The following is a 230,686-nucleotide window of genomic DNA, read 5'->3' as shown; positions in this document are numbered from 1 at the left end:
GCATTGCGCTATACGCCGGGGTACACCTCACCTTATGGCGCGGATAACGACGCCGAGTGGATGTTTGTGCGTGGTTTTGAACCGAGTGTCTATCTCGATAGTAACCGTCTTTATAAAGAAGGCTTCTTTGCTTGGACGGTTGAACCCTTTGGTTTAGAGCGAGTTGAATTGGTGAAAGGCCCATCTTCGGTGCTGTATGGTGAGTCCATGCCGGGCGGTATTGCCAACGTGGTGCAGAAAAAGCCGACTGATGGCGCGCAGCATTCCGTATCTCTGTCGGTGGGGAATAAAAATTACCAGCAGTTGGGTGTCGATATTGCCGATTGGGCCAACCAAGATGGCAGCCAGCGCTACCGCTTGGTGGCGATGGTTAATCAAAAAGAGGGTGAATTGGATGGCATTGAGAGCCAGCGCGTTTATGTTGCGCCAAGCTATGCTATCGATTTATCAGATCAAACCACGCTAACGCTGATGGCCACTTTCTTGAAAGATAACGGCGTGCCACAAAACGGTTTCTTCCCAAGCGATGGCACATTAGTGGCGCTGCCCAATGGCGAGACGATTGCGCCTAACCGCAACTTTGGCGAGCCGGATCACGATGATTTCGATAAAACACAACTGTCGTTCGGCTACCAACTCTCTCATCAACTGAACGACACTTGGAGCCTCAAGCAAAACTTCAACTACGCCTATGTTGATCTGTACCTGCGAAGCTCTTCGGCCTATCAAAATGCTTGGCAAGACAGCGACCCATACACATTGGCACGTTATACCTTGATCAATGATGGTGATGCACACAGCGTAACCTTAGATAACAACGCCCAAGCACAGTGGCAAAGTAGCCAATTTGAGCACCGCTTACTGACCGGGTTTGACATTCAGTATCACCAAAATAAATGGCTGGGTAATGGCACTGGTTCACAGGTGGGCGTGATCAACAGCCTTAATCCGACCTACGGCAATGTGCCTGATCTCTCAAGCAGCTTGTATGACAATGAGATTGTCAAACAGCAACTGGGTATGTACGCGCAATATCAAACGAAATGGCAACAGAAATGGGTGCTGAATTTAGGTGGCCGCTACGACAAAATTGACGTCGAAAGCAAAGGTTTGAATAAAGATGAGCTTGATGATGGCCAACTGTCATTAAACAGCGGTTTGATCTATTTAGCTGATAACGGTTTGTCACCTTATGTGAGCTACTCTGAATCTTTCTATGTGATCAGCAGCTTAGATTTCACCACCAACAAACTCTACAAACCCGTCGAGAGCAACCAAACCGAGGTGGGTGTGAAATACATGCCAAGCTGGCTCGATGGCTATGTCAATCTGGCGTGGTTTGATATCGATCAGAAAAACGCAACCGCCTCTACCGTCGGCAGCAATGGCGCGTTAACCACCAGTCAATCGGGCACAAAAACCAATACGCAAGGGCTCGAAGTGGAAGCTCGCATGGCTGTGACAGAGAATCTGATGCTGAATGCCAGCTACACCTATCTCGATGCTCATACGGGTGAAGGAACGAGCCAGAAGCGCAAGTCGATGATTCCGCGCCACTTAGCGACAGGTTGGGCGAGCTATGATTTTGCAGGCCTTGGGATTGAGGGGCTGACGTTGGGCTCTGGCGTGCGTTATACCGGAACGTCTTTGGATGCCTCGCTCGATAAAAAGGTACCTGCTTATATGCTGTGGGATGCAATGGCAAGCTACGCCATCAATACACAGTGGGATGTGCAGGTTAACCTCAATAATATTTTGGATGACGAGTCCCTTGCTGGTTGTGATTTCGGAACCTGCTATTACGGCGAATCACGTCGTATGGTGGCAAGCGTGAATTACCGCTGGTAAGTCAGCATGAACTCACCTTCGCTGAAGGTGAGTTTGACGGTTTTTGAACATTCCCGCGCCGGCGGGGATGTGTGTTTTAGGTGGTTCGATTTTTGGGGGAGAGTGATGTTTACCTTATCAAATGTTCAAGTGGTACGCGGTGGACGAAGCATTTTATCCATTGAATCACTGAATATTCCCACCACAGAGTTAACTGTGGTACTCGGCCATAATGGCTCTGGTAAATCCACGCTGGTGAGTTTGATTTCTGGTCAGCAAGCACCTGACCGTGGCGACGTGTTACTTAACCAGCAGCCGATTGCCGAGCTCAGCGCCAGAGCGCTGGCTAAAGCGGTGGCGTTTTTGCCACAAAAATTGCCAACTTCAGCGGGGTTAACGGTACGAGAGTTAGTGCGCCTTGGGCGTTTTCCGTGGCGTGGTCCTTTTGGTCGCTGGCAAAATCAGGATGAAGTGATCATCGATCAAGCGATCGCCCAAACCGGCGTCACTGAATTTGCCTATACCTTGGCAGATGAATTGTCTGGCGGTGAAAGGCAACGCGCTTGGGTGGCGATGCTGTTGGCGCAGCAGTCTCCGGTGCTGATTTTAGATGAGCCAACTTCAGCGTTAGATGTGCAGCACCAATATCAGTTAATGGCTCTGCTTGCGCAATTAAACCAAACACAAGGCTGCGGAATTATCGTCATTTTGCATGATTTGAACCTTGCGCTACGTTACGCGACCCACATTGTCGCGCTCAAGCAGGGCAAGGTTGCTTTTGAAGGCGATGCCTCTTTATTGGTCGATGAAGCACGTTTATCGGCGCTTTATCAAACGCCGATCCAACTGCTGGATCACCCAATGTCCAATTCAGATTCTCACACGCATAAGGTCGCGATTGTATGTGCTTAAACCTTGTAAAGCGCTGGCTGGTTGCTGGCTTACTCTCTGTTTTTTCGAGTGTCGCTTTTAGCGCGCCATTGACCGTACACGACAGCCGCGGAGAGCAAACTCTACAGCAGCGGCCACAACGTGCGGTGGTGCTCAATTGGGATTTACTTGAGCAAGTGATTGAACTGGGTATCACACCCGTTGGCGCGCCAGAGCTTGCCAGTTATCAAGATTGGGTTGTCAAACCGCAAGTGCCGCAAGGGGTAGAAGATATCGGCACGCGCGTTGAACCCAATTTGGAAAAAATTGCTGCACTGAAACCAGATCTCATTCTCGCTGCTGCGCCGCAGCAAGATTTAATCACACCGTTAGAGCGCATTGCTCCGGTACTCTATTTCTCTAATTTTCAAGCCAGTGATGACAGTGGTGCAGTCGCGATTGACCATTTTCGCCAATTAGCGCAGCTCTTTGACAAGCAAGCGCTCGCCGAGCAAAAACTGACCACAATGACGGAACGTTTTGCTCAGTTAAAAGCACAAATTGACATCGCATTTTCTCATCAAACACCCGCGGTGGTGGCGATGCGTTTTGCTAATCCAACCTCGGTGTTCCTTTACGGTGAAAACTCCACCACTCATTATGTGTTAAAGCAATTGGGCTTGCATGAAGCGCTGCCTCAGCCTGCCAAAGAGTGGGGGATTGTGCAACATCGGTTAACGGATCTGCAGTATGTTGAGCAAGGTTATGTGCTCTATTTCTTGCCATTTGCCCAGCAAGCACAGCTAGAAAAATCAATGCTTTGGCAAGCGATGCCGTTTGTGCGTCAAGCGCGAGTGAACTCGGTTGAGAATGTCTGGAACTACGGCGGTGCGATGTCACTACAATACATTGCAGAAGCGCTGACACGCAGTTTGCTTGAGGTTGCGCCTAAGTCATGAACGGAAAAGTGTTTCTCGCACTGAGTAGTGCGCTGCTGCTTGCGGCGATGCTCAGTGTGCAAATTGGCAATGACGTCGATCTAGTCACGCAATGGCAACTGTTGTGGGCGCAACGTGAAGCGAGCTCTTTTGCTGAGTTCAATTTCCTATATGGTCAATTGCCCCGTTTGGTGATGACGTTGCTGGTGGGCGCGATGTTGGGTTTGGTCGGCAGTGTGATGCAACAACTGACGCAGAATAACCTCACTTCACCATTGACGCTGGGCACCTCATCTGGAGCTTGGCTGGCGCTGATTATTCTCAACATTGGTTTTCCAAGCCTAGTTGCCAGTTACAGCGCGTTGGCGGCAATGAGTGGTGCTTTACTCGCATTTGCGTTGATCGTGGTGATTGCTGGTGTGCGTAACATGACGGGCTTGCCGTTGATTGTGGCAGGCATGGTGGTGAACCTGCTACTTGGCGCGATTGCGACGGCACTGATTCTACTCAATGAACAATACGCCAAAAACGTCTTCATGTGGGGCGCGGGCGATCTGGCGCAAAATGGCTGGGATTGGGTGCAGTGGTTGCTGCCGCGGTTATCGGTCTCCTTATTGATTTTACTGTTTGCGCCAAGGGTTCTGACGTTATTGCGTTTAGGTCATCAAGGTGCTGCGGCTCGTGGTCTGCCTGTCATTCCTGCATTTTTAATCTTAATGGTGCTCGGGATTTGGTTGGTTTCAGCCTCGATTACAGCGGTGGGCGTCATCAGTTTTATCGGGCTACTCACACCAAACATCGCCCGTGCTATGGGGGCAAGAACGCCCAAACAAGAGCTCTATTCGAGCTTACTGCTTGGCGCGTTACTGCTTTTATTAACCGATATGCTCGCAATGTGGTTGAGCCTATGGACTACGCAAGTCATCGCCAGCGGTATCACAGCCGCGGCGATTGGCGCGCCCGCATTGATCTGGTTTAGTCGCCGTCAGCTCAAGGCGCAAGATACATTGACTATCTCACTGCCTCAGTCGCGCGCATCATTAAGCCGTGTCGCACTATTGGGGTTGTTGCTAATGATGCTGGCAGCACTTGGGTTGCATACGTTGTTTCAAATGAACGAACTCAGTTGGCAATTGGCGCTGCCAAGCAGCTATCAGTGGTCATTACGCTGGCCGCGCATGCTCACCGCATTGTGTGCCGGTATTGGTCTTGCCCTGGCTGGTAGCATTTTGCAACGCTTGATATACAACCCGTTAGCCAGCCCAGATATTTTAGGGGTCTCGTCAGGGGCGACGTTTGCGTTGGTGTTTGCCAATCTCTTTTTAGGTCAAAGCTTGTTAGCCGCTCATTGGGTGACAGCGTTGTTGGGTAGTTTGCTGGTGTTGGCGGCATTAGTTGTGCTGGGTAAGCGCCACCAATACGCCGCGTCGAGTTTGATTTTAACCGGGATAGCCATCACCGCACTGCTTGAATCCTTAGTGCAATTTTGTTTGGCTAAAGGGTCAGAAGACAGTTATCGAATTTTACAGTGGTTAGCAGGCTCAACCTATCGCGTTACGCCTGACCAAGCGCTGTTGCTGGCCGTTTTGGTGCTGTTGCTGGCCGCGGCCACCATCGCACTGTCGCGTTGGCTGACTTTAATCTCCATTGGTCGTCGTTTTGCCAGTGCGCGCGGCGTTAATGCGCAAAGCACCAGTTTGATTTTATTGACCATTGTGGCGCTGTTATGTGCGCTGGTGACGGCGACGATGGGGCCAGTGTCGTTTGTGGGTTTGATTGCGCTACACATGGCGATGATGCTAGGCGCACAGCAAAGTAAAACCCAACTGCTGGTGGCAAGTTTAGTCGGTGCATCATTAATGTTGTGGGCAGATTGGCTCGGACAGGTGATCGTTTATCCGATGCAAATTGCGGCTGGCACGCTCGTGGCGATTCTCGGTGGGAGCTATTTCTTGCTGTTACTGTTGGTCAATCGTTCAAAATAAGCTCAGTCTATTTACCATTGGCATCGATAGTGTTAACGAATAGCCCTGTGAATACAGGGCTTGCGGCTATTTTTTGGTGATTTTATCTAAATAACCCATCGCAAAGGCCGATAAGACAAAGGTAATGTGCAGCAGTAAGTACCACTTGATTTTTTCACTGTCGATATTTTCAGTGTTCATGAAGACTTTCAGCAAATGAATTGAGGAGATGGCGACAATCGATGCCGAAACCTTATTTTTCAACGATCCTGTGTCTAATTTTCCGAGCCAGCCGAGCTTATCATCCTCTTCGGCGATATCAATTTTAGAGACAAAATTCTCATAGCCTGAAAACATCACCATCACAATCAACCCACCAACCAATGAAATATCAATCAAAGAAAGTGTCACTAAAATCAGGCTGACTTCATCGGTGCTCAAGATGTTAGGTAGCAGATGAAACACTTCTTGGAAAAATTTAATGCCTAATGCCAGCAGCACTAAACTTAACCCCAAATAGATAGGGGCCATAATCCAGCGCGCTGAATAGAGTAGTTTTTCGACGATATTTTCCATAATTATTCCGTTTATGATTTCCACGAAGTATGTGGAATAAGGGGTGATAATACTGTGTTTTCTTGTGATTTGGCTACGTTATTGCACAAAGTTTTTGTAGAGCAATATAAGCCAGCCAAGCTGATATTCAAGGGGGCGTGGTACGCGTTTGATCACTATGGCATGATGTTGAAAATATTGTACGGTTTTGTATGGAATTGTCTTGATGTATTTATAAGTTCAATAAATGGGTGATAATAAGCGCTCAATTCGAATGAGTGTCGTCCCATACATACTGAGAATCTTAATTTGCGTAATATTCTATTTTTTCACCCATTGAGCTTATTATTGCTGCTTGTCATATCGGCCAGTTCGCTATCGACGGAGTTACCTAAAAGTCATCGCATTCACGAAGGTCAGCTTGAAAACGGCTTAAGGTACCAATTAGTCCATAACACCACACCTGCTCATGCTGTCATTATGCGTATGCGCATTGCGGGTGGTTCTTTAGTTGAGTCAGATCAAGAACAAGGCTTGATGCATCTTTTAGAACACATGGCGTTTAAAGGTTCGGACTCTGTAGCCGAAGGGGAGATGATTCGCCAACTTGAACGCTTAGGATTAAGTTTTGGATCCGATACCAATGCGGTGACTCAATTTAATCAAACCGTGTATGAGTTCAATATTGCTCAAGGAGACTCACAAAAAGTAGCAACTGGTTTGTGGCTTATGAGAGAGATTGCGGATCGCCTTAAGCTTGAGCCAAAGGCGTTGGAGCAAGAAAAACCGGTTGTTGTGGCGGAATGGAAAGAACGGAATTCCGCTGATGTAGATAATTATCGTCAACAGCTGAGTTTCTTATATCCGAGGAGCCCTTTGTCAAAACGTTTGCCAATTGGTGATCTCGATGTAGTAAAACATGCTAGCTCAGAGCAGTTACGTTCACTCTATCAACGCTTTTACACGCCAGAGCGCACCACAATCATTGTGGTGGGAGACCTTGATGTTGCTCAGGCCGAAGAGCAGATCAAACGACTTTTTTCTAACTGGGTACCTCACCGGGATGCAGTACCGCTACGGGCTGACCATTTGATGTTGCCTGCAGTAAGGACACACTTGCAAGCTGATGCTTTCTTTGATGCTCGTTTGCCGACCCAAATTTCGCTTGGTGTGATTGCACCACAAGAGCGACAAGCTGATAGCGTTGAAAGTCGCCATGAAATGATCCTTGAATCAATATTGTCGAACTTACTCTACCAACGCTTACTTCCCCATCTGATAGACCAAGAGGGGATAACGAATGCTTTTGTTCATATTGAACAAGATTTCGGTATCGCATCACGGATGGAATTGTCACTGGTAACCTTGCCTGAGCAGTGGCGGCATGGGCTGACATTACTTGAACAGACAGTGCGACAAGCGATTCGATATGGCTTTAATCAGAGCGAAATTGATCAAGCGATCAAGGCAATGCATGCTGATTATCAGCAAAGAGCAGCAAGTAGCGATACCTTGCATAGTTTTTCGATTGCGCAAGGCCTAGTGACAAGTGATGCTCAGCAATTTGTCCCGATTGAACCGACGTTCGCGCTTGCTCTTTTTGAAGCTTATCAACCTCAAATCACCGCAGCTCGATTGCACGACCTGCTTACAGAACGTTGGCAAGGTAAGCCGTGGATTTATCTTTCTGGGCCATACAAGGTTGAGAAAATCAATCAAACGCTACTCGATGTATATGAACAAAGCCAAAAGCAGCCAGTAGAGCCTTATCAAATATCATCGGTCGAGGCATTTGCCTACCGTGAATTTGGTGAGGCGGGCACGCTCGTTCACGACAAGCGAGATCCCGAAACGGGGATTCGGATGTTGAAATTTGCCAATGGCGTTAAGCTCAACATCAAGCCAACCGAGTTAGAGAAAAACATCATCTACCTCAATCTTTCATTAGGTTTTGGCGAATATCCGTTACCTAGAAAAGAGGGCATTCAGGCACTGTTTAATGATGGCTTTGTTGCGGGTGGGTTAGAGCAACATTCGTTGCAGCAGCTAATTCATCTCTTTTCTGCTGTCAATGTGACGACGGGGTTTAGTGTGGGAACGCTTGGTTTTGCGAGTCAGGATTTCACCAATCAAGCATCGCTTGACCAACAGTTAGCACTGCAAACGGCATTTTTAACGAGCCCGGGCTGGCGAGAAGAGGGGATGAACCAATTTCGTCAACGAGTACAGGCAGCGAGTAACAGCCAGAACACGACGCCAGAAGAGGCATTTTGGACGGTGTTACCTGAATTATTGCACCCTGACGACCCACGATTTCGTAGCCATGACGAGGAACTGTTAAAGCGTCATTTTTCAGAATTAGTTCCAGTGTTTGCCTCGGCGGTAGATAAAGGCCTTTTAGAAATTGCCATTGTGGGTGATCTTGACGAAGAGAAAACGATTCAATCGGTTGCTAAAACACTGGGCGCTTTGCCGCGTCATCCAGAAAAAGAGCTGCAAGTTGAGCGCGTTGAGTTTCCACCAGTGCCTGCATCACATATTGTTGAGCATCAAGGTTCAGCCAATGCCGCGGCACTGGCTTGGCTGTGGCCAACGACCGATAAGGTGAATGCCGAACACTACGCAAAACTGATGCTGCTTGAAGAGGTTCTCCGTATTTTGTTGACGGAAGAAGTGAGAGAAAAGGCTGGCGCGAGTTACTCACCTTACCCATTTAGCAGCAATGATTTTCTTCCCACAGGATTTGGTTATTTGGGGCTGTTCAGTGTGACAGACACAACGCAACTTAAATTAGTGGAAGAGAGTTTTGATGCGGTATTGTCTCGAGTGAAAGCTGATCATGGCATCGATGCTGATATGTTGCAACGAGCGAAACAACCGCTTCTACAATGGTTAGATAGCCTGCCAGAAAAGAATGTATTTTGGCTTGATGTCGCATCGCTAACTCAAACTTACCCGCATCGCTATAGTCGTTGGCAGGAGGTTCGTCATGCCATCAATCAGGTGAGTATGAATGATCTGCGTCATGTTGCTAATCAATATTTACAAGCAGACAAACGACTGAGTATTAAGATATTACCCAGCACTACTTCTGCAATCTAAAAATAACGCCCCCTATTGGGGGCGTTATTTTTATGATGAAGATCATCATTTTTTATATTTTTGGCTTAATGTTACTTATTTAAATATAGGTAATATAATATTCACGATTTCGTTTAATTAGAATAAAAACTCAAAATTTATCATGGCTTTAATTTATTTTAAAATGTTATCAATATAATTTAATGTATTCATCTTAATTATTTAGATTTTAAATAAATATTGATTGTCATTCCAAAAGTTATTTTAAGCGAAAATTGTTGATGTTAATTATTGGAGGTGGTGCTAATAAGCATACCGAATATTATAAATCTAATATAAGGGTATAAAATAATGTTTAATCAAAAAGACACGCCAGTCTCAATGGCCGACAAAAACTATTACCGGGTCTTAGGCCTAACTATGCTTTTTTCGGGTCTATTGCTAAACCCAATATCTCAGGCTATTGCTGTTGAGTTTAGCGCGGATGCGGTAGCTGAGTCAGAGGGGCAGTGGTGGAGCACTTACACCTTAGCGATTAAAAATACAGGAGCAGAGTCAGCGGATATGCGCGATGTGGTCATAGAATTTGTATTACCCGTTGCGATTAACGATATAGGTTGGCAATCATCGGCGCTATCTCATCCTACGTGGAGTCTATCTCATAGCGCTCAAGCGGGCGGTATTCTCCATTCAGTAGCGCTCAAATTCCCTGAAGGTGCTTGGGTTGACAGCGTTCTGAATTCCTCAGAATCACTCTCCTTGACGATCGCTTTTGCTGGTTCATTGGAAAACCTGAGTGCTTTTGAAGATTCTGTTATTGTGAAAATGGAAGGGGGCATCACACCACCGCCCGATTTTTCGCTAGATATTCTCTCTCCAGCGCCAAATTCAGTGGTATACACGGGCACAGACGTTAGCATTATGGCTCGTATTGATGGTGAGAGTGCCGGTAAGCTTGAGTTTTGGGCTAACCAAGACAAAATTGCTCAACAACCATTGAAGCAAGGTGTCACCGAGTATCAGCAAGTGTGGCAACCGAAAGAAATAGGAGCCGCTTCCATTTCAGTTATCGCGTTCAATGAGGAAGGCGATAAGCTCTCTGAGCAAAGCGTGCCTGTTTCTGTCGAGTCAGAATCGACGGCGCCTAATCCTCCGGTCGTTGAGTTCATTTCCCCAGAAGCGGGATCGTCCCACCCACAAGGCACAAGTTTGACGATCTCTGCTGAAGTGACCGATGCTGATAATGATCTGGCTACCGTTAAATTTTTTGCTAATGACACCGAAGTTTGCAGTATCGATGCCAAAACAGAGCAAGTGTTCTCTTGTGACTGGACCCCTCAAACGGCCGGAAGCGCTGCATTACGTGTTGAAGCGCAAGATGATGAACGGCATGTAACACAAAAAAATCTGACGATTACGGTTACTGATGTGAGTGGTAGTTGCGGTGACGTTGCTCAGTACCAAGATGGCGTGAGCTATCAAGTGGGAGATGAGGTAACCAATATTGGCCATATCTACGCATGTAAAATCGCAGGTTGGTGTGGTAACCCAGTATGGACACCGGGTACTGGGCATCCAAATTATCCAGATGCATGGAAAGATGCATGGAATGACGTTGGTGAGTGCGATCCTAACCCTGTTCCTGAAGTGCATGTTCAATCGCCAGAAAATGGACAAAAAATAGCACCCAATCAGCCATTTGAGGTGGTCGTTGAGGCGAGCGACGATACCCAAGTGGCGCGTGTCGATGTTCAATTGAATGGCGAAGTCGTTGCAACATCCACCTCTTCTTCGGGCGATCTTTATACCATCACTGTGCCTGCTCAAGTTGAAGGACAATACACTCTCACGGTTGCCGCGTATGACGATCAAGGCGCAAGTGCTCAAACTGCACCGATTTCGATTGCCATTACTGATAAAGATCTGCTGGTGTCACTCTCTTCCCCTGTAGACGGTTCAAGTTTCTTTGAAGGCCGAGCGATCTCAATCAAAGCGGATGCTAAGAGCTATGAAGGCGAGGTGACGTCCGTGACGTTTATTGCCAACGGCAAGGTACTGAATCAAGACACCGAAGCACCTTATGAATATGAGTGGATTGGAGCGCAAGCAGGCAACTACGCTATTTACGCAAAGGCGCTCAACAGTGCCAGTCAAGAGCAAATGTCAGCCCCATCCAATATTACAGTGAAAGAGAGTACCGGTGGTGGTGGCCTTGCCGATAACCCAGACCGTGCCATTAGTTATCTCACTTCTTGGGGATTAAACGATTATGAAAAACTGTTTAATTCTGAAGGTGACGGTTATTTATTATCGTTCGGTCAATGGGATGCTAGCGGTAACATTACAATTTCTGATGACATGGTGACCCCACCAAGTTACAACCCAGATTGGATGCCATCTCAGTACTTAGCGTGGTCAACCTTAAAACACGATAATAGCAATGTCACTATGATGGTCGCGTTTGGTGGTCAAACTTATGAAAGTATTTGGTCTGCGATTGGTAGCGATGCAAATCGGGAGGCGGTGGCCAATGGCCTCGTTGAATTGGTCAACAAACCCTTCCCTGTCTATAAGAAGAACCTAAAACCAGAAGAGGTAGTGGGTGACTGCCTTGCGACGGGGGGTGATGGCCAATGTGATTACAGCAAGTACCAATTAGCGGGTTATGTGCAAATCGATGGTCTTGACTTCGACTTCGAGAAAGCCGCGCGCATTACCGATAAAGAGAACCAAGACCTAACCGCATTGATTAAACTGATACGCCAAAAAGTGGGAGACAATAAAGTGTTGTCGCTGACCACATACCATGTCGGTGCTGATCCTGTGGCATGCATGGATTCAAGTGTGTTTGAAAATTGTTCTTACGTTGAGCCATCAGGTCGCTCGTCTCACCATGGTGAAGTGATCGATCTGTTACAAGCAACCAAGAACGATTTCGATTTCTTCAACGTCATGACCTATGACGCCGGCCAAAACTTCCTCTACGATGTCGCGATGGCCAATTACGCTCAATACATTGGAGATAAGTCGAAAATTGTTTTGGGCAATACGATCAATAGCCAGTGGGGGCCAAACGGCAATTTTGTGGAGAGCCGTGAAAACAACCTCAACCGTGCCAAGTGGCAAAAAGAGAATGGTTACGGTGGTTTCTTTATCTGGGCGTTGGGTTCAAATAATCAAAGTCTGAGCATGGAACAGCAAGTCGAGTACTTCAACGAAATGATCAGTGTCAGTAAGTAGCCTGCATGGTTACTTTGTGAGTTAACTAGATAACGGAAGGCCATGGTGCCTTCCGTGTTTTTATCCATCGTCATCAACTTAATCTGAATCGCCGAAGCTGAAATAGAGAACCTCATGCGATATTTTTGATTTTTTATGAATGCTGGTATTAAACATAACAATATTTAATTTTACTTAATGAAAATTTGGTCATTCCCAGCTCCTATTTTGCGGCCAGGCAACCAGTTACCCTCCACGCCATTACAACGTGACTACTTCAACGTTCATCGCTATATAAATACATAAAAACCAATAAGATTTTTTCCGTTACGGCGAACTTTGAATTACTTCATGCTCAGGCGAGTCGAAATCCATTGTAATAGAGCGACTCAATAGCCACAGTGGTGATGCGATGTTAGTTAGAAAGGTTTCTAGAGATTTGGCTTCTGCTCAAGCGCGAGAAAATTGGTTGGCGTATTGGCAACATTTTAGCCGTGAAAGTCAGGCGTTTTGTTCCGAGATTAACTGTTTAGCACCGTCTTCTCAGGCGATGTTGGTAAAATGCGATAAAGATGAAGAAGGGGTGTTTGTGATCCCACTTTGTCAGTGTCATAGCGACAACTTAGAAGGGGTGCTGGAAATAGGGGAGAGTACCGAAGTGCTCCCCTTCCATTACACGTTATAAATCAAAGCGATAGTTAGCATTTTTGGTAAAGCCGCTCAGGACGACCTACCCGACCATGCTGGATACAAGCTTCCAGAAAACCACTGGCCACACAATATTCAAGATAACGTCTGGCTGTGGTTTTGCTGATCCCAATCGCTTGTCCTAACAACTCTGCGGTGTACGCGGTTTGTGGTTCATGGTGATAAATCTCTTGGATTTTGATCAAAGTAAGTTCATCTATCCCTTTGGGTAAACTATCGAGTTGCTCAGTTTTAGCCTGAAAATTAAACAGTTCATCAACGTGGCGCTGATTGACGCTGTCATTAGCGCGTAGCGAGCTAGTGTATTTTAGATAACGCTCCAGCGAGTTTTGCACTCGATCATAGGCAATTGGTTTTAACAGGTAATCAAATACTCCGCAGCGAACGGCTTCGCGTACTGTCTCCATATCGGAAGCGGCAGTGATAAAAATCACATCTGGTGCTTGCGGTTGATGAGTTAGCTCCTTTAAAAACTCTATGCCACGACCATCGGGTAGGTAGTTATCTAAAAAAATCAGTTTAGGCTTGAGAATGCGCACCATGTTACGTGCTTCATTAATACTTTGTGCCACGCCAACAGGGCGAAAGCGGGTAGTTTGTTTGAGATAAAAGCTGTGCACATCAGCAATGCTCGTTTCATCCTCTACGATCAATACGTCGATTAATTCCATCATAATCAGCTCTTATTATGCCCTTCAGCTAGTGGTAAGTGGTTTTCCGCCACAAGTGTGTTGGGTCGATTGGGAATAAAAATAGAAAAAATAGTCCCTTGCGGCTCTGCACTGTCGATAAGTATCGAACCATGAGCCTGAGTGACAAATCGATGAACAAGGTAAAGTCCAATACCGTGTCCTTGCTGGTTTTTGCTACTCACTCCCTTGAGAAACAAGGTTTGGGCAATGTCGGCAGGAATGCCATTGCCATTATCTGCCACTTCAATCACCAACTCTTCACCGTTATCGGTCAGCAGCAGCGATATGGTTTTATTGTTGTTTGGGTTTTTTAGCGTCGCTTCAAATGCGTTATCCAGTAGGTTACCGAGCACTGCCGCCAGCTCATCTGACGTCATGCATTGCGGCTCTTGATGTAGATGTGACATCGGGTCGAACTCCAAGCACAGCCCTAGCTCTTTAGCACGGCTGTATTTACCGAGCAGTAATCCTGCGATCACTTTGGGATGAAAGGTCTGGGAGATGAAATCGATCAGTTGCTGCTGCTCGGCGGTTTCGCGGCGAATGGTTTTGACGGCTTCATCGTATGCGCCGATTTGAATTAAGCCGCCGATGGTGGATAGTCGGTTAGCAAACTCGTGACTCATTACGCGTAGGTTATCGTTGTGCTGACGGATCTGGCTAAGCTGGGAAGTCAGCGTATTGAAGTCGTTGCGGCGACGAAAACTCACCACCCAACCAATTTGCTGTTGTCCTGAATTGATCGGCACACGGTTCGCCACCAAGGTTTCACCGTTACAGCTAATCAGTTCATCTTGCTGGCTGGTGCTGTTTTGCTGTGCTAACTGACCAAACGGACTAGCACCCATAAAAAAGTAAGTCGGAGTGATGAACTCTTGAACATTACGTCCAATCAGATGATGCGGTTGGTGGGCAATGCCGAGAATATTCAGTGCTTTAGAGTTGACAGAAAGGATTTCACCTTTCAAGCTAATCGCAACTATTCCTTCATACACACTTTGTAGAATGGATTGCTGCAGGTTGAGGTTCATGGCGATCTCTTCCGGCTCCATATTGAACATCTGCTGTTTGATATGGCGGGTAAACAGCCAAGCGCTCAATCCAGAAAGCAGCATGAGTAGGGCCACTGTACTGAGCATTGGATAGGAGTAAATGCGTAGCCAATCACTGATATGATCGAGTAAATAGCCCACAGAAACCACCCCCAGAACCTGTCCGGAAGGTGAGACAACCGCAGCCTTACCGCGAATTGCCCAGCCTAGGCTGCCTTTTTGGGTTGAGGTGTAATATTCGCCCTCTTTTAACGCTCGACTGCTGTCACCACCTTGCATGGGTAAACCAATTTTTTGCTCATCTGGATGAGCAATACGAATACCATTGGCATCGCCAATCACAATAAAGTTGGCATCTGAAATGCGTTGTAGGCGATCGATTTTAGTCTGTACTTCGGTGAGACGATTTTGTTGGATTAGGGTAATTAAATTGGGGTCAGTCGCAATCTCACGCGCTTGAATCAGTGCCTTAGTGCTGATCTGATCTTGTAGGGTTTCACTAAGAGTTTGATGGAAAAAGCCGGCTACCAGCAAAAGCTGGATCACTACCATAGCAACCAGTAGTGCACCGACCCTTTGCTGAAATGAAAGAGTCTGGCAGACTTTGGTGTGTAAAAAATGGGCTAGTGATATTTTCATGCCGGCGAGTTTATCCTTGCTATAAATGAGGCTTATTGATTAGAGTCTAAGAAAAACCAATCAATAATGGCTATCCCATCACATATTTGATCATAACCCCTGCCGCTACTGCAGAGCCAATGACCCCAGCGACGTTGGGACCCATGGCATGCATCAGCAAAAAGTTCTGCGCGTTGGCTTCTAGCCCGACCTTGTTGGAGACGCGTGCCGCCATCGGCACGGCAGAAACTCCGGCTGAACCAATCAGTGGGTTGAGTTTGGTGGTGGAGAAACGATTCATCAGTTTCGCCATCAAAACCCCAGCCGCAGTGCCGACACAAAACGCCACAATACCGAGCACCAAAATGCCAATGGTTTGGGGCTGCAGGAACTTATCCGCCATCAGTTTGGAGCCAACTGATAAACCAAGGAAAATGGTCACTATATTGATCAGTGCGTTTTGTGCTGTATCGGATAAACGCTCCACCACACCACACTCACGCATCAAGTTGCCAAAGCAGAACATACCGAGCAGTGGCGTTGCAGAAGGCAGTAAGAGCGCAATCAAAATCAGTAGCAGCAGTGGAAAGCCAATTTTTTCTAGCTTGTGTACCTGACGCAGTTGACGCATCTGAATTTTGCGTTCTTCTTGCGTGGTCAGCGCACGCATTATCGGCGGCTGAATCATAGGCACTAACGCCATGTAGGAGTAGGCTGCGACCGCAATTGCCCCCAACAATTCAGGTGCGAGCATGCTCGAGACGTAAATTGCCGTCGGGCCATCCGCACCCCCTATGATGCCAATCGCGGCGGCTTGCGCCACGCTAAAATCCATCACCCCTAAACTGCTTAATGCCAATGCACCCAGTACGGTAGTGAAAATACCAAACTGAGCCGCCGCACCGAGCAGCAGGGTTTTGGGGTTGGCGAGCAGTGGACCAAAATCCGTCATTGCCCCTACGCCCATAAAAATGAGTAGAGGCCCAACTCCGGAAGCGATGGCTAGACTGTAAAACAGATAAAGCATGCCATCGCTGTACTGATACTGCTCGGCGAGCAAGTGCAAGGTGGTCATTTGCAGTGGCGTTGCGCTACTCAGTGCTTGCTTAATCTCCAAAGGCATGTACGAGCTAAGTTGCAGTACCTCTGAAAAGGCCGTCATCACTTCAGGTTTGGCGGCATACAAGGCATTTTCTATCGCCGACATGGCAAGCCCTGCATCGGGCAGATTAGAGAGAATGCCACCAAACCCAATAGGCACTAGTAGCAAAGGCTCAAAGCGTTTAAAAATAGCCAGATAGAGCAGCGCTAAACCGACAAGGATCATGATGGCTTGCCCCCACTGGAGGTGGAATAGGCCAAAATCACGCACCATAGCTAAAACGTTTTCCATTCTTTTTGTCCCTGATTACGCTAGTACTAGCAAGGCGTCGCCGACTTGTACTGCATCGCCTTCATTGACTTCAATGACACTGATCACTCCGGCACGTGGGGCGCGGATTTCAGTTTCCATCTTCATCGCTTCTAAGATCAGCAAGACATCGCCTTCAGCCACTTCATCACCTGCTGCCGCATGAATTTTCCAGATATTGCCAGAAAGGGGGGCTGCGAGGTTTTCACCTTCTGCTGCACTCGGTACTGGTGAGTTATTGGCCGACGCTGCTGGCGCGACATGTGTCAGCTCGCCGCCTTCATCTACCTTCACCACATAGCTTTGGTTGTTGACGGTAATGGTGTAGACACCGTTACTTGCGACGGACTGACTTTCCACTGACGCGGCTTTGGTTTTTGCCGTAGGCATTTGAGAGGCGTCACCAGTTTTTGCTGCTTGTGGTGCGGGTTCAAATGCTTCTGGGTTATGGCGATTCGCGAGGAACTTCCAACCCACTTGATCGAACAGCGCAATGGTCAGCACATCATCAATCGCATTCTTGGCTAGAGTGATGTGTTGCTCTTTAGCTTGCTGTAATACGCGGTCTTGCAAGGTTGGCATTTCAGCAGTAATCAAATCAGCGGGACGGCAGGTTATGGGCTCAGCACCTGCTAATACTCGAGCTTGCAACTGCACGTTGACCGGCGCAGGTGTTTTACCGTATTCACCTTTCAGTACTCCGCTGGTTTCTTTGGTGATGGTTTTGTAACGCTCACCCATTACGACGTTGATCACCGCTTGTGTACCCACGATTTGTGACGTCGGAGTCACTAGTGGCAAAAAGCCAAGCTCTTCACGTACACGCGGGATCTCTTCGAGCACTAAATCGAGTTTATCAAGTGCGTTTTGCTGTTTGAGTTGGCTTTCCATGTTGGTCAGCATACCGCCCGGGACTTGCGCCACCAAAATACGTGCATCACTGCCTTTCATCATGCCTTCAAAGGCGTGGTATTTTTTGCGTACATCGCGGAAATAGGTCGCAATATTTTCGAGCTTAGCGATATCCAACCCGGTGTCGTAGCCCGTGCCTTGCAAGGTGGAGACCAGAGATTCCGTCGCTGGATGACCATAAGTACCACTCATGCTGGAAATCGCGGTATCGACCCGATCAACGCCCGCTTCAATCGCTTTGAGTAAGGTCATATCGGCAAGGCCAGCAGTGGAGTGGCAGTGCAGATGCAATTCGACATCCACTTGTTTTTTCAGGGTTGAGACTAACTCTTCGGCAGAATACGGGGTTAAAATGCCAGCCATATCTTTCAGGGCAATCGAATCGACCCCCTGTTCTGCCAGTTGCTGTGCTATGTCGACCCAAGTTTGTAAATTGTGTACTGGGCTTGTGGTGTAGCAGAGCGTCCCTTGCGCATGCGCGCCCATCTTTTTCACCGCTTGTAGTGCTTGTTGCATGTTACGCACATCGTTCATCGCATCGAATACACGAAACACATCCATGCCATTTTTCACTGCGCGCTCGACAAAAGTATCCACCACATCATCAGCATAGTGACGATAGCCGAGCAAGTTTTGCCCGCGCAGTAGCATTTGCAGTGGCGTATTGGGCATGGCTTGTTTGAGCAAACGTAGGCGTTGCCATGGGTCTTCGCCTAAAAAGCGGATGCAGCTGTCAAAGGTTGCGCCTCCCCAACACTCCAAAGACCAATAGCCGATCTGATCTAATTGCTGCGCAATCGGCAGCATGTCGTCAATCCGTAAGCGAGTGGCAAAAAGAGATTGGTGCGCGTCGCGTAATACGACATCGGTTACACCTACGCGTTTAATCGCCTGAGTCATGTGTTATTTCTCCTTCACTAAGATAATTTTTGTTGTGCTTTATGGTGATGGATGGCGGCGGTGAGCACCGCGAGCAACTCACCTTGGTTTTGTTTGGCTTTAGCCTTATTGGCTGGTGTTTTTTTATTGCCCGTTTTGGTCTGTGCTTCAGGCGGGGCAAAACGGACAATCAAGTACGACATGGTACGAGTTGCAAATACTAAGAAAATCAAAAAGATGAACACAAAGCCCATCCCTAGGGTCAGTAAATTAATCCCTTCGAGGAGCAGTGAGGTTGATTGCATAGTCACTTCCAGTGGTAAAAACAGGGTTGAGAATAGAGGAAAAAAGAGGCGCGCTAGGCGCGCCAAATAATCCCAAGGAGCAAGGGTTAAAGAGTTAAAACATACCGAACACCACGCTGGCGATAACCAGCACAATGCCGCCACCCAGACGTGAAGAGATTTGTGCGTAAGAGAGCAAATTCATACGGTTAGAGGCAGCGAGTACTTCAAGGTCACCAGAACCGCCGCGATTAGCCATACACAGACCTGCGGTGATAGAGGATTCAATAGGATAGAAACCCATCGCCCAGCCACCTAAAGCCGCACCCAAAGTCGCCCCAAGTACAATAACAGTGGCAATAATCACGTTAGCAAAGGTGAGGGCATTGATGATTTCCGCTAGATCGGTGTAAGCAATACCAACGCCAACCATCAATAGCCATAGCATCTGTTTTGAAAAGAAATTAGACAGACGTTTCGCGCCCTCTTTGATTTCATCACTGCATAAACCCGCCGCGTTAAGAATGGCGATAATCACTACCATGTACGCAAAGGTGTGGATTTGAATCGAGCCAAAACCGGGTAAAATCTCTTTCGATAGCGAATAAGAGAAGGTGTACACGCAAGCAGCCAGCATTAAACCAATCGCAATTTCACGATGAGTCACGGTAAGGTTTTTGGCTTCTTCACTAACGTCCAGTTTCGAGCTGCGTACTAGCTCCCCATTGCCAGTTAATAATGGGATCTTTTCACCAATAATATTCAGAGCAGCAGCTACGATGATAGCCACTATATTAGCGATAGTTAAAATGGCGACCGCTACTGAGTAGTATTGTTCTTTTGAGCCACCCGTGACCGATTCATATATCTCGGAAAGTGGAATTGCACCCGCGCCATTACCACCGCCCATGATCGGCAGCACATACAGCATCATGATGCGATCAGGAGTGATACCAAATACTAGGCCGATAGCAATACCAAACATCGCCGCACCGGCAACCGCAGCCAGAATGGTGGGAATGTAACCAGCTAGAGAGCGGATCAGCAGTTTACGGTTGACTGCCAAAATGGAGCCGGTGATCAGCACCGCGATGAACAGATCCAAGAATTTGCTCTTATCCATCACTTCGGTCACGGTTTTGATTTCACGGTCGCTGAGCCAGCCCATATGCACGAACCAAGCAGCAACCAAGAAAATCATCACCGGCGCACCGCCGATGTATTTATTAAAAATAGGTAGGCGTTTGCCAACTTCGCCAAATATTGCACCGACGACAAACATAAAGGCAAAACCACCAACCAGACCGCTAGGTAAAGTGTCAGTAAAATGAGCGGCTAATATAGTGACCAGTAAAAATAAAAATAAAGGGAGTGGAGTGCCAAATATTTTTATCTGGCTTAGATTTAATCCACCTGCGGACTTTTTATCTAAATGTAGGGTTTTCTCGTTCATATTTCCATGTCCAATGAGGTTATTAAGACCTTTATTACATTAAATAAAATAGCTAGTGATAATTGTGAAAATAGTCATCCAAACCAGTGGCTTTAAAAGTCTCAATGGTTTTTATGATTTAAATTTTAAATAGAATTGAAAATCAAATAGATAAAAATTTAATTCATTAAAACCATAAAGAGCGTTAACGGCGGGAAATAAAGTGATTACCCTCATTAAACCTTTGCGGCTGAATTTAGATAATAAAGCCAGAAAAAATAGGTGAGGAAGCTGACCATGGTGGATATTTATACCTTCTCGCGAGTTTCAACCAAGAATAAAGTCAAGCTCTTACAGATCAAAGAGTTCCTCTGCCAGCACCAACTCACGGTGGATGAAGATGTGGAGCATTTTGTGGTGGCCTATGGTACAAACCAAATCATCGCTTGCGGTGGAATTGCTGGGCATGTGTTGAAGTCCATCGCGGTTTCTCCTGCACTGCAAGGGACCGGTTTTGCACTCAAATTGATGACCGAATTAACCAACTTCGCTTATGAAATGGGGCGATTTTCACTCTTTCTTTTTACTAAACCGGCCAATATCGATTTATTCCGGCAGTGTGGTTTTTTCTTAGTTGGTAAAGTCGAACCGCATATTGCTTTATTAGAAAATAGCCCCAATCGTCTTGCGGTATATTGCATGCAGTTGCAGTTATTAAAAATGTCTGGCCGTAAAATTGGCAGTATTGTGATGAATGCCAATCCGTTTACCTTAGGTCATCAATATTTAATTGAGCAAGCTTGCGAACAATGCGACTGGGTGCATTTATTTGTCGTAAAAGCAGAGAATAAAGATTTCTCTTATGCTGACCGTATGGCAATGATTAAGGCCGGTAGTAAACATTTATTGAATTTAACTATTCATTCCGGCTCGGATTATATTATTTCACGCGCGACCTTCCCCAGTTATTTTATTAAAGATCAACAAGTGGTGAATCAATCCCATACCGCGCTGGATTTAAGTATTTTCCGCCATTCAATAGCACCTGCCCTTGGCATTACGCACCGCTTTGTCGGCAGTGAGCCGATTTGTACTGTGACTCGTCATTACAACCAAGCCATGCGCCGCTGGCTAGAAGAAACGCACGATGTCAGTGCGCCGATCCAAGTGGTGGAAATTGAGCGCAGCCAGCAAGCCTCGCAGCCTATTTCAGCATCGCGCGTGCGCTATTTGCTCAAACAATATGGCGTTGCCGCGATTGCCGATCTCGTGCCGAAAACGACCTATTCCTACCTTTGTCAGCACTATGCGGAACATTCGCTACAGGCCGCTCCGCAACTGTTAGCGGTATGAGCTCGGTGTTGACACTGTTTTATCCAATAACTCATTAACAAGGTTGTACCCATGAAAATTGCCCATCCCGCTTTTGCGGGAACACTGGAATCCAGTGATCTTCAGGTTCGGATTGAACCTAATAACGATGGTGGTATTGAGCTGGTGCTAGACAGCACAGTGGAGCAGCAATTTGGTCATGCGATTCGTCAGGTCGTGCTGCGCACCCTCGAAACGATGCAAGTGCACGACGCGCTGGTCACCATCGAAGACAAAGGTGCGCTGGATTGTGTGATCCGCGCGCGCGTACAGGCCGCGGTGATGCGCGCTTGTGATGTGCAGAACATTGAGTGGAGCCAACTATCATGACCAAACTTCGTCGCAGTATGTTATTTGTGCCGGGCGCGAATGCCGCCATGCTCAGCAATACCTTTATCTATCAACCTGATTCGATCATGTTCGATCTGGAAGACTCGGTCGCGCTGCGTGAAAAAGACACCGCGCGGATGTTGGTGTTTCATGCGCTGCAACACCCTATGTACCAAGAGATGGAAACTGTGGTGCGGGTCAATCCGCTCGATTCTGAATTTGGTATCAAAGATCTCAATGCCGTGGTGCGTGGCGGAGCCAAAGTGGTGCGTCTGCCGAAAACCGATAACGCCAACGATGTGGTTGAGATGGAAAAAGTCATCGAGCAGATCGAGCGTGAATGCGGACGCGAAGTGGGCAGCACGCGCATGTTGGCGGCGATTGAAACCGCACAAGGCATTAACAACGCAGTCGAGATTGCCTTTAGCTCACGCCGCCTGATTGGGATTGCGCTCGGCGCAGAAGACTATGTGCGCGATCTGCGCACGCAGCGTTCAGCGGAAGGCATTGAGCTGCTGTTTGCGCGCTGCTCCATTCTGCAAGCGGCGCGTGCTGCCGGGATCATGGCGTTTGATACCGTCTATTCCGATGCCAATAACGAAGAGGGATTTTTGCGTGAAGCGGAGCACATCAAACAGCTTGGCTTTGATGGCAAATCACTGATTAACCCGCGCCAAATTGACCTGCTGCACAACGTGTTTGCTCCAACCCAAAAAGAGATCGATCACGCCATCGCAGTCATCGAAGCGGCAGAAGAAGCGGCAGCGAAAGGGCTGGGCGTGGTTTCCCTTAACGGCAAAATGGTCGATGGACCCATCATCGAACGCGCACATTGGACATTGCAACGTGCTGAATCCGGCATCAAACACTAAAGGTCATCTCATGAGTATTAATATATTAAATAACCCTCTGTCTGTACTGGAAGTGGAACGCTACGCGTTGACGCCTTATACCCAAGCGCACGCGATCACGCCGCATCTGCTGAATGAGCAAGCCAAAAAAAGCCGCAAAGTGAAAAGTTCGATCCGCGAAGCGATTGTCGATCTTGGCTTAAAAGAGGGCATGACCATCTCTTTCCATCATGCGTTTCGTGGCGGCGATAAAACCGTCAATCTGGTGATGGAGGTGATTGCTGAACTAGGGATTAAAAACCTCACGCTCGCCTCAAGCTCGCTCACCTCTTGCCACTCGCCTTTGATTGAACACATCAAAAACGGCGTAGTGAGCAAGATTTACACCTCTGGGATCCGCGGAGCGCTGGCCGACAGCATTTCTAACGGCTTGCTTGATGAACCAGTGCATATTCACTCGCACGGTGGTCGTGTGCATTTGATCCAAAGCGGTGAGCTCTACATCGACATGGCGTTTATTGGTGTACCTTGCTGTGATGAATTTGGTAACGCCAACGGCTTTAAAGGCAAATCCAATTGTGGCTCACTCGGCTATGCCAAAGTCGATGCCGAACATGCTGAAAAAGTGGTGATGCTGACTGAAGCCATCGTTGGTTTCCCCAATTTCCCTGCATCCATTACTCAAGACCGCGTTGATGCGGTTGTGCAGGTGGCGGAAGTGGGCGACCCAAGCAAAATCGGTGGCGATGCCACGCGCATGACCACTAATCCGCGCGAGCTGCTGATCGCCAAACGCGCTGCGGAAGTCATCGAGCATTCTGGCTATTTTTATGATGGTTTTTCAATGCAGACCGGTTCGGGCGGTGCATCGCTCGCGGTTGCGCGCTTTTTGAAAGAGAAGATGTTGCGCCAAAACATTCGCGCTTCTTTCGCTCTCGGTGGTATCACTGCGACTATGGTGGAAATGCATGAACAGGGACTGATTGATTACTTGCTCGATGTGCAGTGTTTCGATTCGGTGGCGGCGGGCTCGTTAGCGCGCAATCCACATCATCTCGAAATCTCTGCTAACGAATACGCCAACCCAAGCTCGAAGGGGGCGGCGGTGGATAGGCTGGATGTGGTTATCTTGAGTGCGCTGGAAATTGATACCCAGTTTAACGTTAACGTGATCACCGGCTCTGATGGGGTAATTCGCGGCGCATCCGGCGGTCATTGTGACACGGCGGCGGCGGCAAACTTATCGATTATTGTGGCGCCTTTGGTGCGTGGCCGCATTCCGACCGTGGTCGAGAAGGTCACTAACGTCATCACCCCAGGAGCCACTATCGATGTGTTGGTGACGGATCAAGGTATCGCGGTAAACCCGAATCGTCCCGAACTGAAAGCGCGTTTCATCGCGGCGCAACTGCCCGTTGTCGAGATTGAAGCGTTGCAACAGCGTGCGGAGTTGCTGACGGGTAAACCCCAGCCGTTGCAATTCGAAGACAAAACCGTTGCCTTTGTTCACTACCGTGACGGTTCGATCATTGATGTTATCAAGCAGGTAAAAAGCCTATGAGTCACCATCCTGATCTTTCAGTCAGTCTGGACCAGCTACTTCTGCGTAAAGAAGTGCGGGTTCGGCAACAAGGTGAGTGGCTAAAACGCCATTCACTGCCTCTGGTTTCTTTCACGGTTAACATGCCGGGCGCGGTTAAGCTCAACGCTGCCAGCCAAACCGTGATGGATGCAGGTATGCGTGCCATTCAAGAACTGTGTCAGCAAACGGGCTGGCGGCAAGTGGCTTGTCAGCTGTTGGTGGAAAAAACGGGGCCGGAAGCCTTTGTGGTGATTCAGGCTCCTTCAGCCAGCATGTTGAAAAAAGCCATGATGAAGATTGAACGCGAGCATCCGCTGGGGCGACTGATGGATCTGGATGTGATTGATGTCGATGGACATATTATTTCGCGCCAAGGTGCGCAGTTGCCAAGACGGCGCTGCTTGCTGTGTGAACGCGATGCGGTGATCTGTGCTCGCTCGCGGCAGCACGGTGTTGAGGCTTTGTTGGCTAAAATAGAGGAGATGGTTCATGACTATTCCTGCTGCGCTTGATCTTCTGCTTGAACTGCCTAGCCAAGCCTCTGGCACAAGTGGCGCGAAAACGTTCAGCTTGCCTCGCTTAGTGGGGCATCTGGCTTATCATGCCATGATGTTAGAGGTGCATCTCACCCCTAAACCGGGTTTGGTGGATACTGCTAATAATGGCGCGCACCGCGATATGGATCTCAACACTTTTATCGCCAGTGCCGAGGCGATTGCGCCTTATCTGCAATCTTTTGTCAGTGCAGGTTGGGAGAGCGCGGGAAATCCGGCCGCTCAGTTGCTGACCGCCTTGCGCCCGATTGGCATAGAAGCTGAGCAAGCCATGTTTGCTGCCACTCAAGGGGTGAACACCCATAAAGGGATGATTTTTATCTTGGGGCTTATTTGCGGCTCTGTGGGGTGGCTCAAAGCCAATCAACTCAAAATTGATGCGCAGCATATTGGCGAAACCATTCGCCAAGCTTGCCAGTTTTTGATTATTGATGAGCTAAAAGCGAAGCGTGAATCGGCTCCCAAAACGGCAGGCGAGCGAATTTATCGTCGGTACGGTTTAACCGGCGCACGCGGTGAAGCCGCTTCTGGCCTTGCGATGGTGATGCAACATGCGCTGCCAGCCTACCAAGCCTGTTTAACCAAAGGAGCCAGCACCGAGCAAGCCTTGTGGCATACCTTATTGGTGTTGATGGTCAACAATAACGACAGCAACCTCGCTGCTCGCGGTGGATTAGAAGGGCTGCATTTTGTGCAAGCGCAAGCGCAGCAACTGCTCGCCAAAGGCGGCTTTTTATATCAAGAAATTGAACAAGCTCTTACGGCGCTCGATAGCGCGATGATTGAAAAACACTTAAGCCCCGGCGGCAGTGCAGATCTATTAGCCGCTACTTGGTTAATTAATGAGTTAGCGCAATTGTTTCAAGTCCGTCACGAGTAATTTTGATTGTTAACTTTAAGATCGGAAATTCTTAAAAAGCAGCCATAACTGGACGCAATGTTGAATCGATATTTGAAATCAAGAGACTTTTGGGGTAAAGCACAATTCGTCATAGTATTCTCTCTCGTGCTGGAAAGTTACTCACCAGTTGGTTGAAAACAGAGGCAAAGACCTGTAATTTCCTGAAAAAAAGCCCCTATTTACAGGGGCTTGGTAAGCTTAGAGAGACTCAAAAACCCTTATTCGATGTTTTGGATCTGCTCTCTCATTTGCTCAATCAGAACCTTAAGTTCTACGCCAGAGGCCGTAATGTCGGTGCTGATTGATTTCGAGGCTAACGTGTTCGATTCGCGGTTAAATTCTTGCATCATGAAATCGAGCTTACGGCCGCATGAGCCGCCTTTTTTGAGCACATTACGTGCTTCTTTGACATGCGAATCGAGGCGGTCTAACTCTTCGGCAACGTCTGATTTTTGTGCAAGTAAAATCAGCTCTTGCTCGACGCGCGTTGCATCAAGCTCAATCTTTGCTTCTTCAAACTTAGTCAATAGACGTTCACGTTGCCATTGCAGGATTTCTGGCATGCGTGCGCGCACTTTTACCACTTCTTCACTGATCGCCGTCAGGCGTTGTTCGATTAACGCCTTCATGTTGTCACCTTCACGGCTACGTGCGTCAATGAATTCAATGATTGCGTCATCAAAGCCTGCTAATAAGGCTTTATTAATGCTGTCCATGTCTTGTTCTGGCGTTTCCATTACGCCGGGCCACTGCATGATTTGAAACGGATTAATGCGGCTTAGCTCGCCTGTCATGTGCATTACTTGGTTGGCGGCTTTAATCACTTGATTGGCGAGTGCTTCATTGATATTCAGCTCACTTTTAGCCGCAGGGTTTGCTTCATAACGTAAGTGACATTCTACTTTGCCGCGCGCTAAACGTTGGCGAAAGCGTTCACGCAGTACAGGCTCAAGACCACGAAATTGTTCCGGCAGGCGGAAATAGGTTTCAAGATAACGTTGGTTTACCGAGCGAATTTCCCATACCGCGGTACCCCAATCACCTTTAACTTCTTTACGCGCGTACGCGGTCATGCTGTAAATCATTGATTTGTCCTTTGCTCACGAAGATGAAATATCAAACGAGAGATATGTTAGCACTAGCTTCACGCGTGTACTAGGTTCACGCCAATGCAAAGGGTGACCAACCTAGCGTCAAGGCGGCTAATCCGCTATAATCTCGCCCCAATCGATTCCGTCTCACCCGATAAAAGGTAGATGCACTATGCGTCCAAATGACCGCGCGGCCGATCAAATTCGCCCAATTAAAATCACTCGCAACTACACTGCTTATGCTGAAGGGTCAGTATTGGTGGAATTTGGTAATACCAAAGTATTGTGTAATGCCACTGTCGAAGAGGGTGTTCCTCGCTGGTTGAAAGGTCAGGGCAAAGGTTGGGTTACTGCAGAATACGGCATGCTGCCACGTGCAACCCATTCACGGACTCGTCGTGAAGCGACCAACGGTAAACAAGGTGGCCGCACCATGGAGATTCAACGTCTCATCGCTCGCAGCTTACGTGCTGTGGTGGATTTAGAGGCAATGCCAGAGGTGATGATCACGGTTGACTGTGACGTTATTCAAGCGGATGGCGGTACTCGCACTGCATCAATTACGGGCGCAAGTGTGGCACTAGCGGATGCGTTTGCTCATCTGGTTGCTAGCGGTAAATTGAAGAAGAATCCAATGAAAGGCCATGTTGCTGCTGTCTCAGTTGGCATCTTGGGTGAAAACATTTTATGTGATTTGGAATACGTGGAAGATTCTGCCGCCGACACTGATATGAATGTGGTGATGACTGAAAACGGTAAGATGATTGAAATTCAAGGCACCGCAGAGGGTGAACCGTTTAGCCATGAAGAGCTGATGGATTTACTGGCCGTTGCCAAGAAAGGCATCGCTGATATTGTTGAAGCGCAGAAAGCATCGTTATTAGATTGATCAAGTAGCTCCCAGTTGGGGGCTATTTTTTTGCCCGTTTTATTCATTGTATTGTTGTACGTGATGACCCCACCCTAACCCTCCCCTATAAGGGGAGGGAATAAAGGAAGTGTTCCTAATATTGCCCTTGAGGGGAGGGAATTCATCATCTTAGTATCTCCCCTTTTAGGGGAGGCGAGCATTATCTTAGTACCTCTCTTTTTTAGGGGAGGCGAGCATTATCTTAGTACCTCTCTTTTTTCGGGGAGGCGAGCACCATCTTAGTACCTCTCTTTTTTCGGGGAGGCGAGCACCATCTTAGTACCTCTCTTTTTTCGGGGAGGCGAGCAGCATCTTAGTACCTCTCCTTTTTCGGGGGAGGTGAGCACCAGCTTAGTACCTCTCCTTTTTCGGGGAGGTGAGCACCACTTTAGTACCTCCCCCTTTTAGGGGGAGGCTAGGAGGGGGTTGTTCTTGTTGAGAAAGAGAAATAAACCAAAGTGTATGAGTTAAGAGAGAGAAAATCATGAAAGCATACCAGCGTGAATTTATTGAATTTGCACTAGAAAAAGAAGTTTTGAAGTTTGGCGAGTTTACTTTGAAGTCTGGCCGAAAAAGCCCTTATTTCTTTAACGCTGGCTTGTTTAATACTGGCCGTGATTTAGCGCGCTTAGGGCGTTTTTATGCCGCTGCTTTGGTCGATTCTGGGATTGAGTTTGATGTGCTATTTGGACCTGCGTACAAAGGGATCCCAATTGCGACTACAACTGCAGTAGCGTTGGCTGATCATCATGATGTTGATACGCCGTATTGCTTTAACCGTAAAGAAGCGAAAGACCACGGTGAAGGCGGTAACTTGGTCGGTAGCGCATTAGAAGGGCGCATTATGCTGGTGGATGATGTCATTACGGCTGGTACTGCCATTCGTGAGTCGATGGAAATCATTCAAGCTAACGGTGCGGATCTTGCTGGTGTTTTGGTAGCAATTGACCGCCAAGAAAAAGGTAAAGGAGAGCTTTCTGCAATTCAAGAAGTCGAGCGTGATTTTGGTTGCGCGATCATCTCAATTGTTAGCCTGACCGATCTGGTTACTTACCTTGAAGAGAAAGGGGCAGATGCTAAGCACCTTGAGGCGGTAAAAGCGTATCGTGCTCAGTACGGAATTTAAGCATCAACTTATTTGCGAATCGTAGAGCCACTTATTGAAAAGTAAAAGCCCCGAGTTTGACGCTCGGGGCTTGTTTGTTATGAGTTTAGTTATTCTAGCGATTAACTTTGATCGCCATGGTGCGAGTTATCGTAAATTTCCGAGCCATCACGCTGCGTTTTCAACAGTGATAAATTCCACATGTACTGTTCCGGGCGTGGTGTGACTAAATCTTCAATCGCCTTATTCATAGCGCGTGCATCTTGCTCTTCATCGCCCGTTGGAAAGTTTTCTAATGCAGGCAAAATATGCACTTCGTACTTACAGGTTTTATCGTTATAAGCAGGCAAAATTGGCACGACTTTCGCCTTTGATAGGCGCGCCATTTTACCAAAACCTTTTAACGTGGCTTTTTCAGTGCCAAAGAATGGAACAAAGACCGAGTTGGCCGGGCCAAAGTCTTCATCGGGCAGCCAGTAGCCTAAGTATCCATCTTTAATTGAACGTACAAACGGTTTTACTCCAGCATAACGTGCAAAAATACGCCCGCCATATTGCATGCGTTGGACGTGCATTAACCAATCACCGATAGGATTGCGCTGTGGCTTCATGATGGTGGTTACTTTATAGCCTTTTGCAGCAAGCATTACCGCAGGGTAATCGACCGCCCAAGCGTGAGGAGCGAGGATAATCACGTTCTCGCCAGCATCTAACAATGGCAATAAGTTCTCTTCACCAATCATGATGCCGCGTTGCTGATTGTGTTTTGTGGAACGAACCAAAAACTCCGAATAACCGAGCATGTATTGTGCTGCTTTGACAAAGGTTTCTTCCAAAATAGCCTGGCGTTCTTGCGGGGATTTTTCAGGAAAGCATTTTTCCAGATTCACTCGCGTGCGGCGTACAACACGGCCGTTTTTTCGTACCGCAAAGGTGGATAATTTGCGCGCTAGCCTATCTCGCCATGCGGGTGGCATAAAGGCGAACAGAGCGGCAAAGAAGATCCCAATCCAAGTTCCCCAATGTTTTGGGTGTAAAAAAGACCATTGGAATGTGGGGTTGTGCAAGTGTTTGTCTGTGCTGTTTTCGTTGTTGCTCATTGAAAGCAAAACCTTTTTCTAGTTATAAATAGCGAGAGTTAGTTAACGTTTCATCTGGCAAAGATTTAAAACGCTTATGCAGCCACATCCACTGTTCTGGTGCGCGTAGAATCACTTCTTCAACGTATTTATTCATGTAAGCGGCGGCGGCGGTCATGTCATCTTTTGGATAGTCGCCATCAATGGTTTTATCGGCGATGATTTCATATTTTCCGTTGGCGTTTCGAAACCCTGAACCAGGGACAATCGCACATTGGCTAGTATAAGCCAGAATACTGGTGCCTGTGGTGGTACACGCTTCTTTGACCGCAAAGAAGGGAACAAACACCGATTTGTTATGGCCGTAATCTTGATCGGGTAGATAAAATAGGCGCTCGCCCTGTTTGAGTACGCGGATCATCTGTTTAATGTCGGTGCGGTAGATAAGTTTATTGCCATTGCGTGTGCGACCACGGTATTGGATAAATTCATACGCAGGGTTGCTGTGTGGGCGGTAAACGCCATAGCCTTCAAGGCCTATTACACCAAAAGCACGTGCCGTAATTTCTAAATTTAACGCATGTACGCAACACAGCAGTGCGCCACGTTTTTCTTGTTTGAGTTGCAAAAGGGCGCTGACATCTTTCACATCAAGTAGGCGAGCAAAACGCCAAGTCGGCCAAAACCAAGTAATTCCGGTTTCTATCAGTGCCATGCCGGTGTTTTTAAAGTTTTCGTTAACAATATGCTCAATCTCACCTGCACTTTTCTCTGGAAAAGATAGCTGTAGATTACGCGTGGCAATGTGTACTCGCTTGTTAGCAAAGCGCATTCCAAACGCGCCCATGCTGCGTCCTATTTTTAGTAACGCAGAATAAGGAAGCAGGTTGACCACTAAAGCGAGTAGCCCAAAGCTAAGCCACACGCCCCAATATTTAGGGTGCAGTAGCGAGAGGGAAAACTCAGGTTTACCGTATTTTTCTTTGCTCATTACTCTTGATTCTTTCACTGATGATTCTTTGTCACGACGGTGGTGGTTTGTTTTTACTGAATCTGAGCGCTTAATAATGCCCAATACTCTTCAAAATTTGCCGTCGGTTGGTATTTAAAGTCAGATCGCACAAAGCGATTTAGGCTTCCTTCCACTTGGCCAAGCAGTTGCGCGGCTAAAATGCTTTCGTCGACGGGGAAGGATTTACCTTCACGCAGTTTACGTTCGCGAAGGATCTGACGTAGTGACGTTTCTATGCGTTCGAACAGTTGGTTGATCCGTTCACGCAGTCGCTCATTTTCAAACATTAGAGCATGGCCGGATAAAATTCGTGTCAAGCCCGGGTTACGTTCCGAAAAAGCCAAGATAAGCTGTAGCACTAAGCGGATGCGGTTGAGTGTATCTTTCTCTTCATCCAAAATGCGATTAATCCGCGACATTAAAGACTCTTCAATAAACTCAATCAAGCCTTCAAACATCCGTGCTTTACTCGGAAAATGACGGTACAAAGCCGCTTCAGAAACGCCCACTTGTTTGGCTAGCTTTGCTGTGGTGATGCGTGATGCGCCATCGTTAGATTCCAGCATTTCAGCGAGTGCTTGTAGAATCTCTTCACGACGATTGATTTTCTTATTGACGGCCATGACTCGATTTCCTTTTAGTTACCACATGCTTGTGAGCAAATATTTATACCCTTCAGATGGTTTGGGTATTGTCCATTAAGCGCAGTAGTTTAACGGACAGTTTTCGGACTGCGTAGCGTAAAAATGAAAATGATTGAACTGGGTGGTGATTTTACCACCCAATAAACGCTATGAACCCTAAAAGAAGCTTAGAACGTCTGTTTGTAGCCTACAGTTGACTCGCGATCAGTTGCATCAGCGCGTGAGCTAATGCAGATTTTGAACTCAAAGGTAATGCTTGCTCTCCGCCTTGCCAATAAACGGTCAGCGTATTGTCGTTACTATTAAAGCCTTGGCCTGCAACAGAAACATCATTGGCGCAGATCATATCCAGTTTTTTGTTGAGCAGTTTAGCGCGGGCATATTTTTCAACTTGCTGCGTTTCAGCAGCAAAGCCTACCGTGAACGGGCGGTTTTCTTTCAATGCGGCTACGCTGGCGACGATGTCGGGATTTTTGACCATGGTGATGAGCATGTGATCGCTCGCATCGGTTTTTTTGATCTTTTGATCGGCGACGATCTCAGGGCGATAGTCGGCTACGGCTGCGCAACTGATGAACACATCATGTGATTGCGCTTGCGCCATCACTTGCTGATGCATATCGCAGGCACTTTCCACATCAATACGTTGTACTTGTGGCGGTGTGAGCAAATTGACCGGGCCACTGATCAGAGTCACTTTCGCGCCCAATTGAGCGGCGGCCTGCGCAATCGCATACCCCATTTTGCCTGAACTGTGGTTACTGATATAGCGGACTGGATCGAGTGCTTCACGGGTTGGGCCTGCGCTAATCAACAGTGACTTACCGGCGAGCAGTGTGTTGTTTGCCATCTCTGTTTGGAAAAAAAACTCGCAGCGCTCAACCAATTGCATCGGTTCAAGCATGCGGCCCGGGCCAACATCGCCACACGCCTGTTCACCAGCTGCTGGGCCCCAAATCATCATGCCTCGGCGTTTAAGCGTGGCAATATTCTCTTGTGTGGCGATATTGCGATACATCTGCTGATTCATTGCCGGCGAGACGGCCACTGGCGCATTGGTGGCTAAAATCAAAGTGGTGAGTAAATCATTACCCATTCCTGCGGCGACGCGCGCGATGAGATCCGCAGTCGCGGGAGCCAGTAGGACTAAGTCTGCCCATTTGGCAAGTTCAATATGGCCCATAGACGCTTCGGCGGCTGGGTCTAATAAGCTATCTGAAACTGGCCTGCCAGAGACGGCTTGCATGGTCAGTGGCGTTATAAACTCTTTTGCAGCGTGGGTCATCACCACTTGTACTTGAGCGCCTCGCTCAATCAAGCGACGCGTTAGCTCAGCACATTTATACGCAGCAATACCGCCGCTAATGCCGAGCAGAATCTTTTTTCCTGCCAGTGTTTGCATTGTCTTTTCCTCAAAAATTCTGCGCATTATGTTAGCACAACTCTCGCATCGAGTGACCTTATGATCCGCTCAATCCTTTCATATTGGACGAGTGTTTCTGCGTCTTTCATCACTTATCAATTACAAAAAACCATGAATTAAGCCTAAATAAAGAGAAGCAAAGTTGCAGGCTTGGCTATTTCTCTATGTTGTCTGAGTACCTTTAGCCCTAGGAGTGCTTAATGAGCCTCAAATCACTGCCCACAGAATCAATGCCGCGCGAAAAATTGCTTGCTCGCGGTCCTCAGGCATTATCTGATGCTGAACTGCTGGCGATTTTCCTTCGTACTGGCACTCAAGGAATGAATGTGCTCGCTCTCTCGGATCTGCTGCTGCGCGAGTTTGGATCACTTCGAGCGCTTTTTTCGGCCAACCAGCAAGAGTTTTGCCGCCATAAAGGGTTGGGCGAAGCCAAATACGTTCAATTGCAGGCGGTGCTTGAAATGACGCAGCGCTATTTGGCCGAAACGCTCAAACGAGGTGGCGCTTTGACTAGCCCAGAGCAAACCAAGCTTTATTTATCGAGTGTGCTACGCGATCGCCATCGAGAAGCCTTCTATATTCTGTTTTTGGATAATCAACACCGAGTGATCAGCGATGAAGTATTGTTTGAGGGGACGATTGACGCGGCCAGCGTTTACCCTCGTGAGGTGGTTAAAAGAGCGCTCCACCATAATGCGGCGGCATTAATATTGGCCCATAATCATCCGTCAGGCGTTGCTGAGCCTAGCCAAGCCGATCGCAGAATCACACGTCGATTAACCGATGCGCTTGCGTTAGTGGACATCCGTATTTTGGACCATTTTGTGGTGGGCGACGGCGAGGTGATTTCTTTTGCAGAAAGAGGGTGGATTTGAATCACATTTTAGGTTGTGACTTAAGATTATTCTGGTATGATTCGCGCACTAAATTATCAACCTAAATCAGCTCTGCTTAAAAAAAGATCGCCAAATCCGTAAAAAGGATCTGTTCGGGTCTTGAGCAATGCATGTCAAGTTAGTATAATACGCGACCTTTGATAGCCTTGTATGGATTTTCCATAACGGTTTTTAACCTCAAACTTCTTAATACATCGAGAACGAGGTTCGGCCACCAAGGTTGATATCGAGCTGAAACGATTTGGAGAAGACATTCATGTCCCGAGTATGCCAAGTAACTGGTAAGCGTCCAATAACGGGTAACAACCGTTCACACGCACGAAATGCTACTAAGCGTCGTTTTCTGCCGAACCTACAAACTCATCGTTTCTGGGTAGAGAGCGAAAAACGTTTTGTTAAACTACGTCTAACTGCTAAAGGCATGCGTATCATCGATAAGAAAGGCATTGATGCTGTTCTTGTTGATATCCGTGCACGTGGCGAAAACGTTTAAGAGGAATTGAGCAATGGCTAAAGGCATTCGTGAGAAAATTCGACTAATATCTTCTGCAGGTACTGGTCACTTCTACACAACTGACAAGAACAAACGCAACATGCCAGGCAAATTTGAGATCAAGAAATTTGATCCAGTAGTTCGCCAGCACGTTCTTTACAAAGAAGGCAAAATCAAGTAATTGATTTTACGCTTTGTAAGCATTGAAAGACCCAGCTTTGGCTGGGTTTTTTATTGTCTGGAATTTGTACCCTGCAATGTCAGCTCTCACTATAATGTGCTAAGTTACTCAAAGATAAACTCTTAGGGATCACTTATGCGTATCAATCGCCGCCGTTGGAATAATATTCTTATCTTGGCTGTTATTGCTTTTATTGCCATTTTGAATTTACCCACAGTCATCAAAACTTATCTTATTGAACCGCCTGCTAGCCCTTATCCTTATGTGATTAATCCAAATGCACAGCTGCAAGCACTGCATTTTACTGACTGGTCACTTGAACTGAATCAAAACCGTTGGCGATCAAGCAAAGCAATTTCAGTTGCTCCTGAAATATTAGCACAACGCTGGCAGAGTTTAGTTGGTACAGAAGTAGATGATGCCACTTACGAGTCGCTTGCGTCTCTACTACGCAACCCACAAACCGTGGAGGTGTGGTATCAGGATCGCGAAGAGCCGCAAAGGATCACCTACTACCAAACCCCCCAGTTTTGGTTATTGAAAAATTGGCAAGAGAAATGGGTGGCACTTTCGGTAGAAGAAGCTTTTCTTTTTCCGAACTGAGTCATTATTTCTCTTTGAGCGTTGAACAAACCAATAACGACGAACGAAGAATCGAGATGTATCATGCCTGAGTTACCCGAAGTTGAAGTAAGTAAAATGGGGATTAGCCCGCATCTAGTTGGGCAAACGATCCAGCAACTGACATTTCGCACGCCAAAATTACGTTGGGCCATCCCTCAAGAGCTGAAACAGTTAGAAGGGCAAGTGATCCGCAATATTGCCCGCCGGGCCAAATATTTATTGATAGAGACCGATATTGGCAGTGCGATTGTTCACTTGGGAATGTCAGGTTCATTGCGAGTATTGGAGTGTGATTTTCCGGCAGGTAAGCATGATCACGTTGATCTGCGATTAACCAATGGCAAGGTACTGCGCTACCACGATCCACGTCGATTTGGCGCTTGGCTATGGTGCGAACAAGGAGCAAGCCACTCGGTGTTGAGTAATATCGGTCCTGAGCCATTAACCGATGATTTTGATGCAGATTATATTGTGCAAAAAGCGAACAATAAACGTATCGCTGTTAAGCAATTTATTATGGAGAATAAAGTAGTGGTTGGCGTAGGCAATATCTACGCGAGTGAATCATTGTTTAATGCGCGAATTCTCCCCACTCGGCCCGCTCATTCGCTGACACTGACTGAGTGGAATTGCCTCGTGCGAGAAATTAAATCAGTCTTAGCAACGGCGATTCAACAAGGTGGCACAACCTTAAAAGATTTTGCACAAGCGGATGGCAAACCGGGATATTTTGCTCAAGAGCTTAATGTGTATGGCAAAGCGCAGCAGCCTTGCCCAGCGTGTGGGCAAGCGATTGAAGCGCTGAAAATTGGTCAGCGTAACACCTTTTTCTGCTCTGCTTGCCAAAAATAAGGTACGTCCTAAAGGCTATATTTTCTTGCCATGCAAGGCGTTAGCGACAATGTCAGGAACAAATTGATCAACTTCTCCACCATGAATCGCCACTTCACGCACAATGGTGGAGGAGATAAATGCATGCTCCTCTGATGGTGTAAGAAACACACTTTCCAGCCCCGGCATCAAACGGCGGTACATGTTGGTCAAACCAAATTCATACTCGAAGTCAACCGTAGTACGCAAACCGCGGATCAGCACATTGGCTTTTTCATCACGCGCAAAATCGACCATTAACCCAGCAAATCCTTTAGCAGTGACATTCTCTAAATGTTGAGTGACTGCGCTGGCAAAGGCGACCCGTTCTTGCAGAGTAAACATGGTGTTTTTGCTTGGGCTGGCGGCGACGGCGATGATCACTTCATCAAACATATTGGCGGCGCGTTCGATCAGATCCAAATGACCATTGGTGATGGGATCAAAAGTGCCGGGATAAATCACACGCGAAATTCTTTTTTGGCTCACAGTGGAAGGCTCATATTGGTTAACTGGCATTGATATTAACAAAAAGACTCAAAATTACCTATTGAACTCGGTATGATGTAGCCCGCATTAAACTGTGACACTTAGCGAGTGAGAGAAGAGACGATGAACAAGTTGTTGGTGATCCGTAACGATAAAATTGGTGATTTCATGCTGGCTTGGCCAAGTTTTGCGATGCTAAAAGCCTCGTTGCCAGATTGCCATATTACCGCGTTAGTCCCCAGCTATACCGTCGCGCTGGCCGAGCTTTGCCCGTGGATTGATGCGGTGATGGTCGACCCAACGGAAAACGCGTCCTCTGCGCAGAAAAAACAATGTATTCAAGCGATTAAACAGCAACACTTTGATGCCTCGATCAACCTCTTCTCGACCACTTACAATGCACTATTAGTTTGGAAATCTCGTATTCCTTATCGTTTAGCTCCGGCGACTAAATTCGCTCAAATTTTTTACAACAAACGAATTAAGCAAAAACGCTCTCAATCAGCCAAACCAGAATATGAGTATAACTTAGATTTGGTACGCGCTTTTTTGCATGATACTGGCAAAGAGGTTGTCGAACCGAGCGCACCTTATCTGCAATTTGATCAAGCGAAGCTTGTTGAACAAAAAAGCAAACTGGCTGCGCAACTTCATCTCGATACCAGTAAACCGTGGGTGTTTGTTCATGCCGGAAGCGGCGGTTCAGCGAATAATTTGTCGCTAGAGCAATACACGCAGTTAGTGATGGGGATTGATAGTAAGCAAGAAATTATCCTCACCGCCGGGCCGGGAGAAGAGGCGAAAGCCGCGCAGTTAAAAGCTTTGATTGAAGAAAAGGGCGGGCGAGCGGCACTGTATGATAAAAATGAAGGGCTTGTTGATTTCTCACGCTCGATTGCTTGCGCTGATATTTTTATCGCAGGTTCAACTGGGCCTTTGCATATTGCCGCTGCGATTGATGTGCCCACAGTTGGCTTTTTCCCCGCCAAACGTTCAGCCACGCCACTGCGTTGGCGACCATTGAATTCACAAGGTCGCCATATCGCTTTTTGTCCACCACAAGCAAAAGACAAAGAAACTCAGGCCGATATGAGTCGCATTGATATTAATGCGGTGTTAGCTGAACTTAACCCTTGGGCGGCTCAGTACTGGTTCTAACCCATAAATCGGCGTATTTAACAAAGGTTGAGTGCGCCGATAATAAAGAAAGCAAGAAGCCTTGCTTACCATCTAAAAAGCCTGCTTTTAAAACGTACATTTTCAAAAAGCAGCCAAACGCATGAAAAATACCTTGGCTAATGCTGCTTTTCTTACCACGTTTTTCTCGTTGCTCTGCCCATGCCTTGGCATAACCTGCGGATTTAAGTAAATAATGATGAATATCGTTATAGGTGTAGTGAATCGCATCACCTGCAAGATTCTCGACTTTCATGCCATCTGCGACTTCGACTTTTTCATGCACCAAAGCCTCGTTATATTGCGTTAATTGAGTTGGGTAGAGGCGCAACACGCGATCAGGATACCAACCACAGTGGCGAATATAGCGGCCAAAAACCCAACTTAAACGGGAAAATTGATACAGTGTATTGGGTTTATTAGCCGCGACCGCTTGCTGAATGCTATCTTTTAACTCTTTGGTCATGCGTTCATCGGCATCTAGCCACAACACATAATCAGACTCGACATACGACTGCGCTAAGCGGCGCTGTGGGCCAAACCCAAGCCACTGCGAATTGACAAAAAACTTGTCAGTATAACGGCGTGCAATCTCTTCGGTATTATCACTGCTACCTGAATCTAAGACGACGATTTCATCTACCCATTGGTGAACGGTTTCCAAGCAAGCTTGCAGATGTTGCGCTTCATTTTTAACGATCAGCGCAACGGCTAAAGTAGGTTTGCTCACATTCATTCCTCGGATATTGGGTTTAGCTGAAAATCAGCCGTTATCTTATCAAACATTTGGATAACATGGCTTGCTTGAATACGCTGCATCGCTTGTTCATCTTTGACGCGAGTACGCCAACTGACTTGCTCTTTCGTTTTTCCTGTTTCGGCAAACAGTGCTTCTTCATAAGCCGACACTACATAATCACGATACTGATAAGGCCCTGTGCGCTGCGGATTATGGTGAGCGTATAAACCGATAACGGGAGTATTCATTGCATTGGCCATGTGCGCTGGGCCTGTGTCTGGCGCTATCACTAAATCGGCTAAGTCGAGCAGTGCCAACATCTCTTTAAGCTGGCTTTTACCAACGACATTGAGTACCGGCTGAGTCAGTTTACTCGCTATTTCGGCTGCTAGATCAACTTCAATTTGCGCAGGGCTACCGGCTAAAATGATATGCCAACCAAGTTGTTGAGCATGCGTTATCACTTCTACATAGCCTTCAGCGGTCCAATTTTTATAAGGCTTACTCGCGGCAGGAACCACGACTAAATTACGCTTTGAATGTGCAAGTTGCTGCTTGGCCCATTGATGATCGGAATCTGAATAAGTGAGTGACCACTTAGGTTCTATTTCTTTGATTCCAAGGCACTTTGCAAACGCGAGTAAGCCATCTAATACATGAGGTGCTTGAGGCGATATCACTTTTACATTGGTAAATAGGTGCTGGAAATCTTGGCTGCGGGCGGCATCAAAACCGAGTTTATATTTAGCTTTAATACCCAGAGTGGCAATACTGGCACGAAAGGCATACTGCATATGCAAAAGCGCATCGAAGGATTGCCCTTTAAGCTCTGCCCACAGTTTTTGATATGCTTTCCATCCCTGCGTTTTGTCGAATATAACCACGTTTACATTAGGAAAATCAGTGAGTAACTGCGCTTCCAGTTTTCCAGTGATCCACGTGATATGAGTTTCAGGCCATTGGTGTTGAATTGCTTGCACGGCGGCCACTGCATTGCACACATCGCCAATCGCCGACAGACGCAACACACAAATAGAGCGTGGAGCAGAAGAAAAAAGAGCCATAAGTGACATCGGTATAGAGAAAGTTAGTAAGAATTATGCAGACAGCGCTGATAAATGTAAAATGCCAAACAAGCACGATGAAGCACATTCAATCTCGTCATTAAAAAGTGAAACGATGAAAACGCTGAAAAAAGAGAATCAAACAATTTGGTATGACGAGCATTTGCTAGTTGAAGATCCGCTCCGCTGTTTTAACCCTGAGTATTGGCAGCAAGCTGGTAGCGTCACAGGTAGTGCAACGGGACGCGGCACGACATGGTTTGTAAAAGCTGAAAAAATAGAAGCAGCACTACGCCACTATAAGCGTGGTGGATTATTCGGTAAGTTAGTGAGTGATCACTACCTTTTTTCAGGTTGGCAGAAAACTCGCAGTTTTCAAGAATTCGAATTACTCAATACACTGAGAGAGGCTGGGGTGAATGTTCCACGCCCGATTGCAGCGCGAGCAGTAAAGCGCACTTTTTGTTACCAGGCCGATTTACTCAGCGAAAAAATCCCGAACGCCCGCGATCTGGTGTCTATTTTACAAGAACGTCCATTACCGACTGAAATGTATGAGAAAATCGGCCTGGAAATTCGCAAAATGCATGATGCGCAAGTCAATCACACCGATCTCAATATCCATAACATCTTGATTGATGGCCAAGAGAAGGTATGGATTATTGATTTTGATAAGTGCTACCAGCAACAAGGCGAGAGCTGGAAGAAAGGAAATTTAGATAGATTGAAACGATCGTTTGAGAAAGAACAAAAAAATAGATCTATCAACACCTTAAAGATAAGTTTTGATCAACTATTACATGCGTATAGTGAGAGTAAAAGAAAATGAAATTATTTGTGATTAACTTGAAAGAGGCCAATGCTAGACGAGAGCGGGTCCAGAAAAAACTGTCAGAAATAGATATTGAATGTGAGTTTTTTGAAGCTGTAAATGGTTTTAGTGGATTACCACCTAAGTTGGCTATGAAGCCAAATGATGATTATCGAATCAAATATCGTGGTAGACCTTTGACTCCTGGGGAAAAGGGCGTATATGCGAGTCATTATTTACTCTGGGAAAAATGCGTTGAGTTAGATGAGCCCATAGTAATATTTGAAGATGATTTTTTACCAACACCATTTTTTTCGCTCGTTATTGATAAGCTTCCTGAGTTACATAAAAAATACGACTATTTACGTCTTGAGCCTCAGGATACAAACTTTAATTGTAAAATGATTGAAAATACTCATGATGGCTTTCAAGTTGTGATGTGGATGGATAATGCTGGAGGAGCTAGGGGATATAGCATTACACCGAAAGCGGCACGTAGATTTTTAGACGAAAGTGAGCAATGGTTATGTGCTGTCGATAATTTTATTGGCGAACCATATAAACATCACATATCTTCTATGGGATTATTGCCATATGCTATATACAATCCATCTGATATGGAAAGCCAAATTCAGAACAAAACAAAATTAGCCAAAGTTGCCTTAAAGAATAAAATTTTTAGAGAAATAGAAAGGCTTTCAAGGACCATCAGATTGGCATGGTGGAATGTTATGCATAAATCAATTAAAAGGTAATTATCTATGATAAGGGGACTCATATCTCGACTTCAAATTACCAGAGATAAAATAAGACGTCATCTTGGAATCATTCTTTTTGATTCATCAAAAGTATCTAAATTAGATTTAGAGAATGTTAATAGCATTCTATTTATCCGTAATGATGCAAAATTGGGTGATGCTATTGTTTCCTCCGGGGTACTCAAGAAACTTAAAAAGTACCGCCCAGAAATAAAAATTAAAGTGCTGACTACCTCTGCGATGGCACCATTGTTTACAGAACACTTTGGTGTTGATCAAGTTGTGCATCTAAGTAAGCGACCGTCATACAGTGAAATGAAAGAAGTCTGTACGCAAGTTGGGTCGGTCGATGCAGTAGTCGCTTTTAATCTTGATATGAAAATGAAAGATATTTATTTGCTGAACAAGTTAAAGTCTAAAATAAATATTGGCCTAGATCCTGATTTAAAGCTGATTAATTTAAACATTTCTGATGATATTAGAAATATGCATTATGCTGATAAGTTTAACTATATTGCAACTCTATTGGGTATAACTGAATCAGCAGAGAATTATATAGTTCCTCTTGTTCCCTCTTCTATGGAAAAAGTACAACTTTTCTTGACTGAAAATAATATCAATGAATTTGTGCTGATTAATCCATTTGGTAGTGGCAACGAAAGGAAGTTGAACAAGGACTCGATAAATAAAATCATTAGTGCAATCAAAGAATGGGATAAGTCATTGAGTGTGGTTCTATTATCGGCTCCTGATACAAGAGATCTTTTGGACGCTATGTCCCTTACTACTGCAAGTATTCGTCACTTTGATCAGAGTGATTCTATTTATGATGCCATTGCTATTGTCGAGAAAGCGAAGTTAGTGGTTTCTGTTGATACATCAATAGTTCACGTCGCATCTGGTTTTAATAAACCGCAGATTGCAATTTATAAACAAGATAAGGTTAATTTCAGCAACTGGCACCCTAACTCTGAACATGCAAATGTTATTATTGCTATTACAGATATCAATAATTTCGAAGAGGAACAGCTAAAGCAAGCACTAATCTAATTAAATTATTAGTTCAATGGCTGATATTGTGTTCGCTAGTGATCCACGGTTTTTATCAATTACGAGTCGAGTTGATTGTGATTTAGAGTGAAGTACATTTTTATCATTGAATGCTTGAGATATAGATTTTGAGATTGCTTTAGCTGTAGTGACAACCTCTAATCCCTCAGCTTTGATTAGTTGTTCTGTTATATCCGTAAAATTATAGTAACTTGGTCCTGTTAGCACTGGTTTACCTAGTGCTGCAGGCTCAAGCATATTATGACCTCCAACTTTATCACCCAGTAAGCTTCCGCCCATAAAACAAATGTCAGCAGTACCCATTAGTACCAGCATTTCTCCCATTGTATCACCTAGATAAACCTGCACTTCTGGATCAAGTTCAGTCTCTGTTTCAGTTCGTCGCACACTAATAAATTGTGTTTTACACAACTCAAAAACAGCATTAAATCGCTCTGGGTGACGCGGGACAAGAATAAGCAATGCGTTAGGGTGCTCTTTAAGTACTTCAGCATGGGCTGCTAATACCTGTTCATCCTCACCTTGATGGGTACTTGCCGCAATCCAAACTGGACGATTTCTCCCTAGATCAGATCTTAGCTGCTGGCCTTTTTGTATGGTTGTTTGGTCTATATCGATATCAAACTTAATTGAGCCAGTGACGAAAATTTTTTCTTTTGCCACACCCAATCGAATAAAGCGCTGTGCATCGTCGGGATATTGACATAGTACTCGAGTTAAATTTTTCGCTAGCATGTTAAATATTGGCTGAACTTTTGCGTACCGTTGGCATGAACGCTCAGATAAACGAGCATTAATAACAGTGATCGGAATACCCGATCTTGCGACTGTATGTAGCGTATTCGGCCAAAGCTCAGTTTCCATGATGAGTAGTTGGCTAGGCTTGATAGCATTTAAAAAACCACGAATGGCAAAAGAGAAGTCAAATGGCATATAGCGATGTTCGGCGATGCCTTGTAATTTAGCCGCTTGTTCTGCGCCAGTAGGCGTTGTGGTGGTAATAACGATCGGCTGATCAGGATATTGTGATTTGAGTTTTTTTATCAGTGGAGAAACGGAAAGTGCTTCTCCAACCGATACCGCATGGATCCAAATCGGTGATTTATTAGTTTCAAGTGGCGGTGTGAAACCAAAATGTTCTTTCCAGCGAGCACCAACGGATGGTTTACCATCTCGTTTTCTGTACAGGCTCCACATCAAAAATGGAGAAACAATAGTGAGTAGGAACGTATACAGCCAACGAATGAGCACAATGACCTCGTTTACTTCTTGATTAGATCTTCAGGTTTCTGGTGAGTCCATTTACCACGAGGCTTGTCTAAATATTGAAAATACTCATTGGTAAATGTGCCTTGGATACAAACATGACGGCGACGACGATATTGAATGGATTCATCTTTTAAAACATCATTGAATACCGCAGGCCCAGTTGTCCCGTAAACTCCTTTTTTAACATCATAGTTCTGGATGTTATACACAATCGTATCCATCACTTTCTGGAAATGAGGGTTTTGTGGCGCTGTCGCTAAAAAGTAATTAGTAATTTCAGTCCCATTTTTGATCTTGATATATAACGCGTCATTGATGCCTTTTAGTAGTCGACTAAGCGGCCAAACCAATGTGGCATCAATATCCATATAGACACCGCCTTGTTGGTATAAAGTTGTCACACGCCATAAATCGGCTTGAGCAGCACCATCGGTCAACTTCATATATGCATCATAAACTTCTTGTGATGCATTTTCGCGTAAATATTCTTCTCGTGCTTCGGTGCTGACATAGCGATAATCGTAGCTTAGTGACATTAGACGATTGAATAGATAATTCAAATAGATAGGTAGGCTACTACGGTTTGAATAGTTGGTTTGCCAAATAACTTTAGGTACACCACTGCTATTTTTTGTTTGAATTTTGGCTGGAGAATATTCAGGAATAGTGAATCGTACTTTAGGGAAAACAAAGTGGAATGGGTATGAAAGCACTTTAAAAATATTACCAATCAACTTGATGGTGCGGTTTGCAACCATAATAGGGAAGTTATTCATACGGTCTCTTTATTTTGTTCTAATGCAGTAGCCATCTCTGCAGTAATTTGTTGGTTACTAGGAATATCACCGTTCGCATTCATGACAATGCGGTGATCACCTTCTAGTGGAGTGTATCTAAATGGTACGGTTGAGTAGAAAATACCAACGGTCGGTGTATGAGTTGACACCGCAATATTTCTCACTCCCGTATCAGGAGCCACCACTAAGCGCGCCTTGGCAATGTATTCGACTAGTTCATCTAATGACAGACAAGGCTGAATCGTGAAATTATGGTTAACTTCCAAATGACGAAGAAAATCACCTTTTTCAAAATCATTTTTTCCTTCTAGATAGACATGTTGATGGTTTGGAAAAGTTGTAATTGCGAGCTCAATGAAACTCTTCATTTGTTTTCGAGTCAGAATTTTTGATTGAGTTGATGCGCCATTAAAATAAAGAATGCTAGGTTTAGTTTGTCCTTTATCGTACAGTTCTAGGTGACTTGGATATGCAAAATCTAATGGCCTTTGTGGATTGTGTCCAAGCATTTTTAGCATATCGAGCATGCATTCAAGCTCTGGCTGAAAATCAGATCGAAATACCGCAATATTGTACAAGCTTCCACATAAATAAGGTTTGTATGGGAAGCCAAATTTTAGTTTTGCTTTACTGAGCAACGTCATCCAATAAGAACGGCTTGTGCCAGCTACATCAAAGATGATGTCTTGCTCTTCTAATTGCGTAAATTGCTGGATCTTCTGCTTCCAATTCAGTTCATGCTTGCGATGTCGACCAATCATAAAAATGGTTTCATCAGCAAGATCTGAAGGTGTTCCATATTGATAGTTAGAGACACCCACTAGCGTGATTTTTGCGTTAGGAAAAAATTTTCTCGCTTCAATAAGAAAGGGGCGAACAATGACCTGATCACCTAATGCAGCGTGACGAAAAATCGCGATCTTTTTCACCTTCTCGGGTGAAAACTCATGAGTTAAGTATTTTTTTGCTTGCTTGGATGCATAAGCACCGCGTTCAAACCAAAGATGTTGCATCAAGTTTATCCAATAAATTTGTTTACGGCAGCCATTACCAAATCTGGTGATAGCTTGTTCAAACAGTCAAGGTGCTTAAGTGGACACTCGCGTTTAAAGCAAGGGCGGCATTCTATTTCAGTGTGTATAATTTCGACATTATCTGCCAATGGTGGTGTGTATTTTGGTGAGCTTGAGCCATATATTGCAACAATATTACACCCAACAGAGGCTGATACATGCATCAACCCAGAATCGTTGCAGACGACAGTATGGCAAGCTGCAAGCAAATCAACTACCTCAATTAAGGAAGTTTCACCGGCTAGATCAAAGCATGAATTTTGTAATTCCTTTGGAAGTGCATTGCGGATAGCGCTTGTTACCACTTTATCTTTGGCTGAACCGAATAACCAAATTTGCTGGCCTTTTTCAATCAAAGCTTTCGCAACTTCAGCATAGTATTTATCTGGCCATCTTTTAGCTGGGCCAAATTCTGCTCCTGGGCATAAACCGATAATCGGTTTTATGGTCGATAAGCCTAATCTTGACATTGCATACTGTTGAGCTTTGCTATCGATGAATAGAGAAGGGCGAGGGCAGGTTTCTAGCTGAACTTCACTAAGCATGCTTTCCTTAGAATAAGCAAGAGCAACATAACGCTCCACCATAAACTGAAAAACTTTGCGATTTGGGCGAAGATCATTGAGCAAACCATAACGAAATTCACCTTTCCAGCCCGTACGAGATGGAATACCAGCAAACAGAGGAATTAAAGCTGACTTAGCCGAGTTAGGTAAAACGTATGTGTGCGTATAGCCATTGCGCTTTAATTCTTTAGCCAGTGCCCATCGACCTACAAGATTAAATGCGCCATGTCCAATCGACATTTCAATGGCGCAATTCACTTCTGGCATGCGCTCCAAAATCGGTTTGCACCAAGCGGGGGCTAGAACATCAATCGTCGCAGCGGGGTAGTTTTGCTTCAATGTGGTGTAGAGGCTTTGCGACATGACCATGTCGCCAACCCAAGAAGGGCCGATAATCAGAATCTTCATGTCCTGCTGCTCATCAGTTTGGCTGTTGAACGGCATTGTACTTTTCTATACGAATAAGAGCAAAGAAGGTTGCAAGCATAAAGCCATAGAATGCGCTGATTAAGTTAGCTTGTAATGGTGCTTCTGTTAAGCAAAAGAGCATGAACCCAGCGACAAATACCGTACCTGTGTAACCCCAGAGGCTATCGGTTTTCCTGTAGTGTTGAGTAAAGACCGCAAAAGGTACTACAAGCATCATAATAATGGCAATTATACCTAATATTCCATTACTCGCTAGCATTTCGAAATATTGGCTATGGGCATGACCACGAGTTAAATTCCGAGTGTATTCATTCACTTTACCTTCAGCATAAAGCTGCTTATTGAGAGTTTCTCGTTCATTATAAGGTAAACCAATGAATGGGCTTTGTTTAAACGCTTCCGTTGCAGCTTTCCATAAATAGAATCGAGTACCTGTAGATGTTGCCGCTTCTACATCTCCGGAAATAATATGAGACACCTCATAAGCTGTATAATCTATTCGTTGTTTTACTGAATCGGAATTCCAATAAGTCCCTAATGATAGAGCGATAAAACCCACAATGAACGTTGATGTTAATTTTAGATTTAGTCTTTTCCAATTTAGTAGCGCACACAATATCAGAAGTAGCGGAATAGCAAATATGGCGCCACGAGTTAAAGTTAATACTGTTGAAATAATTGAGGCGATGAATGCTAAAAATAATAAGACTCTATATTTAGGATTTTTTATAGATAAACATAAAGATAGAAATGCCAATGAGCACGCCAAATAACCAAAGTTGATACTAAAGAGAAAACCGTCAACACGTGGCATATGGAGTATAACGAACTGATAAAGAGCAATAACCAGCGCACCAAAAGAACCAACTATGACGCCAATAGATAACCATTCATAGGCTTGTGCCGAGCGGAGGATGAAAGCTTTTCTGAACATTAAATAAACAGGAATACATAACAATAAACGACTACCGCCTTGAAAGTACCTGAACGTACTACCATCGACTATTGTAATTGGTAAATTGGCAAAAAAATAGCCACCAAGACAACAAGTGATCAGTAAGTCATATTTATTAAAATCACAATGAGTTCTATTCTTAACTAGGTCGTGAATTGAGAATAAAACGATAAATGCGACAATGACAACACTAAAATTATTAGTCGATAGAAGGAGTGCTGGAACTAAGAATAATGATGATAGCGCAAAATTATTCACGTTAAGAAGTTTGTTCATTCGTGATTCCATTCTTATTATTTCGTCGATTTTCTGAATGTATAATTACCGCGCACTTTGCGCCATAGGCCAAACACATCGGTTTTAGGGAAAATAGCAATACGTCGTATTTGATATGGATCTTGATGAATTAACAATGGGCCGCTGTTGGTTGCAACCGCAAATTGATAGCCACATTGATGCACGATCTGTTTTGAGTGCGCATCATGATCGCCATAGGGGTATGCAAAAGAAACCAGTTGTTCGCCTAGTAGCTCTTCGAGTTCAAGCTTATTGCGTGAGATCTCTTTACGCTGTTCAGATTCACTGAGTTTGCTGAGAAATGGATGAGTCATTGTATGGCCGCCAATTTCAACTAGCCCTGAATCGTGTAATGCTTTGACTTGCTGACGAGACATTAAAGGCACTGGTTTTTCTGGGTTGCTCGGTACTTCAACATCCCAACGGTTAAAATCCTCCCCCGTTACTACATAGACAACCGCTTTAAAACCGTATTTTCGTAATAGCGGCAACATCAATTCGTAGTTATCTTGATAGCCGTCATCAACCGTTAAGATGATATAGCGCCTGCCTGATTCAAGGCGGTGAATAAGCCCTTTATCCGCTAAATCTTTAAAGGTTAGCGTTTCAAACCCCATTTTTTTTAGCAGGTTGAAGTGCTTTTCAAGCATGTCAATATGCAGATAGGTACCATGTACGCCCTTTTCACTTTCATCCTTAATAAAGCGATGATACATAATAATCGGCATCTCTTTACGCAGCTTTTCAACATGAACCGTTTGATAAATATCTTCTATTTGATCGACCACATTGGTTAAGCTGTAGCTGTGCTGAATTATCTCACTGACTTGTGGCGAGCAGTGTGGTGTTTTTAACCCTTGTTCTACATATTGACTAACTTTTGAAAAATCAATATCGAGATCTTTAGGCCCGATGTCACCGAAGTTGCTTGCCATGGCCGCAGCGATATTATCGTCATCGACAATACCAATTGCACTTGCCTCACCGATTGCCAGGGTAGGCCGTCCACACAGCAAAGATTCCATTGCCACTCTGCCAGCCCCAATGACTAAGTCTGATTGAGCAAGTATCGAGACGACATCTTGTGAATAACCAAGAAAGTGAACGTCAGAAGTAAACTTATCAAAACGCGCTTCAATTTTAGAGCCAGATATGACCTGAATCTGGTATTTTGCTGAGTCTAAACACTCATCGAGCAACCGATAGCAAAGATCCCCTTTGGGGCCGGTTAACCTACCAATAATACTGACCACGGGTTTGCTATTTTGAGGAGCGTTTTGCCAAGTGAATTCTTGCGTTTCAATGCCGTTTCGGCTTACGACGAGCGAGCTTTGTGGAACATTCAATTCAGTCATGAGTTGTTGTTCAATGGCCTCACAAACCGGTAGTGCTTTGTCACCCATGGCGTGAAATTTTTTACGAGATGCGTGTACAGGCTGACGACCATGTACTGTGGTGACCATAGGCGTATTTGTTAATTTGCAAGCAATGTGACAACTCCAACTGGAGGCGCGAGAGTGAGCATGCATTAGTTGGATATGGTGTTTCTTAATCAGATAAATAAGATAACCCACATGCCAAAAGCGGCGAGGAATACTGCGTTTATTAAAACGGAGTTTATAAAATAGCCCTTGGTGAGGTTTTGTTAGCGTATCGGAAACATAAAATACCTTATGCCCACGCTTTGTCAGTTCATCGCCAGCGGTTGTGGCGTAAACCTCTGCCCCAGTGACCTCAAGTTGAGATAAAGCCATTAATATATTCATCAATACTCCACGAGTTAGCAGCAAATGCTTTTCATATGTCTAAAAAACACGATCAATTTTTCATTCTTCCCCTTCCAATGGTTACTCCATATTAGTCTTCCAGTAAGAAGAGAGCAGCCTTTTAGGGAGATATGTTTACTAGTTCCTCCCCCTTTTAGAGGGAGGTTAGGAGGGAGTGATTTCAGCCATCATTACTTATTAATCAACGCCATATACTCAGCCACACCTTCAGCCACCGTCTTAAATTGATGTTGGCAACCAGCGGCGCGCAATTTCGTTAAATCGGCCTCGGTGAACTCTTGGTAAGCACCTTTTAAGTGCTCTGGGAATGGAATGGTTTCAACCTCACCTTTACCATGGTGCTTGATAACGGCTTTGGCCACTTCTTGGAAAGATTCAGCATTGCCAGTACCTAAGTTATAAATACCGGATACTCCGCTGTTCATAAACCATAAATTCACAGCCGCAACGTCACCCACATAAACGAAATCACGCTGGAAGGTTTCACTACCTGCAAACAGTTTCGGGTTTTCACCCGCATTCATTTGATTATTTAAATGAAAAGCAACAGAAGCCATTGAGCCTTTGTGCTGTTCACGCGGGCCATAGACATTGAAATAACGAAAACCGGTAATTTGGGAAAGAGTTTCACCGTGTGTTTGTGCTTCTTGCCAAATGCGGCGCACATAGTTATCAAACTGCTGCTTGGAATAGCCATACACATTCAGCGCACCTTCATACTCTTTTTCTTCAATGAAGGTATCGGTATCGCCATAGGTTGCGGCTGATGAAGCATACAAAAATGGAATGTCGCGCTCTAAGCAGTAGTGTAGTAGCTCTTTAGAATATTCATAGTTATTAAGCATCACATACTTGCCGTCCCACTCGGTAGTGGCAGAGCAAGCGCCTTCATGAAATACGGCTTCGATAGGGCCGAAATCCTCACCAGACATGATCTGCACCAAGAAATCATCTCTGTCCATATAATCGGCAATGTCCAGATCAACCAGGTTTTTGAATTTACGACCATTTTTTAAGTTATCGACAACAAGAATATCATTAATACCTTGTTCATTAAGCGCCTTGATAATGTTGCTGCCAATCATGCCAGCGCCACCAGTTACGATGATCATACAAAATTCCTATGGTTATAATACGAACAATTATGCGCATTATAGCGGCTTAGCTAGTGGCTGTAATCACAAAATCTACGCCCCGTTTTTTGAGGACTCGCCCTCTAAGTGATTTTGGTTTAGACTCCGTTGCAAAATATACTATGCATAGCGCTATTTAGGAGCGAGACCTAAGGGCGGTAGCTTGGATAAATGAGAGAGGAATGTAAGTGATTTCATCACAGTGTAGTCAAGGAAAAAAAACATCTTCAGATAACTACTATCCAAGTATGGAAGGTGGTGTTGAGCTTAGTGAATTACTAATAAATATCTGGAAAAAGAAATGGTTAGTAGCCTTGTCAACCTTTTGTTTTCTTTCTATTGCTTCGGCGTACGTTTTCTTTGCACAGGAATGGTGGAGTGCAAAAGCTACAGTTAGTCCTCCACAAATTCAGGATATTGCTGGTTACCAGCAAGCGGTAAAACAATATCAGCCTTTATTTGATTTATATCAAGAAGATGGAACGGTCATAGTTAGTGAAACTTTAGATAAACTGATAGATCCAGAGATCATATTTAAACGGTTCATTCTTGAGTTTAATTCAAATGGTGCAAAAAGAGCTTTTATGCAGACAGATTCGATCTTTTTGACGATTAGAGATGATCTGCTAAAGAATAAAGGTGAGACTAATCTTCAGGAGTTTTATCAAGAATGGTTCTCTAAAATAAATGCTAAATCATTGGATAAAAAATCATCAGCAGATGATAAAAATATTGAAATAATTAACCTCAGCTTACAATCGGTAGATAAATTAACGGCTGTATCACTACTTAGATCTTATGTCGATTTTGTAAATAATAGGATCAATGCGCAACTGGAGAGTGATTTAAATAATACCTTAAACACACGATATAGTGAGTTAAAACAACTGGAAAAAAATCTAAAAAGTCAGGCTGAGCTGAGATTGAAAGTCGAGTTAGAAAGAACTCAGTATGCGCTGGATATAGCAAAATCTGCTGATGTAAAATTACCAGTTCAGAATCTTGGTGATAATGAAATTTTTGCGATAAATATTGGCTATCGTGCTTTGGAAGCTAAACTTAATGCATTGAAAAGTATTACAGATTTGAGTATTTTTGAACCTAGAATATCTTTACTAAAAAGCCAAATATCCCAGTTCGGAATAAATAAAATTAGCGGAAAAACAGATTGGTATGTTAGTGCTTTTTATTATCTTCAAGAACCTGAAGAGCCAATAAGGAGAGATAAACCTAAAAGAACTTTAATCATTGTGCTCAGTGCGATATTCGGTGTGATGTTTGGAGTGACACTTGTCTTAGTTAATTCTATTTTAAATAAAAAATTAATATCGGATGAACACGTTTCTTAATTTAATTACATATTCATTCTATTAAGTGCATTACTTTCTTTTTGGGTTAAATAATGAATAATATTCTATCTCTGATCGGTCGTACCGATGCGCTGTTCACTCAAGACATTGCCCAGCACGAAGCTGAGTTATCTCGTATCGTTTCACAGTCACGCTTTCTTGTCCTCGGCGGAGCTGGGTCAATTGGCCAAGCGGTTACTAAAGAAATCTTTAAGCGCAATCCGCAGAAACTGCATGTAGTAGATATCAGCGAAAACAATATGGTGGAGTTGGTGCGTGATATTCGCAGTTCATTTGGCTACATTGGCGGCGATTTCCAAACCTTCGCTTTGGACATCGGTTCGATTGAGTATGATGCCTTTATCAAAACCGACGGTCAGTATGATTATGTCTTAAACCTCTCTGCCCTCAAGCATGTACGCAGCGAAAAAGACCCGTTTACCTTGATGCGTATGATTGATGTCAACGTATTCAACACCGATAAAACCATTCAGCAGTCGATTGACGCGGGCGTGAAAAAATACTTTTGCGTGTCGACCGATAAAGCGGCCAACCCGGTCAATATGATGGGGGCGTCGAAGCGCATTATGGAAATGTTCTTGATGCGCAAAAGTGAGCAGATCTCAATCTCGACTGCGCGTTTTGCTAACGTTGCCTTTTCTGATGGATCTCTGTTGCACGGCTTTAACCAACGTATTCAAAAAAATCAGCCGATTGTCGCGCCAAACGACATCAAGCGTTATTTCGTAACGCCCCAAGAATCCGGTGAGCTGTGCCTCATGTCGTGCATTTTTGGCGAAAACTGCGATATTTTCTTCCCGAAACTTAGTGAAGCGCTGCATCTGATTACCTTTGCCGACATCGCAGTTAAGTACCTTAAGCAACGTGGCTATGAGCCGCATTTATGCGCGGATGAAGATGAAGCTCGTGAACTGGCGAAAACGCTACCAGCACAAGGCAAATGGCCTTGTCTTTTCACCGAAAGTGATACGACGGGTGAAAAGGATTTCGAAGAGTTTTTCACTGATAAAGAAGTGCTTGATATGGCACGTTTTGAAAATTTGGGCATCATCAAAAATGAACCTCTGTATCAACCGGAGTTGTTGAGTCTTTTTGAAGAAAAAATTGCCCAAATGAAAGATCAACGAGCTTGGAGCAAAGAGCAGATTGTGGCGCTCTTCTTTACGATGATCCCCGACTTCGGTCATAAAGAAACGGGCAAATACCTTGATAGCAAGATGTAAGGGTGAAGAAGAATGAACGCACAGTTACTGGTTGAGTTTGTACGCGACCAATACCAAACCCCAGATTTTATTCCGTTGCATGCCCCTACTTTTGCGGGTAATGAGAAAGCGTACGTTACGGAAACCATTGATAGCACTTTTGTATCGAGCGTCGGTAAATTTGTTGATGAGTTTGAGCGCAAGATGGAAGCCTTTACTGGCAGTGCCCGCGCGGTTGCCACCGTCAACGGCACGGCAGCGCTGCATGCTGCGTTGTACATGGCGGGCGTTGAGCGGGGGGATTTGGTGATCACCCAAGCACTGACGTTTGTTGCTACTTGTAATGCGCTTTATCACATGGGTGCCGAGCCGATTTTTGCGGATGTTTCGCCCGTGAGTTTGGGGCTTTGCCCTAAAGCGGTGGATGCCTTCCTAGAAGATAGTGCGGAAACCACTGATGCTGGGTGTATCCATAAGAAAACGGGTAGAAGAATCAAAGCTGTGGTGCCGATGCACACCTTTGGTCATCCGGTAGAACTTGATGAACTGATTGCCGTTTGTTTGAAATGGCACATCACGTTAGTCGAGGATGCAGCAGAAAGTTTAGGCTCGTTTTACAAGGGCAAACACACCGGAACGCTTGGTGAATTTGGTGCGGTGAGCTTCAATGGCAACAAAATCATTACCACGGGTGGCGGCGGTATGGTGCTGTGTGGCACGGAAGAGGCGGGCAGACGCACTAAGCACGTGACTACGACGGCGAAAGTGCCGCACCCATATGAGTTCTTCCATGATGAACCAGGGTTTAACTACCGCATGCCGAACTTAAATGCGGCGCTGGGCTGTGCGCAGATGGAAGTGCTGGAACGCTATCTGGCGCAAAAACGTCAATTGGCACATCAATACCAAGCATTTTTCGCCAGCAGCGATGTGACGTTTGTGGTCGAGCCAGAATACGCACAATCAAACTATTGGCTCAATGCCATCATTTGCGCAGATACACAGCAACGCAATGAACTGCTAGAGCAAACTAATGCAGCTGGCATAATGACGCGCCCAATCTGGCAGTTAATGCACCGTTTGCCGATGTTTAAGCATGCTTTACGTGGTGATCTTAACAATTCACAGTGGCTAGAAGAACATCTGATTAATCTCCCAAGCTTTCCCACCTTGATAAATAGTTAACCAAAGAGAGTAAATTGATGTACAAGTTGGAAGAGATAAAAGTCGGTATGGCTGAGTCCTATTCTCAAACAATATCAGATGCTGATGTAAAGAATTTTGCAAATATTTCTGGTGACAGAAACCCAGTCCATATGGATGAGTTATATGCAGAACAATCAAGGTTTGGAAAAAGAATTGCTCATGGAATGTTTAGTACAAGTTTTTTTTCTGCTTTGTTTGGGATGAAGCTTCCTGGCCCTGGATGTGTATATGTTTCTCAAAGTATTAAGTTTAGAAAACCAGTTTATGTTGGTGATACAGTTACAGCATATATAGAAGTTAAAGATGTCGATTTAAATCGAAGAAGAGTTTATTTTGATACATACTGTAAAGTTGGTAATTCTAAGGTGATTACTGGAAGTGCTGAAATATATATTCCGGAATAGAAATAATAAAATAAAAGAGATCTAATTATGAAAGATGAAATAGAGTATATTGATGTCCATAATATTGATGTTCTGGTAAGTTTTTTTCCTGAAATTAAATCTCTTTTTGCTGAGTGTTTTGAAAGGGAGTTAAATAAAGATCTATGGGAATGGGCATATTTGAACAATCCATGTGGAAAACCATTAGTTTCACTGGCCTTGTTTAATGGCAAAGTTATTGGGCATTATGCAGTAATACCACAGATACTAACAAATAATAAGAAAAAGCTCATCGGTTATTTATCAATGACAACGATGGTATCAGCGAATTTTCGACGCTTTGGCATTTTTCAATTATTAGCCGAACGAGTGTATAGTAAGATTGATGCTAATAAAATTCCTAGTGTTGTTTATGGTTTCCCAAATCATAACTCTATAGCTGGTTTTAGAAAGAGGTTGGGATGGATAATATCTGATGAATATAAAGTAAGACAGATTCATCCTAATGATTGGCATTGTCAATGCTCTCTTATACAGGGGGCGGAAATTGAAGGTGCATTCCAACTTGATATGTCAGAAGAAAAGATTAAGGAGTGGCGTTGCAATAAGCCTAATCAGGTTTGGGATATTCATCAAGGAATTGGTGTAAAGGAAATAAACGATGCATATGATCTAATGTATTATAGCACCGCCAATGATTTGTTTAAATTTAAGCCAGGTAAGTCTGTAAATATAGTTTCACCATTTTCTGATGTAGAAAATGAAGATGATAGAAATGTATTATTTCCATATAGATTTGGATATCGAACATTCAACATGGAAAATGAACTTTCCTTCAATGTTCAAATGTGCATGTCGGATGTTTTTTAATGAAAATATTAGCAATAACATCAATTCGTTCTGAATATGACTTAATGAGTTATGTTTATAAGAAGCTAGATAGAGATTCTGGAATTGATCTTCGTCTTTTGGTTGGAGGTTGCCATAATTCACCATCGTTTGGCTTAACAGTTAAAGATATAAAAAAAGATGGTTTTAATATACTTTGTCAAATTGATAGCTTGATTGATTCTGATTCTAGTGCAGCCAGATTAAAAAGTGCCTCGGTTTTATTACTATCATGTATTGATCTGGTGAATGCATTTTCACCAGATCTGATAATTTATGCTGGTGATAGAGAAGATGTTATGATCGGAGCTCTTCTTGGTGGATATCTTGGTATTCCTACCGTTCATTTTTTTGGTGGTGATCATGCGTCGGATGGGCATATAGATAATCCCATCCGACATGCAGTATCGAAATTATCAACGTGCCATTTTGTTAGTATTGAAGAACATAAAAAAAGATTGCTTAAAATAGGTGAACCATCAAGTAGGATTTTTAATATTGGAAGTGTTGCTCTAGATAAATTTAAAGAAATACCGATTCGTAATGATATATTGGATTTTGTTGCTGGCCGTAAAGTTTCAAGGCCTGCGGCTCTTTTTATTTTTCATCCAGTTGAAGATGAAATAGAGATAGCGCCACAGCTTGTTTGCAATATTATTCATGAGCTTATTGAAAATGGTTACCATGTATTTATTGGTTTGCCAAATAGTGATCATGGTTATTCAGGAATTAGAGAGGTTTTGAATAATTATTCTAGTGATTCTAATGTTTCTTTGTACGGTAACTTACCAAGGGATTTATTTGTTCAATTATTTAAAGCTTGTAAATTAATCATGGGAAACTCATCTGCGGGTATTCTTGAAGCTGCTAGTGTACCAATTCCATGTATCAATGTTGGTCTGAGGCAGCGTGGGCGTATGAGTGCGGAAAATGTTATTTTTATAGATTCTGATTTAAATCAGATAAAAGATGCAATTATGAAAACAAAAGACGAAACATTTTTATCATCTATTAGTAATATTTCTAATCCGTATGGTGATGGCAATGCATCAGATAAAGCTGTTGAACTTATAAAATCGATAGAATTCTCTGCGATATATAAAAAATATGAGGACCCTCTATATGTTGAGCAATAAACCTGTATTAATTGTTGCTCCTCATGCTGATGATGAAACTTTAGGATGCGGAGGAACTATTCTAAAACTCATTTCTCAAGGATATAGTGTTCATTGGCTGCTTGTTACTGGGATGAGTGAAGAAGCTGGATTTTCAAAAAAGCAAATAGAAATTCGTAAAAATGAAATAGAGAGTGTTACAAGTTTGTATAACTTTACGTCTATTCATGAATTAAAATTTCCACCAGCTAGGCTTGATGCTATATCGAAAGGTGATATTGTGGTTGATATTTCACATGCTATACATGAAATACAACCTGAAATTATATTTATCCCCTATAGGAATGATGCTCACAGCGATCACGAAATAGTCTATGATTCGGTAATGTCTGCGGCGAAGTCATTTCGTGCCCCGTTTGTTAGAAAAATACTTGCCTATGAGACGCTTTCTGAAACAGATTTCGGCATGAAGCCTGAAGATGGTGGATTTAAACCGAATGTATTTATTGATATATCTACTTACCTCAATAAAAAGCTCGCTATCTTAGACGTTTTTGAGTCTGAGGTACGTGATTTTCCATTTCCTCGCTCAAGAAAAGCATTGGAATCTTTGGCTTATTTAAGAGGAGTACAGTGTAATGCTAATGCGGCTGAAGCCTTTATGCTTATAAAGGAGATATTATGACACTTATTATTGCTGAAGCTGGCGTAAACCATAACGGAGATGATGCACTGGCGTTTCAACTTGTAGATGCTGCGCATCAAGCCGGTGCCGACATCGTTAAGTTTCAAACCTTTAAAGCTAAAAACTTAGTCACTGAGCAAGCCAAGCAAGCCGACTACCAAGTGGCTAATACGCAAAAACAAGAGTCGCAATTGTCGATGCTCAGTCGCCTTGAACTTTCCTATGCCGCCCATCACCAGTTAGTCAAACATTGCCAGACCTTGGGAATTGAGTTTCTTTCGACAGCTTTTGACTCTGAAAGCCTAGATTTCCTTGTTAACGATCTGGGTTTAACGCGCCTTAAACTGCCTTCTGGCGAGCTCACCAATGCGCCTTTGGTTCTTGAGCATGCACGCACCGGCTGTGATTTGATTGTATCCACAGGTATGGCGACGCTGGCCGAGATTGAAATGGCGCTTGGGGTTATTGCCTTTGGTTATACGGCGTCGGACAACGCAGCGCCATCGGTACTGGCGTTTCAGCAAGCTTACGCCTCAGAGGCGGGGCAAAAAGCCCTTAAAGAAAAAGTGACCATTCTGCACTGCACCACTGAATACCCGGCGCCGATGGCAGAAATCAACCTTAGAGCAATGGATACGCTCGGCAATTCGTTTGACTTGCTTGCGGGCTATTCTGACCACAGCGAAGGGATCACCATCCCCATTGCTGCGGTGGCGCGCGGTGCGGTGTTGATTGAAAAACACTTTACCCTTGATAAAAATATGGAAGGCCCCGATCACAAGGCTTCACTTGAACCAGATGAACTGGCTGCAATGGTGAAAGCGATTCGCCAAGTGGAAGTGGCGCTGGGCACGGCGGTAAAATCGCCGACCGTTTCGGAGGTGAGAAACAAAGCGGTGGCACGCAAAAGTTTGGTGGCGAGCCAAGTAATTCGAGCGGGTGAATCATTTACTGCAGACAACTTGACCATCAAACGTCCGGGCAGTGGCATGTCGCCCTATGAGTATTGGGAGATGCTTGAGCGCTCGGCAAGCCGAGACTATCAAGTGGGAGATTTAATCCTTGAATAAGTACAAACCGCTGGTCTTGATCGGCGGCGGCGGCCACGCGAGCGTGCTGGCGGATATTTTGCTTGGTCAGGGACGAGAAGTCCTTGCGGTGATTTCCCCAGATGCTCTCTCCTCAAGAGCAGTGTTTGCTGGCTTGGCGCATTTGACTAAAGATGAAGAGGTGAAACGCTTTTCACCGGATAGTGTGTACTTGGTCAATGGTATTGGCATGTTGCCTCGTTCTATGCTGCGTCAGCGAGTCAATCAACAGTTTCTCGAACTCGGTTATCAGTTTGAAACGGTGATCGCCAGTGATGCGCACGTATCACTGTTTGCGACTATCCGCTCCGGCGCGCAGATTTTATCTGGGGCACAAGTGCAAACTGGCGCGGTTATTGGCGAACATACCATAGTGAACAGCGGCGCTTTGGTTGAGCACGATTGCCAAATCGGCGCTTATAACCATATTGCGCCACGCGCGACCCTGTGTGGTGCGGTATGTACGCGCGAAGCGGTTTACATTGGTGCGAATGCAACCGTGATTCAAGGTTTAGTTTTAGAATCTCAGAGTGTGGTTGGTGCTGGAGCCATCGTGAATCGGTCGCTGATGAAGAATTATACCTGCTACCCTGCCCGTACCTATCTTAAAGAAAATAATTAGAATTCAAGGATATTTCATGAGCTACTGCTGGAACAATGTATTGATTAAACCAGACAACTCGGTTCGGGATGCACTGGAGATTATCAATAATGAAGCCCTGAGAGTGGCACTAGTCGTTGACAATAATCAACATTTGGTCGGTGTAGTGACAGATGGGGATATTCGTCGTGGCTTACTCAAAAATCTGACGCTGGCAGATCCCGTTTCTTTGGTGATGAATTTATCTCCCACGACAGCTCAAGCTGGAATCCGCAGAGAGCTATTGTTCGATTTGATGGAGAAAAAGGGCATCCTCTCCATCCCGCTTCTAGATGATGCAGGAAAAGTGGTGGGGCTTGAAACCTTACATGGTGCATTACATCGTCCTAAATATCAAAATCCGGTATTTCTGATGGCGGGGGGATTTGGTACCCGTTTACGTCCTTTGACGGATAATTGCCCCAAGCCAATGCTTAAGATCGGCAATAAGCCTATTCTCGAAACAGTGATCCGCAGTTTTATAAAAGCGGGTTTTGTCAATTTTTATATATCGACCCATTACATGCCCGAGTTGATTCAGGCACATTTTGGTGATGGCTCTGAACTTGGGGCTAATATCACTTATGTGCATGAGGAACTACCGCTTGGTACTGGTGGTGCGCTTGGTCTGTTACCGAAAGATCTGCCAGAAAGCCTACCATTGATCATGATGAATGGTGATGTGCTGACTAAAGTAGATTTCCAGCGCTTGCTTGATTTCCACATTACTCATGATGCCGATGCTACCATGTGTGTGCGTGAGTACGATTATCAAATTCCTTATGGGGTGATTAATGGAGAAGGCAATAAAATCACTAGTATGGTGGAAAAGCCTATTCAGCGCTTTTTTGTCAACGCGGGTATTTATGTGGTTTCGCCACGCGTGATTCAATCTGTACCAGAAAATTACCGCATTGATATGCCAACACTGCTTGAGCAACACATGCAAGAGCGAGATAAGATTCTCATGTTTCCTATTCACGAATATTGGCTAGATATTGGCCGAATGGATGATTTCAACCGTGCGCAAGCAGACATTCATACCTTGGGGCTGGATTAATGGAACGAGTTGCCGTTGTTGGGCTGGGGAACATTGCTACTCGCCATCGCCGAAATATTAAACAGCTTTTTCCACATGCTCAGCTCTATGCTATGTCAGCCAGTGGACGTATGCCGCACGAGGCGGTCAGTCACGCCGATCATCTAGTGGAGTCGATTGATGTACTGATCACGCAACAGGTTCAACTGGTTATTGTCGCTTCTCCGGCCCCTTTTCACGCGGCGCATGCCATCCCGTTGATTGAAGCGGGCATTGCCGTACTGATTGAGAAGCCAGTCACCGCTACGCTCGACGAATTAAAAGCGCTGCAAGAGGTGGCAGCTCAATACTCAACTCCTGTGGCTGTAGGGTATTGCATACGCTACTTATCTTCTGCGATTGAGATGAAAAAATGTCTTGCATCTGGGATGTTGGGGAATATGTACCATGCTCATGTCGAGGTTGGTCAGTATTTACCAGATTGGCGTCCGAGCAAAGATTACCGTGAGAGTGTATCAGCCAGAGCGATGTTAGGTGGCGGTGTCCTTTTAGAGCTTAGCCATGAGTTTGATTACACCCAATGGTTATTGGGTGAGCTGACTCTAGAGCACGCTATCTTGAGCCAAAGTGAAGAGCTTGGTTTGGAAGTTGAGGACAGTGCCGATATGCTCCTCAGCACTAAGCAAAAAGCAGTTGTGCACCTGCATCTCGATTTTTTGCAGCGTAAAGCGTATCGCCAGTGCCGCTTTGTCGGTAGCCAAGGCGCGTTAGAGTGGGATTTGATTGGCAATGAGATCCGCTTTGTTTCCGCGCAAGGCACGCAAGTACTCTACAGCGACCCCACTTGGGATAAAAACCAAATGTATACAGCGATGGTGCTGGATTTTGTTGCCTATATCCATCGCCAACCGAGTCAGTGTGTGTCGCTTGATGAGGCGGCTAAAAGCCTTGAACTGATTGCACAAATCAAAATGCGCTATCCCATCACGGCGAGCTAGATGGCGTAAAGGGTAAATATCCAATGAAAAACTATGCATTTATTTTTGCTCGTGGCGGTTCAAAAGGCCTGCCAGGAAAAAACATTAAACCACTTGCTGGCAAACCCTTGCTGCACTATTCGATTGACAGCGCGTTGGCCGCTCCGTCTATTGAGCAGGTATTTGTTTCCACCGATGATGACGAAATTGCGCAAGTGGCGAGGAATGGCGGGTCGATCGTTATCGATCGTCCTGCAGAGCTGGCGGATGATACCAGCCCAGAGTGGCTTTCTTGGCGACATGCGATTGAATGGGTGCGTGCTAACTATGGCGACTTTGACGGCTTTATTAGCTTGCCTGCGACAGCTCCCCTGAGGGCGGTCAGTGACATCGAAAGTGCCATCCAGCAACGAATGGCCGTTAGCGCCGATATTTGTATCTCAGTGACCCCCGCCAGCCGCAGCCCCTTTTTCAATATGGTCAAGCAGACCGACTCAGGTATGGTTGAGTTGGTCATCAAGCCACAGGGTGAAGTGGCACGTCGTCAAGATGCGCCAGCGGTGTTCGATATCACCACCGTTGTGTATGCCACCACGCCCGAGTTTGTCTTGAACAATTACGGTCTTTTTTCTGGCAACGTCACTAGCATTGATGTACCGAAAGAGCGCGCCGTAGATATTGATGATATTTACGATTTTATGTTAGCAGAAGCGATTGTCGGAGGTTGTCAATAATGGAAAAGCTACTCGATAATAAAACCATTGTGGTGGCGGGAGCAGGTGGCCTGCTTGGAACGCGTTTAGTGCTCGCTTTGCTAAAGCAAGGCGCACACGTCATCGCAGCCGATATTCATTTGGAGGCGATGCGTGAACGGCTTGCTTCGCTCGGTGTTGACCTACAAAATGAGAAGCTGAGTTGTTGTGAGTTGGATGTAACTAAAGAAGAAAGTGTCAAAGCGTTCTATAATCAGCAGACTCAACAGATCGATGGCGCGGTCAACGCAACCTATCCTCGTAATAAGACGTATGGTAAGCACTTTTTTGATGTCAGCTTAGAGAGCTTCAACGAGAATTTGTCGTTACATCTTGGCAGTGCGTTTCTCTTTACGCAGCAGAGTGCTGTGTACTTTAAGCGTCAGCAACAGCCTTTTTCGCTGGTGAATATATCCTCGATTTATGGTGTTGTAGCACCGAAGTTTGAGATTTATAACAAAACAACAATGACTATGCCAGTCGAATACGCAGCGATCAAGTCTGCGATTCAACACCTTAACAAATACGTGGTTTCTTACGTGAATGACAGCCGTTTCCGTATTAACTGTGTCAGTCCTGGCGGTATTTTTGACCATCAGCACGACGCGTTTTTACAAGCCTATAAAGAGAAAACACACGGTGCAGGCATGTTGGATGTGGAAGAGGTGGTTGGCTCGGTACTGTTTTTGCTCTCGGAGCAATCACGTTATGTTACTGGCCAAAATATTGTCGTTGATGATGGGTTTAGTTTGTAAATGAAAATAACAAGAAATGCGATAATCCCTTTAATTTTATTATGTTCAGCTTCATTTCTAAGTTTCATGCCAATGTTTTTTCAGGCAAGAGATTTGTGGGATGGGGTAGTTATTAGCCATGCATTTGAATCCGGTAACAGAGAGATATATTGGAATTGGTTTACAGAATCAGGGTGGTTTTTAACTCCGATAATGTATGATGTTTTTTTTAATATATTTAGTGATAAAACATTTCTGTTGGCAATCCAGTTAACAATGATTACATGCCATATTATTTCTACTATATATATATATAAACTATCAAAGTTAACATTCAAATGTTCAGATATTTCAGCAGTATTCGGAGCTCTAATCTTTGCATTTTCACCAATCTGGAGTATATATTATTCAACTGTTTTTCTAATGCATTCTATCACACTTGCCTTAGCTTTGTTTTGCGTTGAAAAAATTATCACTTGCAAAGATAATAAAAAGCTTGTTTTTTATTATCTTCTATCATTCATTTCATATCAACAAGTTTCATGCGCGGTTTTAATAATAACACTACTTACTGCTAACATTATGTTGAATTATAGAAATAGGTATGAGTTAAAGATTTTCTTTTCATACATTATTATAAGCTCTATTTATTTTATTAGTACCCGATTGATGTTTCCTGCTAATGGGTTATATCTTGGCTATAATGAAATAGTGATAAGAAATATATTCAATGAAAGTATTTGGGAGACATTTTTAAATTTTATAAACAATGTCTATCCATTATTTATAATTTTAATCTTAGCGCTCCTAGTTGATAAAATTAGTAATATAAAACTAATAATTATTAGTGCACTTATGTTAATCGTCAATATTATACCATTTGTTTTGGTAGGAAAGCCTGCTTGGTATAGTCATCTTTTTGGTGTGCAAGGCTGGGATCAAAGGCAAGCAATAACAATTGTTACAGCTTTGTCTTTAATTTTTTCAGCAATGTCGAATAATTTAATTTCAAGTAATAAGATAATTTCTAGAATAGGAGTAGTTGGTATTTTGGTATACACTTTTACTTATAGTCTCTACCAATATTATGGTTCCATGCTTATTAAAAATAAAGCTATCATTTTACAAAATGGGATTGAATTCTCAATTAATAAATACCAAAATGAGATTGGCGAGTGTGGCTTAATAGTTAAATTAAACTCCCCTAGTAACTATAATTATTTTAATAATTATGAGTTAACATATATTGCAAACAAAGTTTTTGGTTCATATTTATATTCAAAATTTGACTGGGAAAACGATCCGGAAATATTTGAAAAAAAGATTTATCAAGATAAGTATATGCTGCCATCAAAAAAACCAAGCTGTATGAAAACACTTGAAATAAATAGCGAAAATATACACATGATCAGTGGGTTGAGTTTGATTGGTGATCGAGTGGATGTTAAGTTTTCTTCGAGAATTATTTATGACAACTGAGAAAGTTATAGTTATTGGTGGTGGATTTTACGGCTTATATATAGCAGAGTATTATTCTCTGAAAGGGTATGTTGTAGACCTGTTTGAAAAAGAAGATGATTACATGCAGAGAGCATCTTTAAAAAATCAGGCTCGGGTTCACAATGGTTATCATTATCCAAGAAGCACACTGACTGCATTAAGGTCTCGAGTTTCATATCCAAGATTCAAAGAAGAATTTAAAGAAACAATATATTCAAACTTCAAAAAATATTATTTAGTTGGAAAACCATTAGGAAAAATATCTGGTAGGCAATTCGAGTTATTCTGTAAACGAATTAAAGCGCCAATCAAAAAAGCAAATGTTGAGATTGAATCCTTAGTAAATAAAAAACTTATTGATGGGGTTTATGAAACTGACGAAATTGCATTTGATGCGGTAAAATTAAAAAAAATAATGCTAGAAAGAGTAAAAAAAGCTGGTGTAAATTTTAAAACAAATTCTGATGTAATAAAAGTTGAGAAAGATGAGGATAAGGGTTTAAAAATAACGATAAGAGAACAAGATGGTAGACTTAGATATGAATTCTCTGATCAAGTATTTAATTGTACATATTCAGGAATTAATAGGTTAAATGAACTCTCCGGTTTTGAGATAATTCCCTTGAGACATGAATTAACTGAAATGTGCCTTATTAAAATACCAAATGAGATCGAAGGTATGTCGTTTACTGTAATGTGTGGGCCATTTTTTTCTATAATGCCATTTCCATCAACAGATTATTATACCCTATCTCACGTAAGATATACACCTCACTGTGATTGGAGAGATGATGAATGTGTATATGATAATTATGATTTATTTGAAAAGCTATCAAAGAAAAGTGCTTGGAATAAAATAATAAGAGATGCTCAGAGATATATACCAATCCTCAGTAAATCCCAGTACATAGATTCTCTATGGGAAGTGAAAACTATACTTCCTATAAGTGATGTTGATGACAGTCGGCCAATTTTGTTTAAAATTAATCACGGAGTGAATGGTCACCATTGCATTATGGGGGGGAAAATAGACAATATTTATGATGCAATTGAAAAAATTGAAAACTTTGGTCTGATATAGAAACAGTGCACAATAAAGATTTATGGACAAACTCATGAGTAAATGTAAAAGCTCTACCTTTGTATCAGTTATTTTACTTTCTGATGACCTTATTTATAATAAAGAACAAGATATACTTTTCAGTATTCAATGTGGTTTAATGAAAAATTTTTATGACTATGAAATAATAATATTAGATCATAATAATAGCTCTTCAAGTCAATATAATCAAAGATGGTCGTCTGTACTGAAAGAGGTGGAAGGTGTAAGAATAATTCAAACAGTATCTCATCTAGACAGAGAGCTTGCTTATACAATTGGTATTGAAAACTCAATAGGTGACTCTGTAGTGCTCTTTAATCCACTCAGAGATCCACTAGGAATTATTGGTGATGCGATCAATATTAACAGGTCTGGTGTTGATGTGGTTGTTGGTGTCAGTGAAAGCGTTAGTGCTACAATGGCATATAAGTTAATAAGACCATTTATAAATAAACTATTATTCAAGATTGGCTATGAAATTCCTAGAAATGCTACAGGTTTTTATGTTCTTTCACGTAACTCTGCTAATAGCATTACTCTATCCCATGGGAAACAGCATAAATTGTTTTTGCGAATTGCTCAGTCTGGCCTGAATTCTGAAAGTATAATATATGAATGTACACATTCTATTCGCAAAGAAAAAAAGTCGGTGTTAAAAAGTATTCCAGACACACTGAATATAATGGTTTTTAACTCAATAAAACCTCTTAGATTAATGGCTGTGATAGGTGCTTTTGCAAGTTTATTTAGTTTAATATTTGCCACATATAGCGTCATTCAGAAATTTTTTAATGATCAGTTGGTTGATGGTTGGGCATCAATAGCTGTGCTGATTTCATTTCAATTTATGGTTTTATTCATAATATTATCCTTCTTATCAGAATATATAGGCAGAATGTTAGATGAGAATAATATTGGAGAACAGTACGCAATAGTCAATGAACTAAATAGCACTGTTATGGTCGATGAAAATAGAATAAACGTATTAGAAGAATCAATATGATGAATCTGGAAATTACAATACCGGTGTTGAATGAAGAAAAAACATTAAGGTTTCAAGTTGTTAAAATTATGGCTTACTTAGAGTCAATCAATATTGGTACTGTAGATATAACACTATCTATTGCCGATAATGGGTCAACCGATAATACGAGGGATATAGCGGAAAAGCTAGAGAAGGAGTATCCCAAAAAAATTAGATTTGTCAAGGTTAGTAAAAAAGGCGTAGGACTTGCATTAAAAACTTCTTGGGAAAGTAGTAATGCTGACATAGTCGGTTATATGGATTTAGATTTAGCTACAGATATCAATCATATCATGCAAGTTGTAGATATTTTCTCAACTAATAATAGTGTAGATATTGTTTACGGTAGTCGATTACATAAAACTTCTGAAGTTATCGGTCGCAGTGTTAAGCGTGAAATCACAAGTCGAATATTTAACTGGATTCTTAAAAAATATTTATCTGTTGGTTTCAGTGATGGAATGTGTGGATTTAAATTTTTAAAAAAATCAATTTTTACGGAAGTGATACAGAATAGAGCATCTAGCGATGGTTGGTTTTTCTGTACAGAGTTACTTGTAGTAAGTGAAAAGATGAAAAAAAATCTTGTAGAGCTTCCTGTTAAGTGGACGGATGATGAAGAAAGTAAAGTTAAAATAATTTCGCTTTCAATTGAGTATTTGAAAGCAATGAGAGAGCTTAAAAACCATGAGTAAAAGAATTTGCTTAGGTACAGCAATGTGGGGATGGAGTGTTAAAGAAATAGTGGCGCTCAATATATTAGATAGGTTTTATGAATCTGGCGGTCGTTATATTGATACCGCATATAATTACCCAATTAATGGTGAAAAAAACAAACTTACTTATTCTGCAAAGTTGATATCACAATGGATTAAAACGTCAGGAGTCAATGATTTAAAAGTTTTTTTTAAGATCGGAAGTGTTACAAACGAGAAAATTAATACAATAAATCTTTCAAGAGAAAATCTTACAAAGATGACCTCTCTTTCAGAAGATTTGTTTGCTCGAAACCTATATTCACTAATGATTCACTGGGATAATAGAGAACATCTAAGTGAAATTAAAGAGACGCTTTTTCATTTGTCAGAATCTTGTGAGAAGAAAAAAGTGAGATTGGGTCTCTCCGGTATAAAATCTACAGGTTTATATCAAGAAATTATTAACAGAATGGATGGTTTACATATTGATCAACAGGTGAAAAGTTCGTTTTTATCGGGCGATGTAGATATAATAATGGGTACTCGTGAAATTGATCTTAGATTATGGGCATACGGAATAAGTGGTAGTGGACTAAAACTAGATAAATCAGAATATAGAAATAATAGCTATGTCAAGTTGACACGTTCTGATGATTATCATGAGAAAATGTTATCTTGTGAAATAAGTGAAAGTATAAAATCATATATTAGTGAAAGTAATCTTGTTGAAAATTTATATCAGTATGCAATGCTTAAAAAAGAGCAAGACAAGAGATATTTTGGTTATTTAGTATCACCAAGTAACGTTAATCAATTAAAACAAATTATAAATTTTAAGAAGAAGTATGACGATCTCCCCCCCCAAAATACTAGTAGTATTTAAGTTCTCAATAGTCGGAATAATTAATACTCTTGTTTCATATATTACATTCATTATTCTAAACTATGCGACACAACGGGAGTTCTTTTCATTGTCTATTGCATATTTTACAGCAATGCTAATTAGTTATTTTTTAAATAAAAGATATGTTTTCAAAGCAAATGAAAGGAAAATATTAGAATTTATATTTATCAATATTTTTATGCTTAGTGTAAATAGTGCAATGCTATTTATACTTAATAAATACTCTGGAATTGCTGTTGAATTTTCTCAAGCCATTTGTATGTTAGTCATAAGTGTACTGAATTTTGTTTTTTATTCACATATTTTCAATAAAAAATGTACGGACATATGAAACGTAGGAAGGTGCTATAATTGTTTATTAGAACGTTGAACATTTCACTAAGACTTGTAACGTTAGCTATAAGATTTGTATTTATAATCGTGTTAGCTAAATTTCTTCCTGTTGCAGAGATGGGTAATTATGGATACCTTACTGCTCTTGTTGGATATTTTATTTATATTGCTGGCTTTGAATATTACACATTCGCTAATCGAGAATTGATAAAAAATCGAGATGAAAAAGATTCCAATATGATATTTAATCAGCTTGTTATTTATTTTTTTGGATATGTAATATTTGTTCCTATATTAGTGTTCTTTTTAAATTTAGCTAAATTCGATGGTCGTGTTATTTTTCTTATCGTTTCAATATCTATTCTTGAACACTTGTGTCAAGAATGGAACAGAATCTTGATCTCAATTGAAAAAGTAACAAATGCAACTTTTGTTCTTTTTTTTAGGGGAGGAGCTTGGGCAATTATAGCATCCTTAATAATATTTATTTACCCTAGTACGAGAACACTAGATTTTATATTGGTCACTTGGCTTTTATCTCTTTTACTTGCATTACTTATAAGCTTTTATTCTACACCAAAAAAATTTTTAAAATGTAAGCTTGAGAGTAGTATTATATTCAAAGGTTTAATTACATGTTTTACTTTGTTTGTTGCTAGTATTGCAACAAGAGGTTTGGTGACATTCGATAGAATTGTTATAGAAATAATTTCTACGAAAGAAGTATTAGCAGCGTACTCAGTTTATGCAACAATTGGTAATGCTGTTATTGCAACCGTAGATACTGCAATTGTGTCATTTATGTTTCCTAAAATTATATTTGCGGCACAAAGTAGAAACATAGAAAACTTCCAGGATCAACTTAGAGTTTTTTCTAAAGGTTGTATTTTGGTTTCAATTACTACCTCCATGATTGTAATTATACTTATGGATAATATACTTACTTGGTATGCTAATGAAGCTTATTCTAATTATAAATCATTGTTCTATGGATTTCTTGTATTCTGCATGATAAATGTGTTTTCACTGCCATCTCATATTGCTCTTTACGCTTTAAATAGAGATAAGCTTATTCTTATAAGCACATTGGTTGGATTTCTTGTTTACTCACTAATAATGCTGTATACGATGCTCTTTACTGTTGATGTTTACGGTGTCATTATCGCACTTATATCTTCGAGTCTTGTTACTTTTGTAATGAAATTTTATTATTACAGAACTGAGTTGGATAAATGGAAAAAAAATATTTTCTTGCCTATAAACTAATAATTGACCTAAATATTCTGGTTAATTGGCTTAAGTTTTCATATTCTGTAGTTGGTGTGATATTTGTTTGGATGAGTATTAACTCAGATTTTTCATCCTTCTATGTGTTCTCATTTTTTTTTATTACCACAATTTTACTTAATATACCTAGAGACATCTTATCACCACTAAATATTTTATTTGCATATTATGGATTGTGGTTTTTCCTCTCTCCGCTATTAGGCTCTGGTTACAGTGATGAGTTATTGAATTCTTATGACTATAGAGTATCAATTGGTTTGGTATTTACAAATTTTATTATTTGTCTGTATGGAATAAAGTTTGGTATATTGATCGGGAAAAGCATAAATACCAATCCTCAATTTTTTGCTATAGATAAAGATAGTACTTTTAGGAAAATTTTAGGATTGTATTTTTTATCATCACTAATGATATTTATGATTATTAATAGTAGCGGTGGTATTAATGTTTGGTTAGATAATCCAGGAGATGCATTTTTAAATAGAGCAGGATCTGGTGTCTATGTAATATTGAGTCACTTCTCTTCTATTATTTTATCTTCTCTTGTTGGACTATATGCTTACAAATATAAGAGCTTTTCCATGTGGCTTATATTTTTTGTTTGGTTGCTATTAACATCCCCTGTCCATGGAAGTAAGTTCCAAATTTCACTGCTTTTCATTCTCAGTTTGCTACCATGGTTGAGAGAAAGAAAAACCTTCAGTTTAACAAGTATTTTACTTGTAACTTCATTTTTAATGATATTTTTGCTTGGGATGATATTCCGAGATGCTGATATTACAAATGTTGATAAGCTATTTAACCTATTTAATTACTTTTCTACATTACATAATCTGGCAATCTCTGTGTCTGATTTCGAACCAGGCTCAGAATTTACTTTTTGGTTACCATTCAACAAGTTTTTATCTCCATTTGGTTTAGATTCGGGTGTTGAATACTATGATATGAATCACTATCTAACTGACATTTACTATCCTCAGGCTTGGGAGATAAGAGCTACAGAACAATGGCCAGTTGAAACTGATTTATATTTGAATTTTTACTTTTTTGCTGGTCTACCATTTATTTTCTTCTATATGGTGGCGATTGGAGCAATTTATAAGAGATCAATTGTCACATCATCTTTTGGCATTTCAATTGTAAGTCTACTTATGACTATATTTATGATATCTCATTTAAGAGGTAGTCTTTATAATCATACGGATTTTTATATGATACCTTATATGGTAATTATATTTTTAATTTTCAGATATTATAAGATATAGTGAGGATATTATGAGTTGGAGTTTGATCTTATCTGCGATTAGTAACGAAATCCAAGTTGAGAAGTACTTTTATTCTATTAATAACTTAAAACCTGAAGAGTGTAACTATCTCCCAAGAATTGTTAAGATTAAAAATCATAGATTTTTTAAATTCATTAAGAGTATTAGTTTTTTTATTAGATTGATTTGGCCATATTTATTAGCGCCGGTGTATTTTATTATATGTTTTTTTGCTTCATGCGTTTATCGTTTTGCTTCTTTGGGTAGATATTCAATTGATAAATTTGAAACTAAGCATGTGTCTGTTTTTTCTGCTAATGGAGATAGTTCTTTTCTCAAAGCTAAAAAACTCATTAATCCTGAAAAAACAATTATATTAGGGGATTTTACTGAATTATTTAAAAATGAAAATGTAGATTTTAATTTTATCAGTCCTTATCAGGTTGTTACTCTCTGTGATTTACTTAAAATATTTATAATTTCAGTTTTTTATAATTTTAGATTACTGATTGAGTTCAATACCAGGCCTTGGGTTATGCAGGGATATACTATCTTCAGTATTCTTCTTCGATACAGAGCTTTATGCCGAATAAAGAAAAATTTAATTATAGTGGATCATTTTGATCGTTGGGCTGTTCTAACCGATAAAGTAGTTTCAGAAATAGAAAAAAAAGAAAAAAAAATAATTACACTTACCATAATTCAGCACGGAATATTAACTACTGATTATTACGATGATAAATCAAGTTTGCCATTTGATCTTACAACTAGGCTGAATAATGTCACTGATTTAATTGTTTATGATGAGTTATCAAAGCGAATTTTTTTGGAAAAAATCATATCTAATGATAGTTGTAGGTTTAAAATTTCCCCCCCTATTTTAAATCTCTATTTTATTAACTCTGAGAACATTAAATTTTTATTTGTTGGGCACTCTATTTGTTTAAAATTTCATGTTGATCTGTATTTATCTTTAAGAAATAAATATCCGGAAATCGATTTTTTTTATAAACCACACCCTTCTCAGGCGATGGATGAGAAAACACGCAACTTAGGCTGGAAAGTTTACGATAAGTTGGACAGTTTTCCGGATGTTGATGTTGTAGTATCATACCCATCTACACTAGCTTATGAATACCACTTGAGTGGTAAGACAGTGATTCAGCACAGCATTCATGATACTTCACTAAGCTCGTCATCGATAATCATTCAGATTCATGAAGAATTAAAAAAGAGAACCACTTTATGTTAGAGTACAAAATTTGTTCAACTTGTCTTATGGATACAAGTGATCCTAGCATTACTTTCGATGACTCAGGTAGCTGTCATTATTGCAGTAATTTTCATTCAGTTATTTATCCTAACTGGGATACTCAGGTGGCTGGTCTAAAAGAACTCACGTCACTGGCAGAAAACATTAGAAAAGATGGTCAAGGTAAAGATTTTGACTGCATCATTGGACTTTCCGGGGGGCTCGATAGCTCTTATGCGGCGTATATTGCAAAAGAAAAGATGGGATTGCGTCCTTTACTTTTTCATGTTGATGCGGGTTGGAATACAGACCAAGCAGTAGGTAATATTGAAAAATTAGTTGATGGACTTGGATTAGATCTTTATACAGAAGTTGTCAATTGGGATGAAATGCGCCGGTTGCAAGTCGCGTTTTTGCGTGCCGGCATACCAGATCAGGATCTTGTACAAGATGCTGCTTTCTTTTCAGGATTGTACAAATTTGCACGTAAACATGGGATTAAGCATATTATCACGGGATCTAATTTTTCGACTGAATGTTGTCGTGAACCTGAAGAGTGGGGAGGGTATCTTGGTATCGATAAGACGCTGTTTGGTGATATATGGTCAAAATTTGGTGAAGGAGAGCTGAAAACGTTCCCGCTTACAGACATTCTAGTTTATAAGCTTTGGTATCAAAAAATTCTAGGAATGAAAGTTCATCACCCTCTCAATTTGGTACCTTACGTCAAACTCAATGCCGAAGATGAGCTAGAGCGTCTCTTTGGTTGGAAACGTTTTAAACATAAACATCACGAATCCCGCTTCACTCGTTTTTATGAAGATTACTGGCTTCCTCGCCGTTTTGGATTTGAAAAGCGTAGAGCACATTTTTCTAGTTTAATAATGACGGAGCAAATGACTCGCGAAGAGGCTTTGGATAGAATCTCTCGGCCGGAAATGGATGAACATTTCTTAAAACAAGAATTTGAATACGTTGCTCACAAATTAGGGTTGACTGTTGATGAGCTTCAGCAGTTATTTGATTTGCCTAAAAAAACTTACAAAGATTATACAAATAAACGTTGGCTCATTGGTTTTGGTACAAACGTGTTTCGTTGGTTAGGTCTAGAAAAGAGGTATTTCCGTTGATTCGACTTGTAGATTATGGGGTTGGCAATATCCAAGCATTTCTGACACTTTTTAAAAGGTTAGGTATTCAAGCGATGAGAGCTAGTACCCCAGAAGAACTCAGCGATGCAACACGTCTAATTCTTCCGGGAGTCGGTCACTTTGACCATGCAATGCAAAGGCTGAATGATTCTGGCCTTCGTATGGCATTAGAAGAAGCCGTACTTGTAAAACGTATACCAATCATGGGTATTTGTGTTGGGATGCAAATGTTAGCTGATCGTTCGGCAGAAGGAAAATTGCCTGGTTTAGGTTGGATTCCGGGAGAAGTAAAATCATTTGCCAGCAATCCTCTCACTGCTGAGCTACCAATGCCACATATGGGTTGGAACGATTTGCAGGTAAAACTAGATTCTCAACTTTTTTCACAAGGCTTCGATTCTGATCCACAGTTTTATTTCTTACACTCATATTATTACGACGCTGTAGACAAAAATGATGTTGTGGCAACAGCAAACTATGGGATTAATTTTGATGTAGTGATTTCAAAAGGTCATATTCACGGTGTGCAGTGTCATCCTGAGAAAAGCCATCACTGGGGTTCTCAGTTACTCAAAAATTTTGTAGAGAACTAATCAATGCTTAGATCCCGAATTATTCCTTGTTTATTAGTTCATGATGGTGGATTAGTAAAAACACAAAATTTTAAAGATGCAAAATATGTTGGTGATCCGATCAATGCCGTTAAGATCTTTAATGAAAAAGAAGCAGACGAGTTGATGGTCTTAGATATTGATGCATCACAAAGTGGTAAAGAGCCTGATTTTAATTTGATAGAAAAATTAGCAGCAGAATGCCGCATGCCCCTCTGTTATGGCGGTGGGATTAGTAATGCTCAGCAAGCCTCTAAAATCATTGATATGGGGGTTGAAAAAGTAGCAGTAAGTTCTGCGGCTATTAATAATCCTCAGCTTTTGAGTGAAATGGCAGCAGCAGTTGGGCGTCAGTCAGTTGTTGCCGTTCTTGATGTAAGAAGAAAAAAAGGTTTTTTTTCTAAAGGGTATGAAGTTTGTACTCATAACGCCACTCGTATAGTTAATCAAGATCCTTTGGTGCTAGCGAAATCTTTACAAGAAGCAGGCGCAGGGGAGATTGTCCTTAATTTTGTTGATCTTGACGGCACTATGAATGGCTATGATATCGGTTATGCAGAGTTATTCAAATCATCACTCAGTGTGCCAGTGACATTTTTAGGTGGCGCTGGTAGTTTGGACCATATTAGCCAGTTAATTAAAAGACTTGGCGTTATTGGTGCTGCGGCTGGTAGCCTTTTTGTGTTCAAAGGGAAGTATCGGGCTGTATTGATTAATTACCCTACACCAGAACAAAAGATACAACTTTGTAGAGATGCGGCTAGTAAATAACTTTTAGAGGTTTAAGAATTGTTTGAAAATAAAACGTTATTAATTACTGGGGGGACGGGTTCTTTTGGCAATGCAGTCTTGGACCGTTTTTTAAATACTAAAATCAAAGAAATTCGCATTTTCTCTCGCGATGAGAAGAAACAAGATGATACGCGTAAAAAATATAACAACTCAAAATTGAAGTTTTATATTGGTGATGTTCGCGATTATCAAAGTGTCTTAAATGCAACACGTGGTGTTGATTATATTTATCATGCTGCCGCTCTTAAGCAAGTCCCCTCTTGTGAATTTCATCCTATGGAAGCAGTCAAAACCAATGTTTTGGGAACTGAGAATGTGCTTGAAGCTGCTATTCAAAATGAAGTCAAACGAGTGGTATGCTTAAGTACAGACAAGGCGGTTTATCCAATAAATGCTATGGGGATCTCCAAAGCGATGATGGAAAAGGTGATTGTTGCAAAGTCACGCAATGTTGACCCAGAGAAAACCGTTATTTCTGCAACTCGCTATGGCAACGTGATGGCCTCGCGTGGTTCAGTAATTCCATTATTCTTGCGACAAATTATCCATGATCAGCCACTTACCGTCACAGATCCTAACATGACGCGTTTTATGATGACACTCAATGATGCGGTTGATTTGGTTTTACATGCTTTCGAGCATGGCACTAATGGTGATATTTTTGTGCAAAAAGCGCCAGCTGCGACAATTGACGTTCTAGTGAAAGCATTGCTTCAAATTACAGGTAAGCCCCGTCACCCCGTCAATATTATCGGAACTCGCCATGGTGAAAAGCTTTATGAAGCGCTTTGCAGTCGTGAGGAAATGTTTGTCGCCGAAGATCAAGGGGGATATTATCGTATCCCTTCAGATAACCGTGATTTGAACTACTCCAAGTATAATGAAGAAGGTGAGACGGATCTTTCTCTCATTGAAGATTACAATTCACATAATACTGAGCGTTTAGATGTACAAGGTATGGTCAAGCTACTGCATAAGTTGGACTTTATTGCGAATATTGAGGCAGGTAGTGCAGTCGTACCAGAAGGTGTGTAATGAAAATTGTAGTAACAGGTGCGAAAGGGTTTATTGGAAAAAACCTCTGTATAATGCTTCGCGAGAGTGGCTACACAGATATCATAGAAGTGGATCGTGAAACAACACAGGATCAATTAGCAGAGACCCTTCGTGATGCTGATTTTGTTTACCACTTAGCCGGTATTAATCGACCAAAAAATGAAGTTGAATTTCAGCAAGGTAATGCGGATTTAACCAACTTTATCGTAGAGCAGCTAACAAATAGCCATAAAAAAGTGCCGTTGGTTGTCAGCTCATCTACACAGGCCGAGCGAGATAATCCTTACGGATTGAGTAAGCGTCTAGCTGAACAAGCAGTTGAACTGTATGGAAAGGAAACGCAGTCATCCTATTTTATTTACCGCTTCCCAAACGTATTCGGTAAGTGGTGTCGCCCTAACTACAACTCTTTTGTTGCTACGTTTTGCCACAATACCCTGAACAATTTAGATATAACTATTCATGATCCTTATGCGCCAGTGACCTTGGTCTACATTGATGATGTTTGTGCTCATTTAATTGCTCTGCTAGAAGGTGATTCAGAGAGCGGTTATAAGAGCGTAGTCCCAGAGTATCTGACTACGGTAGGCGAGGTTGCTGACTTATTACGTGCTTTTAAAGAGAGTAGAGGCAATTTAGTGACTGAAAATGTCGGTACTGGACTCACTCGAGCACTTTATTCGACATACCTCAGCTATATGGCGCCGGAGCAATTCAGCTATTCAATTCCAAGCTATGGTGATGAGCGCGGCGTTTTTAGTGAGATGCTTAAAACTAAGCAAGCTGGGCAATTTTCTTTTTTCACCGCTCATCCCAGTATCACTCGCGGTGGTCATTACCATCATAGTAAAAATGAGAAATTTTTAGTGCTTAAGGGCAAGGCGCGCTTTAAATTTGAGCATATCGCTACTGGCGAGCGTTATGAACTGTATACAGATGGTAGCTCGCCGGAAATTGTTGAAACTGTTCCTGGTTGGTCGCATGACATTACCAACATTGGTGATGACGAGATGATAGTGATGCTTTGGGCGAATGAGACTTTCGACCGTGAGGCCCCAGATACCTTTGCTCGCCCTTTGACCTGATACAAGAGAAATTAAAGTGAAAAAACTCAAAGTAATGTCAGTCGTGGGCACTCGCCCTGAAATTATCCGTCTATCTCGCGTACTCGCTAAACTTGACGAGCACTGCGAGCATATTTTGGTCCATACAGGACAAAACTACGATTTTGAATTGAACGAAGTTTTCTTCAATGACCTTGGGGTTCGTAAACCAGATTATTTTCTCAACGCTGCGGGTAAAAATGCGGCAGAGACTATCGGCCAAGTGATAATTAAAGTTGACCAAGTATTAGAGGAAGTTCAGCCAGAGGCAATGTTAGTACTCGGAGATACCAACTCTTGTATCTCAGCAATTCCTGCCAAGCGCCGCAAAGTACCGATATTCCATATGGAAGCGGGTAACCGTTGTTTTGATCAGCGAGTGCCTGAAGAAACCAATCGCCGAATCGTTGATCACACAGCTGATATCAATCTTACATACAGCACTATTGCACGTGACTACTTGCTCGCTGAAGGCTTGCCTGCTGATCGAGTTATTAAAACCGGTAGCCCGATGTTTGAAGTGCTGAGCCATTATATGCCGCAAATCGAGGGTTCAAATGTACTTGCTCACCTAGGTTTGCAGAAAGGCCAGTTTTTTGTTGTGAGCGCACATCGTGAAGAGAATGTGGATTCACCTAAACAGTTATCAAAACTAGCGGAGACGTTGAATATTGTGGCGCAGCATTACAATCTACCCGTTATTGTTTCGACGCATCCTCGTACTCGCAATCGCATTGAAGCGCAGGGATTAGAATTCCATCCTAATATTCAGTTGCTTAAACCGCTTGGTTTCCATGATTACAACCATTTGCAGAAAAATGCCAAAGTAGTGCTTTCTGATAGCGGTACGATCAATGAGGAATCCTCTATCATGAACTTTCCGGCACTAAATATGCGAGAGGCGCATGAACGTCCAGAAGGTATGGAAGAAGCCTCAGTGATGATGGTTGGACTTGGTGCTGAACGAGTGATGCAGGCCTTACAAATACTGGAGTCACAACCATCAGGTGATGAACGTCTATTACGCCAAGTCTCTGATTACAGTATGCCAAATGTGTCGGACAAGGTTGTTCGGATTATTCATTCTTATACTGATTACGTGAAACGTGTGGTGTGGAAGGAATACTAAGCTGTGAAAATCGCTTTATTTCCAGATGATTATCTTCCTGATAGTACGCTAGTGCACGCAAAAATGTTTCATGAGCTTGCACTTGAGTTTCAAAGGCTTGGACATCATCCAATTATTATTACCCCTAGCCATGGAAAGCAAACAAGACGACTGGAAGTTGAGTTTATTGACGGAGTAGAGGTTTGGCGCTTTCGTAATCCGCCGATGCGAGGTCAAGGCAAGGTTAAGAGATTGATTAGTGAATCACTGCTATCATTTAATGCCTATATGGCCTTAAAAAATGCAAAGGATTTACAGTCATTTGATCTGTGTGTTAACTACTCTCCGACGATCTTCTTTGGTCCTTTGATGCATTGGTTTAAGAAAGAAGTTCGAACATTCAACTACCTAGTATTGAGGGATATGTTTCCACAATGGGTAATTGATGAAGGTATTATTTCAGCCAAGTCACCTATTACTTTCTATTTACGATTTTTTGAGAGATTGAACTACAATGCATCAGACAGTATAGGGTTGATGTCACCGGCAAATGTAGGGTATTTTTCTTCACTTAACTCTAAATATAATAATCTTCAAGTATTGAGAAACTGGGCCGAAATCAAGCCTAAAAATCATTCAACCATACTAATCAATATTAGAGAGCAATATAATTTAGGTGACAAGGTTATCTACTTTTATGGTGGTAATATTGGACATGCTCAAGATATGAACAATTTGTTGCGTTTAGTGAAAAAAATGGTGGAGTATCCGCGTGCTCACTTTTTATTCATTGGACAAGGTGATGAGTTCGAGTTAGTTAGGCAAACTAAAGCTATTGAAAATCTTCATAACTTGACATTACTGCCTTCGATTAGCCAAGAGGCTTATAAAGAGGTTTTAACACAAGTTGATATCGGGTTATTTTCATTAGCCAAAACGCATAAAGCGCACAATTTCCCCGGGAAATTACTTGGCTATATGCTTCAGTCTCTGCCAATTTTGGGTAGCGTGAATAAAGGTAATGATGTGATAGATTTCATTAATGGTGAAGGTGCTGGTTGGGCCTTCATCAATGGTGAAGATGATTCTTTGTTTAATGCCGCCTTATGTCTATTCAATGACAGAGAGCAGCGTATCGCTATGGGCGAGAGAGGTTTTGAGGTATTAAAAGCATATTTTTCTGTTGAGGCGGCTGCTCAGCAAATAATCCATACAGTTTTAAAAGATTGAATATGAAAATTTTACTCACAGGAAGTACTGGATTTGTCGGGAAGCATATCCTTAAAGCGATTGATAAAACGAACTCGGTAGTAGTTTTAGGTCGTAATAGGCCAGATGATTATTCTGGCGAGTTTATTGAGTATGACTTGAAACACATGCCCGATATGGGATTACATACTCAAGATGTTGATGTTGTAATCCACTCAGCAGCAAGGGCTCACATTATGCATGATGTTTCTCTAGATCCCTTAGCTGAATACCGATCGGTTAATACTGAGGCGACTTTAAAACTTGCTAAATCAGCCGTTGACTCAGGTGTCAAACGTTTCGTTTTTATTAGCTCGATAAAAGTTAATGGTGAATCAACGTTAAATCAATATCCATTTAAGTCTTCTGACGTACCTTGTTTTAATGACGCTTATGGACAATCAAAATCAGAAGCAGAAAGACAGCTTAATAAGCTAGCAGAGGAAACCGGGTTGGAAGTGGTTATCATTAGGCCTACTTTAGTTTATGGACCTGGAGTAAAAGCAAATTTTGCGTCATTAATGAATCTGGTCTCTAAAGGCGTTCCTCTGCCATTTGCTTGCATTACTCAAAATAAACGTAGTTTCGTATCGGTTACAAATCTTGTTGATTTAATCATCACCTGTATTGATCATCCTAAAGCGGCTAATCAGACATTTCTTGTTTCGGATGACTGTGATGTATCGACTTCTCAAATGATCCGTGAAATGGCAAGGGCGCTAGATAAGCCTAGATGGCAACTGCCAGTACCTATCTGGTGCTACAAGTTAGTCGGTAAATTATTTAATAAATCAAATGTCGTGGATAGGTTGATAGGTTCATTGCAGGTTGATATCTCTCATACTAAAGAAATCTTAGGTTGGACACCTCCCCAAACGTTAGAGGAAGGCTTTAAAAAAACGGCAGAAGCCTTTCTTCAGTCAAAAAAGAACAGTGGTAAAATATGATTCGTCTTTTAGATTTCCTAGCTGCCTTCTTTGGCTTGCTATTTTTGTGGCCAGTCTTATTGATTGTTATCATTATTGGTTTGTTTGACACCGGCTCTCCAGTTTTTGTGCAAGAACGTGTGGGGCGTAATAAAAAGCCATTCAAGTTGATTAAGTTTCGTACTATGTCGGTAGAAACCAAGTCTGTAGCAAGCCACTTAGCGAGTAATACATCGATTACAAAACTTGGCGCTTTTCTTCGTAAAACTAAAATCGATGAGTTGCCACAGTTGATCAATGTTCTAAAAGGTGAAATGAGCTTAGTGGGCCCACGTCCTAACTTGTTTAATCAAGAGGAATTGATTAAAGAACGTGATGCGTTAGGAGTATATGATGTTCTACCAGGTATCACTGGCCTTGCGCAAGTGCAGAATATCGATATGTCTACACCACGGTTATTGGCAAAAATAGACAAACAAATGATTGATTCGCTTACCATTAAAGATTACTTCAAATACATCATTATGACTGCAATGGGGAGTGGTAGCGGTGATGCTGTAAAGTAGGGCAGTTTTCAATTTATCTACAACAGACTTTTAAAATTAACGCCAGTATAATACTGGCGTTGGTTTATATAGAGAAATAATATGGCTAGGCTGAACTTTATCTGGAACTTATCGCGGGTTAATAAGCGCATTATCAGCGTCATTATTGACCTTCTTTTTATCGTCTTCTCTTTTTATGCCGCTTATTGGGTAAGAATTGGTGAAATTGCTTTGATCAAATCACCAACGGTTCCTTACCTTCTGGGTTGTGTTGCTATCATCACCATCCTTTCTTTCACACGGCTTGGGCTCTACCGTGCGGTATTGCGTTATCTTACTTTTCATGCGTTAGCGGTGGTCAGTATTGGCACGGTGATTTCAGCGGCTTCTGTTGCTGTTCTTGCATTTTATTTTAGTGCGCCTATTCCGCGTTCTTTACCCATTATTTACGGAACCTTTCTCTGCCTTTTGTGTGGGGGCTCACGGCTTATTGTTCGTGTGCTCGTTGCTCAACTTAATGGTCAAGGAAACAAGCCAGTGCTGATTTATGGGGCGGGCTCAGCGGGAAGGCAGCTTGCACTAGCGCTCAGAAATTCGGAAACTCATAAAGTAGTAGGGTTTATTGATGAAGATAAAACCCTTGAAAATACCGTGATTATGGGGTTGTGTGTACATAATGTTGGTCATGCAGATAGGCTAGTTGCTAAACATAATGTAAAGCAGATACTACTTGCAGTACCAAGTGCTTCACGTGCTCGAAGAAAGAAAATACTGGAGTCCTTGGTTCACCTTTCAGCGGAAGTACTTACCGTACCAGATATGAAAGATATTGTTGAAGGTAAGGCGAGTATTGATGAGCTAAAAGACGTTGCGATTGAGGACTTACTTGGGCGAGATCCGGTTACACCACAGCGCTCGTTAATGGAAGCAAACATTAAAGATAAAGTCGTTATGGTCACCGGGGCTGGGGGCTCGATTGGTTCAGAATTGTGTCGACAAATTATTCTCAGCCAGCCGAAAAAGTTGATTCTTTTTGAGTTGTCTGAATTTGCGCTATACCAAATTGATCGAGAGCTTAGTCAACTTATTGTCCGCAAAAAACTAAATATTGAAATCGTACCTCTGCTTGGTTCTGTTCAGCGTATTAATCGTTTATCAATGGTGATGAAAAGCTTTAGCATTCAAACCATTTACCATGCCGCCGCCTATAAGCATGTTCCTTTGGTTGAGTTCAATGTCGTTGAAGGGGTAAGAAACAATGTGTTTGGTACTTACTACACCGCAAAAGCTGCAGTAGAAGCTCAAGTTGAGTCTTTTGTACTTATCTCTACAGACAAAGCAGTTAGGCCGACTAATGTAATGGGTACGACTAAGCGTATGGCTGAATTAGGTTTACAAGCCTTGGCAGAGCAAGAAAATGAGAAGCCTAAAGGTACCCGTTTTTGTATGGTGCGTTTTGGTAATGTGTTGGGTTCTTCTGGTTCCGTGGTGCCACTGTTTAAAAAACAGATAGCAACAGGCGGCCCTTTAACTGTTACTGATCCTGAAATAACGCGTTATTTTATGACCATTCCAGAAGCCGCACAGTTAGTGATCCAAGCAGGAGCGATGGGCAAAGGTGGTGATGTCTTCGTTCTCGATATGGGGGAATCTGTGCGTATTTCAGATCTTGCCAAAAATCTTATTCAGCTTTCTGGGTTGGAAGTGAAAGACGAATCTAACCCATACGGTGATATTGAAATTAGTTATACAGGCCTACGCCCCGGTGAGAAGCTGTATGAAGAGCTTCTGATAGGTGACAATGTTGAGAATACGGCGCATGAGCGAATTATGACTGCGACAGAAGTAAACTTACCGTTACCTCAATACATGCATCTTTTGGAAGAACTCGACATCGCTTGCCATAACTTTGACCACGAGCGGATCCGTGAGCTGCTGCTTGAAGCACCGACAGGTTTTACTCCTAGTGATGGTATTTGTGATTTGGTGTGGAAAAAATTGGCTAAATCTGAAGAGAAGAAGACTGAAAACAGAATAAGCGATGAAGCCTAGAAAATATAGCCGAACAGATAATCTCTATCGGCTATCCATTCTGCTTATTGAGTTTACTGCTGCCGCGCTAACCTTGTTTCGTTCGTTTCTACATTTGGCCATTGATATTCTCCGTGGTGGTAAGTGTTCACTTGTGCTTTCAACCACGGTTGGATGAAATTGATCGAAACAAAAATGCTTAAGCGTTCGATATCTAATTCTTCTCCGTTCACAAGCCTCGTATCTGTTTTATTGGCAATAGCCGCTAATATACCGACCAATTCGCCTTGTGCATTGAATGCACCACCGCCACTCATGCCCGAACGTATGGGGGCGTCGGTAATGCTGGCTGGGCATTTGCTGAAGTAACGGCTATTAACGAAGTTTAAGTCCAAATGGTACGTCCCTTTCCCCATCACCACATCACCACTACCACTCACACCAAACGCCTCTATTTTTTCTCCTTGATAAACTAGTCCTAATTCTGGAAGTACAGCATGTTGGTTGTCTGACTCGATCAAAGCCACATCACAAGTGGGATGGTAAGCCACTACTTTGGCATAATTCATTTTTGCCACATGAGCTGCAGTTAAGCTTAAATTTGGAGTTAAGGGCACACTCGATCCATAACCAAAATACAGCAATGGAATACCGGTGAATTCATAATTAATCGCTGGGGGATTTTGCGCTTTCATGGTTTGCCCGTTAGATCCTGCGCAACCCACTAGAATGAAAGTAAGCACTAACATTGAGTAACGAGATAACCGACAGAAATGAGATCCGATAACAGGCTGAAGGAACATAAGAACCTCCTATTCAAAGCCAACAATACCGAGATCTTGATGCGCATCTAGATCAAATGTGTTTACCTAATAAAGTATAGATGCAATGGATTACATTGCCATGTGTCACATAAAAAATAGTTATAGTGGATAACTTGGTCAATAGTGGGTTGGCTGTTTCTTGTTGAAAAGTAGGGATATTCTTTAGGCAGGCATTAAAAAGAGAGCCCATAAATGAGCTCTCTTCTTATTAGTAACGATAGTCTAAGCTAGTTGCTTGAGATAGGGCGACCATACCAAGGGGAGCGTGCATCCGTCATATCGTACAAGCGATATTGTCGGTTCAGCATTTGCCCACCATCACGTTGAATCGGTAACCAAGATACGGTCACGCGCTGTGTACTCGGCCGAATGGTCATCAAGTCCATAGGAATTGAAACATAAAATCCCTTGGTAAAACTGCCTTCACCAAACTCTTCTGCAGAAAGGTTGGTTTTAGAAATAAACGCCCCGGCAATTACACCACTATCAAACTGTTTAGAAAAATCGACCGACATACCGATATCGTCGGTTAAGTAACGCCCTGCACTGACCTTAAGTAACGTATTGTCGATCAATGACCAAAATTTAGGCTGCCAATAGAGCGTTGCATGGCCTGTTACTGTGCCCGTCTGTACTCGATAGTTTTTCTTCGTTTGTGGATCATAATGCACTTCTTCTTTATACAGGCCGAAAGCGGTGTCAGGGTCGCGCTGTTTTACATAGTTTCCGTCAATCCCAACTGCCCAATTTTTGCCTAATGGACGATAGAGTATTTCGCCGCCGACACCAGCAAACATGGTTTCGAGATACCCTGCGTAGCTTTGACCAAACCAACTTTGGCCGAAAGTATCAAAGTAGGTTAGTTGCAGGCTATCAAGGCGAACGGCATCTTCATAATATTGTCGAGACAAGGTACGAACCCGTTTCAAATCAGTACCATCTGGCGGTACGGTGTACTTGTATTTGTCGTAGTTATCGGCAAGGTTGCCATAAAGGCTGCCAGAGAGTAGCCAATGATCTCGTGTTTGTACGCTGGCATTAGCACTGACACCAAGAGCGTACAAATAAAAGTCTTCAGAGCCGCCAAAAGACTGCTGCAACACAGGCGCTAAACCAAATTGCCACGCATCATACTGCTGCGCTTTTACTTCGCCATTGATCGCGACAGGGTTACCACGCGCACTGGCATCGGTGATGTGAGCGTTAGGGTAATCACGGTCAGCAACGCGGGCAAACGCATTCGCTTTTATTCTGGTTTCAGTGAGAGGCTGATTATTGGCCGTCTCGATGATGCGATATGTCTGTGCATCAATGCCTTGATTCGCCAGCAGCAATGCGGCGCGTTCATGCGCTTCTTTGCGATCGCGATACTTATATTGTTCAGCTTCAATCGTGAGGGTGGCATCATCTTGGTACAAAGTCGCTTGTTTATAACCGGCGATTACATCAAGGTCATGAAGCAGCGTTTGCCATTCAGCATCGTCTAACTCATGTGATTTCGATTTTGGAGCATAACTGGGTTTGGGTTCATCAACCCACACCGGTTGCATGGTCGCCAAGTTCGTATCCAAGGTAATGCCTGCGGTAAAGGTATTACCGCGTTCATAGCTAAGGCGTAAATCGGCCCAATCAGCAAGAGCGTATACCACACCAAAGTTCCACGGTGTTGAAACGGGCATTACTGCATCACCACGGGTGACGGGAAAATCACTGCGGTAATCATTGCCATCGTATTCCACTTTTAGACGCAGTGGTTGCCAAGGTGTTTGGTATTCAACCCCACCAAACAGCGACGTACAACCCGTGAACATCCGTCCAATATCAAATTGGCCGCCTTTACCACTGTAACTACCATCGCGACCGCAATCTGGTGTTGAGGATTTATCACCCGTTAAGTTCGCGTTGTTACCCAAATAACCCCAGCCAACGCCGAGTGTGACATCCAATGGGCCAAAACGTTTACTGGCTGCAATAAATTCGCCATCAAACAAACCTGTACCGCCAACATCACGTAACCCTACCGACACTTCTGGCAGCCAATATCCCTCTTCTAGCAAACGCAGTTTGGCATCAATCGATTTATCCGTGTATTTCGTATCACCGCTAAAGCTGGTATCGCCGCTGTAAAGTAGCTCATGCACTTGCGTGTAACGAATTGTCGCTTCTAGCCATGGGAAGAGTTGGAGTGAACTGACGTAATGAATGTAATCATCGTTGTTTGTGACGCTTAAACTGAATTGGCCTTCTGGCATCATGCGGGCACTGGGCATCTGTATTAAGCCTGTACCACCAAAATCAGTTTGAGAATGCACCAGCGTCGGGTAGCTGAATTCGTCAGCTTGGCTCGGTAACGCCAAACTAAACGCAATGCAGCACGCCATACAAGTGACGCGAGGTGGTTGAATCGTCGAAGACGAAAGATAACTCAGTTTCATCATGGCAATTGATTTCGCAGCAGTTCAACGACAATGTCGTTCACATTGTGTAGTGAATATTGAGGATAAAGTGACGTCGTTTCGATAGGGAAAGGCACGTAAAGTGTCGCTCCGGGCGCGATATCTTGAAAGTCGTGATTCCAATAGGCGATATCATGCAGTGAGGCGTGACCATCGGGTTGAATCACCCATACTTGCGAGATATCCGCCTCAGCAAGGCCTGCCGAGCGAACATAATGACCCGCATCGGTGCGTGGTTTCCAAGCCATGTCACCAGCTTGTTTAACATTCCCCAAAACTGATACCGTGGTGGGTAACGTATTGAGTGACAGCAGCCATTGACCTTGTAATTTCGGGTTCTGACTGGTAGTGATGCGCGTGATGTCGGGATCAAGCGGAGTAAAAATACGCTGTGCAAAAGCATTCGCGCGTAGCTGCTCTTTCAGCTGACGCCAGCGCTTTTTGTGAGCCGATGCGGCCAAACTTTCTTGATGGGTGATCGCAAGCAGAACCTGCTGCTTTTTTTGATACGGGCTGGTCACATCAAACAAGGCGCTGCTTAGCCAATCGATATCGGCAGGTAATTGCGCACTGGCATTTAGCGCATTGATGACTAATTCATCCACTCTTGGCACAGATGCAAAAGAGAGGGAGAGGGCAGGTTTCTCTGCGCTTCTCACTTCAACCACACTAGCCGGTGCACTATAGGCAGCCGGTGATAGTGCGCATAATACGCCCAGCAGAAAATGCTTCATTAATGTGGGTTTTATTAATGTAGCTTTTGGCACTGATGCGCTCAGTAACGTGCGTTTTTCTAGCCAAACGTAGCGTATTAAGTTAGGCCATAGAATCATGACTTATTCGCTCCTGAGAAAGGTTTAGCAACAATCAGTTCAAAGCGCGCCATGCCGGGAGCTGGCGTTTGTTCGCTGGCGACGACTTCGCCACTGCTTGGCTCAAGCCAATAGTGATTCGTGTAATGTTGGTCAATCGCTAAAATCGTCACATTTTCTACTACATGTAATAAATTTCTAGCGCCCTGTGGCAATAGCTTTTGCTCCTCACCTTGTATAACAAAGCGAGATTGAGCGTGATACTGGGTGTGATAGCCCGGCTGCCAGCTGATCTCATATTCCCAGTAGCGCGGGGTGCTGGAATCATGTAAACCAATCGCTAGAGGATCAGGCTGCTGCGATCGAATATTGGATAAATTCGCATCCAGCAAATTCACGGTTTTAGTGATTCGCCCTGCAGAGGTAACGATCATCTCATGATTTGCGGATAAATATTTTAAAGCCAGCGGGTTGGATTGAAATTGGCTAGACTCTTTTTCGGCCCAAGCTAATATCATTAATGCTTGAGGGTTATCACCTTGCTTTACATAAATACTAGCGTAGGGCAACTCATTAATTTTATTTTGCGAGATACTTAATGATTCAGGGCCAAATAGAGCAAGATTTAAAGAATCAGTAAAATATTGAGTGTTTTGTGTACAGCCTGTAATTAAAAAACCGCAACAAATAAATAACGAGTGAATAGCAAACTTCATAATAGGGGCTTAATAATAAAAATTCGTCATTTGAATATTTAAAAAACAACCGCCAATGGCGGTTGTGAATTAAGCAGGCGCTTATTGCGCTGCGGTTACTGTAGTGGTAGTAGAAGTACCTGAATTGCTTGCTGCAACTACTACACCCGCTACAAGTGCACCACCGATAGCTACAGACGTTGCCGTTACTGTACCTACTGCTGCCGTTGTCGCTGCTGTACCGCCAGCGGCTCCGCCAGTGGTTGACGCTGCTGTTGTCTCTTCAACAGCAGCCATCGCTACGCCACCAAAAGCAAAAGATGCTAATAGTGCGATTGCTGTTTTTTTCATAGTATTCCCCATGAAGTTTAATTACATCGATGTATGCCCAATATAGATTGGGCGTCGCAACAATAAACATTATTGATGTCAATGTAAACAAGTTGCACTCTAGGCGAATCGACTATTTCAATTAAGATTAAAAAATAATCAGCTATTAACTAACTTAATAGTAAATAAAGCGAAATCAATAAGGAAAATACTTACAGGGTAGGAAAATACTTACTTCACATTCAATAGTAACCTATGTATCATTCCGCAGCCTTTGATAGTACAAAAAATTGATAAATCAAATTTTATTTTCATTACTCTTTTATTGATTATATTGTAATTTGAACGTCTGATTAGTGGGTGCTGTGCTGCATTTTAATGAATAACCTATTTTCAATTGTCATCGGCTTAAACGTATTTAACACCGTCATAGGGAGCGCCCTAGGGCGGTAGCGTGCCAGCAAGTTTTTATGTATGACTTCTAGCACATTGATATATAAACACATTACTCATGTGCCTTGGCTTCATATAAGCACCTTGGTCATGACTGTGATTGAAATAGCAGGAACGTTCGCGTGTCAAAAAAGTATTTGCCTTTGATCATCGCCTCAGTAGTTTTAACGGGGTGCACCATTCCGGGTTCACACCTACCTACGGGTGAAAGAAATGCCGCATGGGAAGCAGAAAGCAACGAATCCTTATCTTCTCAAGTGAATGTCTACCCCCTTACTCCTGCTTTTATTAAAGAGCTGAAAAAATATAAAAATCAGCCTATTACCCAACCCAATGCTCCATTAGAACAAGAAATTGCTCGCTACGAATATTACATCGGCCCTGGTGATGTGCTTAATATCACCATCTGGGATCACCCGGAGTTAACCATTCCTGCCGGTTCATACCGCAGTTCGGCGGAAGCGGGTAACTGGGTCCATGCGGATGGCACCATCTTTTACCCTTACATTGGTGAAGTGAGTGTGGCGGACAAAACCGTAACGGAAATCCGCCAAGTGATTTCAGAAAAGTTAGCTAAGTACATTGAGTCACCTCAGGTAGATGTCAACGTCGCTTCTTTCCGCTCGCAAAAATCCTACATTACTGGTGAAGTTAAAACGCCGGGTCAGCAAGCCATCTCAAATATTCCCTTAACATTATTAGATGCAATTAACCGTGCTGGTGGTATTACCACGGATGCAGATTGGCGCAATGTGACGCTGACTCGTAATGGTAAAGAGGAACTTCTTTCTCTTTATGCTTTGATCCAGAAAGGCGATTTAACGCAAAACCGCTTACTGCGCGATAGCGATATCGTGCATGTGCCACGTAACGACGGGCAAAAAGTGTTTGTGATGGGCGAAGTCAAACAGCCACAAATGCTGAAAATTGACCGTACAGGTATGAGCCTGACCGAAGCCTTGAGCACAGTCGGCGGCATTAATGAATACGAAGCCGATGCCACGGGTATTTTTGTGATTCGCGGCGCGCAACAACAGCAAGCCGTGTTAAGCCACGCGGCGCCCAACCAAGATGACCCTATCGCCAATATTTACCAGCTCAATATGCAAGATGCGACGGCGTTAGTTATGGGCACAGAGTTTGAATTGCAACCTTATGATGTGGTGTATGTTACCACCACGCCTGTTGGGCGCTGGAACCGTTTGATCAGGCAATTGTTGCCAACCATCAGCGGCTTTAATGAGCTGTCTGAAGGTGCGTTACGGGTGAAAAATTGGCCATAACTGAATAGTAAATAAGAGAAAAAACGTGTTTTCTAAAATATTAGTGGTGTGTGTCGGTAACATCTGCCGTTCACCAACAGGCGAGCGAGTATTACAAAAGCTATTGCCGAATAAAGAAGTGGCTTCGGCTGGTATTGCTAGCGCCAAAAGCCATCTTGAGGGCAAACCCGCCGATACCATGGCCAGCCAAGTTGCTGCCGAACATGGCATTGATTTAGCTGGTCATGCATCACAGCAGCTCACGTCAGCGCTTTGCAGCCAGTATGATTTAATTCTCGTGATGGAAAAGGGGCACATTAGTGCATTAAGTGAGATAGCCCCTGAAGCACGCGGCAAAGCCATGTTATTTGGGCAATGGATAGGCCAGCAAGACATCCCCGACCCATATCGCCAAAGCAAAGAAGCATTTGACCATGCCTACCAGTTAATTGACCAAGCCGCGCAAGCTTGGGCCAAAAAGCTGTAATCACCATAAGCCAAAACAGGCCGTTAGGACTTTAAACACAATGACAGCACAACAGATTAAACAACGCGTCGACACCACTTCTGACGAAATCGATCTCGGTAAATTGTTTGGCCTTCTGCTGGATGGCAAATGGATCATTCTCGTGACGACCACTTTCTTTGCTATCTTTGGCATTGCCTTTGCCTTGCTCTCAACACCGATATACAAAGCCGATGCTTTGATTCAAATCGAACAAAAAGGCTCTGGCGGTATTTCATCATTAGTCGGCGGGGAAATGAGCGATCTCTTCTCTTCTGAATCATCCGCCACCACTGAAATTGAAATCATCAAATCACGGATGATTTTAGGCGACACTGTTCATAAATTTAACCTAACAACCTTAGTTGAGCCGGATTACTTTCTCGTTATTGGTAAAGGCATTGCGCGCCTTCGCGGGCAAATCAACCGCATTCAAGTCAGCCGCTTTGAACTGCCAAGTTATGCATGGCAAACGGGCCACCAAATAGTGGTGCAGGATGCAGAACAAAAAACCTACCAGTTAGTGCGTGAAGATGGTCGCGTAATACTCAGCGGTAAAGTCGGTGAACTGGCAAAAAGTGATGATTACCAACTGTTTGTCACCGATTTAGATGCCAATAGCGGTTTTGCATTTAACATCAGTAAACAAAGTGAGTTAGATGCGATTAAATGGCTGAAAGATAACTTATCAGTGATTGAACGCGGTAAACAAACCGGCATTGTTGAGCTCTCTTTCACCGGCGAAAACCCTAGCCAAATTCAAGCGATTTTGGATGATATAAGCCAAAACTATTTTTTGCAGAACGTGCAGCGCAATTCGGCAGAAGCTGAAAAAAGCCTAGCTTTCTTAAAAGGCCACCTGCCAACCATTAAAACAGAATTAGACAGCGCGGAAGATGTATTAAACCGCTACCGCCAAGCCAATGATTCGATTGATTTAAGTTTAGAAGCGAAATCCACCTTAGAAGTGATGGTGAAGCTAGAGGCGCAGCTTAACGAACTCACGTTTAAAGAGAGTGAAGTGAGCCAGCGTTTCACCACTGACCACCCAGCGTACAAATCACTATTGGATAAACGCCAAATCTTGCTTGGTGAAAAAGAGCGCTTAAATCAGCAAGTACAAAAGCTGCCTAAAACCCAGCGCGAAATTTTACGCATGACGCGTGACGTACAAGTAAACCAGCAAATTTACATTCAATTGCTGAACAAAGTGCAAGAGCTGAACATCATTAAAGCCGGAACGGTCGGCAATGTACGCATTTTAGACAGCGCAGCCACCTACGCAGAAGCCGTGAAACCGAAAAAACCACTGCTTGTTGTACTCGCGACCTTGCTTGGCGGCATATTAAGCGTTGGCGTGGTATTGGTGAAAGCGGCGCTGCACCGCGGCGTAGAAAACCCAGATGATATTGAACAGCTTGGCCTTTCGGTTTACGCCAGCGTACCTAAGTCGATTATGCAGTTGGAATTTGCAGAAAAAATCAATAAAAAGCGTAAATCCCTGCAAGAGATGATGCTGCTGGCGGAAAGTAACCCGGCGGACCTTTCTATTGAAGCGCTACGCGGCCTACGGACCAGTTTGCACTTCGCGATGTTAGAAGCCAAAAACAACGTGGTGATGATTTCTGGCCCTGCGCCGGGCATTGGTAAATCGTTTGTTTCCACTAACTTTGCTGCGGTTGTAGCCAAAACTGGGCAAAAAGTGCTGCTGATTGATGCCGACATGCGCAAAGGCTACTTACAACAACCTTTCGGTGTTAAATGGGAAAATGGCCTTTCAGACCTGCTCAGTGGCAAAATTGATTACGCGCAAGCGATCAAAACCACCCAAGTAGATAACTTAGACATTATGACGCGCGGCCAAGTGCCACCCAACCCTTCAGAACTGCTTATGCACCAACGTTTTAAAGCTTTAGTTGAATGGGCTTCACAAAATTATGACCTAGTGATTATTGATACCCCACCAGTGCTTGCTGTGACTGACCCAAGCATTGTGGGTGCCCATGCTGGTACAACGTTAATGGTGGCACGCTTTGGCCTAAATACCGCCAAAGAGATTGATGTCGCCAGAAACCGTTTTGAACAAGCCGGTATTGAAGTGAAAGGTGTGATCTTTAATGCGGTAGAGAAGAAAGCGTCTAGCTCATATGGGTATGGGTACTATAACTACAGTTATGGTATTGATAAATAAATTATAAACCTTATCGAGATAAATATATTGGTTAATATAAGCGTTATGACGGGTACAGCAGCTAAAATGCTCCAGCTTATGACAAGCTCTTTTTTTGAGTCGATAGTAAGATTTTTTGGGATATGTATGCTTGTTAAAGCATTATCCCTAGAATCGTTTGGTGAGTATTCTATTATCGTATCAGTCGCAGCAATAACCGCTACAGTAGTTAATTTTGGAGGATATAACTTGATTATGTCCTCTAAAAAAGAAGTTAAAGAAATATACTTTTCCGAAATATTATTAACACTATTAAATACATTTTTTCTGATCTCTTTATTATTGTTGTTGTCACTTTTATATGATCTAAGTTTATTGGTATTTTCCATTTTTTTAGCTGAACACTTTATAGTTTCAATTCAAGCTATTACTTATGCTTCTTTATTAAAAGAAAGAAATGAGTTGGTTTTATCGCTAGTGAGAACTACTATTTCTCTATTTTTCCTTTTAGTTTGTGCATTACTTTCATATGTTGATTCATCTGAGAGTTTTTTTATCATCCTTTATGTTTTGTATTCATTTTTTTCATGTTTAATTTATATTTATTCTGTCATCTATAGTAGCAATAAAAAAATAATATTTACTTTGCCATGTATTAGTGAATATCAGTTTAGATTGAAGGATGGAGTATGGTTTTTAGCATCGGGTTTAGCACGAAGCGCTTTTTTTAATATTGATAAGGTAATTGTTGGTTTTTTCTTTAGTAAAGAAACTACAGCCATATATGCTATTGCAATGCGAATGCATAATGCATTGTTTAGTATTGTTAATTCAGCGTTAGCTACAACGGAAAGTGCATTTTATAACCTCAGAAATAGTGAATTAAAAAATCATTATAAAAAATCATTTAAATACAGCTTCTGTATTTCTTTTATGATTTCTTTATTTGGGGTTTTTACGATTCCTTTTCTTATAAAACTATTACCTAATGATTATTCTATTATAGTTAACTTTTTGTATGTGATCTCAATAACGTTAATTTTTCAAAGTATTCTATGGAATAACCTTAATTATTTTAATGGAATAAGGAAAGAGAGAGTTAGGTTACTTTGCATGATGTTAGGTATTATTGTACTATTTTTATTGAATGGGGGTAATTTTCTTTTTTCTCTCGGAATATTTCCATTATATATATATATGATATCTATTCTTTTTATACTTTTATATTCATTTAGTAAGGTTGATAATGAAAGTTGAAAATCATTTCTTAAGATTTAAATCTGGCAAAGAATCAATTAAGCATCCTACTGAGTTTCTCACCCCAGGCCGTTTTGATCTTTTTTTTAAGCTTCTCTATCTTGATATGCTTGAACTGGGTGATCCTAGAGCTAGTGAGATATATGATAAACATATATGTATAATTACAGAAGGCACGGTTAAAGAGAAAGGAAATAAAAGAAAGAACTCCTATGATATTTTTAGAAAAGAGTTTATTTCTATTTATGAAAGTATAAGAAAAACAGGTTTTTGTTCTGAGGAAAGTATTATTCCTATTGGGAATGATGGAAATATACTTGATGGGGCTCATAGAGTTGCATCGACTATAAAATGTAATGTTGAAGTATTAACTATAGAACTAGACTCACAATGTAAGTATTATAGTTACCAATATTTTATTAATAATGGTATGTCTGATGAATATTGCTCATTAGCATTGAAAAATGGATTAAAATACATAAAAGATATTAATCTGGCTTGTATTTGGCAAGGTGATGGCCTGTTGGAGCTATTATCTGATTATAGTGATATTTATTTTGTTAAAAGCATGAAATCTACATATACATCAGTTAAAAATTTAGTTGTCGAATTCTATTCTGGTGAGAGTTGGATTGGAAATGTAGATAATTCATTTTCTGGAGCAGATGGTAAGGTTGTTCCATGTATAAATGAAGATAAATACATATATATCGTTTGGTTTAAGACAAGCGAAAATCTATTAGAACTAAAAGATAAATTGAGAGAAACTGTAGGTGTCGGTAAACACTCTGTCCATATTACAGATGGTAGAGATCAATGTATAGCTCATTCAAAATTTATATTGTCACAAGCCTTTAATCTTTTAATAAATAACTTTTCATTTAATCGTAACATATGTATTGACTATTTAAAAAAGCTTAATAATGAGAGTTATCCATCAAGTGCAATTTTATCTGGTAGTGCAATTCTTTCTTTGTCAAATAAGAGGAAATCATCAGATGTCGATTATTTTTATGATGAAGATATCGATGGTGAAATAAAAGAAAATACGCATAATTCTTTCACGCAATATCTACCTTATGATAAGAAACTAATGTTTAATAACGATCTTGTTACTTTTTGTTTTTTAGGGTATTTATTTCTTGATTTGTGGTCAATAATTGAATTCAAAAAAAACAGAAATGAAGAGAAAGATATTGTAGATATAAAGTTGATATATAGTAATAAAAGTAAAATGACTGATGTTTTTAAAAGTTTCTGGGTCTTTTCTAAAATTAAAATCAAGCATAAGGTTATCAAGTTTTTAACTATAATTAATCTTATTGATTTTGCTCTTATAGTTAAGAAAAAGGTAATGAGATGATTGATACTCTTATATCTGTTATTCTTCCAATATATAAAGAACCTCTTGAATGGGTTAAGGATTCAGTCAATTCTATCTTGACACAAGATGAAAGCAATTTTGAATTAATAGTAATTTTAGATTGCCCTGATAACATACCAGTAAATGAATGGATTAAAAGTATAGGAAAATCAGATAGCAGAATTAAACTTTACGAAAACTCATGTAACAAAGGATTGATCTATAATCTAAACTATATGATCTCGATAGCAAAGGGGAAATATATTGCAAGAATGGATGCCGATGATATTTCGTTTGAAAATCGGCTTAGTGAGCAACGAAAATTTCTTGAAGATAAAAATCTTGATATTGTCGGATGTAATATGCTGTGTATTGATGAGTTTGGTGATGAAATAAAGCCAATGTCAAAACAATTAGAAATGGTTACTAAAAATAATCATGAAATTTTTTTTAAATCACCTGCATATCATCCTACTTGGTTTGCTAAGAAAAATATCTTGAAAGATTTAAAGTATCGACAGGTTAAGCATGCAGAAGATTATGATCTTTTATTGCGAGCTCTCATGAAAGGAATGAAAATTGGGAATGTCCAAGGCTATTTGTTAAAATACAGAGTTAATCGATCATCTATATCAAATAAGAACTCTTATTATCAAATGTTAATGAAAGAAAAGATAATAAATCTTTATATGGAAAATAGACTGAATACTTGTATACCATCTAGCGAAAATAATTCTAGATTGATTATCTCGATACATAAATTAGCTCATATATTATTCCTTAAATTTTCTAAGAGAAAAAAAATTCTCTTTCCATTAATAGTTCCAATATGTATTCTAAGTGGATTATATCGTGCGCATTTCAAAAGATATATTTTAATGAAGTTATGATTTTTATTATACCTTTTTTATTATTATTTCCTAAGATCGGTCTCTTTGATGTAGGTGTATTGATCCTATTTGTTTTTTCTCTTTTAAAAGGGGATAAAAAATTTAGAATTGACCCATTTGTTGTATCTATCTTACTGATTCTATCAATATCATTGTTATCTGCCATTTATAATGGCGGTATTATTACATCAGAATATGCATTAAAGCCAGTTCGTATTTTGTTACTTTATTTTTCTGTTACAGCATTAACCACCATTAATTATACTGATGTCGTCAAAGGTATAATGGTGGCTGTGTTGGTTAATTCAATAATGATGTATATTCAGTTTTTTTCTGAATTGCATGGATTACCTGTTTATTACAATCCAGAATTCATTGATAGATTTGACATGATTTATCGCCAGCCTGGTTTCTACTCTGGCTATCCTGAGCATTCAATAATAGCAGCATGTGCATTCATTCTATTATTTCGAGAGCATAAAAAATTATTTTATATATGTCTTGTTTTCACTATGCCTTCATTATTGTTATCAGGTAGAACGGGTATTTATGCATTATTAGTTGGGGTGGCTTTATATTTGTTTTTCCTATCATTTAGAAAGCCTAGATTGTTAATTTATTTGACCACTTTTTTAATTTCACTATATTTGATTCTATATTTTGTTAAACTGTTTGAAGGGTATTTTAATCCGCAAATAATATTTGCTGTAGAGCATATATTACTACCTATTCAGGGGGTGTTATCTGATTCAGGAAGGTTGGGTGATTATAGTACGGATGATCTTATAAATAATCATTATTTTCTTCCTGATGATTGGCACGGATTGTTGATAGGTAATTCTCTTCCTCCATTTGATGGAGGAGTGAAATCGGACGTTTCATTTATAAGAATAATATTTGGGAATGGTATTTTTTCACTGATTTTATATTTGTTTTGTTTTGCTTTTCTTGCTAGGAAATTATTTTTAAGCAATAAAATTGGAACTAGTGAGGCATTTATCATAGTGTTTATATTTCTAGTCTCCATATTTAAAGGTCCATTCCTTTTTTCTCGGATTGTTGGTGATGTTTTTATAATATTGTGTGTGTTGGCTAGATTACCTGATTCAAATGTACTATTAAATAAACAATTAAAAGTTGGTAGGCTATGAAATTAATTTTTGTTATTACTGGCCTCGGAATGGGGGGGGCTGAAACTCAGGTTTGTAGCCTAATTGATCGATTATCGGCTCATGGTCATGACATTTTTTTGCTCTCGTTAACAGGGGAAGGCATTAATAAACCCAAGAGCTCAACAGTAAAGCTAATTGAATTAAGGATGCATAAAACGCCATTGGGGGTTATACAGGCGTATTGGCAAGCCGTAAAATTTATTCGTAAATTTCAACCTGATGTGATGCATAGCCACATGGTACACGCCAATATTTTTTCCCGTTTGCTGTGTTTAACTTCTCCAATCCCTCGTCTGATTTGTACTGCGCACAGTAATAATGAGGGCGGAAAATTAAGAATGCTGGCTTATCGTTTAACAGATAAATTGTGCGATTTAACCACCAATGTTAGTCAAGAAGCGGTCGATACTTTTGTCGCGAAAAAAGCCACCAAACCAGAACGAATTGTTGCATTGCATAATGGTATTGATTTAGTTAAATTTTCATTTAAACCCATCGCTCGTAAGCGTTGTCGAGAAGAACTTGGGCTTAATGCTAATCAAACGTTGCTATTAGCGGTGGGGCGGTTTACGGAAGCCAAAGATTACCCCAATTTGTTGCGTGCTTTTGCCCAACTGGTCAAACGGCAGCCTAATGTTAAATTAGCCATTATAGGCAAGGGGGAATTATCTGCATCGATTGAGGCGTTAATTGAGCAGTTAGAGCTTAAGTCATATGTTGTCCTTTTGGGTCTGCGATTCGATATCGTGGATTGGATGTCAGCCGCAGATCTGTATGTAATGTCATCCGCTTGGGAGGGGATGCCTATGGTTTTGCTCGAAGCGATGGCAACCGAACGGGTGGTTATTGCTACGGATTGTGGTGGTGTTCGTGAAGTAGTGGGCGATTATGGCTATTTAGTTCCACCGCGCGATAGTGAAAAATTAGCCAATTCTATTGAGCAAGCCTTAGCACTTTCACCGCAAGAGCGGAGAACTCTTGGGGAAAATGCGCGAAAGTATGTTGAAAGCCGATATTCATTGTCTGTAGTTGCGGATAAGTGGCTGGAAATTTATCAGGGTTAATTTTTCTTATTTGTCAGTTGGATATTTAATTTATGAAATTAATTATGGTGGCGAATACTGCATGGTCAGTATTTAATTTTCGCCACTCTCTAATTAAAGAGTTATTGAGCTGTGGTGTGGAGCTCTATGTTATCGCCCCTGAGGATAAGTTTTCAGAAAAGCTGGCTGAAATGGGCTGTCAAGTGCTCGATTTACCTATGCAAGCAAAAGGGGTAAACCCTATTGCTGATTTCGGTTTAATGCTACGTTTATTGCGTCATTACCGCGAAATAAAACCCGATTTTATTATTCACTATACGATCAAGCCTAATATTTACGGATCTCTAGCTGCTAAATTAGTCGGTATTCCTTCTTTAGCGATTACCACTGGCCTAGGCTATACCTTCGTTAACCAAAATGTGGTTTCACAAGTAGCCCGTCAACTTTATAGGTTCGCCTTCCGTTACCCTAAAGAAGTGTGGTTTTTAAATGAGGATGATCGATGCGCCTTTTTAGGTCATCGTCTAATCGAGCCAAATAAAGCGGTATTGCTGCATGGCGAGGGGGTTAACCTTAACCACTTTGTACCGAGTAACAAACCACAACCTGATGAGAATATTCGCTTCCTACTGATAGCTCGTATGTTGCGAGATAAAGGTGTGTGTGAGTTTGTTGAGGCGGCGCGACAAATTCGTAAGCAGTACCCACAGGCTATTTTCCAATTGCTGGGTGATTGTGGTGTGCCTAACCCAAGTGTGATTGGGCGTGAGGAAATTGCCCAGTGGGAAAAGGAAGGGATAGTGGAGTATTTGGGCACAACAGATGATGTGCGCCCCATTATTGCTCAAGCGGATTGTTTAGTTTTACCTTCTTACCGTGAAGGTATTCCAAGAACCATGATTGAGTCGGCTGCGATGGCAAAACCTTTGATTGTGTCTGATGCACCAGGTTGTCGTGATGTAGTACTCGATGGTCAAACTGGCTATCTGTGTGAAGTGAAAAATACTCTTTCACTGGCGCAGCGTTGCGAGCAATTTTTAACACTCAGTGATTCAGAGAAACAGGCAATGGGTAAGGCTGGTCGTGCCTTTATGGAAGACAAGTTTGATGAGAAATGGGTCATCAAACAGTATTTTACAACACTCAAAAGATATGATGTATTGCCTGCTAATAATGAAGTTTTGATATAAAAATCTTGTTTTAAATAAAAAAGGTTCCTTACGGAACCTTTTTTATTCTAAGTGATTTTATTACCTTCCCATCCCAAACAAAACTGTCTTGACGGTCAACAACAAAACCTTCAATTCCATGCGCCAGTTCTGGTGCTTAATATAGTACACATCGTATTTATGTTTCCATACTGCATCTTCTACTGATGCACCGTAAGGGTACTTCACTTGAGCAAGCCCTGTAACTCCCGGTTTCACCGCATGGCGAAAACGGTAGTAGGGAATTTGCTTTTCAAGCTCATCAATAAATACTTCACGTTCTGGCCGTGGGCCAACCATCGACATTTCCCCTTTTAATACATTGATTAATTGAGGAAGCTCATCAATTCGTGTTTTACGAATGAATTTGCCCACTTTGGTCACTCGTGCATCATTTTTTGTTGCCCACTGTGCGCCATTTTTTTCTGCATCATTACGCATTGAGCGAAACTTAATCACTTCAAATTCTTTGTTGTATTGTCCTGTCCGTCGTTGTTTGAAAAAAATAGGACCGGGTGATTCTAGCTTAATGAGAAGTGCGGTGATGAGCCCAACAGGTATTGCGACAGTCGATAAGCTGAAAACAAAAAAGAGATCAATAAAACGTTTTTCTCGGCTATGTCTTTTGTTTGATAAAATAGAAAAGGCTTTTTGGTGCAAGAAGTAACCGCTGTGCAGTAGCTCTGTTTCTGTATAGCCTACTTTTCGGTCAAAATAGCTGACCAGTGGCTCAACCCATGCACCAAACTCGGTCGCAGCGATTAAAAATAGCTGTTGACGTTTAGACAAATTCGCACTTTTAAAATGACAAAGTGTTTTATTTTTAAAATCGACTAAGTTGTAGTTGTTTACTTGGTAGTGAATTGGATGTCGAGAGAGCACGGTGTGAATTTTGCACGCATCTTCGTCTGGACAATAAATGTACACTATCTCATTAGCCAAACTGTCAATCGTTTGATCTTGTCCATCGTAATCGCCTAATTCAGAGAGTTCAGCAACGGATTCACGGTGTTGTGTTGACTCATTAAAAATATCAGTCATAGCCTTAGTCTTTCTGGTTTATTAATTTAATAACCTAGCGCGATTATATTATCATTGATTTCTTATGCTTTCCTGCAAGGATATACCTACTTTGTAGGAATATTCCTATTTGGGCGGGCAGTATAGACTATTTTTCTGATATGTCATACCAATTACATTTATTATCCCCGGTATACCGATTCTTCTTATGTATATATATCCGAGTATTTGGTATTGAAAATTAATCAATATTGATGATTTTGAAATTAATGCAATCAATTTATAAGGATGGCATCGCGTTTTACAACAGTGAGTGATATTTTTTGTCGAGACATTAACCATGTTGTGTTGTTTATTTAACCGCTAAATATGCGAGCAAACATAAATTCAGGAGAAGAATATGGATATTATTCACCATGGTGGAAAAGAGACCGTCACGGGCTCTTGTCATGAGCTGAGGCTTGGGAAGAAAGGGGTTTTGGTTGATTGCGGCTTATTCCAAGGGCGTGATAGCCGACCAATGGCGATTGATTTTCCATTAACTCATCTGCAGGCGTTGTTGTTAACTCACTCGCATATTGATCACATCGGCCGTATACCTTGGTTATTAGCGGCTGGTTTTCATCAGCCTATTTATTGCACACCCGCTACCGCAGAATTACTCCCGTTAATGTTAGAAGATGGTTTAAAGCTTCAACTTGGCTTAGGGCAAACACAGCGTACAAGAATATTAGAAAGGCTCAATAAACAAATAAAGCCGGTGAATTATGGTGTGTGGCAGCGTATTTCTCGTGATTTAGACAATACTTATTTTCGCTTTACGCCTGCGGGCCATATTTTAGGGTCAGCGTTTATTGAAGTGAAACTGCCAAATAATGAAATTGTCCTGTTTTCAGGGGATTTAGGCCCCAGCAACACACCGTTATTGCCAGACCCAGTCTCTCCGCCTCGCGCCGATTATCTGCTGATTGAATCAACCTACGCGAACAAAACCCACGACAATGTGCAGCTGCGGGCGCAGCGCTTAAAGGCCATCATCAACCGTTCTTTGCAAGACGGTGGCACCATTTTAATTCCAGCATTCAGTGTGGGCCGAACACAAGAGCTGCTGTTTGATATTGAACAATTGATCTTCAGCGGTGAAATTGATGGCAATATTCCGATTATTTTAGATTCACCTATGGCGCAACAGGTGACGAAATCTTACCGAAAGTTTAAAAAATTGTGGGGAAAAGAGGCGAAAAAGCGTTTGGATGCACAAAGGCATCCGCTTGCGTTTGAACAGTGTATTACCGTTCAAGATTATCGAAGCCATCAAGCATTGGTCAACCGTTTAGCCTCAACAGGGGAAGCGGCGATTGTGGTGGCCGCGTCTGGCATGTGTGAAGGTGGCCGAGTGATGGCCTATTTAAAAGCGCTGTTGCCTGATAAAAGAACCGATGTGATCTTTGCGGGCTTCCAAGCACAAGGCACTCTGGGCCGAGCAATAGCGCAAGGCGATCACTCGGTGATGATCGATGGCGATGAGGTGCTTGTGAATGCACAGGTTCACAGTATGTCGGGCTATTCTGCCCATGCCGACCAAGCCGATTTGTTGCGCTTTATTGAGGGCATTGCGACTAAGCCTAAGCAAATTCATTTGATTCATGGAGAACCCACCACAAAGCAAGCTTTTGCGGTTACGTTGCGCAGTTTAGGTTATGAGGTGATAGATTGAGCGCAATGTTTTACCGTGTTAATTGCATTGTTAATAGCAGTAACTTACTTTTAATAGGTGTAAAAAATTTGTATTGATTAGCCGCTACACTACAACGCTTTGCGATTTCGCTTCCGTGTTGCTTAACCACAATATGGTGTAAGTGCAAAATGGTGTAAGTGCAAAGTTTGTGCTGCTGGCGATGCTTACAAAAAAACTAATCTATTTTCACCAATGGGGGTGAGTTGTGAATCTATCGTTAAAAGGTAAGTTGATAATGACAAGTTTGCTTGTTGTTATTGTGATGGCGGTGGTGTTGACGTTACTGTCGGCAAATTTATTGAAAGATGAAACGGAGAGTGGCATCAAGGAAAGGGTGCATGGTATCTCGAAATCGGCAACGAGTTCGATTACCCAATGGTTGGATGTTCGTAGCAAAGTTATTAGCGCGGTGATCCCTCACACGATGAAGGAAGATTCACTGCCTTTTTTACAGCAAGCTCAGCAAGGCGCACAGTTTGATTTACTCTATTTCGGCACTGAGCAAGGCACCATGCACCGTTCTATTCCGTCTCGAGGCGCAAATAACGCAAGCTATGATCCTCGGACAAGAGGATGGTATCAAGAAGCGAAAAATAGCTCTGGCCCGATACTGACGGCCGCCTATGCCGATGCGATCACGGGTGCTTTGATGGTGACGCTCGCTGAGCCGATTAAGAAAAACGGACAGTTTTGGGGCGTTATTGGTGCCGATGTGTTGATTGATCAACTGATTAAAGATGTCATTGCGATTGATGCAGGAGCAAAATCAAATGCTATGCTGGTCAACCGTGATACGGGGTTAATTATTGCCCACCGCAATAAAGATTTAATTCTCAAACCGTTAGCTTCTTATAGCCCTAACCTAACGCAGCAAGTCATCGACCGCTCAATGACTGAGAATAAAATACAAACTGTGATGGTTGGTGATGTTGAAAAATTATTATTCTTTACTGCCGTTCCTGAGACTGACTGGGTGCTCGGCATTGAGCTCGATAAAGAGGTGGAGTACACCAATATTGGCGCGCTCTTTATGCAATTAACTTCGATATCAGTCGCCATTACAATTTTGGTCGTGATCGTGTTTTCGGCATTGGTTGGGTTCTTACTGCGTGACTTGGGCCGAGTCTCCCAAGCATTGGCGGAAATTGCAGACGGTGATGCTGACCTTACGCAGCGCATTGAACCACGTTATCAAGATGAAGTAGGCGCACTGGCGAATAACTTTAATCAGTTCGTCGGTAATATGCACGGCATGATCAAGCGCTTCCATGAAGTGTCGCAAGGGTTAACACTGCAAGCAGAAAACACCGCAGCGCAAGCCCATGAGCGTACCCGACGCATTATGGTGCAACAAGATGAAATCAACATGGTGGCCACTGCGATTAACGAAATGGCAGCTGCAACGCAAGAGATTGCAGGCAATGCAGATAATACAGCGGCCACCTCTTTGGATACGGTGAAAATTTCTAACCACGGTGTTGAGCAGGTGAAAAATACTCAACAGTCGATCAGTGAGTTGTCGAAAGAGATGACGGTAGCCAAAGAAGTCATTGAGAACTTGAACCAGCACGCACAAAACATTAATACGATCTTGTCAGCGATTCAGGGCATTGCTGAGCAAACCAACTTACTGGCACTGAATGCGGCGATTGAAGCGGCAAGGGCGGGTGAGCAAGGGCGTGGATTCGCGGTGGTAGCGGATGAAGTTCGGGTACTCAGCCAACGGACGCACAGTTCGACACAAGAAATTCAACAGACGATTGAAACCTTGCAGAAAACCACGACTCAGGCCGTGAACATCATGACTGAGAGTAGCAAGCTTTCCGAAAGTAGCGTGGAAGATGCCAACGTGGCCGCGCAAAGCTTAGTGAAAATTGGTGAAGCGGTCGGTACGATCAGCGATATGGCAACCCAAATTGCAACCGCCGCAGAAGAACAGGCGTCAGTCACAGAGGAAATTACGCGTAATACCCAAGGTATACGCGACGTGTCTGATGAACTGGCAAAAGAAGCACAAGAAGCTTCCCAACAAGCTGAATTGCTTTCTAGCTTATCTAAAGAGCTTCAACAAGAAATTAACCGCTTTAAACTGTAACCCTTCTCGATCGCTTTATGCTCAAACCTCCCCCATTAGGGGGAGGAAACTCAGGTTTACCTTGCGAGTGCTTGAAAGTCACTCCCAGTTGGCGCTTGCGAAACGCGTAGGCCGAAGTCAGGAAGCACGGCGTAAATGTGGTCAAAAATATCCGATTGAATACCTTCATACTCGACCCACACGACCGTATTGGTGAAACAATAGATCTCCAGCGCGACGCCATCGTGCGTGGGGGCCAGTTGGCGCACCATTAATGTCATGCCTTGGTGAATTTGGGGATGGTTACGCAAGTAACGTTCTAGATAGGCACGAAAACTGCCAATGTTGGTTAAGCGGCGGCCATTGATGCGGCAGGCTAAATCGAGTTGGCTCATCTGATTATAGGCGTTGAGTTCTTGTTCTTTTTCGGCCAAGTAGGGCTCTAAAAGTTGTGCTTTGCGTAGGTAGCTTTGCTCTTCTGGCGTCAGAAAGTGAATGCTATTGGCATCAATTAATACGCTGCGTTTAATGCGTCGGCCGCCTGATTCTTGCATCCCTTTCCAGTTTTTAAACGAATCAGAGATCAAGGCATAAGTAGGAATCGTGGTGATGGTTTTATCCCAGTTTTGCACTTTGACTGTGGTCAGGCTAATGTCGATGACGTTACCGTCTGCGCCATATTTGGGCATTTCAAGCCAGTCACCGACGCTTAGCATTTGGTTCGCTGAAAGCTGAATCCCCGCCACTAATCCTAAAATCGGGTCTTTAAATACCAGCATGATGACCGCGGTCATCGCACCTAAACCGCTCAGCAGTAGCACTGGCGATTTGCCAATTAAAATCGACGTCGCAAACAGTGCGGCGATAACAAATGCGATGATTTTGATGCTTTGAATAATGCCTTTGAGCGGAATGTTACGGCTGGTTGCGCTGCGATAAAGTAGCGTTTCCACCACATTGAGCAGGGCGTAACTGCTTAATAAGCCAAATAGAATAATCCACAGTAAGGTTAATGTATGCAGCAGTTCGTAAGTCGCACTGGCGTGGCTAAGCCATAACTGAGTTTGAATTGAAATGACAATCCCTTGAATTAACAAGGCAAAGCGGCTGAAAAGCTTTTTGCTAAACAGAATGTTTTGTAAAACTTGTGCGTTGGTTGTGCGCCGCTGTAGCCATAGGCTCACCCCTCGGTGCAACACTAAATGGATAACGATAGAAATAAGCGCGATAAGCCCAAGTGCTTCAGCAATCGGCAGCAGTTGTTCTAAATTAATGTTCAGTGATTGTAGCCACGAAGTGATGGCTGAAGGCATGATTTGCTCCTTGTGTCAGTAGGCGATACCGTTCCTGTTTTACCGCATTAACCCGTGTTCGATGCGGCAGTGTATTCTCGACAGCAATGGCAAGTGGTTTGCGTGTCTATAGTAACATTGAGTTAGGGTTTCCCTAGGCTTAGTGCCGATTATTAACCGCTATTTGACCTAATAGCCTTTTTCAAAATCAATTCTGTTCTCAAGTTGAAACCCGTCTCGCCACAAGCCGTAATTACGGGTGAAAATCTCCACCACTTGTTCAGGAAAACTCACTGCTGCGATGTGCGGGGTAAGGCTAATGGCAGGGTGCGTCCAGAACGGGTGATCTTCGCTTAATGGCTCTTTTTCAAACACATCGAGGTAGGCGTGTTGAATGTGACCCTCTTCAATCAGTGCAATCAAATCACTCTCAACAAGGTTTTTACCGCGCCCGACATTAAACAGCAATGCATTGTGGCAATAGCTCAACGTACTTTGATTGAGCAAGCCTTTGGTGTGCGGCGTGTTGGGTAACGTACTGACCACAACCTCCGCGTGAGCGAGGGCAGTAGCAAGCTCGTTAATGTGATAGGTTTTATCAAAACCCCCGTTTTTGGCTGGGATGCCAGTGCGGTTGACGCCAATCACGTGTAGACCAAAGGCTTTGGCTACTTTCGCTAAATGGCTGCCAATCGAGCCTGTGCCGAGGATTACCATGGTTTTATCATTGATCGATTGATAAGGGTGGGTTTGCCACTGTTTGGCCGCTTGTTGCTGCGCGTAGCAAGCAAAGTGGCGAAAGTGTGCAATCAGGTTGCCCAGAACGTATTCAGCAATTTGCTGGCCGAAGATGCCTTTAACGTTGGTGAGATCATAATCTTGACGAAGTTGTGGCGACATTAAGATGTCGACGCCTGCATATTCCGAGTGCAACCATTCCAGTTGCGGAAAATCGTCCAAATACTTTGCCGCCAGTGGTGGCGCGGCCAGCAAAATGGTTGCTTCGCTGCGATCGTCAGTGATGGCTAAGCCGCTCAACTGCGCCTGTTCAATCGCTTGTCGATAAATATCGTTGTGTTCGGTCAGAATATAGAGTTTATGAGTGAAATTGTTCATCGGCTTTGCTTTTTTCCCTGTTGGTTATCAAGTACACTTCCGCTGTCTTTTTCTGCTGCGATTGAGTGATTATGCTACAAAACCCTCTGCAGGTTCGTCTTGAGAAATTTGAACCTTGGCAACAAATTACTTTTATGGCGTGTTTGTGTGAACGTATGTACCCGAACTATGCCATGTTTTGCGACAATACTGAATTTGCTCACACGCGAGTATATCGAGATATTCTCGACAGTGTTTGGGAATTGCTCACGGTAAAAAGTGCCAAAATCAATTTCGAGAACCAATTGGAGAAGTTGGAAGAGATCATTCCAAGCTCAGAAGATTTTGATGTTTACGCTGTGTACCCAGCAATTGATGCGTGTGTGGCTTTGTCTCACCTACTTCACGGCCTGCTTGATCGCGATTATCTGTATGAAAACATGCAAAAAATCAGTCAGGTGTCGGTGCTGACAGTGGCGCAGTTAGAAGAAGCGCAAACGGGCGAAGAGATCACCAACGACAATCAAAAACAAAATGAAGCGGTCTGCGCCGAATGGGATGTGCAATGGGCTATTTTCCGCCCTCTGCGTGAAGCCGTAGAGCGAGATATTGATTTGATTAAAGACCTACGCCAAGAGCTACGCGACGAAGGCGTGAGCAACATTGGCGTGAGTTTGTAGTACACCCCCTCCTAACCTCCCCCTAGAAGGGGGAGGGACTAAAAGCGCTCTCGTCTACCTTGAAGGGGAGAGACTAAAAGCATGTTCGTTTTGGGTGCTGAAATGTGCTGATTTCAGTGATCGCTTTTAAATTCCGTACATCTACCTAACTTTCCTCTAGAAGGGGAGGGACTAAAAGCACTCTCGTCTACCTTGAAGGGGAGAGGCTAAAAGCATGTTCGTTTTGGGTGCTGAAATGTGCTGATTTCAGTGATCGCTTTTAAATTCCGTACATCTACCTAACTTTCCTCTAGAAGGGGAGGGACTAAAAGCGCTCTCGTCTACCTTAAAGGGGAGAGACTAAAAACATGTTCGTTTTGGGTGCTGAAATGTGCTGATTTCAGTGATCGCTTTTAAATTCCGTACATCTACCTAACTTTCCTCTAGAAGGGGGGGCTAAAAGCGGCCTCGTCTCCCTTGAAGGGGTGAGACTAAAAGCATGTTCGTTTTGGGTGCTGAAATGTGCTGATTTCAGTGATTGCTTTTAAATTCTGTACACCCCCTCCTAACCTCCCCCTAAAAGGGTGAGGGACTAAAAGCGTTCGTTTCGGTGCCGAAAAGTGCTGATTACAGTGATCGCTTTTAAATTCCCTCCCCTTTGAGGGGAGGGTTAGGGTGGGGTGTTTAAGTAGCGACAAATATCCTCAACAACATCATCAAGTTGTATTCGTACTTCCTCGTTTGTATACCGTAAAACACGAATGCCAAATTGCTCTAGATAATCAGTTCTTGCTTGGTCGTAGATATAAGAAGACTCGCTGAAATGAGAGTCACCATCGATTTCAATCACCAGCCGATGACTTGGCGCATAAAAATCCACGATATAAGGACCAATACCAAACTGACGGCGAAATTTAGTGCCTAGTTGTTGGCATCGTAACTTTGCCCACACACTTTGTTCTGATGCTGTAGCGTTAGTACGCAATGTTCTACGCCGCATTTTTGTCGATTTAGGATTAGATTCCATTCTATTTCCTTTATTTTCTATTACTCATCCCTGTTTTCAATGACGCCGTGTGTTTTCTTCCAACGTTCCCAGCGTTGGTAAGCGAGCTGCTGCATGTCGGTGGTTTTATCAGCTTCATCAATGATCTCTTCACCCAGTAGGTATTCAAAAATATCCTCTAAGGTCAGAATGCCTTGTACTGTGCCGTATTCATCAACGATTAACGCCAATTGCAGCCGTTTTTGCATCATTTGTTCGAACGCTTTTAATAGGCTCATTTTGTTGAGCAGCGCATGAAGCGGCCTCATGACTTCTTCTAAACGTTTACTGCCTTGGCCCTTTTGTTGCAGTTTAAATAGCTCTAAGCGATGCACAAAACCGATGATGTCCTCTTTGCTGTCGCCATAAATAAGTGGACGCGAAAAGGGCGTATCTCTATGTTGCACGAGAAACTCGTCGATAGTGAGTTGCGCGCTGGCGCGAAACAAAACCGGGCGCGGTGTCATCACTTGAGTCACTGGGACGTGTTGGATAGCCAACAAGTTATTGAGTATTTTTGATTCGCCATCGGCAAACTCACCGCTTTCATTGGCCAGCATGGCCATCGCGGAGAGTTCATCACGCATTTTGGGCGCTTCATGGTGACGCGCTAAGCGTTTGGTGATCTGCTCTGAAAACCAGACAAAAGGTGTCAGTGCCCACACCATCCAGCGTAAAACTACCGCAGAAGCTGGCGCAAGTTGACGCCAATAGGTCGCACCAATGGTTTTCGGTACGATTTCCGACAACACCAAAATGCCTAGAGTTAGCACCGCAGAAAATACGCCGAGCCATTCGCTACCAAATACGACCGCCGCTTGTGCGCCTGCGCTGGCGGCACCGATGGTGTGAGCAATGGTGTTGAGCGTGAGAATCGATGCCAAGGGACGGTCAATGTCCGCTTTGAGCTTGCTTAATTTATCAGCTGAAGGATGAGCATTTTGGCGCAACTGAGCAAGGTAGCTTGGTGTGATGCTTAGTAGCACAGCTTCAAGAACCGAACAGATAAAAGAGACACCGATGGCAACGGCAATATAAACCGTAAGCAAAAACATGATTGTTCCTTAGTTTTAATCTATACCAAATCAATACTGCGTTGAGTTTGCCTCATACCAATATACCCTTCCCACTTGAAGCTGCAGCGGTGTTGGCTACGTTCGCTCACCCCAATCACATAGTTTATCTATGCTCATGGGGATGAACTTACTTGCCGCCTACCTGCAACTTCAAGTTGTTTGGGTATAGACCGTTGGCGTATGTGGCATTTGCTCTGCCTGGGCAGGATTGCACTTATATATTAGGTCGCTTAAGTGACCTGAAATATCAGGTATCCAAGCATAAGTACGCTATAAATAAGGGCTTACAGCATCAAAAACAAGCGGATATTCTTTGTCAATCAGTAACAAATTGTGAGTTATTGCTCATATTGTGGTTAAAAGTGCGGCATAGAGACAAAAGATCAGCGACAAACCTTTGCCAGACGGGGGCTTTATGTTTTAGAGTGAGGTCAATTCGATAACACATGAGAAGGGAAACCTAATGAACAAGACCCAATTAATCGACTTTATCGCTGAAAAAGCAGACTTATCTAAAGCACAAGCAAAAGCTGCTCTTGAAGCGACTTTAGGCGCAGTTGAAGGAGCTCTCAAAGAGGGTGACCAAGTTCAACTAATTGGTTTTGGTACATTCAAAGTAAACCACCGTGCAGCGCGTACTGGCCGTAACCCTAAAACAGGTGCTGAGATTCAAATCGCAGCAGCTAACGTTCCAGCATTTGTAGCCGGTAAAGCACTGAAAGATTCAGTGAAATAATTTATACTACGCCGAGATACCCTCTCGGCGTAGATTTCTCCCATGAAAAAAATTCTTTTATCCATTCTATTTCCCCTAGTCTTAGTGGGATGCTCTTCCTCTAGCCATACGCCTAGTCTCGAACAATATTCCAATTATACCAGTGGGCAAACCATGGGTGATGCCACCAGTTTTTATTGGTATATCGAGCGTTCAGCCTCTCCAAACAGCGCCGCCGATTATGTCGCATCGGGTGATTATGGTTGGTATAAAACTAATTATCGCTGGGATGAAGGGACATTAAGAGAGCTCAAGCGCGAAGGTGAGCAGCTACAAAAGAAATCGCTCGTGCCTTATTCGGTTCACTTACGTTTTAATGACGCTGGCGAGGCCATTTATCAACAATACCGTGTCGATGGAAAAATACTGCCACTCGATGAAGAACAGCTTTCCCATTACCTGCAACAAGCACAATACCTGATCTCAGAAACCAAAAATAAAGACAACCAAGGGTTAGAACTGATTCAAGGGGTGTGGGATGGCGAAGTGTTTGAAACCTGCACGGGTCATGAATACACGCAGATGGAATTTAACCAAACGCTGCCCAGTTTTGTGGTCAGTCGTTTAGCATCATTGGATAACTACATCGCATTTTTAGGTAAAATCCGCAATAACCGTGTCTATATCGAAGAGCTATTAATGCTTGCTGATGAGAATCATGGCTGTGTCGACAAACCGCAATTGTTGAAGTGATGATTAAGTTCATCTCGAAGTGGGTTTAGCACCAAGCCAATACAGAAGTATGAACATGAAGTATAAAAATAAGGCGCTCAATGAGCGCCTTATTGGATCATAACCTAGCTTTGTCGTTGTTATTTTGTTGTCTGTTGTTCACGAGCTATCGCGCGGTAGCCAATATCGCTGCGATAGAACATGCCATTCCAGTTGACCAGTTTGGCTAATTGGTAAGCGCGCTGCTGCGCTTGTGAAACCGTGTTACCAAGTGCGGTTGCGCATAACACGCGACCACCGTTGGTGACGACTTCTCCAGCTTGGTCGCTTGTGCCTGCGTGGAAGATTTTCTCACCCGCGACTTCTTGCGTTGGTAAGCCAGAAATGACATCCCCTTTCGCGTAGTCGGCAGGGTAACCGCCAGCGGCCAAAACAATACCGATAGAAGCGCGTGGGTCCCATTTTGACTCCACTTGATCAAGTTTGCCTTCTAGAGCGGCAAAGCAGAGTTCGACCAAATCTGATTGCATCCGCATCATGATCGGTTGAGTTTCAGGATCACCAAAGCGGCAGTTGTACTCAATTACTTTCGGTGTGCCTTGCGCGTCAATCATTAGCCCAGCGTACAGAAAACCTGTGTAAGGGTTGCCTTCTGCCGCCATACCGCGCACCGTTGGATAGATCACTTCTTGCATCACGCGCTCATGGATCTCGGGCGTGACCACCGGAGCTGGCGAGTAAGCACCCATACCGCCAGTATTGGGGCCAGTGTCTTTATCGCCGACGCGTTTATGATCTTGGCTGGTGGCCATAGGCAGCACGTTTTCACCATCGACCATGACAATGAAGCTCGCTTCTTCTCCATCTAAGAACTCTTCAATCACCACGCGGCTGCCTGCATGACCAAAGGCATTGCCTGCGAGCATGTCTTGAATCGCGTCTTCGGCCTCTTGTAGCGTCATCGCCACAATGACCCCTTTGCCAGCGGCAAGGCCATCAGCTTTGACCACAATCGGCGCACCCTGCTGGCGGACGTATGCCAAAGCAGGTTCAATTTCTGTGAAATTAGCGTAAGCCGCCGTTGGAATATGATGACGAGCTAAGAAATTTTTGGTGAAGGCTTTTGAGCCTTCGAGCTGTGCTGCCGCTTGCGTCGGGCCAAAGATGGGTAAATCCGCCTTACGGAAAGCATCCACCACGCCAAGCACTAAGGGTGTTTCTGGGCCAACAATGGTCAGCTCAATACGTTTTTCTTGAGCAAAAGCGACCAAACCAGCAATGTCTTCCACTGCAATGTTGACGTTCTCAAGTTTAGGCTCAAGCGCTGTGCCCGCATTACCCGGAGCAACAAAGACAGTTTTAACATTTGGGTTTTGAGCGACTTTCCAACCCAGAGCGTGCTCACGACCGCCAGCACCTATAATCAGAATGTTCATCTATGAGTATCCTTTAACGTATAGAGTTTGTTTGTTGCCATTTACCCCCTCCTAACCTCCCCCTTAAAGGGGGAGGAACTTAGATGACAATATCTCCCCTTGAAGGGAAGGAACTTGGAGAGCAATACCTCTTCCTAAAAGTTAGGTGAGGTCACTTCGTTCTATTCTCCCTCCCCTAAAAGGGAAGTAAGGTCACTTGGTTTCTATTCCCTCCCCTTCTAGGGGAGGGCTAGGGTGGGGTAAGGTTTTTAGTGACGGAAGTGACGCATACCAGTAAAGATCATCGCCATGCCGTGTTCATCGGCGGCGGCAATCACTTCGTCATCACGCATCGAACCGCCCGGTTGAATCACACACTTGATGCCCGCTTGCGCTGCGGCATCAATGCCGTCACGGAACGGGAAGAAGGCATCAGAAGCCATCACACATCCTTCGACTTGCAAGCCTTCATCGGCCGCTTTAATGCCCGCAATTTTGGCTGAATAAACGCGGCTCATTTGGCCTGCGCCCACGCCAACAGTCATGTCACCTTTTGAGTAAACAATCGCGTTTGATTTGACGTATTTAGCTACTTTCCAGCAGAAAAGAGCATCTTTGATCTCTTCTTCACTCGGCTGGCGCTTGGTTACGATTTTGAGATCATCAAGGCTAACCATGCCTTGATCGCGATCTTGCACTAGCAAGCCACCATTGACGCGTTTCACGTCAAAGCCCGTGGTTTTCGCTGACCACTCACCGCACTCAAGCAGGCGCACGTTTTTCTTCGCCGCAACCACTTCAATCGCTTCCGCTGAAACGGTTGGTGCGATGATCACTTCAACAAACTGGCGCTCAACAATCGCCGCTGCGGTTTGTGCGTCTAGCTCGCGGTTGAACGCGATGATGCCACCAAAGGCAGACGTTGGGTCGGTTTGGTAAGCGCGGTTGTAAGCTTGAAGAATATCGCTGCCCAAGGCAACGCCACATGGGTTGGCGTGTTTGACAATCACACACGCTGGCTCAGAGAACTCTTTCACACACTCAAGAGCGGCGTCGGTATCGGCGATGTTGTTGTAAGAGAGCGCTTTACCTTGGAGTTGGCGTGCAGTAGAGACTGACGCTTCCTCTGGGTTGGCTTCAACATAGAAAGCGGCCGCTTGGTGACTGTTCTCACCGTAACGCATGTCTTGTTTTTTCAGGAATTGTTGGTTGAAGGTGCGCGGGAATTTGCTCTCTTCATCACCTTCTTTGTTCTCTCCATAGGATGGAACCATAGTGCCGAAGTAGTTGGCGATCATGCCATCGTAAGCAGCGGTGTGTTCAAAAGCGGCAATCGCAAGGTCAAAACGTGTTTCGAGTGTTAGCGAATTGTCGTTCGCATCCATCTCGGCAATGACACGGTCGTAGTCATGTGCATTCACCACTATGGTCACATCTTTGTGGTTTTTCGCCGCAGAACGCACCATAGTTGGTCCACCAATGTCGATATTTTCTACCGCATCAGCTAGGGTACAACCTGCTTTAGCAACGGTTTCGGCAAACGGGTAAAGGTTGACGACCACCATATCAATCGGCTTAATACCGTGTTGTTGCATGATGTCGTCATCTTGACCGCGGCGGCCCAGCACGCCACCGTGTACTTTCGGGTGCAATGTTTTTACGCGACCGTCCATCATCTCAGGAAAACCGGTGTAGTCAGAAACTTCTGTAACAGCAATACCTTGGTCTGCTAATAAGCGAGCGGTGCCACCAGTAGAAAGAATATCGACACCGCGCTTCGCGAGAGCTTGAGCGAACTCAACAATGCCGGTTTTGTCTGATACGCTGATCAATGCGCGGTGAATAGGACGAGCGTTATTCATGCTTCGGTCTTCCTCAAATCATGGAGTTAATGGGAAATTTGATGGCGCACATTCTAACCAAACAATCATCAAAAAGCTCGCGCAATCGTTTGGCATCGCAAAATTTTTTATAAAAACGGCGATATTGGGTATCAAACGTAATAAAAACGTTAAAGGAGAATGAGATGTTTCAAATTGGAGAACTTGCCAAACGCTGTAAAGTTTCAACCGATACGCTGCGTTTTTATGAAAAAAATGCGCTAATAAAACCGGCGGGGCGCAGTGAGTCTGGTTATCGTTTATACAATCAAAAAAATCAGCAGCAGGTGAGTTTTATTCTCAAAGCCAAAGAGCTAGGGCTCAGTTTGGATGAGATCAAAGAGTTACTGGAAATAAAGCTGGAAGCGACCGAACACAGCTGTGCAGAAGTGAAATCGATCACCAGCGCTAAGCTGGTGGTGATTGATCAAAAAATCGCCGAGTTAACGGCGATTCGTCAAGCGCTAAAAAAAATCAACGATGCGTGCTGCGGTCATATAGACGACAACGCCAGCCACTGCTCAATTTTAGCGGCATTGGAGTGATCTCATCAGCCGATAAGGCGTGAGTTGCTCACACTTTAAAATGGCTAATGCTCTGTTTCAGTTGTTGGCCACTGTCTGAGAGATATTGACTGGCTGTCGACACTTGATCGGCTTGGGCTGCAGCTTGGGAGCTGTGCTCGGCAATATGAGTCAGATTGCGATTAATCTCTTCTGTAGCGGTGGTTTGCTGGGCGCTTGCCTCAGCAATATGTTCATTGAGTGAGAGAATCTGTTTTACTTGCTCGTCGATCTCATTTAGCACTTGCTGCGCTAAAACAGCTTGTTGCTGTGTGGCGGTTGATTGTTGCTGCGTTTGAGCCATAAATTCTCCCAGCTCTTTTGCGCGAGCCTGTAATCTATTGATTATCTGCTCTATCTCGTTGGTGCTGGTTTGAGTACGCGTTGCCAGCGCCCGTACTTCATCCGCGACGACCGCAAAGCCTCGCCCTTGTTCACCAGCACGTGCTGCTTCAATCGCCGCATTCAGGGCCAATAAGTTGGTTTGTTCAGCTATCCCTTGGATGACCGCCAGTATCGCTCCGACATCTTGTGTCTCTTTGGCGAGGTTTTTAGTGGTGGTGTCAGTGGTGGTAAGTAATGCAGACAAGGAGTCCATAAAATCAGAAGCTTTGCCAATCACCGAGCTGCCTTCTTTGCCTTTGCTGCTGGCCGTATGCGCGGCTTTCGCGGCACTACTCGCCGCATTAGCCACTTCTTGATTGCTCGCATGCAGTTCGTTCATCGCTGATGCGACTGTATCGACGGATTGCTGCTGCTCTAAGGCTTTGATTGAGGCATGTTGTGAGAGTTGAGTAAGCTCATTTGCCGAGTGGTTAACATTGTCGGTGAGCGGTGTGATATTGGTAATGGTATGACGAATCTTCTCTGTGAACTCATTGAAGGCTTGCGCTATGTGTGACAGCTCATCACTACCTTGCACCGAGAGCTGTTTGGTTAAATCACCGTCGCCTTTGGCGATTTCTTCGAGTGCCCGTTTGGTTTCTTCACACGGTTTAGTGATGCTATTTCCTATCACTACTGAAAGAATCAGCATCACAATAATAACGAGGCTAAGAATGAGCAATATCGATTGTAGGCGTTGCCAAATCAACGCATTGACATCGTCGATGTAGACTCCAGAACCGAGGATCCAACCCCAAGGTTTAAATAATTTTACATAAGAGATTTTACCCACATCGACGCTAGAACCTGGTTTGGGCCACATATAGTCGACAAAGCCTTCACCCTGCTGTTTAGCGACTTTAGTAAATTCTACAAACAGTTTTTTTCCGGTCGGGTCGGCGGCATTGGAGAGATCTTTGCCGTCCAATTGGGGCTTCATTGGGTGCATGATCATACTTGGCTGAAGGTCGTTGATCCAAAAATAATCATCAGCCTCGTAGCGCAGTTTCGCGATGGCTTGTTTGGCTTGAGTCTGTGCTTGCTGCTCGGACAAGGTGCCATCGATTTGTAATTGGTGGAAGTAACTTAATACGCCGTATCCTGTTTCGACGATGTGGCGAGTTTTTGTCTGTTTTGATTGCATTAAATCGTGTTGATAACTATTGAGCATGGAGACAAATGGGATCAACAGTAGCAGTGTGGTGACCGTGGTCAGCAGGTATAAACGCGTTCTAATTTTGGTCTGGCGCAAGTTCAGTAAGCTCATTGACGTCACTCCTTGTCAATCTTCCGAGTGGTTTTATCATTATAGGCCCATTTGACTTGGTGTTTAGATTGTTGCGTCGCCGAGCTCATCTTAGTCACTCCGTTTTTGGGGGGATAAAGCCTTACTCATTGTATGCACTGTTCACGACAAGTGATTTGGGGATCGGTCGGTAAATTTCCATCACATGCACAATGTAACCAGTTTGTTGCGGTCGCGTAAATGCGACAACAGAAGAAGAGAGAGCCCGCTCAAACAATCAGATCTCTTTATTGAATTAATGCAAAGTAAAGCAGCCCGTTGATATTTTAGTTATCCGTTGGGTGAAAATGAAAAAACCGAGCGCAGAGGCTCGGTTTTAAAAGCGATGGTATCTAGTTGCTAGATTTGTGCAGTAGCTAGATTAGTTCATGCCGTATTTTTTTAGCTTCTTACGAAGAGTGCCGCGGTTGATGCCCATCATGGTTGCTGCGCGAGTTTGGTTACCGCGAGTGTACTGCATGATGGTGTCGAGTAGTGGCTGTTCAACTTCAGCAAGAACTAACTCGTATAGTTCTGTCACTTCTTGGCCGTTTAACTGCGCAAGGTAGTTTTTAAGAGATGCTTTAACTGAATCACGTAGTGGCTTTTGCGTGATTTGATCTTGTGAAGTTACGGTTGTTACTGTGAAAGCTTCTGAAGTCAGGTTTTGTTCGAACATATGCGGTCTAGCTCTTCTCTTAATTATGATGCAACGTTATCAAAATAACCTTCGAGCGCGTCAATTTGCAGCGGTGCTGCGTCAATAGCGTTGAAGGTACGGCGAAACTCACTTGCTTGTTCATGTTCTTTCAGATACCAACCCACATGCTTACGAGCGATGCGAGGGCCTAAATACTCACCATAGAAACTGTGGAGAGCCTGTACATGACCAAGCATAATATCTTTCACTTCCGCAGCCGGAAGTTCAGACATCGTGGTGCCGTTTTCCAAATAGTGTTGGATTTCTTGGAAAATCCACGGGCGACCTTGGGCAGGGCGTCCAATCATTAAAGCGTCAGCGCCGGTGTAATCCAGCACGTATTTCGCCTTCTCTGGGCTATCGATATCACCGTTAGCAATAACCGGAATAGAGATGGCGTTTTTCACCGCTTTAATGCTGTCGTATTCGGCCTCGCCTTTGTACATACATGCTTTGGTTCTGCCATGCAGGGCTAAAGCTTGTATGCCGCAGTCTTCGGCTAATTTAGCGATGTAGACACAGTTTTTGTTGTCTGTGTCCCAGCCAGTACGGGTCTTTAATGTCACTGGGACATCAACGGCGTTCACCACCGCTTTCAAGATCTGTTCAATCGTCTCCGGAAATTGGAGTAAGGCTGAACCCGCCAGCTTTTTATTCACCTTTTTTGCTGGGCAACCCATGTTGATGTCGATGATCTGAGCACCGTTCTCAACACTAAATTGGGCTGCATCGGCCATAAGCTGTGGGTCGGCTCCCGCAATTTGTACCGAGCGAATGCCCGATTCGCCCTCATGTACCATACGTTGCATCGACTTTGACGTATTCCATAGAGCAGGATTAGAGGACATCATTTCACTGACGGCCATGCCTGCTCCATAGCGAAGACACAACTCTCGAAATGGTCTGTCAGTTACTCCTGCCATAGGGGCAACGATAAGATTGTTCTTAAGTTGATAGTTTCCGATTTTCAAAACGTCATCACAGTTCTGTACCAGCAAGGGCGCGCATTTTACGCATTTTTTTACTGCGTGAAAAGACTAATATTTGAGCATTTACAATTTGTTTTAGTAAATCGTATAAAATACAGTCTATTAGCACGCAAAGTCTTATCTAGCCTTGCTTGCGACCCGAGATGCGGCACCACTCATTGAGCTCAATTATCGGGTCAATGTGAAGCTCGTCACGATAATGGTTGGCAACTTCTTCGGCTTGAGTGTCCAAAACACCGGACATCGCAAGTTGGCCATTGGGCTTAAGTAACCCTTTGATCACACCATTCAGGTCACGCAGTGGGCCGGCCAAAATATTGGCCACAACTACGTCAGCGATTAAGCCTTCAGGTTGGTCTTGTGGCAAATACACTTCAAGTTGGTCAGCTACGCCATTGCGTCCTGCGTTGTCGTTAGAGGCAAGCAGTGCTTGTGGGTCGATATCAATACCGACGACTTTGGCTGCGCCCAATTTGATCGCCGCAATGGCTAAGATGCCTGAACCACAACCAAAATCGATGACGGTTTTACCTGTCAGATCGAGCCCTTCGAGCCACTCTAAACATAATGCGGTCGTCGGGTGAGTGCCTGTACCGAATGCAAGGCCCGGGTCGAGCATTACGTTGACAGCGTCAGGTTCTGGGATTTCACGCCAGCTTGGGCAAATCCACAAACGTTGACCAAATTTCATCGGGTGGAAGTTGTCCATCCATTCACGTTCCCAGTCTTTATCTTCAAGCTGTTCAACTTTGTAGGCGAAGTCATCACTCAGCAGCTTGCTTGAGCGAATTTGGTCAATGATCCATGCGCTATCGGCTTCGGCATCATACAGCGCCAGCACGTCGGTATCGCCCCAAAGGCGAGTTTCGCCCGGAAGCGGTTCAAAAACAGGGGTGTCGTGAGCATCAAGAAAAGTGACGGATACTGCGCCCGTCTCTTCCATCAGCATGTCGCCAATTGGCTCGGCATTGGCGTTAGTTGCGTTCAGTTTAATTTGAATCCAAGGCATGTCAGTTGCTCTGTTATGTCGTCAGTTGGCGCAGAGTTTAGCAGAAACTGACTCGGCTGCCGAAAACAAAAATGCTCACCGAAGTGAGCATTTGGTCTCTCGCGACGCGAAAATTAGTGCTGTAAACCCAATTTCTTCTCAAGGTAGTGGATGTTCGCTCCACCGTGTTGGAAGTTCTCATCTTGCATGATTGATTGCTGCAAGGTGATATTGGTTTTAATGCCATCGACGATCATTTCGTTTAACGCATTTTTCATGCGCGCAATCGCCACGTCACGGTTTTCACCGTAAGTGATGAGCTTGCCGATCATTGAATCGTAATGTGGCGGCACTGTGTAGCCAGCATAAATGTGCGATTCCCAACGAACGCCCATACCGCCCGGCGCGTGAAAACGTTCAATTTTGCCCGGTGAAGGGAGGAAACGAACCGGATCTTCCGCGTTGATACGGCATTCAATTGCATGGCCACGGATCTTGATGTCATCTTGGGTAAACGACAGTGGTTGACCTGCGGCGACGCGAAGCTGTTCTTTGATGAGGTCAACGCCAGTGACCATTTCAGTGACTGGGTGCTCAACTTGAATACGCGTGTTCATCTCAATGAAGTAGAACTCGCCGTTTTCGTATAGGAACTCAAACGTACCGGCACCACGATAGCCAATTTCGAGACAAGCGCGTGTACAACGTTCACCAATGTATTTACGCATCTCTTCGGTAATACCTGGTGCTGGAGCTTCTTCAACCACTTTTTGGTGACGACGCTGCATTGAGCAGTCACGTTCACCAAGGTGAATTGCGCCACCTTGACCATCCGCAATAATTTGTACTTCAACGTGACGTGGGTTTTCTAGGAATTTTTCCATGTAAACCATGTCATTGTTGAATGCTGCTTTGGCTTCGGCACGCGTCATTGCGATCGCTTGGGTCAGTTCATTTTCGCTACGGACCACGCGCATACCACGACCGCCGCCGCCACCAGAAGCTTTGATGATCACAGGGTAGCCAATGCGTTTCGCATGAGCTTTGTTTTTGACTTCATCGCCATCCAGTGGGCCGTCAGAACCCGGCACACAAGGAACGCCCGCTTTTTTCATTGCGCTGATGGCTGACACTTTGTCACCCATCATGCGAATGGTATCGGCTTTCGGGCCAACAAAAATGAAGCCTGAACGCTCGACTTGTTCAGCAAAGTCGGCGTTTTCAGAAAGAAAACCGTAACCGGGGTGAATTGCTACGGCGCCAGTTACTTCTGCTGCAGAAATAATGCGTGGAATGTTTAAGTAGCTGTCAATACCACGTGCTGGGCCAATACAGATGGTTTCGTCGGCCAGCAGTACGTGTTTTAAATCACGATCGGCAGTTGAGTGCACGGCAACAGTTTTGATGCCAAGCTCTTTACATGCGCGCAGAATACGAAGTGCAATTTCACCTCGATTCGCGATGACTAATTTATCTAACATAAAACAAACCTCGATTATTCGATAACAACAAGCGGTTGGTCGAATTCAACGGTCTGGCCGTCTTCAAGTAGGATTGCAGTAACGATACCTGCTTTATCGGCTTCGATTTGGTTCATCATTTTCATCGCTTCAACGATGCATAGTGTGTCACCGACTGAAACACTTTGACCGACTTCGATGAACGCTTTTGAATCTGGACTTGGTGAGCGGTAGAAAGTACCGACCATTGGCGAAAGTACTTGGTGACCTTTTGGCGCTACAGGCGCGGCGGCTTCAGCCGTTGGCGCAGGGGCAGCGACTGGCGCGGCTTGTTGTGCTGGCGCTGGTGCAGCGTAATGCATCTGAGCCATCTGTACTGGCGCAGTGTTACGACTGATGCGTACCGATTCTTCACCTTCAGAGATTTCTAGTTCAGAAATGCCAGATTCTTCTACCAGTTCGATAAGCTTCTTGATTTTACGAATATCCATCTTTTCTTTCTCTTTATCTTGTGAATACGTCAGCCCTTAAGGTTGGGCCGTAGAGTGTTTGTTTGTCGTTGATCGTATGTGGGTTATTTTGCCTGTAGCGCTTTTATGGCAGCTGCAAGAGCAAATTCATAACCTTGTGCACCTAACCCGCAAATCACCCCTTGCGCCTTATCCGACAGATAGGAGTGGTGGCGAAAAGGTTCACGTGCGTGAACGTTGGATAGATGCACTTCAATAAATGGGATGGCGACACCCAATAACGCATCGCGCAGTGCTACACTGGTGTGCGTCAATGCGGCGGGATTAATGATGATGAAGTCGACCTTGCCGTAAGCGGCATGGATGGCTTCGATCAGCTCATATTCGCGGTTCGATTGAAGATGTTCTAACTCAATATCTGCTTTTTGCGCTTGTTCGCGTAATGTCTCGACAATGTGCGCTAAGGTGTCAGAACCATAATGTGCAGGTTCACGTAGCCCTAACAGGTTAAGATTTGGCCCATTTAAGACCAGAATGCGAGATTTAGCAGTCATTGTGTCGACATCTCCCTATATCGTGAAACGAATATTAATATTCCCATATTATTCTTAGGTCAGAGTGAATTTTTCGTCAAAAATTCCCTGAATTTAAGAAATTGCCCAAGATTATAGCTAATTCAGCGCAAATGGCAGCAATTTACTGGTCTTATCAGATAGTTTACTCATTTAATTCTGCAACCGAGTTAACAGAATGAGAAGAACTGAGAGGGAAAGAAAAAGCCGCCACAAGTGTGACGGCTTAATCATCTCAATGCCTCGCGGCAGGTAGAATCGTTAGCGTTAAGACAATTCTGCTTTTTCGGCGATCAATTTATCCACTACGCTAGGATCGGCCAGTGTTGAGGTATCACCCAAGTTGCTGGTGTCGCCGGTGGCGATTTTACGCAAAATACGACGCATGATTTTGCCAGAACGGGTTTTGGGCAGTGAATCGGTCCAGTGGAGTACATCGGGCGTTGCTATAGGGCCAATCTCTTTTCGTACCCAATCTTTGACCTCTTTGTGCAACTCGGCACTGGGGTAAACGCCATCATTTAAGGTGATGTAAGCATAAATGGCTTGGCCTTTAATATCGTGTGGCACGCCGACAATTGCCGCTTCTGCAATTTTATCAAAAGCAACCAAAGCTGATTCAATTTCCGCGGTGCCCATGCGGTGGCCTGAAACGTTTAACACGTCATCCACGCGGCCCGTTATCCAGTAGTAGCCATCCTCATCGCGGCGTGCGCCATCACTGGTGAAATACATGCCTTTGAAGGTTGAAAAATAGGTTTGTTCAAAACGGTCATGATCGCCATAAACGGTGCGCATTTGGCCCGGCCATGAATCTAAAATAACCAAGTTACCTTCGGCAACCCCTTCAATGATGTTGCCCATGTTATCGACCAAGGCTGGTTGCACGCCAAAGAATGGCCGTGTGGCCGAACCCGGTTTAAGTGCCGTCGCGCCCGGCAGTGGCGTAATTAAAATGCCACCCGTTTCGGTTTGCCACCATGTATCGACAATCGGTGATTTTTCGTTACCGATGGTTTTGTAGTACCACTCCCACGCTTCTGGGTTAATTGGTTCTCCCACCGAACCCATAATGCGCAAACTGGCGCGTGACGTCTCTTTGACGGCTTCATTGCCTTTCGCCATCAAGGCGCGAATAGCGGTCGGCGCAGTGTAAAGAATGTTAACTTGGTGTTTATCCACCACTTGACTCATGCGGTTGGTGTCTGGGTAGTTGGGAACCCCTTCAAACAGAACGGTTTTTGCACCATTGGCCAAAGGACCGTAAACCAAGTAGGTGTGGCCAGTGATCCAGCCCACATCGGCGGTACACCAAAACACTTCGCCCGGCTGATAGTCAAACACATATTTGAAGGTCATCGCCGCGTAAACAAGGTAGCCACCGGTTGTGTGCAGCACACCTTTGGGTTTACCCGTTGAACCAGAGGTGTAGAGGATGAAGAGGGGATCTTCCGCTTTCATGGCTTCGGCTGGGCAGTGGTCGGAAGCTTTTGCGGTTGCTTCATGCCACCACACATCACGATGTTCGTGCCAGTCAATTTGGCCACCAGTGCGTTTAAAGACGATCACTTTGCTGATGTTTTTCACTTCAGGGTGGGTCAAGGCTTCATCGACGTTTTTCTTCAAGGGCACAGCGCGACCGCCACGTACACCTTCGTCGGCGGTGATGACTATTTTGGAATCGGAATCAATGATACGACCGGAAAGGGCTTCCGGTGAAAAGCCACCAAACACCACAGTATGCACTGCGCCTATTCGAGTACAAGCGAGCATCGCAACGGCTGCTTCTGGCACCATAGGCATGTAAAGACAGACCACATCTCCTTTGCGAACTCCTTGATCTTTTAACACATTAGAAAAGCGACACACTTGTTGATGGAGTTCTTTAAAGGTGAGGGTTTTATCGTCAGCCGGATCGTCACCTTCCCAGATAATCGCCACTTCATCACCACGAGTGGCAAGGTGGCGATCGATGCAGTTAGCGGAGACGTTTAATGTGCCATCTTCAAACCAGCGAATATCTACATGGCCAGTATCAAACGAGGTTTGTTTCACTTGAGTGAAAGGCTTAATCCAATCCACAATCTTGCCGTGTTCACTCCAAAAGCCTTCTGGGTCGGTCACTGATTGTTGGTACATCGCTAGGTAAGTGTCATTATCCGCATGTGTTTTGGCTTTGATGTTCTCTTTTACCGGATAAACGTGGGCTTCACTCATTGCTTTTCTCCTTGTGAATTCGAACAATTTCCCTGTTGATTGGCGATCAAATTGCGCTGAAAGGAAAATCTGTATGTGGGTAACTGTCAGTCAGAGTGCGATTTTCTACAATTAGACTTTAGGATGAGTGTGGGGTAAGTGCTAGCGCGAGTAAGGTGCAACAAAGGGAGGCAGATCACCTTTGGTCAAGCGCACAAACACTAATGCCGCGGCGATGGCATCTTGCAGCGCGTCGTGTTTATCCTGCATCGGCAAGTCGAGATGGCGACAAATCGCCTCTAAGCTGAGGTCGATGTACGCGTTCGGCAGCATTCTCTCTAACTGATCATGATAGATCTGACTTACTTCGATGAGAGCATTGGGCAGTGGAAAGCCTAAATGTCGTCGGCAAGCGAGGTCGAGGATTTTTTTGTCATAACGAATGTGATAGCCCACTAAAGGTCGGTTGCCGATAAAGTCTAATAGGTGAGTGATGGCCTCTTGCTCGTCGATGCCATCGACCAGATCTTGATGGCGAATTTTGTGGATTTTGACTGAACCCGAGTCGAGCGATTGTGGCGCGCTCAAACGCACTTCAAATGGCTGGCTGGTTAAAATACGGTTGTCGATAATTTTGGTGGCGGCAATCGTCACTAACTCGGCGCGATTCGGGTCAAGGCTGGTGGTTTCGCAATCGAGCGACACATATTCCCCTTGCATCGGCGTCGCAAACAACGGCTGATAAGGCGAGTCTTTCAGCTTGTGAAACCAATAATGGCGTGTAAACCAATTCAATTGTTCGCCTCCACTATTCGCGAATTTGATAGTGATAGCCAAGCCACTGCTTGAATTTTTTCACCACGTGTAAACTGTGCCTGAGCAGGTCACGCTCGGTTCGGTCGAGCTGTTTTAAATCGAGTTTATTGGTGCTGTGTTGATTGCTCAGTTGCTGAGCTAAGCGCAATTTAAAGAACTGCTTGAGCGCTTCACTGAGATTATCGGCGGTTTCTTTTTCCAAAACCCGTTGCTCTACTAGCGCCTCGATGCGTTCAAAAGTGTTATTTTGTTGAACTTGATGTTCAAGGCTTAGGGCGCGAATGCCATGCACAATCGGGAAAATGCCACCTTGTTTAATATCTAAGCCAGATTTGGAGTGTTTTACGGTGCCAAACAGCGTGAGTGGCACAGAAAAACTCAGCGCGGGGCGAGTAAACTCCATCAAAATCAATTCTTGGTCGGCCATTAAATGGCTCAAGTGCTGTTTAATAGGGGCCAATAAGTGTTTGTTGCCCGCGACAGCATGTGCGTCGGCCATGATCGCAATGTCCATCACTTGCTCGGGTTTGGCCGCTTTCACCCATTGGCTAAGCGTTGTTTTCCACTCAGTTTGGCTTTTAACCCATTTGGGATTATTGACCATCACATTGCCCGGACAAAGTGGATAGCCGAGCTGCTGTAAGGTGTGGGTGAGCGTGTTCATGACCACACCCATTTGATGCCACTGCAAGCCATCTTTGATGATCAGCGCGTTATCTTGGTCGGTTTTGAGGATCTGCTCTCCACGGCCTTCGGAGCCGAGTACGATCAAGCAGCAGTGATCATGCAGCGCGGGCGGCACAACCAAATGAAAGGCTTTTTCGATGATCTGTTCATTGACTGCTGAAATCAGCTCCATAATAAAACGAGTGCGAATGCCATTGTTGATTAGGCTTTCAACCAGTTGCCGCTGTTTGTTGGAGGCGAGAGCTAACTCTTCCACGCAGTTGGCGCGAGCAATACTTAATGTCAGCACGTGAGAATGAGTGGAGAAAGCACTGAGAATTTGTGTCATGTCCAGCATGCCAACGGCTTGATGGCCATCACACACCATCACTCGTTTTATGCGGTTGCGCGTCATGGCGATCATCGCATTAAACAGAAAATCGCCATCGTTGATGTGCAGCACAGGAAAGGTAGCAATTTCCCCAACAGGGGTATCGAGCGGATGGTTATCGAGCATAACGGAATGAAGCATATTGGTGCGCGTGACGATAGCATAGGGGTGCGCACTGGGGTTTTCGATTAAGCGTTGATCATGCTCAGCAAGACGAACTAAGGCCGCATCAACTCCGTTATCGCGTAATTGCTGTGTCACTTGGTTGAGCGGTTGATCTGGGTTTAAAATCATCGGTGGATGGTAAATCGAGTCATCCACCTTAGTTAAAATAAATTCGGCTAAATTCTTTTGCTGGTGTGCTACATCAAGCAGAGCTTGGCGTTTGGCGAGATTATTGTCGAAGTAGGCGGCGAACTGACCGTTGTCATTATACAGTTCGAGAAAGACGGCTTTCGGCAGCAGATAGCTTAAGGTATCTTCCAGCGCCACGTACTGATGCTTGGCTTTTTCTTCAAACAGTGCGCGTACATCAAACATGTCATCGTTGGCGTAGTGAGCAAAAATCTCTTTGCCATCTGGCGAGCGTTCTTCGACCGCGCCTTTGATCAGTACGTGCAGATACACGCTGGGTCTATCACTGGTCTGCAGCAGATCGTTGCTACGAAAATACGCTACATCCAAGGATGAGCGAAGTCGCTGTTGCTGCGGCAATGTTAAGCGGTCAAAGGGCGGTGACTGCATGTTGAATTTGTCAGGCATAACGATCGTCACTCAGAAGAAATTCCTATCTAAGTGTGACAAAAATCGCCACTACCTCCAGACGACTTTGGTCTAATGAGTGATATGACCCGCAAGGTTGTGAATAAGGAAACAGATTTATCAGTAAACTTCCCTTTTTAGAATCTTAAACTGCCTGCATAATACGGCCGTTTTCTCTCCCTCGTTTTGTTCAGGATGAATCATGCTTAACCCCTCTCCATATGGTTGGATATCGCAGTACTTTATTGGTTTCTTCTTTGCGTATGGCGTTTACTTGCCATTTTGGGCGCTGTGGTTTGAAACCCAAGGTGTGTCTGCAACCGATATTGGCGTATTAATCGGTATGGGCTTTGCCACGCGTTGCGTCGCTAATTTGGTGATTACGCCGCGTATCCATAAGGCCGAGCTTCTTCTACCAGCACTGCGTTGGTTAAGTTTGGCGGCGTTTTTATTTATTGGTTTTCACTTCTTTACGGGCGGCAGTTTCTGGCTGATGGCGTTAGCCACTGTGTTGTTTAACCTTTGCTGTGGCCCCGTGGTGCCGCTATCCGATGCGATGGCTAACTATTATGCGCGCTTAAAAATGCTCGATTATGGTCGCACCCGCTTATGGGGATCGGTGGCTTTTATCGCTGGTTCTACTGTGGTTGGCGTACTTGTGGCACGTTATGGTTCTGACATGATCCTCTACACCGCCTTGGCTGGGGTATTTGTTTCGCTACTGATTAGCTTGCGCAATCCTAACCCAATGCCCGTGACGGTTGGTGATGCACATGCCGTCCGGCCGAAACTGACGCAGTTATTGCGTGAGTGGCCAGTGATAAAATTCTTGATTTTAGCGGCGCTGATCCAAGGCAGTCACGCGGCGTATTACAGTTTCAGTTCGATTCACTGGAAAGCGGCGGGGCATTCGGAAGAGCTGATTGGCTATTTATGGAGCCTTGGGGTTGCCGCTGAAGTTGCGGTATTTGCGCTCAGCAAACGCCTTTTTTCAGGGTGGTCACTACGCACATTATTTGTTGTCGCGTCGATTGGGGTTGTGGTGCGCTGGACCTTAATGGCGTCGACCACCGCACTGCTTGCGCTGGGGACGATTCAACTGCTGCATGGGGTGACGTTTGCGATGGCGCATATAGCGGCGATTCAATACATTCAGCACGCACCGCAAAGCAAAATGGTCGCTATGCAAGCGCTGTATAACGCCATTCCACTTGGGGCATTTATTGCTTTGATGACCACCTTGAGTGGCTGGGGTTATGAACGCTGGGGCGCTAATGTATTTTGGGCGATGGCAGCAATGGGCATTTTGGCGCTGTTGATTAAAGTCGAACCCACATCATCCAATGAGTCAGGTACTGAGGTAATGAAAGCGGCGCCTGAAGCACAGAATTAACCTTAACTGATTGAGATTAAAAATTATCCTTAGTTAAATGAAGCCTCTTCAAAGAAGAGGCTTTTTTGAACCTATAAGGATATCAAATGCAAGGATGGATCGTCGTTCCCGTTTCGCTCGCTTATTTAGGCGTGCTGTTTCTCGTCGCTTGGTATGGTGATAGGCAAAGCCAATGGCTGGCGAAATGGCGACCGTGGATCTACAGTTTATCGATCGCGGTCTATTGCACCTCTTGGACTTTTTACGGCACTGTCGGTCAAGCGGCTAGCAACCCTTGGTCATTTCTGCCTATCTACATTGCGCCTATTTTAGTGTTTACCCTTGGCTGGCGTATGTTGGCGCGGCTGATTTTGATTGCGAAGCGCGAACATATTACCTCCATCGCCGATTTTATTGCTGCTCGCTACGGAAAATCGCAAGGATTAGCGGTAACCGTAACTTTGATTGCCGTGGTGGGCATTTTACCTTACATCGCCTTGCAACTGCGCGGCATCACTATGGGGCTTGAGATTGTCGCCCCCAACCTCGCTACGCAATTTGGTTATCAGAATTATCACGTCTCGTGGTTTGTGGTCGCGGCTTTAGCGCTATTTACTATGCTGTTTGGTACACGGCATATTGATAACACCGAGCACCACCGCGGCATGATGATGGCGATTGCGTTTGAATCGATTGTTAAATTGGTCGCTTTTTTAACCGTGGGCGGTTTCATCATTTATCTGGCTTCAAGCCGTGAAACGGTTGATCTAAGTGCGATTGCCCAGCAGACGTATCAAGCGCCCAACTGGCCAACGCTGTTGATCCACACCGTATTAACCATGATGGCGATCATCTGCTTACCGCGTCAGTTTCATACCATGGTGGTAGAAAATGAACGCGCGCAAGATCTACACACGGCGCGCTGGTTATTTCCTCTTTACCTGACTTTGATGGGGTTATTTGTTCTACCTATTGCATGGGTTGGGCAAAGTTTGCTAAGCGGCAGCCCTGCCGATACTTATGTACTCAGCGTGCCTATGTCGGTGGGCGCCGAGCAGATAGCGTTACTGGCGTTTTTAGGTGGCACATCAGCGGCCAGCGGCATGGTGATTGTCTCGACCATTGCATTGGCGATCATGGTTTCTAATGATTTGGTGATGCCGCTTCTGCTGCGCCGCATGCGTTTAACTCAGCGCAACTACCGTCATTTATCAGGGTTGTTGCTCAACATCCGTCGCGGGTTGATTCTATTGCTGCTGCTTGGCGCTTGGGGTTTTTATCAGGCGTTGGATGCGATTGGTTCTTTATCGGCGATCGGTTTTCTCTCATTTGCGGCGATTACCCAATTTGCCCCTTCATTGATTGGTGGCATGTACTGGCGTGAAGGCAACCGCAAAGGCGTTTATGTTGGATTGGCGGTCGGTTTTACTGTGTGGCTAGTAACCTTAATGAGCCAAACCGACATGCTGGCGGGCGATGCACAAAGTAACGTTCTGTTATGGATGATCACCCCGCCGGATTGGTTGGTGCAGATGGGGCTGAAAAATTCAGATTGGGGCATGATGCTCAGTGTTGCGCTCAACACATTCTGCTACGTTGTTGTCTCTATGGTGACTCGTCCGAGTTTGAGTGAGCGTTTACAATCGGCCTCTTTTGTCGGTACGCCGCTGCCTGAGAGTGAGAATCTCAGCTTGTATCAAAGCCGCGTGACAGTGGCTGAGCTTGAAATGTTGGCCGCTCGTTTTGTGGGGCGCACTCGCGTTCGCACTGCCTTTCGCCAATATTGGAGCCAGCAGAGAGAGACGTTACTGCCTAACCAACAAGCGCCATCTACCTTAATCCGTCATACAGAAAGAGTGCTGGCGGGGGTGTTTGGTGCTTCTTCGGCCAAATTGGTGCTCACTTCCGCACTGCAAGGGCGCAACATGCAACTTGAGGAAGTGGCGACCATTGTTGATGAAGCATCTGAGCTGTACGACTTTAGTCGCGGCTTATTGCAAGGGGCCATTGAGCATATTGGTCAAGGAATTACCGTGGTCGATAAAAAGCTGCGGCTGGTGGCGTGGAACCAACGCTATCTCGAACTGTTTGAGTTTCCCGCTGGACTGATTCAAGTGGGGCGACCGATTGCGGATGTGATACGGCACAATGCGCAACACGGATTGTGTGGCCCTGGTGACCCTGAGGATCACGTGCGGCGGCGGGTGTATCACCTTGAGCAAGGAACCAGACACACCTCGGCGCGTATTCGTCCTGATGGACGAGTTATTGAAGTGCAAGGAAACCCGATGCCGGGCGGCGGATTTGTGATGAGCTTTAGCGACATCACCGTTTTTCGCGAAGCGGAGCAGGCATTAAAAGAGGCCAATGAAACCTTGGAAGAGCGCGTGCACCAACGCACCCTAGAGCTTGAAACCCTCAACAAACGCTTGGTGGCGGCAACTCAAAAATCAGACCAAGAATCGCAATCAAAATCGCGCTTTTTGGCCGCCGTCAGCCACGATTTAATGCAGCCGTTGAACGCTGCGCGCCTGTTCGCTTCCTCGCTCTCGGAAGTGGCTAAAGAGACGGAAGTGAAAACGTTGGCGGGTTATATAGAGAGTGCTCTGGGCGCGGCTGAAGATCTGATTGGTGATTTGCTGGATATTTCACGTTTAGAGTCCGGTAAGCTCGATGTGCATTCTCATAGCTTTGCTATTAATGATGTATTTTCGAATCTTAACGCTGAATTTAGCGCCTTAGCTAAGCAGCAAGGGATTGATTTTAAAGTGATCCCATCCTCGCTCTATGTGATGTCTGACCCTAAATTATTACGTCGCGTGGTACAAAACTTTCTCACTAACGCGTTTCGCTACAACCCTAAAGGTAAAGTGGTGCTGGGTGTACGCCGAGTGCGAGATCAGGTCAGGATTGATGTTTGGGATAATGGCATTGGTATCGAGCAAGATAAGCAGCAAGAAATCTTCGAAGAGTTTAACCGTGGTAGCCAAGTCCGTTCTGACCAAGGTTTGGGGCTCGGTTTAGCGATTTCAAAAGGCATTGCATATGTGCTGGGTCATGAAATTTCGATGCGCTCTTGGCATGGAAAAGGCAGCGTGTTTTCGCTCTCTTTGACGCGAGCTGAACCTGTCAAACAGGCTCCGACCCTGGCGATAGAGCAAGGTATGCCATCTGATCTCAATCATCTGCGCGTACTGTGTGTGGACAACGAAGCTGATATTTTAGTTGGCATGAACGATCTGCTCGCAAGGTGGGGGTGTGATGTCAAAGTAGCAGCGGACTTACTGCAAAGCCTGAAAGCATTAGAAAACAATTGGTTGCCTGATGTTATTTTGTCGGATTACCGCTTAGATAATGGTCGCACTGGTTTAGAAGTGTTGCAGCAGTGTCGCTTGCGGCTTGGAGATAGCTTTGAAGGGGTCATCATCAGCGCTGATCGCACTGAAGAGATGATGGATGCGATTAAATCCAATGGCTTTAGCTTTATTCCCAAACCAATAAAACCACTCAAACTGCGCGCGCTGTTGAATCGAGTCAATTAAGCATGCAGCATAAAGCCGATGCGTGGGCATCGGCTTTATGGTTGTTATCACACTTCACTGCAGAGCGAACATCGAGCATGACGCTCGCAGGTGAAGATTAATGGTCGTGAGCTTGCCCCGCGCCTTTCGGGAAGCGGATTGATTCCACCATTTCTTGCACTTCGGTTGGAACTTCTGCGGTAAATTTATTCACCACAATCGATACCACGAAGTTCAAACACATACCTAACGTACCAATGCCTTCAGGGCTGATACCAAACAACCAGTTATCTGGCGTGCTGGCTGCCGGGTTAATGAATTTGAAGTAGATGATGTAGGTTGCAGTAAAGATAATCCCTGCGACCATGCCCGCGATCGCGCCTTCTTTATTCATCTTCTTGTAGAAGATGCCCAAAATAATGGCCGGGAAGAAGGAGGCGGCTGCCAAGCCGAAGGCAAACGCTACCACCTGAGCCACAAAACCCGGTGGGTTAATGCCTAGGTAACCAGCACCCACAATCGCAATGATGGCGGCTAAGCGTGCGGCTAACAGCTCTTGTTTATCGGTCATGTTTGGTTTGAAGCCTTTCTTCAATAAGTCGTGAGAAATTGACGTCGAGATAACCAATAAAAGACCTGCAGCTGTCGAAAGCGCAGCAGCTAAACCCCCAGCTGCGAGCAAGCCAACCACCCAGTTTGGCAGTTTTGCCAGTTCAGGAGACGCCAATACGATGATGTCACGGTTAATGTTCATCTCGTTGCGCTCATCGCCAGAATAGAACATACGACCGTCATTGTTCTTATCTTTCCAGCTTACAAGGCCAGTATTCTCCCAGTTCTTAAACCAAGTAGGCGCGTCTGTTGCGGGTACGCCTTGCATGTCTGGGCCATTAATGGTCTCAATCATGTTCACGCGAGCAAAAGCGGCAACACCTGGCGCTGTGGTGTATAGCAAAGAGATGAACAGCAATGCCCAACCTGCTGAGATACGCGCATCACGCACTTTAGGCACAGTGAAGAAGCGAATAATGACGTGAGGAAGACCAGCAGTACCCACCATCAAGGCTGCGCAGATAAAGAACACGTCAACCTTGCTCTTGTTGCCTTCGGTATAGGCGGTGAAGCCGAGCTCTTGAGTTAAGCCATCGAGTTTATCGAGTAGGTAAACATCGGTACCGGTAATGGTTGAGCCCATACCAATTTGTGGCAGAGGGTTACCTGTCATCATGATCGAGGTGAAAATGGCGGGAACAAGGAAGGCGAAAATGAGCACGCAGAACTGTGCAACTTGCGTATAAGTGATGCCTTTCATGCCACCGAGTACCGCATAGAAAAACACGATCCCCATACCGATGACGATACCAACGTTAATATCCACTTCGAGGAAGCGAGAGAATACCACTCCGACGCCGCGCATTTGCCCCGCAACATAAGTAAACGAGATAAAGATGGCGCAAAATACCGCCACCATACGCGCGGTCTTTGAGTAGTATCGCTCACCGATAAAATCTGGCACGGTGAACTGGCCAAATTTACGCAAGTAAGGTGCAAGGCAAAGTGCCAATAACACATAGCCGCCTGTCCAGCCCATCAAGTACACGGTACCATCATAGCCAATGAACGAGATGATACCCGCCATTGAGATAAATGAAGCGGCTGACATCCAGTCCGCTGCGGTTGCCATGCCGTTGGCAACAGGGTGAACACCACCGCCAGCAACATAGAATTCACTGGTCGATCCTGCACGGGCCCAAATGGCAATGCCGATATAGAGTGCAAACGTAATACCGACCAGAATAAACGTCCAAGTTTGAATATCCATTTCGTAAACCTCTTAGTCTTCCTGCACGTTGTATTTCTTGTCGAGCGCATTCATGCGCACAACGTAAATAAAGATCAAGGCGACAAAGGTATAGATGGACCCTTGTTGTGCGAACCAGAACCCTAGTTTGAACCCGCCTAAATGAATCGTATTCAGTGCGTCGACGAAAAGAACGCCTGCACCATATGATACCAAGAACCACACTGCCAGCAGTGAGCCCATAATTCCCAAGTTTTCCTTCCAGTAGGCTTGAGCATGTTCGGTTGATTGGAACGCCATGACCTTCTCCTTCGGTTTGCATATCGTGGTGTTAATTTAATGTTACGAAATTAAGATAGCAGTGAAAGGGTGGTGGGTCTGTGCAACTTTAGTCGGGAGGTTGTTTTTTCCAATTCATTGTAACTAAATGAAATGCCTCAATTTAGAAGGTCTTTCTTATGTTGAATAAATGTTAAATTAGCCAAAAGTATAAGATCATAAGCTCTTGATTGGAAAATCGCTCATGGCGAGTTAACGATTTTTATGTGGTTGGTTATTCATGCCGCGATAAAAACGATCAATGTTTACATAAAGTTGTCTTAAAAACGGATTAAACTAAGGCACAATGGAACGCGAATTTATGTTGGTTATTCAATCAATAATAATTAAATCAATAAGGAAGGAATATGGATGCAATCGCTATCAATGGTTTTTTTCTCGTAGGTGCTTTGCTGATTGCATTAAGTGTGTTGTTAAGTCCAGTCTCTTCTAAGTTAGGAATTCCTATTCTGCTCGTTTTTTTATTGGTGGGTATGTTGGCTGGGGAGGATGGCCCCGGTGGCATCTTATTTGATAATTATCCGATTGCTTATTTAGTCAGTAACTTAGCGCTTGCCATCATCCTATTAGATGGCGGCATGCGTACCCGTGTTGCCAGTTTTCGGATTGCCTTTTGGCCGTCAGTCTCGTTAGCGACGTTTGGGGTGGCGATCACCACCATTCTCACCGGCTTGATGGCGGCATGGCTGTTTAATTTGGAATTACTGCAAGGTATTTTGGTGGGAGCGATTGTTGGCTCAACTGATGCGGCGGCGGTTTTTTCCCTGCTTAAAGGGAGAAGCTTGAATGAGCGCGTCGGTTCAACGTTAGAGATTGAATCGGGCACTAACGATCCAATGGCGGTGTTTTTAACCGTGACATTAATTGCGGTACTGGGTAGCCAAGGCGATGATCTCAGCGCAGGATTCTTGCTGCTGAGTTTTATCCAGCAATTTGGTCTCGGGGCTTTATTTGGATTAGCCGGAGGTTGGCTGCTCTGGAAGCTGATTAATAGCAATCAACTTCCAGAAGGGCTCTACTCCATTTTGGCCATCAGTGGCGGTTTGATTATCTTTGCGCTGTCCAATTCACTCGGCGGCAGTGGTATTTTATCCATCTACTTGACGGGTTTATTGCTGGGCAATAAACCGACCCGTTGCCGCTATTCCATTTTGAACGTACTGGATGGGATGACGTGGCTTAGCCAAATTGGCATGTTCTTGGTGCTTGGGTTATTGGTCACTCCTTCTGAATTGCTGACCATTGCGGTGCCGGGCTTTGCGCTCGCCTTTGGTATGATTTTGTTTGCGCGCCCCATTTCTGTATGGATTGGTTTATTGCCATTCAAAGCATTTACTGCGCGTGAAAAGTGGTTTATCTCTTGGGTTGGACTGCGCGGCGCTGTGCCCATTATTTTAGCGGTTTTCCCAATGATGGCCGGTTTACCGAATGCGCAGCTCTATTTCAACTTAGCCTTCTTCGTGGTGATGGTGTCGCTAGTGGTACAAGGGGGAACCTTGATGAAAGCGGCCGCTTTGGCTCGCGTTGAACTACCGCCCAAACCTGAGCCAATTTCACGTACCGGTGTTGAGATATACCCGTGCAGCGAATGGGAAATGTTGGTCTATAAACTCAAACAAGATAAATGGTGTATTGGTGAGCCATTACGCAATCTCTCAATGCCTGAAGGAACACGTATTACCGCTGTGTTTCGTGACGAGCAACTGCTTCACCCATCGGGCAGTACCAAGTTGCAAGAGGGCGATGTCTTGTGCGTGTTAGCACAGGAGAAAGATCTCGAATCACTGAGCAACCTATTTAGTGAAGCGCCAGAAAAAGCCTCGTTAGAGCGCTTCTTTGGTGACTTCTTTTTGGATGTGGATGCAAAACTCGTTGATGTCGCAGCCTACTATGGTTTGACGATTGAGCACCTCAATCAAGAGATGACGCTCAACGATTTGCTGATCCAAGAGCTCGGAGCCACACAAGTACTGGGTGACCATTTTGAATGGCAAGGTCTGTATCTGGTGGTAGCGGATGTGGCCGATTGGCAAGCAACCAAAGTCGGTTTACGATTACCTTTAGAAGAGACGTTAGATGAAGCGAGCGAGTAGCCGACTACTCGCCCAACTCATTGAGTAAAATTACTGCTTGGGTACGGTTTTTAACCCCAAGTTTACGGAAAATAGCCGTCATGTGCGCTTTGATGGTTGCCTCAGAAACATTAAGCTCATAGGCGATTTGTTTGTTGAGTAGTCCATCAGAGAGCATGCCTAATACTTTGTATTGTTGCGGGGTTAAGGCGGCAATTTTCTTGGTTAAATCATTGCATGCGGCGTGATTGGCAATTAGCCCTTCAGGGAAAAATGGGTCACCGGCTAGGACTTGATTGAGCGCCGAGATCAGCGCGCGCATGTCACTCGATTTAGGAATAAAACCAAAGGCACCGTGGCTTTTTACTTGCGCCACCACCGAAGGTTCTTCACTGGCTGAAATCACCACAATCGGTAAATCAGGGTATTCGGCTCGCAAGTGAATCAGCCCTGACATCCCATTTGCGCCTGGCATTTTGAGATCCAACAGCAGCAAATCCACATCGCTCTGTTTGGTTAATAAGGCTAACAAGGCATCTAGCGAATCCGCTTCCAATAAATTGGCACCGCTTATCGCCATATGCACCGATTGAAATAGCGCATTGCGAAACAGAGGGTGGTCGTCAGCAATGATGATGGTGTAGGTCGAATCCATGACGTTTTACACTTTTAGCAATGTCGTTAAATCGATTATTGACCGCGATTTCTCACTGAACAATCTTTATACGCTAAAAGTCTGAACTGTATCCACTTTTTGTCTGATACTTAGTAGTGACTGAGCCTGATCTGAGAGTGGTGCATGCCAAGCGGTTCGAGAAGAAGTGATGGCGTTCACGCGCTATTATTGCCGACTGTTGCAATGGCTTGCTCAAACAGTCGGCAATAATCGGTAAACCTTAAAGCTGGTGGGCGGTGAGGTGCGCTAAAAAGCGATCGGCTGGCATAAAACCGCTGATACGTGCGTTTGAAACGCGTTCACCTTGCGCATTCCAAAAATCAATCGTCGGTAACCCTAGCACGTTCATCGCCTTGAGTAGCTCAATATCTTGTGGCTGATTTTTGGTGACGTCCGCTTGCAATAGCACAAAGTTTTGCAGTTTCTGCGCGACCTCTTTCTGATGGAAAGTGTATTTTTCAAACTCTTTACACGCCACGCACCAGTCGGCGTAGAAATCGAGCATGACGGGTTTACCTGCTAATTTGGCTTGGCTCAACTGCAAGTTGAGCTCAGCAATATTATTCACCCGAATGAACTCGACATGGCTACGGCTTGCTAGGTTGGTTTGTTCTGGCTTAAACCACACATCCAGTGCAGGTTGCGCTGAAGCAAACAGACCCAATACCGCAATAATGCCAACCATGCTCTGTTTCCAGCCACCAAACGGCAAGCTGTTTTTACAATGATAGAGCCAACCAAACGCGGCGATCCCAAGCGCGGACCAGAGCGCCGTTGACCACACTGGTGGCAATAAGCGTTCAAGTAAGAAGATCGGCGCAGCCAGTAAAATAAAGCCAAACAGTGTTTTGACTCTCTCCATCCAGCCACCGGCTTTTGGGAGTAGTTTGTTACCAAATACGGCGACCAAAATCAGAGGAATCCCCATGCCCATAGCTAAGGCATACAGTGCAATCGCCCCCGTGAATAGGTCGCCACTTTGCGCGACATACAGCAGCGCACCAGAAAGAGGCGCGGTGGTGCACGGTGAGCAAACCAAACCGGAAATCGCGCCCATGGCAAACACGCCAAGACTGTTCCCGCCTTGCTGCTTATTGCTCAGGATGTTTAGCCACGTCTGCACTTTGCTTGGCAGTTGCAAGGTATAAACGCCAAACATCGACAGGGCGAGTAGCACAAATAGGGTACTGAGACCAATCAGTACATAAGGGTGCTGCATCGCGGCTTGAAATTGTAACCCAGCCGAAGCGACGACTAGGCCAAGTACGGTATAAGTGAGCGCCATACCTTGCACGTAAATAAACGATAAAATCAACGCGCGCTGTTGTGAAAGTTGACCACGACCAAGCACGATACTGGTGAGGATCGGGTACATCGGGAGTACGCAAGGGGTAAAGGCGAGGCCAACGCCAAGTGCTAAAAAGAGCAGCGGTGTCCACCAAGAATCGGCGAGGCGGCTTGCTAGCCCGTCTTGTTCAGCCACGGGCGCTTTTGGTGAAGCTGTTTTGATTTTCGCTACATTGGCAGCCGTGTTGTTGTCAGAGCGAGTATCGCTTGCCACAGCTTGAAGGTCGATAATTCGCGTTTCTGGTGGATAGCAAAAGCCCGCTTTTGCACACCCTTGGTACTGGATAATTAATTTGGCGTTCGCTGCTGCACTGAGGAGCGGTATGTCGACAAACAGTGGCTCAGTATAAATCTTCACATCACCAAAAAATTCATCGTGATATGGCTGACCATCGAGCATCTCGATTTCACCAAGCTGTGCATTTTCGGCGCTGATACTGATCCGATCTTGGTAGAGGTAATAGCCTTGCTTGACCTGCCAATCTAAGAATACCTGTCTACCTTGCTGTTCGGCATGAAAAGGAAACGCTTGGTCAACTGGGACAAATTGATTGTCGGCTGAGGCCAAACCGAGGTTGTTACCACTATTGAATGGATTGTCATTGCCGAAGACCGCCAACGCAGGTTGGGAAAGTGTCAGCAGAGCTAGCAGTACAAAGGAAAAGAGTAGGCGCATACAAAAATCGAGTCTTCATTAGGTGAGTGTCATCTTAACCCAATCAGACCGCTTTTCGGCGCAATAAGTTTCACAGTGATGGAAAAATCGTCGCTGATGAGGCAGTGAAGCGAGAAAAGCCAAGTGAGGTTGTGGACCTCACTTGGCTGGGCGATGGGGGTTAAGCGACACCTAGGCGAGTTTTCACCACCGCTTCACACGCTTCAATATTATTGATGTCTTTGGGAATAATAAGCACAGTGTCATTACCACCGACCGTTCCTAAAATCTCAGTGTGGGGATCAATATCAACCAATCGCGCGACCAATTGAGCACTTCCAGGATGAGTTTTCACCACCACAGTGGATTGATTGTGAGTGATAAACTCAATTTGTGAGGCGATAGATGACTCAACACGCACTGGCGCGGTTTCGACCGTAATGCAGTACACTTTTTTCCCGCACGCATTTTGCACTTTCACCACACCAAGTTGGGAAAGCAAGCGTGACACAGTGGATTGGCTAATGCCTTCGTAGCCGAGCTCTATTAGCCTGAGTCGTAGCTCATTTTGGTTAGCAAAACTTTGTTGTTGTAGGATTTTTTTACAAGCGGAAGCTAACGTTTTGTCATCGGTTTGCATTGCGCCGTGGGGGATTTTTCTGTTCACGGGCGGTTCCTTTTATACACGCTACTGCGTCTGGGGTATCGGTGATCCTTACCATGCCAGCACACTCCCAAAGCCATAGAGTGTGAGTTCACGTTATGTTTAACGCCAATGGCGCAACGGTTGAGCATTGCTCTTTTCCCCTCTATAAGTGGTGGGGGATTATTATTGATGCCTGTAGCTTAACATTAATCAATGTGTCGCTTTTTGCGGGGGATCACCAAATAATAAACTAGATTACCGATTGATTTTTGGCGTTTTATGTTGATTTGATGGAATAATATGCACGGAAATATGCAAGATTCGTAAGTTGGTCCAGCGCCGAGTTAGGACGCTGGAGGCTGGCAGGGCTGTAAACGTGATGGATGCGCGCTTAGTGCTGTTTTAGCAACGTTCAGTCATGATTTCGCGCGAGAATACTTTCTCACAATAGTGGCATTTGAGATGCACATTCTCTTGTTTGAGCTGCACTTTAAAGCGGCTCTCGACAGGCTCGCCATGAGAGATGCAGTTGCTGTTTGGGCAACGAAATACGCTGTCAATTCGTTCTGGCAAAGTGAGGGTCAGTTTGTTGACCACTTTATACTCTTCAATTTGATTGACGGTGGCTTTCGGGGCATACAGTGCTAATTGGTTCGCTTGCTCTTTGGTGAGATAAAGGTTTTCTATTTTAATCAGATCTTTATTACCTAACGCAGAAGAGGGTAGGTTTAGGCCAATCGTCACACGTTGATTGGTTTCATTTAACTTAAACAAAGAGAGAATTTTGATCCCAAGGTTGGCAGGGATATGGTCAATCACGCTACCGTTACGAATCGCTTCAACTTGCAATTGGGTCTCTTTTACCATGATGTTATCTCCTACTTATAAGGTTGGGTTAAGAACAAGGGCTAATAAAGCTTCACGCGCATAAACGCCGTTTTCGGCTTGTTGGAAATAGTAGGCGTAAGGTGTTTTATCGACATCGGTGGTGATTTCATCGACCCGAGGCAGTGGGTGCAGCACTTTTAAATTGTGGCGCGCTTCTTTTAATGTTTCTGCGGTTAAGATGTAAGCCGATTTCATGTGCGCGTATTCGGATGCATCAAAGCGCTCTTTTTGTACGCGCGTCATGTACAGCACGTCCAGTTCAGGCACGACCTCTTCAATGCTGGCGTGCAAACTAAACGCAATGCCAGCCTCTGAGAGCTCTTCGCAGATGTAATCCGGCATCGCCAGCACTTCTGGAGCGATAAAAAAGAAACGTACATTGTTGAATTTCGATAAGGCTTGGGTGAGCGAATGGACGGTGCGGCCATATTTTAAGTCGCCGACGAACGCGACGTTAAGGTTATCGAGCCTGCCTTGCGTTTCATAAATGGAAAACAGATCGAGCAAGGTTTGGGTTGGATGTTGGTTAGCTCCATCACCACCGTTGACTACGGGGACGCCGTTGGAAAACTCAGAGGCTAAACGTGCAGCGCCTTCTTGTGGGTGGCGCATAACAAATGCATCGACATAAGAGGAAATAACTTGCACCGAGTCAGCTAAGGTTTCCCCTTTCTTGGCAAGTGACGTATTGCCGCCATTATCAAAACCAATCACTGTGCCTCCTAGGCGCTGAACTGCCGTTTCAAACGACAAACGGGTACGTGTAGAAGGTTCAAAGAAGCAGCTTGCTACTACTTTATTTTTGAGAAGTTCAGGGTTTGGTTCCGCTTTAAGCCTTGTTGCGGTTTCAACAATCAGCTCCAGTTCCGCGCGGCTCAGTTCTGGAATGGAAATGATGTGCTTGTTAAATAACGAATGCGCCATAACGTGTCTTCCCTCTGTATGGTTCGCTTTGGCTACTAGCCTTTGCGAAATTTTGCTTAAAAAAAAGCCCCCTAAAATAGGAGGCTTCAATAACGTTCAGAACAGAAAAACAAAACAGCTAACTCGACCGGCGCCGGGTGTAATGGATGGCGTTGATGGGGAGTGCTGCGGTTCATTTTCTGCTCCGTTTAGACAAATTGCGAAGGATTATACGGACAAAAAACACGCTGGCAATACTCTTTGGAAAATATCCAGAAAATGGATTTTTATGCGAAATTAGCTTGATTTCGATGTTATTTACTACGCGTTTACAGCTAAAGCATAAGCGCGATTTGTGAGTGTTATTGACTGAAAAAAAATGCGAGCTTTATTCAAGCTCGCATCGATTCAACATCAAAGAGATAAAGTAGACGATTCATTATCTACTATTCGTTACCTAAGTTAGTTACCTAAGGTGGCCACCATCACGGCTTTGATGGTGTGCATGCGGTTTTCAGCTTCATCGAACACGATGGAATGCTCAGATTCAATCACTTCATCGGTCACTTCAACGCCTTTGGCAAGCACTGGGTAGTTTTTCGCAAGCTCTTTGCCAACGGTGGTATCTTCGCCGTGGAAAGCAGGCAAGCAGTGCATGAATTTCACATGTGGGTTACCAGTGGCTTTTAACATCGCCATATTCACTTGGTAAGGCAGCATCAATTCAATGCGCTCTGCCCATGCTTCTTTCGCTTCGCCCATCGATACCCAAACATCGGTGTAAAGGAAATCACAGCCTTGAACGCCTTCTTGAACATCATCTGTGAGCGTAATTTTCGCGCCTGTTTGCTTTGCAATAGTGCGACATTCCGCGACTAATTCTTCGGTTGGCCAGAACGCTTTTGGTGCAACAAGGCGAATGTCCATGCCCATTTTCGCAGCGCCCACCATCAAGGAGTTACCCATGTTGTTGCGTGCATCACCGAGGTAGGCAAATTTCATTTCATGGAGGCGTTTGCCACGGCCATGTTCGATCATGGTAAGGAAATCAGCCAAAATTTGTGTTGGGTGGAATTCGTCAGTTAAGCCGTTCCATACTGGTACGCCAGCGTAGGCACCAAGCTCTTCAACGATCTCTTGACCAAAGCCGCGATATTCGATGCCGTCATACATGCGGCCTAAGACGCGCGCGGTATCTTTCATCGACTCTTTGTGGCCAATTTGTGAACCTGATGGGCCTAAGTAGGAGACTTGAGCACCTTGGTCAAACGCTGCTACTTCGAATGCACAGCGAGTGCGAGTTGAGGTTTTTTCAAAGATAAGTGCAATGTTTTTGCCTTTGAGACGAGGCTGCTCATAACCGTTGTATTTGGCTTTTTTCAGCTCAAGGGATAGATCCAATAGGTGCTGGATTTCGCGTGGAGTGAAATCAAGAAGTTTTAGAAAGTTACGATTGCGTAAGTTAAAAGCCATGATCTTTTCCTCATTTGCAACGCTTGCTTCTGATGAGAGGGTGGAAGAAAGCGTTAATATTTGTTTAAAGTTAAAAACAGATTCGGTTTATAAAATAGATTTAAAAACAATGTTTTAGTCACGCGTAATGTTGGTGCCTGCTGTGCCTTCTAAGATGCGTAGGCCATCTTCTAACGCGCCGATCCCAACGACTTTCCCGCCTTGTTGAATGAATTCGCACGAGGCTTCAATTTTTGGCCCCATAGAACCAGCATCAAATTGATAGTTGGCAAGCTCGCTTGGCGTTGTGCTGCGCAGCGCATGTTGGGTTGGTTTACCCCAATCAAGGTAAACGGCGTCAGCATCGGTCAAAATGAGCAGCGCGTCGGCGTTCAATTGTTTGGCAAGAAAGGCAGCAGACATGTCTTTGTCGATCACTGCTTCTACACCGACTAATTTGCCATTTTCACGTTTGACTGGAATACCGCCACCACCGGTGCAAATCACTAAATGACCAGCACTGATAAGCTGGGAAATTGCATCATGTTCGACGATGCCTATCGGTTGAGGGCTCGGAACCACACGGCGGAAGTATTGGCCGTCGGGCTTGACTGTCCAGTGGTATTTCTCAGCCAATTCACGCGCTTCTGCTTCTTGATAAACTGGGCCAATCGGTTTGGTTGGGTTGGCAAAGGCAGGGTCTTTCGGGTCGACCATCATTTGGGTCAACATGCACGAAATGTTGCGTTCAGGCAGCATGTTTTTGAACTCTTGCATCAACATGTAGCCAATCATCCCTTGAGTTTCACTGCCCAATACGTCGAGTGGGTACGGCGCTACTTTTTTGTATTCGAGACCTTGTAGTGCCAGCAGGCCAACTTGAGGGCCATTACCATGCACCAGCACCACGTTATAGTGTTTGGCTATTTCGGAAATGGTTTTGACTGCAATTTCAATGTTGCGACGTTGAACATCTGCTTCTAATGGCTGACCACGACGAAGCAGTGCGTTTCCACCTAATGCAACAACAACGGTTTGTTTGCTCATAATTCTATCTCTTCTAAGGTGGGTTGAGGTGTTGCAGAAGAAGTTTTCCTCAACCCATTTGATTAACCTAAGGGTTAGATGCCGTCACGTTCAATTGGGCAGCTCATGCAGCGTGCACCGCCACGGCCACGACCCAATTCGTCACCAGGAATAGATAGAACAGTGATGCCTGCTTTGTCGTATTTTTCATTGGTATAGGTGTTGCCTTCATAGCCAATCACGACCCCAGGTTTGACGGTTAGGACATTGTTTGCATCGTTCCACTGTTCACGTTCTGCGTTGAAGTTGTCACCGCCCGTTGTGATTAGGTTGAGCTTGTCAACGCCAAGTGCTTTTTCGATGGCGGTAACGAAGTAACCTTCTTCTTTCACGTTCACGGCACCAGACTCATCGCCTGTGAGGCTCCAGCATTTCACATCTTTGCGTACCACTTCTGGGTAAACAGAGAAGGTGTCTTCACGCATGTGTGTCATGACGGTATCTAAGTGCATGCAAGAGCGGTGTTTTGGTAGTTCCATCGCAATGATTTGCTTCGCTTGGCCATGTTTAAATAGGCCCGCAGCTAAGTGTTCAACACCTTGCGCTGTGGTGCGCTCAGACATACCAATCAGTACTGCACCTTTGCCAATCACAAGAACGTCGCCACCTTCAATGGTTGAATTATCGTAATTAATGCTCTCGTCATCACCGAAGTATTTAATGAAGTCTTGGCCCGCAAAGCTTGGATGCCAGCGGTAAATCGCACGCACATGGTTGGTTTCACGTTGACGTGCAGGTTTTGCCATCGGGTTGATTGACACGCCACCGTATACCCAGCAAGACGTATCGCGAGTAAATAGATGGTTTGGTAGTGGTTCAATGATGAAATCGGTTGGTGCATGCAAGCCTTGCATCATTGAAGAGGATTTCATTGGCATTTCAGCGTAAGACAAACCACCTGTCAGGATTTTTGCCAATTCAAGGTTTGGCAGATCGCTGAGGTAGCAGCGCACGTCATTCGCAAATGTTTTGCCAAGGCGGTAATCCGATACTTGTTGAGTAAGCAGCCACTCTTTTGCGACGGGAACCGCTAGCGTGTCGGCTAATAGATCGGTCAGCAGTAAAACTTCAACACCTTGGTCACGTAGCGTTTGTGTGAACGCATCATGCTCTTTCCCCGCACGCTCTACGGCCAATACATCATCAAACAAAAGGTCGTGACAGTTGGATGGTGTTAAGTGAGTGAGTGAGCGTCTTGGGCGGTGAACAAGAACTCGACGTAATTGACCAATTTCAGAACCAACATATAACTTACTCATAATAGTATCTCTCTTAATTTATATGCATTTATGCCGTTATATTTTTGACATTAAATTCAACTTGTTCTGGATAAATACATAATTATTTCTGTAGGGAATTCAGTATGAATTTATTTATTCACTTCTTTGTTCTGCAATTAATATTACCCTTGGTCTGTATATGTTCTTAGAGGTCCATCACAGAATGATTTATATTGAAATTCGGCGAAAATAATAGTTTTTTAACAATGTTTATGCAGTGTTTATATTGTGAGTGTCATATTTATTACTGCTTTTTTTATGGATGTTCATTCAATTTAAATCTCACGCAGCACTACTCCATATAGGCTCGGTATTTTGGTTGGGAATTTTATGCACCAAAAACACATCGATAATTCATCGAATTGGTTAAGAATATGCACTTGAAAAGGGTATATAGTTGAATATGAGTCGAAGAAATGGGCTGTGTTAACATAACTTTCTTAATAAAACTTGATCTCACGCAGGCTTTCTAATGTAGATGTTTTGTCTGAATTGGCGTAATAGAGGACGGAAAATGAGAGATGAAATAGCAGGCGATCTGAATTTGGTGATAAAGGAATATAGGCCGCGTTTTATTTAGTCACCAAAAGTGGTTATTTATCCCAGCCGATTGCTATAAAAAAATAGCTATCAAAACTAATAGCTATCAAAACTAATGGCTATCTAACAACGTTGAAAGCCATCATTTCCTGATTTGGCTAACGTATCATGTTTAGAGTTGAGTAGCTGCGTAGCCAATGAGCCTAAGTCGGCCTGCCAATAAAAAAGCCGCAATCATGCGGCTTTTAAAGGGTGTGACGCGGTTTTCACCTACGACATATCGTATCGTTCATCAGTTTGGCGCTATAGCATCGCACCTAGGCTGAGAGATAGCATAATGAATACGCACAATATGCCTAACAGTGGTGCGACCCATTTCACCCAGCGAACATAAGGTACACGAGCAATTGCTAAGCCGCCCATCACTACCGCAGAGGTTGGCGTGATGAGGTTGACTATCCCTGAAGCCGATTGGTAAGCCGTGACGACAAGGTCGCGGCCAACGCCTGCAAAGTCAGCCAATGGAGCCATGATGGGCATGGTTAATACCGCAAGGCCAGAAGACGAAGGTACAAGGAAAGAGAGAAGAATTTCCAGTAAATACATTACGTTAATAAAAATGACGGATGAAAGGCCAGTAACCATTTGCTCGGCTGAGAACAAAATAGTGTCGGTGATCATCCCGCGGTCCATGATCACCACAATGCCGCGTGCGATACCAATGATCAGCGCTACGCCTAATAGGTCTCGTGCACCATCAATAAAGCTGGTGGTGAATTCCTCTTCACTCATACGAGCAATTAAACCGATAATGATGGTTGCACCCAAGAACATCGCTGAGATCTCAGCCATCCACCATCCAGCAACAGATACACCATAAATCATCACGCCAAAAGCGGCCGCGAAAATGGTCAAAATAACTTTGCGGGTGGCGGTGAATTCGAGTTTCTCTCCACTTTGGTTGCCAAGGAAGTGAGCTTTGTTCTCTTCGTACTTATCGTACACAATCGATTTACTTTGATCCGCTTGCACCATTTTCGCGTAGCGCATCACGTACAGCACACAGATAACCCAACCGACAGCTAACATTGCTAAGCGCAACATGATGCCATCAGTAAACGGAATGCCCGCTGCGTTGGCCGCAATTACGGTGGCAAACGGGTTGATAGTGGAGCCCAGCGTACCGATACCCGCGCCAAGCAGTACGGTAGCGGCGGCAACCAGTGGGTCAAAACGAGCGGCCATCATCACAGGTACGAGTAAGGTGTAGAAAGGTAAGGATTCTTCCGCCATACCGTAAATCGTACCGCCTGCGGCAAACAGCGCCATCAGGATGGGTATCATCAACTCTTCACGCCCTTCAAGCCGCGCTGTTACGCGTTCAATGCCCGCATCAATCGCACCTGTTTTGGTCACTAGGCCCAAAAAGCCACCAATGACTAAAATGAACAGAGACACGTCAATCGCGGCAGCTTCGTAGCTGTTGTGGTCATAAAAGCCGTCAATCGGTGCCATCAACACATCGATTACCCCTTGTGGGTTACCTTCTGCGTGTTGATAAGTTCCCGCAATAGGTACTTCTTTGCCCAGTTCTTCATTCATGGTGCGCTGATACTGACCGGCAGGCACAATCCAGGTTAAAAGGGCCACAAGAGCAATTAGAATGAAAAGGATGGTGTAAGCGGAAGGAAACTTAAAGTTAGCAAAGAAGCCACCTTTAGGTTCCGTGGATACAGTTTGGGTTGTCATAGCGATCTCCTTACACTCAGAGAACAACGAGATTCTGAGTGTGTTCAGCGGCTAATGTTCTTCAGTCTTCCAGCCCATTAAAATATTATCTACTAGGGGTGAAAGAATAAAAAGTTATTGGAACTTCAATTAAATACGTTAAATGAAAAGTTTTAATTATTATTAAGTGAACATAAATGCTCACTTGCTCAGATATCTGTATAAATTTTAAGGTGAGTTTTAAAGCGTAACTTTGTCTTGCTTCACAAAACAATAGTACCGAGTTACACACCATTTTTTTAGGGAATTTAATTTAGGGTAATTGAGTGTAAATAATGGAATTATATTCTTACGATTTTTATTCGAAGACATGGAGATAGGCGGATAATCGTTGTAGGGTAAATATATTGAAATTTTATTCATTAAGCTGAATGAGTGAAGAGAAGTAATTATTTATTGCTTTATTGATATATATCAATATTTTATACGTGACAAATAAAAAGGGAGCCAAAGCTCCCTTATAACAATAGTAGAGATTACATCAAAATATTGGAGAACAACAAACCAAAACCAATACTAAACACCATGCTTAACAAGCCTGGGAGCATAAAGCTGTGGTTGAAAATATACTTACCAATACGAGTGGTACCAGTCCGGTCAAAGTCGATAGATGCGATGATAGGGCCGTAGTTTGGAATGAAGAAGTAACCGTTAACGGCAACGAAAACCGCAATAATAATGGCTGGTGGCAAACCCAAGGTTATTGCAACAGGGACTAACACGGCTGTTGTTGCGCCTTGGCTATTGACCATCACCGACAGAGCAAATAACGCGAACGCGAATGTCCATGGTGCGACTTCCACTAAGCCAGAGACCGCTTCTTTGACCATGGCACCATGGCCAGCAATGAAGGTGTCACCTAACCAAGCGATACCGAAGATCGCTACGATGGCACGCATACCTGCATGGAATACGGAACCTTGGCTGATGGCGTTGCCGTCAGGTTTGCACAGTAAAATGATCAGCGCCGCGATAGACAGCATCACGATTTCAATCGTGTGCGCCATCCCCATGGCTGAGCCGTTAAATTGTGGGCGCAAGCTAGGCAATGCACCCATCACCACCACTACAATGGCACCGAACAAAAATAGCCCGACCGATTTTTTCGCTTGTGGCGTGATTTGAATATCAGCAATCGATACTTCTTGTTCCATCTCTGCGCGAAATTCTGGGTCTTGCAAGCGACGTTGATATTCTGGGTCGTCTTTCAGCTCAACACCGATTTTATTGACGAATAAGCACGCGCAAGCTAAACCAAGAATGGTACTTGGGATGGTGATCATCAACACATCCGTTAGCGTGATGCCTTGTGGTTCTAAGAAGGCGACTAACGCCACGACGGCGGCCGCAATTGGGCTAGCTACAATCGCAAATTGTGACGCGATCACCGCCATACCTAAAGGACGTTCTGGGCGAATACCACTGCGACGGCTCACTTCAGCAATTACGGGCAGTACTGAATAGGCCACGTGACCTGTACCAGCCATCATTGTAAAAAAGTAAGTTACCAAAGGGGCGATGAAAGTGATGTGGCGAGGGTTTTTATGCAAAATGTTAGTGGCAATTTTGATCAAATAATCTAAACCGCCAGCCGCTTGCATTGAGGCTGCTGCTGCAACCACGGCCATGATCATTAGCATCACATCAATCGGTGGGCTGGTTGGTTGCATGCCAAATCCAAAGCTCAGTACAGCAAGGCCAATACCGCCCATCACACCAAGCCCAATACCACCAATCCTTGCACCAATTAGGATACATCCTAATACGATAAGGAACTCAATTAAGAACATCTTATACTCCTAAAGATAATGAAAAATAGGGTCATTCTACAGGTTCAGCGATATTGAACGGTATGCTTTGCGCCATGATGTAACGCAATTTTTTCTCACTTAATAACTTGTAGAAAGTAAAAAGGCTCTGAATCAGAGCCTTTTTTGATTATTCGTAGCGTTTCGCTTTGTACTGAGGGCGCATAAAGTTTTCGACGGACAAGATGTCATCGAGCTCTTCGGCGGTGAGTAAGCCTCGCTCAAGCACAACTTCACGTACGCTCTTACCCGTTTCCGCACAAATTTTACCCACGATGTCACCTTCATGGTGGCCAATATATGGGTTAAGGTAAGTCACGATACCGATAGAGTTGAATACGTAAGCTTCACACACTTCTTTATTGACAGTGATGCCGTCAACACACTTGTCACGAAGGTTTATGCAGGCGTTTGAAAGAATTTCAATTGACTCAAACATGCTTTGTGCAATCACAGGTTCCATCACGTTTAGCTGTAATTGGCCACCTTCTGCGGCAAAGGAAATAGTGTTGTCGTTACCAAGTACTTTAAAGCACACTTGGTTGACCACTTCAGGCACCACAGGGTTTACTTTTGCAGGCATGATGGAAGACCCAGCTTGCAGTTCAGGTAGGTTCAACTCGTTTAGACCCGCGCGAGGGCCAGATGAAAGAAGACGTAAGTCATTGCAGATTTTAGAGAGTTTCACAGCAAGGCGTTTTAGCGCGCCGTGCGCCATAACATAAGCACCGCAGTCAGAGGTTGCTTCAATTAAATCTTCCGCTGGTACCACAGCTAAGCCTGTCACCGCAGCAAGGTGTTTCACCGCCGCCGCTTGATATCCCGGCGCCGCATTCAGGCCAGTACCGATCGCTGTTGCGCCAAGGTTAATCTCAAGCAGCAGTTTAGAGGTGTACTCTAGGTTGCGGATCTCTTCATTAATGGTGACCGCCCAAGCGCGGAACTCTTGACCTACGGTCATCGGTACGGCGTCTTGCAATTGAGTACGACCCATTTTCAAAATGCCAGAGAACTCTTGGCTTTTTAGCTCAAACGCACCTTTTAGATAGGCAATAGAATCAATCAGTTTCAGGATGCTGTTGTATACCGCAATGCGGAAACCAGTAGGGTAAGCACAGTTGGTTGATTGGCTTTTATTAACGTGGTCATTGGGGTTGATGAATTCGTACTGACCCTTTTCTTTACCCATCAATTCCAGAGCAAGGTTTGCGATCACTTCGTTGGTGTTCATATTGACAGAAGTACCGGCGCCGCCTTGGTATACGTCTGACGGAAATTGATCCATGCACTTACCTGTTTCTAGGATCAAGTCACACGCTTGGAGGATGTAATTAGCCACTTGGCTTGGAATGACGCCGAGCTCTTTGTTGGCTAGCGTGGCGGCTTTTTTGGTCATCACCATACCGCGTACAAATTCAGGCACATCCGAAATGGTTGATTTTGAAATATTAAAGTTTTCGATAGCGCGCAGTGTATGAATGCCGTAATACGCGTCAGCAGGAACGTGACGTTGACCTAATAGATCTTCTTCGATACGAGTGGCCGAGTTAGCTGTAGCAGCTGTCGTTTCTGATAGGGTAGCCATAACAGGATCCTTAGAGAATTATTCTGATAATTAGTGAAATTATTAGCCATTTCTGCAGTTTAAGAATCCATTCGTCAGAATTTTAGGCTGGAAAATCCGTCCTGACTTCTGTGGCACATCATACTCAACCTAGATTTAAAAAATAGTAAGTGGATCACCTTTTAGGTCAATATTTTATGAAAATTTGATACGCACTCACATGCGTTATTTTTAGGTTTTAAAAACAGTTATCGCGTTGATAAATAGTTGTGATGCCGGCGGTTGGATTTGTCTGTGTGGTATGAGATTTGTTCAGGTTTTGTTAGCAAAATGAACGAATGAATGGATTTCAGATAGAGCCAACATTCGGTCTATTTTAAGATAGATAGTGGCTCTATTTAGTCATTTAGGCTGTGAGGTGGTGCTCTTTGATTGAGCGTTGAGTGTTGTAGTCGCCTGTGGTTGACGGTAAGGTGAGAGCAATAAACAAAGGAGGGCGTGTGTTTCCAATCTTACTTCTGGCTTTTATTTTTGTGCCAATCATTGAAATTGGTCTCTTTATCCAAGTAGGCAGCTTGCTAGGTATGTGGCCAACTATCGCCTTGGTGCTGATTACGGCATTTGTTGGTGCATCATTGGTTCGTAGTCAAGGGATACAAACTTTACTTAGCGTTCAACACCGTTTGCACCAAGGTGAGCTACCTGCGCAGCAAATTATTGAGGGCGTGATGCTGGCGGTGGCGGGTGTGCTACTTTTAGTACCGGGTTTTTTGACCGATGCACTTGGTATGGTGGTGTTATTGCCTGCGCCTCGGGCTTTGCTTGCCAACTATTTGATGAATAAAGTGGTGGTGAATGGTGTATCAGGCCGTTTTCAGGCGCAGTTTGATGATAGCCGTCATAACAAAGCCCCATTTGATCGTGACTTTGAACCATCTGAAACGGGAAAAACCTTCGAAGGTGAATTTGAACGTAAAGATGATGAGCATAATAGGTTGAAATAAAAGACTTTTTATGGTGTTTCTTACTCTATTGTTTTGAGTTGTAAAAATTAAATGCCGAAATAGATTGCTTAGTGCAACGTTAGCGAATATAGTTACCTCGCTCTGTTGTTCAGGGGTTATTAATGAAACAAAAAATAAAAGTAAAAGTAAATTCTCAGAATCCCATCGTAAAAGTTGATGTCCTCAGTGTTTCCCTTACCTTATTAGTAACATTAAATAATTCAATCTATCAGTGCATTGCGCATAAGCGCGATAACTTTATGAATTTAAATAAAAGGGACACATTATGTCTAACAAAACAACTGGTTCTGTAAAATGGTTTAACGAAACTAAAGGTTTCGGCTTCCTTACTCAAGATAACGGCGGCGCTGACGTGTTCGTACACTTCAATGCAATCGCTTCTGACGGTTTCAAAACTCTAATTGAAGGCCAAAAAGTGTCTTTCAATGTAGAAAACGGTCAAAAAGGCCTACAAGCAGCTCAAGTAACTGTTCTGTAATCTAGCCTAATATCTAGAATTAATAAAAAGGTCGCCTAGGCGGCCTTTTTGCTATTTGGTGATTTATCTTCCTACCGTTTTAGAACACTAGCGCTGTTATTGCGCACCTTCAAAGCCCATTTGACGCCACGCTTCAAACGCAATAATAGCGACCGCATTAGAGAGATTTAAACTGCGAGCTTCTGCCATCATCGGAATACGAATACGTTGTGTCATCGGTAGGCTTTCGATGACTTGCGCTGGTAATCCACGAGTTTCTGGGCCAAACATCAACACATCTCCTTTTTGAAACTGCGCATCGACGTGGTGCCCCGTGGTTTTAGTGGTACAAGCAAAAATCCGGTACGTTTCGCGCTCTGCATTGAGGTAGTCCATAAAGGCATCCAAGTTGGCATGACGCGTTACGCGCGCTAAATCGTGGTAATCAAGCCCTGCACGGCGCACTTTCTTCTCTTCTAGATCAAAACCTAGCGGTTCAATAAGATGCAAATTAGCGCCGCAATTGGCACACAAGCGAATAATATTTCCGGTATTAGGGGCGATTTCAGGTTCGTAAAGTGCGATATCAAACATGGTATAGCTGCTCTTAAAGAGTGTGGGCCGGAAGTATAAGGTGACGAGCCTATTGAGTACAAGTCACCCGTTATTTGGCGATATAGGCATAAGTGGAATTTAACTATCCAATGGGAGCGTGAATTGTACTTTTAACCCACCTAATTGGCTGCGACTTGCGTGAATCGTACCGCTGTGTTGACGAATGGCACTTTCGGTGATGGCTAAACCTAACCCTGTACCACCACTGTGCCTATCACGCGCAGTGGAAACACGATAAAAGGGGCGGAAAATATCGTCTAACTCGTTTTCGGGAACGCCTTCACCATTGTCTTCCACGCAAACCGATAGTCTGCCTTTTTCGACCGAAAAGGTAATATTGATTTCATCTTTGCCATAGTAAATGGCGTTACGCACAATGTTTTCCAATGCGCTCATCAGCAGTTTTGGTGTACCGGAAATCGTGTGCGGTGGAATCGCATTATAGGTGAGTCTTTTTTCCATCTGCTCCGCCTCAAATTGGGCATCACTCAATAATTCCTCCCATAAACTGGATAGCGGTTGAGTTTCTCGGCTGAGATGGCTATTGGTTTGCATACGCGAAAGCGTCAGAAGTTCACCGATCATCTGCTCTAAACGCTGTGCTTCGGTGTCGATCCGCTCCAATTCTGAGCTGCTACCTTGTTTTCGAGTGGCAAGTGCATTGGCCATTCTCAGTCGCGTTAAAGGGGAGCGCAGTTCGTGTGAAATATCCGACAGCAATCGCTGCTGGCCAGAAATCATCTGGTTGATGGCTTCTACCATTTGGTTAAAGCTTTTTCCTGCTTGGCGAAATTCACTGGTGCCTTTTTCTAAGCTTGGGTCGACCACAAATTCGCCGCGAGCGACCCGTTTGGCGGCTTGCTCGAGGCGGCTGGCGGGTTGGCTCAATGCCCATGCGAGCCATAAGAGTAGCGGTGTACTGACGAGCATCACGGCAAGCAGTAGGCCGAACGGACGGTCAAATAGTTGCAATAAGAACGGGGGGGGCTCATTCCAGCGAATACCGACAAACATGAGTAGATCTTGCTTGGCAAGGGTGATTGGCAATGGACCTGAAATCATATAACGGCCATAGAGCTTCTGTTGTGGTTTATCAATGGATTCAATGCTGGTCACGAAATTTTGGAGTGCTTTAAACTTAAAGTCGGCTTGAGTTTTGGTGGTGAGGATTGTGCCATCTGGCGTTGTGATAAAGAATTGTGGAGTGCCGTTCTTCTCGCGCATGTGCCCTTCACCACGCTTGTTGCTGCTACTTTCTAAACGAAAGAGGATGCGTGTGAGTTCATGCTCATCTTTAAACATACTCTCTATTTTTTGTTTTAAGTGTGTAAGACGTTGGTATTCATCGCTAGGTATATCACGGGTTTTACGAGGATCAAGGTGCGGCAGTGCTAATACTGCGATCAGCACCAGCAGCATCGTAAACCAAAAAATGGCAAAAATTCTGCCATAAAGGCTGTTGATTTTAGGTAGGCGCATTAATCCTCCAGAATCATGAGGTAGCCACGACCACGCAGCGTTTTAATCCGTGATTTACCATCGACACGCTCAGGTAATTTCTTGCGTAAATTCGAGACGTGCATATCAATCGCGCGGTCAAAGGCCGCCAACCGTTTTCCTAGAACATCAAGGCTGAGCGCTTCTTTAGTTAAGGTTTCGCCTGGGTTTTGCACAAAATGAGTCAGCAAGGCAAATTCCGTGGTGGTAAGGTCCAGCAATTGCCCTTGGCAATAGGCTTCCTGCTTGCTGGGGTATACTTGAATATCTTGGCACTCAATGACTTCATTATGTTTGGTGCCATTGCTGGTTTGGGTTCGGCGCAAAATCGCGCGAATGCGTGCCAGCAGCTCTCGGTCACTGAAAGGCTTCGGTAAATAGTCATCCGCGCCGAGTTCTAGACCGATGACGCGATCGATCTCCTCTCCTTTGGCGGTGAGCATTAATACCGGGGTATGCCAGTTTTCACGTAACTTTTTCAGCGTTTCCATCCCATTAAGCTTAGGCATCATTACATCGAGTAAGACAAGATCAATGCGATCATGAATGGCCGCGAGCCCGCTCTCTCCATCATTCGCTTCAGAGACATCGAAGCCTTCATAGCTCAAGACTTCTTTTAGTAAGCTGGTGAGCTCAGTATCATCATCAATCAGAAGAATATGCGCCATGTGTCGCCTCGTCGTTGGGGAAGTTATGGGTACAGTTTACTGCGAAATAGGCAAGATATTCAGTGAGCAATAAGCTCTTTACGATTCTTTACGCTCACTATACGTTGCTTTACCGTACAGATCCTATTCTACACTCAAGCGCTGTGAATACAGCTTGTTAGAATCTACTTAGTGAAGGAATAGATGATGAAAATGGCAAAAAAATTAGTACTTGCGGCGGTGATACTTCCTCTGACTCTTAGCACAGCAAGCGTCTTTGCATTTGGTGGTAAAGAGCAACATAAAGGCCCAAATGATGAGTGTGGCGGTTTTGATCGCGGCATGATGCAGCAGCTTGATTTGACGTCTGATCAACAAGCAAAGTTGAAAGGAATGCGTGAGGCGAATCGCGAAGCGATGAAGGGTGAGCACAAAGGTCAACGCCAAGCGAAAATGAAAGCGCACCATGACAAAGTACAGGCTCTCGTGCTCGCCGAGAACTTTGATGCGGCAGCGGCAAATGAACTAGCCAAAGAGATGGTCGATCAACAGGTCGCTCACCGTGTCAAGATGCTAGAAAAACGTCATGACATGATGAGTGTGCTAACTCCGGAACAAAAAGCAAAACTGCAAACGCTACAACAAGATCGCATGCAGAAGTGCATGGAAAATGGTCCTAAGCACATGAAAAAAAATAGCTAGTCATTGATAACCGCTAATAATTGATAATAGGCCTCGGGTGAGGCCTGTTCATTTTTGTGTCATATTCATTCTTAATTTGAGAAGGTATACTACCTGCTCATTCTCAAGCTGATTTTAGTGATATGAAACAAGAATACGCACGCCTTGTTACGCTTGCTGCCTGGACAGCAACCCTTGTAGCCTCATTGTTGCTGATAGTAAAAGTGATCGCTTGGTGGGTTACTGGCTCGGTCAGCCTACTCGCATCCTTGATTGATTCCTTACTTGATATTGCCGCTTCCGTGGTCAATTTAATTGTGGTGCGTTACGCACTGCAGCCCGCAGATAAAGAGCACGCCTTTGGTCATGGTAAGGCGGAATCGCTTGCGGCTCTTGCCCAAGCGATGTTCATTTCAGGCTCGGCCTGTTTTCTTATCCTCAATGGGGTTGACCGTTTTTTCCGCCCACACGAATTAACCTCTCCTGAATATGGCGTTTATGTCAGCCTGTTTGCAATGCTAGTGACTTTTGGCTTAGTGTTGTTCCAAAAGCATGTCGTGAAAAAAACGGGCAGCCAAGCCATTGCCGCGGATTCATTGCATTACCAAACCGATCTGTTCATGAATGCGGCGATTATGATCGCGCTCATATTGAGCTGGTTTGGCTTTAAACAGGCCGATGCCATCTTTGCGATCGGCATTGGCGTTTATATTCTTTACAGCGCTTTTCGTATGGTGCAAGAGGCCATTCAGACCTTATTGGATCGTAAGTTACCTGATGAGGAATTGAAGCAAATCCGCACAGAATGTCTTTCTGTGGCTGGTGTGTTGGGTGTGCATCAATTAAGAACTCGCATGTCTGGACCTGTAAGATTCATTCAGTTACATCTGGAACTAGATGACAATATCCGCTTGATTGAGGCGCATCGCATTTCCGATGAGGTGGAAGATAAGCTACTCGAGGCTTTCCCGGGAGCTGATGTATTAATCCACCAAGATCCTTATTCTGTGGTGTTTGGACCAGAAAAAAAGCAAAAATCACAAGGGTGGTAGCGACAAAAACGCGCTTATTAACTATCTTTTTAAGAACAATAAATAAGCCTGATTCTGATATGAATCAACAAAGCATTAACTCAAAACTGTAATACTCTTACATAAGTAGCAAACTTACATAATTTCGTGCAAATAACAGTAGTATTCCTCTTTAGGAAAGGTAACATTATGCACAGATTAGAAAGATTTTGCTGTCGGTTTTATCGCTAACGGACAGCGTAAAAAATTAGTATTAAGTTCCCAAAAAATCGAGGGTGAGCATGATTAAGAAGATCGGTGTTTTGACTAGTGGCGGTGACGCACCTGGCATGAACGCAGCAATCCGTGGTGTTGTTCGTACGGCACTCGGTGCTGATTTGGAAGTATTTGGTATTTACGATGGCTACCTTGGTCTTTATGAAGATCGCATTAAAAAATTGGATCGTTCAAGCGTTTCTGACGTTATCAATAAAGGTGGTACTTTCCTAGGTTCTGCGCGTTTCCCTGAATTTCGTGAAGTCGCAGTACGTGAAAAAGCGATCGAAAACCTAAGAAAGCATGGTATTGATGCTTTAGTTGTCATCGGCGGTGACGGTTCTTACATGGGTGCGAAAAAGCTGACCGAAATGGGTTTTCCATGCGTTGGTTTACCAGGCACGATTGATAACGACATTGCTGGTACCGATTACACCATTGGCTACTTAACAGCATTAAATACGGTTATCGATGCGATTGACCGTTTACGTGATACTTCCTCTTCTCATCAACGTATTTCTATTGTTGAAATTATGGGTCGTCATTGCGGTGATTTGACTCTGATGTCGGCGATTGCAGGCGGTTGTGAATACATCATCACCCCTGAAACTGGCCTGAATATGGAGCAACTGATTGCAAATGTTCAAGACGGTATTAAGAAAGGTAAGAAACACGCCATTATTGCACTGACTGAGTTGATGATGGATGCTAACCAACTGGCGAAAGAAATTGAAAAAGCAACGGGACGTGAAACTCGCGCTACCGTGCTGGGTCATATTCAACGCGGTGGTCGCCCGACGGCGTTTGACCGTGTTCTTGCGTCACGCATGGGGAATTTTGCAGTACATTTACTGCTTGATGGCCACGGTGGTCGTTGTGTTGGTATTCAGAAAGAGCAGTTGGTTCACCACGATATTATCGACGCAATTGAAAATATGAAGCGTCCAGTTCGCACTGATTTGTATAAAGTGGCTGAAGAGTTATTCTAATCACTTCTTCCATCTCGGTATAAAGTGATTAAGTAAAAAAGACCGCATTGCGGTCTTTTTTGTCTCTCTATGCTTTGTCTTTAAAATAAAACAGAGCAAAGCACTGGCGGATTACAAAATGATCGCGCGCACTTCTGGGTCTTTACGCTCTAAGTAGTGAATTGATTTAATACGGCGAATGGTACGACAGCGGCCACGAATTAATAGCGTTTCTGTGGTGGCGATGTTGCCTTTGCGGGTAATACCTTCCAGCAGATCCCCTTTGGTGATACCAGTAGCTGAGAAAATGACGTTATCACTGCGGGCCATCTCTTCCATTTTCAACACTATGCCAGCTTCGACACCCATTTCCGCGCAGCGAGCTAACTCTTTTGCACCGTAAATGCGGTTTTCTTCCGTATCGCCTTTGACTTCATGACGTGGTAGTAGACGGCCATGCATGTCACCATCTAGAGCTCGGATGACCGCGGCTGAAACCACTCCTTCAGGTGCACCGCCGATGCAGTACATCACGTCGACTTCACTATCAGGCATACAAGTTAGGATCGAGGCGGCGACATCGCCATCTGGCACAGCAAACACGCGAACACCCATCTCTTGCATCTGCGCTATGGTGGCATCATGGCGAGGTTTCGCTAAGGTGATCACAACTAGAGTGTTTAATGGTTTATTCAGCGCAGCGGCGATATTTTCTAAATTCTCTTTTAAAGGCTTATTGAGGTCAATGCACCCTTTAGCGCCGGGGCCAACCACCAATTTTTCCATGTACATATCAGGTGCTTTAAGGAAGCTGCCTTTTTCGCCAGCCGCCAAAACAGCCAATGCGTTTGACTGGCCCATTGCCGTCATACGTGTACCTTCAATAGGATCCACTGCGATATCAACCGCATCGCCACCAAGGCCAACAAGCTCGCCAATGTAGAGCATTGGAGCATCGTCAATTTCGCCTTCACCGATTACAATTTCACCTTGGATGTCGGTTTTATTGAGTAGGTTGCGCATGACTTCTACCGCTGCGCCATCGGCCGCATTTTTATCGCCTCGGCCAAGCCATTTGTAACCTGCCAGTGCGGCACCTTCAGTGACTCGAGAGAATGCCATTGCTAAATCGCGTTTCATGCTAGCTCCAAAGAAAAGGGAATAGGAAATTTCGGCGGGAATTTTAGCATATCAAATAGTAAACGTTTGCTTTTTTAGTTCACAAGGATTGCACTTGATCAAAGCTAAGCCTCAAATTGAGCAAATCCATGGCCAGATAAAGTGTTTTTCGGCCTAGGCTTGGCGCTTAAGTGAGTTGACGGTTAAGTTGAGCCGATTTTTTAGCCAAATAGCGAGAAAATTTGCATATAGTGAGTGTTTCTGAGCGCTGTGCTGAGTAGAATGAACCAATAAGTGAAATTTTGTTCACCTCAACCGAATAACTAAGGGTATGCACCATGTCTTTTGAAGTATTAGAACTACTAGAAGCAAAAATTCAAACCGCAGTTGACACCATCGCACTTCTACAAATGGAAGTGGAAGAGCTTAAAGAAGAGAAACAGCAGCTCGTAAATGAAGCGAATGAGCTAAAAGTAGCGCGTGAAGAGCTTGAGCAAAAAGCGCAACAAATGGAGCAAGAGCAGAATGCATGGCAAGATCGTATTCGTAGCTTACTTGGTAAAATGGACGACGTGGAATAATCTGCTCGCTTAAGTGATACCACAACGCCGACATCAAGTCGGCGTTACTTTTAATCAATCATCGAGTTTTATCACGAGCAACATTTACCAATAATAGCGTTATGAGTGCAGAGAAAGTTTATGCTTTCGGTCTTACGCCCAACGTATGGCACAATGCGTAGGTCATTTCAGCGCGATTGAGCGTATAGAAATGGAAGTCTTTGACGCCTTCACGGCTTAAAATACGAACCATGTCAATTGCTTGGCTTGCACCCACGAGCTGGCGTGTGGTTGGGTCATCATCTAATCCATTAAATTGTTTCGCCATCCATCCGGGGACTTTAACGTTGTTTTGCGCGGCAAAGCGAGAAGCTTGTTTAAAGTTTGATACCGGTAGAATGCCCGGTACAATTTCAGCATCAATACCAGCAGCTACGCAGCGGTCGCGAAATCGTAAGTAGCTTTCAACATCAAAAAAGAATTGAGTAATTGCGCGGTTTGCACCTGCATCAATTTTGCGTTTTAGATTGACCAGATCGGATTGCGCGCTTTTCGCTTCAGGGTGGACTTCTGGAAATGCCGCGACAGAAATATCAAAATCATGGCGAGATTTGAGTAGAGTCACTAAGTCGGAAGCATACATTTCTGGTTTGCCGCCACCAGCGGGGATATCGCCACGCAGTGCAACTATGTTCTGGATGCCGTTGTGCCAGTAGTCATCGGCAATCTGAATCAGCTCATCGCGAGAGGCATCAATGCAAGTGAGGTGCGGTGCTGCAATAAGGCCAGTTTGATCTTTAATCTCTTTAATGATCGAATGGGTGCGGTCGCGCTCGCCAGAGTTTGCTCCGTAAGTCACAGAAACAAATTTAGGTTGTAGGGTTTTTAAACGGTGAACGGAATTCCACAATGTCTCTTCCATTTGCGCTGAGCTGGGTGGAAAAAACTCAAATGAGACATTGATATTATCTGATAGCTCAGCCACGTTCTGGTTGAGTGCATCAATATGACCGGCGTGCGTGTATCCCATTTTATTTCTCCCTGTGGCGTTCTTCCGCCAATCTATCATTCCTTAAGTTGACGTTTAGACGTCTATATGTCCACAGAATGTATTGAATAGCATTTAATGTCAACACTGTAATTATGAAGATTATTCATGTTGATTGTGAGTGACCTTCAAGTCATGCTCAACCTCGGTATGCATGACCTAATATCATCCTTTCGCAGTTAAATTAAGGAGCCTAGTGGCCCCTTAATCTGGAATAAGCTGGAGTGTTACAGCAAGCTTGACAGCAAGTTGAGGTCCGATTGGATAGCTCCTGCTGTCACTTCTCTACCAGCGCCCGGGCCACGAATCACTAACGGGTTATCGCGATACCATTTACTCTCGATAGCAAAGATGTTGTCACAAGGTAAAAGGTTAGCCAAAGCGTGTTCACGCTCTAAAGCTTCAACCCCCACCGTTGCTTTGCCATTTTTCTCAAGCCTTGCGACATAGCGTAGCACTTTATCTTCACGTTGTGCTTTGGTTAGTCTCTCTGCTAATTTTTCACTCAGTAGTTGGCCTTTGTCTAAAAAGTCATCCAACGAGAGGTGCTTGAGCTCATCAGGAACCAGTGATTCAACTTTGACATTTTCCGGTTCGATATGTAATCCCGCTTCACGGGCTAGGATCACCAGTTTGCGCATTACGTCTGAACCATCCAGATCGCTGCGCGGGTCAGGCTCGGTAAGTCCTTGTTGCCATGCTAAATCGACCAGTTCGCTAAACGGTATTGAGCCGTCGAATTGCTGAAATAACCAAGATAAAGTGCCAGAGAAAATACCAGAGAGGGCGACGATTTCATCACCGCTTTCACGCAAATCACGTACCGTGTGGTTAATGGGTAAGCCTGCGCCAACCGTCGCGTTGTAGAGCCAATGGCGGCTAATTTTCGCGAATGCTTCTTTTATTTGGTGGTAATCGACGCTAGAGGAAGAGCCCGCGACTTTATTCGCCGAGATGAGGTGCATCCCATTTTCAGCAATGCTGAGGTAGTGATCAGCCAATTCTTTGCTTGCGGTTACATCGAGCACAACCGCTTCGTCATATCCTTGAATATTGCTTAATCGTTGTAGCCAAGTCATTCCTTCACTGGCAATCGCTTCATCGTCAAAATGCTTTAAAACCGATGCCGCATCAATACCTTGTTCATCAAACCAATAGGTTTGGCTATCGACCACCGCGACCAACTCGAAGTTCATGCCATGGCGTTTTTCTAACTCTGATTTTTGTTCAGCAAAGAGTTTTAACCAACTCGAACCAATGTTGCCTTTGCCACACAGTGCCAGTGCGACCCGTTTTTGCGCCTGAAATAGTTGGTTGTGCATACCCACCACTAAGGGGGTGATCGGCGTTTTACGCAGTACCGCAACTAAACTCAGCCCAGATTCGGCTTCACAGATAAACTCGATCGGTGATGAACGTAGCTGTTGATAAAAGCCGTAGCAGTGATTGGGGTTTTTCGTCACTCCCGCACCCACAGCCCCCACTAATGAAAAGCCTTCTTTGAGTTTAATTTCCGCTTCAAAAGCGGCATCTTGCAGATGGGCTAGGGCTCCACCTGAAATCTCAGCAGTATAGGCAAGGCGCAATTGGTGTTGATCGGCTTGAGTATCGAAAGCTAGCGGTTCGAGTTGAGCACGACGCAAGCTGCGCAGCACATCGTTTTGTAGGCGCTGGAAGTCATGCCCGTGAGCAAAATTAAGCTCAACCAACAGCACATCATCAAGTGAAGTAATGATTTTGGCACCGCGTCCCGATGCCAATACACGCTCAATACGAGTCGATCCTGCTTCGGGTTGATAACTGCAGCGCAAGTGCAAATCCATGGTGCTTTGCGCCACGGGCTGCAAAGTTCGGCTGTGTAATACTGGGGCGGCAAGGCGCGCTAACTCGTTGGTTTCGTCCAAACGCAGTAGCGGCAGTAAACAGGCATCACTGACAATACGCGGGTCGGCGCTATAAACACCGGCCACATCACTCCAAATCGTTACCCGGTTTACTTCCGCAAGTGCACCGATCATAGTGGCGGAGTAATCGGAACCATTGCGCCCAAGTAGCACAGTATCACCTTGTTCACTGCGAGCCATAAAGCCTGTGATGATCACTCGGTGATGCGCGTGTTGTGCCAAAATTTCTTTCAGCAAAGGGTAGGAGCGAGCGCGATCCACTTCCGGTTGTGTGCCTGCTTGCGCGCGAAGAAATTCGCGGGCGTCTTGTGCCACAGCCGCAAGATTATGTTGATTGAGTAACGCCGCCAATAAGCGTGATGACCACACTTCACCATGGCCAAGTACCGCCGCTTGTTGAGCTGGCGATAGGGGCGCGCAAAGCTGACCCAAGGTGCGAATTTCGTTGGTGAGTAAAGTGATGAGCGGTTGCGCTGCATCTTCATCGAGCAGCGCGTTGATTAAATCGATTTGGTACTGACGGACCGATTGCAAGTTCTCATGAGCCACTCGGCCATCTTTATTGAGAGCGTCGAGAAATTCGATTAAACGATTGGTGGTTTTTCCTGCGGCAGAAACCACCACCAAATCATCAGCTTGAGAATACTCTTTTAAGATATTAACGACCCGTTTGTAGCATTCAGGATCGGCAAGGCTGCTACCGCCAAACTTGTGCAATTGACGTAGGGCAGTCATTAATAGGCCTCCTTCGCTTTAGCAAAGGCTTGCGCGAGATCGTCAATCAAATCTTGGGCATCTTCTAAGCCGACCGATAGGCGTAATAGCTGCTGTGAAACACCAGCTTCGGCCAACGCTTCTTCGCCCATCGCTCGGTGAGTCATCGAAGCGGGGTGGCAGATTAAGCTCTCCACGCCTCCTAATGATTCTGCCAGTGAGAATAATGTTAACTGAGAGACAAAATATTTGAGCTGTTCAAAGCTGCCCGCAAACTCAAAACTTAGCATAGATCCAAAGCCAGATTGCTGCTTTTTCGCTATCTCATGGCCAGGATGCTCTGGCAAACTCGGGTGATAAATGACCTTTACTAAGGCTTCGCTTTGCAGATAGTCCAAAATGGCACGTGAGCTTTCCTCATGGACGCGCATTCTTGCGCCTAAGGTACGAATGCCACGCAGCGTCATATAGCTATCAAAAGGGGTTCCCGTTGAGCCAAGGCAGTTGCCCCACCATGCTAGCTCTTCAGCGTGCTGCTCTGTTTTGGTGATAACAACTCCGCCAATCACATCGGAGTGGCCGTTGATGAATTTGGTGGTGGAGTGGATGACAAAATCTGCGCCCAACTCTAATGGTTTTTGGAAGACTGGCGTTAAGAAGGTGTTGTCAACCGCCACTAATGCACCGACGGCGTGTGCTTGTTGGCAAATATCAGCAATATCTACCACGCGAACTAATGGGTTGGATGGGGTTTCAATGAGTACCAATTTGGGTTTTTTCGCCAAAGCGGCCTGCAAAGCGTTTGGATCGGATTGATCAATAAAGAGTGTCTTAAAATCGCCTTTTTTGGCGCGTGTATTAAACAGGCGATATGTGCCACCGTAACAGTCATGCGGGGCCACAATCAGATCGTCAGGACTTAAAAAGGCGGAAACCCATAGATTCAGCGCCGAAGTGCCACAGTTAGTCACCACCGCACCTTGACCCGATTCGAGTTCAAACAACGCTTTTTCGAGCAGACCGCGATTCGGGTTGCCAGAGCGTGTGTAATCGTATTTAGGCACTTCACCAAACGCAGGAAAGCTATAATTTGTCGAAAGATAAATTGGAGGCACAACAGCATGATATTGAGAGTCGGATTCAATACCGGTTCTAACGGCGATGGTGGCTGGCTTGCGAGTGGTCATGACGGTTTCCTTACTTAATTAAACTCAATAAACTGACTTTTATTGAGGGGTTCCTGCTTTATCTGGGGACAACGAAATGGCAATGTTCATTGTCTCGAGTATTAGCTATATCCGATAGTGCGTGAGATTGCTATCCCCTTTCTAACTTGAAGTTGCTGCGATGTTGGCTAGGTTCACCTACTTCAATCACATAGTCTGGCTGCCTTGACTTGCCGCTCTGCTGAAATTTCAAGTATTTCGGGTATCTCTTTGTCGATAATGGCACACTTTACTGAACTCAAAAGAAGACGTCAATATATCTAGACGTCTATATGTCTTTGCTTGTGGCGGTAAATCCCGCTAAAATCCAACTTTCAAATTTTTAACGACCAATTACGATAACGAAGGTGCGCAATGGCAGACTGGAATGGGGAATACATTAGCCCATATGCTGAACATGGGAAGAAGAGTGAGCAAGTCAAAAAAATCACCGTTTCAATCCCATTGAAAGTGTTGAAAGTATTAACTGATGAGCGCACTCGCCGTCAAATCAATAACTTACGCCACGCAACGAACAGTGAGCTGCTGTGTGAAGCCTTCTTGCATGCTTATACCGGTCAACCTTTACCGACCGACGAAGATTTGAGAAAAGATCGTCCAGACGATATTCCGACGGAAGCAAAAGCATTAATGACCGCCATGGGCATTGAATTTGAAGCGTATGATGATGAAGAAGTGTAGCGCGTAATTGCGGTACAACGAGATAAAATCGAGAGGATACTGGGTAAGTTGCCATTGTGACTTTGGCTCTGTGTCTCAGAATATAAAAAAACCGCTGAAAGTCAGCGGTTTTTTTTCGAGCGAGGCATTTAGCCGCTCAAGCTTGTGATTATTCTTGCATGTAATTGACAGGCATCTCGATTCGAGCGACGCCAGAGTCAACCGCTGCTTGAGCAACCGCTTTAGCAACACGAGGCAGTAGGCGTGGGTCCATCGGTTTTGGAATGATGTATTCAGGGCCGAAACTTAACGCTTTTACGCCTGCAGCTTTCAACACTTCAGCCGGCACTTCTTCTTTAGCCAGTTCACGTATCGCCTCAACTGCGGCTAGCTTCATTTGGTCATTAATTTCACTAGCACGGACATCCAAAGCGCCACGGAAAATAAATGGGAAGCACAACACATTGTTGACTTGGTTTGGATAATCGCTACGGCCTGTGCCGAGAATTAAATCGTCACGTACCGCGCGTGCGAGTTCCGGTTTAATTTCTGGATCCGGGTTTGAGCAAGCAAATACGATCGGTTTATCGGCCATTAATTTTAGCGCTTCGGCAGGCAGCAGGTTGGGGCCTGACACACCTAGGAATAAGTCAGCGCCTTCAATCACATCTTCCAGTGTGCGTTTGTCGGTGTTATTAGCAAACAACTGCTTATATTCATTAATGTCATCGCGACGAGTATGAATCACACCTTTGCGATCAAGCATGTAGATTTTTTCACGCATTGCGCCGCACTTAATCAATAGTTCCATGCAAGCGGTGGCTGCTGCGCCAGCGCCAAGACAGACGATAGTGCATTCGTTGAGTTTCTTGCCTTGCAGTTCAATCGCATTGAGCATGCCAGCTGCGGTAACAATCGCAGTGCCGTGTTGATCGTCATGGAAAACAGGCACATTACAGCGCTCGATCAAACGGCGTTCAATCTCAAAGCAATCTGGTGCTTTGATATCTTCTAAGTTGATGCCGCCAAAGGTGTCGGCGATGTTGGCAACCGTATCGACAAATTCATCGATTGTGCGGTGTTTTACTTCAATATCAATTGAATCAAGCCCAGCAAAGCGTTTAAACAGTAGCGCTTTTCCTTCCATGACGGGCTTGGAAGCCATCGGACCTAAGTTACCTAAACCAAGAATAGCCGTGCCGTTTGAGATCACAGCGACGGTGTTGCCTTTCGCAGTGTATTTATAAACGTTGTCGATGTTCTGTGCGATTTCACGAACCGGTTCAGCGACGCCCGGGCTGTAAGCTAAAGCAAGGTCTTCAGCCGAGTCGGCAGGCTTAGTTAGTGAAATGGCAATTTTACCCGCGGTTGGGTAAGCATGGTAATCGAGTGCGCGTTGGCGAAATTGTTCTTCTGCCGTTAATTCTTGGTGAGTGTCATCAGACATAGGTATAAGTGCTCGTGTTGGATTGGAAAAGGTCCATAATTCTAATGGATGTCGCTCAAACTTCCTAGGCGGGAACCTGACGTGCTTCATCAAAAAATGGAGAAAATGTCGCAGATAAGACCAGTGCGTACTGACAACTATACAAAAAATGCCAACAAAAAAGGATGCCGAAGCATCCTTTTTTAATTTTCTAGCAAAAAAGAAATTATTTGCTAGAAAGAGCACCGAAACGCTTGTTGAAGCGATCTACACGGCCGCCGGTATCAACGATACGTTGCTTACCAGTGTAGAATGGGTGACATTTGTCACACACGTCTAGGTGGATAGAATCTTTGCCTAGCGTTGAGCTGAACTCGAAAGAGTTGCCGCAAGAACAAGTCGCGCTAACTGCTTTGTACTCTGGATGGATACCAGCTTTCATGGGATAACCTCAAATTGGGCCGCGTCGCTATCCGAATCTATGCCGGACACCACACGTAGTTAATAAAAAAATGTTGATACCGCTGACTGCTTAACATCAAGCAAGAAGCCATATCATCAAGGCGCGATATATTAATGAATCCTCTTCAGTGGATCAAGCCATTTCGCCGCTATTTTCGCCACATTTTTGTCCAATGACGAAGCTCGAATTTCGGTGACGCATCCAGTAGACTGTCTTTTCACATTTTTTGTAGAACGAACGGTCGATTATGCGCCCCACCATTGCACGCGTTGCCTTACCTGTCCCATTGGATAAGCAGTTTGATTATCAGATCCCAAGTCATCTGTTTCCGATTGTTGGTGGACGAGTGTCGGTGCCATTTGGTCGGCAAACTCTGGTGGGTATCGTCACCGCTATAGTCAGTGAGTCTGAGTTTTCAGTCGATCAATTAAAGCCGCTAAAAGCGGTGCTCGATAGCCAGCCAGTCTGGCCAGAGAAACTCTATCAATTGCTGTTGTGGTGTAGCCAGTTTTATCAATACCCATTAGGCGACACGCTATTTAATGCCTTGCCTGGCGCATTACGTAAAGGGAAAGCGGCCGATTTTTCGACCTTAGTGGAGTGGCAACTGACGCCCAGTGGGCGCGATCAACTCATGCAAGGATTCGGGCGAGCGGTAAAGCAAGCCAAAGTGATGACGATGCTTGAGTCTGGCGCTGTGCCCCATCAACTGTTTATTGATGAAGGGGTAGGTAGCAGCGTACTCAAAACCTTACAAGAGAAAGGCTGGATAGAATCACTGGAAAAACGGCCGACACTGACGGCTTGGCCGCAAAATGTTGAAGCGGATGTGGAAAAGCCCAAGCTAAACCAAGAACAAGCGATCGCGATTGCTTCAATTAATAGCCATCACCATTTCGCATGCTATTTACTTGAAGGGGTCACCGGTTCAGGGAAAACCGAAGTTTATCTAAACTTAATCAAGCCCGTTTTAGAAAAAGGACGTCAGGCATTGGTACTGGTGCCTGAGATTGGTCTAACACCACAAACCATTAACCGCTTTCGTAAGCGATTTAATGTGCCAGTTGCCGTGGTCCACTCGGGGCTCAATGAAACCGAGCGCCTCAACGCGTGGTTAGCGGCGCGTGATAATATTGCGGGCATTATCATTGGTACTCGCTCAGCGCTGCTAACGCCTTTTGCAGATCTAGGTATCATCATTGTTGATGAAGAGCACGACGCTTCGTATAAACAGCAAGATAGCCTACGCTACCATGCAAGAGATGTCGCGGTAATGCGTGCAAATCTTGAGCAGATCCCGATTGTGCTCGGTTCTGCCACTCCAGCATTAGAAACGTTGCATAATGCATTGAGTGGCAAATATCATCACTTAAGCTTAACTCAGCGTGCGGGCGTAGCGGTTCCCACTAAAAACAAAGTGTTGGATGTGAAAGGCCTGTTTTTAGAGAGTGGGTTATCAGCGCCGCTGATTGCTGAGATGAGAAAACACCTCAGTGCAGGTAACCAAGTGATGCTGTTTCTCAATCGGCGCGGCTTCTCGCCCGCGCTGATGTGCCATGAATGCGGTTGGATTGCCGAGTGCAAACGTTGCGATGCGTACTATACCTTTCACCAATACAGCAGTGACATGCGTTGTCACCATTGCGGCTCGCAACGTCCGGTGGTTCATCAGTGTCAAGGTTGTGGTTCAACTCAGTTGGTCACGGTTGGGGTAGGTACCGAGCAACTTGAAGCGCAACTGGCGCAGCTTTTCCCCGAATATAAAACGGTGCGTATTGATCGCGATAGTACGCGTCGTAAAGGCAGTTTAGAAAGTGCGTTATCATCGATTCGACAAGGTGAGTATCAGATTTTAATTGGCACGCAGATGCTTGCTAAAGGGCACCATTTTCCCGATGTGACTTTAGTGGCGTTATTGGATGTGGATGGTTCGCTATACAGCAGTGATTTTCGCGCCGCCGAACGCTTGGCGCAGCTATTTACTCAAGTGGCAGGTCGAGCAGGGCGCGCTAGTAAACCCGGCGAAGTCATTTTACAAACGCATCACCCAGAACACAGTTTGCTGCAAGCACTGTTGCAAAAGGATTATCGTCATTTTGCAGAAACCGCGTTAGAAGAGCGGAAAATAGCGATGTTGCCGCCTTACACCTATCTCACACTGTTTAAAGCGGAATCCAATCAAGCTTCGATGGTGGAAGAGTTTTTACGCCAAATTAGGCATACGTTAGAAGCGCATCCGTTATTTGATGATTCGTGCTTAGTATTAGGGCCAACTCCAGCCCCATTGGCGAAAAGAGCGGGCAAATATCGCTGGCAGTTATTACTGCAAACTCAACATCGCTCCAAAATGCAAAAACTATTGATGAGTGCTAAGCCTGCGATTGGACTGTTACCATTAGCCAAGAAAATTCGCTGGTCGTTAGATATTGAACCGCAAGATCTCAGTTAAACCTCAGTAGCGTTTTCGATGAAATGAGATGTAACATATTGAAGCAATCGAATGCTAAAAAGGTTACTGTTATTTTTGTCAGCCAATTTAATCCTCTCTAATGTGAGTGGCTTCACGCTTATTATGTAAAATTTGTTAATCTGACCGTAACTTTCTGGGTGGAAATGAATAGACTATCACTCATATATCCGCTGTGAATAACAGCTCAGCGTTCAAAATGGATAACCAGATTTTACAACCGGATTTTATAAACATAACAACGGGTGATTTCAGCCCAGTAACAACTTTTAAAGAGGTTAATTTCTATGGCGACAATGAAGGATGTTGCCCAGCTTGCAGGTGTATCAACCGCCACAGTATCTAGGGCGTTGATGAATCCTGAAAAAGTATCATCTTCAACGCGAAAGCGTGTCGAAGATGCTGTTTTGGAAGCTGGTTACTCACCAAATTCTCTCGCTCGCAACTTACGCCGTAATGAATCTAAAACCATTGTCGCTATCGTGCCGGATATTTGTGACCCTTACTTCACAGAGATCATTCGTGGTATCGAAGATGCGGCGATGGAGCATGGTTATTTAGTACTGTTGGGTGATAGTGGTCAGCAGAAAAAGCGAGAAAGTTCGTTAGTTAACCTCGTATTTACTAAGCAGGCCGATGGCATGTTGTTGCTGGGAACTGATTTGCCGTTTGATGTTAGTAAGCCGGAGCAAAAAAACCTGCCACCTATGGTCATGGCATGTGAATTTGCGCCAGAACTTGAGTTGCCGACGGTACATATTGATAACCTTACTTCAGCGTTTGAAGCGGTGAACTATTTGACACAGCTAGGGCACAAACGCATCGCGCAAATATCGGGGCCAGCAGAGGCCACGCTGTGTAAGTTCCGCCATCAAGGTTATCAACAAGCCTTACGCCGTGCAGGAATTACCATGAACCCTAATTATTGCACTTATGGTGATTTTACTTTTGAAGCCGGGGCTAAAGCACTGCGCCAATTATTGGCTTTATCTGAGCCACCCACAGCCATTTTTAGTCATAATGACAGTATGGCGATCGGTGTCATTAAGGAAGCCAAAAAATTGGGTTTGCGCGTTCCACAAGATATTTCAGTGGTGGGATTTGATGATATTCAATTTGCGCTCTACTGCGATCCACCGTTAACGACCATCTCACAGCCGCGCTATGAGATAGGGCGTCAAGCGATGCTCATGATGCTCGATCTTCTTCGCGGTCAAGAGGTTGGCGCAGGTTCTCGACTATTAGAAACCAAGTTAGTGATTCGAGAAAGCGCAGCGCCTCCTCGCTTGAGCTAACCACATGCAGCGCATTTTTGATGCGCTGCAACTCTTTCAGCACTATTAAGTCGTTGGAAACTGCATTAACATTGGCACAAACCATCAACTTTTGAATTCTCTGTGGCTAATAAAGATTATGTAAGGCGCGGTCGTAGTCCGAAAAAGCCGACCCCGAAAAAAACAGCTCCACGTCGTAAACCTTGGCGTAGTGGCTTATTGGCACTGTTGCTCGTTTCCGGTTTTGGTTATGGGCTGTTCTTACTCAGCCGTGATCCTGAGCCGCCTCAAGCGGTTGTGGTTCCTACAAAACCAGTCGCAAAACCTAAGCCAGAGAAAGTGATCCCACCGCCCCCAGAGGAAAAATGGGATTACGTGGATAGCTTGCCGAAACGTGAAGTAGAAGTAGTAGCCAAAGAACAAAAAGTGTCTGAAATCCCTTATATCATGCAGTGTGGGGCGTACAAAACTTCGGCACAGGCTGAAAGCCGTAAACTTGATATCGCGTTTCAGGGTTTAAAAAGTGAAATCCGAAAAACGGAAGGCAGCAGTTGGTATCGCGTGGTATTAGGGCCATACAAATATAAGCGTGATGCGCAGCGTGACGAGCATAAATTACAACGCGCTAAAATTGAGCCGTGCGCCATTTGGACTGAACCACAATAAGAGCGATCACTCACCGCATCCAATCGATTCGCGGTGAGTGTTTTTTGTGACTTGAAATCTTCCCCAACCATCCTCATATATTTGCTAACTCCATCGTGAAAACAAATAAGAGGTCCTGTCGTGACTACCATCGTCTCTGTACGTCGTAATAATAAAGTTGTCATCGCCGGTGACGGACAAGTATCGCTCGGTAATACCGTAATGAAAGGCAATGCGCGCAAGGTTCGCCGTCTGTACAATAATCAAGTCTTGGCAGGGTTTGCAGGTGGCACAGCCGATGCGTTTACCTTGTTTGAGCGCTTTGAAAGTAAGCTGCAAATGCATCAAGGTCATCTTACTAAGGCCGCGGTTGAGCTGGCAAAAGATTGGCGTAGTGACCGAGCACTGCGTAAGCTAGAAGCGATTTTAGCGGTGGCTGATGAAACTGCATCGCTCATTATTACGGGTAATGGTGACGTCGTTCAACCAGAAAACGACCTGATTGCTATCGGTTCGGGTGGTAATTTTGCCCAAGCTGCGGCGACCGCATTATTAGAAAATACCGATTTAGATGCACGTGAAATCGCTGAAAAAGCACTAAAAATTGCGGGCGACATTTGCGTGTTTACCAACCATTTCCACACTATCGAAGAACTAGAAATACCGGCGGAATTGCTACTGCAACAAACAGTGACCACCGAAAAATAAAGACAGTGTTAGGGTAAAGAATTAAGGAAAATCTGATGTCTGAAATGACTCCACGTGAAATTGTTCACGAATTAAATCGCCATATTATTGGTCAAGATAAAGCCAAACGTTCGGTGGCGATTGCGCTGCGTAATCGCTGGCGTCGCATGCAGCTCGAAGAGAGCTTGCGCGCCGAAGTAACGCCGAAAAACATTTTGATGATTGGTCCAACTGGGGTGGGAAAAACGGAAATTGCTCGTCGTCTCGCCAAGCTTGCCAACGCACCATTCATTAAAGTGGAAGCGACCAAATTTACCGAAGTGGGTTATGTTGGTAAAGAAGTGGAAACCATTATTCGCGATTTAACCGATGTCGCGGTAAAAATGACTCACCAGCAAGCGATGGAAAAGGTGCAATTTCGCGCGCAAGAGCAAGCAGAAGAGCGTATTTTAGATGCTTTATTGCCGCCAGCTCGTGATGCTTGGGGAGAGAATGAAAAGGGCGAAGAGAGCTCGAACACTCGCCAAATCTTCCGTAAAAAGTTGCGTGAAGGAAAGCTCGACGACAAAGAGATTGAAATCAATGTCGCTGTCCCTCAAATGGGGGTTGAAATTATGGCACCTCCAGGCATGGAAGAGATGACCAATCAGCTGCAAGGTTTGTTTCAGAACCTTGCAGGGGATACCAAGAAAAAACGCAAACTCAAAATCAAAGAGGCCTTCAAAGCTTTGACTGAGGAAGAAGCGGCAAAATTGGTCAATCAGGAAGAGCTGAAAGATCAAGCTATTTTTAATGTTGAAAATAACGGTATTGTCTTCATCGATGAGATTGACAAAATCTGTAAACGCGGCGAAAGCTCAGGTCCAGATGTATCGCGTGAAGGGGTGCAACGTGATTTGCTACCTTTGATTGAGGGCAGTACCGTCTCGACTAAGCACGGCATGGTTAAAACTGATCATATCCTTTTTATTACGTCGGGTGCATTCCAAGTGGCGAAGCCCTCTGATTTAATCCCCGAGTTGCAAGGCCGCTTGCCGATTCGCGTCGAACTTGAAGCATTATCGAGCCATGACTTTAAACGTATTTTGACTGAGCCGAAAGCCTCTCTGACCGAGCAGTATATTGCGCTGATGAAGACGGAAGAGGTGCACATTGAATTCACTGAAGATGGCATCACTCAAATTGCGGAAGCCGCGTGGAAAGTGAATGAAACCACGGAAAATATTGGCGCACGTCGCCTGCATACCGTGATGGAGCGTTTGATGGATGAAATCTCATTTGATGCAACAGAAAAGCCTGGCTCCTCAATGATTATCGATGCAGCCTACGTCAAGCAGCGCCTAGGTGAGTTAGTCGAGAATGAAGATTTGAGCCGCTTTATTCTTTAGCGGGTCGAATGGCCAGTACACCGTTTGTAGCCCGTCCAAAGTGACGGGCTTTTTATTGCCGTGTTATACTCGCCAGCAGAACAGTATATACTGACCCCTTTTTTGAACGGCAGTGACCTTGCATGAAGAATTCGCTCCATATCTGGCTTGATGCGGCCAGGCCTAAAACGCTCCCTCTCGCGCTAGTTTCTATTTTAACGGGCAGCGCGTTAGCTTTCTCATCGGGCCATTTTTCGTTGCCAGTAGCGCTGCTTGCTCTGCTTACCGCAACTTTATTACAAATCTTATCCAACCTTGCAAATGATTATGGTGATGCGGTCAAGGGTACGGATAATGAGGCTCGCTTAGGGCCAATCAGAGCGATTCAATCCGGTGCGGTGACGCTCGATGATATGAAGCAAGCGATGCTGATTAACATCACATTGACGGTTATCTCGGGTTTGGTGTTGATTTTTTATGCACTGGATAGCGTGCAAAGTATTCTGGCTTTTGTCGGGCTGGGCGTGCTCGCTATTGTGGCTGCGATTGCTTACACGGTCGGTAACAAACCCTACGGCTATGTCGGCTTAGGTGATTTATCCGTATTCATTTTCTTTGGTTTACTTGGGGTGTCTGGAACCTATTTCTTGCATACCGGCCATGTGGAACCGAGCCTGTTCTTACCCGCGTTAGGCTGTGGCTTATTGGCAGTGGCGGTGCTCAATGTCAACAATATGCGTGATATTGAAAATGATGCAGTTTGCGGTAAAAAAACCGTTGCCGTACGCCTTGGGCAAACGCGTGCCAAGCAATATCACTTTATGCTATTGGCGGGTGCGGTGACCGCTTTTGCTTGGTATTTAGTGATGCAAAGCAGCCCAACGTGGATAAGTTTGCCCTTTTTGTTGAGCATTGTGGTAGTGGTAAAACACAGTAAAGCGGTGTGGGTGAGTGATCAACCTGCGCAGATAGCACCTATGATGCCCGCTATCGTCAAATGTTCACTGATCACCAACTTGTTGTTTGTTGGAATTGTTATAGCTCAAACTCTGACGAGTTAATTGTCGCTTGTCATTGCAATGACTTAATGACCCTATATACTCGGTGAAGATAATTTTCGGCAAGAGAAGAACCATTATGGAATACAACACCTCTGCGTTATGTGATATTTATCTCGACCAAGTCGATGTGGTGGAGCCAATGTTTAGTAACTTTGGTGGAAGCGCATCCTTTGCTGGCCAGCTTACGACGATTAAATGTTTTGAAGATAATGGCTTAATCCGTGAAGTATTAGAGCAAGATGGGCTAGGACGGGTGCTGTTAATTGATGGTGGTGGTTCACTGCGCCGTGCGCTGATTGATGCAGAATTGGCCGCTCTTGCTGAAGAAAATGAGTGGGAAGGCATCGTTGTTTACGGTTGTGTCCGTGAAGTGGATGAACTCGAAGAGATGAGCATCGGTATTCAAGCGCTCGCCTCTATTCCTGTTGGAGCATCCAATCAAGGTATCGGTGAAGTGGATGTGCCTGTCAATTTTGGTGGCGTCACTTTCCTACCTGAAGATTATTTGTACGCTGATAATACGGGTATTATTTTATCTCCTGAGCCTTTAAATGTGGATATGGACTTAGATGATGACCTTGACGAGATTGAAGAGTAGTTTCTCGCGCTGAAAGGCGATGTTTCTAAGTGATAAAGCCAGCATGAATGCTGGCTTTTTTATATTTAGTTCACCACGACGTGCTCAACCAGATAAATGGTAGCATTAGCGAAACAGGTAAGTTCGTTTTAGACGCAGGGCGTAGTAATAACCCAGCAGCCCACCTAAGGTATTGCCTGCGGCAATCCCGATAAACAGCCCTTCGACATCATAGAGATACGAACCTAACCACGCGGCAGGAAGAGTGAACACAAATAGCCGCATCACGCTCCACTGAAAGGCGCGCATGGGTTGATGCAATGCATTCAATCCAGAGACAAGCATCATCACAATGCCTTGAAAGCCATAGCTCAGTGGCACCACCAGCAAATAGTGCCACAATAGATCGCGCACCGAGGGCTCTTGAGAAAATAGGGCTGACAAAGGGATGCTCAGCGGTACCATCATCGCAAAAATCATCAATTGAAATACGATAGAAAAACGCATGCTGAGGAACAAGCCAGCAAAGCTACGCTCAATATTTTTTGCGCCGATGTTTTGTGCCATAAAGGGAGTCAGTGCTGAGGTTAGTGACATCAAGACCAAAATGAGTATCGACTCAATACGCTGCGCGGCGCCGTAAGCGGCCACGGCAGCCGTGCCATGGCTTGCCAGCATTATCATTAATAGCGCGCCAGAGAGTGGATTCATTGCATTGGAGAGTGCCGCTGGTGTGCCCACTTTTAAGATCTGCTGCCAATCATGCCATAAAGTAGGAAAATACGGCCATGCCAATAATTTTTCTCTTTTGATTAATACATATAGCGATCCGCACAGTGCGCCTAACCAACTGAATGCACTGGCAATAGCAGCACCTTGGATTCCTAATTCAGGGAAAGGGCCATAACCAAAAATCAGCATCGGATCGAGTAGACCGTTAATACAACCTGCGAGCATCATAATTTTAGCCGGCGTTTTAGTATCACCTGTGGCTCGAATTGCACTGTTACCAGCCATGGGAATAACGAGCAAAGGAATGGTCAAATACCAAACCTGCATGTATTGCTCAATCAAAGGGATTAAATCGTCAGTGGCACCAAGCAGTAGGAAGAGTGGCTTAATGGTCAGTAACCCCAGAATTGAAGCGAATGTCACCAGCACCACAGCCAGCAACACGCCATGACTAGAAAAACGCGCCGCATTCTTAGCGTCACCTTGACCGAGTAAGCGGCCAATACTCGTCGAAAGTCCAATACCAATTCCCATGGTAATGCAGTTGACCGCAAAGGTGACGGGAAAGGTAAAACTGATGGCGGCAAGAGATTCGGTGCCCAGCAGTGAGATAAAAAAGGTGTCGACCAAGTTAAACATCAAAATCGCGATCAAACCAAAAATCATTGGGATCGTCATTTGAGTGAGCACATTTGGAATTGGGGCGGTTAATAGGCCGTGTTTATCGTGCATTACTGGCAACGTAGGTTAAGCAAAACGTTAGGATACTTGATTCTGGCGATCGCGACTATAGCTGCTAGGATGGGAAGTGTGACTAGAGTGAAGAAACAAAAAAGGCCAGCAAATGCTGACCTTCTTAACGATAATTAGTGTGAATAATTACGCTTTTTTCGCTTCAGCTGCTGCTTTTGCGATAGCTGCAAAGCTTTTCGCATCAAGTGCCGCGCCGCCAACTAGAGCACCATCAATGTCTGGTTGTGCGAAGTAAGCTGCTGCGTTTTCAGGTTTTACAGAACCGCCGTATTGGATAACGACATTCTTCGCGACTGCTTCTGATTTTGCAGCAATGTGCGCGCGAATAGCGGCGTGAATACGTTGAGCATCATCTGCTGTTGCTGCTTTACCTGTGCCGATCGCCCAGATTGGTTCGTAAGCGATGATCGCACCTTCTAGCGCTTCAACACCTTGAGTGTTGATCACAGCGTCAAGTTGACGTGCACATACGGCTACTGTTTCGCCAGCTTCGTTTTGTGCTTCAGATTCGCCGATACAAAGTACTGGTGTTAGGCCATTTTCTTTTAGGAATGCAAATTTTTGCGCCACAAATTCATCGGATTCATTGTGGTATTCACGACGCTCAGAGTGACCAATGATGATGTGTGTTGCACCGAATTCTTTCAGCATTGCTGGAGACATATCGCCAGTGAATGCGCCACTGTTGTGTACGTCGCTGTTTTGGGCACCCAGAATGATCGCGCTACCCGCATCGGTCAGAGTGCGCTCTGCTAGGTCAATAAAAAGTGCAGGTGGAGCAACGGCTACGTCAACACCCGTTACGCCTTCAAGCTCTGCATTCAGACCATTTAGCAGCTCAACAACCATCTCTTTGCTGCCGTTTAGTTTCCAGTTACCCATAACTACAGGATGACGCATAGGAATATCTCCATTATCTATCAAAGTTAAAATGAATGAATGTCAAAAATAAACGTGATTGCGAAAGAATATAACAGATAAAATCGGTCAGATCATGATTCGAGTCATGACTTTATGGGATCTTAAGCAATGCGTGACACCCCTTATCAGTGATCAGATAGACAGAATAGTCGATAATGGCTCGGATTTTACGAGATTAATTGCTATTAGTGGCTGTTAAAAGAAAAGCTAGTGATACCAATAAGGCTCACCAGTGTTGAAATTTGATCATGAATGAAGAAAAGGAATTCGTATGCCCAACCTTGTTATGGAATACTCGAACTCTGTGGATGAACGTGTGAATGTTCAAGGGTTATTGGAAGATCTTCACCAAGTCGCACTTCGCTGCGGATTATTTGACGCTGACTCAGTGAAATCACGGGCGCTACGCTGCCACCATTGGTGCATTGGTGAAGAGGGCGACAGTGTTGATTTTATTCACCTCAGCTTTGATTTGCTGTCAGGGCGGACACCTGAACAAAAAAGAGAGTTGTCACGTCAATTAATGGCGGTATTGCAACAGCAAGCTAGTCAAGTCAGGAGTCTGACCGTGAATGTGCGTGATATGGATAAAGATTGCTTCCAAAAGGTTGTAAATTAACCATTTTAGGTAACAAGATGTCAATTAAAGAACTGCTATTTTCATTTCAAGGACGCATCGGGCGCAAAGTATTTTGGATGTGGAATCTCTGTTATTACGCGTCCATTATGGGCTTCGCACTCGCTGCAAACCAAATGTTTCCTGCCTATACGCACCTGATCTTGCCGCTGTTTTTGCTAGTGGTGTTACTGCCTGATTTGGCCATCACGGTAAAACGTTGGCATGACAGAGATAAGTCTGCTTGGTGGTTATTGCTTAATGTCCCTTTGGTGATAGGCCGTATGAGTATGCCTTTTGCCAGTGCCGAGATTGCCACTCAAGCCAGTATGACAGAGTCATTGGTATCGCTGGTCGCACTGGTTTGTGGCTCATGGATTTTAGTCGAATGTGGTTTTATGAAGGGAACGCAAAGCCGCAACCGCTACGGACCTGAACCAGAGTAAACTTGATAGAAAAAAATTGATGAAACAACAGGAGGCCAATGCCTCCTGTTGTTTTAAAAAGCTTCAAATAGCGAGGTTAACGCCAGTCGCTGTGGCGCGGCACAAATGGAATGATGGTCGCGCTCGGTTGAGTGCGCGCCGATTCGCCATCTAAGGCATTTCTAAATTTCATCATCTGTTCGCCGAGCTCACGCATCAGCATAACATTAGCATGGACAGGGTTTTTGCATTGGCTCACCACCAAGTCAATGTGACTTTGCTGAGCCCATAACCTGTCTTGCATGTTGTTGGAAGAGGAGAGGATCATCTCTTCACAGATATCTTTTTTCAGTTGCGTAAAGGCATCTGGATTATGTTTGGCAAGTTCAACCAACTCATCAAAAGAAGGTAAGGCCTGTTTTTGAGGGGGCTCCATATCTTTCTCCTTTACACTATTTCTCTGTTGATTATTTTATCAACACAATGAAAGCATAACCGATCAATAAGGTAGGAGTTGGAACGAAATCGCCATTTCTTACTAATGAGACGATCTTAGCGTGGTGTGATTTGATAACGGCAGCGACGCTCACCCATAATGATGTGTTCGCTCCGTTCAACTACATACTGCTCACCGATCAACGTTTGGAAAATATTAAGTTCAGATTGGCACAGGTTAGGGCAGCGTGCCGCAGCTTTACAGATAGGGCAATGGTTCTCAATTAAAGTGTAACCGTTCGTTGATGGTATGAGCTCTGCCATATAGCCTTCTTGCTCACGAAGCGTCACTAGCTTAGCTAGTTTTTCTTCTAAACTGTGGCAATCAATTAATGCGTGTTGATACTGTGCTAATGTGTGAGCTTCACGCTCTGCCGCTACTTTGGCTAGCCCTTCTTTACCAAAAAGGTGCTCAACAGCATCAATCACTTGGATGATCAACTCGCCATGCCGATCAGCAAATTGGTCGTGGCCTTGTTGTGTCAAAGACCAGTGTCGAGTAGGGCGTCCGACTTTTACTTTGACATCATGAAACGCCACAATGCCATCATCTTCCAAACTTTGTAGGTGCTGGCGAGCCCCCATGGTGGTAATTCCTAGGTCGTCGGCCAGTCGTTTAGCGGTTACCGCTCCATCGCGTTTGATGGTTTGAAGTATTCGGTCAATGGTTTTCATCGCATTCCTCTGTTTGCCTTATCTATTATGAAGAAGCAGCTTAATAAAGCAAATTATTGACTATACAGGATGAGCCGCTAGTAACTTTTGTCAGCACAGAACCAAGATTCGCTATCAATTCGTTAAATAGATCACAAAATTTTCGCGTTCCCCCCTTGGGATCCCTTGCTTGCTCCCCCACATATCACTCACGAGCTGAGTAATCAGCCTTTTCATAAACCTAACGGAAAATCTAATCAGGAGAGACGACCGATGAACATTCGTCCATTACACGACCGAGTTATCGTTGAACGCCAAGAAGTTGAATCTAAATCTGCTGGTGGCATTGTTCTAACAGGTTCCGCTGCAGAGAAGTCGACTCGTGGCGTCATCTTAGCAGTAGGCAAAGGCCGAATCCTTGAAAATGGTTCGGTACAACCGCTGGATGTCAAAGTAGGTGATACGGTTATTTTTGCAGAAAGCTACGGTACTAAAACGGAAAAGATCGACGGTAAAGAAGTGCTCATTATGTCTGAAAACGACATCATGGCGATTGTCGAGTAAGCATTGAGTAATTTTTGCTCTGATTCAAAAACGATTGATTAAAACAGAATTTAGAAAAGGAAATTAAAGATGGCTGCTAAAGACGTTAAATTTGGTAACGATGCACGTATTAAAATGCTAGAAGGCGTTAATATTCTAGCCGATGCAGTAAAAGTCACCCTTGGCCCTAAAGGCCGTAACGTTGTGATAGATAAATCGTTTGGTTCACCTATTATCACCAAAGATGGTGTCACTGTTGCGCGTGAAATTGAACTGGAAGACAAATTCCAGAACATGGGTGCACAAATGGTGAAAGAAGTTGCTTCTCAAGCTAACGATGCAGCGGGTGACGGAACGACAACCGCAACGGTATTAGCGCAAGCGATCATCACTGAAGGCTTGAAAGCTGTAGCAGCGGGTATGAACCCAATGGATCTTAAGCGTGGCATCGACAAAGCTGTCGTGGCGGCGGTTGAAGCGTTGAAAGAGCTTTCAGTACCTTGTTCAGACACTAAAGCGATTGCGCAAGTGGGTACTATTTCTGCGAACTCGGATTCAAGCGTGGGTAACATCATTGCTGAAGCGATGGAAAAAGTGGGCCGAGATGGCGTTATCACTGTTGAAGAAGGTCAAGCACTGCAAGATGAACTCGATGTAGTGGAAGGTATGCAGTTTGATCGTGGTTACCTATCTCCTTACTTCATTAATAACCAAGAAGCGGGCAGTGTTGATCTAGATAGCCCATTCATCCTATTGGTTGATAAGAAAATTTCTAACATTCGCGAACTGCTTCCTGCACTTGAAGCGGTAGCAAAAGCTTCTCGTCCACTACTGATTGTGGCGGAAGATGTTGAAGGTGAAGCATTGGCGACGCTGGTTGTGAACAACATGCGTGGCATTGTAAAAGTTGCTGCCGTGAAAGCACCTGGTTTTGGTGATCGCCGTAAAGCGATGCTACAAGACATTGCTACCCTAACGGGCGGTACTGTGATTTCTGAAGAGATCGGTCTTGAGCTTGAAAAAGTGACACTAGAATATTTGGGTCAAGCGAAGCGCATCTCTATCACTAAAGAAAACACCACCATCATTGATGGTGCAGGTGAAGAGCAAGCCATTAAAGGTCGCGTTGCACGAATTCGTCAACAAATTGAAGACGCAACTTCAGATTACGACAAAGAAAAACTACAAGAGCGCGTGGCCAAACTGGCAGGTGGCGTTGCAGTGATCAAAGTCGGTGCAACCACTGAAGTTGAAATGAAAGAGAAGAAAGATCGCGTAGAAGATGCACTGCATGCAACTCGCGCAGCCGTTGAAGAAGGCGTGGTTGCGGGTGGTGGTGTTGCACTGATCCGTGCGGCTTCTAAAGTTGCGGGCCTTGAAGGTGACAACGAAGAGCAAAACGTAGGTATTCGTGTTGCACTACGTGCGATGGAAGCACCAATTCGTCAAATCGTGAAAAACGCGGGCGAAGAGGATTCTGTTGTGGCTAACAATGTTCGCGCTGGTGAAGGTAACTATGGTTACAACGCTGCGACGGGTGAATATGGCGATATGATCGATATGGGTATTTTGGATCCAACCAAAGTGACTCGTAGTGCGCTACAGTTCGCAGCTTCAGTCGCGGGCCTTATGATCACCACAGAAGCTATGGTGACTGAGCTACCGAAGAAAGAAGCGGCAATGCCTGATATGGGCAGCATGGGCGGTATGGGAGGGATGATGTAATCATCCTCTCTCAATAAGAAACCGGAGCTTGCCTCCGGTTTTTTTTTCGCATAATTAGCTCAATCCTGACGTTTGAGTGATCCGACTCTTCTAGACTTCGTCTCTTCACTGATCACAATTTGGTGATGATGTGAGTGAAATAGCGTGAACAAACCCAATATTAACGGTTTCATTGGTCAATGGAGATCTTTATGAAAAAAGTACTTTCAGCACTAGCCGTAGTGGCTGCGTTATCTTCTTCTGTTGCGATGGCTGGCACTCCAGTTATGTTTTCTTCCATCAATAACTTCAATGCGCCGGATGAAAATGCGGTATCAGGTGTTCGTGTTGCGGCTCTTTACGGTAAAGTGAATGAAGTTAAAGGCTTAGATCTCGCCGTTGTTGGATTATCTGAAACTGACTCTACGACGGGTGTAAATTTAGGTCTTTTAGGGGCATCGAAAGTCAATCAAGAGATGACTGGTGCTTCACTCGGTTTGTTAAACTGGAATACAGGGCAAACCGTGGGTGCTAACGTGGGTGTAGTGAATCTGACCAACAATGTACAAGGTGCTAACGTCAGTCTAGTGAACTACTCTGAAGGTAATACCATGGTTGATGTTGGTGCAGCAAACTTCTCTGATACATCGAAAGTGCAAGTGGGTTTGTTCAACAAAACCACAAAAATTGAAGGTGTTCAGGTTGGTCTAATTAACTGTGCGGATAACGGTTTCTTTAAGTGTTTTCCTATCATCAACTTTGCTAAATAGCCGATGAATTGAAATCGAAAGAGCAGCATCAAGCTGTAATGCCGTTCACTTAAGGTGAGCGGCATTGTATTTTCTAGGGTATCGGCTTGGCTTTTTCTTCACGACTCTAGGGAAGGCTCTTTCTCGCCTTGGCTCAAGTATTAAGCTCCCACTCATTGCATAGAAGTTTTGGAGTTGCCTCGGTATGGCTCCCGGTGACGAGTAGGGAAGCCCCACTATTAGGCGCATGATGTGGGCTAACGCTCCATTGAAGCTAAGTTGGTATGGCAAGTAGTCTCCATTCAACGTATTACACATCTGCACCATTTGATATCTGACTAAGTTGTATGTCAGTAGTATTCCCCAGAGCTCTTGTCTCACGAGCTCTGGGAGTCGGCTTCGCAGTGTAAGGCGGTTACCAAGCATGTATTGTTTTTGCTCTCGGTACCCCAGTTCAATTTCCCAACGGTATTCATATAAACCGACTATATCTGATTTGGGATAAAGCATAGGGTCAACCATTGAGGTGAGAACATCGTATTGCTTACCCTCTTTGACTCTCGTGATTAAACGTACCACAACCTCTTTTTCTAGCTCTGGCCATTTCTTACGCGCTTGCGGATTACTCTTTAGTTTTATCAGTTTATCTTGTCGGCCAAAAGACTGAACGACTTCATAAATCAGCCCTTTTTTCATCGGGATAAGCCAATGGCGATTGATGCCGTGCGAGCTCCATGTTTGAAGTAAACCTAGGGAGTAAAAGCCTTTGTCGAAGAGCGTTAAGCTGTTATCGGGGGTCGTTTCGATAAGCTGCTCTGCCAGCTTCATTTCATTGACGGTATAAGAGTCAAAAGCACTGCCTGTGATTAAATGACTGCTCAGCTCCATCTGACAGACCATGCGCACCTGTGGATACTGTGTTTCTTTACCATCCCGATTAGTGGGCTTAGCAAACGCTTCAGCGTTATCTTTTGAGTCTTCTGTTCGCCATAAAACCCCATCAACACCCAGTAACGTAAGTCCGTTCCAGTTTGGTAAGTTAGCCTGTTTGAACCAATGACTTTGCGTACACTCAAAGAGCGCTTTAGCGGCTGACTCACCAAGGTTTTTTCTTCGCTGTGTTAATGCACTTGGAGCAACAAATGGCTTACCTGTGCGGTCAACAATATCGAGCATGTTTACAATGTCAGCCATGGATTTATCGTTATAGATAGCCATGCCAACCAGTAACCATGCCATCGACTCTAAAGTGAGCTTTCGTTTTCTTAGAGTAACGGTATCAGTAAGCTCATAAGCACTATTGATGAGCTCAATGGGCAAGAGGTCTGCGAGTGTTTCAACTTGATTGGGTTTATAACTGTTGATGATATCGAGGGCTTGAGAAACGTGCATAAAAAATCCGATAAACAAGGTCTATCGGATTTTTACATAAAGGTAGGATCATTCAACTGATCTGCCGATTAAAGTCTTAACTGATCGGCATTACAGCATCAAGCTGCTCTTTTTTTTACCTTATGTACGACGACGAAAGCGTTGATGAACACCACGGCGCAAACTTTGAAAGCTATTTTCCACCTTATCCACGCCATACAACACACACAATGCTAATACCGTGATAATGATGGATTGCTGTAAGTAACCAAGACCGATCATCAATCCCAGTGATGCCAGTACCCAAATAACAGCGGCCGAGGTGACGCCATGGATTTTCCCATCTTGAGTCATCATCACGCCTGCGCCTAAAAAACCAACCCCAGTAATAATTTGTCCAAGCACGCGAGCTTGATCTAAGGTGTTAGGGGACAGTGATACTGCCATCGCTAGAAAGAGATAAGTCCCTGAGATAATTAATATTGATGTGCGAATGCCCACCGGTTTACCACGGGTTTGGCGTTCAACGCCAATCAGTAACCCATTGATAGCACAGCACAATAATGCAGACCAACTGAATGGACTAAGATCAAGAAATTGTCCGAGAGATTGCATGATGGTTTTCCCAAAAGTATGAAGGTAAGAGTTCGTTGATTGACACCGAACCGCTCTTTTGAAGTTCTGTAATTACTCAAGATGCAGATCGAGTGGCGTTTTACTGGCTCTGCCACCGATTTCTCGAGTTAGCTTAGCAACAAGATAGCCCGAGACTCGCTCAATGACACCTGCCATTATTTCTTTTGCTTTTTGATCACTAACAAAAAAGTGCGCTGCGCCTTGCACTTTATCCAGCACATGCAAGTAGTAAGGCAAGATTCCTGCATCAAATAACGTTTCGCTGAGCGCGACTTGCGCGTCAACGCTATCATTAACACCTTTTAACAATACACCTTGGTTGAGTAAGGTAACATTGATGGCGCGCAGACGACTCATCTGCTGTTTGAATTCTAGATTGATTTCATTGGCATGGTTAATGTGCGTCACCAAAATGACTTGTAAGCGAGTTTCACGCAGCAGATCACACAATGCATTGGTGATTCGAGCGGGGATCACCACGGGCAAGCGCGAGTGAATACGCAACCGTTTAATATGAGGCACGCTGCTGATTGCATCGATGAGCCAACGCAGTTCTTCATCTTTTGCCATTAACGGATCACCGCCCGATAAAATGACCTCATTGAGTTCGGGATGCGCGGCAATATAGTCGACACTTTGCTGCCACACCTGCTTTGAGCCTTTATTCTCTTGGTAGGGGAAATGACGACGAAAGCAGTAACGGCAGTTAATTGCACAACCACCTTTGACTATCATTAGCACTCGGTTGCGGTATTTATGCAGCAATCCCGGAATGGCATTGTTTTGCTCATCAAGCGGATCATTTGAGTACCCATCATGCCATTCAAACTCTTCATTGAGTGGTAAAACTTGACGCAACAGGGGATCGTAAGGGTTTCCTTTTTCCATGCGATCGACAAAACTTTGTGGCACTCGTAGTGCGAAGAGTTTGCGTGCGGCAAACCCGTTTTGCCAAAGGGCAGGATCAATCTCTAACTGCTGGAGAAGCTTGGCAGGGTTTGAGATCGCATTCGTTAATTGTTGAAGCCAGTTTTGCTCAACAGAATCAAGTTTTCGGGTTATTATATGCGGCATTGAATTTAACTCGAAGAATGGTAAGAGGAAAAAATGGCTACTGTTAGCACGAATGAATTTAAAGGCGGTCTCAAAATTATGCTTGATAATGAGCCTTGTGTCATTCTCGAAAATGAATATGTGAAACCAGGTAAAGGCCAAGCCTTCAACCGTGTCAAAATCCGTAAACTTCTTTCTGGCAAAGTGTTGGAAAAAACATTTAAGTCAGGTGATTCAGTAGAAACGGCTGACGTAATGGATATCGATCTTGATTATCTCTATAACGACGGCGAATTCTACCACTTTATGAATAATGAAACATTCGAGCAAATTGCGGCGGATAATAAAGCGGTGGGTGAAAGCGCAAAATGGCTAGTGGAAAACAACACTTGCATGTTGACGCTTTGGAACGGCAACCCAATTGCGGTAACGCCACCAAACTTTGTTGAACTTGAAGTGGCTGAAACTGATCCAGGCTTGAAAGGCGATACGCAAGGTACGGGTGGTAAACCCGCTACGTTGGTCACAGGTGCTGTGGTACGTGTGCCACTGTTCATCTCTATCGGTGAAGTGATCAAAGTGGATACCCGCTCTGGCGAATACGTAGGTCGAGTCAAATAATCACCTCAAAGTAAGTAAGAAGGTCGCTCGGTAAGCGGCCTTTTTTATTGCTCCAAAGCTGAGTGAGTGCCGTAATAAAAAAGAGCTGCCGAGGCAGCTCTTTGATGTCATCACTTTTCCATCTTTAAATCATAAAGATAAAAACGACAGCGAGCGCGGAAATCAGCCCAGCAAACGCATAACAAGCGATTTTACCCACTAAACCGGTGTGGAATTTTAGGTCATGCATACCGTGGTGGACACGGTGCATGGCATGCCACATCGGTAAAGCTAATGTGCCGATGATGAACAGCGCGCCGATGATGCTAGTTGCAAAACTCGAAACGCGTTCATAACTCATTGCTTCAGCATCGATAATGCCTAATGGTGCTAAAATACCCAACACGAGAATGGTGATCGGGGTAATCATCGCAAACCATGTTCCACCGGCACCAAACAGCCCCCACCAGATAGGTTCATCAGAACGTTTTGGCGTGCGATTTACCTTATAATTGTTGTTCATGACTATAAGCTCCTACACCACGATGAGAACAATCAGTGAGATAAACGCAACCGCTGCCCACTGAGTTAAGACGATGATTTTCTTGTCGATTAGCTTACCTTTCAAGCGGATTGGCATCACTTGTGGCATCATGCTAAAGAAGGTTTGTGCATGCAGCAAACTCCCCGCTAACGCGACAATATTGATTGCGACCACAATTGGGTTTGCCATAAAGCTTAGCCAGCCTTCCCATGCTTCAGGGCCTTTAACCAAGCAGCCCAAGCCAAAGGTAAGGAATAAGGTAAAGAATATCAGTGGCAGTACCGTGGCTTCACGCAACATGTAGAAGCGGTAGAATGGGTGATCTTTCCACCAAGTACGTGTCATTTCACGAACGTAAGGTTTACGGTTACTCATCCTTATCCCTCCACTTTCTTTGGTGAACCGTCAGGTTTTAGCATGGCAATCACGAAGTCCATTGAAGACTCAACTTTGCCTTGGTTGACGGCTGCTGCTGGATCAACGTGTTTTGGACACACTTCAGAGCAGTAACCAACAAAGGTACAACCCCAAGCACCGTTATCACCATTGATGAGCTTCATACGCTCGGCTTTACCATGGTCACGGCTATCTAAGTTGTAGCGGTGAGCAAGGGTTAATGCTGCGGGGCCAATAAACTCAGGGTTCAAACCGAACTGAGGGCAGGCCGCGTAGCAAAGACCGCAGTTAATACAACCAGCAAATTGTTTGTATTTGGCCATTTGCTCTGGCGTTTGTAAGTTGGTGCCATCTTCAGGTTTGCGATCGTTGCCAATGATGTAGGGTTTAATGGCTTCAAGACGCTCGATAAACGAAGTCATATCCACGATCAAATCTTTTTCAATTGGGAAGTTGGCTAAAGGTTCAATCTTCACGCCATTGGGGTAATCGCGCAGGAAGCTTTTACAAGCCAATTTAGGTACGCCATTGACCATCACACCACACGAACCGCAGATCGCCATACGGCAAGACCAGCGATAAGAGAGATCCTTATCGAGGTTATCTTTGATGTAGCCAATCGCGTCGAGCACTGACATGGTGTCATCAAAGGGAACTTCAAACGCTTGCAGGCGTGGTTTAGCGTCTTTTTCTGGGTCGTAGCGCAAAATGTCTACTTTTTGAATGCGATTTGCTGACATTATTTTTGCTCCTCTGCGCTTTTCTCTTCTGCCGCTTTTTCCGCAGCGGCAGCCTGTTCTGCCGCTTCACCATAGAGACGAGCTTTCGGCTGAGATTTCGTGATCTTAACTGCGCTGTAGTCGATACTTGGAGCAGCATCAGGTTGATAGAAAGCTAAAGAGTGCTTGAGGTAGTTCACATCATCACGCTCAGTACAACCTTCGTCTAAACGCTGATGCGCACCGCGAGATTCTTTACGCAAGATAGCTGAGTGAACCATAGCTTCAGCCACTTCAAGGCCATAACCGACTTCGATAGCGTACAGAAGGTCGGTGTTGAACACTTTGCCTTTATCTTTAATGCTAATGTTCTTGTAGCGTGCTTTTAGCTCGGTGATTTTATCAATCGTCGCTTGCATTAAATCTTCTTGGCGGTAGATACCACAACCCGCTTCCATGGTGTGACCCATCTCAGTGCGAATGGTGGCCCAGTTTTCATCACCTTCTTGGTTCATTAACGCTGCAATACGCTCTTCTACGGCTTTGACTTGTTTGGCGATAGATTCATCGTTCCAACCTTTGAATTCCGCTGCGCGTTTCACTGCACTTTCACCCGCAACGCGGCCAAAAACCACAAATTCAGCTAACGAGTTAGAACCCAAACGGTTTGCACCATGCAAGCCAACCGAGGCACATTCGCCGACAGCAAACAGACCTTTGATGCGCGTTTCACATTGTCCATCCGTTTCGATACCACCCATGGTGTAGTGTACGGTTGGACGAATTGGGATCGGCTCTTTTGCTGGATCAACGTTGACGTAAGCTTTCGCCAATTCGCAGATAAACGGCAAACGCTCTTGTAAGTACTCTTCACCGAGGTGGCGAAGATCAAGCAGCACCACATCACCAAGCGGATGTTTGATGGTGTTGCCTTTCTGTTGTTCATGCCAGAAAGCTTGAGAAACTTTGTCGCGAGGACCGAGTTCCATGTATTTGTTTTTAGGCTGACCCACCGGAGTTTCTGGGCCCATACCGTAATCTTGCAGATAACGATAGCCATTTTTATTGACGATGATGCCACCTTCACCGCGGCAGCCTTCCGTCATCAAAATACCCGTGCCAGGTAGGCCAGTTGGGTGGTATTGCACGAACTCCATATCGCGTAGAGGGACGCCATGACGATAAGCCATCGCCATACCATCGCCGGTTACAATGCCGCCGTTGGTGTTGCAGTGGTACACACGGCCCGCGCCACCAGTGGCTAATACTACAGATTTTGCTTTGATGGTTACTAGCTCACCTTCGGACATATGAATCGCGATAAGCCCTTGAACTTCGCCATCTTCAACAAGTAGATCCACCACGAAATACTCATCAAATCGATTGATTTGTGGGTACTTCATTGAAGTTTGGAAGAGGGTGTGAAGCATGTGGAAGCCTGTTTTGTCAGCCGCAAACCAAGTACGTTCGACTTTCATGCCACCAAAACGGCGTACGTTTACTTCGCCATTTTCTTTACGGCTCCATGGGCAACCCCACTGTTCCATTTGCACCATCTCGCGGGTCGAGTTGGCCACAAAATATTCAACAACATCCTGTTCACATAGCCAATCTCCACCACCAACGGTATCGTTGAAGTGGTTGTCAAGGCTATCTTCTTCCTTGATAACTGCTGCTGAGCCTCCTTCCGCTGCAACCGTATGAGATCGCATAGGATAAACTTTAGAAATCAGAGCAACTTCTAAATCAGGGTTTGCTTCAGCGGCTGCAATTGCAGTGCGAAGACCAGCGCCGCCTGCGCCGATGACTGCGATATCTGTGGTGATAATTTGCACAGTTATCCTCCGGTGTGTGATGCGGAAAATCCGCTTGTTATAGTTAAAGGTTCGTAAGCCTTAAGTGGTACGGGTAGTGTAGAAGAGCTGTGTAAGGAAAAAATTGATTCTGTTAGGTTTTTGCTTCGGAAGTGCAAGCGCGAGCATACTTATTTTTCTTTGTGTGATAATAATCACGTTAGAATTTGGAATTGCGCTTTAAGTCAGTAAAATTCATATCATCCAAACTTATGTGTGCCAGAACATGAATAGAAAAAACTGGATGCCAACCGCATCAATACCACAACTCAAACAGCGTGCTCAGTTACTCAAGCAGATTCGCCATTTCTTTGAACTACGAGATGTATTGGAAGTCGATACACCAGCCATGAGTCATGCCACGGTAACCGACATTCATTTGCAAACCTTCCAAACCCAATTTGTTGGCCCAGGGTATGCTGATGGCCGTCAACTTTATTTAATGACCAGCCCAGAGTTTCATATGAAACGACTTTTGGCGGCGGGGAGTGGTTCGATTTATCAGATCAATAAAGCGTTTCGCAACGAGGAAAATGGCCGCTATCACAACCCAGAATTTACGATGTTAGAGTGGTATCGGGTTGGTTTTACTCACCATGATTTAATGGATGAGATGGATCAATTGCTGCAACTTATTTTGCAGTGTGGAGCGGCGCAGAAGATGAGCTACCAACAAGCATTTTTACAGGTACTTGGGGTTTGTCCGTTAGAAGGCTCAATGAACGAGTTAAAAGCGGCTGCGAGCCGATTAGGTCTAAGTGACATTGCTGAGCCAGAAGAGGATAGAGATACCTTACTGCAACTGCTATTTAGTGTCGGTGTTGAGGCGGAAATTGGTCAACAGGTACCCGTTTTTGTTTACGATTTTCCTGCATCACAAGCGGCACTAGCTAAGATTAACCCGCAAGATCATCGTGTTGCGGATCGCTTTGAGGTCTATTTCAAAGGGATTGAACTTGCGAATGGTTTTCATGAGCTGGACAACCCACAAGAGCAACTGGCTCGTTTTGAAGCGGATAACCAAAAGCGTAAAACGATGGGGCTGGTCGAACAGCCGATTGATTACCACTTGATAGCAGCGTTAGAGGCTGGCTTACCTGAATGTTCAGGAGTAGCGCTTGGTATTGATCGCTTGATTATGCTGGCGTTAGGCCAAGATCATATTGATAACGTGACGGCTTTTCCTTTTCCGATAGCTTAAGCTTTTAAGCTGATGTGGATTGCGCGCTTGTAGTGCGATGAGCGCGCTGAAAAACGGCAACAGTTTCTTATTATGCAATGTAAGCCCTCGCGTCTGGCTGACAACCTCGTTATACTCCTTGTCTGATTTTAAGCCCACATTGCAAGAGCACAGAATATGCAAGAGTACATCGAATTTTTCCAACACAATATGATTCTATCTTTGGCATGGGTAGGTATTCTCGTCGCCTTAATCATGAGCATCGTGAAATCAACCACGGCAGCCTATAAAGAGATCACCGCTTCACAAACGACGCTTTTAATGAATCGTGAAAACGGTGTTGTTGTCGATATCCGCACGAAAGATGAATTTAAAAAAGGCCATATTACCGATGCGGTTCACATTTTACCGTCAGATATTAAATCCGGTAACTTGGCTAGCCTTGAAAAGCACAAGTCTGACCCAATCATTGTGGTATGTAAAACGGGTCAAACCGCGCAAGAGAGTGCCAACCTGCTTGCCAAAGCTGGGTTTGAGAATGTGAATTTACTGAAAAATGGTCTTGTAGCTTGGAATGAAGCGAACTTGCCATTGGTTCGTGGCAATAAATAATTCACTGATCGCGGTTATCTTGAACTGAGTGTGCTGGCTGAAAAGCCAGCATTTGATGCTAAGAGTTGTGATGTTTTCCACGTAATCGTGAGCTCATCTAGTCATTCGAAATCAGCTCGGTTAGTCTAAAAGCAACACTGAATTTGTAAGTATTTAAGGATTTAATCATGGCTGAAGCCGCACAACAAAATTTCGCAATTCAACGTATCTTTCTAAAAGATGTCTCTTTTGAAGCGCCAAACTCACCTGTTATGTTCCAAAAAGAGTGGAATCCAGATGTGAAGTTGGATCTTGACACTCAAAGTCGTGATCTGGGTGAAGGTGTGTATGAAGTCGTATTACGCCTAACAGTGACAGTGAAAAACGCGGAAGAAATCGCGTTCTTATGCGAAGTGCAACAAGGTGGTATTTTTACTGCTGAAAAAATGGAAGCGGGTCAACTTGCCCATTGTTTAGGTGCATTCTGCCCGAACATTCTGTTCCCATATGCACGTGAAACGATTTCTAGCTTAGTTGTTAAAGGGACATTCCCACAACTTAACCTTGCACCAGTGAACTTTGATGCATTGTTCATGAACTACCTACAACAACAAGCGACTCAAGGCGAGCAAGCAGAAGCTTAATCGTTAATGACGTGAGATCATTAACGTTGGCGTTCCACGTCAGACTTTGATGATAAAAAATGCACAAAGCATCCCAGATAATGATGGTGCGTTGTGCATTTTTTGTTTATTTCGAATGCCAATACCTCCGTTCCTTGTTACTCCGTATTGAAAGCTGTATCGGAAGGAATTTAGGTATAACATGACAACACGAATAGCAATGGACGAAACAATGACAGATCCTAACAGTATTTACGGTAAAGCGATCACCATGACAGTAGTTGGTGCGGGTTCTTACGGCACATCTCTGGCGATTTCTTTAGCACGTAACGGTGCTAATGTTGTCCTTTGGGGACACGATGCTAAGCATATGGCTCGTCTTGACGCTGATCGTGCTAACCAAGAATTTTTACCCGGTATTGATTTTCCCGATTCGCTGATTGTGGAAACCGATTTGAAAAAAGCGGTACAAGCGAGCCGCGATTTGTTGGTTGTAGTTCCGAGCCACGTATTTGGCCTTGTTATGAATAGTTTAAAGCCTCACTTACGTGATGATTCCCGTATTTGTTGGGCAACCAAAGGGCTTGAACCTGAAACGGGCCGGTTACTGATGGATGTGGCCTATGACACCATTGGCGAGCGCTATTCATTGGCAGTGTTATCTGGGCCGACTTTTGCTAAAGAGTTGGCGATGGGAATGCCTACCGCAATTTCTGTTGCTTCGCCTGACGCGCAGTTTGTCGAAGATCTGCAAGGCAAAATTCACTGCAGCAAAACTTTCCGCGTTTACGCCAATAGTGATTTTATTGGCATGCAGCTAGGTGGTGCGGTTAAAAACGTGATTGCGATTGGCGCTGGCATGTCCGATGGGATTGGCTTTGGTGCGAATGCGCGTACTGCATTGATTACGCGCGGTCTGGCCGAAATGTGCCGTTTGGGTGCAGCGTTAGGTGCTCAGCCTGAAACCTTTATGGGGATGGCCGGATTGGGTGACTTAGTACTCACTTGCACCGATAACCAATCACGTAACCGCCGCTTTGGTTTGGCGCTGGGACAAGGAAAAGATGTGGATACGGCGCAGCAAGAAATTGGCCAAGTGGTTGAAGGTTATCGCAACACCAAAGAGGTGTGGTTATTAGCGGCGCGCATGGAGGTTGAAATGCCAATAGTTGATCAAATCTATCAAGTGCTGTATCAAGGAAAAGATGCGCGTGTTGCAGCACAAGATTTGCTGGCTCGTGATAAAAAAGCAGAACGCTAATTCATTGCTCATGATTAGGCACAAAGCCTATTAGCAATCTACATTGACGCTCTAGAGATTGGATGAGGAAGGGTGATCAACCAACGATGAAACATTGCGAAAAACTCAAAGTGTGGCAAGCCATAGTCAAAGAGGCGCGCGAGCAGTCAGAACAAGAACCGATGCTGGCTAGTTTTTATCATGCCACTATTATTAAGCATGATAGTTTAAGCTCGGCCTTGAGCTACATTCTTGCCAATAAGCTGAATACGGCCTCAATGCCAGCGATGGCGGTGCGTGAAGTGGTCGAAGAGGCATTTGCCGCAGACCCCAGCATTATGGAAGCGGCGGCGTGTGACATCTGCGCGACTGTCAATCGTGACCCCGCGGTATCTATGTTTTCAATGCCTCTACTTTATCTCAAGGGCTACCATGCCTTACAAGGCTATCGCGTCGCGAACTGGTTATGGAAGCAAGGTCGAGTGGCGTTGGCTACCTATTTTCAAAACCAAATCTCGGTAGCTTGCCAAGTGGACATCCATCCTGCTGCACGTATTGGTCGCGGCATCATGCTTGACCATGCTACGGGCATTGTGATCGGTGAAACCGCGGTGGTGGAGAATGATGTCTCTATTTTACAAGATGTAACGCTAGGCGGAACGGGTAAAGAGTGCGGCGATCGCCACCCGAAAATTCGTGAAGGCGTGATGATTGGCGCGGGTGCCAAAATTCTCGGTAATATTGAAGTGGGCGAAGGGGCGAAAATTGGTTCTTGTTCGGTGGTATTGCAAGCGGTGCCTCCGCACACTACCGTCGCTGGAGTGCCAGCCAAAATTGTCGGTCGTCCGCAAACCGATAAGCCTTCGTTAGATATGGACCAACAATTTAATGGCCGTTCTCAAAGTTTCATTGCCGGTGATGGTATTTGATTTGGTCGCGGAAAACAAAAAGGGTGATGCTCACAGAGCATCACCCTTTTTTATGGTTGGCATTAAGCCATTGCATCGAGTTCAGCAAGCACTTCTTCAGCCCAATCAACCCACGCTTGGCGAACCAGTAGGTTGCGGCGTAGTGTTAGACGCTCAAGGCGCTGTAGCTTATCGAGAGTAGCTGGTGTTGCATAGTACGCAGACTCAATCTCTTTGTAGTGAGCAACCAGTTTTTTCGATTCTTCAACTAATTCACCCAGTTGAATTCGGTAAGGTGTTGCTGGTTGTACCGAGCAAGCGATCAATTTAGCGCTAAATTCATCACGTACGGTTGGGTGAGCTGTAGGTTGGTCAAACCATTCACCTAAAGCGCTGCGACCTGCATCGGTGATGGAGTAAACTTTACGATCTGGCTTGCCATCTTGCGGTTCTAATACACAAGTGACTAGGCCTTGTTGACCCATTTTATTCAGTTCGCGGTAAACTTGTTGGTGGCTGGCTTTCCAAAAATAGCCAATGCTCGAAGAGAACTCTTTTGTGATGTCGTACCCTGTGGCATCGCGAGTGCTCAAAACAGTGAGGATAACGTGTGGTAATGACATGTCTTTAATCCAAATGGTTAATAAACTCAAAAACAACTTGCTCAAACTCGTGTTGTGCTTCTGATGGCATCAATCATGAATGAGTTTAAGCAACACCCACCGTTCTATTGACGGAGTGGGTTGTGTCACCTTAAAAAGCCGTTTATCACCTAGGATTATATGCGTGACGCATATCGACCTGCGATTTGTTATGTTTGTATGCTACCGCAGAGGAGCAGTAGTATATCTAAATAATAAGCATAAAGTAGAATACTTTGTTAGTTTAGCTTAAAAAACTGATAATATGCTCAATAATTTTTGTGATTTAAAATAAAAAGCCGCACAGAGGCGGCCTTTTAGCTAGTTTGTGAAACAAAATGCTGTTACTTAGCCTGTGTTACGCATTCCTGCTGCAATACCCGCGATAGTCACCATTAAGGCTTCTTCTAACTCTGCTGGTGCGGTTTCGGTTTTGCGAGTGCGGTACAACAGCTCTGCTTGCAGCATATTTAATGGCTCAACATAGATATTGCGCAAACGGATTGACTCTTGACCCCAAGGATCGCTTTGCATCAAGTTCTCATTGTTTTCTACATTTAACACCGCTTTGATGTCTTTCTGTAATTGAGAACGCAAACGCTCACCGAGCGGGCGTAACGATTCATCGACTAAGCGTTCATCGTAATAGCGTGAGATTTCAATGTTGCACTTGGAGTAAACCATCTCTAGCATGCCTAAACGCGTTGAGAAAAATGGCCATTCACGGCACATCTCTTCCAGCAGTGCTTGGTGTCCTTTATCGATAGAAAACTGAATTGCTTCTCCCGCACCTAGCCAGGCTGGTAGCACGAGGCGGTTTTGGCTCCAAGAGAAGATCCACGGGATTGCACGTAAGCTTTCGACCCCACCATTAGGGTTGCGTTTAGCCGGACGTGAACCGAGCGGTAATTTACCCAGCTCTAGCTCTGGCGTTGCTTGGCGGAAGTACGGGACAAAGTCCGGCTCGCCGCGAACAATATGGCGATACGCTTCGCAAGAGACTTCAGACAATACCTCCATTAAGTCGCGCCAATCTTGTTTTGGCTCTGGTGGTGGCAGCAGGTTCGCTTCTAAAATGGCGCTGGCGTACATCGTAAAACTATTGACCGCTACTTCTGGTAGACCAAGTTTAAAGCGGATCATTTCGCCTTGCTCCGTCACACGCAAGCCACCTTTTAAGCTTTTGGGTGGTTGTGAAAGCAGTGCCGCATGTGCTGGAGCGCCCCCGCGACCAATGGTGCCGCCACGTCCATGGAATAGTGTCAGTTCAATTCCGGCCTCTTCACTGACATTAACCAAAGCTTCCATTGCGCTGTATTGCGCCCAACCGGCGGACATTACACCTGCATCTTTAGCGGAATCAGAGTAACCAATCATCACCATCTGGTGGTTTTGAATAAAGCCACGATAGAGATCAATGCCCATTAGCTGGCGGATCACCGTTTCTGCGTTGTTTAAATCATCCAAAGTTTCGAACAGTGGACAAACGTCCATGCGATAAGGGCAGCCACACTCTTGCAACAATAGATGTACGGCAAGTACATCTGATGCGGTACGAGCCATCGAAATCACATAAGCACCAAAGGCTTCGCGAGGCTGAGAAGCAACGATTTTACAGGTGTCGATCACCTCTTGTACCGCTTCTGAAGGCTGCCAGTCACGAGGTAACAAAGGACGTTTTGAGCTCAACTCATTGGTGAGAAACGCAATTTTGTCTTGCTCGCTCCACTGGTCATAATCACCAATGCCTAAATAACGGGTGAGCTCGGAGATCACATCAGAGTGACGAGTGCTCTCTTGGCGAATGTCCAAACGTACAAGATGCACACCAAACGCTTTAATCCGGCGCAGAGTATCAAGCAGCGAGCCATCGGCAATGACGCCCATGCCGCATTGATGTAAAGATTGGTAGCAGGCATAAAGCGGTTCCCACAACTGTGCGATATTTTGCAGTGGTGCTTTGCGTGCCAGTTGTTGGCCATTGATCTTGGCATCTAACACTTCCAGTGTTTCGCTGAGTAGTTCACGCAGGCGTTTGAGAATGGCGCGATAAGGTTCGTGTTCATCTATGCCAGCCAAATCGCGTAGCGCGTCACTGCATTTGGTCATCGACAATTCGCTGACCAGCTCATTGATATCACCTAGGTAGAGATCGGCCGCTTTCCATCGAGAAAGCAGCATTACTTCACGGGTGATTTTATGAGTCACAAAGGGGTTACCATCACGGTCGCCGCCCATCCACGAAGAAAAATGCACAGGGCGTGCATCAATTGGTAGCCCTTCACCTAAGTAGTTGGTGAGGTGCTCATCAAATTCACGAAGAAAATCAGGCACGGCTTGCCATAGAGAATTTTCCACCACCGCAAAGCCCCATTTTGCTTCATCCAGTGGCGTAGGGCGCTGCTTACGAATCACATCTGAATGCCAGCTTTGCGCGATCAACTGTTCTAAACGGCGTTCGGTTTTTTGGCGCTCTTTAAATGAAAGGTCACTGAGTTCAAGCTTGGAGAGACACTCGTTAATTTTCACCAGCTTGTTGATCATCGTGCGGCGTGTAATTTCGGTTGGGTGAGCCGTTAGCACTAACTCGATATTGAGATCGCGTACCGCTTGAGCAGCATCCAATTTACTGATTTTATTTTGATTCAGTTTAGTAAACAGTAAATTAATCGCATCAGGCTCACACACATGTTCTTCACAGTGACGTGAAATGGTGTGGTACTGCTCGGCCATGTTGGTTAAGTTAAGAAATTGGTTGAATGCCCGCGCTACCGGGGTGAGCTGTTCGTTGGGAAGGTTTTTGATCTCTTCAACCAAGCTGTCTCGGTCGGCTTGATTGCCATTACGGGCTGATTTTGAAAGTTTTCGGATGGTTTCCACTTTCTCTAAGATAACGTCACCATGGGCGTCCTGAATGGTGTTGCCCAGCAAACGGCCAAGCATGCTCACGTTACTTTTGAGCGCAGCGTATTTTTCGTTCATTGTCATCCTGCCTTGTAAAAAAATTACATCCATTGTTCCTTGCTAAGTACACAATCTAGCGAAAAGATCCCTGTAGAGTCAAATAAAGCCGACTATTTTTACGATTATTGCTGAATGTTATTGAACGTGATCATTTGGTGAATAATTGGCGTAAATTACTGAAATTTTATTACAAAAATGCCCGACCGTAGAAAAGCTGTCAGGCATTTATCGCTTGAGTAAGCTTGGTAGGCTAGAAGCAGTATTTATACATTGCTTTGGACAAAATCGAGATGGTTGGATCAATAAATTCAAACGCTAGGAATTCATCCGGTTGATGCGCTTGATCGATCGAACCCGGGCCGAGTACCAGTGTTGGGCATAATTGTTGTAAGAACGGTGCTTCAGTACAGTAATTCACGGTTTGTGAAGCGGTATTGCAAATCTCTTCAATGTTGCCAATAAAGGGGTGATCATGCTGACATTCATAACCCGGAATCGCATCATGCAGCGCGGTAATCTCAATGCGGCCGGGCCATTTTGCACTGACTTCATTCAGTGCATTGCGCAGCAAGTTATCGAGCCCATCTAGACTCATGCCGGGCAGCGGGCGCACATCGTAATGCAATTCGCAGCAGCCACAAATGCGGTTTGGACTATCGCCACCGTGGATATGGCCGAGGTTTAAAGTGGGGTGAGGAATGGCAAAGCCTGGGTGATGGTACTCTTTGATCAATTTGTCGCGCAGTTGCATTAACGCGAACAGCACTTCATGCATGATTTCGATGGCATTTACGCCCAGAGCTGGATCAGACGAGTGGCCCGATTTTCCTGTCACTCGAATAGCGTTGGCTACGTGGCCTTTATGGCCGCGGATGGGCACAAGGCTAGTCGGCTCACCAATAATGCAGTAATCCGGTTGAAATGGTGCATGTTCAGTGAAATGACGCGCGCCGAGCATAGTGGTTTCTTCATCACAGGTAGCCAACATATACAGCGGTTTAGTCTGTTTACTCCAATCGACTTTTTTCACCGCTTCGTAGATAAAAGCAAAAAAGCCTTTCATGTCTGCCGTGCCTAAGCCATAGAAACGATCATTGGCTTGCGTTAACGCGTGTGGTTCAAAATTCCAACGTCCTTCGTCAAATGGAACGGTATCACTGTGCCCCGCGAGCAGTAGGCCACCTTCGCCGCAACCTTTCTTCGCCACTAAATTGTATTTTCCCGGCGCGACTTCAATGGTGTCGACTACAAACCCTAAGCTGGAAAACCAGCTTGCCAATTTATCAATCACATTCTGGTTACCTTCGTCCCAACGAGCATCTGTGGAGCTGATGGAAGAGGTCGAAATCAGGCCTTGGTAAACCTCAAGAAAGCTGGGTAATTGCATATTATCTTTGCTCCTAGTATTGACAGAGTAATTGCGAGAAGGTAAAACACATATTAAATCACTTTGTGTGAATAAAAAACCGGGTTAAGTGTCTTTTTTGAAATTTATAGTCATTTTTAGATTATCTTTTTTACTTTGAAATTGGATGTCACGAGATGTTAAAAACCACAATTATCGGAGCTAGCGGTTATACCGGCGCTGAGTTGGCGTATATGGTGCAAAAACACCCACAACTCACGCTATCAGGTTTATACGTTTCCGCCAATAGCCTAGATGCTGGAAAACCAATGGCTGAGCTGCATGGCAAACTCTCCGGTATTGTCGATATGCAGGTACAACCATTAATGGATCCGGTGAGCGTTGCAAGCCAATGTGATGTGGTGTTTTTAGCTACGGCTCATGAGGTGAGCCATGATCTCGCGCCTATTTTTCTTGCGCAAAATTGTCAAGTTTTCGACCTTTCTGGTGCTTTTCGCGTCAAAGGTGATGATTTTTACCAAAATTACTATGGTTTTAAACATCAACACCCTAAATGGTTAGAAAACGCGGTTTATGGACTGGCGGAATGGAATTGTGAGGCAATTAAGCAGAGCCAATTGATCGCCGTTGCAGGTTGCTATCCAACCGCATCGCAACTTGCGATAAAGCCTTTGGTTGAAGCGGGTTTGTTAGATACAACTCAATGGCCGGTGATTAATGCCACCAGCGGTGTCACCGGCGCGGGCAGAAAAGCGACATTAACCAACAGTTTTTGTGAAGTGAGCTTACAGCCATACGGCGTGTTTACTCATCGCCACCAACCTGAAATCGTCGCCCATTTAGGATGTGATGTGATTTTTACGCCTCACTTAGGGAATTTCAAACGCGGTATTTTGGCCACCGTGACGATGAAGCTTGCATCGGGTGTTTCAGAGCAACAAGTCAGCCATGCTTTTGAGACGGCGTACGCTAACAAACCAGCGGTTCGGCTCAAATCAACCTTGCCGAGCATCAAAGATGTTGAATTTACGCCATTTTGCGACCTCGGTTGGCGAGTGCAAGGTGAGCATATTATCGTCGTGTCCGCGATCGATAATTTATTAAAGGGGGCATCGAGCCAAGCGATGCAGTGTTTAAATATTCATTACGGTTTTTCTGAGCTAACGGCTTTGGTGTAACGCACCAAGCGTAAGGGTTAAATATGACAGATACAAAGCAAAATCCATTAGTGATTAAGTTAGGCGGCGCGGCGCTGTCTTGTTCTGAAACGCTAAGCAAACTGTTTGGCGCAATCGCACTGTATCAAGCCCAAGCTCAGCGACGAATTGTCATCGTGCACGGGGGCGGTTATCTCGTCGATGACCTGATGGCGAAATTACAACTAAAAACCGTGAAGAAAGAAGGTTTGCGTGTCACGCCTTATGACCAAATTCCGCTGATTGCAGGCGCGCTGGCTGGGACAGCCAACAAAATGCTGCAAGGGCAAGCGATTAAAGATGGCTTAAATGCGGTTGGTTTATCGCTCGCTGATGGCGGGCTATGCAAAGTCGAAGAGTTGGATCCAGAACTCGGCGCAGTGGGCAAGGCTTCTCCTGGTGATTCACAAATCGTGCAAGCGATTTTAGCCGCTGGTGGTTTGCCTATTATCAGCTCGATTGGCCTGACTGCTGATGGCCAAATGATGAATGTCAACGCCGATCAAGCAGCCGTTGCAGTGGCTGGCGCATTGGACGCAGAGCTCGTTCTGCTTTCCGATGTGAGCGGTGTGCTGGATGGCAAAGGCCATTTGTTGTCGAGCCTCACTGAGCAGCAGGCCAATGCGCTCATTAAAGGCAAAGTGATCACGGATGGCATGATTGTCAAAGTGAAAGCGGCGCTGGAAGCGGCAAATGATTTAGGTCGCCCGATTGAAGTGGCGACATGGCGTTACCCAGATAAGCTCAGCAAATTGTTTGCGGGCGAAAGTATCGGGACCCAATTTTTACCTCAATAAACGCATTTAATCAGTTGTTGATAACAGCTGTAAGTAATTAATCACCCAGAGCACTGACCGCCAAGCGCAGCGCCGGGAAATGGAGAAAGTAAGATGAGCAAGGTTCAAGTCAATAAAGTCGTTGTCGCATATTCTGGCGGTCTAGATACATCGGTGATCATTCCGTGGTTAAAAGAAAACTACGATTGTGAAGTGGTTGCCTTTGTTGCCGATGTCGGCCAAGGTGAAGAAGAATTGGTCGGCATTGAAGAGAAAGCGAAAGCGTCTGGCGCGTCAGAGTGTTATGTGGTCGATCTTAAAGAAGAGATGGTCGCTGAATACATCTACCCAACACTAAAAACAGGCGCTTATTACGAAGGTAAATATCTACTTGGGACGTCAATGGCTCGCCCAATCATTGCCAAAGCGCAAGTTGAAGTAGCGCGTAAAGTGGGTGCCGATGCGCTGTGTCACGGCTGTACGGGGAAAGGTAATGACCAAGTGCGTTTTGAAGGTGCGTTTGCAGCCCTAGCGCCTGATTTACATGTGATTGCCCCTTGGCGTGAGTGGGACATCGTGAGTCGTGAAGAGTGTCTTGATTTCCTTGCTGAGCGTAACATTCCTTGCGCCGCTTCATTGACGAAAATTTACTCGCGTGATGCGAACGCGTGGCACATTTCGACCGAAGGTGGCGTGCTTGAGAGTACTTGGAACGCCCCTAATGAGGATTGCTGGGTATGGACAGTAGATCCAGAGCAAGCGCCAAATGAACCAGAGTTTGTCACACTGCAGGTCGCGAAAGGCGAAGTCGTTGGCGTCGATGGTGAACTGATGACGCCTTACAACGCACTCGTTTACCTTAATGAGAAAGGCTCTAAACACGGCGTTGGTCGTATCGACATCGTCGAAAACCGTTTGGTTGGTATGAAGTCTCGTGGTTGTTATGAAACCCCAGGAGGCACCATCATGATGGAAGCGTTGCGTGCTGTTGAGCAGTTAGTGCTCGATAAAGCCTCATTCGAATTTCGTGAAGAACTGGGTGTCAAAGCGTCGCATCTTGTATACGATGGCCGTTGGTTCACTCCGCTGCGTAAATCCATCATGGCCGCAGCCGATGAGCTGGCACAGGATGTTAATGGTGAAGTGGTTGTGAAGCTTTACAAAGGGCAAGCGACAGTGACGCAAAAACGTTCTGAAAACAGCTTGTACTCGGAAGAGTTTGCGACCTTTGGTGAAGATGTTGTGTATGACCAAAGCCACGCGGGCGGCTTCATTCGTCTCTATTCGTTGGCAAGCCGGATCAGAGCATTGAACGAAGCGAAGAAGAATAAAGCCTAGGTTAACACCCAAGGTAGAGACACAAAAATAACAATAAAAGATCGCTCTAGTAGCGATCTTTATTATAAAAATGATTGAGCAATTTGATGTGGTCACGCTCAGTCGCGACCTAAGAGCAGGAGATACGCAATGGCATTATGGGGCGGTAGATTTACCCAAGCAGCAGACACGAGGTTCAAAGAGTTCAACGATTCACTTCGCTTTGATTACCGATTGGCTGAACAAGACATTGTGGGCTCTATAGCATGGTCAAAGGCGTTGGTGTCAGTGAATGTTTTGGGCGAAGAGGAGCAGCAAAAACTAGAACTTGCGCTCAACGAACTCAAACTGGAAGTGATGGAAGATCCTGAGCAGATCTTACGCTCTGATGCAGAAGATATTCACTCTTGGGTTGAGCAGCAGTTGATCAGCAAAGTGGGTGATTTAGGCAAAAAGCTGCACACTGGGCGCTCTCGTAATGACCAAGTCGCGACCGATTTAAAATTGTGGTGCCGCCAGCAAGGTCAGCAATTACTGTTGGGGTTAGATCGCCTGCAAACGAAACTAGTGTCGGTTGCTCAGCAGCACCAAGCGACGGTTTTGCCCGGTTATACCCACCTGCAACGTGCGCAACCAGTGACCTTTGCGCATTGGTGTTTGGCCTATGTTGAAATGTTTGAGCGTGATTACTCTCGTTTAAATGATGCGATTAAGCGCCTTGATACTTGTCCGCTTGGCTCCGGCGCGCTGGCAGGTACGGCCTATCCGATTGATCGTGAACAGCTTGCTCATCATTTAGGGTTTCGCCGTGCCACGCGTAACTCGCTCGATTCAGTATCCGACCGAGATCACGTGATGGAATTGATGTCGGTGGCGTCGATCTCGATGCTGCATTTATCGCGTTTGGCGGAAGATATGATCTTCTACAACTCGGGTGAGTCTGGTTTTATCGAACTGGCTGACACCGTGACTTCGGGTTCATCCTTGATGCCGCAAAAGAAAAATCCTGATGCATTAGAGCTGATCCGTGGCAAAACTGGCCGTGTTTATGGCTCGCTTGCGGGCATGATGATGACGGTCAAAGCCTTACCATTGGCTTATAACAAAGATATGCAAGAAGACAAAGAAGGGCTGTTTGACGCGCTGGATACTTGGAACGACTGCATGGAAATGGCTGTGCTTTGCTTTGATGGCATCAAAATTAAAACCGAACGGACTTTAGAAGCGGCCAAACAAGGCTATGCCAATGCTACCGAATTAGCTGATTATTTAGTCGCCAAAGGGATCCCTTTCCGTGAAGCGCACCATATTGTGGGCGTAGCTGTGGTTGGCGCGATTGCGAAAGGGTGTGCGCTTGAAGAACTGACCCTTGCCGAGCTTAAAGAGTTTTCATCGGTCATTGAAGATGATGTTTATGCGATCCTCACCATTGAATCTTGCTTAGAAAAACGCAGCGCTTTAGGTGGCGTTTCGCCAAAACAAGTGGCCTATGCGGTTGATCAAGCTAAAGCACGTTTAGACAAACGTGACACCACGGCGGTGAAAGTCCGTCCTGCCCGTTTGACGGATATTGAAACGCTAGAAAGTATGGTCACTTATTGGGCGAATATGGGAGAAAACTTGCCCCGTTCACGCAATGAGTTGGTGCGCGATATTGGTTCATTTGCCGTGGCGGAACACCATGGTGAAGTGACGGGATGCGCCTCGTTATATGTCTATGACTCTGGGTTGGCTGAAATTCGTTCGCTTGGTGTAGAAGCAGGTTGGCAAGGTCAAGGACAAGGAAAAGCGATCGTCTCGTATTTGGTGAATAAAGCGCGGCAAATGGCGATTAAGAAAGTGTTTGTTCTGACTCGAACGCCAGAGTTTTTCATGAAGCATGATTTTATTCCAACCTCAAAAAGCTTACTGCCAGAGAAAGTGCTTAAAGATTGTGAACAATGCCCACGGCAGCACGCTTGTGATGAAGTGGCGCTTGAGATCAATTTGGTTGAGCAGATCATCAAGCGAGTCAACGTCGCTTAATACGTTGATTACCAAAGCGATCATTGCCGTTAATGAGGCCTTGGAAAAAGATCTCAAAAAGATCGAATGATCACGGAACAATTTAAGAAAAGCGTGGTCTATAACTGTACCACTGCTTTTTCTTAGAAGAATCTAAGAAGGCCCCAAACCTACTATTGGTTCTGGGGCTTTTTCTTTTGTGCTCTTTAGCTTTTTATTTGTCGCGCCCTTGCCGCTTACGCCAAGGGAGTACCACAAACTTCATCCACAGATGTAAAAACAGCAAACCGTTAAAGGCAAAGCCCGCTATTAGCAAGCTGATCGATTCAATGGTTTTAGGGTTCTCCCTGCATAACCACCACCACACAAGCCAGCACCCAACTGACAAAACAGTGAGCTGATCCATACAACGTTGGCAGCGGCCGATTTTTTTCCAAAACCACGAAGATTGGCAGTTATTGCAAGGCATAAGCGCGTTCATTAAAGAGAAAATAACGGCAGTATAACGTGCGCGAAGGTGTGAGTCTAAGGCGTGGCTGAAACTAAAGCGTATAAAAAACGGCCGCACAAGGGCGACCGCATGAATGGATGTTGAAAATTAACAGCCCGGACCGCAGTCCATGCAATGCTTTATCATCTCAGGACCTAAATGCAGTTTAGCGTTTAGATCACGCAGCGCGGTGCGCACGCCTTCTTCAATTACGGGGTGATAAAAAGGCATATCCAACATCTGTGAAATCGTCATCTGATTTTGATGTGCCCACGCCAGCAAATGAGCCAAGTGCTCTGCATTCGGCCCCATCATTTCAGCGCCTAAAAATCGCCCTGTTCCTTGTTCGCCATACACATGCAATAACCCTTTATTGCGCAGCATGACGCGTGAACGGCCTTGATTTTCAAACGACACAGTACCGATAGCAAAACAGCCACAATTTCCCAAACGAGTGGTTAGCTGTTTGTAGGATTCACCGACCATCGCAATTTGTGGGTCTGAAAAAACCGCTGAGATAGAGGAACGACGAAGCCCGGCGCGAATATCTGGGTAGCGGCCAGCGTTATCCCCTGCAATACGACCTTGATCGGCTGCTTCATGAAGCAGTGGCAGTTGATTACTGGCATCACCAGCAATGAAAATACTGTCTACAGAGGTTTGCAGCGTATAGTGATCAGCTGTTGGTACGCCGCGCGCATCAAGGGCTACATCGGTATTTTCAATTGCCAATTTATCTACGTTCGGGCGACGACCGGTTGCCGCCAACACATAGTCAACGACAAATGTCTCGAGCTGCCCTTCACGGTTGATGAATTGGATTTCAACTTTGTCGTTTTGGCCTGTTGGAGAAGCAATGCGTTTCATGCTTTCCACTTTAACGTCAGCGTCTAAATAGAATTCTTCCTTAAACGTTTTATCAGCGTAAGTCATTACATCAGGGTCGGTTAATGGGCCAACTTGTCCACCAATGCCGAACAGCTTCACTTTTACCCCTAAACGATGCAAGGCTTGGCCTAGTTCTAAGCCAATAACTCCCGGGCCAAATACGGCAACAGATTCGGGCAAGTCGTCCCACTCAAATAGGTCATCATTAATGATTAAGCGATCGCCAAGTTCATTCCATACGGCCGGGTAGGCTGGGCGAGAACCGGCAGCAATCACGATCCGCTTGGCGTTGATTCGTGTATGGTTGTCGACCTGTAGGGTGTGGTTGTCGATAAATTGGGCGTAGCCTGAGATTTTGTCTTCAGCGGGGATCTCCTCAACGCCTTCAAGCACAAATCCGACAAAGCGGTCACGTTCACGTTTTACCCGCGCCATCACTTCACGTCCATTAATGACAATTTCACCTTGAGGATGAACACCAAAAGCAGGAGCTTTATGGATGTGATGGACGCTTTCAGCGGCCGCAATCAGTAACTTAGATGGCATGCAGCCGACGCGGGCGCATGTGGTTCCGTATGGGCCACCTTCGATCATGACGACACTAGTCGTATGTGCTTTTGCTGCACGATAAGCGCCGAGTCCTGCGGTCCCACCACCAATAATGGCTACATCAACGTTTAACTGTTTCATCATCGCTTTCTCTAAATTTGGAATGTGAATAGTCGATGGCAACATTTAATAATGCTGTCATTGAGCCTAAATGAGGAGGATGCCCTAGGAAGATTTTCCTAGGGCAGGCGTGATTAGCCCAGGTAAGCTTCTAGCTCTTCGCTGCCGCCGATGTGTTTACCACCAACGAAAACTTGCGGAACGGTGGTACGGCTTGTGATAGCTCGTAAGCTCACTGTGGTTGCATCTTTACCCAATACCACTTCTTCATATTGAAGACCGTGGTCAATCAAGAGTTGTTTTGCTTTAGTGCAGAATGGGCAACCTGGTTTAGTAAATACGGTAACCGATTCTTGTGTTTTATAGTTAGGTGCAATGTATTTCAGCATAGTATCAGCATCTGATACTTTGAACGGGTCACCCGGTTCATCAGCTTCGATAAACATTTTTTCGATGATGCCATCTTTGACTAACATGCTGTAACGCCATGAACGTTTGCCAAAACCGATTTGGCTTTTATCAACTAACATACCCATGCCGTCAGTAAATTCGCCATTGCCATCAGGAATGAAAGTAATATTCTCTGCTTCTTGGTCTGCTTTCCAAGCATTCATCACAAAGGTATCGTTCACCGAAACACATAGGATGTCATCAACGCCATGCTCTTTAAACACCGGGTACAGTTCGTTGTAACGCGGCAAGTGGCTTGATGAACAGGTTGGGGTGAAGGCACCTGGCAAGCTAAATACGATAACGGTTTTACCTTTGAATAATTGATCTGTTGTGAGATTAACCCAAGCATCACCTTGACGAGTAGGGAAAGTGACTTGTGGTACCGCTTGGCCTTCTTTAGATACTAACATTCTATTTTCCTTGTGATTTTCTAAGTTAGGTTATGATTTTAAGAGCCGCTGCTCTCATTTGTTGAAGCTATTATGGAAGAAAACCTTTGATAGCTCCAATCGTTTGATGCTATGTTTTTGATAGGTGGATTCTATTGAGATTGAAGATGAACATTCGTGATTTTGAGTACTTAGTATCATTAGCTGAACATAAACATTTTCGTAAAGCAGCAGAAGCTTGTTTTGTGAGCCAGCCAACACTCAGTGGCCAGATCCGCAAACTGGAGGATGAGCTGGGAACAGTATTATTAGAGCGCAGCAGTCGCCGAGTGTTGTTCACCGATTCGGGCCTACAATTGGTCGATCAGGCCAAGCGTATTTTAAGTGAAATCAAAACCTTCAGAGATATGGCCAGCGGCCAAGGCGGCTCGATGAGTGGTCCTATCCATATTGGATTCATTCCCACTTTAGGCCCCTACCTTTTGCCGCGTATTGTGCCTTTTTTAAAAGAGCAATTTCCTGAACTGGAGCTCTATTTACACGAAGCGCAAACCCAACAGCTTGTGCGCCAGTTAGAAGATGGAAAACTCGATTGTTTAGTGTTGGCCTCCGTTGCGGAAACGGCTCACTTTAAAGAGATTGATCTGTATGACGAAGCATTGAGTATTGCCGTGCCTAGTGGGCATGAATGGGCTGCAAAAAGTGAAGTAAGTATGTTGGATTTGAAAGGGCGAACGGTATTGGCTTTAGGTGACGGTCATTGCTTACGCGATCAAGCCTTAGGCTTCTGTTTTGCGGCAGGCGCAAAAGATGACGAACGTTTTAAAGCGACCAGCTTAGAGACGCTGCGTAATATGGTCGCAGCGGGTGGGGGAATTACCCTGTTACCTGAACTCTCTTTACCAGATGTGAAAGAGAAGGATGGCGTTTGTTACCTTAAAGCGGTCAACCCGCAGCCTTCACGCCGCTTAGTATTAGCTTATCGGCCGGGATCGCCATTGAGGCAGCGTTTTGAGCAGTTGGCTCACGCAATCAAAACGAAGCTAAATGAGAAATAAAAAAAGAGGCTAAATTTAGCCTCTTTTTACTGAGCTTTAGAATAGCTCTTCACCTGTAGGTGAAGAGTAGATGTTGTCAGAGACACTCTCTGCGACATACTCGGTTGGCTCAGTGCCTTGAATGAAGTATTCAAACATCGAGCTTGAATCAAACTTATTGGTTAACAGGCCGGTATCGATATCGATTCTTACCCGCACAATATTGGCGGGAATGGGTTTGTCTTGCGCTGGCACATTGACCAGTACTTGACGCATAAAATCAATCCAAGCGGGTTGTGCCGTTTTTGCTCCCGCTTCCGCACCGGACACACCATCGTCATCTACATTGCTGTTTTCGGTTGTCCTACCTAAGTTGCGGTTATGATCATCAAATCCGACCCAAGCAATAGCGACCATGCCCGGTGCATAGCCGTTGTACCACGCATCTTTGGAGTCATTGGTCGTTCCTGTTTTACCACCAATATCACGACGCCCCAGCTTTTGTGCACGCCAGCCTGTACCATTCCAACCCGTTCCTTCACGCCAATTTCCGCCACCCCAAATATTGCTGTACATCATCTCTCGGACAAGAAATGCGTTTTGTTCGGAAATTACTTGTGGAGCATAGTGCGATGCAACATCTTGCTCATCGAACTCATTTGTGTCTGGGGTGCATTGCTGTTGGCAAACGACTTTTGGTGTGGCTTGATACTCAAGTTTGCCAAAGGGATCTTCAACTTTGCTGATGTAATAGGGTTCAACATAATAGCCACCATTGGCAAACACGGAATAGCCTTGCGCCATCTTAACCGGCGTTAAGCTCCCCGCACCTAAGGCAATGGTTTCTGAGCGTGGTACTTGGTCAATATCAAAACCAAAGCGAGTGAGATACTCACGTGTTTCATCCAGCCCAACAGCGCGTAGCACTCTCACCGCCATCACGTTTTTGGATTGAGCCAAGCCAACGCGAAGACGAGTTGGGCCAATATAAGTCGGTGGTGAGTTTTTAGGACGCCATGCTGTACCTTGGCTTTGGTCCCACTGGTTAATCGGCGCATCATTAATGAGCGTCGCTAAGGTCATGCCTTTATCGATGGCGGCAGAGTAGATAAAGGGTTTAATACTTGAGCCGACCTGGCGCACCGATTGAGTCGCACGGTTAAATTTATTGTGCACAAAGTTAAAGCCGCCAACCAGCGCCAGTACCGCACCATTTTCTGGGTTCATGGCAACAAAGGCAGTGTTGGCATTGGGTACTTGGCTTAAGTACCACTGTGGTACTTCGTCGGTGGTATGCTCATCACTATATTCAGCACGATTACGTACCCAAATTTGTTCACCAGCGGCGATGATTTCCGTCGCTGTACTCGGAACCGGTCCTTGTCGAGAATCAGTTAAGAAACGGCGAGCCCAGTTCATGCCTTGCCATTCAATGGTCTGCAATCCTTGGTTCTTAACCCAAACCGTAGCCGATTGGCTGCTTACGTGGGTAACGACGGCTGGTAATAAATCTCCATAAGTCGGTTCATTATTTAAGTGCTCGGCCAGTTGCTGTTCATTCAATGGCGTTTGGCCTTCTTTCCAAACTACTTTTTCAGCACCGCGATAGCCATGACGCTCATCATAGGCGAGTAGGTTATTGATTGCAGCTTTACTCGCGGCTTGCTGCTGTTTGGAATCTACCGTTGTGGTGACAATCATGCCAGAGGTATAGGCCGACTCTTCACCATAGCGCTCCACCATCCATGAACGAGCGATTTCTGCCACATAAGGTGCATTAAGTTCAATTTCAGCACCGTGGTATTTCGACATTAAGGGCTCAGAGCGGGCTTGCGTATATTGCGCTGGGGTTATGTATTTCTCATCAAGCATTCTCTGTAGCACCACGTTACGGCGGTTAGTCGCGCGATCTAGAGAATAGATAGGGTTCATGGTTGAAGGTGCTTTGGGAAGTCCTGCAATCAGGGCAATTTCACTCAGTGTTAAATCTTTGACTTCTTTTCCAAAATAAACTTGGGCTGCCGCTCCAATTCCATACGATCGGTAACCGAGATAAATTTTATTGAGATAAAGCTCTAGGATTTCTTTTTTCGTCAGCAATTGTTCGATATGAATAGCGATAAAAATCTCTTTGATTTTTCGCATGATCTTCTTCTCATTAGAGAGGTAGAAGTTACGAGCAAGCTGCTGAGTAATGGTACTTGCACCTTGTTTAGCGCTACCTGAGGCGATCACAGCGACCGCAGCACGCGTGATACCAATTGGGTCAAAACCATAGTGCTCGTAGAAGCGGCTATCTTCGGTGGCGATAATCGCTTCGATAAGTTCAGGCGGGATCTCTTCAATACGCAACGGAACTCGGCGCTTTTCTCCAAATTGGGCGATGAGCTTGCCATCTTGACTATAGACCTGCATCGGTGTCTGCAATTGTACATCACGTAAAGTCGCTACATCGGGGAGGTCTGGCTTCACGTAAAAATAGAAGCCAAATATCGTAGTGACTCCAAGAATAATGCAAATCAATGAAAGTAATAACAATCGCTTTATGAACTTCACCGGATAATCCCTGTTTAGTTAAGGCTGCCCTTATGCAAACCCTTGTACTCTAGGCTAAAAATTTAGCTCTAAAAATAAATTGTGGCTTATTTAACCTCAAAATAAGCAAATCGAGCTAAGCCTAAGCAGCGTTACTGGAGCTAAGCCGTATGGGTAAATCAATGGTTACGGGTATAGATATTGGCCACCATAGTATTAAAGCGGTGGTGTTAAAGCTAGCGGGTGATTCATATGCACTCGTCGGTTATAAAGAATTATTTATTACTGAGGACATATTCTCCGATAACCACACGCTGGATTATCAGAAAATTGTAAAGAAACTCAAAGAACTAAGAAAGGGTTTACCACTATTTAGTCACAAAGTCGCCATATCGGTACCGGACAATGCGGTAATAAGTAAGGTATTACAGATAGATAGTGACCTGCAGGCGCGTGAAAAAGAGTTTGCTATTTATCAGGCATTTTCTCATCAGTCACCGTTCCCGATAGAAGAACTGAGTCTCGATTTCGTCAAAGTGATGGAAAAAAGCGTAAGTCGCAGTAGCACCGTAAGTTATCAAGTTTACGCCACTCGTAAAGACGTCGTGGAAAGCCGTGCGTTAGCGGCTCAAAAAGCGGGCTTTTTACCGATCGCGGTTGATGTGCAAATACACAGTTTGTTAAACATTTGGCAGTTGGCGAGCAGGGCACAACATCGCAGCGATTGGATGCTCATGGATGTGGGCCATACCCAAACGGCGCTCTGTATTGATTTTACTGATAAAGCCCCTTTTCATAAAGAAATCCCTCTCGGTTGTCAGTGGTTGTCCCAAGACAGCGCGATGTCGGGCACCAATGCAGAATTAGCCGATAAAAACGAGCGCTTTGTGTATGAGTTGATCGAGCGACTTCAACGTCAGTTGCAGCTTTTCACCTCCGTCAATGGCGCGGGCAGTTTAGCAGGCATTTGGCTCTCAGGTGGTGGTGCAGATACTCCGATGTTGGCGCAAGAGATCTCGCGGCGTCTCAAGCTTGAGTGCGAAATTCTCGATCCCTTCCTTCTGTTTAACAATAAGTTAGCGAAACGCCAGCGAGGTAAGCAGTCTGGGCAGAGTTTTAGCACCGCGGCTGGCCTTGCACTGCGTGGTATTGAGTGGTTGGAGTCTTCTCATGTTGCATAGTATTAACTTACTGCCTTGGCGAGAGGAACAAAGAGCGGCGCATAAGCGTCGTTTTATGGGCTTGGTCGTCTTAGGTGTGATGAGCGCTGTTGGTATTCAATGGGGTATCGGTTTGTATTTCTCTGGGCAAGCGCAGCAGCAAGAGTCTCGTTTGGCTTATTTGAATCAATACATTCAGCAGCTTGATAAACAGATCAATGCATTAAAAATGACGGAACAAGAACACAAGGCACTATTAACTCGCTTGTCGGTCGTCGAGTCATTGCAAAGCCAACGCAATAAAACCACCGAGTTGATGAACCTGATGCCACAGCTTATGCCTGAAGGAGTCTACGTCGATAAGATCAAAATGAATGGTGAAGAAATTGAAATTACGGGCATCAGTGACAGCACTGCGCGTCTTGCGACCATGCTCGATAATTTTGAAAAATCAGCCTTACTTTCCGATGTCAACATGCACTCTATCGTGCACGGTAATAAGCGATTTGGTAAGGAGTTTCAGACATTTAAAGTGTCATTTATGTTTCATTCGCCGACACCACAGGGCTCTGTGCTAACCAAGATTCGGCCTACAGGAGCTGTCCATGACTAGTTTTCAAGATCTTGATATGGATGAAATGGCTGAATGGCCGTTGCTGCCTCAACTGCTGGTTATTTTGGTGTTGATGCTGATTATTCAAGGCGTTGGCGCGTGGTTCTATCTTATGCCTCAAAATGAGCAATTGCAGAACTTAAAACAGCAAGAAGATGTGCTGAAATCGACCTTACGGATTAAGGCCAGCAAAGCCGCCACCTTACCCCAGTTGCAAGCTCAACTGGATGAATTAACTGAACGTTATGATTTTTTATTACGCCAATTACCCGTGCAAAAAGAGCTCGCAAGCATGCTCGCGTCGGTCAATGAACTAGGGCTAGATAACGCGTTAACCTTTACACGTATTGATTGGGGAGAAAAACAGAATAAAGAGTTTCTGTATCGTTTGCCGCTCAATATCGAATTAACTGGGAATTACCACGACATTGGTGATTTCTCAGAGGCGATCGCGAAATTGCCCCGCATTATTAATTTCGATGATGTTGATTGGCAACGGGTTAGCCAGGAAAGCAGCACGTTACATTTTAGGGTGCGCGCTTATACCTATCAATTCAAGCAAGAGGTGGACGATGAAAAACAATAATCTGCTGCTGATGGTGCTGTTTAGTACCAGCGTATTGGTTGGTTGTAAGGCGAATCAAGATTCATTGAAGGTTTATGTGGAGCAGGTTGAGGGGCAAGCACGCAAAGAAGTCTCCAAATTAAAACCCATTATTCAATTTGAAGTTGCTCATTATGCGCAACATGAATCCCGCGAACCTTTTGTGCTGCCTAAAGAGGCGATTGTACAAAATCAGCCTGTAGTGAAGGCAGACTGCTGGCAACCTCCGGCTCGCAGTAAAAATGGCCAGCTAGAGCGCTATCCGCTTAATCAACTTCGATTAAAAGGCGTGATGAGTAGCGGGGGCGCGGTATCGGCATTAGTGCAAACGCCCCAAGGCAAGGTCGTCAACGTGAAAGCGGGACAATATTTAGGTTTGAATCACGGCAAAGTTACTCGAGTTGATTCCAATTACCTGCTGATCAATGAAACCTTGCCAGACGGCTTAGGTTGTTGGAATCAACGTAACGTCAAATTGGCTCTGAAATAGAATTTGAATTTAGAGAAATCACTATGATTAAAGGACTACAGACACAAATGACTATGGTATTTCGGAGCCTCTTATTTGGCTTATTACTGAGTATGGCAGGGCTAAGTGTGGCGGCAGAAACGGCGCAGACCAACGAGCTTAAAGGCATTGATTTTCGAGTCAATAAAAACAAAGACGCTGTATTGATTGTTGAACTCGCATCACCTTCGACGGTAGTTAATGTGCAGAAAGTGGCTGACGGTTTACAAATTGAACTGCTTAAGACGGATGTCTCCAATGAGAAACTGTATGTCTTAGACGTCAAAGATTTTGCAACCGTTGTTGAGAGTATCGAGGTATTGCGCAAAGAGCCAAGTACACAGTTACTGGCGACCATTCATGGCGAGTTTAAGTATGATTACAGCTTGAAAGGGAAATACCTTGAGGTGGTGATTGGCAAACTGAAAGAACAAGAAAAACCTAAGCCGAAGAGCATTCTTGAGAAAGAGGGCAAGCTTATCTCGATTAACTTTCAAGATATTCCTGTGCGAAATGTTTTGCAGCTTATCGCAGATTATAACGCGTTTAACCTAGTCGTCTCAGATTCGGTCACTGGTAACCTGACGCTACGGCTTGATGGCGTGCCTTGGCAGCAAGTGCTCGATATCATTTTGCAAGTCAAGGGATTAGATAAGCGTGTTGACGGCAATGTGATTTTAGTTGCACCTAAAGAAGAGTTGGATTTACGTGAAAAGCAGCAGCTTGAAAAGGCACGTTTGGCTGAAGAGTTGGGCGATCTACGCTCTGAAATCATCAAAATTAATTTTGCTAAGGCGTCTGATATTGCGCAGATGATTGGCGGTGAAGGGGCGGTCAGCATGTTGTCTGAGCGAGGTTCCATCAGTATCGACGAGCGAACCAACTCACTGCTGATCCGTGAATTGGCTGAGAATATTGTGGTGATACGCCAAATTGTTGAATCGCTCGATATCCCGGTCAAACAGGTACAGATTGAAGCGCGCATTGTTACGGTCAACGAAGGTAATTTGGATGAACTTGGCGTACGCTGGGGCTTTACTTCGACCAATGGCAACAACACCGCAGGCGGAAGTATTGAAAGTAATTTATTCCAAGTGGGCAAATTGGGGGAAAGCACATTGCCCGTTGATGACTTCCTTAACGTAAACTTAGCGGCGACCTCTGCTAACGCCTCAAGTATTGCCTTCCAAGTGGCTAAGTTGGGGTCGGATATGTTGTTGGATTTAGAGCTTTCAGCGCTGCAACGTGAGTCGAAAGCGGAGATCATTTCCAGCCCTCGTTTGATTACGACCAACAAGAAACCCGCTTATATCGAGCAGGGTACGGAGATCCCTTATCTGGAGTCTTCTTCCAGCGGGGCAACGACGGTCGCCTTCAAAAAAGCGGTGCTGAGTTTAAAAGTGACGCCGCAGATAACGCCGGATAATCGTTTAGTGTTAGATCTCAGTGTCACTCAAGACCGGCCTGGGGATATTGTAAAAACAGGGACGGGAGAAGCGGTTGCAATTAATACTCAGCGTATTGGCACTCAAGTATTGGTCAATAATGGAGAAACCGTGGTCCTTGGTGGAATATTCCAACATAGCGTCAACAATACGGTGGATAAGGTTCCATTGCTTGGTGATTTGCCATTACTTGGTGCATTGTTCCGCCGTTCCTATGAGCAAGTGGGCAAAAGTGAGCTGCTGATTTTCGTGACACCGAAAGTCGTCATTCAATAACTTACGGCTGATATTGCGATTGGTTAAAAAATAAAGTTGCATTAGTGGCACCATATCTAGATAATTTCGGGTCTTATCACGAATCATCTGTGAGGAATAGGTGCCACGAGCGTCTTAACGGTCAGTATTATACTGGCTAATCTTGTGGCGATGTCATTGAATTAACGTTGTAAATTACTGCTAAACATGGCTGAGAAACGCAATATTTTCCTTGTTGGCCCAATGGGCGCCGGCAAAAGTACAATTGGTAGACATCTTGCTCAACAACTGCATATGGAGTTTTTAGACTCAGATACAGTCATTGAAGAGCGTACAGGCGCAGATATCGCATGGGTATTTGACGTCGAAGGTGAAGAGGGCTTCCGTAAACGTGAGGAAGCTGTAATTAATGACCTAACCGAGAAACAAGGTATTGTACTCGCAACAGGCGGTGGTTCTGTTAAGAGTAAAGAAAACCGTAATCGTTTATCTGCTCGTGGTATTGTGGTCTACCTTGAAACGACGATTGAAAAACAACTTGCACGCACGAACCGTGACAAAAAACGGCCATTGCTTCAAACAGACAATCCACGTGAAGTCTTAGAATGCTTGGCTGATGAACGTAACGATCTTTACGCTGAGATCGCTGATTTTACGGTTCGTACTGACGATCAAGGTGCAAAAGTGGTAGCCAACGAGATCGTAAAAATGCTAGAAGAACATTCCTAAGTTCTTTATTTTGGAGTGCAAACCATGGAACGGATTACGGTCAGTTTAGATGAGCGTAGCTACCCAATCTCAATTGGCGCCGGATTATTTAATGATCCGGCCCTCCTTTCTTTCTTATCGGCCAAACAAAAAGTCGTCGTCATCAGTAATGTGACGGTCGCGCCTTTGTACGCGGATAAAATCTTCGCCCTTCTTGCACCGCATGCTTGTAACGTCTCCTTGCTTGAACTGCCAGATGGCGAGCAGTACAAAACTTTAGATACATTTAACACGGTGATGAGTTACCTGCTGGAAGGTAATTACAGCCGTGATGTGGTGATCATCGCTTTAGGTGGTGGCGTGATTGGTGATTTAGTTGGATTCGCCGCAGCCTGTTATCAGCGCGGAGTCGATTTTATCCAAATACCGACCACGCTGCTTTCGCAAGTGGACTCCTCCGTTGGCGGTAAAACCGCAGTCAATCATGCTTTAGGTAAAAACATGATTGGTGCATTTTATCAGCCGAAAGCCGTCATCATTGATACTGAATGTTTGGCGACTTTACCTGCGCGAGAATTTGCCGCTGGTATGGCGGAAGTGATCAAATATGGCATCATTTACGATCATGATTTCTTTGTCTGGCTGGAAGAGAATCTCGATAAACTCTATGCCTTAGATGAGCAAGCGCTAAGTTATGCCATCGCTCGCTGCTGTCAAATTAAAGCCGATGTTGTCGCTCAAGATGAAAAAGAGTCGGGAATTCGCGCGTTGTTGAACCTAGGTCATACATTTGGTCATGCGATTGAAGCGCAGCTCGGGTATGGTAATTGGCTACACGGTGAAGCGGTTTCTGCCGGAACTGTGATGGCCGCTAAAACGGCGCAGTTACAAGGTTTAATTAACGATCAGCAAGTTGAGCGGATTGTTTCTATACTCAAAAGAGCAAATTTACCGATTCATACGCCCGAAAGCATGTCGTTTTCTGACTTTATGCAACACATGATGCGTGATAAAAAAGTGCTTTCAGGCGAACTACGTTTGGTGCTACCAACCAGTATTGGTACATCACAAGTAGTGAAAGGTGTACCCGAAGCGGTCATTGAACAAGCGATTGACTTCTGCCGCACCCTGTAAATCTTCATTGATACTAATTTGACAGTTGTCTGTCAGTAGGACGGCCTAATGAGTTTGGCGAATGAATTACGTATATTGGAATTAGATTCGCAAGTCGAGCTACTTGAGCGTTTGCAATTATTGACCAATTTTGGCTCAAATGTCATTACCGTTGGTGGTGGATTAGGTTTTGGTAAATCTTGGTTAGCGCAGCGTTATTTAGAAGCGTGGGCCGAAGATAAAAACCAATCGCTGTTGCTGTGTCATCCCAATCAAGATGACCAGCAACGTCGAGCGACCATTCTTACCCAAATCGTTTCAGGCCCGTTATTTAATCCTCACGATACACTTTCTGACAGCTTAGCTCGCCTGCTTGATGGTGGCGGTTGTGATGTGGTGATTGTTGTCGATGACGCTCATCTACTCTCTGAAACCTTAGTGTCTGAGCTATGGATGCTGGTGTTAGAAGCACAAGCCAATCCATTGTGGACCATCAATGTCGTATTATTTGCACAAGCCAATAGTCTTGATGCTTTGCTGACTCGTTTAAGCTACGGGCAAGAGCATAAACCCGTAGAGCTTGAGATTGAAGCACTAAGCAATGAAGAAGCGGATCGCTTTTTTGAAAACCTGGTCATGCGTTATGTACCCGATGAGATGGAGCGCCGCGTACGCAACGCTTACAAAAAGGTGAAACGCGTGCCTGGGGAAATCATGGCATTAGGAGAGCAGAAAATGGAAAAAAGGATCATCATCCGTTCGATTATCGGTTCTCCTGTGCAGATCGCTGCCTTGGTTTTACTGCTTCTGCTCATCATCGGTGGTGGTTACTGGTGGCTATTCACCCAGCCCTCACCCGATGAGCAAGCGTCGCAAATTACAGGCACACTCGAGCAGACGGTGATTCCGACGCTAGGGGATGCTGCTGCACCAACAGTCAATACGCTTAACGATGATTCAGCAACTGACGCCACCAATAATGGGAAGGAGCTTGCGAAAAGTGACCCGAGTTATTTAGATGCTGAAGATGATTCCAGTTCGTTACCACCCGATGTGATGGAGAATTCAGAGAGCGTGGGCATAATTGACAGCGATCAGCAACGAGTGGTGATTGAGTCTGATGTTGTGGATGCTCTTTTGGAAGGCAATTCGACCAAAGCCGATACGTCAGTGATTAATAATGCACTTGCTGATGCACAAAACCGCACGGCGCAAACTGTGCCAGTAAGTGAGACTGCCACTGCTGCTGCGCCAACGAAAATCACCTTCTCCTTTGCGAGAGAAGAACTCAAAGCCTTCTCGCCACGCAGTTATACTTTGCAATTAGCGGCAGTCAGTTCGCTTGCTGAAGCACAAAACTTTATTAACACCTACGCGCTGCAAGAAAAGGTGCGTATTTATCCGACAGCACGCAATGATGTGGAGTGGTACATCATCACCTATGGTAATTATCCAACCATCCAGTTTGCGCGTGATGCCGTGGAAACCTTACCGAAAGCGTTGCAATTGCAAGGCCCTTGGGCCAAATCGCTCAGCCAAGTACAGCGAGAGATTGATCGTGCGAAATAACGCTGAGCTTGACGCAAAAATATGTTACATTCCGCAGCCTTATTTCGTGGTTGAAAGATAGAGCAGTAAATGAAGAAGCAGCGTGCCTTTCTTAAATGGGCTGGTGGTAAGTATGGCCTAGTCGAAGAGATTCAACGTCACCTGCCGCCAGCGCGTAAACTGGTTGAACCCTTTGTTGGTGCTGGCTCTGTGTTCCTCAATACTGATTTTGAACAGTATTTGTTGGCCGATATCAATCCTGATCTCATCAACTTGTACAACCTGATCAAAGATCAACCTGAACTGTACATCACCGAATCTAAGCGTTGGTTCACGGCCGATAACAACCGTAAAGAAGCGTATCTCGATATTCGCAAAGAGTTCAATAAAACCGATGATGTACTGTATCGTTCGTTGGCGTTTTTATACATGAACCGTTTTGGTTTTAATGGTTTATGTCGCTACAACAAAAAAGGCGGTTTCAATGTGCCTTTTGGTTCCTACAAAAAGCCTTATTTCCCGCAAGCAGAATTGGAGTTTTTTGCCGAGAAAGCCAAGAAAGCGACCTTTATTTGCGAAGGATACGAAGAGACGTTTCGTCGTGCTCGCAAGGGCTGTGTTGTCTATTGCGATCCGCCATACGCGCCACTCTCTACTACCGCCAATTTTACTTCTTATTCTGGTAATGGCTTTTCATTGGATGATCAAGCCTCATTGGCCGATGTCGCCGAAAAAGCCGCCAATGATCGTGGCATACCGGTACTGATTTCCAATCATGACACTAAGTTAACGCGCCGTTTATATCATGGTGCAGAACTTAACGTGGTCAAGGTTAAGCGCACCATTAGCCGTAATGGAGCAGGGCGCAACAAAGTAGATGAGTTGTTGGCACTGTTCAATACAGCGGAATGCGAAGGTTAACATTTCGCAGTTAAATCGGGTGTCGCGCTAGGATATCTTGGCCAGCTTAGGTAGAATTGCGGGCGAATTTTGCTCATCACGCATTTGCGCCCACTAGCCTAAGAGGTCAGGTATGAAAGATTTCCTAATTGCCCCATCTATACTCTCAGCAGATTTTGCTCGTCTTGGCGAAGATGTTGAGAAAGTGCTTGCCGCTGGGGCAGACGTTGTCCATTTTGATGTAATGGATAACCACTACGTTCCCAACTTGACCTTTGGTGCTCCGATTTGTAAGGCGCTGCGTGACTATGGTGTTACGGCACCGATTGATGTCCACCTGATGGTTAAACCGGTTGATCGCATCATTCCTGATTTTGCCAAAGCAGGGGCTTCGATGATCACTTTTCATGTGGAAGCTTCTGATCACGTTGATCGCACATTGCAATTGATCAAAGAGCACGGATGCCAAGCGGGTGTAGTGCTCAACCCAGCTACGCCACTTGCGCATCTCGAATTTATTATGGATAAAGTGGACCTCATTTTGCTGATGTCGGTTAACCCTGGTTTTGGTGGTCAATCTTTTATTCCGCATACGTTGGATAAACTGCGCGCGGTGCGTCAATTGATTGAGCAATCGGGTCGTCATATCCGCCTTGAGATTGATGGTGGGGTCAAAGTCGATAACATTCGTGAAATTGCGCAAGCGGGCGCAGATATGTTTGTCGCAGGCTCGGCTATTTTTGGTCAACCTAATTACCAAACTGTGATTGATGAGATGCGCGCAGAATTAGCCAAAGTGGCGCGCTAAGTCATAAGACTGACTACACCTCAATAATCACTACGCAACATACTTATAACGCAACAAGGGGCTTTGTGCCCCTTGTCTATTATTCGGAAGTTAAGATGTCTTTAAGCTCAATTAAATTAATCGCCTTTGATCTCGATGGTACCTTGCTCGACAGCGTGCTAGATTTAGCCGTAGCCGCCGACCAAGCGGTACAATCGTTAGGCTATTCATCAGTATCAGAAATGCAAGTGCGTGATTACGTCGGCAATGGTGCAGATATGCTGATCGCTCGCTCACTTAGCCAAAGTTTAACCATCAACCCTGATCTTAGCGATGAGATCAAAGCCACCGCTCGTGAGCGTTTTGATGAATTTTATGCCCAAACGGGCCATAAACTGAGCCATTTATATCCCCAAGTGAAAGAAACCTTAGCGCAGCTACACAGCGCTGGGTTCACATTAGCTTTGGTGACCAATAAACCGTCTAAGTTTGTACCTGACGTATTGGTACAACATGGTATTGAGCACTTTTTTAGTGATGTGATTGGTGGTGATACCTTCCCGATCAAAAAACCTGATCCAATGGCGCTTAACTGGCTATTGGATAAACATCAACTAACGGCCAAGGAAATGTTGATGGTTGGGGATTCGAAAAACGATATTTTAGCGGCTAAAAATGCGGGTTGTTATTCGTTTGGTTTGACTTATGGCTACAATCACGGTGAGCCCATTTCAGCTTCCAACCCTGATTACGTGGCGGACTGTATCGACCAATTGCTTGATGTGTTGCGAGTTTCAGCATAAAAGTTCACACAATGCGCTAGTAAAATACTCGTCAATGAGTACACTGCATAAACCGCGTTATCGCTAAATCAAGTATCACTTAGCGAATAAGCGCGGTTTTTTTCACAGACATTTTCAGTCTTATCTCATTTTAAGTAGCAAGGAAATCATCCCTATGAGCAAACCCATTGTATTGAGTGGTGTTCAACCGTCAGGTGAACTAAGTATCGGTAACTATTTGGGTGCTCTACGTCAATGGCAACAGATGCAAGATGACTATGATTGTCAATACTGCGTGGTTGACCTGCATGCGATCACGGTTCGTCAAGATCCGAAAGCACTGCATGAAGCCACGTTAGATGCGTTGTCAATCTGTCTTGCAGTTGGTGTTGACCCTAAAAAGAGCACGCTATTTGTTCAGTCACACGTACCAGAGCATGCTCAATTGGGTTGGCTTCTCAACTGCTACACGCAGATGGGTGAATTGAGCCGCATGACTCAGTTCAAAGACAAATCAGCACGTTATGCGAACGATGTGAATGCGGGCTTATTCGGTTATCCTGTGTTGATGGCGGCCGATATTCTACTTTATGGCGCGCACCAAGTACCCGTGGGCAGTGACCAAAAGCAGCACTTAGAACTTGCGCGCGATATCGCGACTCGTTTTAACAACATCTATAGTCCTGAAAAGCCGATCTTCACCATTCCAGAGCCTTACATTCCTCAAGTGAACGCGCGAGTAATGAGCCTGCAAGATGCGACGAAAAAGATGTCTAAGTCAGATGATAACCGTAAGAATGTCATCACTTTGCTGGAAGATCCAAAGTCGATTATCAAGAAGGTTAATAAGGCTCAGACAGATACTGAAACGCCACCACGCATCGCTTTTGATACCGAAAACAAAGCGGGCATCTCCAACTTGATGAGTTTGTACTCTGCGGCGACAGGCAAAAGCTTTGCTGAGATTGAAGCGCAATATCAAGGTGTTGAGATGTACGGCCCTTTCAAGAAAGATGTTGGCGAAGCGCTGGTTGCCATGCTGGAGCCTGTTCAAGCTGAATACGCGCGCATTCGAGAAGATCGCGCGTATCTTGATTCAGTAATGAAAGCGGGTGCAGAAAAAGCCTCGGCCCGCGCTGCGATCACTTTGAAAAAAGCATTTAAAGCGGTAGGGTTTGTCGAGCGTCCTTAGTTTTTCCTGCGACAATCTAACTCCTTTCGCATTAAATAAAGCTAGGTTTTCCTAGCTTTATTTTTTACTTCTGCTTAATAAAATTTGATCTTTCTCTTTGTATTGTAGGCTTAGGTCTACACTTTAAATCATAACCATGATGATGAGTTTTGAACATGAGACGACTGCTGTTATTAGGATTGATGTTCATCTGTAGTGCCGCCGCCGCAGAGCCAGTTCGTATTTGTGTTGGTGATGTGAATGTTTGGCCCCCGTTCACCTATTGGCAGGGAAGCTCGTATCAAGAAAAAGCCGATTCCTTGACTGGCTCAGCCACAACTCTGGTGTTGGACGCATTAAAATCTCACAACATCGATTACCAGTTTTATTTTATGCCTTGGGCGCGAGTCCAACATGAACTGACGCAAGAGCGCGGTCGCTGCGATCTGACATGGGATGCAAGTTATCGCGCAGAAAGGGCTGAGTACAGCTATTTTTCGGTCCCGCTTTATACGATTCAACTCGGTTATTTTACGCTGCCAGACAACCATGAAGATTTAAAAGACCCATCCGTTGATGGCGTATTATGCGGAGTTAATGGCTTTAATTATGAGAATTTTGCACTGTCTAGAGAACCCTCTCTCTATTTAAATTCCGTACAGCAAGCGCTGAATATGCTGCAAAAAGAGCGGTGTGATTGGTTTGTGAGTGAAATTGAACCCATTTATGGTGGAATTCAGTTGGGTTTATATAAAATTGATCGGCCAATCGTTCATCATTTTCTCGCTAGAAACAAGCCGTACCACGTGCAAGTTCGCCGTAGCTTAGAAAATTCGATGCCGCTGTTAAATCAGCTTAATGACTATTTTCTCGATGCGCAGCAAACTGGTCGCGCGCAGGCGGTCTTTGATCGCTACCTCTCTTTTAGCCAGCCACAATAATCAAACTAAGGTGTTTGTCGTGTACGAAGCACCTTGTTTGCTTTTCTTTTTAGAAAAATAAGACTGTTCACCTCACTGCAATATCACTGTCGAAAACCCCCTTTACCTTCTTTGTTGAAAGTTTGCGCTTAGTTCAAGTATTTGCTCTAGCTATGCGATGTTGATCTCGATATGAATGGTGAATGTTTTTATCTTTCATTTAAAAACACAACACTGTACGCGCAAATGGAACCAATCCCCTTTATAAACGTGATTTACAACACCTTGCTTACCACTTCGGTTACAGAGCAGGGAAAGAGGTGAACAATGGAATCGACACGAATTAAACCCTTTGGCCGAACATTACTCGCTGCGGCGATAAGTTCCACATTGGCTGTATCAGCTCAAGCTGAGATTATTATTTCTCAGTATGTAGAAGGCAGCAGCTTCAATAAGGCCATCGAAATTGCTAACACTAGCAATGCATCCGTCAGTTTAGACAATTTCATTTTAGCGAAATCAAGCAATGGCGGTGGGAACTGGGATACACAGTTGCCCCTGACTGGGCGAGTAATTGCCGCGAACGATGTGTTAGTAATTTCTCATGCCAGCGCCAATAGTGCTATCCAAGCGGTGAGTGATGAAAATGATGGCTCGGTGATTAATTTTAACGGTGATGATCCGGTGGCGCTGCTAAACAGTGATGGTAGCGTACATGATGTGTTGGGAGTGATGGGCGGCATTAACTGGGGCAAGGACACCACTTTAGTGCGTAATAGCGATAGCCTCACGCCCTCAGCGGCTTATCAAGCTGCGCAGTGGAGCGCGCTAACCAAGGATAATATTGAAGGGTTAGGCGCACTCGATGCCGTTGAGCCACCGGCTGAATTTACCTGTACTCAAGAGGGATCTGAGTCCACCTTTACTTCTATTCAAGCCATTCAAGGCGAAGGGCAAACCTCTCCTTTTATTAGTGGCTACCCTTACATCACCGACCAAGAATATTTTGTCAAAGGTGTCGTGAGTGCCATTACCACAGGGTTGACTAAGGGTTTTTATCTGCAAGCGTTGGAAGATGATTACAACTTAAATACCTCTGAAGGTTTGTTTGTTTTTACCGATCAATCAAGTTCAAGTTTAAAACCGGGGGATGTGGTTTGTGTGAAAGGTAAAGTACAGGAATATTACAACCTCACACAGCTTAAAGTCGAAAACAACCAATGGCTAAAGCAAGGTGAGCAAGAGGCTCCACAAGCGACCGCGATAGAGATTTTGCCCACCGATGAGAACTTTGAGCACACATTAGAGCGTTATGAAGGCATGTTGGTAAAAACCACACCAGAGCTGGATATGCGTGTGACGCGCACCTTTGGTTATGACTATGCTTCTCGTCGCAATAACATGGTGTTAGCGCAAGGTCGTATTAACATGCAACCGAACCAGCTATTCGCTGCGGGCTCTGAGCAAGCCAAACAGCAGAGCATCGAAAACGCGCAGCGCCGCTTGTTTATTGAATCAGATGCGAAAGCCGCCGATGGCCAAATTCCGTACTACCCAGAGTTTGGTCGCAGTGATATTGATCAAAATGGTTCGACGGAAGATTACATCCGCATTGATGACAGCATCATAGGTTTAGAAGGTGTGCTCTCATACGGTTACAACGAATATCGTCTGATTGTGACCAATTCGCTCAACCAAGAGAATTTCGTGCGCAATGATCCTCGCAGCGAGAAACCGGATATCGATGAAGGCGATCTGCGCATTGCCACATTCAACGTGCTTAACTATTTCAACTCGCCGTTTGGCGGTGATGCAAATCAGCATGGTGATAATCGTGGTGCTCATAACCTTGCAGAATTTGAATTGCAGCAAGCGAAGATCGTTAATGCGATTGTACGTTTGGATGCCGATATTGTCGGTTTGATGGAAATTGAGAATAACGGTTTCGGTGCAGGTTCGGCGATTGCGCAATTGGTCAATCAGATCAACAGCCAGATCTCGGATAAGAAAAAGCATTACCGTTTTGTCGCGATTGACTCAAATAATGATGGTGTGACCGATGAACTTGATTCTATTGGCACGGATGTGATCACCACAGGAGTGATTTATCGTGAAAAAGTAGTGAAGTTGACAGAGAATCGTGTAATTCCAATGCCAAGCCAACAAGCACCAGAAGTGTTGGATGACAAAGGTAAAGTGATTGAAGATGGTAAAAATTACCAGCGTGACACGCTTGCACCGACCTTCAAAGTTAAAGGTGGCAATGAGAAAATTACCGTCGCGGTTAACCATCTAAAATCCAAAGGCTCGGCATGTTGGGAAGATGCCGCACCAGTTGAACAAGGTGGGCAAGGCGGCAAAGATCTTGATTTTCAAGGTGCATGTGAACAATTCCGTGTCGCAGCTGCAGTTGCTTTAGGTGAAGCGTTACAAAAAATAAAAGGGCATAAAGTCATTTTGGGTGATATGAACTCTTACGGTATGGAAGACCCGATGCTCGTATTGACGGACTACAGCCCAGAGAAGTATGGCAAAACCATTCGTGCGGCACGTAATACTTACATTGCAGGTACTCCTCAATTTGGTGATGATGGCGCGTTGATTACTCACAATTATGGGTACCTTAACGCCGTGGCCATAAAACACCCAGAGAGCTGGAGTTACTCATTTAATGATGAAGTTGGCGCACTGGATCATTTGCTGGTCAGCAAAAGTTTGAAAGGCAAAGTGGTGGATGCGACCGATTGGCATATCAACGGCGGTGAATCGACACTGTTTGATTACAACAGTGAATTCAAAGGTGATTTACCTAAATATCAAGATCATTTCCGCGCATCTGATCATGATCCTGCCGTGTTAGAACTGAACATCTACGGCGGTTCATTCGGCCTAGGAGCACTCTTCTCATTACTCGGCTTTGGTATGTGGCGACGTCGTCGTTAAGGCTTAAAGTGCGCCCCGTTAACTGACGGGGCGTTTTTGTTTTGCTCACGCTCGGATTTTTTCAATTAAATAATCAATAAATAGCCTTACTCGTGGCGCAAGGTGGTGACGGCTCGGGTAAAGAATGTTCATGGTGTTATCTGATAGATAATAATCTGGAAAAAGCCTGACGAGGTTAGGATCATTGATTTCGTCAGCGAGAAAATTGGCAATCAAGCCGATCCCCATGCCTTGTTGTACCATTGACATCGCACCAAGCGGCGCATTGCAGATATGTTTAGGGCGGGTTTTGATGTCGCATCTCACTCCCTTTGGATTGATTAGCGTGACTTTATCTTGAGGAAGATTCAATAAAGTTAACGCAACCCATGGGTGCTGCTCTAAATCTCGTAGTTTCCTTAATAAAGGTGCACTAGCTAAGTATTTTTTACTGGCGTATATCCCCATTTTAAAAGGCATTAATTCGCGGCCAACCATTGAGCAAGATGTCAGTTCACCCATTCTGATCAGCACATCTAATTGTGTGGCTACTGGATCTTGTAAACCATCTTCGAGTTGAATATCAAACAGCACATTGGGGTAACTCTCAGAAAATGTTGAAATCAGCGGACTTAAAATATAGCTGCCGACATCAATGGTTGTACCGATCCTAATCACGCCTGCCACATCGGTAGACAAATGCTGGACGGCCCGTAGCGCGTCTTCTGCCAGAGGTAAGAGGCCATTGGTATGTTGATAAAATGCGTGCCCTTCAGTCGTTAGGCTAACTTTACGGGTAGAGCGATGCAGTAAACGTACGTTAAGATGTGATTCTAGCAAGCTAACTTGCTCGCTCACTTTCGATTTTGCTATGCCTAACGATTCACCAGCCGAGGTAAACGAACCGTATTCAACCACTTTATTAAAAATGGCAATACGTTTTAACTCACTCAACATAATTGTTCCCTTATTGGTAACCTTTCGTTCTTGTTTTGTTATCTAGTCAACCTTTGTCATTCATCAAATAATGACAGCTCTAATTAGAGAGATATAAACCATTTTGGTTTCCTTTAAATACGGGCAAATAATAAATTTCTTCTGAATGATGGCACTATTGAGATATCTATTCCTAAATAAACTGGGATTAATAATTAAATTAGCAATGTCAATCTTATAAATATCAATATTGTGTGAATATTTTTAATATTATCCAACCGAATTTTCGAAAATGATGGATGCAATGTTGTTTTATTTCTAACGTTTTATTAAAAATTAATTTAAAGGAACGGGTGATGAATTATCAGGTCACGAAGCTCCACCCTTTTGGAGTAAAAATAGAAGCAAATGGATTAAAAATTCCCATTAGCGAAGTACCAATAGCACTACTGCGTAAACTATTTATTGAGCATCAGTTGGTATTGATACGTGGATTTAAAGCCTTTGAACAGGCCGAGCAATTTGCGGAATATTGCGAGCAATGGGGAGAGATCAGTATTTGGCCATTTGGCAAAGTGTTAGATCTAATTCAAAAAGATCAGCCAAAGGACCATATTTTTGATAGTAGCTATATGCCGCTGCATTGGGATGGCATGTTCCGTCCTCAAGTGCCTGAATATCAGATATTTCAATGTGTTCAGGCGCCATTGCCAGCACAAGGCGGCCGGACGACCTTCACTCATACAAGCAAGGCGCTACAGAACGCAACCGAACAGCAGCGCTCATTGTGGCGAAAAGTCACGGGGCACTACCAGCGAGAGATGGAGTTCTATTGCAGTCACACCATTTCTCCCATTATTGCTCAACATCCCTATCTCTCACACGAGGTCATTCGTTACGCCGAACCGCATTTCGCTGAACGTGGCGATCTGCTAAACCCACCAAATGTGACCTTTAGTGGCATTGATAGTGAGCAAATAGCTGAGTTCCACCGTAGCTTACGTGACGCACTGTATGACCCTCGTCATTTTTATGCTCACGAGTGGCAAAATGATGATGTGGTCATTACGGATAACTTTAACTTACTGCATGGTCGAGAAAGCTTTTTATCGCATACCCCACGTCATATCCGTCGAGTTCAGGTGCTAAGCGATCCACCGTTTGATAACCCAAGTTTGGAGTCTTACCGATGAGTGATTGCCACACTGATATTATGATCGTTGGAGCAGGCCCTGTTGGGCTTATGTGCCACTATTTAGCGCAGCGCTGCGGTCTGAACTCACAAATTATTGATAAATCTAATGGGCCACTGGTGGTCGGACGGGCCGATGCGCTTAATGCTCGAACTCTGCAGTTACTTGATATCGTTGACTTATTTGAGCCACTTTACGTGCAAGGCAAACCCTGTAATACCAGTTCGGTATGGGCTAATGGTCAATTTTTGTCACGCCAGTCTCATTGGTGGACAGCGCTGCAAGGCTGCTTCTATCCTCACTTTCTGATGTTGGGGCAAGCACATATTGAAAAAGCGTTAGATAGCGCAGTCAAAGCGCAGAACGCGGCCGTGCGCCGTGGTTTATCTGTGGTCGATATCACTGTTGATGAGCAAGGCTGCGTGACGGAACTGAGCAGTGGCGAGCGAGTTCGTTCACGTTACGTGATTGGTGCAGACGGTGGGCGCTCTTTTGTACGTCAGCATTTTTCGATTCCATTTGAAATCGAGAGACCAGAAATTATCTGGGCGGTGATTGATGGTGTTATTGAGTCAGATTTTCCGAAAGTGCCAGAAATCATCGTATTTCAGGCTGAGACGTCAGATGTCGCCTGGATTCCACGTGAAGGTGATTTGGATCGTTTTTATATCCGTATGGACACCGAAGAGTTTACTCAGCAAGAGGTTATTGCGCGCATTAACCGAGCAATGTCGCCGCATTCACTGACGTTTAAGCAGGTTGAGTGGTTTTCTTATTTCTCGGTTAAGGAGTCTGTTGCAGAACGGTATGACCACCAGCAACGGGTCTTTCTAGCAGGAGATGCCTGCCATATACATTCGGTCAATGGCGGCCAAGGGCTCAATACCGGAGTTGCTGACGCGTTCAATTTGATCTGGAAGCTCAACATGGTGTTGCGTGGTCAGGCATCAACTACGCTGCTGGACAGTTATCAGGCTGAGCGCCAACCAGTGGCTCGCAGCGTGATTGAAAGCTCTGGTGCATTGGTGCGTGCAACTAAATATTCTGCGCGAGGAACCCATGCGGAGGACTATGTACAAATCGTTGAACAGCGAGCTGGTAATATCACAGGTATGGGCATTGGGTATGGCAATGGTGGCTTAAACGGTTCTCGGGTGTATGACTTTGAGATGCATCGTGATCAGCAGAGTTGCCGCTTTTACCAATGGCTAGATTACCGCTCCTTTACGCTTCTGTTGACTGGCGATGCGGACTTACCACCAGAAATTCCTCCGTTTGTGCGTTGCCTTCATCTGTACGATCAAGCGAAGCCTGGGCAGTATTGGAGTGAGAGTTCATTCTACCAGGGGCAGGCTTTACTGATCCGCCCTGATGGTTATATTGCGGCTTTCGCGTCGCTTGCGCACGCGGCTGAACTGTTGGCTGGCCTATAAACTTTTTAACCGAGAGTGAAGACCGAGGGTTCTGCATCATTCCGTCAATGGTCTTCGCCTTTAATAAGGAAACACTATGCTTGATCATCAACAGCAGCAATGTGTGGATAATATTGCTTTTATTTTATTAGACCAATTATTAGCACAAACAGACGCCACTTTTACTGGGTATCAGAAGTTAAAAACGCAGATAGCTCAGTGTGTCATTGAAAACAAAGTTATTACATTATTACTACCCGCCTTTCCATGTAAAACGAATAACCTAGATAAGGTCTTAGGTTATAAGCCTGACTTGGGTGAATATCGAGTTTTACAAAAATTTGTTAATGCCATTCGTGATATTCAATCTGTCTATTCTCCAGGAGTGATGTTTTACATTTTTTCTGATTATCATACATTTTCTGATTATATTAATGTCGATTTAGAACATCATTACACTTATTCTGATGAATTACGGAATATGGTGGAAAATATGAACGCCAGTGATTGTCTCAAAATTATCAACTTTGAGCACTTCTCTGCGTTTGATGACTTAAATGAATATCAATATTTCAATGGATTAAAGCAGCGCTTTGGTGATGCGGAATATGAGCGTGATTTTGCACGTCTTAAACAGCATGATAATGCAATGCACCATACCTATCTGGGTTTGAAAAAATTCATGCATCAAGATCAGAAATATGCGCTTGCTCCGCTGAGTTATAAGAAACGACGTGAGCGACTAGCTCTTATGGCTAAAGGAATGATGGTGCAAGGACGTGCACTCGATAATTTCCTCAATACTCATTTGAGCCACGCTATTCGTCTCAGCATTCATGAACACCCAATGCAAGGCAAAAAATATTCGCTGTTTCTTTTTGATGAGCGATCGTTTAAGACACCTTGGCATACTTGTGTCTTATTTGATGCTTGCCACGGAGAATTTATTATTGATACGCAGGCCAATCACAAACAACGTGAAGGCGTGATTATTCCCGTAATGCATCAAGGAACGCTGTGGTGTTTACTGCGTTTCAATATCGAAGATGCTAACGAGGCACAGTTGATGCGTGAGGTAAAAGCCACTCTACAAGCAGAGCAGTTTGGCCTGACGTTAGAGTCACACCATGGATGCTCACTGACCGCGCTACCGCAGGCTCAAGTGAGCCAATTAGTAAAAGCGTTCTCTGCTGTCTGTTTAAAAGGCTTTAACCCGTTGCCTCAAGCTTCATTTTGGTCTTCGTGGTTTGCCGGAAATCATGCTCTGCTTCCGGAAGAATATGTTCGGAGTAGTACATTAGCAGAGCCCAGTTGGTACGGGCTCAAAACACCGTCAACGAGCATAGCGCGTCGCT

Annotated in this window: 206 protein-coding genes (2 of these 206 running past the window's edge); 121 read left to right on the top strand and 85 right to left on the bottom strand. The window is 44.6% G+C overall.

Annotated features, from left to right (window positions below):
- The 4 genes from AACV20_RS10895 to fhuB form a co-directional block, all read left to right on the top strand.
- Window positions 1-1,848, top strand: partial view of a TonB-dependent siderophore receptor gene (locus AACV20_RS10895; RefSeq protein ID WP_170907280.1) — the 3' portion only. The gene continues 255 nt to the left of window position 1, outside the view; 1,848 of the gene's 2,103 nt are visible here — the last part of the coding sequence; the start codon falls outside the window, past its left edge; the stop codon is at window positions 1,846-1,848.
- Between the two features lie 105 nt (window positions 1,849-1,953).
- Window positions 1,954-2,739 (top strand): ABC transporter ATP-binding protein, encoded by a 786-nt coding sequence (locus tag AACV20_RS10890; RefSeq protein WP_029388345.1) that lies wholly within the window; start codon window positions 1,954-1,956, stop codon window positions 2,737-2,739.
- A complete protein-coding gene (locus AACV20_RS10885; RefSeq protein ID WP_170907279.1) occupies window positions 2,730-3,656 on the top strand; it encodes an iron-siderophore ABC transporter substrate-binding protein in 927 nt (308 codons plus the stop codon). The genes AACV20_RS10890 and AACV20_RS10885 overlap by 10 nt, the downstream gene beginning before the upstream one ends.
- Window positions 3,653-5,620, top strand: a complete 1,968-nt coding sequence (gene fhuB, locus AACV20_RS10880; protein ID WP_170907278.1) for a Fe(3+)-hydroxamate ABC transporter permease FhuB — start codon at window positions 3,653-3,655, stop codon at window positions 5,618-5,620. Before AACV20_RS10885 ends, fhuB begins: the two co-directional genes overlap by 4 nt.
- Window positions 5,621-5,686: 66 nt before the next feature.
- Here the strand turns inward: fhuB and AACV20_RS10875 are convergent, their stop codons facing one another.
- Window positions 5,687-6,175: a TIGR00645 family protein gene (locus AACV20_RS10875; RefSeq protein ID WP_017045929.1), complete on the bottom strand. Its 489-nt coding sequence runs from the start codon at window positions 6,173-6,175 to the stop codon at window positions 5,687-5,689.
- Between the two features lie 288 nt (window positions 6,176-6,463).
- Here AACV20_RS10875 and AACV20_RS10870 point away from each other — a divergent pair, with 288 nt between their 5' ends.
- The 3 genes from AACV20_RS10870 (at window position 6,464) to AACV20_RS10860 (ending at window position 13,139) form a co-directional block, all read left to right on the top strand.
- Window positions 6,464-9,256, top strand: coding sequence for a M16 family metallopeptidase (locus tag AACV20_RS10870; protein WP_170907277.1), 2,793 nt, complete (start codon window positions 6,464-6,466; stop codon window positions 9,254-9,256).
- 330 nt (window positions 9,257-9,586) lie between these two features.
- The gene (locus AACV20_RS10865; protein WP_170907276.1) at window positions 9,587-12,475 is read left to right on the top strand and encodes an Ig-like domain-containing protein; all 2,889 of its coding nucleotides are present in this window, start codon (window positions 9,587-9,589) and stop codon (window positions 12,473-12,475) included.
- A gap of 391 nt (window positions 12,476-12,866) precedes the next feature.
- Window positions 12,867-13,139 carry a hypothetical protein gene (locus AACV20_RS10860; RefSeq protein WP_017048247.1) on the top strand — a complete coding sequence of 91 codons (273 nt, stop codon included), beginning with the start codon at window positions 12,867-12,869 and terminating at the stop codon, window positions 13,137-13,139.
- A gap of 13 nt (window positions 13,140-13,152) precedes the next feature.
- Here AACV20_RS10860 and AACV20_RS10855 read toward each other — a convergent pair whose 3' ends face one another.
- The 6 genes from AACV20_RS10855 to citS all read right to left on the bottom strand — a co-directional run bounded on the left by AACV20_RS10855 (window position 13,153) and on the right by citS (window position 20,463).
- On the bottom strand, window positions 13,153-13,836 hold the full coding sequence (locus AACV20_RS10855; RefSeq protein WP_170907275.1) for a response regulator: 684 nt from the start codon (window positions 13,834-13,836) through the stop codon (window positions 13,153-13,155).
- Window positions 13,837-13,838: 2 nt separating this feature from the next.
- Window positions 13,839-15,545: an ATP-binding protein gene (locus AACV20_RS10850; protein ID WP_212752579.1), complete on the bottom strand. Its 1,707-nt coding sequence runs from the start codon at window positions 15,543-15,545 to the stop codon at window positions 13,839-13,841.
- A 70-nt stretch (window positions 15,546-15,615) separates the two neighbouring features.
- The gene (locus tag AACV20_RS10845) at window positions 15,616-16,917 is read right to left on the bottom strand and encodes a sodium ion-translocating decarboxylase subunit beta (RefSeq protein ID WP_170907274.1); all 1,302 of its coding nucleotides are present in this window, start codon (window positions 16,915-16,917) and stop codon (window positions 15,616-15,618) included.
- 15 nt (window positions 16,918-16,932) lie between these two features.
- Window positions 16,933-18,747 (bottom strand): sodium-extruding oxaloacetate decarboxylase subunit alpha, encoded by a 1,815-nt coding sequence (gene oadA, locus AACV20_RS10840; RefSeq protein ID WP_170907273.1) that lies wholly within the window; start codon window positions 18,745-18,747, stop codon window positions 16,933-16,935.
- A 17-nt stretch (window positions 18,748-18,764) separates the two neighbouring features.
- A complete protein-coding gene (locus AACV20_RS10835; protein ID WP_170907272.1) occupies window positions 18,765-19,175 on the bottom strand; it encodes an OadG family protein in 411 nt (136 codons plus the stop codon).
- Window positions 19,126-20,463, bottom strand: a complete 1,338-nt coding sequence (gene citS, locus AACV20_RS10830) for a citrate/sodium symporter CitS (protein WP_170907271.1) — start codon at window positions 20,461-20,463, stop codon at window positions 19,126-19,128. Before citS ends, AACV20_RS10835 begins: the two co-directional genes overlap by 50 nt.
- A gap of 276 nt (window positions 20,464-20,739) precedes the next feature.
- Between citS and citC the strand changes: the two genes are divergently transcribed.
- The 6 genes from citC to citG are packed head-to-tail and all read left to right on the top strand — an operon-like array spanning window position 20,740 to window position 26,010.
- Window positions 20,740-21,795, top strand: a complete 1,056-nt coding sequence (gene citC, locus AACV20_RS10825; protein WP_170907270.1) for a [citrate (pro-3S)-lyase] ligase — start codon at window positions 20,740-20,742, stop codon at window positions 21,793-21,795.
- A 51-nt stretch (window positions 21,796-21,846) separates the two neighbouring features.
- Complete coding sequence (gene citD, locus AACV20_RS10820; RefSeq protein ID WP_170907269.1) at window positions 21,847-22,143, top strand: citrate lyase acyl carrier protein; 297 nt, start codon at window positions 21,847-21,849, stop codon at window positions 22,141-22,143.
- Window positions 22,140-23,015, top strand: a complete 876-nt coding sequence (gene citE, locus AACV20_RS10815) for a citrate (pro-3S)-lyase subunit beta (RefSeq protein ID WP_170907268.1) — start codon at window positions 22,140-22,142, stop codon at window positions 23,013-23,015. Before citD ends, citE begins: the two co-directional genes overlap by 4 nt.
- 10 nt (window positions 23,016-23,025) lie before the next feature.
- Window positions 23,026-24,555 carry a citrate lyase subunit alpha gene (gene citF, locus AACV20_RS10810; protein WP_170907267.1) on the top strand — a complete coding sequence of 510 codons (1,530 nt, stop codon included), beginning with the start codon at window positions 23,026-23,028 and terminating at the stop codon, window positions 24,553-24,555.
- Complete coding sequence (gene citX, locus AACV20_RS10805; protein WP_017050625.1) at window positions 24,552-25,088, top strand: citrate lyase holo-[acyl-carrier protein] synthase; 537 nt, start codon at window positions 24,552-24,554, stop codon at window positions 25,086-25,088. The genes citF and citX overlap by 4 nt, the downstream gene beginning before the upstream one ends.
- Window positions 25,066-26,010 carry a triphosphoribosyl-dephospho-CoA synthase CitG gene (gene citG, locus AACV20_RS10800; RefSeq protein ID WP_170907266.1) on the top strand — a complete coding sequence of 315 codons (945 nt, stop codon included), beginning with the start codon at window positions 25,066-25,068 and terminating at the stop codon, window positions 26,008-26,010. Before citX ends, citG begins: the two co-directional genes overlap by 23 nt.
- Window positions 26,011-26,249: 239 nt before the next feature.
- Here citG and AACV20_RS10795 read toward each other — a convergent pair whose 3' ends face one another.
- Complete coding sequence (locus AACV20_RS10795) at window positions 26,250-27,116, bottom strand: YicC/YloC family endoribonuclease (RefSeq protein ID WP_105976940.1); 867 nt, start codon at window positions 27,114-27,116, stop codon at window positions 26,250-26,252.
- A gap of 178 nt (window positions 27,117-27,294) precedes the next feature.
- On the opposite strand from AACV20_RS10795, the gene rph reads away from it, so the two are divergent.
- Both rph and pyrE read left to right on the top strand, forming a co-directional pair.
- Complete coding sequence (gene rph, locus AACV20_RS10790; RefSeq protein ID WP_017042236.1) at window positions 27,295-28,011, top strand: ribonuclease PH; 717 nt, start codon at window positions 27,295-27,297, stop codon at window positions 28,009-28,011.
- A gap of 505 nt (window positions 28,012-28,516) precedes the next feature.
- Window positions 28,517-29,158 (top strand): orotate phosphoribosyltransferase, encoded by a 642-nt coding sequence (gene pyrE, locus AACV20_RS10785; protein WP_013855722.1) that lies wholly within the window; start codon window positions 28,517-28,519, stop codon window positions 29,156-29,158.
- Between the two features lie 101 nt (window positions 29,159-29,259).
- On the opposite strand, the gene lpxM is transcribed toward pyrE, so the two are convergent.
- The 4 genes from lpxM to coaBC form a co-directional block, all read right to left on the bottom strand.
- Window positions 29,260-30,237: a lauroyl-Kdo(2)-lipid IV(A) myristoyltransferase gene (lpxM, locus tag AACV20_RS10780; protein WP_170907265.1), complete on the bottom strand. Its 978-nt coding sequence runs from the start codon at window positions 30,235-30,237 to the stop codon at window positions 29,260-29,262.
- 22 nt (window positions 30,238-30,259) lie between these two features.
- Window positions 30,260-31,207, bottom strand: coding sequence for an LpxL/LpxP family Kdo(2)-lipid IV(A) lauroyl/palmitoleoyl acyltransferase (gene lpxL / locus AACV20_RS10775; RefSeq protein ID WP_017048263.1), 948 nt, complete (start codon window positions 31,205-31,207; stop codon window positions 30,260-30,262).
- Window positions 31,208-31,260: 53 nt separating this feature from the next.
- On the bottom strand, window positions 31,261-31,851 hold the full coding sequence (gene slmA / locus AACV20_RS10770; RefSeq protein ID WP_013855724.1) for a nucleoid occlusion factor SlmA: 591 nt from the start codon (window positions 31,849-31,851) through the stop codon (window positions 31,261-31,263).
- Between the two features lie 208 nt (window positions 31,852-32,059).
- A complete protein-coding gene (gene coaBC, locus AACV20_RS10765; protein WP_249929747.1) occupies window positions 32,060-33,274 on the bottom strand; it encodes a bifunctional phosphopantothenoylcysteine decarboxylase/phosphopantothenate--cysteine ligase CoaBC in 1,215 nt (404 codons plus the stop codon).
- 221 nt (window positions 33,275-33,495) lie between these two features.
- Here coaBC and radC point away from each other — a divergent pair, with 221 nt between their 5' ends.
- The 5 genes from radC (at window position 33,496) to mutM (ending at window position 36,341) form a co-directional block, all read left to right on the top strand.
- Complete coding sequence (gene radC, locus AACV20_RS10760; protein WP_010318993.1) at window positions 33,496-34,170, top strand: RadC family protein; 675 nt, start codon at window positions 33,496-33,498, stop codon at window positions 34,168-34,170.
- A 277-nt stretch (window positions 34,171-34,447) separates the two neighbouring features.
- Window positions 34,448-34,684, top strand: a complete 237-nt coding sequence (gene rpmB / locus AACV20_RS10755) for a 50S ribosomal protein L28 (protein ID WP_004397476.1) — start codon at window positions 34,448-34,450, stop codon at window positions 34,682-34,684.
- A 13-nt stretch (window positions 34,685-34,697) separates the two neighbouring features.
- Complete coding sequence (gene rpmG / locus AACV20_RS10750; RefSeq protein WP_010318992.1) at window positions 34,698-34,865, top strand: 50S ribosomal protein L33; 168 nt, start codon at window positions 34,698-34,700, stop codon at window positions 34,863-34,865.
- A 135-nt stretch (window positions 34,866-35,000) separates the two neighbouring features.
- Window positions 35,001-35,468: a hypothetical protein gene (locus AACV20_RS10745; protein WP_013855728.1), complete on the top strand. Its 468-nt coding sequence runs from the start codon at window positions 35,001-35,003 to the stop codon at window positions 35,466-35,468.
- A 63-nt stretch (window positions 35,469-35,531) separates the two neighbouring features.
- A complete protein-coding gene (mutM, locus tag AACV20_RS10740) occupies window positions 35,532-36,341 on the top strand; it encodes a bifunctional DNA-formamidopyrimidine glycosylase/DNA-(apurinic or apyrimidinic site) lyase (RefSeq protein WP_013855729.1) in 810 nt (269 codons plus the stop codon).
- 15 nt (window positions 36,342-36,356) lie between these two features.
- Here the strand turns inward: mutM and coaD are convergent, their stop codons facing one another.
- On the bottom strand, window positions 36,357-36,848 hold the full coding sequence (gene coaD / locus AACV20_RS10735; RefSeq protein WP_026028196.1) for a pantetheine-phosphate adenylyltransferase: 492 nt from the start codon (window positions 36,846-36,848) through the stop codon (window positions 36,357-36,359).
- A 123-nt stretch (window positions 36,849-36,971) separates the two neighbouring features.
- Here coaD and AACV20_RS10730 point away from each other — a divergent pair, with 123 nt between their 5' ends.
- On the top strand, window positions 36,972-38,006 hold the full coding sequence (locus AACV20_RS10730; protein ID WP_170907263.1) for a glycosyltransferase family 9 protein: 1,035 nt from the start codon (window positions 36,972-36,974) through the stop codon (window positions 38,004-38,006).
- On the opposite strand, the gene AACV20_RS10725 is transcribed toward AACV20_RS10730, so the two are convergent.
- On the bottom strand, window positions 37,975-38,760 hold the full coding sequence (locus AACV20_RS10725; RefSeq protein ID WP_170907262.1) for a glycosyltransferase family 2 protein: 786 nt from the start codon (window positions 38,758-38,760) through the stop codon (window positions 37,975-37,977). The two genes, AACV20_RS10730 and AACV20_RS10725, sit on opposite strands and share 32 nt — an antisense overlap.
- The gene (locus tag AACV20_RS10720) at window positions 38,757-39,827 is read right to left on the bottom strand and encodes a glycosyltransferase family 9 protein (protein WP_170907261.1); all 1,071 of its coding nucleotides are present in this window, start codon (window positions 39,825-39,827) and stop codon (window positions 38,757-38,759) included. The genes AACV20_RS10725 and AACV20_RS10720 overlap by 4 nt, the downstream gene beginning before the upstream one ends.
- 61 nt (window positions 39,828-39,888) lie before the next feature.
- Here AACV20_RS10720 and AACV20_RS10715 point away from each other — a divergent pair, with 61 nt between their 5' ends.
- The 3 genes from AACV20_RS10715 to AACV20_RS10705 are packed head-to-tail and all read left to right on the top strand — an operon-like array spanning window position 39,889 to window position 42,446.
- The gene (locus tag AACV20_RS10715; protein WP_170907260.1) at window positions 39,889-40,656 is read left to right on the top strand and encodes a 3-deoxy-D-manno-octulosonic acid kinase; all 768 of its coding nucleotides are present in this window, start codon (window positions 39,889-39,891) and stop codon (window positions 40,654-40,656) included.
- On the top strand, window positions 40,653-41,393 hold the full coding sequence (locus AACV20_RS10710) for a glycosyltransferase family 25 protein (protein ID WP_017048269.1): 741 nt from the start codon (window positions 40,653-40,655) through the stop codon (window positions 41,391-41,393). Before AACV20_RS10715 ends, AACV20_RS10710 begins: the two co-directional genes overlap by 4 nt.
- A gap of 6 nt (window positions 41,394-41,399) precedes the next feature.
- Window positions 41,400-42,446, top strand: coding sequence for a glycosyltransferase family 9 protein (locus AACV20_RS10705; RefSeq protein WP_017045913.1), 1,047 nt, complete (start codon window positions 41,400-41,402; stop codon window positions 42,444-42,446).
- Here the strand turns inward: AACV20_RS10705 and waaA are convergent, their stop codons facing one another.
- From waaA to rfaD, 7 genes are all read right to left on the bottom strand, one after another.
- A complete protein-coding gene (waaA, locus tag AACV20_RS10700) occupies window positions 42,447-43,718 on the bottom strand; it encodes a lipid IV(A) 3-deoxy-D-manno-octulosonic acid transferase (RefSeq protein ID WP_170907259.1) in 1,272 nt (423 codons plus the stop codon).
- A gap of 11 nt (window positions 43,719-43,729) precedes the next feature.
- On the bottom strand, window positions 43,730-44,512 hold the full coding sequence (locus tag AACV20_RS10695) for a glycosyltransferase family 32 protein (RefSeq protein ID WP_170907258.1): 783 nt from the start codon (window positions 44,510-44,512) through the stop codon (window positions 43,730-43,732).
- Entirely contained in the window at window positions 44,509-45,546 is a 1,038-nt protein-coding gene (locus tag AACV20_RS10690) for a glycosyltransferase family 9 protein (RefSeq protein ID WP_170907257.1), read from the bottom strand. Before AACV20_RS10690 ends, AACV20_RS10695 begins: the two co-directional genes overlap by 4 nt.
- Before the next feature lie 5 nt (window positions 45,547-45,551).
- Window positions 45,552-46,580: a lipopolysaccharide heptosyltransferase II gene (waaF, locus tag AACV20_RS10685; RefSeq protein WP_170907256.1), complete on the bottom strand. Its 1,029-nt coding sequence runs from the start codon at window positions 46,578-46,580 to the stop codon at window positions 45,552-45,554.
- Window positions 46,581-46,593: 13 nt separating this feature from the next.
- Window positions 46,594-47,844, bottom strand: coding sequence for an O-antigen ligase family protein (locus tag AACV20_RS10680; RefSeq protein WP_170907255.1), 1,251 nt, complete (start codon window positions 47,842-47,844; stop codon window positions 46,594-46,596).
- A 5-nt stretch (window positions 47,845-47,849) separates the two neighbouring features.
- Window positions 47,850-49,619 carry a polysaccharide deacetylase family protein gene (locus tag AACV20_RS10675; protein ID WP_170907254.1) on the bottom strand — a complete coding sequence of 590 codons (1,770 nt, stop codon included), beginning with the start codon at window positions 49,617-49,619 and terminating at the stop codon, window positions 47,850-47,852.
- Between the two features lie 191 nt (window positions 49,620-49,810).
- On the bottom strand, window positions 49,811-50,752 hold the full coding sequence (gene rfaD, locus AACV20_RS10670) for an ADP-glyceromanno-heptose 6-epimerase (RefSeq protein ID WP_017045906.1): 942 nt from the start codon (window positions 50,750-50,752) through the stop codon (window positions 49,811-49,813).
- A 209-nt stretch (window positions 50,753-50,961) separates the two neighbouring features.
- Between rfaD and AACV20_RS10665 the strand changes: the two genes are divergently transcribed.
- The 32 genes from AACV20_RS10665 (at window position 50,962) to AACV20_RS10515 (ending at window position 82,809) form a co-directional block, all read left to right on the top strand.
- A complete protein-coding gene (locus AACV20_RS10665) occupies window positions 50,962-52,122 on the top strand; it encodes an LPS O-antigen chain length determinant protein WzzB (protein ID WP_306685467.1) in 1,161 nt (386 codons plus the stop codon).
- A gap of 53 nt (window positions 52,123-52,175) precedes the next feature.
- Window positions 52,176-53,366, top strand: a complete 1,191-nt coding sequence (locus AACV20_RS10660) for a UDP-N-acetylglucosamine 4,6-dehydratase (protein WP_170907253.1) — start codon at window positions 52,176-52,178, stop codon at window positions 53,364-53,366.
- 12 nt (window positions 53,367-53,378) lie between these two features.
- Window positions 53,379-54,530: a LegC family aminotransferase gene (locus tag AACV20_RS10655; protein ID WP_170907252.1), complete on the top strand. Its 1,152-nt coding sequence runs from the start codon at window positions 53,379-53,381 to the stop codon at window positions 54,528-54,530.
- A 17-nt stretch (window positions 54,531-54,547) separates the two neighbouring features.
- A complete protein-coding gene (locus AACV20_RS10650) occupies window positions 54,548-54,955 on the top strand; it encodes a MaoC family dehydratase (protein WP_142570086.1) in 408 nt (135 codons plus the stop codon).
- Window positions 54,956-54,982: 27 nt separating this feature from the next.
- Window positions 54,983-55,804: a GNAT family N-acetyltransferase gene (locus tag AACV20_RS10645; protein WP_170907251.1), complete on the top strand. Its 822-nt coding sequence runs from the start codon at window positions 54,983-54,985 to the stop codon at window positions 55,802-55,804.
- Window positions 55,804-56,958, top strand: a complete 1,155-nt coding sequence (neuC, locus tag AACV20_RS10640) for a UDP-N-acetylglucosamine 2-epimerase (RefSeq protein ID WP_170907250.1) — start codon at window positions 55,804-55,806, stop codon at window positions 56,956-56,958. Before AACV20_RS10645 ends, neuC begins: the two co-directional genes overlap by 1 nt.
- Window positions 56,945-57,622 carry a PIG-L deacetylase family protein gene (locus AACV20_RS10635; protein WP_170907249.1) on the top strand — a complete coding sequence of 226 codons (678 nt, stop codon included), beginning with the start codon at window positions 56,945-56,947 and terminating at the stop codon, window positions 57,620-57,622. Before neuC ends, AACV20_RS10635 begins: the two co-directional genes overlap by 14 nt.
- A complete protein-coding gene (neuB, locus tag AACV20_RS10630) occupies window positions 57,619-58,692 on the top strand; it encodes an N-acetylneuraminate synthase (protein WP_170907248.1) in 1,074 nt (357 codons plus the stop codon). The genes AACV20_RS10635 and neuB overlap by 4 nt, the downstream gene beginning before the upstream one ends.
- On the top strand, window positions 58,685-59,332 hold the full coding sequence (locus AACV20_RS10625; RefSeq protein ID WP_170907247.1) for an acetyltransferase: 648 nt from the start codon (window positions 58,685-58,687) through the stop codon (window positions 59,330-59,332). Before neuB ends, AACV20_RS10625 begins: the two co-directional genes overlap by 8 nt.
- A 16-nt stretch (window positions 59,333-59,348) precedes the next feature.
- Entirely contained in the window at window positions 59,349-60,410 is a 1,062-nt protein-coding gene (locus tag AACV20_RS10620) for a nucleotidyltransferase family protein (protein ID WP_170907246.1), read from the top strand.
- Window positions 60,410-61,387, top strand: a complete 978-nt coding sequence (locus tag AACV20_RS10615) for a Gfo/Idh/MocA family protein (protein ID WP_170907245.1) — start codon at window positions 60,410-60,412, stop codon at window positions 61,385-61,387. The genes AACV20_RS10620 and AACV20_RS10615 overlap by 1 nt, the downstream gene beginning before the upstream one ends.
- Before the next feature lie 23 nt (window positions 61,388-61,410).
- Window positions 61,411-62,100 (top strand): acylneuraminate cytidylyltransferase family protein, encoded by a 690-nt coding sequence (locus AACV20_RS10610; RefSeq protein WP_170907244.1) that lies wholly within the window; start codon window positions 61,411-61,413, stop codon window positions 62,098-62,100.
- Window positions 62,100-62,873 carry an oxidoreductase gene (locus tag AACV20_RS10605; RefSeq protein WP_170907243.1) on the top strand — a complete coding sequence of 258 codons (774 nt, stop codon included), beginning with the start codon at window positions 62,100-62,102 and terminating at the stop codon, window positions 62,871-62,873. The genes AACV20_RS10610 and AACV20_RS10605 overlap by 1 nt, the downstream gene beginning before the upstream one ends.
- A complete protein-coding gene (locus AACV20_RS10600) occupies window positions 62,874-64,331 on the top strand; it encodes a hypothetical protein (protein ID WP_170907242.1) in 1,458 nt (485 codons plus the stop codon). It begins immediately after the preceding gene.
- Window positions 64,321-65,433: an FAD-dependent oxidoreductase gene (locus AACV20_RS10595; protein WP_170907241.1), complete on the top strand. Its 1,113-nt coding sequence runs from the start codon at window positions 64,321-64,323 to the stop codon at window positions 65,431-65,433. Before AACV20_RS10600 ends, AACV20_RS10595 begins: the two co-directional genes overlap by 11 nt.
- A 34-nt stretch (window positions 65,434-65,467) precedes the next feature.
- Window positions 65,468-66,457, top strand: coding sequence for a hypothetical protein (locus tag AACV20_RS10590; RefSeq protein WP_170907240.1), 990 nt, complete (start codon window positions 65,468-65,470; stop codon window positions 66,455-66,457).
- On the top strand, window positions 66,454-67,173 hold the full coding sequence (locus AACV20_RS10585; RefSeq protein ID WP_212752576.1) for a glycosyltransferase: 720 nt from the start codon (window positions 66,454-66,456) through the stop codon (window positions 67,171-67,173). The genes AACV20_RS10590 and AACV20_RS10585 overlap by 4 nt, the downstream gene beginning before the upstream one ends.
- Window positions 67,166-68,059, top strand: a complete 894-nt coding sequence (locus AACV20_RS10580) for an aldo/keto reductase (RefSeq protein WP_170907239.1) — start codon at window positions 67,166-67,168, stop codon at window positions 68,057-68,059. The genes AACV20_RS10585 and AACV20_RS10580 overlap by 8 nt, the downstream gene beginning before the upstream one ends.
- Entirely contained in the window at window positions 68,022-68,411 is a 390-nt protein-coding gene (locus AACV20_RS17610) for a GtrA family protein (RefSeq protein ID WP_170907238.1), read from the top strand. The genes AACV20_RS10580 and AACV20_RS17610 overlap by 38 nt, the downstream gene beginning before the upstream one ends.
- 20 nt (window positions 68,412-68,431) lie before the next feature.
- A complete protein-coding gene (locus AACV20_RS10575) occupies window positions 68,432-69,679 on the top strand; it encodes a lipopolysaccharide biosynthesis protein (protein WP_170907237.1) in 1,248 nt (415 codons plus the stop codon).
- A complete protein-coding gene (locus tag AACV20_RS10570) occupies window positions 69,646-70,965 on the top strand; it encodes an O-antigen polymerase (RefSeq protein ID WP_170907236.1) in 1,320 nt (439 codons plus the stop codon). The genes AACV20_RS10575 and AACV20_RS10570 overlap by 34 nt, the downstream gene beginning before the upstream one ends.
- 10 nt (window positions 70,966-70,975) lie before the next feature.
- On the top strand, window positions 70,976-72,217 hold the full coding sequence (locus AACV20_RS10565; RefSeq protein ID WP_170907235.1) for a hypothetical protein: 1,242 nt from the start codon (window positions 70,976-70,978) through the stop codon (window positions 72,215-72,217).
- Window positions 72,211-73,347 carry an N-acetyl sugar amidotransferase gene (locus AACV20_RS10560; RefSeq protein WP_170907234.1) on the top strand — a complete coding sequence of 379 codons (1,137 nt, stop codon included), beginning with the start codon at window positions 72,211-72,213 and terminating at the stop codon, window positions 73,345-73,347. Before AACV20_RS10565 ends, AACV20_RS10560 begins: the two co-directional genes overlap by 7 nt.
- Window positions 73,344-73,961 (top strand): imidazole glycerol phosphate synthase subunit HisH, encoded by a 618-nt coding sequence (hisH, locus tag AACV20_RS10555; protein WP_170907233.1) that lies wholly within the window; start codon window positions 73,344-73,346, stop codon window positions 73,959-73,961. Before AACV20_RS10560 ends, hisH begins: the two co-directional genes overlap by 4 nt.
- 3 nt (window positions 73,962-73,964) lie before the next feature.
- Window positions 73,965-74,750 (top strand): AglZ/HisF2 family acetamidino modification protein, encoded by a 786-nt coding sequence (locus AACV20_RS10550; RefSeq protein ID WP_170907232.1) that lies wholly within the window; start codon window positions 73,965-73,967, stop codon window positions 74,748-74,750.
- A gap of 18 nt (window positions 74,751-74,768) precedes the next feature.
- A complete protein-coding gene (locus tag AACV20_RS10545) occupies window positions 74,769-75,806 on the top strand; it encodes a polysaccharide biosynthesis protein (protein WP_170907231.1) in 1,038 nt (345 codons plus the stop codon).
- Window positions 75,806-76,912, top strand: a complete 1,107-nt coding sequence (wbjC, locus tag AACV20_RS10540; RefSeq protein WP_170907230.1) for a UDP-2-acetamido-2,6-beta-L-arabino-hexul-4-ose reductase — start codon at window positions 75,806-75,808, stop codon at window positions 76,910-76,912. The genes AACV20_RS10545 and wbjC overlap by 1 nt, the downstream gene beginning before the upstream one ends.
- Before the next feature lie 16 nt (window positions 76,913-76,928).
- Complete coding sequence (wecB, locus tag AACV20_RS10535) at window positions 76,929-78,059, top strand: non-hydrolyzing UDP-N-acetylglucosamine 2-epimerase (protein ID WP_170907229.1); 1,131 nt, start codon at window positions 76,929-76,931, stop codon at window positions 78,057-78,059.
- Window positions 78,060-78,062: 3 nt separating this feature from the next.
- Entirely contained in the window at window positions 78,063-79,268 is a 1,206-nt protein-coding gene (locus AACV20_RS10530) for a glycosyltransferase family 4 protein (protein ID WP_170907228.1), read from the top strand.
- A gap of 2 nt (window positions 79,269-79,270) precedes the next feature.
- On the top strand, window positions 79,271-80,233 hold the full coding sequence (locus AACV20_RS10525) for a UDP-glucose 4-epimerase family protein (protein ID WP_170907227.1): 963 nt from the start codon (window positions 79,271-79,273) through the stop codon (window positions 80,231-80,233).
- Window positions 80,230-80,778 (top strand): sugar transferase, encoded by a 549-nt coding sequence (locus tag AACV20_RS10520; protein ID WP_017045889.1) that lies wholly within the window; start codon window positions 80,230-80,232, stop codon window positions 80,776-80,778. The genes AACV20_RS10525 and AACV20_RS10520 overlap by 4 nt, the downstream gene beginning before the upstream one ends.
- 81 nt (window positions 80,779-80,859) lie before the next feature.
- A complete protein-coding gene (locus AACV20_RS10515; RefSeq protein ID WP_017045888.1) occupies window positions 80,860-82,809 on the top strand; it encodes a polysaccharide biosynthesis protein in 1,950 nt (649 codons plus the stop codon).
- A 53-nt stretch (window positions 82,810-82,862) separates the two neighbouring features.
- On the opposite strand, the gene AACV20_RS10510 is transcribed toward AACV20_RS10515, so the two are convergent.
- The 5 genes from AACV20_RS10510 to AACV20_RS10490 form a co-directional block, all read right to left on the bottom strand.
- Entirely contained in the window at window positions 82,863-83,591 is a 729-nt protein-coding gene (locus AACV20_RS10510) for a S1 family peptidase (protein WP_170907226.1), read from the bottom strand.
- A gap of 248 nt (window positions 83,592-83,839) precedes the next feature.
- The gene (locus AACV20_RS10505; protein ID WP_170907225.1) at window positions 83,840-86,050 is read right to left on the bottom strand and encodes a YjbH domain-containing protein; all 2,211 of its coding nucleotides are present in this window, start codon (window positions 86,048-86,050) and stop codon (window positions 83,840-83,842) included.
- Window positions 86,047-86,901: a capsule biosynthesis GfcC family protein gene (locus tag AACV20_RS10500; protein ID WP_170907224.1), complete on the bottom strand. Its 855-nt coding sequence runs from the start codon at window positions 86,899-86,901 to the stop codon at window positions 86,047-86,049. The genes AACV20_RS10505 and AACV20_RS10500 overlap by 4 nt, the downstream gene beginning before the upstream one ends.
- A complete protein-coding gene (locus AACV20_RS10495; RefSeq protein ID WP_170907223.1) occupies window positions 86,898-87,596 on the bottom strand; it encodes a YjbF family lipoprotein in 699 nt (232 codons plus the stop codon). The genes AACV20_RS10500 and AACV20_RS10495 overlap by 4 nt, the downstream gene beginning before the upstream one ends.
- A gap of 81 nt (window positions 87,597-87,677) precedes the next feature.
- Window positions 87,678-87,926, bottom strand: a complete 249-nt coding sequence (locus AACV20_RS10490) for a hypothetical protein (RefSeq protein WP_064626008.1) — start codon at window positions 87,924-87,926, stop codon at window positions 87,678-87,680.
- A gap of 554 nt (window positions 87,927-88,480) precedes the next feature.
- Between AACV20_RS10490 and AACV20_RS10485 the strand changes: the two genes are divergently transcribed.
- Genes AACV20_RS10485 through AACV20_RS10445 form a run of 9 tightly spaced genes read left to right on the top strand, consistent with a single transcriptional unit; the run spans window position 88,481 to window position 99,210 of the window.
- Window positions 88,481-89,641 (top strand): polysaccharide export protein, encoded by a 1,161-nt coding sequence (locus tag AACV20_RS10485; protein WP_170907222.1) that lies wholly within the window; start codon window positions 88,481-88,483, stop codon window positions 89,639-89,641.
- Window positions 89,642-89,666: 25 nt separating this feature from the next.
- Window positions 89,667-90,107, top strand: coding sequence for an arsenate reductase/protein-tyrosine-phosphatase family protein (locus AACV20_RS10480; RefSeq protein WP_017045428.1), 441 nt, complete (start codon window positions 89,667-89,669; stop codon window positions 90,105-90,107).
- Window positions 90,108-90,147: 40 nt separating this feature from the next.
- Window positions 90,148-92,316 carry a polysaccharide biosynthesis tyrosine autokinase gene (locus tag AACV20_RS10475; protein ID WP_170907221.1) on the top strand — a complete coding sequence of 723 codons (2,169 nt, stop codon included), beginning with the start codon at window positions 90,148-90,150 and terminating at the stop codon, window positions 92,314-92,316.
- A gap of 45 nt (window positions 92,317-92,361) precedes the next feature.
- Window positions 92,362-93,552 carry an oligosaccharide flippase family protein gene (locus AACV20_RS10470; RefSeq protein ID WP_017048901.1) on the top strand — a complete coding sequence of 397 codons (1,191 nt, stop codon included), beginning with the start codon at window positions 92,362-92,364 and terminating at the stop codon, window positions 93,550-93,552.
- Complete coding sequence (locus AACV20_RS10465; protein ID WP_170907220.1) at window positions 93,542-94,915, top strand: hypothetical protein; 1,374 nt, start codon at window positions 93,542-93,544, stop codon at window positions 94,913-94,915. Before AACV20_RS10470 ends, AACV20_RS10465 begins: the two co-directional genes overlap by 11 nt.
- The gene (locus tag AACV20_RS10460) at window positions 94,912-95,805 is read left to right on the top strand and encodes a glycosyltransferase family 2 protein (protein ID WP_170907219.1); all 894 of its coding nucleotides are present in this window, start codon (window positions 94,912-94,914) and stop codon (window positions 95,803-95,805) included. The genes AACV20_RS10465 and AACV20_RS10460 overlap by 4 nt, the downstream gene beginning before the upstream one ends.
- Window positions 95,802-96,956, top strand: coding sequence for a hypothetical protein (locus AACV20_RS10455; protein WP_170907218.1), 1,155 nt, complete (start codon window positions 95,802-95,804; stop codon window positions 96,954-96,956). Before AACV20_RS10460 ends, AACV20_RS10455 begins: the two co-directional genes overlap by 4 nt.
- Window positions 96,953-98,041, top strand: a complete 1,089-nt coding sequence (locus AACV20_RS10450) for a glycosyltransferase (protein ID WP_170907217.1) — start codon at window positions 96,953-96,955, stop codon at window positions 98,039-98,041. Before AACV20_RS10455 ends, AACV20_RS10450 begins: the two co-directional genes overlap by 4 nt.
- Before the next feature lie 32 nt (window positions 98,042-98,073).
- A complete protein-coding gene (locus AACV20_RS10445; protein WP_170907216.1) occupies window positions 98,074-99,210 on the top strand; it encodes a glycosyltransferase family 4 protein in 1,137 nt (378 codons plus the stop codon).
- A gap of 60 nt (window positions 99,211-99,270) precedes the next feature.
- On the opposite strand, the gene AACV20_RS10440 is transcribed toward AACV20_RS10445, so the two are convergent.
- On the bottom strand, window positions 99,271-100,269 hold the full coding sequence (locus tag AACV20_RS10440) for a sugar transferase (RefSeq protein ID WP_170907215.1): 999 nt from the start codon (window positions 100,267-100,269) through the stop codon (window positions 99,271-99,273).
- Between the two features lie 379 nt (window positions 100,270-100,648).
- Here AACV20_RS10440 and AACV20_RS10435 point away from each other — a divergent pair, with 379 nt between their 5' ends.
- Both AACV20_RS10435 and AACV20_RS10430 read left to right on the top strand, forming a co-directional pair.
- Window positions 100,649-101,965 carry an MBL fold metallo-hydrolase RNA specificity domain-containing protein gene (locus AACV20_RS10435; RefSeq protein WP_170907214.1) on the top strand — a complete coding sequence of 439 codons (1,317 nt, stop codon included), beginning with the start codon at window positions 100,649-100,651 and terminating at the stop codon, window positions 101,963-101,965.
- A gap of 226 nt (window positions 101,966-102,191) precedes the next feature.
- The gene (locus AACV20_RS10430) at window positions 102,192-104,081 is read left to right on the top strand and encodes a methyl-accepting chemotaxis protein (protein ID WP_170907213.1); all 1,890 of its coding nucleotides are present in this window, start codon (window positions 102,192-102,194) and stop codon (window positions 104,079-104,081) included.
- Window positions 104,082-104,137: 56 nt separating this feature from the next.
- On the opposite strand, the gene AACV20_RS10425 is transcribed toward AACV20_RS10430, so the two are convergent.
- Together AACV20_RS10425 and AACV20_RS10420 are read right to left on the bottom strand one after the other, a co-directional pair.
- Window positions 104,138-105,373 (bottom strand): mechanosensitive ion channel family protein, encoded by a 1,236-nt coding sequence (locus AACV20_RS10425; protein ID WP_013855795.1) that lies wholly within the window; start codon window positions 105,371-105,373, stop codon window positions 104,138-104,140.
- A 168-nt stretch (window positions 105,374-105,541) separates the two neighbouring features.
- Window positions 105,542-106,468 (bottom strand): D-2-hydroxyacid dehydrogenase, encoded by a 927-nt coding sequence (locus AACV20_RS10420; RefSeq protein ID WP_170907212.1) that lies wholly within the window; start codon window positions 106,466-106,468, stop codon window positions 105,542-105,544.
- 71 nt (window positions 106,469-106,539) lie between these two features.
- Between AACV20_RS10420 and AACV20_RS10415 the strand changes: the two genes are divergently transcribed.
- The gene (locus tag AACV20_RS10415; RefSeq protein WP_026028258.1) at window positions 106,540-107,127 is read left to right on the top strand and encodes a YjaG family protein; all 588 of its coding nucleotides are present in this window, start codon (window positions 106,540-106,542) and stop codon (window positions 107,125-107,127) included.
- A gap of 649 nt (window positions 107,128-107,776) precedes the next feature.
- On the opposite strand, the gene AACV20_RS10410 is transcribed toward AACV20_RS10415, so the two are convergent.
- Together AACV20_RS10410 and AACV20_RS10405 are read right to left on the bottom strand one after the other, a co-directional pair.
- Window positions 107,777-108,133 (bottom strand): endonuclease domain-containing protein, encoded by a 357-nt coding sequence (locus tag AACV20_RS10410; protein WP_017042616.1) that lies wholly within the window; start codon window positions 108,131-108,133, stop codon window positions 107,777-107,779.
- Between the two features lie 20 nt (window positions 108,134-108,153).
- A complete protein-coding gene (locus AACV20_RS10405) occupies window positions 108,154-109,206 on the bottom strand; it encodes a CNNM domain-containing protein (protein WP_170907211.1) in 1,053 nt (350 codons plus the stop codon).
- A gap of 484 nt (window positions 109,207-109,690) precedes the next feature.
- On the opposite strand from AACV20_RS10405, the gene hupA reads away from it, so the two are divergent.
- Both hupA and AACV20_RS10395 read left to right on the top strand, forming a co-directional pair.
- On the top strand, window positions 109,691-109,963 hold the full coding sequence (hupA, locus tag AACV20_RS10400) for a nucleoid-associated protein HU-alpha (protein ID WP_010320328.1): 273 nt from the start codon (window positions 109,691-109,693) through the stop codon (window positions 109,961-109,963).
- A gap of 42 nt (window positions 109,964-110,005) precedes the next feature.
- Window positions 110,006-110,695, top strand: a complete 690-nt coding sequence (locus AACV20_RS10395; protein ID WP_017046802.1) for a DUF1481 domain-containing protein — start codon at window positions 110,006-110,008, stop codon at window positions 110,693-110,695.
- A gap of 119 nt (window positions 110,696-110,814) precedes the next feature.
- Here AACV20_RS10395 and purD read toward each other — a convergent pair whose 3' ends face one another.
- Together purD and purH are read right to left on the bottom strand one after the other, a co-directional pair.
- Entirely contained in the window at window positions 110,815-112,110 is a 1,296-nt protein-coding gene (gene purD, locus AACV20_RS10390) for a phosphoribosylamine--glycine ligase (protein WP_170907210.1), read from the bottom strand.
- A gap of 248 nt (window positions 112,111-112,358) precedes the next feature.
- A complete protein-coding gene (purH, locus tag AACV20_RS10385; RefSeq protein WP_170907209.1) occupies window positions 112,359-113,951 on the bottom strand; it encodes a bifunctional phosphoribosylaminoimidazolecarboxamide formyltransferase/IMP cyclohydrolase in 1,593 nt (530 codons plus the stop codon).
- A gap of 164 nt (window positions 113,952-114,115) precedes the next feature.
- On the opposite strand from purH, the gene zntR reads away from it, so the two are divergent.
- On the top strand, window positions 114,116-114,514 hold the full coding sequence (zntR, locus tag AACV20_RS10380; RefSeq protein ID WP_017046798.1) for a Zn(2+)-responsive transcriptional regulator: 399 nt from the start codon (window positions 114,116-114,118) through the stop codon (window positions 114,512-114,514).
- A 28-nt stretch (window positions 114,515-114,542) separates the two neighbouring features.
- Here zntR and AACV20_RS10375 read toward each other — a convergent pair whose 3' ends face one another.
- From AACV20_RS10375 to AACV20_RS10330, 10 genes are all read right to left on the bottom strand, one after another.
- Entirely contained in the window at window positions 114,543-116,183 is a 1,641-nt protein-coding gene (locus AACV20_RS10375; protein WP_170907208.1) for a methyl-accepting chemotaxis protein, read from the bottom strand.
- Between the two features lie 400 nt (window positions 116,184-116,583).
- Entirely contained in the window at window positions 116,584-116,880 is a 297-nt protein-coding gene (gene fis, locus AACV20_RS10370; RefSeq protein WP_010320338.1) for a DNA-binding transcriptional regulator Fis, read from the bottom strand.
- 23 nt (window positions 116,881-116,903) lie between these two features.
- Complete coding sequence (gene dusB, locus AACV20_RS10365) at window positions 116,904-117,872, bottom strand: tRNA dihydrouridine synthase DusB (protein WP_010320339.1); 969 nt, start codon at window positions 117,870-117,872, stop codon at window positions 116,904-116,906.
- Window positions 117,873-118,011: 139 nt separating this feature from the next.
- On the bottom strand, window positions 118,012-118,899 hold the full coding sequence (prmA, locus tag AACV20_RS10360; RefSeq protein WP_013855808.1) for a 50S ribosomal protein L11 methyltransferase: 888 nt from the start codon (window positions 118,897-118,899) through the stop codon (window positions 118,012-118,014).
- 113 nt (window positions 118,900-119,012) lie between these two features.
- Window positions 119,013-120,359: an acetyl-CoA carboxylase biotin carboxylase subunit gene (accC, locus tag AACV20_RS10355; RefSeq protein ID WP_013855809.1), complete on the bottom strand. Its 1,347-nt coding sequence runs from the start codon at window positions 120,357-120,359 to the stop codon at window positions 119,013-119,015.
- A gap of 14 nt (window positions 120,360-120,373) precedes the next feature.
- Window positions 120,374-120,829: an acetyl-CoA carboxylase biotin carboxyl carrier protein gene (accB, locus tag AACV20_RS10350; protein WP_013855810.1), complete on the bottom strand. Its 456-nt coding sequence runs from the start codon at window positions 120,827-120,829 to the stop codon at window positions 120,374-120,376.
- An 83-nt stretch (window positions 120,830-120,912) separates the two neighbouring features.
- On the bottom strand, window positions 120,913-121,362 hold the full coding sequence (gene aroQ, locus AACV20_RS10345; RefSeq protein WP_013855811.1) for a type II 3-dehydroquinate dehydratase: 450 nt from the start codon (window positions 121,360-121,362) through the stop codon (window positions 120,913-120,915).
- A 285-nt stretch (window positions 121,363-121,647) separates the two neighbouring features.
- Entirely contained in the window at window positions 121,648-123,597 is a 1,950-nt protein-coding gene (gene acs / locus AACV20_RS10340; RefSeq protein WP_094125104.1) for an acetate--CoA ligase, read from the bottom strand.
- Between the two features lie 141 nt (window positions 123,598-123,738).
- Window positions 123,739-124,371 (bottom strand): 3'-5' exonuclease, encoded by a 633-nt coding sequence (locus AACV20_RS10335; RefSeq protein ID WP_026027882.1) that lies wholly within the window; start codon window positions 124,369-124,371, stop codon window positions 123,739-123,741.
- Window positions 124,372-124,384: 13 nt separating this feature from the next.
- On the bottom strand, window positions 124,385-126,211 hold the full coding sequence (locus AACV20_RS10330) for a DUF294 nucleotidyltransferase-like domain-containing protein (protein WP_170907311.1): 1,827 nt from the start codon (window positions 126,209-126,211) through the stop codon (window positions 124,385-124,387).
- A gap of 202 nt (window positions 126,212-126,413) precedes the next feature.
- Here AACV20_RS10330 and AACV20_RS10325 point away from each other — a divergent pair, with 202 nt between their 5' ends.
- Both AACV20_RS10325 and AACV20_RS10320 read left to right on the top strand, forming a co-directional pair.
- Window positions 126,414-127,604 carry a 3-phenylpropionate MFS transporter gene (locus tag AACV20_RS10325; protein WP_017048886.1) on the top strand — a complete coding sequence of 397 codons (1,191 nt, stop codon included), beginning with the start codon at window positions 126,414-126,416 and terminating at the stop codon, window positions 127,602-127,604.
- Between the two features lie 86 nt (window positions 127,605-127,690).
- A complete protein-coding gene (locus AACV20_RS10320; protein ID WP_170907207.1) occupies window positions 127,691-131,125 on the top strand; it encodes a PAS domain-containing hybrid sensor histidine kinase/response regulator in 3,435 nt (1,144 codons plus the stop codon).
- Between the two features lie 97 nt (window positions 131,126-131,222).
- Here AACV20_RS10320 and AACV20_RS10315 read toward each other — a convergent pair whose 3' ends face one another.
- Window positions 131,223-132,926 carry a sodium:solute symporter family protein gene (locus tag AACV20_RS10315; protein ID WP_017048884.1) on the bottom strand — a complete coding sequence of 568 codons (1,704 nt, stop codon included), beginning with the start codon at window positions 132,924-132,926 and terminating at the stop codon, window positions 131,223-131,225.
- Between the two features lie 12 nt (window positions 132,927-132,938).
- Window positions 132,939-133,205: a DUF4212 domain-containing protein gene (locus tag AACV20_RS10310; protein ID WP_013855818.1), complete on the bottom strand. Its 267-nt coding sequence runs from the start codon at window positions 133,203-133,205 to the stop codon at window positions 132,939-132,941.
- Window positions 133,206-133,591: 386 nt separating this feature from the next.
- Between AACV20_RS10310 and AACV20_RS10305 the strand changes: the two genes are divergently transcribed.
- Window positions 133,592-135,337 carry a potassium/proton antiporter gene (locus tag AACV20_RS10305; protein ID WP_013855819.1) on the top strand — a complete coding sequence of 582 codons (1,746 nt, stop codon included), beginning with the start codon at window positions 133,592-133,594 and terminating at the stop codon, window positions 135,335-135,337.
- A 4-nt stretch (window positions 135,338-135,341) separates the two neighbouring features.
- Here the strand turns inward: AACV20_RS10305 and AACV20_RS10300 are convergent, their stop codons facing one another.
- From AACV20_RS10300 to aspA, 11 genes are all read right to left on the bottom strand, one after another.
- On the bottom strand, window positions 135,342-135,971 hold the full coding sequence (locus AACV20_RS10300; protein WP_013855820.1) for a response regulator transcription factor: 630 nt from the start codon (window positions 135,969-135,971) through the stop codon (window positions 135,342-135,344).
- 241 nt (window positions 135,972-136,212) lie between these two features.
- Complete coding sequence (locus AACV20_RS10295) at window positions 136,213-138,015, bottom strand: protein-disulfide reductase DsbD (RefSeq protein WP_170907206.1); 1,803 nt, start codon at window positions 138,013-138,015, stop codon at window positions 136,213-136,215.
- A 160-nt stretch (window positions 138,016-138,175) separates the two neighbouring features.
- On the bottom strand, window positions 138,176-138,634 hold the full coding sequence (locus AACV20_RS10290; RefSeq protein WP_088718009.1) for an arginine repressor: 459 nt from the start codon (window positions 138,632-138,634) through the stop codon (window positions 138,176-138,178).
- A 408-nt stretch (window positions 138,635-139,042) separates the two neighbouring features.
- Window positions 139,043-139,507, bottom strand: a complete 465-nt coding sequence (pyrI, locus tag AACV20_RS10285; RefSeq protein WP_017042201.1) for an aspartate carbamoyltransferase regulatory subunit — start codon at window positions 139,505-139,507, stop codon at window positions 139,043-139,045.
- A gap of 15 nt (window positions 139,508-139,522) precedes the next feature.
- On the bottom strand, window positions 139,523-140,452 hold the full coding sequence (gene pyrB / locus AACV20_RS10280) for an aspartate carbamoyltransferase (protein ID WP_017042200.1): 930 nt from the start codon (window positions 140,450-140,452) through the stop codon (window positions 139,523-139,525).
- Between the two features lie 441 nt (window positions 140,453-140,893).
- Window positions 140,894-141,904 carry an ornithine carbamoyltransferase gene (locus AACV20_RS10275; RefSeq protein WP_013855826.1) on the bottom strand — a complete coding sequence of 337 codons (1,011 nt, stop codon included), beginning with the start codon at window positions 141,902-141,904 and terminating at the stop codon, window positions 140,894-140,896.
- Between the two features lie 114 nt (window positions 141,905-142,018).
- Window positions 142,019-142,930, bottom strand: coding sequence for a carbamate kinase (arcC, locus tag AACV20_RS10270; RefSeq protein ID WP_013855827.1), 912 nt, complete (start codon window positions 142,928-142,930; stop codon window positions 142,019-142,021).
- 74 nt (window positions 142,931-143,004) lie between these two features.
- Complete coding sequence (gene arcA / locus AACV20_RS10265; RefSeq protein ID WP_017046788.1) at window positions 143,005-144,228, bottom strand: arginine deiminase; 1,224 nt, start codon at window positions 144,226-144,228, stop codon at window positions 143,005-143,007.
- An 864-nt stretch (window positions 144,229-145,092) separates the two neighbouring features.
- The gene (locus tag AACV20_RS10260; protein ID WP_026027156.1) at window positions 145,093-146,538 is read right to left on the bottom strand and encodes a YfcC family protein; all 1,446 of its coding nucleotides are present in this window, start codon (window positions 146,536-146,538) and stop codon (window positions 145,093-145,095) included.
- A 515-nt stretch (window positions 146,539-147,053) separates the two neighbouring features.
- Entirely contained in the window at window positions 147,054-148,367 is a 1,314-nt protein-coding gene (locus AACV20_RS10255; protein ID WP_017042196.1) for an anaerobic C4-dicarboxylate transporter family protein, read from the bottom strand.
- 148 nt (window positions 148,368-148,515) lie between these two features.
- Window positions 148,516-149,970 carry an aspartate ammonia-lyase gene (aspA, locus tag AACV20_RS10250; RefSeq protein ID WP_017042195.1) on the bottom strand — a complete coding sequence of 485 codons (1,455 nt, stop codon included), beginning with the start codon at window positions 149,968-149,970 and terminating at the stop codon, window positions 148,516-148,518.
- 479 nt (window positions 149,971-150,449) lie between these two features.
- On the opposite strand from aspA, the gene AACV20_RS10245 reads away from it, so the two are divergent.
- Together AACV20_RS10245 and cspE are read left to right on the top strand one after the other, a co-directional pair.
- On the top strand, window positions 150,450-150,953 hold the full coding sequence (locus AACV20_RS10245) for an FxsA family protein (RefSeq protein ID WP_038149154.1): 504 nt from the start codon (window positions 150,450-150,452) through the stop codon (window positions 150,951-150,953).
- 286 nt (window positions 150,954-151,239) lie between these two features.
- Entirely contained in the window at window positions 151,240-151,452 is a 213-nt protein-coding gene (gene cspE / locus AACV20_RS10240) for a transcription antiterminator/RNA stability regulator CspE (protein ID WP_013855834.1), read from the top strand.
- Window positions 151,453-151,548: 96 nt separating this feature from the next.
- Here the strand turns inward: cspE and trmL are convergent, their stop codons facing one another.
- The 3 genes from trmL to AACV20_RS10225 all read right to left on the bottom strand — a co-directional run bounded on the left by trmL (window position 151,549) and on the right by AACV20_RS10225 (window position 154,211).
- Window positions 151,549-152,025: a tRNA (uridine(34)/cytosine(34)/5-carboxymethylaminomethyluridine(34)-2'-O)-methyltransferase TrmL gene (gene trmL, locus AACV20_RS10235; RefSeq protein WP_013855835.1), complete on the bottom strand. Its 477-nt coding sequence runs from the start codon at window positions 152,023-152,025 to the stop codon at window positions 151,549-151,551.
- A gap of 99 nt (window positions 152,026-152,124) precedes the next feature.
- Window positions 152,125-153,525 carry an envelope stress sensor histidine kinase CpxA gene (gene cpxA, locus AACV20_RS10230; protein ID WP_170907205.1) on the bottom strand — a complete coding sequence of 467 codons (1,401 nt, stop codon included), beginning with the start codon at window positions 153,523-153,525 and terminating at the stop codon, window positions 152,125-152,127.
- Entirely contained in the window at window positions 153,525-154,211 is a 687-nt protein-coding gene (locus tag AACV20_RS10225; protein ID WP_013855837.1) for a response regulator, read from the bottom strand. The genes cpxA and AACV20_RS10225 overlap by 1 nt, the downstream gene beginning before the upstream one ends.
- A gap of 183 nt (window positions 154,212-154,394) precedes the next feature.
- Between AACV20_RS10225 and AACV20_RS10220 the strand changes: the two genes are divergently transcribed.
- The 3 genes from AACV20_RS10220 (at window position 154,395) to pfkA (ending at window position 157,146) form a co-directional block, all read left to right on the top strand.
- Window positions 154,395-154,892 (top strand): CpxP family protein, encoded by a 498-nt coding sequence (locus AACV20_RS10220; protein WP_017049227.1) that lies wholly within the window; start codon window positions 154,395-154,397, stop codon window positions 154,890-154,892.
- A 122-nt stretch (window positions 154,893-155,014) separates the two neighbouring features.
- A complete protein-coding gene (gene fieF, locus AACV20_RS10215) occupies window positions 155,015-155,923 on the top strand; it encodes a CDF family cation-efflux transporter FieF (RefSeq protein ID WP_010318335.1) in 909 nt (302 codons plus the stop codon).
- A 260-nt stretch (window positions 155,924-156,183) separates the two neighbouring features.
- Window positions 156,184-157,146, top strand: coding sequence for a 6-phosphofructokinase (pfkA, locus tag AACV20_RS10210; protein WP_026027886.1), 963 nt, complete (start codon window positions 156,184-156,186; stop codon window positions 157,144-157,146).
- A gap of 111 nt (window positions 157,147-157,257) precedes the next feature.
- On the opposite strand, the gene glpX is transcribed toward pfkA, so the two are convergent.
- The gene (gene glpX, locus AACV20_RS10205; protein WP_047690609.1) at window positions 157,258-158,265 is read right to left on the bottom strand and encodes a class II fructose-bisphosphatase; all 1,008 of its coding nucleotides are present in this window, start codon (window positions 158,263-158,265) and stop codon (window positions 157,258-157,260) included.
- Window positions 158,266-158,582: 317 nt separating this feature from the next.
- Between glpX and zapB the strand changes: the two genes are divergently transcribed.
- On the top strand, window positions 158,583-158,825 hold the full coding sequence (zapB, locus tag AACV20_RS10200) for a cell division protein ZapB (protein WP_010318338.1): 243 nt from the start codon (window positions 158,583-158,585) through the stop codon (window positions 158,823-158,825).
- A gap of 118 nt (window positions 158,826-158,943) precedes the next feature.
- Here the strand turns inward: zapB and metF are convergent, their stop codons facing one another.
- The 3 genes from metF to AACV20_RS10185 form a co-directional block, all read right to left on the bottom strand.
- Window positions 158,944-159,834, bottom strand: a complete 891-nt coding sequence (gene metF / locus AACV20_RS10195; RefSeq protein WP_017043191.1) for a methylenetetrahydrofolate reductase — start codon at window positions 159,832-159,834, stop codon at window positions 158,944-158,946.
- Between the two features lie 245 nt (window positions 159,835-160,079).
- Complete coding sequence (locus AACV20_RS10190; protein WP_170907204.1) at window positions 160,080-162,491, bottom strand: bifunctional aspartate kinase/homoserine dehydrogenase II; 2,412 nt, start codon at window positions 162,489-162,491, stop codon at window positions 160,080-160,082.
- Window positions 162,491-163,657 (bottom strand): O-succinylhomoserine (thiol)-lyase, encoded by a 1,167-nt coding sequence (locus tag AACV20_RS10185; protein ID WP_017049224.1) that lies wholly within the window; start codon window positions 163,655-163,657, stop codon window positions 162,491-162,493. The genes AACV20_RS10190 and AACV20_RS10185 overlap by 1 nt, the downstream gene beginning before the upstream one ends.
- Window positions 163,658-164,050: 393 nt before the next feature.
- Here AACV20_RS10185 and metJ point away from each other — a divergent pair, with 393 nt between their 5' ends.
- Window positions 164,051-164,377 carry a met regulon transcriptional regulator MetJ gene (metJ, locus tag AACV20_RS10180; RefSeq protein ID WP_010318342.1) on the top strand — a complete coding sequence of 109 codons (327 nt, stop codon included), beginning with the start codon at window positions 164,051-164,053 and terminating at the stop codon, window positions 164,375-164,377.
- A gap of 148 nt (window positions 164,378-164,525) precedes the next feature.
- Here the strand turns inward: metJ and AACV20_RS10175 are convergent, their stop codons facing one another.
- Both AACV20_RS10175 and rpmE read right to left on the bottom strand, forming a co-directional pair.
- Window positions 164,526-165,803 carry a malic enzyme-like NAD(P)-binding protein gene (locus AACV20_RS10175; protein ID WP_026027888.1) on the bottom strand — a complete coding sequence of 426 codons (1,278 nt, stop codon included), beginning with the start codon at window positions 165,801-165,803 and terminating at the stop codon, window positions 164,526-164,528.
- Window positions 165,804-166,008: 205 nt separating this feature from the next.
- On the bottom strand, window positions 166,009-166,224 hold the full coding sequence (rpmE, locus tag AACV20_RS10170; RefSeq protein WP_010318344.1) for a 50S ribosomal protein L31: 216 nt from the start codon (window positions 166,222-166,224) through the stop codon (window positions 166,009-166,011).
- Between the two features lie 268 nt (window positions 166,225-166,492).
- On the opposite strand from rpmE, the gene priA reads away from it, so the two are divergent.
- The 7 genes from priA to rraA all read left to right on the top strand — a co-directional run bounded on the left by priA (window position 166,493) and on the right by rraA (window position 174,344).
- On the top strand, window positions 166,493-168,694 hold the full coding sequence (gene priA, locus AACV20_RS10165) for a primosomal protein N' (RefSeq protein WP_094164309.1): 2,202 nt from the start codon (window positions 166,493-166,495) through the stop codon (window positions 168,692-168,694).
- A gap of 305 nt (window positions 168,695-168,999) precedes the next feature.
- Window positions 169,000-170,007 (top strand): DNA-binding transcriptional regulator CytR, encoded by a 1,008-nt coding sequence (cytR, locus tag AACV20_RS10160; protein WP_017043195.1) that lies wholly within the window; start codon window positions 169,000-169,002, stop codon window positions 170,005-170,007.
- 102 nt (window positions 170,008-170,109) lie between these two features.
- On the top strand, window positions 170,110-170,652 hold the full coding sequence (locus AACV20_RS10155; RefSeq protein WP_013855850.1) for an SPOR domain-containing protein: 543 nt from the start codon (window positions 170,110-170,112) through the stop codon (window positions 170,650-170,652).
- A gap of 120 nt (window positions 170,653-170,772) precedes the next feature.
- Window positions 170,773-171,339 carry an ATP-dependent protease subunit HslV gene (gene hslV, locus AACV20_RS10150; protein WP_010317615.1) on the top strand — a complete coding sequence of 189 codons (567 nt, stop codon included), beginning with the start codon at window positions 170,773-170,775 and terminating at the stop codon, window positions 171,337-171,339.
- A 35-nt stretch (window positions 171,340-171,374) separates the two neighbouring features.
- Complete coding sequence (gene hslU, locus AACV20_RS10145) at window positions 171,375-172,706, top strand: HslU--HslV peptidase ATPase subunit (RefSeq protein ID WP_013855851.1); 1,332 nt, start codon at window positions 171,375-171,377, stop codon at window positions 172,704-172,706.
- Between the two features lie 122 nt (window positions 172,707-172,828).
- Window positions 172,829-173,746, top strand: coding sequence for a 1,4-dihydroxy-2-naphthoate polyprenyltransferase (locus AACV20_RS10140; protein WP_047690597.1), 918 nt, complete (start codon window positions 172,829-172,831; stop codon window positions 173,744-173,746).
- Window positions 173,747-173,822: 76 nt separating this feature from the next.
- Window positions 173,823-174,344: a ribonuclease E activity regulator RraA gene (gene rraA, locus AACV20_RS10135; RefSeq protein ID WP_026027418.1), complete on the top strand. Its 522-nt coding sequence runs from the start codon at window positions 173,823-173,825 to the stop codon at window positions 174,342-174,344.
- Window positions 174,345-174,449: 105 nt separating this feature from the next.
- On the opposite strand, the gene AACV20_RS10130 is transcribed toward rraA, so the two are convergent.
- Window positions 174,450-175,787, bottom strand: a complete 1,338-nt coding sequence (locus AACV20_RS10130) for an MATE family efflux transporter (RefSeq protein ID WP_170907203.1) — start codon at window positions 175,785-175,787, stop codon at window positions 174,450-174,452.
- Between the two features lie 147 nt (window positions 175,788-175,934).
- Window positions 175,935-176,708, bottom strand: coding sequence for a triose-phosphate isomerase (gene tpiA / locus AACV20_RS10125; RefSeq protein ID WP_026027419.1), 774 nt, complete (start codon window positions 176,706-176,708; stop codon window positions 175,935-175,937).
- A gap of 292 nt (window positions 176,709-177,000) precedes the next feature.
- Here tpiA and AACV20_RS10120 point away from each other — a divergent pair, with 292 nt between their 5' ends.
- Both AACV20_RS10120 and AACV20_RS10115 read left to right on the top strand, forming a co-directional pair.
- Entirely contained in the window at window positions 177,001-177,348 is a 348-nt protein-coding gene (locus AACV20_RS10120; protein WP_017043199.1) for a 5-carboxymethyl-2-hydroxymuconate Delta-isomerase, read from the top strand.
- Window positions 177,349-177,365: 17 nt separating this feature from the next.
- Window positions 177,366-177,791: a DUF805 domain-containing protein gene (locus AACV20_RS10115; RefSeq protein WP_029190043.1), complete on the top strand. Its 426-nt coding sequence runs from the start codon at window positions 177,366-177,368 to the stop codon at window positions 177,789-177,791.
- A gap of 76 nt (window positions 177,792-177,867) precedes the next feature.
- On the opposite strand, the gene AACV20_RS10110 is transcribed toward AACV20_RS10115, so the two are convergent.
- Together AACV20_RS10110 and AACV20_RS10105 are read right to left on the bottom strand one after the other, a co-directional pair.
- Window positions 177,868-178,206, bottom strand: coding sequence for a DUF3135 domain-containing protein (locus AACV20_RS10110; protein ID WP_013855858.1), 339 nt, complete (start codon window positions 178,204-178,206; stop codon window positions 177,868-177,870).
- 116 nt (window positions 178,207-178,322) lie between these two features.
- The gene (locus AACV20_RS10105) at window positions 178,323-178,940 is read right to left on the bottom strand and encodes a helix-turn-helix transcriptional regulator (protein WP_013855859.1); all 618 of its coding nucleotides are present in this window, start codon (window positions 178,938-178,940) and stop codon (window positions 178,323-178,325) included.
- A 252-nt stretch (window positions 178,941-179,192) separates the two neighbouring features.
- On the opposite strand from AACV20_RS10105, the gene AACV20_RS10100 reads away from it, so the two are divergent.
- From AACV20_RS10100 to AACV20_RS10090, 3 genes are all read left to right on the top strand, one after another.
- On the top strand, window positions 179,193-179,483 hold the full coding sequence (locus AACV20_RS10100; RefSeq protein ID WP_010317634.1) for a co-chaperone GroES: 291 nt from the start codon (window positions 179,193-179,195) through the stop codon (window positions 179,481-179,483).
- A gap of 69 nt (window positions 179,484-179,552) precedes the next feature.
- Window positions 179,553-181,187: a chaperonin GroEL gene (groL, locus tag AACV20_RS10095; RefSeq protein WP_170907202.1), complete on the top strand. Its 1,635-nt coding sequence runs from the start codon at window positions 179,553-179,555 to the stop codon at window positions 181,185-181,187.
- Between the two features lie 191 nt (window positions 181,188-181,378).
- Window positions 181,379-181,936 carry a VC2662 family protein gene (locus AACV20_RS10090; protein ID WP_026027420.1) on the top strand — a complete coding sequence of 186 codons (558 nt, stop codon included), beginning with the start codon at window positions 181,379-181,381 and terminating at the stop codon, window positions 181,934-181,936.
- A 45-nt stretch (window positions 181,937-181,981) separates the two neighbouring features.
- Here AACV20_RS10090 and AACV20_RS10085 read toward each other — a convergent pair whose 3' ends face one another.
- The 3 genes from AACV20_RS10085 to epmB all read right to left on the bottom strand — a co-directional run bounded on the left by AACV20_RS10085 (window position 181,982) and on the right by epmB (window position 184,996).
- Window positions 181,982-183,307 (bottom strand): IS4 family transposase, encoded by a 1,326-nt coding sequence (locus AACV20_RS10085; RefSeq protein ID WP_170907201.1) that lies wholly within the window; start codon window positions 183,305-183,307, stop codon window positions 181,982-181,984.
- A 120-nt stretch (window positions 183,308-183,427) separates the two neighbouring features.
- A complete protein-coding gene (locus AACV20_RS10080) occupies window positions 183,428-183,901 on the bottom strand; it encodes an MgtC/SapB family protein (RefSeq protein WP_013855863.1) in 474 nt (157 codons plus the stop codon).
- A gap of 72 nt (window positions 183,902-183,973) precedes the next feature.
- The gene (epmB, locus tag AACV20_RS10075; RefSeq protein ID WP_170907200.1) at window positions 183,974-184,996 is read right to left on the bottom strand and encodes an EF-P beta-lysylation protein EpmB; all 1,023 of its coding nucleotides are present in this window, start codon (window positions 184,994-184,996) and stop codon (window positions 183,974-183,976) included.
- 33 nt (window positions 184,997-185,029) lie between these two features.
- Here epmB and efp point away from each other — a divergent pair, with 33 nt between their 5' ends.
- Window positions 185,030-185,596 (top strand): elongation factor P, encoded by a 567-nt coding sequence (efp, locus tag AACV20_RS10070; protein WP_017043203.1) that lies wholly within the window; start codon window positions 185,030-185,032, stop codon window positions 185,594-185,596.
- Window positions 185,597-185,720: 124 nt separating this feature from the next.
- On the opposite strand, the gene frdD is transcribed toward efp, so the two are convergent.
- From frdD to frdA, 4 genes are read right to left on the bottom strand one after another with little or no spacing between them, the layout of a single operon-like run.
- Window positions 185,721-186,098, bottom strand: coding sequence for a fumarate reductase subunit FrdD (gene frdD / locus AACV20_RS10065; RefSeq protein WP_010317640.1), 378 nt, complete (start codon window positions 186,096-186,098; stop codon window positions 185,721-185,723).
- Between the two features lie 12 nt (window positions 186,099-186,110).
- Window positions 186,111-186,494: a fumarate reductase subunit FrdC gene (gene frdC, locus AACV20_RS10060; RefSeq protein WP_017043204.1), complete on the bottom strand. Its 384-nt coding sequence runs from the start codon at window positions 186,492-186,494 to the stop codon at window positions 186,111-186,113.
- 2 nt (window positions 186,495-186,496) lie between these two features.
- Window positions 186,497-187,255: a succinate dehydrogenase/fumarate reductase iron-sulfur subunit gene (locus AACV20_RS10055; protein WP_017046770.1), complete on the bottom strand. Its 759-nt coding sequence runs from the start codon at window positions 187,253-187,255 to the stop codon at window positions 186,497-186,499.
- Window positions 187,255-189,069 (bottom strand): fumarate reductase (quinol) flavoprotein subunit, encoded by a 1,815-nt coding sequence (frdA, locus tag AACV20_RS10050; protein WP_013855868.1) that lies wholly within the window; start codon window positions 189,067-189,069, stop codon window positions 187,255-187,257. The genes AACV20_RS10055 and frdA overlap by 1 nt, the downstream gene beginning before the upstream one ends.
- Before the next feature lie 244 nt (window positions 189,070-189,313).
- Here frdA and epmA point away from each other — a divergent pair, with 244 nt between their 5' ends.
- The 5 genes from epmA (at window position 189,314) to cysE (ending at window position 193,650) form a co-directional block, all read left to right on the top strand.
- On the top strand, window positions 189,314-190,288 hold the full coding sequence (gene epmA, locus AACV20_RS10045; protein WP_038169762.1) for an elongation factor P--(R)-beta-lysine ligase: 975 nt from the start codon (window positions 189,314-189,316) through the stop codon (window positions 190,286-190,288).
- Between the two features lie 156 nt (window positions 190,289-190,444).
- A complete protein-coding gene (locus AACV20_RS10040) occupies window positions 190,445-190,879 on the top strand; it encodes a rhodanese-like domain-containing protein (protein ID WP_010317649.1) in 435 nt (144 codons plus the stop codon).
- A 167-nt stretch (window positions 190,880-191,046) separates the two neighbouring features.
- Window positions 191,047-191,502 (top strand): protein-export chaperone SecB, encoded by a 456-nt coding sequence (gene secB, locus AACV20_RS10035; protein ID WP_094151734.1) that lies wholly within the window; start codon window positions 191,047-191,049, stop codon window positions 191,500-191,502.
- 181 nt (window positions 191,503-191,683) lie between these two features.
- Window positions 191,684-192,742 (top strand): NAD(P)H-dependent glycerol-3-phosphate dehydrogenase, encoded by a 1,059-nt coding sequence (gene gpsA, locus AACV20_RS10030; RefSeq protein ID WP_017043209.1) that lies wholly within the window; start codon window positions 191,684-191,686, stop codon window positions 192,740-192,742.
- Window positions 192,743-192,828: 86 nt separating this feature from the next.
- Window positions 192,829-193,650: a serine O-acetyltransferase gene (cysE, locus tag AACV20_RS10025; protein WP_010317654.1), complete on the top strand. Its 822-nt coding sequence runs from the start codon at window positions 192,829-192,831 to the stop codon at window positions 193,648-193,650.
- 62 nt (window positions 193,651-193,712) lie between these two features.
- Here the strand turns inward: cysE and AACV20_RS10020 are convergent, their stop codons facing one another.
- The 3 genes from AACV20_RS10020 to argE all read right to left on the bottom strand — a co-directional run bounded on the left by AACV20_RS10020 (window position 193,713) and on the right by argE (window position 198,621).
- The gene (locus tag AACV20_RS10020; protein WP_038149150.1) at window positions 193,713-194,252 is read right to left on the bottom strand and encodes a PadR family transcriptional regulator; all 540 of its coding nucleotides are present in this window, start codon (window positions 194,250-194,252) and stop codon (window positions 193,713-193,715) included.
- Window positions 194,253-194,618: 366 nt separating this feature from the next.
- On the bottom strand, window positions 194,619-197,252 hold the full coding sequence (gene ppc, locus AACV20_RS10015; protein WP_026027423.1) for a phosphoenolpyruvate carboxylase: 2,634 nt from the start codon (window positions 197,250-197,252) through the stop codon (window positions 194,619-194,621).
- Window positions 197,253-197,484: 232 nt separating this feature from the next.
- On the bottom strand, window positions 197,485-198,621 hold the full coding sequence (argE, locus tag AACV20_RS10010) for an acetylornithine deacetylase (protein WP_170907199.1): 1,137 nt from the start codon (window positions 198,619-198,621) through the stop codon (window positions 197,485-197,487).
- 155 nt (window positions 198,622-198,776) lie between these two features.
- Here argE and argC point away from each other — a divergent pair, with 155 nt between their 5' ends.
- From argC to argH, 4 genes are all read left to right on the top strand, one after another.
- Complete coding sequence (gene argC, locus AACV20_RS10005) at window positions 198,777-199,778, top strand: N-acetyl-gamma-glutamyl-phosphate reductase (RefSeq protein ID WP_170907198.1); 1,002 nt, start codon at window positions 198,777-198,779, stop codon at window positions 199,776-199,778.
- Window positions 199,779-199,801: 23 nt separating this feature from the next.
- Complete coding sequence (gene argB / locus AACV20_RS10000) at window positions 199,802-200,593, top strand: acetylglutamate kinase (RefSeq protein ID WP_094123885.1); 792 nt, start codon at window positions 199,802-199,804, stop codon at window positions 200,591-200,593.
- Between the two features lie 93 nt (window positions 200,594-200,686).
- On the top strand, window positions 200,687-201,910 hold the full coding sequence (locus AACV20_RS09995; protein ID WP_017043213.1) for an argininosuccinate synthase: 1,224 nt from the start codon (window positions 200,687-200,689) through the stop codon (window positions 201,908-201,910).
- Between the two features lie 129 nt (window positions 201,911-202,039).
- Complete coding sequence (argH, locus tag AACV20_RS09990; protein WP_170907197.1) at window positions 202,040-203,914, top strand: argininosuccinate lyase; 1,875 nt, start codon at window positions 202,040-202,042, stop codon at window positions 203,912-203,914.
- A gap of 193 nt (window positions 203,915-204,107) precedes the next feature.
- Here argH and AACV20_RS09985 read toward each other — a convergent pair whose 3' ends face one another.
- The 3 genes from AACV20_RS09985 to AACV20_RS09975 form a co-directional block, all read right to left on the bottom strand.
- The gene (locus AACV20_RS09985) at window positions 204,108-204,362 is read right to left on the bottom strand and encodes a DUF3624 domain-containing protein (RefSeq protein ID WP_013855880.1); all 255 of its coding nucleotides are present in this window, start codon (window positions 204,360-204,362) and stop codon (window positions 204,108-204,110) included.
- Between the two features lie 129 nt (window positions 204,363-204,491).
- Window positions 204,492-205,961 (bottom strand): dihydrolipoyl dehydrogenase, encoded by a 1,470-nt coding sequence (locus AACV20_RS09980; protein WP_170907310.1) that lies wholly within the window; start codon window positions 205,959-205,961, stop codon window positions 204,492-204,494.
- A 113-nt stretch (window positions 205,962-206,074) separates the two neighbouring features.
- Window positions 206,075-206,803 (bottom strand): glutathione peroxidase, encoded by a 729-nt coding sequence (locus AACV20_RS09975; protein WP_170907196.1) that lies wholly within the window; start codon window positions 206,801-206,803, stop codon window positions 206,075-206,077.
- A 146-nt stretch (window positions 206,804-206,949) separates the two neighbouring features.
- Here AACV20_RS09975 and oxyR point away from each other — a divergent pair, with 146 nt between their 5' ends.
- The gene (oxyR, locus tag AACV20_RS09970; RefSeq protein WP_026027425.1) at window positions 206,950-207,840 is read left to right on the top strand and encodes a DNA-binding transcriptional regulator OxyR; all 891 of its coding nucleotides are present in this window, start codon (window positions 206,950-206,952) and stop codon (window positions 207,838-207,840) included.
- 36 nt (window positions 207,841-207,876) lie between these two features.
- Here oxyR and AACV20_RS09965 read toward each other — a convergent pair whose 3' ends face one another.
- On the bottom strand, window positions 207,877-210,375 hold the full coding sequence (locus AACV20_RS09965; RefSeq protein WP_170907195.1) for a penicillin-binding protein 1A: 2,499 nt from the start codon (window positions 210,373-210,375) through the stop codon (window positions 207,877-207,879).
- Between the two features lie 149 nt (window positions 210,376-210,524).
- Here AACV20_RS09965 and pilM point away from each other — a divergent pair, with 149 nt between their 5' ends.
- The 14 genes from pilM to AACV20_RS09895 all read left to right on the top strand — a co-directional run bounded on the left by pilM (window position 210,525) and on the right by AACV20_RS09895 (window position 225,811).
- Window positions 210,525-211,535 (top strand): type IV pilus assembly protein PilM, encoded by a 1,011-nt coding sequence (pilM, locus tag AACV20_RS09960; RefSeq protein ID WP_170907194.1) that lies wholly within the window; start codon window positions 210,525-210,527, stop codon window positions 211,533-211,535.
- A complete protein-coding gene (locus AACV20_RS09955) occupies window positions 211,525-212,127 on the top strand; it encodes a PilN domain-containing protein (RefSeq protein ID WP_017047271.1) in 603 nt (200 codons plus the stop codon). Before pilM ends, AACV20_RS09955 begins: the two co-directional genes overlap by 11 nt.
- Window positions 212,120-212,713, top strand: coding sequence for a type 4a pilus biogenesis protein PilO (locus AACV20_RS09950; protein WP_094127497.1), 594 nt, complete (start codon window positions 212,120-212,122; stop codon window positions 212,711-212,713). Before AACV20_RS09955 ends, AACV20_RS09950 begins: the two co-directional genes overlap by 8 nt.
- Window positions 212,700-213,221, top strand: a complete 522-nt coding sequence (locus AACV20_RS09945; protein WP_017047272.1) for a pilus assembly protein PilP — start codon at window positions 212,700-212,702, stop codon at window positions 213,219-213,221. Before AACV20_RS09950 ends, AACV20_RS09945 begins: the two co-directional genes overlap by 14 nt.
- A gap of 53 nt (window positions 213,222-213,274) precedes the next feature.
- The gene (locus AACV20_RS09940; protein ID WP_371319560.1) at window positions 213,275-214,960 is read left to right on the top strand and encodes a type IV pilus secretin PilQ; all 1,686 of its coding nucleotides are present in this window, start codon (window positions 213,275-213,277) and stop codon (window positions 214,958-214,960) included.
- A gap of 186 nt (window positions 214,961-215,146) precedes the next feature.
- Window positions 215,147-215,668: a shikimate kinase AroK gene (aroK, locus tag AACV20_RS09935; RefSeq protein ID WP_010317691.1), complete on the top strand. Its 522-nt coding sequence runs from the start codon at window positions 215,147-215,149 to the stop codon at window positions 215,666-215,668.
- Between the two features lie 24 nt (window positions 215,669-215,692).
- Window positions 215,693-216,781 (top strand): 3-dehydroquinate synthase, encoded by a 1,089-nt coding sequence (aroB, locus tag AACV20_RS09930; protein ID WP_026027426.1) that lies wholly within the window; start codon window positions 215,693-215,695, stop codon window positions 216,779-216,781.
- A gap of 48 nt (window positions 216,782-216,829) precedes the next feature.
- Window positions 216,830-218,329 carry an SPOR domain-containing protein gene (locus AACV20_RS09925; protein WP_013855891.1) on the top strand — a complete coding sequence of 500 codons (1,500 nt, stop codon included), beginning with the start codon at window positions 216,830-216,832 and terminating at the stop codon, window positions 218,327-218,329.
- 69 nt (window positions 218,330-218,398) lie between these two features.
- Window positions 218,399-219,229, top strand: coding sequence for a Dam family site-specific DNA-(adenine-N6)-methyltransferase (locus AACV20_RS09920; protein WP_013855892.1), 831 nt, complete (start codon window positions 218,399-218,401; stop codon window positions 219,227-219,229).
- Window positions 219,230-219,341: 112 nt separating this feature from the next.
- Entirely contained in the window at window positions 219,342-220,016 is a 675-nt protein-coding gene (rpe, locus tag AACV20_RS09915; protein ID WP_013855893.1) for a ribulose-phosphate 3-epimerase, read from the top strand.
- A gap of 95 nt (window positions 220,017-220,111) precedes the next feature.
- Window positions 220,112-220,798, top strand: coding sequence for a phosphoglycolate phosphatase (locus tag AACV20_RS09910; protein WP_170907193.1), 687 nt, complete (start codon window positions 220,112-220,114; stop codon window positions 220,796-220,798).
- A gap of 154 nt (window positions 220,799-220,952) precedes the next feature.
- Window positions 220,953-221,969, top strand: a complete 1,017-nt coding sequence (gene trpS, locus AACV20_RS09905) for a tryptophan--tRNA ligase (RefSeq protein ID WP_013855895.1) — start codon at window positions 220,953-220,955, stop codon at window positions 221,967-221,969.
- 155 nt (window positions 221,970-222,124) lie between these two features.
- Window positions 222,125-222,889, top strand: a complete 765-nt coding sequence (locus tag AACV20_RS09900; protein WP_088718007.1) for a substrate-binding periplasmic protein — start codon at window positions 222,125-222,127, stop codon at window positions 222,887-222,889.
- 306 nt (window positions 222,890-223,195) lie between these two features.
- The gene (locus AACV20_RS09895; protein WP_170907192.1) at window positions 223,196-225,811 is read left to right on the top strand and encodes an ExeM/NucH family extracellular endonuclease; all 2,616 of its coding nucleotides are present in this window, start codon (window positions 223,196-223,198) and stop codon (window positions 225,809-225,811) included.
- A gap of 45 nt (window positions 225,812-225,856) precedes the next feature.
- On the opposite strand, the gene AACV20_RS09890 is transcribed toward AACV20_RS09895, so the two are convergent.
- Complete coding sequence (locus tag AACV20_RS09890; protein WP_017046755.1) at window positions 225,857-226,747, bottom strand: LysR family transcriptional regulator; 891 nt, start codon at window positions 226,745-226,747, stop codon at window positions 225,857-225,859.
- Between the two features lie 335 nt (window positions 226,748-227,082).
- Between AACV20_RS09890 and AACV20_RS09885 the strand changes: the two genes are divergently transcribed.
- The 3 genes from AACV20_RS09885 to AACV20_RS09875 all read left to right on the top strand — a co-directional run.
- Window positions 227,083-227,919 carry a TauD/TfdA dioxygenase family protein gene (locus AACV20_RS09885; protein WP_170895577.1) on the top strand — a complete coding sequence of 279 codons (837 nt, stop codon included), beginning with the start codon at window positions 227,083-227,085 and terminating at the stop codon, window positions 227,917-227,919.
- Window positions 227,916-229,352: an FAD-binding protein gene (locus AACV20_RS09880; protein WP_170907191.1), complete on the top strand. Its 1,437-nt coding sequence runs from the start codon at window positions 227,916-227,918 to the stop codon at window positions 229,350-229,352. The genes AACV20_RS09885 and AACV20_RS09880 overlap by 4 nt, the downstream gene beginning before the upstream one ends.
- Before the next feature lie 76 nt (window positions 229,353-229,428).
- Window positions 229,429-230,686, top strand: partial view of an L-tyrosine/L-tryptophan isonitrile synthase family protein gene (locus tag AACV20_RS09875; protein WP_170907190.1) — the 5' portion only. 485 nt of this gene lie beyond the right edge of the window; 1,258 of the gene's 1,743 nt are visible here — the first part of the coding sequence; the start codon lies at window positions 229,429-229,431; the stop codon falls past the right edge of the window.

Source organism: Vibrio sp. B4-6 (assembly GCF_963888245.1).
Lineage (GTDB): Bacteria > Pseudomonadota > Gammaproteobacteria > Enterobacterales > Vibrionaceae > Vibrio > Vibrio anguillarum.
The sequence above is the reverse complement of the archived record's forward strand: the minus strand, read 5'-3'. Positions and strand labels throughout refer to the sequence as shown.

What these genes read in the sequence shown, in the direction of transcription:
- AACV20_RS10890 (WP_029388345.1), top strand. Translation starts at nt 1,954, where the DNA reads ATGTTTACCTTATCAAATGTTCAAGTGGTACGCGGTGGACGAAGCATT.
- AACV20_RS10885 (WP_170907279.1), top strand. Translation starts at nt 2,730, where the DNA reads ATGTGCTTAAACCTTGTAAAGCGCTGGCTGGTTGCTGGCTTACTCTCT.
- fhuB (WP_170907278.1), top strand. Translation starts at nt 3,653, where the DNA reads ATGAACGGAAAAGTGTTTCTCGCACTGAGTAGTGCGCTGCTGCTTGCG.
- AACV20_RS10875 (WP_017045929.1), bottom strand. Translation starts at nt 6,175, where the DNA reads ATGGAAAATATCGTCGAAAAACTACTCTATTCAGCGCGCTGGATTATG.
- AACV20_RS10865 (WP_170907276.1), top strand. Translation starts at nt 9,587, where the DNA reads ATGTTTAATCAAAAAGACACGCCAGTCTCAATGGCCGACAAAAACTAT.
- AACV20_RS10860 (WP_017048247.1), top strand. Translation starts at nt 12,867, where the DNA reads ATGTTAGTTAGAAAGGTTTCTAGAGATTTGGCTTCTGCTCAAGCGCGA.
- AACV20_RS10855 (WP_170907275.1), bottom strand. Translation starts at nt 13,836, where the DNA reads ATGATGGAATTAATCGACGTATTGATCGTAGAGGATGAAACGAGCATT.
- AACV20_RS10850 (WP_212752579.1), bottom strand. Translation starts at nt 15,545, where the DNA reads ATGAAAATATCACTAGCCCATTTTTTACACACCAAAGTCTGCCAGACT.
- AACV20_RS10845 (WP_170907274.1), bottom strand. Translation starts at nt 16,917, where the DNA reads ATGGAAAACGTTTTAGCTATGGTGCGTGATTTTGGCCTATTCCACCTC.
- oadA (WP_170907273.1), bottom strand. Translation starts at nt 18,747, where the DNA reads ATGACTCAGGCGATTAAACGCGTAGGTGTAACCGATGTCGTATTACGC.
- citS (WP_170907271.1), bottom strand. Translation starts at nt 20,463, where the DNA reads ATGAACGAGAAAACCCTACATTTAGATAAAAAGTCCGCAGGTGGATTA.
- citC (WP_170907270.1), top strand. Translation starts at nt 20,740, where the DNA reads ATGGTGGATATTTATACCTTCTCGCGAGTTTCAACCAAGAATAAAGTC.
- citD (WP_170907269.1), top strand. Translation starts at nt 21,847, where the DNA reads ATGAAAATTGCCCATCCCGCTTTTGCGGGAACACTGGAATCCAGTGAT.
- citE (WP_170907268.1), top strand. Translation starts at nt 22,140, where the DNA reads ATGACCAAACTTCGTCGCAGTATGTTATTTGTGCCGGGCGCGAATGCC.
- citF (WP_170907267.1), top strand. Translation starts at nt 23,026, where the DNA reads ATGAGTATTAATATATTAAATAACCCTCTGTCTGTACTGGAAGTGGAA.
- citX (WP_017050625.1), top strand. Translation starts at nt 24,552, where the DNA reads ATGAGTCACCATCCTGATCTTTCAGTCAGTCTGGACCAGCTACTTCTG.
- citG (WP_170907266.1), top strand. Translation starts at nt 25,066, where the DNA reads ATGACTATTCCTGCTGCGCTTGATCTTCTGCTTGAACTGCCTAGCCAA.
- AACV20_RS10795 (WP_105976940.1), bottom strand. Translation starts at nt 27,116, where the DNA reads ATGATTTACAGCATGACCGCGTACGCGCGTAAAGAAGTTAAAGGTGAT.
- rph (WP_017042236.1), top strand. Translation starts at nt 27,295, where the DNA reads ATGCGTCCAAATGACCGCGCGGCCGATCAAATTCGCCCAATTAAAATC.
- pyrE (WP_013855722.1), top strand. Translation starts at nt 28,517, where the DNA reads ATGAAAGCATACCAGCGTGAATTTATTGAATTTGCACTAGAAAAAGAA.
- lpxM (WP_170907265.1), bottom strand. Translation starts at nt 30,237, where the DNA reads ATGAGCAACAACGAAAACAGCACAGACAAACACTTGCACAACCCCACA.
- lpxL (WP_017048263.1), bottom strand. Translation starts at nt 31,207, where the DNA reads ATGAGCAAAGAAAAATACGGTAAACCTGAGTTTTCCCTCTCGCTACTG.
- slmA (WP_013855724.1), bottom strand. Translation starts at nt 31,851, where the DNA reads ATGGCCGTCAATAAGAAAATCAATCGTCGTGAAGAGATTCTACAAGCA.
- coaBC (WP_249929747.1), bottom strand. Translation starts at nt 33,274, where the DNA reads ATGCAAACACTGGCAGGAAAAAAGATTCTGCTCGGCATTAGCGGCGGT.
- radC (WP_010318993.1), top strand. Translation starts at nt 33,496, where the DNA reads ATGAGCCTCAAATCACTGCCCACAGAATCAATGCCGCGCGAAAAATTG.
- rpmB (WP_004397476.1), top strand. Translation starts at nt 34,448, where the DNA reads ATGTCCCGAGTATGCCAAGTAACTGGTAAGCGTCCAATAACGGGTAAC.
- rpmG (WP_010318992.1), top strand. Translation starts at nt 34,698, where the DNA reads ATGGCTAAAGGCATTCGTGAGAAAATTCGACTAATATCTTCTGCAGGT.
- AACV20_RS10745 (WP_013855728.1), top strand. Translation starts at nt 35,001, where the DNA reads ATGCGTATCAATCGCCGCCGTTGGAATAATATTCTTATCTTGGCTGTT.
- mutM (WP_013855729.1), top strand. Translation starts at nt 35,532, where the DNA reads ATGCCTGAGTTACCCGAAGTTGAAGTAAGTAAAATGGGGATTAGCCCG.
- AACV20_RS10730 (WP_170907263.1), top strand. Translation starts at nt 36,972, where the DNA reads ATGAACAAGTTGTTGGTGATCCGTAACGATAAAATTGGTGATTTCATG.
- AACV20_RS10725 (WP_170907262.1), bottom strand. Translation starts at nt 38,760, where the DNA reads ATGAATGTGAGCAAACCTACTTTAGCCGTTGCGCTGATCGTTAAAAAT.
- AACV20_RS10720 (WP_170907261.1), bottom strand. Translation starts at nt 39,827, where the DNA reads ATGGCTCTTTTTTCTTCTGCTCCACGCTCTATTTGTGTGTTGCGTCTG.
- AACV20_RS10715 (WP_170907260.1), top strand. Translation starts at nt 39,889, where the DNA reads ATGCCAAACAAGCACGATGAAGCACATTCAATCTCGTCATTAAAAAGT.
- AACV20_RS10710 (WP_017048269.1), top strand. Translation starts at nt 40,653, where the DNA reads ATGAAATTATTTGTGATTAACTTGAAAGAGGCCAATGCTAGACGAGAG.
- AACV20_RS10705 (WP_017045913.1), top strand. Translation starts at nt 41,400, where the DNA reads ATGATAAGGGGACTCATATCTCGACTTCAAATTACCAGAGATAAAATA.
- AACV20_RS10695 (WP_170907258.1), bottom strand. Translation starts at nt 44,512, where the DNA reads ATGAATAACTTCCCTATTATGGTTGCAAACCGCACCATCAAGTTGATT.
- AACV20_RS10690 (WP_170907257.1), bottom strand. Translation starts at nt 45,546, where the DNA reads ATGCAACATCTTTGGTTTGAACGCGGTGCTTATGCATCCAAGCAAGCA.
- waaF (WP_170907256.1), bottom strand. Translation starts at nt 46,580, where the DNA reads ATGAAGATTCTGATTATCGGCCCTTCTTGGGTTGGCGACATGGTCATG.
- AACV20_RS10680 (WP_170907255.1), bottom strand. Translation starts at nt 47,844, where the DNA reads ATGGAATCACGAATGAACAAACTTCTTAACGTGAATAATTTTGCGCTA.
- AACV20_RS10675 (WP_170907254.1), bottom strand. Translation starts at nt 49,619, where the DNA reads ATGAATATATTAATGGCTTTATCTCAACTTGAGGTCACTGGGGCAGAG.
- rfaD (WP_017045906.1), bottom strand. Translation starts at nt 50,752, where the DNA reads ATGATCATCGTAACTGGTGGCGCTGGCATGATTGGCAGCAACATTATC.
- AACV20_RS10660 (WP_170907253.1), top strand. Translation starts at nt 52,176, where the DNA reads ATGAATAATATTCTATCTCTGATCGGTCGTACCGATGCGCTGTTCACT.
- AACV20_RS10655 (WP_170907252.1), top strand. Translation starts at nt 53,379, where the DNA reads ATGAACGCACAGTTACTGGTTGAGTTTGTACGCGACCAATACCAAACC.
- AACV20_RS10650 (WP_142570086.1), top strand. Translation starts at nt 54,548, where the DNA reads ATGTACAAGTTGGAAGAGATAAAAGTCGGTATGGCTGAGTCCTATTCT.
- AACV20_RS10645 (WP_170907251.1), top strand. Translation starts at nt 54,983, where the DNA reads ATGAAAGATGAAATAGAGTATATTGATGTCCATAATATTGATGTTCTG.
- neuC (WP_170907250.1), top strand. Translation starts at nt 55,804, where the DNA reads ATGAAAATATTAGCAATAACATCAATTCGTTCTGAATATGACTTAATG.
- AACV20_RS10635 (WP_170907249.1), top strand. Translation starts at nt 56,945, where the DNA reads ATGTTGAGCAATAAACCTGTATTAATTGTTGCTCCTCATGCTGATGAT.
- neuB (WP_170907248.1), top strand. Translation starts at nt 57,619, where the DNA reads ATGACACTTATTATTGCTGAAGCTGGCGTAAACCATAACGGAGATGAT.
- AACV20_RS10620 (WP_170907246.1), top strand. Translation starts at nt 59,349, where the DNA reads ATGAGCTACTGCTGGAACAATGTATTGATTAAACCAGACAACTCGGTT.
- AACV20_RS10615 (WP_170907245.1), top strand. Translation starts at nt 60,410, where the DNA reads ATGGAACGAGTTGCCGTTGTTGGGCTGGGGAACATTGCTACTCGCCAT.
- AACV20_RS10610 (WP_170907244.1), top strand. Translation starts at nt 61,411, where the DNA reads ATGAAAAACTATGCATTTATTTTTGCTCGTGGCGGTTCAAAAGGCCTG.
- AACV20_RS10605 (WP_170907243.1), top strand. Translation starts at nt 62,100, where the DNA reads ATGGAAAAGCTACTCGATAATAAAACCATTGTGGTGGCGGGAGCAGGT.
- AACV20_RS10600 (WP_170907242.1), top strand. Translation starts at nt 62,874, where the DNA reads ATGAAAATAACAAGAAATGCGATAATCCCTTTAATTTTATTATGTTCA.
- AACV20_RS10595 (WP_170907241.1), top strand. Translation starts at nt 64,321, where the DNA reads ATGACAACTGAGAAAGTTATAGTTATTGGTGGTGGATTTTACGGCTTA.
- AACV20_RS10590 (WP_170907240.1), top strand. Translation starts at nt 65,468, where the DNA reads ATGAGTAAATGTAAAAGCTCTACCTTTGTATCAGTTATTTTACTTTCT.
- AACV20_RS10585 (WP_212752576.1), top strand. Translation starts at nt 66,454, where the DNA reads ATGATGAATCTGGAAATTACAATACCGGTGTTGAATGAAGAAAAAACA.
- AACV20_RS10580 (WP_170907239.1), top strand. Translation starts at nt 67,166, where the DNA reads ATGAGTAAAAGAATTTGCTTAGGTACAGCAATGTGGGGATGGAGTGTT.
- AACV20_RS17610 (WP_170907238.1), top strand. Translation starts at nt 68,022, where the DNA reads ATGACGATCTCCCCCCCCAAAATACTAGTAGTATTTAAGTTCTCAATA.
- AACV20_RS10570 (WP_170907236.1), top strand. Translation starts at nt 69,646, where the DNA reads ATGGAAAAAAAATATTTTCTTGCCTATAAACTAATAATTGACCTAAAT.
- AACV20_RS10565 (WP_170907235.1), top strand. Translation starts at nt 70,976, where the DNA reads ATGAGTTGGAGTTTGATCTTATCTGCGATTAGTAACGAAATCCAAGTT.
- AACV20_RS10560 (WP_170907234.1), top strand. Translation starts at nt 72,211, where the DNA reads ATGTTAGAGTACAAAATTTGTTCAACTTGTCTTATGGATACAAGTGAT.
- AACV20_RS10550 (WP_170907232.1), top strand. Translation starts at nt 73,965, where the DNA reads ATGCTTAGATCCCGAATTATTCCTTGTTTATTAGTTCATGATGGTGGA.
- wbjC (WP_170907230.1), top strand. Translation starts at nt 75,806, where the DNA reads ATGAAAATTGTAGTAACAGGTGCGAAAGGGTTTATTGGAAAAAACCTC.
- AACV20_RS10525 (WP_170907227.1), top strand. Translation starts at nt 79,271, where the DNA reads ATGAAAATTTTACTCACAGGAAGTACTGGATTTGTCGGGAAGCATATC.
- AACV20_RS10520 (WP_017045889.1), top strand. Translation starts at nt 80,230, where the DNA reads ATGATTCGTCTTTTAGATTTCCTAGCTGCCTTCTTTGGCTTGCTATTT.
- AACV20_RS10515 (WP_017045888.1), top strand. Translation starts at nt 80,860, where the DNA reads ATGGCTAGGCTGAACTTTATCTGGAACTTATCGCGGGTTAATAAGCGC.
- AACV20_RS10510 (WP_170907226.1), bottom strand. Translation starts at nt 83,591, where the DNA reads ATGTTCCTTCAGCCTGTTATCGGATCTCATTTCTGTCGGTTATCTCGT.
- AACV20_RS10505 (WP_170907225.1), bottom strand. Translation starts at nt 86,050, where the DNA reads ATGATGAAACTGAGTTATCTTTCGTCTTCGACGATTCAACCACCTCGC.
- AACV20_RS10500 (WP_170907224.1), bottom strand. Translation starts at nt 86,901, where the DNA reads ATGATTCTATGGCCTAACTTAATACGCTACGTTTGGCTAGAAAAACGC.
- AACV20_RS10495 (WP_170907223.1), bottom strand. Translation starts at nt 87,596, where the DNA reads ATGAAGTTTGCTATTCACTCGTTATTTATTTGTTGCGGTTTTTTAATT.
- AACV20_RS10490 (WP_064626008.1), bottom strand. Translation starts at nt 87,926, where the DNA reads ATGAAAAAAACAGCAATCGCACTATTAGCATCTTTTGCTTTTGGTGGC.
- AACV20_RS10475 (WP_170907221.1), top strand. Translation starts at nt 90,148, where the DNA reads ATGACAGCACAACAGATTAAACAACGCGTCGACACCACTTCTGACGAA.
- AACV20_RS10470 (WP_017048901.1), top strand. Translation starts at nt 92,362, where the DNA reads ATGACGGGTACAGCAGCTAAAATGCTCCAGCTTATGACAAGCTCTTTT.
- AACV20_RS10465 (WP_170907220.1), top strand. Translation starts at nt 93,542, where the DNA reads ATGAAAGTTGAAAATCATTTCTTAAGATTTAAATCTGGCAAAGAATCA.
- AACV20_RS10460 (WP_170907219.1), top strand. Translation starts at nt 94,912, where the DNA reads ATGATTGATACTCTTATATCTGTTATTCTTCCAATATATAAAGAACCT.
- AACV20_RS10455 (WP_170907218.1), top strand. Translation starts at nt 95,802, where the DNA reads ATGATTTTTATTATACCTTTTTTATTATTATTTCCTAAGATCGGTCTC.
- AACV20_RS10450 (WP_170907217.1), top strand. Translation starts at nt 96,953, where the DNA reads ATGAAATTAATTTTTGTTATTACTGGCCTCGGAATGGGGGGGGCTGAA.
- AACV20_RS10445 (WP_170907216.1), top strand. Translation starts at nt 98,074, where the DNA reads ATGAAATTAATTATGGTGGCGAATACTGCATGGTCAGTATTTAATTTT.
- AACV20_RS10440 (WP_170907215.1), bottom strand. Translation starts at nt 100,269, where the DNA reads ATGACTGATATTTTTAATGAGTCAACACAACACCGTGAATCCGTTGCT.
- AACV20_RS10435 (WP_170907214.1), top strand. Translation starts at nt 100,649, where the DNA reads ATGGATATTATTCACCATGGTGGAAAAGAGACCGTCACGGGCTCTTGT.
- AACV20_RS10425 (WP_013855795.1), bottom strand. Translation starts at nt 105,373, where the DNA reads ATGCCTTCAGCCATCACTTCGTGGCTACAATCACTGAACATTAATTTA.
- AACV20_RS10420 (WP_170907212.1), bottom strand. Translation starts at nt 106,468, where the DNA reads ATGAACAATTTCACTCATAAACTCTATATTCTGACCGAACACAACGAT.
- AACV20_RS10415 (WP_026028258.1), top strand. Translation starts at nt 106,540, where the DNA reads ATGCTACAAAACCCTCTGCAGGTTCGTCTTGAGAAATTTGAACCTTGG.
- AACV20_RS10410 (WP_017042616.1), bottom strand. Translation starts at nt 108,133, where the DNA reads ATGGAATCTAATCCTAAATCGACAAAAATGCGGCGTAGAACATTGCGT.
- AACV20_RS10405 (WP_170907211.1), bottom strand. Translation starts at nt 109,206, where the DNA reads ATGTTTTTGCTTACGGTTTATATTGCCGTTGCCATCGGTGTCTCTTTT.
- hupA (WP_010320328.1), top strand. Translation starts at nt 109,691, where the DNA reads ATGAACAAGACCCAATTAATCGACTTTATCGCTGAAAAAGCAGACTTA.
- AACV20_RS10395 (WP_017046802.1), top strand. Translation starts at nt 110,006, where the DNA reads ATGAAAAAAATTCTTTTATCCATTCTATTTCCCCTAGTCTTAGTGGGA.
- purD (WP_170907210.1), bottom strand. Translation starts at nt 112,110, where the DNA reads ATGAACATTCTGATTATAGGTGCTGGCGGTCGTGAGCACGCTCTGGGT.
- purH (WP_170907209.1), bottom strand. Translation starts at nt 113,951, where the DNA reads ATGAATAACGCTCGTCCTATTCACCGCGCATTGATCAGCGTATCAGAC.
- zntR (WP_017046798.1), top strand. Translation starts at nt 114,116, where the DNA reads ATGTTTCAAATTGGAGAACTTGCCAAACGCTGTAAAGTTTCAACCGAT.
- AACV20_RS10375 (WP_170907208.1), bottom strand. Translation starts at nt 116,183, where the DNA reads ATGAGCTTACTGAACTTGCGCCAGACCAAAATTAGAACGCGTTTATAC.
- fis (WP_010320338.1), bottom strand. Translation starts at nt 116,880, where the DNA reads ATGTTCGAACAAAACCTGACTTCAGAAGCTTTCACAGTAACAACCGTA.
- prmA (WP_013855808.1), bottom strand. Translation starts at nt 118,899, where the DNA reads ATGCCTTGGATTCAAATTAAACTGAACGCAACTAACGCCAATGCCGAG.
- accC (WP_013855809.1), bottom strand. Translation starts at nt 120,359, where the DNA reads ATGTTAGATAAATTAGTCATCGCGAATCGAGGTGAAATTGCACTTCGT.
- accB (WP_013855810.1), bottom strand. Translation starts at nt 120,829, where the DNA reads ATGGATATTCGTAAAATCAAGAAGCTTATCGAACTGGTAGAAGAATCT.
- aroQ (WP_013855811.1), bottom strand. Translation starts at nt 121,362, where the DNA reads ATGACTGCTAAATCTCGCATTCTGGTCTTAAATGGGCCAAATCTTAAC.
- acs (WP_094125104.1), bottom strand. Translation starts at nt 123,597, where the DNA reads ATGAGTGAAGCCCACGTTTATCCGGTAAAAGAGAACATCAAAGCCAAA.
- AACV20_RS10330 (WP_170907311.1), bottom strand. Translation starts at nt 126,211, where the DNA reads ATGCCTGACAAATTCAACATGCAGTCACCGCCCTTTGACCGCTTAACA.
- AACV20_RS10325 (WP_017048886.1), top strand. Translation starts at nt 126,414, where the DNA reads ATGCTTAACCCCTCTCCATATGGTTGGATATCGCAGTACTTTATTGGT.
- AACV20_RS10320 (WP_170907207.1), top strand. Translation starts at nt 127,691, where the DNA reads ATGCAAGGATGGATCGTCGTTCCCGTTTCGCTCGCTTATTTAGGCGTG.
- AACV20_RS10315 (WP_017048884.1), bottom strand. Translation starts at nt 132,926, where the DNA reads ATGGATATTCAAACTTGGACGTTTATTCTGGTCGGTATTACGTTTGCA.
- AACV20_RS10310 (WP_013855818.1), bottom strand. Translation starts at nt 133,205, where the DNA reads ATGGCGTTCCAATCAACCGAACATGCTCAAGCCTACTGGAAGGAAAAC.
- AACV20_RS10305 (WP_013855819.1), top strand. Translation starts at nt 133,592, where the DNA reads ATGGATGCAATCGCTATCAATGGTTTTTTTCTCGTAGGTGCTTTGCTG.
- AACV20_RS10300 (WP_013855820.1), bottom strand. Translation starts at nt 135,971, where the DNA reads ATGGATTCGACCTACACCATCATCATTGCTGACGACCACCCTCTGTTT.
- AACV20_RS10295 (WP_170907206.1), bottom strand. Translation starts at nt 138,015, where the DNA reads ATGCGCCTACTCTTTTCCTTTGTACTGCTAGCTCTGCTGACACTTTCC.
- AACV20_RS10290 (WP_088718009.1), bottom strand. Translation starts at nt 138,634, where the DNA reads ATGCAAACCGATGACAAAACGTTAGCTTCCGCTTGTAAAAAAATCCTA.
- pyrI (WP_017042201.1), bottom strand. Translation starts at nt 139,507, where the DNA reads ATGGTAAAAGAGACCCAATTGCAAGTTGAAGCGATTCGTAACGGTAGC.
- pyrB (WP_017042200.1), bottom strand. Translation starts at nt 140,452, where the DNA reads ATGGCGCATTCGTTATTTAACAAGCACATCATTTCCATTCCAGAACTG.
- AACV20_RS10275 (WP_013855826.1), bottom strand. Translation starts at nt 141,904, where the DNA reads ATGGCTTTTAACTTACGCAATCGTAACTTTCTAAAACTTCTTGATTTC.
- arcC (WP_013855827.1), bottom strand. Translation starts at nt 142,930, where the DNA reads ATGAGCAAACAAACCGTTGTTGTTGCATTAGGTGGAAACGCACTGCTT.
- arcA (WP_017046788.1), bottom strand. Translation starts at nt 144,228, where the DNA reads ATGAGTAAGTTATATGTTGGTTCTGAAATTGGTCAATTACGTCGAGTT.
- AACV20_RS10260 (WP_026027156.1), bottom strand. Translation starts at nt 146,538, where the DNA reads ATGACAACCCAAACTGTATCCACGGAACCTAAAGGTGGCTTCTTTGCT.
- AACV20_RS10255 (WP_017042196.1), bottom strand. Translation starts at nt 148,367, where the DNA reads ATGTTCTTAATTGAGTTCCTTATCGTATTAGGATGTATCCTAATTGGT.
- aspA (WP_017042195.1), bottom strand. Translation starts at nt 149,970, where the DNA reads ATGGCTACCCTATCAGAAACGACAGCTGCTACAGCTAACTCGGCCACT.
- cspE (WP_013855834.1), top strand. Translation starts at nt 151,240, where the DNA reads ATGTCTAACAAAACAACTGGTTCTGTAAAATGGTTTAACGAAACTAAA.
- trmL (WP_013855835.1), bottom strand. Translation starts at nt 152,025, where the DNA reads ATGTTTGATATCGCACTTTACGAACCTGAAATCGCCCCTAATACCGGA.
- cpxA (WP_170907205.1), bottom strand. Translation starts at nt 153,525, where the DNA reads ATGCGCCTACCTAAAATCAACAGCCTTTATGGCAGAATTTTTGCCATT.
- AACV20_RS10225 (WP_013855837.1), bottom strand. Translation starts at nt 154,211, where the DNA reads ATGGCGCATATTCTTCTGATTGATGATGATACTGAGCTCACCAGCTTA.
- AACV20_RS10220 (WP_017049227.1), top strand. Translation starts at nt 154,395, where the DNA reads ATGATGAAAATGGCAAAAAAATTAGTACTTGCGGCGGTGATACTTCCT.
- fieF (WP_010318335.1), top strand. Translation starts at nt 155,015, where the DNA reads ATGAAACAAGAATACGCACGCCTTGTTACGCTTGCTGCCTGGACAGCA.
- pfkA (WP_026027886.1), top strand. Translation starts at nt 156,184, where the DNA reads ATGATTAAGAAGATCGGTGTTTTGACTAGTGGCGGTGACGCACCTGGC.
- glpX (WP_047690609.1), bottom strand. Translation starts at nt 158,265, where the DNA reads ATGAAACGCGATTTAGCAATGGCATTCTCTCGAGTCACTGAAGGTGCC.
- zapB (WP_010318338.1), top strand. Translation starts at nt 158,583, where the DNA reads ATGTCTTTTGAAGTATTAGAACTACTAGAAGCAAAAATTCAAACCGCA.
- metF (WP_017043191.1), bottom strand. Translation starts at nt 159,834, where the DNA reads ATGGGATACACGCACGCCGGTCATATTGATGCACTCAACCAGAACGTG.
- AACV20_RS10190 (WP_170907204.1), bottom strand. Translation starts at nt 162,491, where the DNA reads ATGACTGCCCTACGTCAATTGCACAAGTTTGGCGGTAGCAGCCTTGCC.
- AACV20_RS10185 (WP_017049224.1), bottom strand. Translation starts at nt 163,657, where the DNA reads ATGACCACTCGCAAGCCAGCCACCATCGCCGTTAGAACCGGTATTGAA.
- metJ (WP_010318342.1), top strand. Translation starts at nt 164,051, where the DNA reads ATGGCAGACTGGAATGGGGAATACATTAGCCCATATGCTGAACATGGG.
- AACV20_RS10175 (WP_026027888.1), bottom strand. Translation starts at nt 165,803, where the DNA reads ATGTCTGATGACACTCACCAAGAATTAACGGCAGAAGAACAATTTCGC.
- rpmE (WP_010318344.1), bottom strand. Translation starts at nt 166,224, where the DNA reads ATGAAAGCTGGTATCCATCCAGAGTACAAAGCAGTTAGCGCGACTTGT.
- priA (WP_094164309.1), top strand. Translation starts at nt 166,493, where the DNA reads ATGCGCCCCACCATTGCACGCGTTGCCTTACCTGTCCCATTGGATAAG.
- cytR (WP_017043195.1), top strand. Translation starts at nt 169,000, where the DNA reads ATGGCGACAATGAAGGATGTTGCCCAGCTTGCAGGTGTATCAACCGCC.
- hslU (WP_013855851.1), top strand. Translation starts at nt 171,375, where the DNA reads ATGTCTGAAATGACTCCACGTGAAATTGTTCACGAATTAAATCGCCAT.
- AACV20_RS10140 (WP_047690597.1), top strand. Translation starts at nt 172,829, where the DNA reads ATGAAGAATTCGCTCCATATCTGGCTTGATGCGGCCAGGCCTAAAACG.
- rraA (WP_026027418.1), top strand. Translation starts at nt 173,823, where the DNA reads ATGGAATACAACACCTCTGCGTTATGTGATATTTATCTCGACCAAGTC.
- AACV20_RS10130 (WP_170907203.1), bottom strand. Translation starts at nt 175,787, where the DNA reads ATGCACGATAAACACGGCCTATTAACCGCCCCAATTCCAAATGTGCTC.
- tpiA (WP_026027419.1), bottom strand. Translation starts at nt 176,708, where the DNA reads ATGCGTCATCCTGTAGTTATGGGTAACTGGAAACTAAACGGCAGCAAA.
- AACV20_RS10120 (WP_017043199.1), top strand. Translation starts at nt 177,001, where the DNA reads ATGCCCAACCTTGTTATGGAATACTCGAACTCTGTGGATGAACGTGTG.
- AACV20_RS10115 (WP_029190043.1), top strand. Translation starts at nt 177,366, where the DNA reads ATGTCAATTAAAGAACTGCTATTTTCATTTCAAGGACGCATCGGGCGC.
- AACV20_RS10110 (WP_013855858.1), bottom strand. Translation starts at nt 178,206, where the DNA reads ATGGAGCCCCCTCAAAAACAGGCCTTACCTTCTTTTGATGAGTTGGTT.
- AACV20_RS10105 (WP_013855859.1), bottom strand. Translation starts at nt 178,940, where the DNA reads ATGAAAACCATTGACCGAATACTTCAAACCATCAAACGCGATGGAGCG.
- AACV20_RS10100 (WP_010317634.1), top strand. Translation starts at nt 179,193, where the DNA reads ATGAACATTCGTCCATTACACGACCGAGTTATCGTTGAACGCCAAGAA.
- groL (WP_170907202.1), top strand. Translation starts at nt 179,553, where the DNA reads ATGGCTGCTAAAGACGTTAAATTTGGTAACGATGCACGTATTAAAATG.
- AACV20_RS10090 (WP_026027420.1), top strand. Translation starts at nt 181,379, where the DNA reads ATGAAAAAAGTACTTTCAGCACTAGCCGTAGTGGCTGCGTTATCTTCT.
- AACV20_RS10085 (WP_170907201.1), bottom strand. Translation starts at nt 183,307, where the DNA reads ATGCACGTTTCTCAAGCCCTCGATATCATCAACAGTTATAAACCCAAT.
- AACV20_RS10080 (WP_013855863.1), bottom strand. Translation starts at nt 183,901, where the DNA reads ATGCAATCTCTCGGACAATTTCTTGATCTTAGTCCATTCAGTTGGTCT.
- epmB (WP_170907200.1), bottom strand. Translation starts at nt 184,996, where the DNA reads ATGCCGCATATAATAACCCGAAAACTTGATTCTGTTGAGCAAAACTGG.
- efp (WP_017043203.1), top strand. Translation starts at nt 185,030, where the DNA reads ATGGCTACTGTTAGCACGAATGAATTTAAAGGCGGTCTCAAAATTATG.
- frdD (WP_010317640.1), bottom strand. Translation starts at nt 186,098, where the DNA reads ATGAACAACAATTATAAGGTAAATCGCACGCCAAAACGTTCTGATGAA.
- frdC (WP_017043204.1), bottom strand. Translation starts at nt 186,494, where the DNA reads ATGAGTAACCGTAAACCTTACGTTCGTGAAATGACACGTACTTGGTGG.
- AACV20_RS10055 (WP_017046770.1), bottom strand. Translation starts at nt 187,255, where the DNA reads ATGTCAGCAAATCGCATTCAAAAAGTAGACATTTTGCGCTACGACCCA.
- epmA (WP_038169762.1), top strand. Translation starts at nt 189,314, where the DNA reads ATGAATAGAAAAAACTGGATGCCAACCGCATCAATACCACAACTCAAA.
- AACV20_RS10040 (WP_010317649.1), top strand. Translation starts at nt 190,445, where the DNA reads ATGCAAGAGTACATCGAATTTTTCCAACACAATATGATTCTATCTTTG.
- secB (WP_094151734.1), top strand. Translation starts at nt 191,047, where the DNA reads ATGGCTGAAGCCGCACAACAAAATTTCGCAATTCAACGTATCTTTCTA.
- gpsA (WP_017043209.1), top strand. Translation starts at nt 191,684, where the DNA reads ATGACAACACGAATAGCAATGGACGAAACAATGACAGATCCTAACAGT.
- cysE (WP_010317654.1), top strand. Translation starts at nt 192,829, where the DNA reads ATGAAACATTGCGAAAAACTCAAAGTGTGGCAAGCCATAGTCAAAGAG.
- AACV20_RS10020 (WP_038149150.1), bottom strand. Translation starts at nt 194,252, where the DNA reads ATGTCATTACCACACGTTATCCTCACTGTTTTGAGCACTCGCGATGCC.
- ppc (WP_026027423.1), bottom strand. Translation starts at nt 197,252, where the DNA reads ATGAACGAAAAATACGCTGCGCTCAAAAGTAACGTGAGCATGCTTGGC.
- argE (WP_170907199.1), bottom strand. Translation starts at nt 198,621, where the DNA reads ATGCAATTACCCAGCTTTCTTGAGGTTTACCAAGGCCTGATTTCGACC.
- argC (WP_170907198.1), top strand. Translation starts at nt 198,777, where the DNA reads ATGTTAAAAACCACAATTATCGGAGCTAGCGGTTATACCGGCGCTGAG.
- argB (WP_094123885.1), top strand. Translation starts at nt 199,802, where the DNA reads ATGACAGATACAAAGCAAAATCCATTAGTGATTAAGTTAGGCGGCGCG.
- AACV20_RS09995 (WP_017043213.1), top strand. Translation starts at nt 200,687, where the DNA reads ATGAGCAAGGTTCAAGTCAATAAAGTCGTTGTCGCATATTCTGGCGGT.
- argH (WP_170907197.1), top strand. Translation starts at nt 202,040, where the DNA reads ATGGCATTATGGGGCGGTAGATTTACCCAAGCAGCAGACACGAGGTTC.
- AACV20_RS09985 (WP_013855880.1), bottom strand. Translation starts at nt 204,362, where the DNA reads ATGCCTTGCAATAACTGCCAATCTTCGTGGTTTTGGAAAAAAATCGGC.
- AACV20_RS09980 (WP_170907310.1), bottom strand. Translation starts at nt 205,961, where the DNA reads ATGAAACAGTTAAACGTTGATGTAGCCATTATTGGTGGTGGGACCGCA.
- AACV20_RS09975 (WP_170907196.1), bottom strand. Translation starts at nt 206,803, where the DNA reads ATGTTAGTATCTAAAGAAGGCCAAGCGGTACCACAAGTCACTTTCCCT.
- oxyR (WP_026027425.1), top strand. Translation starts at nt 206,950, where the DNA reads ATGAACATTCGTGATTTTGAGTACTTAGTATCATTAGCTGAACATAAA.
- pilM (WP_170907194.1), top strand. Translation starts at nt 210,525, where the DNA reads ATGGGTAAATCAATGGTTACGGGTATAGATATTGGCCACCATAGTATT.
- AACV20_RS09955 (WP_017047271.1), top strand. Translation starts at nt 211,525, where the DNA reads ATGTTGCATAGTATTAACTTACTGCCTTGGCGAGAGGAACAAAGAGCG.
- AACV20_RS09950 (WP_094127497.1), top strand. Translation starts at nt 212,120, where the DNA reads ATGACTAGTTTTCAAGATCTTGATATGGATGAAATGGCTGAATGGCCG.
- AACV20_RS09945 (WP_017047272.1), top strand. Translation starts at nt 212,700, where the DNA reads ATGAAAAACAATAATCTGCTGCTGATGGTGCTGTTTAGTACCAGCGTA.
- AACV20_RS09940 (WP_371319560.1), top strand. Translation starts at nt 213,275, where the DNA reads ATGGTATTTCGGAGCCTCTTATTTGGCTTATTACTGAGTATGGCAGGG.
- aroK (WP_010317691.1), top strand. Translation starts at nt 215,147, where the DNA reads ATGGCTGAGAAACGCAATATTTTCCTTGTTGGCCCAATGGGCGCCGGC.
- aroB (WP_026027426.1), top strand. Translation starts at nt 215,693, where the DNA reads ATGGAACGGATTACGGTCAGTTTAGATGAGCGTAGCTACCCAATCTCA.
- AACV20_RS09925 (WP_013855891.1), top strand. Translation starts at nt 216,830, where the DNA reads ATGAGTTTGGCGAATGAATTACGTATATTGGAATTAGATTCGCAAGTC.
- AACV20_RS09920 (WP_013855892.1), top strand. Translation starts at nt 218,399, where the DNA reads ATGAAGAAGCAGCGTGCCTTTCTTAAATGGGCTGGTGGTAAGTATGGC.
- rpe (WP_013855893.1), top strand. Translation starts at nt 219,342, where the DNA reads ATGAAAGATTTCCTAATTGCCCCATCTATACTCTCAGCAGATTTTGCT.
- AACV20_RS09910 (WP_170907193.1), top strand. Translation starts at nt 220,112, where the DNA reads ATGTCTTTAAGCTCAATTAAATTAATCGCCTTTGATCTCGATGGTACC.
- trpS (WP_013855895.1), top strand. Translation starts at nt 220,953, where the DNA reads ATGAGCAAACCCATTGTATTGAGTGGTGTTCAACCGTCAGGTGAACTA.
- AACV20_RS09900 (WP_088718007.1), top strand. Translation starts at nt 222,125, where the DNA reads ATGAGACGACTGCTGTTATTAGGATTGATGTTCATCTGTAGTGCCGCC.
- AACV20_RS09895 (WP_170907192.1), top strand. Translation starts at nt 223,196, where the DNA reads ATGGAATCGACACGAATTAAACCCTTTGGCCGAACATTACTCGCTGCG.
- AACV20_RS09890 (WP_017046755.1), bottom strand. Translation starts at nt 226,747, where the DNA reads ATGTTGAGTGAGTTAAAACGTATTGCCATTTTTAATAAAGTGGTTGAA.
- AACV20_RS09885 (WP_170895577.1), top strand. Translation starts at nt 227,083, where the DNA reads ATGAATTATCAGGTCACGAAGCTCCACCCTTTTGGAGTAAAAATAGAA.
- AACV20_RS09880 (WP_170907191.1), top strand. Translation starts at nt 227,916, where the DNA reads ATGAGTGATTGCCACACTGATATTATGATCGTTGGAGCAGGCCCTGTT.